This window comes from Propioniciclava flava, from assembly GCF_004126535.1.
Classification (GTDB): Bacteria; Actinomycetota; Actinomycetes; order Propionibacteriales; family Propionibacteriaceae; genus Propioniciclava; species Propioniciclava flava.
The window spans coordinates 286,790-517,475 of record NZ_PPCV01000001.1 but is presented as its reverse complement, the minus strand read 5'-3'; the positions used below and the strand labels follow the sequence as shown (position 1 = coordinate 517,475).

Annotated in this window: 206 protein-coding genes, 2 tRNA genes and 3 pseudogenes (1 of these 211 only partly in view); 138 read left to right on the top strand and 73 right to left on the bottom strand. The window is 66.6% G+C overall.

The window, feature by feature from the left end:
- Positions 1-24: 24 nt before the first annotated feature.
- The 4 genes from C1706_RS02385 to C1706_RS02370 form a co-directional block, all read right to left on the bottom strand.
- On the bottom strand, positions 25-843 hold the full coding sequence (locus C1706_RS02385; RefSeq protein WP_129457585.1) for a carbohydrate ABC transporter permease: 819 nt from the start codon (positions 841-843) through the stop codon (positions 25-27).
- Between the two features lies 1 nt (position 844).
- The gene (locus C1706_RS02380; protein ID WP_129457584.1) at positions 845-1,777 is read right to left on the bottom strand and encodes a carbohydrate ABC transporter permease; all 933 of its coding nucleotides are present in this window, start codon (positions 1,775-1,777) and stop codon (positions 845-847) included.
- Between the two features lie 69 nt (positions 1,778-1,846).
- A complete protein-coding gene (locus C1706_RS02375; RefSeq protein WP_129457583.1) occupies positions 1,847-3,100 on the bottom strand; it encodes an ABC transporter substrate-binding protein in 1,254 nt (417 codons plus the stop codon).
- A 60-nt stretch (positions 3,101-3,160) separates the two neighbouring features.
- Positions 3,161-5,347 carry an alpha-galactosidase gene (locus tag C1706_RS02370; RefSeq protein WP_206660931.1) on the bottom strand — a complete coding sequence of 729 codons (2,187 nt, stop codon included), beginning with the start codon at positions 5,345-5,347 and terminating at the stop codon, positions 3,161-3,163.
- A 231-nt stretch (positions 5,348-5,578) separates the two neighbouring features.
- On the opposite strand from C1706_RS02370, the gene C1706_RS02365 reads away from it, so the two are divergent.
- Positions 5,579-6,586: a LacI family DNA-binding transcriptional regulator gene (locus C1706_RS02365; RefSeq protein ID WP_129457582.1), complete on the top strand. Its 1,008-nt coding sequence runs from the start codon at positions 5,579-5,581 to the stop codon at positions 6,584-6,586.
- On the opposite strand, the gene ppc is transcribed toward C1706_RS02365, so the two are convergent.
- Positions 6,583-9,357 carry a phosphoenolpyruvate carboxylase gene (gene ppc / locus C1706_RS02360; protein ID WP_129457581.1) on the bottom strand — a complete coding sequence of 925 codons (2,775 nt, stop codon included), beginning with the start codon at positions 9,355-9,357 and terminating at the stop codon, positions 6,583-6,585. The genes C1706_RS02365 and ppc overlap by 4 nt on opposite strands.
- A 223-nt stretch (positions 9,358-9,580) precedes the next feature.
- On the opposite strand from ppc, the gene C1706_RS02355 reads away from it, so the two are divergent.
- The 6 genes from C1706_RS02355 (at position 9,581) to C1706_RS02330 (ending at position 16,815) form a co-directional block, all read left to right on the top strand.
- Positions 9,581-10,345, top strand: a complete 765-nt coding sequence (locus C1706_RS02355; RefSeq protein WP_129457580.1) for an SDR family oxidoreductase — start codon at positions 9,581-9,583, stop codon at positions 10,343-10,345.
- A gap of 120 nt (positions 10,346-10,465) precedes the next feature.
- Positions 10,466-11,551, top strand: coding sequence for a sugar ABC transporter substrate-binding protein (locus C1706_RS02350; RefSeq protein WP_129457579.1), 1,086 nt, complete (start codon positions 10,466-10,468; stop codon positions 11,549-11,551).
- Between the two features lie 65 nt (positions 11,552-11,616).
- Positions 11,617-13,125 carry a sugar ABC transporter ATP-binding protein gene (locus C1706_RS02345; RefSeq protein WP_129457578.1) on the top strand — a complete coding sequence of 503 codons (1,509 nt, stop codon included), beginning with the start codon at positions 11,617-11,619 and terminating at the stop codon, positions 13,123-13,125.
- A complete protein-coding gene (locus tag C1706_RS02340; protein ID WP_129457577.1) occupies positions 13,122-14,090 on the top strand; it encodes an ABC transporter permease in 969 nt (322 codons plus the stop codon). Before C1706_RS02345 ends, C1706_RS02340 begins: the two co-directional genes overlap by 4 nt.
- A gap of 54 nt (positions 14,091-14,144) precedes the next feature.
- Positions 14,145-15,302: an ROK family transcriptional regulator gene (locus C1706_RS02335; protein ID WP_129457576.1), complete on the top strand. Its 1,158-nt coding sequence runs from the start codon at positions 14,145-14,147 to the stop codon at positions 15,300-15,302.
- Positions 15,303-15,336: 34 nt separating this feature from the next.
- A complete protein-coding gene (locus tag C1706_RS02330) occupies positions 15,337-16,815 on the top strand; it encodes an FGGY-family carbohydrate kinase (RefSeq protein ID WP_129457575.1) in 1,479 nt (492 codons plus the stop codon).
- 89 nt (positions 16,816-16,904) lie between these two features.
- Here C1706_RS02330 and C1706_RS02325 read toward each other — a convergent pair whose 3' ends face one another.
- From C1706_RS02325 to glgX, 4 genes are all read right to left on the bottom strand, one after another.
- Positions 16,905-17,567, bottom strand: coding sequence for an NUDIX hydrolase (locus C1706_RS02325; RefSeq protein ID WP_129457574.1), 663 nt, complete (start codon positions 17,565-17,567; stop codon positions 16,905-16,907).
- Positions 17,568-19,511 (bottom strand): 1,4-alpha-glucan branching protein GlgB, encoded by a 1,944-nt coding sequence (glgB, locus tag C1706_RS02320; RefSeq protein WP_129457676.1) that lies wholly within the window; start codon positions 19,509-19,511, stop codon positions 17,568-17,570. It abuts the gene before it with no gap.
- Positions 19,512-20,787: 1,276 nt separating this feature from the next.
- On the bottom strand, positions 20,788-22,923 hold the full coding sequence (locus C1706_RS02315; RefSeq protein ID WP_129457573.1) for an alpha-1,4-glucan--maltose-1-phosphate maltosyltransferase: 2,136 nt from the start codon (positions 22,921-22,923) through the stop codon (positions 20,788-20,790).
- A 9-nt stretch (positions 22,924-22,932) separates the two neighbouring features.
- Positions 22,933-25,062, bottom strand: coding sequence for a glycogen debranching protein GlgX (gene glgX / locus C1706_RS02310; protein ID WP_129457572.1), 2,130 nt, complete (start codon positions 25,060-25,062; stop codon positions 22,933-22,935).
- A gap of 111 nt (positions 25,063-25,173) precedes the next feature.
- Between glgX and C1706_RS02305 the strand changes: the two genes are divergently transcribed.
- The 5 genes from C1706_RS02305 to C1706_RS02285 are packed head-to-tail and all read left to right on the top strand — an operon-like array spanning position 25,174 to position 30,736.
- Complete coding sequence (locus tag C1706_RS02305; RefSeq protein ID WP_206660930.1) at positions 25,174-26,307, top strand: aminotransferase class V-fold PLP-dependent enzyme; 1,134 nt, start codon at positions 25,174-25,176, stop codon at positions 26,305-26,307.
- 60 nt (positions 26,308-26,367) lie between these two features.
- The gene (mnmA, locus tag C1706_RS02300; RefSeq protein WP_129457571.1) at positions 26,368-27,441 is read left to right on the top strand and encodes a tRNA 2-thiouridine(34) synthase MnmA; all 1,074 of its coding nucleotides are present in this window, start codon (positions 26,368-26,370) and stop codon (positions 27,439-27,441) included.
- Complete coding sequence (locus C1706_RS02295; protein WP_129457570.1) at positions 27,441-28,409, top strand: uroporphyrinogen decarboxylase/cobalamine-independent methonine synthase family protein; 969 nt, start codon at positions 27,441-27,443, stop codon at positions 28,407-28,409. The genes mnmA and C1706_RS02295 overlap by 1 nt, the downstream gene beginning before the upstream one ends.
- 34 nt (positions 28,410-28,443) lie before the next feature.
- Positions 28,444-30,519, top strand: coding sequence for an NAD-dependent DNA ligase LigA (gene ligA / locus C1706_RS02290; RefSeq protein WP_129457569.1), 2,076 nt, complete (start codon positions 28,444-28,446; stop codon positions 30,517-30,519).
- Between the two features lie 10 nt (positions 30,520-30,529).
- Positions 30,530-30,736 carry a hypothetical protein gene (locus C1706_RS02285; RefSeq protein ID WP_241653376.1) on the top strand — a complete coding sequence of 69 codons (207 nt, stop codon included), beginning with the start codon at positions 30,530-30,532 and terminating at the stop codon, positions 30,734-30,736.
- Between the two features lie 109 nt (positions 30,737-30,845).
- On the opposite strand, the gene C1706_RS02280 is transcribed toward C1706_RS02285, so the two are convergent.
- Positions 30,846-31,493 (bottom strand): ACT domain-containing protein, encoded by a 648-nt coding sequence (locus C1706_RS02280; RefSeq protein ID WP_129457567.1) that lies wholly within the window; start codon positions 31,491-31,493, stop codon positions 30,846-30,848.
- A gap of 141 nt (positions 31,494-31,634) precedes the next feature.
- On the opposite strand from C1706_RS02280, the gene gatC reads away from it, so the two are divergent.
- Genes gatC through C1706_RS02255 form a run of 5 tightly spaced genes read left to right on the top strand, consistent with a single transcriptional unit; the run spans position 31,635 to position 36,478 of the window.
- Positions 31,635-31,967 (top strand): Asp-tRNA(Asn)/Glu-tRNA(Gln) amidotransferase subunit GatC, encoded by a 333-nt coding sequence (gatC, locus tag C1706_RS02275; RefSeq protein WP_129457566.1) that lies wholly within the window; start codon positions 31,635-31,637, stop codon positions 31,965-31,967.
- Positions 31,964-33,481 carry an Asp-tRNA(Asn)/Glu-tRNA(Gln) amidotransferase subunit GatA gene (gene gatA / locus C1706_RS02270; RefSeq protein ID WP_129457565.1) on the top strand — a complete coding sequence of 506 codons (1,518 nt, stop codon included), beginning with the start codon at positions 31,964-31,966 and terminating at the stop codon, positions 33,479-33,481. Before gatC ends, gatA begins: the two co-directional genes overlap by 4 nt.
- Before the next feature lie 3 nt (positions 33,482-33,484).
- A complete protein-coding gene (gatB, locus tag C1706_RS02265; RefSeq protein ID WP_129457564.1) occupies positions 33,485-34,972 on the top strand; it encodes an Asp-tRNA(Asn)/Glu-tRNA(Gln) amidotransferase subunit GatB in 1,488 nt (495 codons plus the stop codon).
- Positions 34,973-34,974: 2 nt separating this feature from the next.
- The gene (locus tag C1706_RS02260) at positions 34,975-35,364 is read left to right on the top strand and encodes a VanZ family protein (protein WP_129457563.1); all 390 of its coding nucleotides are present in this window, start codon (positions 34,975-34,977) and stop codon (positions 35,362-35,364) included.
- A gap of 40 nt (positions 35,365-35,404) precedes the next feature.
- Positions 35,405-36,478 carry a PfkB family carbohydrate kinase gene (locus C1706_RS02255; protein ID WP_129457562.1) on the top strand — a complete coding sequence of 358 codons (1,074 nt, stop codon included), beginning with the start codon at positions 35,405-35,407 and terminating at the stop codon, positions 36,476-36,478.
- A 101-nt stretch (positions 36,479-36,579) separates the two neighbouring features.
- Here C1706_RS02255 and C1706_RS02250 read toward each other — a convergent pair whose 3' ends face one another.
- On the bottom strand, positions 36,580-37,212 hold the full coding sequence (locus C1706_RS02250) for a TIGR03085 family metal-binding protein (RefSeq protein WP_164987388.1): 633 nt from the start codon (positions 37,210-37,212) through the stop codon (positions 36,580-36,582).
- 118 nt (positions 37,213-37,330) lie between these two features.
- Between C1706_RS02250 and hisI the strand changes: the two genes are divergently transcribed.
- The 11 genes and pseudogenes from hisI to C1706_RS02195 all read left to right on the top strand — a co-directional run bounded on the left by hisI (position 37,331) and on the right by C1706_RS02195 (position 50,630).
- Positions 37,331-37,684, top strand: coding sequence for a phosphoribosyl-AMP cyclohydrolase (gene hisI, locus C1706_RS02245; RefSeq protein WP_129457560.1), 354 nt, complete (start codon positions 37,331-37,333; stop codon positions 37,682-37,684).
- On the top strand, positions 37,681-39,195 hold the full coding sequence (locus tag C1706_RS02240) for an anthranilate synthase component I (protein WP_129457559.1): 1,515 nt from the start codon (positions 37,681-37,683) through the stop codon (positions 39,193-39,195). The genes hisI and C1706_RS02240 overlap by 4 nt, the downstream gene beginning before the upstream one ends.
- Entirely contained in the window at positions 39,185-39,763 is a 579-nt protein-coding gene (locus tag C1706_RS02235) for a Trp biosynthesis-associated membrane protein (RefSeq protein ID WP_129457558.1), read from the top strand. The genes C1706_RS02240 and C1706_RS02235 overlap by 11 nt, the downstream gene beginning before the upstream one ends.
- Complete coding sequence (locus C1706_RS02230) at positions 39,760-39,966, top strand: HGxxPAAW family protein (RefSeq protein ID WP_129457557.1); 207 nt, start codon at positions 39,760-39,762, stop codon at positions 39,964-39,966. The genes C1706_RS02235 and C1706_RS02230 overlap by 4 nt, the downstream gene beginning before the upstream one ends.
- A 5-nt stretch (positions 39,967-39,971) precedes the next feature.
- A complete protein-coding gene (trpC, locus tag C1706_RS02225) occupies positions 39,972-40,772 on the top strand; it encodes an indole-3-glycerol phosphate synthase TrpC (RefSeq protein ID WP_129457556.1) in 801 nt (266 codons plus the stop codon).
- Positions 40,773-40,776: 4 nt separating this feature from the next.
- Positions 40,777-42,021, top strand: coding sequence for a tryptophan synthase subunit beta (gene trpB / locus C1706_RS02220; protein ID WP_129457555.1), 1,245 nt, complete (start codon positions 40,777-40,779; stop codon positions 42,019-42,021).
- Complete coding sequence (gene trpA, locus C1706_RS02215; RefSeq protein ID WP_129457554.1) at positions 42,021-42,854, top strand: tryptophan synthase subunit alpha; 834 nt, start codon at positions 42,021-42,023, stop codon at positions 42,852-42,854. The genes trpB and trpA overlap by 1 nt, the downstream gene beginning before the upstream one ends.
- Positions 42,854-43,642: pseudogene (lgt, locus tag C1706_RS02210) on the top strand (prolipoprotein diacylglyceryl transferase); the annotation flags it as partial. The gene trpA and the pseudogene lgt, both read left to right, overlap by 1 nt.
- Before the next feature lie 376 nt (positions 43,643-44,018).
- Complete coding sequence (gene gltB, locus C1706_RS02205) at positions 44,019-48,542, top strand: glutamate synthase large subunit (protein WP_129457552.1); 4,524 nt, start codon at positions 44,019-44,021, stop codon at positions 48,540-48,542.
- The gene (gene gltD / locus C1706_RS02200; RefSeq protein ID WP_129457551.1) at positions 48,535-50,001 is read left to right on the top strand and encodes a glutamate synthase subunit beta; all 1,467 of its coding nucleotides are present in this window, start codon (positions 48,535-48,537) and stop codon (positions 49,999-50,001) included. The genes gltB and gltD overlap by 8 nt, the downstream gene beginning before the upstream one ends.
- Positions 50,002-50,114: 113 nt before the next feature.
- A complete protein-coding gene (locus tag C1706_RS02195) occupies positions 50,115-50,630 on the top strand; it encodes a DUF1697 domain-containing protein (RefSeq protein ID WP_164987387.1) in 516 nt (171 codons plus the stop codon).
- On the opposite strand, the gene rocF is transcribed toward C1706_RS02195, so the two are convergent.
- Entirely contained in the window at positions 50,627-51,556 is a 930-nt protein-coding gene (gene rocF / locus C1706_RS02190) for an arginase (RefSeq protein ID WP_129457549.1), read from the bottom strand. The two genes, C1706_RS02195 and rocF, sit on opposite strands and share 4 nt — an antisense overlap.
- 156 nt (positions 51,557-51,712) lie before the next feature.
- On the opposite strand from rocF, the gene dnaE reads away from it, so the two are divergent.
- Together dnaE and C1706_RS02180 are read left to right on the top strand one after the other, a co-directional pair.
- Positions 51,713-55,243 (top strand): DNA polymerase III subunit alpha, encoded by a 3,531-nt coding sequence (gene dnaE, locus C1706_RS02185; protein WP_129457548.1) that lies wholly within the window; start codon positions 51,713-51,715, stop codon positions 55,241-55,243.
- 10 nt (positions 55,244-55,253) lie between these two features.
- Positions 55,254-55,838 (top strand): hypothetical protein, encoded by a 585-nt coding sequence (locus tag C1706_RS02180; protein ID WP_129457547.1) that lies wholly within the window; start codon positions 55,254-55,256, stop codon positions 55,836-55,838.
- Between the two features lie 69 nt (positions 55,839-55,907).
- Here C1706_RS02180 and ybaK read toward each other — a convergent pair whose 3' ends face one another.
- The gene (gene ybaK, locus C1706_RS02175; RefSeq protein WP_129457546.1) at positions 55,908-56,402 is read right to left on the bottom strand and encodes a Cys-tRNA(Pro) deacylase; all 495 of its coding nucleotides are present in this window, start codon (positions 56,400-56,402) and stop codon (positions 55,908-55,910) included.
- Positions 56,403-56,423: 21 nt separating this feature from the next.
- Entirely contained in the window at positions 56,424-57,170 is a 747-nt protein-coding gene (locus tag C1706_RS02170; RefSeq protein WP_241653375.1) for a DUF554 domain-containing protein, read from the bottom strand.
- Positions 57,171-57,182: 12 nt separating this feature from the next.
- On the opposite strand from C1706_RS02170, the gene hisD reads away from it, so the two are divergent.
- The 16 genes from hisD (at position 57,183) to C1706_RS02090 (ending at position 73,154) form a co-directional block, all read left to right on the top strand.
- Positions 57,183-58,502, top strand: coding sequence for a histidinol dehydrogenase (hisD, locus tag C1706_RS02165; protein WP_129457545.1), 1,320 nt, complete (start codon positions 57,183-57,185; stop codon positions 58,500-58,502).
- On the top strand, positions 58,496-59,593 hold the full coding sequence (locus C1706_RS02160; protein WP_129457544.1) for a histidinol-phosphate transaminase: 1,098 nt from the start codon (positions 58,496-58,498) through the stop codon (positions 59,591-59,593). Before hisD ends, C1706_RS02160 begins: the two co-directional genes overlap by 7 nt.
- Positions 59,593-60,204, top strand: coding sequence for an imidazoleglycerol-phosphate dehydratase HisB (gene hisB / locus C1706_RS02155; RefSeq protein ID WP_431830674.1), 612 nt, complete (start codon positions 59,593-59,595; stop codon positions 60,202-60,204). Before C1706_RS02160 ends, hisB begins: the two co-directional genes overlap by 1 nt.
- Complete coding sequence (gene hisH, locus C1706_RS02150) at positions 60,201-60,821, top strand: imidazole glycerol phosphate synthase subunit HisH (protein ID WP_129457542.1); 621 nt, start codon at positions 60,201-60,203, stop codon at positions 60,819-60,821. Before hisB ends, hisH begins: the two co-directional genes overlap by 4 nt.
- 45 nt (positions 60,822-60,866) lie before the next feature.
- Positions 60,867-62,054 carry an amidohydrolase family protein gene (locus tag C1706_RS02145; RefSeq protein WP_129457541.1) on the top strand — a complete coding sequence of 396 codons (1,188 nt, stop codon included), beginning with the start codon at positions 60,867-60,869 and terminating at the stop codon, positions 62,052-62,054.
- Entirely contained in the window at positions 62,047-62,775 is a 729-nt protein-coding gene (gene priA, locus C1706_RS02140) for a bifunctional 1-(5-phosphoribosyl)-5-((5-phosphoribosylamino)methylideneamino)imidazole-4-carboxamide isomerase/phosphoribosylanthranilate isomerase PriA (RefSeq protein ID WP_129457540.1), read from the top strand. Before C1706_RS02145 ends, priA begins: the two co-directional genes overlap by 8 nt.
- A 71-nt stretch (positions 62,776-62,846) precedes the next feature.
- Positions 62,847-63,620: a YebC/PmpR family DNA-binding transcriptional regulator gene (locus tag C1706_RS02135; protein ID WP_129457539.1), complete on the top strand. Its 774-nt coding sequence runs from the start codon at positions 62,847-62,849 to the stop codon at positions 63,618-63,620.
- 32 nt (positions 63,621-63,652) lie between these two features.
- The gene (locus C1706_RS02130; protein ID WP_129457538.1) at positions 63,653-64,222 is read left to right on the top strand and encodes a crossover junction endodeoxyribonuclease RuvC; all 570 of its coding nucleotides are present in this window, start codon (positions 63,653-63,655) and stop codon (positions 64,220-64,222) included.
- Positions 64,219-64,830, top strand: coding sequence for a Holliday junction branch migration protein RuvA (ruvA, locus tag C1706_RS02125; protein WP_129457537.1), 612 nt, complete (start codon positions 64,219-64,221; stop codon positions 64,828-64,830). Before C1706_RS02130 ends, ruvA begins: the two co-directional genes overlap by 4 nt.
- On the top strand, positions 64,827-65,870 hold the full coding sequence (gene ruvB, locus C1706_RS02120; RefSeq protein WP_129457536.1) for a Holliday junction branch migration DNA helicase RuvB: 1,044 nt from the start codon (positions 64,827-64,829) through the stop codon (positions 65,868-65,870). The genes ruvA and ruvB overlap by 4 nt, the downstream gene beginning before the upstream one ends.
- Positions 65,871-65,936: 66 nt before the next feature.
- Positions 65,937-66,350 carry a preprotein translocase subunit YajC gene (gene yajC, locus C1706_RS02115; RefSeq protein ID WP_129457535.1) on the top strand — a complete coding sequence of 138 codons (414 nt, stop codon included), beginning with the start codon at positions 65,937-65,939 and terminating at the stop codon, positions 66,348-66,350.
- A 104-nt stretch (positions 66,351-66,454) separates the two neighbouring features.
- Entirely contained in the window at positions 66,455-68,065 is a 1,611-nt protein-coding gene (gene secD, locus C1706_RS02110) for a protein translocase subunit SecD (protein WP_129457673.1), read from the top strand.
- Complete coding sequence (gene secF, locus C1706_RS02105; RefSeq protein WP_129457534.1) at positions 68,065-69,219, top strand: protein translocase subunit SecF; 1,155 nt, start codon at positions 68,065-68,067, stop codon at positions 69,217-69,219. Before secD ends, secF begins: the two co-directional genes overlap by 1 nt.
- Positions 69,216-69,749: an adenine phosphoribosyltransferase gene (locus C1706_RS02100; protein WP_129457533.1), complete on the top strand. Its 534-nt coding sequence runs from the start codon at positions 69,216-69,218 to the stop codon at positions 69,747-69,749. Before secF ends, C1706_RS02100 begins: the two co-directional genes overlap by 4 nt.
- Positions 69,750-69,751: 2 nt before the next feature.
- Complete coding sequence (locus C1706_RS02095) at positions 69,752-70,813, top strand: potassium channel family protein (protein ID WP_129457532.1); 1,062 nt, start codon at positions 69,752-69,754, stop codon at positions 70,811-70,813.
- A 139-nt stretch (positions 70,814-70,952) separates the two neighbouring features.
- A complete protein-coding gene (locus tag C1706_RS02090; RefSeq protein WP_284690544.1) occupies positions 70,953-73,154 on the top strand; it encodes a RelA/SpoT family protein in 2,202 nt (733 codons plus the stop codon).
- Positions 73,155-73,282: 128 nt separating this feature from the next.
- Here the strand turns inward: C1706_RS02090 and C1706_RS02085 are convergent, their stop codons facing one another.
- Entirely contained in the window at positions 73,283-74,527 is a 1,245-nt protein-coding gene (locus tag C1706_RS02085) for a DUF349 domain-containing protein (RefSeq protein ID WP_129457530.1), read from the bottom strand.
- Between the two features lie 64 nt (positions 74,528-74,591).
- On the opposite strand from C1706_RS02085, the gene C1706_RS02080 reads away from it, so the two are divergent.
- From C1706_RS02080 to C1706_RS02070, 3 genes are all read left to right on the top strand, one after another.
- Entirely contained in the window at positions 74,592-75,281 is a 690-nt protein-coding gene (locus C1706_RS02080; RefSeq protein ID WP_129457529.1) for an MBL fold metallo-hydrolase, read from the top strand.
- A complete protein-coding gene (hisS, locus tag C1706_RS02075; RefSeq protein WP_129457528.1) occupies positions 75,278-76,606 on the top strand; it encodes a histidine--tRNA ligase in 1,329 nt (442 codons plus the stop codon). The genes C1706_RS02080 and hisS overlap by 4 nt, the downstream gene beginning before the upstream one ends.
- A gap of 191 nt (positions 76,607-76,797) precedes the next feature.
- Positions 76,798-78,303 (top strand): ATP-binding cassette domain-containing protein, encoded by a 1,506-nt coding sequence (locus C1706_RS02070; protein WP_164987386.1) that lies wholly within the window; start codon positions 76,798-76,800, stop codon positions 78,301-78,303.
- Positions 78,304-78,585: 282 nt separating this feature from the next.
- Here the strand turns inward: C1706_RS02070 and C1706_RS02065 are convergent, their stop codons facing one another.
- The 9 genes from C1706_RS02065 to C1706_RS02025 all read right to left on the bottom strand — a co-directional run bounded on the left by C1706_RS02065 (position 78,586) and on the right by C1706_RS02025 (position 88,694).
- The gene (locus C1706_RS02065) at positions 78,586-79,686 is read right to left on the bottom strand and encodes an LLM class flavin-dependent oxidoreductase (protein ID WP_129457526.1); all 1,101 of its coding nucleotides are present in this window, start codon (positions 79,684-79,686) and stop codon (positions 78,586-78,588) included.
- Complete coding sequence (locus tag C1706_RS14925) at positions 79,683-80,393, bottom strand: class I SAM-dependent methyltransferase (RefSeq protein ID WP_431830682.1); 711 nt, start codon at positions 80,391-80,393, stop codon at positions 79,683-79,685. Before C1706_RS14925 ends, C1706_RS02065 begins: the two co-directional genes overlap by 4 nt.
- A gap of 283 nt (positions 80,394-80,676) precedes the next feature.
- Entirely contained in the window at positions 80,677-81,153 is a 477-nt protein-coding gene (locus tag C1706_RS02055) for a hypothetical protein (RefSeq protein ID WP_129457524.1), read from the bottom strand.
- Between the two features lie 113 nt (positions 81,154-81,266).
- Positions 81,267-82,502 carry a 4-hydroxybenzoate 3-monooxygenase gene (locus C1706_RS02050; protein ID WP_129457523.1) on the bottom strand — a complete coding sequence of 412 codons (1,236 nt, stop codon included), beginning with the start codon at positions 82,500-82,502 and terminating at the stop codon, positions 81,267-81,269.
- Positions 82,489-83,289 (bottom strand): aminotransferase class IV, encoded by an 801-nt coding sequence (locus C1706_RS14920; protein ID WP_129457522.1) that lies wholly within the window; start codon positions 83,287-83,289, stop codon positions 82,489-82,491. Before C1706_RS14920 ends, C1706_RS02050 begins: the two co-directional genes overlap by 14 nt.
- Positions 83,289-85,403 (bottom strand): aminodeoxychorismate synthase component I, encoded by a 2,115-nt coding sequence (gene pabB, locus C1706_RS02040; protein WP_206660928.1) that lies wholly within the window; start codon positions 85,401-85,403, stop codon positions 83,289-83,291. The genes C1706_RS14920 and pabB overlap by 1 nt, the downstream gene beginning before the upstream one ends.
- A gap of 46 nt (positions 85,404-85,449) precedes the next feature.
- On the bottom strand, positions 85,450-86,901 hold the full coding sequence (locus tag C1706_RS02035; RefSeq protein WP_129457521.1) for an MFS transporter: 1,452 nt from the start codon (positions 86,899-86,901) through the stop codon (positions 85,450-85,452).
- 3 nt (positions 86,902-86,904) lie between these two features.
- Entirely contained in the window at positions 86,905-87,621 is a 717-nt protein-coding gene (locus C1706_RS02030; RefSeq protein ID WP_129457520.1) for a class I SAM-dependent methyltransferase, read from the bottom strand.
- Positions 87,621-88,694 carry an LLM class flavin-dependent oxidoreductase gene (locus C1706_RS02025; protein WP_129457519.1) on the bottom strand — a complete coding sequence of 358 codons (1,074 nt, stop codon included), beginning with the start codon at positions 88,692-88,694 and terminating at the stop codon, positions 87,621-87,623. Before C1706_RS02025 ends, C1706_RS02030 begins: the two co-directional genes overlap by 1 nt.
- Positions 88,695-88,968: 274 nt before the next feature.
- Between C1706_RS02025 and C1706_RS02020 the strand changes: the two genes are divergently transcribed.
- Complete coding sequence (locus C1706_RS02020; protein ID WP_129457518.1) at positions 88,969-89,997, top strand: amidohydrolase family protein; 1,029 nt, start codon at positions 88,969-88,971, stop codon at positions 89,995-89,997.
- Positions 89,998-90,004: 7 nt separating this feature from the next.
- On the opposite strand, the gene C1706_RS02015 is transcribed toward C1706_RS02020, so the two are convergent.
- Positions 90,005-90,640, bottom strand: a complete 636-nt coding sequence (locus tag C1706_RS02015; protein WP_241653394.1) for a TetR/AcrR family transcriptional regulator — start codon at positions 90,638-90,640, stop codon at positions 90,005-90,007.
- 81 nt (positions 90,641-90,721) lie between these two features.
- Here C1706_RS02015 and C1706_RS14915 point away from each other — a divergent pair, with 81 nt between their 5' ends.
- Positions 90,722-91,381 (top strand): AvrD family protein, encoded by a 660-nt coding sequence (locus tag C1706_RS14915; protein WP_129457516.1) that lies wholly within the window; start codon positions 90,722-90,724, stop codon positions 91,379-91,381.
- A gap of 308 nt (positions 91,382-91,689) precedes the next feature.
- A complete protein-coding gene (locus C1706_RS02005) occupies positions 91,690-92,286 on the top strand; it encodes a TetR/AcrR family transcriptional regulator (RefSeq protein ID WP_129457515.1) in 597 nt (198 codons plus the stop codon).
- Between the two features lie 166 nt (positions 92,287-92,452).
- Here C1706_RS02005 and C1706_RS01995 read toward each other — a convergent pair whose 3' ends face one another.
- Together C1706_RS01995 and mobF (C1706_RS01990) are read right to left on the bottom strand one after the other, a co-directional pair.
- Positions 92,453-93,706 (bottom strand): ISL3 family transposase, encoded by a 1,254-nt coding sequence (locus tag C1706_RS01995; protein WP_129457671.1) that lies wholly within the window; start codon positions 93,704-93,706, stop codon positions 92,453-92,455.
- Between the two features lie 273 nt (positions 93,707-93,979).
- Positions 93,980-97,420, bottom strand: a complete 3,441-nt coding sequence (mobF, locus tag C1706_RS01990; protein ID WP_129457513.1) for a MobF family relaxase — start codon at positions 97,418-97,420, stop codon at positions 93,980-93,982.
- A gap of 324 nt (positions 97,421-97,744) precedes the next feature.
- Between mobF (C1706_RS01990) and C1706_RS01985 the strand changes: the two genes are divergently transcribed.
- Positions 97,745-98,947: an IS110 family RNA-guided transposase gene (locus C1706_RS01985; protein WP_129457512.1), complete on the top strand. Its 1,203-nt coding sequence runs from the start codon at positions 97,745-97,747 to the stop codon at positions 98,945-98,947.
- Positions 98,948-99,040: 93 nt separating this feature from the next.
- Here the strand turns inward: C1706_RS01985 and C1706_RS01980 are convergent, their stop codons facing one another.
- Entirely contained in the window at positions 99,041-99,265 is a 225-nt protein-coding gene (locus C1706_RS01980; protein ID WP_129457511.1) for a hypothetical protein, read from the bottom strand.
- Between the two features lie 241 nt (positions 99,266-99,506).
- On the opposite strand from C1706_RS01980, the gene C1706_RS01975 reads away from it, so the two are divergent.
- The 9 genes from C1706_RS01975 (at position 99,507) to C1706_RS01935 (ending at position 107,507) form a co-directional block, all read left to right on the top strand.
- Positions 99,507-100,475 carry a 3-oxoacyl-ACP synthase III family protein gene (locus C1706_RS01975; RefSeq protein WP_129457510.1) on the top strand — a complete coding sequence of 323 codons (969 nt, stop codon included), beginning with the start codon at positions 99,507-99,509 and terminating at the stop codon, positions 100,473-100,475.
- Positions 100,469-101,200 (top strand): ABC transporter ATP-binding protein, encoded by a 732-nt coding sequence (locus tag C1706_RS01970; RefSeq protein ID WP_129457509.1) that lies wholly within the window; start codon positions 100,469-100,471, stop codon positions 101,198-101,200. The genes C1706_RS01975 and C1706_RS01970 overlap by 7 nt, the downstream gene beginning before the upstream one ends.
- Positions 101,197-103,077 (top strand): ABC transporter permease, encoded by a 1,881-nt coding sequence (locus tag C1706_RS01965; protein WP_129457508.1) that lies wholly within the window; start codon positions 101,197-101,199, stop codon positions 103,075-103,077. Before C1706_RS01970 ends, C1706_RS01965 begins: the two co-directional genes overlap by 4 nt.
- Before the next feature lie 140 nt (positions 103,078-103,217).
- On the top strand, positions 103,218-104,861 hold the full coding sequence (gene istA / locus C1706_RS01960; RefSeq protein ID WP_431830673.1) for an IS21 family transposase: 1,644 nt from the start codon (positions 103,218-103,220) through the stop codon (positions 104,859-104,861).
- Between the two features lie 14 nt (positions 104,862-104,875).
- A complete protein-coding gene (gene istB, locus C1706_RS01955; protein WP_284690542.1) occupies positions 104,876-105,661 on the top strand; it encodes an IS21-like element helper ATPase IstB in 786 nt (261 codons plus the stop codon).
- A 60-nt stretch (positions 105,662-105,721) separates the two neighbouring features.
- On the top strand, positions 105,722-106,141 hold the full coding sequence (locus C1706_RS01950) for an SRPBCC family protein (protein WP_129457505.1): 420 nt from the start codon (positions 105,722-105,724) through the stop codon (positions 106,139-106,141).
- On the top strand, positions 106,138-106,548 hold the full coding sequence (locus tag C1706_RS01945; protein WP_129457504.1) for an EVE domain-containing protein: 411 nt from the start codon (positions 106,138-106,140) through the stop codon (positions 106,546-106,548). Before C1706_RS01950 ends, C1706_RS01945 begins: the two co-directional genes overlap by 4 nt.
- A complete protein-coding gene (locus tag C1706_RS01940) occupies positions 106,545-107,000 on the top strand; it encodes a MarR family winged helix-turn-helix transcriptional regulator (RefSeq protein WP_129457503.1) in 456 nt (151 codons plus the stop codon). The genes C1706_RS01945 and C1706_RS01940 overlap by 4 nt, the downstream gene beginning before the upstream one ends.
- Positions 107,001-107,096: 96 nt before the next feature.
- Entirely contained in the window at positions 107,097-107,507 is a 411-nt protein-coding gene (locus tag C1706_RS01935; protein ID WP_206660927.1) for an ABC transporter permease, read from the top strand.
- A gap of 71 nt (positions 107,508-107,578) precedes the next feature.
- On the opposite strand, the gene C1706_RS01930 is transcribed toward C1706_RS01935, so the two are convergent.
- On the bottom strand, positions 107,579-108,184 hold the full coding sequence (locus tag C1706_RS01930) for a ScbR family autoregulator-binding transcription factor (protein ID WP_129457502.1): 606 nt from the start codon (positions 108,182-108,184) through the stop codon (positions 107,579-107,581).
- Positions 108,185-108,292: 108 nt separating this feature from the next.
- Between C1706_RS01930 and C1706_RS01925 the strand changes: the two genes are divergently transcribed.
- From C1706_RS01925 to C1706_RS01905, 5 genes are all read left to right on the top strand, one after another.
- Complete coding sequence (locus tag C1706_RS01925; protein ID WP_180316825.1) at positions 108,293-108,562, top strand: hypothetical protein; 270 nt, start codon at positions 108,293-108,295, stop codon at positions 108,560-108,562.
- Positions 108,563-108,698: 136 nt separating this feature from the next.
- A complete protein-coding gene (locus C1706_RS01920; RefSeq protein WP_129457501.1) occupies positions 108,699-109,004 on the top strand; it encodes a hypothetical protein in 306 nt (101 codons plus the stop codon).
- Between the two features lie 18 nt (positions 109,005-109,022).
- Positions 109,023-110,087 (top strand): zeta toxin family protein, encoded by a 1,065-nt coding sequence (locus C1706_RS01915; RefSeq protein WP_129457500.1) that lies wholly within the window; start codon positions 109,023-109,025, stop codon positions 110,085-110,087.
- A 98-nt stretch (positions 110,088-110,185) separates the two neighbouring features.
- Positions 110,186-110,389 (top strand): antitoxin VbhA family protein, encoded by a 204-nt coding sequence (locus C1706_RS01910; protein ID WP_129457499.1) that lies wholly within the window; start codon positions 110,186-110,188, stop codon positions 110,387-110,389.
- Positions 110,390-111,067: 678 nt separating this feature from the next.
- Positions 111,068-111,268, top strand: coding sequence for a hypothetical protein (locus tag C1706_RS01905; protein ID WP_129457498.1), 201 nt, complete (start codon positions 111,068-111,070; stop codon positions 111,266-111,268).
- A gap of 16 nt (positions 111,269-111,284) precedes the next feature.
- Here the strand turns inward: C1706_RS01905 and C1706_RS01900 are convergent, their stop codons facing one another.
- Both C1706_RS01900 and C1706_RS01890 read right to left on the bottom strand, forming a co-directional pair.
- Positions 111,285-112,832 (bottom strand): recombinase family protein, encoded by a 1,548-nt coding sequence (locus tag C1706_RS01900; RefSeq protein WP_241653370.1) that lies wholly within the window; start codon positions 112,830-112,832, stop codon positions 111,285-111,287.
- 238 nt (positions 112,833-113,070) lie between these two features.
- On the bottom strand, positions 113,071-113,721 hold the full coding sequence (locus C1706_RS01890) for a TetR family transcriptional regulator (RefSeq protein WP_206660926.1): 651 nt from the start codon (positions 113,719-113,721) through the stop codon (positions 113,071-113,073).
- A gap of 85 nt (positions 113,722-113,806) precedes the next feature.
- Between C1706_RS01890 and C1706_RS01885 the strand changes: the two genes are divergently transcribed.
- The 34 genes and pseudogenes from C1706_RS01885 to C1706_RS01720 all read left to right on the top strand — a co-directional run.
- Positions 113,807-114,409, top strand: a complete 603-nt coding sequence (locus C1706_RS01885; RefSeq protein WP_129457496.1) for a biotin transporter BioY — start codon at positions 113,807-113,809, stop codon at positions 114,407-114,409.
- A gap of 8 nt (positions 114,410-114,417) precedes the next feature.
- On the top strand, positions 114,418-115,461 hold the full coding sequence (bioB, locus tag C1706_RS01880) for a biotin synthase BioB (protein ID WP_129457669.1): 1,044 nt from the start codon (positions 114,418-114,420) through the stop codon (positions 115,459-115,461).
- 102 nt (positions 115,462-115,563) lie between these two features.
- Positions 115,564-117,375, top strand: a complete 1,812-nt coding sequence (gene aspS / locus C1706_RS01875) for an aspartate--tRNA ligase (protein ID WP_129457495.1) — start codon at positions 115,564-115,566, stop codon at positions 117,373-117,375.
- Positions 117,376-117,566: 191 nt separating this feature from the next.
- Positions 117,567-118,955 (top strand): replication-associated recombination protein A, encoded by a 1,389-nt coding sequence (locus tag C1706_RS01870; RefSeq protein ID WP_129457494.1) that lies wholly within the window; start codon positions 117,567-117,569, stop codon positions 118,953-118,955.
- Positions 118,956-119,025: 70 nt separating this feature from the next.
- Positions 119,026-119,427, top strand: coding sequence for a DUF948 domain-containing protein (locus C1706_RS01865; protein WP_129457493.1), 402 nt, complete (start codon positions 119,026-119,028; stop codon positions 119,425-119,427).
- Positions 119,424-119,675, top strand: coding sequence for a hypothetical protein (locus C1706_RS01860; protein WP_129457492.1), 252 nt, complete (start codon positions 119,424-119,426; stop codon positions 119,673-119,675). Before C1706_RS01865 ends, C1706_RS01860 begins: the two co-directional genes overlap by 4 nt.
- On the top strand, positions 119,672-122,350 hold the full coding sequence (alaS, locus tag C1706_RS01855; RefSeq protein WP_129457491.1) for an alanine--tRNA ligase: 2,679 nt from the start codon (positions 119,672-119,674) through the stop codon (positions 122,348-122,350). The genes C1706_RS01860 and alaS overlap by 4 nt, the downstream gene beginning before the upstream one ends.
- On the top strand, positions 122,347-122,829 hold the full coding sequence (gene ruvX, locus C1706_RS01850; RefSeq protein ID WP_129457490.1) for a Holliday junction resolvase RuvX: 483 nt from the start codon (positions 122,347-122,349) through the stop codon (positions 122,827-122,829). The genes alaS and ruvX overlap by 4 nt, the downstream gene beginning before the upstream one ends.
- A complete protein-coding gene (gene mltG, locus C1706_RS01845; RefSeq protein WP_129457489.1) occupies positions 122,826-123,974 on the top strand; it encodes an endolytic transglycosylase MltG in 1,149 nt (382 codons plus the stop codon). Before ruvX ends, mltG begins: the two co-directional genes overlap by 4 nt.
- A gap of 72 nt (positions 123,975-124,046) precedes the next feature.
- Positions 124,047-125,234, top strand: coding sequence for a chorismate synthase (gene aroC / locus C1706_RS01840; RefSeq protein WP_129457488.1), 1,188 nt, complete (start codon positions 124,047-124,049; stop codon positions 125,232-125,234).
- Positions 125,231-125,734: a shikimate kinase gene (locus C1706_RS01835; protein ID WP_129457487.1), complete on the top strand. Its 504-nt coding sequence runs from the start codon at positions 125,231-125,233 to the stop codon at positions 125,732-125,734. The genes aroC and C1706_RS01835 overlap by 4 nt, the downstream gene beginning before the upstream one ends.
- Positions 125,731-126,819 (top strand): 3-dehydroquinate synthase, encoded by a 1,089-nt coding sequence (gene aroB, locus C1706_RS01830; RefSeq protein ID WP_129457486.1) that lies wholly within the window; start codon positions 125,731-125,733, stop codon positions 126,817-126,819. Before C1706_RS01835 ends, aroB begins: the two co-directional genes overlap by 4 nt.
- A complete protein-coding gene (locus tag C1706_RS01825; RefSeq protein WP_129457485.1) occupies positions 126,819-127,496 on the top strand; it encodes an FMN-binding negative transcriptional regulator in 678 nt (225 codons plus the stop codon). The genes aroB and C1706_RS01825 overlap by 1 nt, the downstream gene beginning before the upstream one ends.
- Positions 127,497-127,596: 100 nt before the next feature.
- Positions 127,597-128,166, top strand: a complete 570-nt coding sequence (efp, locus tag C1706_RS01820; RefSeq protein WP_129457484.1) for an elongation factor P — start codon at positions 127,597-127,599, stop codon at positions 128,164-128,166.
- Positions 128,163-128,765, top strand: coding sequence for a transcription antitermination factor NusB (gene nusB, locus C1706_RS01815; protein ID WP_241653368.1), 603 nt, complete (start codon positions 128,163-128,165; stop codon positions 128,763-128,765). Before efp ends, nusB begins: the two co-directional genes overlap by 4 nt.
- A 14-nt stretch (positions 128,766-128,779) precedes the next feature.
- On the top strand, positions 128,780-129,928 hold the full coding sequence (gene carA, locus C1706_RS01810; RefSeq protein ID WP_129457483.1) for a glutamine-hydrolyzing carbamoyl-phosphate synthase small subunit: 1,149 nt from the start codon (positions 128,780-128,782) through the stop codon (positions 129,926-129,928).
- On the top strand, positions 129,928-133,275 hold the full coding sequence (carB, locus tag C1706_RS01805; RefSeq protein ID WP_129457482.1) for a carbamoyl-phosphate synthase large subunit: 3,348 nt from the start codon (positions 129,928-129,930) through the stop codon (positions 133,273-133,275). Before carA ends, carB begins: the two co-directional genes overlap by 1 nt.
- Entirely contained in the window at positions 133,272-134,339 is a 1,068-nt protein-coding gene (locus C1706_RS01800; protein ID WP_129457481.1) for a quinone-dependent dihydroorotate dehydrogenase, read from the top strand. The genes carB and C1706_RS01800 overlap by 4 nt, the downstream gene beginning before the upstream one ends.
- On the top strand, positions 134,336-135,142 hold the full coding sequence (gene pyrF, locus C1706_RS01795; protein ID WP_129457480.1) for an orotidine-5'-phosphate decarboxylase: 807 nt from the start codon (positions 134,336-134,338) through the stop codon (positions 135,140-135,142). Before C1706_RS01800 ends, pyrF begins: the two co-directional genes overlap by 4 nt.
- A 69-nt stretch (positions 135,143-135,211) precedes the next feature.
- Complete coding sequence (gene mihF, locus C1706_RS01790; RefSeq protein WP_129457479.1) at positions 135,212-135,523, top strand: integration host factor, actinobacterial type; 312 nt, start codon at positions 135,212-135,214, stop codon at positions 135,521-135,523.
- Positions 135,520-136,074, top strand: coding sequence for a guanylate kinase (gene gmk / locus C1706_RS01785; RefSeq protein WP_431830672.1), 555 nt, complete (start codon positions 135,520-135,522; stop codon positions 136,072-136,074). The genes mihF and gmk overlap by 4 nt, the downstream gene beginning before the upstream one ends.
- A 26-nt stretch (positions 136,075-136,100) precedes the next feature.
- Positions 136,101-136,439, top strand: coding sequence for a DNA-directed RNA polymerase subunit omega (gene rpoZ, locus C1706_RS01780; RefSeq protein WP_129457477.1), 339 nt, complete (start codon positions 136,101-136,103; stop codon positions 136,437-136,439).
- Positions 136,440-136,450: 11 nt separating this feature from the next.
- A complete protein-coding gene (gene coaBC, locus C1706_RS01775; RefSeq protein WP_206660925.1) occupies positions 136,451-137,683 on the top strand; it encodes a bifunctional phosphopantothenoylcysteine decarboxylase/phosphopantothenate--cysteine ligase CoaBC in 1,233 nt (410 codons plus the stop codon).
- Complete coding sequence (metK, locus tag C1706_RS01770; RefSeq protein WP_129457476.1) at positions 137,680-138,870, top strand: methionine adenosyltransferase; 1,191 nt, start codon at positions 137,680-137,682, stop codon at positions 138,868-138,870. Before coaBC ends, metK begins: the two co-directional genes overlap by 4 nt.
- Before the next feature lie 40 nt (positions 138,871-138,910).
- Entirely contained in the window at positions 138,911-140,869 is a 1,959-nt protein-coding gene (locus C1706_RS01765; RefSeq protein WP_129457475.1) for a primosomal protein N', read from the top strand.
- Between the two features lie 18 nt (positions 140,870-140,887).
- Positions 140,888-141,802: a methionyl-tRNA formyltransferase gene (gene fmt / locus C1706_RS01760; RefSeq protein WP_129457474.1), complete on the top strand. Its 915-nt coding sequence runs from the start codon at positions 140,888-140,890 to the stop codon at positions 141,800-141,802.
- Positions 141,802-143,160 (top strand): RsmB/NOP family class I SAM-dependent RNA methyltransferase, encoded by a 1,359-nt coding sequence (locus tag C1706_RS01755; RefSeq protein WP_129457473.1) that lies wholly within the window; start codon positions 141,802-141,804, stop codon positions 143,158-143,160. Before fmt ends, C1706_RS01755 begins: the two co-directional genes overlap by 1 nt.
- A gap of 10 nt (positions 143,161-143,170) precedes the next feature.
- A complete protein-coding gene (rpe, locus tag C1706_RS01750) occupies positions 143,171-143,839 on the top strand; it encodes a ribulose-phosphate 3-epimerase (protein ID WP_129457472.1) in 669 nt (222 codons plus the stop codon).
- A 95-nt stretch (positions 143,840-143,934) separates the two neighbouring features.
- Positions 143,935-144,603, top strand: a complete 669-nt coding sequence (locus C1706_RS01745; protein WP_164987383.1) for a lysophospholipid acyltransferase family protein — start codon at positions 143,935-143,937, stop codon at positions 144,601-144,603.
- Positions 144,604-144,655: 52 nt separating this feature from the next.
- The gene (locus C1706_RS01740) at positions 144,656-145,441 is read left to right on the top strand and encodes a PAC2 family protein (RefSeq protein ID WP_129457470.1); all 786 of its coding nucleotides are present in this window, start codon (positions 144,656-144,658) and stop codon (positions 145,439-145,441) included.
- 71 nt (positions 145,442-145,512) lie between these two features.
- Complete coding sequence (gene metH, locus C1706_RS01735) at positions 145,513-148,998, top strand: methionine synthase (protein WP_129457469.1); 3,486 nt, start codon at positions 145,513-145,515, stop codon at positions 148,996-148,998.
- On the top strand, positions 148,988-149,716 hold the full coding sequence (locus tag C1706_RS01730; RefSeq protein WP_129457468.1) for an HAD family hydrolase: 729 nt from the start codon (positions 148,988-148,990) through the stop codon (positions 149,714-149,716). The genes metH and C1706_RS01730 overlap by 11 nt, the downstream gene beginning before the upstream one ends.
- The gene (locus tag C1706_RS01725) at positions 149,709-151,187 is read left to right on the top strand and encodes an ABC transporter substrate-binding protein (protein ID WP_129457467.1); all 1,479 of its coding nucleotides are present in this window, start codon (positions 149,709-149,711) and stop codon (positions 151,185-151,187) included. The genes C1706_RS01730 and C1706_RS01725 overlap by 8 nt, the downstream gene beginning before the upstream one ends.
- Positions 151,172-152,104, top strand: a pseudogene (locus tag C1706_RS01720) (class I SAM-dependent methyltransferase); the annotation flags it as partial. The gene C1706_RS01725 and the pseudogene C1706_RS01720, both read left to right, overlap by 16 nt.
- On the opposite strand, the gene C1706_RS01715 reads toward C1706_RS01720, so the two are convergent.
- Complete coding sequence (locus tag C1706_RS01715) at positions 152,089-152,808, bottom strand: alpha/beta fold hydrolase (RefSeq protein ID WP_129457466.1); 720 nt, start codon at positions 152,806-152,808, stop codon at positions 152,089-152,091. The pseudogene C1706_RS01720 and the gene C1706_RS01715 sit on opposite strands and share 16 nt — an antisense overlap.
- A gap of 230 nt (positions 152,809-153,038) precedes the next feature.
- Here C1706_RS01715 and C1706_RS01710 point away from each other — a divergent pair, with 230 nt between their 5' ends.
- Positions 153,039-153,413, top strand: coding sequence for a hypothetical protein (locus C1706_RS01710; RefSeq protein ID WP_129457465.1), 375 nt, complete (start codon positions 153,039-153,041; stop codon positions 153,411-153,413).
- 44 nt (positions 153,414-153,457) lie between these two features.
- Here C1706_RS01710 and C1706_RS01705 read toward each other — a convergent pair whose 3' ends face one another.
- Positions 153,458-153,826 carry a DUF3054 domain-containing protein gene (locus tag C1706_RS01705; RefSeq protein WP_206660924.1) on the bottom strand — a complete coding sequence of 123 codons (369 nt, stop codon included), beginning with the start codon at positions 153,824-153,826 and terminating at the stop codon, positions 153,458-153,460.
- A gap of 133 nt (positions 153,827-153,959) precedes the next feature.
- On the opposite strand from C1706_RS01705, the gene C1706_RS01700 reads away from it, so the two are divergent.
- Genes C1706_RS01700 through C1706_RS01685 form a run of 4 tightly spaced genes read left to right on the top strand, consistent with a single transcriptional unit; the run spans position 153,960 to position 158,138 of the window.
- The gene (locus tag C1706_RS01700) at positions 153,960-155,027 is read left to right on the top strand and encodes a prephenate dehydrogenase (protein WP_241653366.1); all 1,068 of its coding nucleotides are present in this window, start codon (positions 153,960-153,962) and stop codon (positions 155,025-155,027) included.
- A 50-nt stretch (positions 155,028-155,077) separates the two neighbouring features.
- Positions 155,078-155,743 (top strand): (d)CMP kinase, encoded by a 666-nt coding sequence (gene cmk / locus C1706_RS01695; RefSeq protein WP_129457464.1) that lies wholly within the window; start codon positions 155,078-155,080, stop codon positions 155,741-155,743.
- Complete coding sequence (der, locus tag C1706_RS01690; RefSeq protein WP_129457463.1) at positions 155,740-157,062, top strand: ribosome biogenesis GTPase Der; 1,323 nt, start codon at positions 155,740-155,742, stop codon at positions 157,060-157,062. Before cmk ends, der begins: the two co-directional genes overlap by 4 nt.
- A gap of 23 nt (positions 157,063-157,085) precedes the next feature.
- Positions 157,086-158,138, top strand: a complete 1,053-nt coding sequence (locus tag C1706_RS01685) for an alanine racemase (protein ID WP_129457462.1) — start codon at positions 157,086-157,088, stop codon at positions 158,136-158,138.
- Positions 158,139-158,162: 24 nt separating this feature from the next.
- Here the strand turns inward: C1706_RS01685 and C1706_RS01680 are convergent, their stop codons facing one another.
- On the bottom strand, positions 158,163-158,921 hold the full coding sequence (locus C1706_RS01680) for a class I SAM-dependent methyltransferase (RefSeq protein WP_164987382.1): 759 nt from the start codon (positions 158,919-158,921) through the stop codon (positions 158,163-158,165).
- Between the two features lie 209 nt (positions 158,922-159,130).
- Between C1706_RS01680 and C1706_RS01675 the strand changes: the two genes are divergently transcribed.
- The 4 genes from C1706_RS01675 (at position 159,131) to C1706_RS01660 (ending at position 161,692) form a co-directional block, all read left to right on the top strand.
- A tRNA-Pro gene (locus tag C1706_RS01675) sits at positions 159,131-159,207 on the top strand.
- Between the two features lie 17 nt (positions 159,208-159,224).
- A tRNA-Pro gene (locus tag C1706_RS01670) sits at positions 159,225-159,298 on the top strand.
- Positions 159,299-159,537: 239 nt separating this feature from the next.
- Positions 159,538-160,257: a hypothetical protein gene (locus tag C1706_RS01665; protein WP_129457460.1), complete on the top strand. Its 720-nt coding sequence runs from the start codon at positions 159,538-159,540 to the stop codon at positions 160,255-160,257.
- 250 nt (positions 160,258-160,507) lie between these two features.
- The gene (locus C1706_RS01660; RefSeq protein WP_164987381.1) at positions 160,508-161,692 is read left to right on the top strand and encodes a PIN-like domain-containing protein; all 1,185 of its coding nucleotides are present in this window, start codon (positions 160,508-160,510) and stop codon (positions 161,690-161,692) included.
- Between the two features lie 123 nt (positions 161,693-161,815).
- Here the strand turns inward: C1706_RS01660 and C1706_RS01655 are convergent, their stop codons facing one another.
- The 4 genes from C1706_RS01655 to C1706_RS14460 are packed head-to-tail and all read right to left on the bottom strand — an operon-like array spanning position 161,816 to position 165,168.
- A complete protein-coding gene (locus C1706_RS01655; protein WP_129457458.1) occupies positions 161,816-162,568 on the bottom strand; it encodes a hypothetical protein in 753 nt (250 codons plus the stop codon).
- Positions 162,561-163,586 (bottom strand): type IV toxin-antitoxin system AbiEi family antitoxin, encoded by a 1,026-nt coding sequence (locus C1706_RS01650; RefSeq protein ID WP_164987380.1) that lies wholly within the window; start codon positions 163,584-163,586, stop codon positions 162,561-162,563. Before C1706_RS01650 ends, C1706_RS01655 begins: the two co-directional genes overlap by 8 nt.
- A 53-nt stretch (positions 163,587-163,639) precedes the next feature.
- Positions 163,640-163,780, bottom strand: coding sequence for a hypothetical protein (locus tag C1706_RS14910; protein WP_431830681.1), 141 nt, complete (start codon positions 163,778-163,780; stop codon positions 163,640-163,642).
- Positions 163,741-165,168: a C-terminal helicase domain-containing protein gene (locus C1706_RS14460; protein WP_241653365.1), complete on the bottom strand. Its 1,428-nt coding sequence runs from the start codon at positions 165,166-165,168 to the stop codon at positions 163,741-163,743. Before C1706_RS14460 ends, C1706_RS14910 begins: the two co-directional genes overlap by 40 nt.
- 36 nt (positions 165,169-165,204) lie before the next feature.
- On the opposite strand from C1706_RS14460, the gene C1706_RS01640 reads away from it, so the two are divergent.
- Complete coding sequence (locus tag C1706_RS01640; RefSeq protein WP_129457455.1) at positions 165,205-166,770, top strand: recombinase family protein; 1,566 nt, start codon at positions 165,205-165,207, stop codon at positions 166,768-166,770.
- A 302-nt stretch (positions 166,771-167,072) separates the two neighbouring features.
- On the opposite strand, the gene C1706_RS01635 is transcribed toward C1706_RS01640, so the two are convergent.
- The 4 genes from C1706_RS01635 to C1706_RS01620 form a co-directional block, all read right to left on the bottom strand.
- Positions 167,073-167,942, bottom strand: a complete 870-nt coding sequence (locus tag C1706_RS01635) for an exopolyphosphatase (RefSeq protein WP_129457454.1) — start codon at positions 167,940-167,942, stop codon at positions 167,073-167,075.
- A gap of 177 nt (positions 167,943-168,119) precedes the next feature.
- The gene (locus C1706_RS01630) at positions 168,120-168,563 is read right to left on the bottom strand and encodes a hypothetical protein (protein WP_129457453.1); all 444 of its coding nucleotides are present in this window, start codon (positions 168,561-168,563) and stop codon (positions 168,120-168,122) included.
- A gap of 23 nt (positions 168,564-168,586) precedes the next feature.
- Positions 168,587-168,898: a TM2 domain-containing protein gene (locus C1706_RS01625; protein WP_129457452.1), complete on the bottom strand. Its 312-nt coding sequence runs from the start codon at positions 168,896-168,898 to the stop codon at positions 168,587-168,589.
- Between the two features lie 5 nt (positions 168,899-168,903).
- Complete coding sequence (locus C1706_RS01620) at positions 168,904-169,401, bottom strand: NADPH-dependent FMN reductase family protein (RefSeq protein WP_129457451.1); 498 nt, start codon at positions 169,399-169,401, stop codon at positions 168,904-168,906.
- An 84-nt stretch (positions 169,402-169,485) separates the two neighbouring features.
- Here C1706_RS01620 and C1706_RS01615 point away from each other — a divergent pair, with 84 nt between their 5' ends.
- Positions 169,486-170,313: a TetR/AcrR family transcriptional regulator gene (locus tag C1706_RS01615; RefSeq protein ID WP_129457450.1), complete on the top strand. Its 828-nt coding sequence runs from the start codon at positions 169,486-169,488 to the stop codon at positions 170,311-170,313.
- Between the two features lie 144 nt (positions 170,314-170,457).
- Positions 170,458-173,928: a MobF family relaxase gene (mobF, locus tag C1706_RS01610; protein WP_129457449.1), complete on the top strand. Its 3,471-nt coding sequence runs from the start codon at positions 170,458-170,460 to the stop codon at positions 173,926-173,928.
- Between the two features lie 87 nt (positions 173,929-174,015).
- On the opposite strand, the gene C1706_RS01605 is transcribed toward mobF (C1706_RS01610), so the two are convergent.
- From C1706_RS01605 to C1706_RS01575, 6 genes and pseudogenes are all read right to left on the bottom strand, one after another.
- Positions 174,016-174,450 carry a hypothetical protein gene (locus tag C1706_RS01605; protein ID WP_129457448.1) on the bottom strand — a complete coding sequence of 145 codons (435 nt, stop codon included), beginning with the start codon at positions 174,448-174,450 and terminating at the stop codon, positions 174,016-174,018.
- Complete coding sequence (locus tag C1706_RS01600) at positions 174,447-174,680, bottom strand: AbrB/MazE/SpoVT family DNA-binding domain-containing protein (RefSeq protein ID WP_129457447.1); 234 nt, start codon at positions 174,678-174,680, stop codon at positions 174,447-174,449. Before C1706_RS01600 ends, C1706_RS01605 begins: the two co-directional genes overlap by 4 nt.
- A gap of 184 nt (positions 174,681-174,864) precedes the next feature.
- On the bottom strand, positions 174,865-175,485 hold the full coding sequence (locus C1706_RS14730; RefSeq protein ID WP_164987379.1) for an AAA family ATPase: 621 nt from the start codon (positions 175,483-175,485) through the stop codon (positions 174,865-174,867).
- Between the two features lie 28 nt (positions 175,486-175,513).
- Positions 175,514-177,535 (bottom strand): annotated as a pseudogene (gene mobF / locus C1706_RS01590) (MobF family relaxase); the annotation flags it as partial.
- A 1,445-nt stretch (positions 177,536-178,980) separates the two neighbouring features.
- On the bottom strand, positions 178,981-180,450 hold the full coding sequence (locus tag C1706_RS01580; protein ID WP_129457444.1) for a DEAD/DEAH box helicase family protein: 1,470 nt from the start codon (positions 180,448-180,450) through the stop codon (positions 178,981-178,983).
- Positions 180,443-182,212, bottom strand: coding sequence for an ATP-dependent nuclease (locus tag C1706_RS01575; protein WP_129457443.1), 1,770 nt, complete (start codon positions 182,210-182,212; stop codon positions 180,443-180,445). Before C1706_RS01575 ends, C1706_RS01580 begins: the two co-directional genes overlap by 8 nt.
- Positions 182,213-182,433: 221 nt before the next feature.
- Between C1706_RS01575 and C1706_RS01570 the strand changes: the two genes are divergently transcribed.
- Positions 182,434-183,162, top strand: a complete 729-nt coding sequence (locus C1706_RS01570) for a DUF1889 family protein (protein ID WP_164987353.1) — start codon at positions 182,434-182,436, stop codon at positions 183,160-183,162.
- Positions 183,163-183,223: 61 nt separating this feature from the next.
- Here the strand turns inward: C1706_RS01570 and C1706_RS01565 are convergent, their stop codons facing one another.
- The 6 genes from C1706_RS01565 to C1706_RS01540 all read right to left on the bottom strand — a co-directional run bounded on the left by C1706_RS01565 (position 183,224) and on the right by C1706_RS01540 (position 186,828).
- Complete coding sequence (locus C1706_RS01565) at positions 183,224-183,454, bottom strand: hypothetical protein (protein WP_129457441.1); 231 nt, start codon at positions 183,452-183,454, stop codon at positions 183,224-183,226.
- A gap of 53 nt (positions 183,455-183,507) precedes the next feature.
- Positions 183,508-184,602 carry a tyrosine-type recombinase/integrase gene (locus C1706_RS01560; protein WP_206660923.1) on the bottom strand — a complete coding sequence of 365 codons (1,095 nt, stop codon included), beginning with the start codon at positions 184,600-184,602 and terminating at the stop codon, positions 183,508-183,510.
- Positions 184,586-184,801 (bottom strand): helix-turn-helix transcriptional regulator, encoded by a 216-nt coding sequence (locus C1706_RS01555; protein ID WP_129457440.1) that lies wholly within the window; start codon positions 184,799-184,801, stop codon positions 184,586-184,588. Before C1706_RS01555 ends, C1706_RS01560 begins: the two co-directional genes overlap by 17 nt.
- Positions 184,798-185,322, bottom strand: a complete 525-nt coding sequence (locus tag C1706_RS01550) for a hypothetical protein (protein WP_241653392.1) — start codon at positions 185,320-185,322, stop codon at positions 184,798-184,800. Before C1706_RS01550 ends, C1706_RS01555 begins: the two co-directional genes overlap by 4 nt.
- A gap of 143 nt (positions 185,323-185,465) precedes the next feature.
- Entirely contained in the window at positions 185,466-185,867 is a 402-nt protein-coding gene (locus C1706_RS01545) for a TraM recognition domain-containing protein (protein ID WP_241653364.1), read from the bottom strand.
- A gap of 67 nt (positions 185,868-185,934) precedes the next feature.
- On the bottom strand, positions 185,935-186,828 hold the full coding sequence (locus tag C1706_RS01540; protein ID WP_129457438.1) for an SDR family oxidoreductase: 894 nt from the start codon (positions 186,826-186,828) through the stop codon (positions 185,935-185,937).
- 79 nt (positions 186,829-186,907) lie between these two features.
- On the opposite strand from C1706_RS01540, the gene C1706_RS01535 reads away from it, so the two are divergent.
- Positions 186,908-187,474 carry a TetR family transcriptional regulator gene (locus C1706_RS01535; RefSeq protein WP_129457437.1) on the top strand — a complete coding sequence of 189 codons (567 nt, stop codon included), beginning with the start codon at positions 186,908-186,910 and terminating at the stop codon, positions 187,472-187,474.
- Positions 187,475-187,620: 146 nt separating this feature from the next.
- Entirely contained in the window at positions 187,621-188,313 is a 693-nt protein-coding gene (locus C1706_RS01530; protein ID WP_129457436.1) for a glutamine amidotransferase, read from the top strand.
- Between the two features lie 116 nt (positions 188,314-188,429).
- On the opposite strand, the gene gap is transcribed toward C1706_RS01530, so the two are convergent.
- The 3 genes from gap to C1706_RS01515 form a co-directional block, all read right to left on the bottom strand.
- Complete coding sequence (gene gap, locus C1706_RS01525; protein ID WP_129457435.1) at positions 188,430-189,434, bottom strand: type I glyceraldehyde-3-phosphate dehydrogenase; 1,005 nt, start codon at positions 189,432-189,434, stop codon at positions 188,430-188,432.
- Between the two features lie 10 nt (positions 189,435-189,444).
- On the bottom strand, positions 189,445-190,029 hold the full coding sequence (locus C1706_RS01520) for a TetR/AcrR family transcriptional regulator (RefSeq protein ID WP_129457434.1): 585 nt from the start codon (positions 190,027-190,029) through the stop codon (positions 189,445-189,447).
- 83 nt (positions 190,030-190,112) lie between these two features.
- Positions 190,113-190,610 carry a DUF4386 domain-containing protein gene (locus C1706_RS01515; protein ID WP_206660922.1) on the bottom strand — a complete coding sequence of 166 codons (498 nt, stop codon included), beginning with the start codon at positions 190,608-190,610 and terminating at the stop codon, positions 190,113-190,115.
- Between the two features lie 175 nt (positions 190,611-190,785).
- Between C1706_RS01515 and C1706_RS01510 the strand changes: the two genes are divergently transcribed.
- Entirely contained in the window at positions 190,786-191,445 is a 660-nt protein-coding gene (locus tag C1706_RS01510) for a TetR/AcrR family transcriptional regulator (protein ID WP_206660921.1), read from the top strand.
- A gap of 90 nt (positions 191,446-191,535) precedes the next feature.
- Positions 191,536-191,964: a pyrimidine dimer DNA glycosylase/endonuclease V gene (locus tag C1706_RS01505; protein ID WP_129457432.1), complete on the top strand. Its 429-nt coding sequence runs from the start codon at positions 191,536-191,538 to the stop codon at positions 191,962-191,964.
- A 60-nt stretch (positions 191,965-192,024) separates the two neighbouring features.
- Here C1706_RS01505 and C1706_RS01500 read toward each other — a convergent pair whose 3' ends face one another.
- Positions 192,025-192,966 (bottom strand): alpha/beta hydrolase, encoded by a 942-nt coding sequence (locus C1706_RS01500; protein ID WP_129457663.1) that lies wholly within the window; start codon positions 192,964-192,966, stop codon positions 192,025-192,027.
- A 182-nt stretch (positions 192,967-193,148) separates the two neighbouring features.
- Between C1706_RS01500 and C1706_RS01495 the strand changes: the two genes are divergently transcribed.
- Positions 193,149-194,546, top strand: a complete 1,398-nt coding sequence (locus C1706_RS01495; RefSeq protein ID WP_241653363.1) for an LssY C-terminal domain-containing protein — start codon at positions 193,149-193,151, stop codon at positions 194,544-194,546.
- Positions 194,547-194,610: 64 nt separating this feature from the next.
- Here C1706_RS01495 and C1706_RS01490 read toward each other — a convergent pair whose 3' ends face one another.
- The 3 genes from C1706_RS01490 to C1706_RS01480 all read right to left on the bottom strand — a co-directional run bounded on the left by C1706_RS01490 (position 194,611) and on the right by C1706_RS01480 (position 196,339).
- Positions 194,611-195,306, bottom strand: coding sequence for an ATP-binding cassette domain-containing protein (locus tag C1706_RS01490; protein ID WP_129457431.1), 696 nt, complete (start codon positions 195,304-195,306; stop codon positions 194,611-194,613).
- Between the two features lie 176 nt (positions 195,307-195,482).
- Complete coding sequence (locus C1706_RS01485; RefSeq protein ID WP_129457661.1) at positions 195,483-195,845, bottom strand: DUF488 domain-containing protein; 363 nt, start codon at positions 195,843-195,845, stop codon at positions 195,483-195,485.
- A 26-nt stretch (positions 195,846-195,871) separates the two neighbouring features.
- A complete protein-coding gene (locus C1706_RS01480; RefSeq protein WP_129457430.1) occupies positions 195,872-196,339 on the bottom strand; it encodes a GatB/YqeY domain-containing protein in 468 nt (155 codons plus the stop codon).
- A 128-nt stretch (positions 196,340-196,467) separates the two neighbouring features.
- On the opposite strand from C1706_RS01480, the gene C1706_RS01475 reads away from it, so the two are divergent.
- Genes C1706_RS01475 through metW form a run of 3 tightly spaced genes read left to right on the top strand, consistent with a single transcriptional unit; the run spans position 196,468 to position 199,501 of the window.
- Positions 196,468-197,751: an O-acetylhomoserine aminocarboxypropyltransferase/cysteine synthase family protein gene (locus C1706_RS01475; protein WP_129457429.1), complete on the top strand. Its 1,284-nt coding sequence runs from the start codon at positions 196,468-196,470 to the stop codon at positions 197,749-197,751.
- A complete protein-coding gene (metX, locus tag C1706_RS01470) occupies positions 197,748-198,890 on the top strand; it encodes a homoserine O-acetyltransferase MetX (RefSeq protein ID WP_129457428.1) in 1,143 nt (380 codons plus the stop codon). The genes C1706_RS01475 and metX overlap by 4 nt, the downstream gene beginning before the upstream one ends.
- Positions 198,890-199,501, top strand: a complete 612-nt coding sequence (gene metW / locus C1706_RS01465) for a methionine biosynthesis protein MetW (protein ID WP_129457427.1) — start codon at positions 198,890-198,892, stop codon at positions 199,499-199,501. Before metX ends, metW begins: the two co-directional genes overlap by 1 nt.
- A 33-nt stretch (positions 199,502-199,534) precedes the next feature.
- On the opposite strand, the gene C1706_RS01460 is transcribed toward metW, so the two are convergent.
- Positions 199,535-200,431 (bottom strand): 5'-3' exonuclease, encoded by an 897-nt coding sequence (locus tag C1706_RS01460; RefSeq protein WP_129457426.1) that lies wholly within the window; start codon positions 200,429-200,431, stop codon positions 199,535-199,537.
- Positions 200,432-200,458: 27 nt separating this feature from the next.
- On the opposite strand from C1706_RS01460, the gene C1706_RS01455 reads away from it, so the two are divergent.
- Positions 200,459-200,896, top strand: coding sequence for an Lrp/AsnC family transcriptional regulator (locus C1706_RS01455; protein ID WP_129457425.1), 438 nt, complete (start codon positions 200,459-200,461; stop codon positions 200,894-200,896).
- Here the strand turns inward: C1706_RS01455 and C1706_RS01450 are convergent.
- Positions 200,872-202,221, bottom strand: a complete 1,350-nt coding sequence (locus C1706_RS01450; protein WP_129457424.1) for a dipeptidase — start codon at positions 202,219-202,221, stop codon at positions 200,872-200,874. The two genes, C1706_RS01455 and C1706_RS01450, sit on opposite strands and share 25 nt — an antisense overlap.
- 45 nt (positions 202,222-202,266) lie before the next feature.
- On the opposite strand from C1706_RS01450, the gene lnt reads away from it, so the two are divergent.
- From lnt to C1706_RS01435, 3 genes are read left to right on the top strand one after another with little or no spacing between them, the layout of a single operon-like run.
- On the top strand, positions 202,267-203,859 hold the full coding sequence (gene lnt, locus C1706_RS01445; protein ID WP_129457423.1) for an apolipoprotein N-acyltransferase: 1,593 nt from the start codon (positions 202,267-202,269) through the stop codon (positions 203,857-203,859).
- Positions 203,860-203,868: 9 nt separating this feature from the next.
- Positions 203,869-204,732 carry a polyprenol monophosphomannose synthase gene (locus tag C1706_RS01440; protein ID WP_129457422.1) on the top strand — a complete coding sequence of 288 codons (864 nt, stop codon included), beginning with the start codon at positions 203,869-203,871 and terminating at the stop codon, positions 204,730-204,732.
- Positions 204,732-205,244 (top strand): FxsA family protein, encoded by a 513-nt coding sequence (locus tag C1706_RS01435; RefSeq protein WP_129457421.1) that lies wholly within the window; start codon positions 204,732-204,734, stop codon positions 205,242-205,244. Before C1706_RS01440 ends, C1706_RS01435 begins: the two co-directional genes overlap by 1 nt.
- Before the next feature lie 75 nt (positions 205,245-205,319).
- Here C1706_RS01435 and C1706_RS01430 read toward each other — a convergent pair whose 3' ends face one another.
- The 3 genes from C1706_RS01430 to C1706_RS01420 form a co-directional block, all read right to left on the bottom strand.
- Positions 205,320-205,652 (bottom strand): RNA polymerase-binding protein RbpA, encoded by a 333-nt coding sequence (locus C1706_RS01430; protein WP_129457420.1) that lies wholly within the window; start codon positions 205,650-205,652, stop codon positions 205,320-205,322.
- Positions 205,653-205,744: 92 nt separating this feature from the next.
- Positions 205,745-207,076 (bottom strand): MFS transporter, encoded by a 1,332-nt coding sequence (locus C1706_RS01425; protein ID WP_206660920.1) that lies wholly within the window; start codon positions 207,074-207,076, stop codon positions 205,745-205,747.
- The gene (locus C1706_RS01420) at positions 207,073-207,855 is read right to left on the bottom strand and encodes a glycerophosphodiester phosphodiesterase family protein (RefSeq protein ID WP_129457418.1); all 783 of its coding nucleotides are present in this window, start codon (positions 207,853-207,855) and stop codon (positions 207,073-207,075) included. Before C1706_RS01420 ends, C1706_RS01425 begins: the two co-directional genes overlap by 4 nt.
- A 70-nt stretch (positions 207,856-207,925) precedes the next feature.
- On the opposite strand from C1706_RS01420, the gene pdxY reads away from it, so the two are divergent.
- A complete protein-coding gene (pdxY, locus tag C1706_RS01415) occupies positions 207,926-208,780 on the top strand; it encodes a pyridoxal kinase PdxY (protein ID WP_129457417.1) in 855 nt (284 codons plus the stop codon).
- A gap of 90 nt (positions 208,781-208,870) precedes the next feature.
- Here pdxY and C1706_RS01410 read toward each other — a convergent pair whose 3' ends face one another.
- A complete protein-coding gene (locus C1706_RS01410) occupies positions 208,871-210,394 on the bottom strand; it encodes a UDP-N-acetylglucosamine 1-carboxyvinyltransferase (RefSeq protein WP_431830671.1) in 1,524 nt (507 codons plus the stop codon).
- Positions 210,395-210,463: 69 nt separating this feature from the next.
- On the opposite strand from C1706_RS01410, the gene lpdA reads away from it, so the two are divergent.
- Positions 210,464-211,864: a dihydrolipoyl dehydrogenase gene (gene lpdA / locus C1706_RS01405; protein ID WP_129457415.1), complete on the top strand. Its 1,401-nt coding sequence runs from the start codon at positions 210,464-210,466 to the stop codon at positions 211,862-211,864.
- A 78-nt stretch (positions 211,865-211,942) separates the two neighbouring features.
- Here lpdA and C1706_RS01400 read toward each other — a convergent pair whose 3' ends face one another.
- Together C1706_RS01400 and C1706_RS01395 are read right to left on the bottom strand one after the other, a co-directional pair.
- Complete coding sequence (locus C1706_RS01400) at positions 211,943-212,770, bottom strand: hypothetical protein (RefSeq protein ID WP_129457414.1); 828 nt, start codon at positions 212,768-212,770, stop codon at positions 211,943-211,945.
- Complete coding sequence (locus C1706_RS01395) at positions 212,767-213,573, bottom strand: hypothetical protein (RefSeq protein ID WP_164987378.1); 807 nt, start codon at positions 213,571-213,573, stop codon at positions 212,767-212,769. Before C1706_RS01395 ends, C1706_RS01400 begins: the two co-directional genes overlap by 4 nt.
- A gap of 318 nt (positions 213,574-213,891) precedes the next feature.
- Between C1706_RS01395 and C1706_RS13920 the strand changes: the two genes are divergently transcribed.
- Together C1706_RS13920 and C1706_RS01385 are read left to right on the top strand one after the other, a co-directional pair.
- Positions 213,892-214,818: an alpha/beta hydrolase fold domain-containing protein gene (locus tag C1706_RS13920; RefSeq protein ID WP_164987377.1), complete on the top strand. Its 927-nt coding sequence runs from the start codon at positions 213,892-213,894 to the stop codon at positions 214,816-214,818.
- A 147-nt stretch (positions 214,819-214,965) separates the two neighbouring features.
- Complete coding sequence (locus C1706_RS01385; protein ID WP_129457411.1) at positions 214,966-215,196, top strand: hypothetical protein; 231 nt, start codon at positions 214,966-214,968, stop codon at positions 215,194-215,196.
- Positions 215,197-215,290: 94 nt separating this feature from the next.
- On the opposite strand, the gene C1706_RS01380 is transcribed toward C1706_RS01385, so the two are convergent.
- Positions 215,291-216,583 (bottom strand): ABC transporter substrate-binding protein, encoded by a 1,293-nt coding sequence (locus C1706_RS01380; protein ID WP_129457410.1) that lies wholly within the window; start codon positions 216,581-216,583, stop codon positions 215,291-215,293.
- 217 nt (positions 216,584-216,800) lie between these two features.
- Between C1706_RS01380 and C1706_RS01375 the strand changes: the two genes are divergently transcribed.
- The 6 genes from C1706_RS01375 (at position 216,801) to C1706_RS01350 (ending at position 226,689) form a co-directional block, all read left to right on the top strand.
- Entirely contained in the window at positions 216,801-219,164 is a 2,364-nt protein-coding gene (locus tag C1706_RS01375) for an ATP-binding cassette domain-containing protein (protein ID WP_129457409.1), read from the top strand.
- A gap of 87 nt (positions 219,165-219,251) precedes the next feature.
- On the top strand, positions 219,252-221,474 hold the full coding sequence (gene treS / locus C1706_RS01370; RefSeq protein ID WP_241653361.1) for a maltose alpha-D-glucosyltransferase: 2,223 nt from the start codon (positions 219,252-219,254) through the stop codon (positions 221,472-221,474).
- Between the two features lie 10 nt (positions 221,475-221,484).
- Positions 221,485-223,143 (top strand): gamma-glutamyltransferase family protein, encoded by a 1,659-nt coding sequence (locus tag C1706_RS01365; protein WP_129457407.1) that lies wholly within the window; start codon positions 221,485-221,487, stop codon positions 223,141-223,143.
- 81 nt (positions 223,144-223,224) lie between these two features.
- Complete coding sequence (locus tag C1706_RS01360) at positions 223,225-223,977, top strand: DoxX family protein (RefSeq protein ID WP_129457406.1); 753 nt, start codon at positions 223,225-223,227, stop codon at positions 223,975-223,977.
- A 94-nt stretch (positions 223,978-224,071) separates the two neighbouring features.
- Positions 224,072-225,061 (top strand): PAC2 family protein, encoded by a 990-nt coding sequence (locus tag C1706_RS01355; protein WP_164987376.1) that lies wholly within the window; start codon positions 224,072-224,074, stop codon positions 225,059-225,061.
- A 119-nt stretch (positions 225,062-225,180) separates the two neighbouring features.
- On the top strand, positions 225,181-226,689 hold the full coding sequence (locus C1706_RS01350; RefSeq protein WP_129457404.1) for an Hsp70 family protein: 1,509 nt from the start codon (positions 225,181-225,183) through the stop codon (positions 226,687-226,689).
- A 44-nt stretch (positions 226,690-226,733) separates the two neighbouring features.
- Here the strand turns inward: C1706_RS01350 and C1706_RS01345 are convergent, their stop codons facing one another.
- Complete coding sequence (locus C1706_RS01345; protein ID WP_129457403.1) at positions 226,734-227,357, bottom strand: L-threonylcarbamoyladenylate synthase; 624 nt, start codon at positions 227,355-227,357, stop codon at positions 226,734-226,736.
- 73 nt (positions 227,358-227,430) lie between these two features.
- Between C1706_RS01345 and C1706_RS01340 the strand changes: the two genes are divergently transcribed.
- Positions 227,431-228,552, top strand: a complete 1,122-nt coding sequence (locus C1706_RS01340) for a MalY/PatB family protein (protein WP_129457402.1) — start codon at positions 227,431-227,433, stop codon at positions 228,550-228,552.
- 4 nt (positions 228,553-228,556) lie between these two features.
- Here C1706_RS01340 and C1706_RS01335 read toward each other — a convergent pair whose 3' ends face one another.
- Entirely contained in the window at positions 228,557-228,952 is a 396-nt protein-coding gene (locus tag C1706_RS01335; RefSeq protein WP_129457401.1) for a pilus assembly protein TadE, read from the bottom strand.
- Positions 228,953-229,128: 176 nt separating this feature from the next.
- Here C1706_RS01335 and C1706_RS01330 point away from each other — a divergent pair, with 176 nt between their 5' ends.
- The gene (locus C1706_RS01330; protein WP_129457400.1) at positions 229,129-230,355 is read left to right on the top strand and encodes a pyrophosphate--fructose-6-phosphate 1-phosphotransferase; all 1,227 of its coding nucleotides are present in this window, start codon (positions 229,129-229,131) and stop codon (positions 230,353-230,355) included.
- Positions 230,356-230,425: 70 nt separating this feature from the next.
- Here the strand turns inward: C1706_RS01330 and C1706_RS01325 are convergent, their stop codons facing one another.
- On the bottom strand, positions 230,426-230,686 hold the 3' portion of the coding sequence (locus C1706_RS01325; RefSeq protein WP_129457399.1) for a YhjD/YihY/BrkB family envelope integrity protein. It continues 861 nt past the right edge of the window; only the last 261 of its 1,122 coding nucleotides appear in the window; its start codon lies beyond the right edge, outside the window; its stop codon occupies positions 230,426-230,428.

The following is a 230,686-nucleotide window of genomic DNA, read 5'->3' as shown; positions in this document are numbered from 1 at the left end:
CCCGCGCGGGGGAGGCTGGCGAGGTCACTTCTCAGCGCCAGCGAGCATCCCCTTCATGAAGTAGCGCTGCAGGAACAGGTAGGCGATCAGAATCGGCACCACGCCGATCAGTGAACCCGCGACCGCGGCATTGACGTTGGAGCCGTTAGCCCCGAAGAAGGCCGCGATTGAAGGCGCGAGGGTCCTCATCTCGGTGCTGGTCATGATGTAGGAGCTGAGCGCGAACTCGTTCCATACGTAGACCGCCGTGAGGATAATGACGGTCACGGTCACCGGCTTGAGCAGCGGGAAGATGATGATGCGCAGGGTCTGTAGACGGCTCGCCCCATCCACTCGCGCGGCCTCCTCCAAGGAGAGCGGGACAGCCCGGAGGAACTGCGTGTAGAGGAAGATCGCCCGCGGCAGTTCCAGGCACACCAGGGGCAGAATGAGCCCGGCATAGGTGTCCAGGAGGCCGAGCCCGTTCAACAAGGAGTACAGCGGGACCAGGATGCTCAGGGGCGGAACCATCATGACGGCGAGGATCGTGAACTCCACGCCCCGGTTCAGACGTGTCCGGCGGCGTGCCAGCGGATAGGCGGCTAACGCCGCGAGCATGCAGGTGAGACCCGTCGCGATCACGGTCACCACCGCACTGTTGAAGGTGGCCCGCAGGACGCCGCCCTGCGCGATCGCCGCAGCGAGGTTGTCCCACGTGATCGCCGCGAACGGGAACGCCCAGACTGAAGAGAGGTCGGACTGTTCTTTGAAGGCAGTGGTGAGGGCCAAGTAGAACGGGACCAACTGCACCAGGCATCCGGTGAGCACCAGGAGCGTGACGAGGATCTTCGTGTGTCGGCGCATGTCAGTTCTCCAGATGCGAGCGGGTGCGGTCGAACCACCAGTTCAAGGCGACGGTGCAGACGACGATGACGAGGAACAGCACGACGCCCTGGGCGGCCGCATAGCCCGCCGCCTGATTGCCGAAGTAGGTGCGGCCGATCAGGGTCGATACCGAGTTGGTCGCGTAACCGGGGCCGCCGCCGGTGAGCACCTGGATGACGTCGTAGAGCTTGAGCCCGCCGATGAGGTTGAGCACGACGCTGGACGCGAAGGCGGGCATCAGCTGAGGGATCGTGATGCTGCGGAACTGGTTCCAACCGATCGACCCGTCGAGTGCGGCCGCCTCCCGGATCTCCTGCGGGATCCCCTGGAGACCTGAGAGATAGATGAGCATGGAGATGCCCATGAACTGCAGGGAGTTGACCACCACGATCACTCCAATGGCCACGCCGGCATCAGACATCCACGACACGGGGGCGGCTCCGAACACGCCGAGGATGTCGTTGAGTGCGCCTTGGTGGTAGCGGAAGACGAGGTAGTACATGAGGCCCATGACGACGGGTGACACCAGGACGGGGAGATAGATGATCGCCCGGGCGATCTGACGGCCCCGGAGCTTTTGGTCCAGGAGGACGGCGAACAGGAGTCCGAGGACCTGCTGGATCACGGTGGATCCGACGCCATAGATGAACGTGTTGGTCATCGCGGTAGAGAAGTTCGGGTCGCTGAACACGCGGGCGAAGTTCTCCAGGCCGACGAAGGCGCGCCTGCTGGAGTAGCCGTCCCAGTTGGTCATGGCGATGCTGACGCCCTGGAGGACGGGATAGATGATGAACACCGCGAACAGCACCAGCGCCGGGACGTACATGAGGTTGATGGAGGCGCCGGCGGGGCGTGGTGGTCTGTGCGGCCGGGGCGCCGGTGTCGCCTGATGAGGATGGGCTGTCGCGCTCATCGTTGGGCTCCTTGCTCGATTCGACGGGCCGGGACCGGCGTGGGGGTGTGCGCCGGTCCCGGAGGTTGGTCAGCGCGCCTGCCTGAACAGGGTGTCGTATTGGAGCTTCATCTGCTCCGACGCCTGATCCGGGGACGCCTGTCCGGTGATGACGGAGTCGGTGGTGGCGATCATGGTGCTCCAGATGCCGTTGGGCAGGTAGACGCGGTCGAAGAATGGCTTGGTGGGCAACTGGGCTGGGGTGACCCAGGCGTCGTAGCTGCTCTGCAGGAGGCCGAGGTCGACTTTGACGTTCGTGAGGCCCGAGTAGGACCCGAGCGCCGAGGCGATCGCTGCAGCGTTATCGGGTTCGGCGAGGAAGGCGACGAACTTCAGGGCGGCCTCCTTGTTCTTACTGGACTTCGAGACCCCGAAGGAGTGGATGCCTTCGCCACCGACGAGGAACCGCTCCGCCTGATCGCTGGGGATCGGAATGAACCCGATGTTGGCGGAGGGGTTGAGCTTGAGCGTCGTCGCGAGGATGGAGGAGGCCGGGACGAGCGCGAACGCGGCTTGTCCCTGGGCGAGTTGCGAGGCCATATCGTCCAGTGAGGCCGACACGTAATCGGCGTTGAAGAAGCCCGCGGTCCTCCAATCCTGAACGTGCGACAGCACGCGTTCGGACCATGCCGCCGTGTCGAAGGTGCCGCCGAGGAACGACTGCCGTTGCGCGTCGGTGAACGCGTTCGACGCGATGAAGTCGGCCATGTTACCCGCGGAACTGCTCTTGCCGGAGGCGGTGATCGGCGTGACGCCGGTGGCGGCGACCTTGGTGAGGGCCGTGTTGAAGTCGTCCCAGGTGTTGATCGCCGTGGCGTCGACGCCCGCCTTCTCGACGACGTCCTGGTTCACCGCGATGCCGGCCACGGTGTACTCCACGGGGAGCGCGTAGAGGTGGCCCTGGTCGTCACGCATGGAGGTGTTCAAGGCGGTGTTGACGCCGCTGGTCCAGGCCTGGTCGTCGAGAGGCTGGAGGAATTCTGAGTAGCGCAGGACCGACCAGCCGTGCGTCGCGAACACGTCGGGAAGATTGCCTGCAGCCATCTTGACCTTGATGTTGTTCTCGTAGTTGGTGGTGTCGTAGGTCATGTCGACGGCGACCCCGGTCTCGTGGGTGAAGTCGGCGATGAGCTTCTCGTAGACGGCGCGGGCGGGGCTGTCCGCGGTCATGTAGAGGGAGAAGGTGAGGTTCTGCTGGCCGGAACCGGGTGCCGAGCATCCGGTCAACAGGAGGGCGGCGGCCGTGGTGGCCACCAATCCGGCGCGAAGTGCGGTGTGGGTCATTGCTCTTCCTTACGTGACATCGTTGGCGGTAAGTGGGTGCGCGTCAGCGTGGCGCGCGGGTCAGGTCGAGGGCACCTCCTCGACGTCGATCAGGAGGGTCTGCTCGGGAAACATCGTTGGCACGTGGAGCCCGGCCTCGCCGAGGCTCGCGCCGCTCAGCACGGTCGTTTCGGCGAACATCCAAGGGGGCGCGACCAGGCCGGCCACGGAACCGGGCTCGTGCGCGCGGACGCGGTAGAGCCGGGTCGGCTCGAGCCCGGGGAGGCGGACTCGTCCCACGGCACCGACGTCGGGCCTGCGGAGCGCAGACAGTTCGAACAAGGCCCGGGTGCGCGTGGGGTCAACGACGCCCCGCAGCGCCAGGGCCGCATCGCCGAGGTCGCGTCGGTGCAGGGTGCCGGTGAACAGCAGTTCGCGCCGCGCACGGTAGTAGGAGACCCAGTGGGTGAGGGCATCCATCTCCTCATCATTCGCGCTGGTCAGGTCCCATTCGATGCCGAAGTGGCCGAAGAGCGCGGAGGCCGCCCGGAAGCTGAGTGTGCTGACTCGCCCGGTGGTGCGGGAGCGTGGTCCGGAGACGTGCGAGCCGAGCATTTCCAAGGGGAGTAGTTGGCTGGTCCAGCGCATGATGGTGGAGCGCTCCACGGGATCGATGCAGTCGGAGGGCCAGAACCGTTGCACGTGCTGGGCCATCCCCAGGTCGATGCGGGCGCCACCAGAGGCGCAGCTCTCGATCTCCAGGCCCGGACGCCGCGCTGCTAGAGCATCCATCAGCCGATAGCAGGCCAGAGTCTGCTCGTGGACGGAGGCCCGGCGGTGGTGGCGGGCATCGCCTGCGGCGACGAGTTCGCGGTTGTGGTCCCACTTCAGGTAGGAGATCTCGTACTCGTCCACGAGGGCTGACAGGTGATCGTGGACGTGGGCGAAGGCAGCAGGGTCGGCGAGATTGAGGACCTGCTGATGACGCCAGGAGACAGGGAGCGCGGGTGAGGCGGCAAGGAGCCATGCGGGGTGCGCGCGAGCAAGGTCGGAGTCCGGGTTGACCATCTCGGGTTCCACCCACAGCCCGAACTCCATGCCCAGTTCGCGCACACGATCAACCAGTGGGTGGAGGCCATCGGGCCACACTGAGCGGTCGACCTGCCAGTCGCCGAGGCCTGTGCGGTCGTTGCGTCGCCCGACAAACCACCCGTCGTCGAGAACGAACCGTTCGACGCCGACGCGTGCGGCGCGTTCGGCTAGGTCAAGGAGGCGGGGGAGGTCGTGGTCGAAGTAGACCGCCTCCCAGACGTTCAAGGTCACCGGTCGGGTGATGCTGGGATGGCTGGGGCGGGATCGAAGCCAGGCGTGCACTTGATGGGCCAGGGCATCGAGCCCTTCCCCGTATCCGAAATAGACCCACGGTGAGCGGTAGGCGTCGCCGGGCGCCAAGCGGATCTCTCCCGGGAGCAGGAGTTCGCCGCCGGCCAGGATCTGGATGCCTCCGCTGTCCCGCTCGATCCAGGTGCGCTGGTTGCCGGAGAATCCGACGTGGACCCCATGGATCGCGCCGCTGGCGAAATCGAAGCCGCACGGGCCGCACAGGAGCATGGGAGCTGCGTCGAAGCCGGGGCGGCCCGCCCGAGACTCATGAACGTGCGCATGAGGGCCGACAGGGGCCCGAAAGGCCGTCCGTTCACGGCTCCAGCGCCCGCCGAAGTCCATGAGCTCCTGAGCGGTCAACGGAGTGGGGAGGGCGAGCGAGAGTTCCTCGAGCTGGTAGTCGGAGGAGCCCACGTTGGTCACATCGGCCCGCGTCCGGAGGAGGCCGGTGGACAGGAGGTCGATCACGACGGTCAGCGTGAGAGCGGCGTCCGGGTCGGTGAGGGTGAACTGGAGCCGTCCCAACCCTAGCCGGACGATGTCGCCGGATCGCGTCGCGTCTGCATCGGCCTGGACGGCAGTGATGCGCGGGTTGGGCGTCCAGTCTGCCCCGTCGAGGCGATGCCCGGCGAGTCCGGGGCGCCCCTTCCACCCCGCCGACTCCAGCATCAGCAGTCGGGTGCGCACGGGGGCGGCATAGCCGTGGGATGGGTCGATGGGCGGTGTCGCGGCCTGGGAGAGTTGCCGGATTTCGGCGTCCGCGAGGGGGCCCAGGTCGGGGCCCCAGTGGACGACGATCGGGCAGCCGCCATCGACCCATTCCAGCAGGAGCGAGATCCCGCCCGCACGCAGGTACGCGTATGCGGTCTCCGGCAGCTTGATCACGACGACTCCGTCTCACTCGCGATGCATCGGGCGGATAGTGGCCCGTGGCCATCGCAGCATCGCGACGACGGTGGGAATCTACTGCAGTAGAATATGGGAGTGCAAGAGCTAGAGGGGCCAGGAGAAGCTAGTCATCCACTCCAGTAGACCGGCTAGGGTCGGATCCGTCGGATCTAGCAGCGTCGCTCGCGCGACGATAACCTCGGCGGGAGAATGATGACCCCTAGCGGCATGACCCGACCGGCGACCCGAGCAGACGTCGCTCGGCTTGCTGGCGTCAGTACGGCCGTGGTGAGCTACGTCGTCAATGAGGGCCCACGCCCGGTTGCCGACGCCACACGCGAACGGGTGCAGCGCGCCATTCGCACCTTGGACTACCGACCCAACGCCAGCGCTCGCGCGCTCAAACGCGGATCGACCCGGATGCTGGGACTGGTGCTCTCGGAGATCATCAACCCCTTCCACTCCGAGTGCATCGATGCGCTGGACGCGGCGGCCTCTCAACGAGGCTTTTCCATGCTGCTGGCCAGCACCCATGGTGATCAGGCGCGTGAGCATTTGATGCGCGCCAACCTCGTCGAGCGCGGCGTCGATGGCCTGATCTTCTTGTCGGTCTTCCCTGACCGGCCCAGCGGTGCTGCGAGCAGGGACGTGGACGCAGGCTTGCCGCGGCTGATCTTCGACCGCTCCCAAGCGGTCCAGGGGTTCAGCACCGTCGGCGCTGACGCGGTCGAAGGGGGGCGCCTGGCCACCGGCCATCTTCTGGCGCACGGGCACCGTCGAATCGCCTACCTCGGTGGTCCTCTTGACCCCCTCGTCGGCCCCGGTCGCGCGGCGGGTTGGGAACAATCCCTCACTGAAGCCGGGGCGGACGTTCCACCGCCGGTTCTCACCGAGTGGAGCAGGGCGGGGGGAGCCGCAGGCGTCCGGATCCTGATGGACTCACCGGAGCCACCCACCGCCATCTTCGCCGGGTCGGATCTGATGGCGGTGGGCGCACTACAAGCGCTCCACGAGGTGGGGAAACGCGTGCCTGAGGATGTCGCGGTCGTGTCCTTCGACGGCACGGCCGAGTCGGAATACTCCTGGCCGGCGCTCACGGCCGTGCGCGCCCCCTATCGAACGATGGCCGACGCCGCGATCGCCGCCTTCATCGACGTGCCTGACGTGCCCCGTGCCGAGGTTTTCGGCATGGAGCTGGTAGCGCGCGTGTCCTGCGGATGCCGAGGACGCTTCTAGCCGGTGTTGCGCAACCCTGCGGCGACTCCGTTGACGGTGACCAGCAGGGCGCGTTGCAGTTCGTCGGGAATGTCCTGGCCTGCAGCGTCCAACGCGCGGACACGACGCAGCAACTCCACTTGCAGGTAGCTGATCGGATCGAGGTATTGATCACGCACGGCCAGCGTCCGCTGCAGGCGAGGCTGGGCGTCGAGGAGGTGAGTTTCTCCCGTGAGCCGCGTCAGTTCGGCGATGGTCAGTTCGTATTCGGCCTTGATGGTCTCGAAGACGTGCTGCAACTCCTGCGGTACGAGCGAGGAGACGTAGTGCGCCGCGATCTCCAGATCCGTCTTGGCAAGCGTCATGGCCACATTCGACGCGACGGTCGCGAAGAAGTTCCACTCCCGCAGCATCGATGCCAGATCGTCGGCATGGCCCGCCTCCCGGGCCGCCTTGAGGCCGGATCCGACGCCGAACCAGCCCGGGATGATCTGTCGCGACTGCGTCCAGCCAAACACCCACGGAATCGCGCGCAATCCCTCAATGCCGTTGCCGGAATCGGGACGCTTACTGGGACGCGAACCGATGTGCAGCGCGCCAAGTTGCTCCACCGGTGTGGAGGTGACGAAATAGCGAGGCAGATCCGGGTTGGAGACCAACGCGTCATAGGCGGCAAAAGCCGCATCCGACACCGTCTGCATCACGGTGTCCCAGTGGCTCAGCACGTCGGCGGGGAGCCGCGGCTCCTGGTGGAGCGCTGTCGCGGATAACACCGCCGACAGCGACAGGGCGAGATTGTCGCGGGCCAAGGTGGGCAGCGAATACTTGTCGGAGATGACCTCGCCCTGCTCGGTGAACTTGATCGTCCCGTCCAAGACACCGCCCGGCTGGGCCAGGATCGCGTCGTACGTCGGACCACCACCGCGGCCCACTGAGCCACCCCGACCGTGGAACAGGCGCAGCCCGACACCGTGACGACGCGTCACGTCGCGCAGGCGTCGCTGGGTTTGGTGAATCTCCCACTGGCTGGTGAGCACGCCGGCCTGCTTGTTGGAGTCGGAGTAGCCCAGCATGACCTCGAGGCGATCCCCGCGCAACGCGACCAGGCGGCGGAAGGACGGATCGCTGAGGAGGCCGTCGATCAGTTCGGCGCTGTTGCGCAGTTCTTCGATGGTTTCCAGGAGTGCCACGATGCCGAGGTCTGCGTGCGCCCCGCTCCCGTCGGCCCCGCCGTAGAGGTCGACCAGGCCTGCCTCCCGGGCGAGGATCGCCGCGGCAAGGATGTCGTCGACGCCGTGCGTCATCGAGACGATGTACGTCTCGATCACCTCCAGGCCGTACCGAGCCTGCGCCTCGCCGATGGCGGTGAAGACGTCGAACGTTTTGCGTGCCGTGCCGTCGAGGGGGGAGTGACGCCCGGCCAGGGGACGCCGAGAGGCGAGTTCCGCAGAGAGGACCTCGCGGCGCTCCTCGCGGGTGAGGTCGGCGTAGGGCCGATCCAGGACGCCAAGCCGGTCCAGGAGTGCGCCGACCGCCTCGTGATGGGCATCCGAATGCTCCCGGATGTCCAAGGTGGCGAGGTGAAGCCCGCTGGCGGACAGCTCTTGAATCGCGGCACGGACCCGGCCGTGAGCGGCCAGTTGACTGTGGTGGTCGGCCAGGGAGTCGGCGATGAGCAGAAGATCCGCCAGCATCTCGGGGGCGTCGGCGTAGTCGAAGCCCGGTTCGTGGCGCGCCCCCATCCGGTTGCGCTGCCGGGTGTTGATCAGCTTGACGCGGATGCAGCTGAGCTTGAGACGGTACGGCTCTTCGGCATTGATGGACAAGAGTCGTTCGTCGAGATCCAGACGGCCCAGGTCCTCGCGCAGCGACTCCAGCAGCGGCGCCGACACCTCGGCGAGGCGATCCGAGATCGACAAAGAGGTGATGAGGTCGCTCACGACCTCCAGGGCGTGGGCCACCGCATGCTCGTGCTGCAACTGCAGCACCTCGCGGGTCACGGCGGGGGTGACGAAGGGGTTCCCGTCGCGGTCGCCGCCGATCCAACTCCCCAGCCGGATCGGCGCGGCCAGGGCGTCGGGTTGGATGCCGTGCTCCGCGCACAAGGCGTTCAGGTCACCCAGGACGGCAGGAAGGGCGTCGGCGACGATGGCGTCGACGTAGAACAAAGCATTGCGCGCCTCGTCCACCGGCGTCGGTGAGGCCAGCCGCAACTCGTCGGTCTGCCACAACAAATCGATGGTCTCCGCGAGGCGGCGATCTTGCCGATGTCGAGCCACACTGCCTTCAGGTGTCGTGGCGGCGAGTTCGTCGGCGATGTCGCGCAGCTTCAGTAAAACCGACCGACGGGAGGCCTCCGTCGGGTGCGCGGTGAACACCGGACGCAAGTCGGTGGCGGCGATCGTCTCGGCCAACAGGTCGGGGCCGCCTTCGGCCACGATCGCGGAGACGGCTCGCTCCAACCACCCTTCCCGAGCGTCGGACGCCTCGATGGCGCGCACACGGTGCACCTGCTCGGCCGTGTTCGCGAGTTGGAAGTACGACGCGAACGCCCGCACCAGCGCCGTCGCGTCCCCGAGATCGAGCTCACGCAGCGTCTCTCGCGCGAGCGCGGCGGCGTCGGGGGATGACTGCGACCGGGCCTCTTTGATCTGAAGCCGCACGCTCTCCACCAGGTCGAGAAGCCGCGGGCCTCCCTGCCGGACGAGGCTCTCGCCCAGCAGGGTGGAGACGCGACGCACGTCGGCGCGGAGTTCGGGGTCGATGGTGGCGCTGTCCTCGGGATTGGTCACCGGGCAAGAGTGCCAGGCGTCCCTGCTGATCCCCTGAGACGTCCGCCTGCTGGGGGAGTACTTGACGACACCTCGTGACAGCGCTTGGGCCGTGAGCGGAGGCCCTTGACAGCCTGGTGTGCGTTCCTTAACCTATTTTACGAACCGACTTTCTGGAACTTTCTCGGTGGGCGAAGGGGCCCCCGGTTCCGGACCCACAGTGATGTGGTCGTTAGGAGAGAACATGGCTCAGGATCGCTTCTCACTCGCAGGAAAGAACGCCGTCGTCACGGGGGGCGCACAGGGCATCGGCAAGGTGGTAGCTCATGCGCTGGCCGAGCAGGGCGCCAATGTGGCGCTGGTCGACCTGAATGACGCGACCCAGGTGGCCGCGGAGATTGCATCGACCCACGGGGTGCGCACCACCGCCCTGACCTGCAACGTCACGGATCCGGCTCAGGTTGCCGACGCCATCGCTGGCGCAGCTGCCGAACTGGGGCCGCTGGACCTGCTGTTCAACAATGCGGGCATCGTCTTGCACAAGCCTGCGCTTGAGTGCACACCCGAGGACTTCACCCGCGTGGTCGACGTCAACCTCAACGGCATCTTTTTCGTCGCTCAGGCGTTTGCGCGTCACCTCGTCGAGCAAGGCCGCCCCGGCAACATCGTCAACACGGCCTCCATGTCGGGCACGATCGTCAACATCCCTCAGAAGCAGGCCTCCTACAACGCCTCCAAGGCGGGCGTGGAGCACCTCACCAAGTCGCTGGCCGTCGAATGGGCCGATCTGGGCATCCGTGTGAACGCGATCAGCCCCGGATACATCGCCACTGAGATGACCGGGACGGTCCGTGAGGACTGGCGCCAGGCCTGGGAGGGCATGATCCCCTTCGGGCGCATGGGCACCCCCGACGAACTGGCGGGGGCGGTCATCTACCTGCTCTCCGACGCCGCGACCTACACCTCCGGCGCGAACATCATCATCGACGGCTGCTTCACCGTCGTCTGATCCTGAACTCCGGCGCGGTCACCTGACCGAGTGTTCCCGAATCCTCCGCGCGACGAAGCGCGGAGGGTGCGCCGGTCCTTGCACGTCACGGTCATCCACGAATGTCAGGAAGGTCACACCATGAGCACAAAGCTCGGCATCGCCGCCTCCATACTCGCCATCGCTGTCTCCCTCGCCGCCTGCACCACGGGCGGAGCCCCCGCCTCCGGCGGAGCGGGAACTGCGTCGGGGTCGAAGGAGATCTACTACTCCACCAAGAACTCCACCGAACCCGTCCACGTCGCCATGGCCAACGGCGTGGTGAACGCCGCAACCATGCTCGGCTACCAGGGCAAGGTCACCGTCGCGGAAGCAGATGCCGCCAAGCAGAACGACCAGCTCAACAACCTGGTCCAAAACATCCAACCGGCCGCCTTGGTGGTCAACCCGTACGACAGCGATTCCGTCGCTGACGTTTTGGGGCGCGCCAAGCAGGCCAACATCCCCGTCGCCGTGATCGACAACAAGGCCAACAACGCCCAGGTGGACGTGTCGGTGCTGTTCGACAGCGTGAAGTCGGGACAGATCGCCGGAGAAAAGGCGGTCGAACTGCTGAAGGAGAAGAACGGGTCGGAGAGCGGCGTCGTCGTCAACCTGTACGGCGAGGTCGTCTCGCAGGTCTTCAAAGAGCGCTCGCAAGGCTTCGAGCAGGTCATCAAGCGCTACCCGAACATCCAACTGGTCTCCGTTCTGGGCGCACCGCAGGCTGACAAGGCCACCAGCGCCCTCAACAACGTCATCGCTGATCTGAAGTCCTCCGGCAAGAAGGTGGACGTGGTCAACACGCCGACCGACACAGCCACGTTGGGTGTCATCGAGTCGCTGAAGACCAACGGCATGTGGCACAAGGTCGGCCAGCCCGACCATGTCGCTGTCATCTCCCACGATGGGCTGGGCGACATCCTTCACCAGGTCAAGGACGGCTACATCGACGCCGAGGTCGTCATCGACGTCTTCGGAGTCGGCGGCATCGCCACCGAGGTACTCAAGGCCTACCCGATGGACGGCAAGCCCGTCCCGACGTCAGGCACCTTCACGCCTCAGGGTAAGTACCTCAACACCCAGGTGACCTTCACCAAGGGCGACTCTGGCCCCACGATCATGCTCGACCCGGTGCTGGTCACCGCGTCGAACGCGGACAACCCGCTGATCTGGGGCAACGCCTAACCGCTCGCCAACGGCCGGCGCTGGCCTGACGTCAGCGCCGGCCCTTCCATCAGGGGGCCAATCGCATGAGCCAACCGCTGCTCCGCGTCACCAACGTTTCTAAGATCTTCGGCGCCACGCGCGCCCTGTCTGGGGCCAACCTGGACATTGCTGCGGGGGAGATCCACTCACTGCTCGGTCGCAATGGCGCGGGCAAGTCGACCCTGGTCAACATCATCGCCGGGGTATACCCACAAACCGAGGGCGATGTCGTGTTCGACGGCCACGACCTTCGCAAGCTGGACATCTTCGCCCGCCAAAAGCTGGGCATCCGTCTCGTTCCCCAGCACGAGAACTCTTTCCCCGACCTCACTGTGGCGGAGAACATCTTCGCGGGGGACTTGCCCAAGAAGAACGGCCTCGTGGACTGGTCGACCATCAACGAGGTTGCAGCCCAAGAACTCGCCGCCTATGGGGTCGACGCCGACCCCCGTGGCATGGTCCGAGACCTCAGCTCGATCGATGCGCGCAAACTGAACATCATCCGTTCGATGCACAGCGGCGCGCGGCTCATCATCTTGGACGAGCCCACGACGGCTCTCACCACACGCGAACGGGAGGAACTCTTCGCCTTTGTCCGAGACCTGAAGGCGATGGGCACCGCCTTCATTTTCATCTCCCACTACCTCGGGGAGGTGTTGGACCTCTCCGACTCCATCTCCGTCCTGCGCGATGGCCTGATGTACCCGGTGGAGGACCGCGCATCCGCGACGCAGGAACACCTGGGGGAGTTGGTGGCAGGAGGGCAGGTGGAACTCACCCGACGACGCGCCGAGCGACCCGACCCCAGCGACGTCCTCGTTCAGATCCGGGGGCTGAGGAGCGCAGGAGTCGAGGACGTTGATCTTGGCATCCGTCGCGGAGAGGTGCTCGGCATCATCGGGTTCCCCGGTTCGGGGGCCCGCGAGTTCTGCCGCGCACTGTTCGGCGCCGACCGCGTCACCAGCGGCACGGTCCACCTGGAAGGACGTCTTGTGCGTCTGTCCTCGCCCCGACAAGCGCTGCGGGAAGGGATCGCCTACATCTCGTTTGATCGCCATCGCGAGGGAATCATGCCCTTGATGGATGTCAACGAGAACATCGGCATCAGTAGTCACGCAGGAGCGTTGCGCCGAGCGTGGGGGTTCTTGGACCTGAAACGGCAGCGGCAGCGCTCCCAGCAGTACCGCGACGAACTCAAGATCAAGTGCAACACGATCTTCGATCCGATGGACAGCCTTTCCGGGGGCAACCAGCAAAAGGTCCTGGTCAGTCGTCTGCTCAGCACGCAACCCTCGCTGCTGATTCTGGATGAGCCCACCGTCGGCATCGACATCCTCAGCCGTGAAGAGATCATCTCCAAGGTCTTGGAACTCACCCGCACAGGGATGAGCGCCCTTTACCTGACCAACGACTACGAGGAACTCCTCCGCGTGGCCGACCGGCTCGTCTTCTTCGACGAAGGCCGTGTGGCCAGCGTGGTGGACAACGACGACCTCACCATCGAACAACTCACCCAGATCCGGGACAGCAACAAGGAGGCGGCGTCAGCATGACCGCGGTTTCTTCGGGGAGAAAGATCCTCGACTTCAGCATGAACAATGCGGTGTGGATCCTGCTGATCCTCGCCATCGGCATCATGGGCCTCTTCCGGCCCTCCTTCTTCTCCGTGGGCATCTTGTCCAACATCTTGGTCCAGGCGACGGTGCTGGGGCTCCTCGCCATTGCGATCTCCATGGTCATCCTGCTGGGAGACATCAACCTCTCCACGGTGGGAACGGCAGGGTTCTCGGCGCTGACGGGCGTCATCGCCATGAAGGCGGGATTGCCCGTTCCCCTGGCGATCCTCGTCATCGTGATCATGGGCTCGTTGATCGGTCTCGTGAACGGACTGATCGTGACCAAGTTGCGCGCTAATGCCTTGATCACGACCCTGGCCATGAACATGGTGCTCCAAGGTGCCCTGCTGGCCATCACCGGAGGCTCCAGCCTTTCCAACCTGCCGGATTCGTTCAAGTTCGTCAGCCAGGGACGCATTGCTGGCTTCCCCGCGTTGCCTTTGGTTCTGATCGTCGTCTTCTTCCTCTTCCACATCATCTGGACGCGCACCGAGTTCGGCCGAGACCTGTTCGCCGTCGGTGGCAACCCTCGCGCCGCCTACATCGCCGGTATCAAGGTGGACCGCGTCAAGATCGGGGCCTACGTGATCTCTGGCCTGCTCTCGGGTCTGGCAGGCTGGCTCCTGGCGGGTTACATGGGCGCAGTCACGTCGTCCTTTGGAACGACGTACGAAATGCAGGTCATCGCCGCTGCGGTGATTGGCGGGGTCAGCCTGACCGGTGGCCGCGGCAGCATTCTGGGTGTCTTGGCGGGCACGCTGTTGCTCACCGTCATCCAGGTCGGCTTGGCGATTCTGGGCATCCAGCAGACGCTGATTACGCTGGCCGGGGGCCTGATGATCTTCGCCGCCGTGCTGATCGACGCTCTGCGTAATCTGTACGGAGCCCGCAGGTCGTCATGACGTGTGGTGAGGCGCCAAGAGGGCGAGGAAGCCCCCGTCGAGCAGGAGGAATGCATGGGCACCGGAGTCACGCGCAGTATGACGCGCGCCATCTACGACTTCATCTGGCGCCATGAGCCGGCCACCAAAAACGAGATTGCGGCGGCCCTAGGAATCAGTCTTCCCACGGTGTCGAAGTACCTCACCTACTTCGCCCGTGAAGGGCTGATCGATGTCGGAAGCAAGCTCTCCTCAGGGGCGCGAGGGGGCCGGATCCCCATCGGGTACGTCTGCCGCGACAACGGCCGGTTCGCTATCGGGCTCGACGTCACGGCCGAACGCACCCGGTGCGTGGTTCTCAACGTGCGCGGCGAGGTGTTGGCTAACCGGCGGACGCCGCGGGCCTACAGCCGCGACGACGACTACTTCCGCTTTCTCGGCGAGGAAGTGGCCGCCGTCGTGGCAGAGTCTGGCATTGAAGAGCGCCGCATCCTCGGCGTCGCAATCGGGGTGCCGGGCCTGATCGATGAGGCTTCCGGGGTGCTCTACTTCGGACGAGTCATCGACAACCTGGGATTAAGCATCGCCGACTTTGGCCGCTACATTCCCTACTCGTCGCGGCTGGTACACGACTCCGAGGCCGCAGGGTTCGCCGAGTTCTGGGAGCGCCCCACCGACACCAACGCCTACTACATCAGCCTCGGTAAAAGCGTCGGCGGTTCGTTCCATCAGCGGGCCGCCTCACATCGAGGCGAGCGGGGGCTCACCAGCGAGGTCGGACACATGCGGATCCATCCCCAAGGAAGGCTGTGCTACTGCGGTCGCTATGGCTGCATGGACCCGTACTGCAACTCCCGAGTCCTGGCCGCATCCGGTGACGGATCGGTCGGCCTCTTCTTCGAGCGGCTGCGCTCGGGAGAGTCGGCAGCCGTGCGCGCCTGGGACGACTACACCAGCGACCTGGCCATCGTCATCCACAACGTCCGGGTCATGTTTGGGTCACGGATCATTCTTGGCGGCGATGTCGGAGCCAAATGCGGACCGGACCTGGAGCCGTTGTGGCGCAAAGTTGACGATCTCAGCTTCCTGCCCAGCGACTCGCGCAGCTTCCTACGGGCCTGCACCGTGACCGAATACCCGATCGCGCTGGGCTCGGCACTGCACGTGGTTGACCAATTCCGTAATGACCCGGACCGGTTCGCCCTTCCGCGGTCACGCACTCGCGGCGCCTGAGGCGCCATCACAGAACAGAAAGGAGAGCACCGCCATGGAGACCGTGCTCGGTATCGATGTGGGAACCTCCAGCACCAAGGGCGTGCTGACGACCCTGTCAGGGGAGGTGCTGTCCTCAGCCGTGCGAGAGCATCAGGTGTCACGCCCCCGCACCGGTCACGTCGAAATGGATCCCGACGTGTGGTGGGAGGAGTTCTGCTCCCTCAGCACGGAACTCGTGACGAATCAGCCCGACGCGGAGGTGAAGGCCGTCGGCGTGTCCGGTATGGGGCCATGCCTCGCGCTCGTGGACGGTGAGTATCGGCCCGTACGCCCAGCGATCCTCTACGGTGTCGACACCCGTGCTACCGAGGAGATTGCCGAATGGAAGGCTGAACTCGGCGGCGACGATGCGCTCCTAGAACGGTGCGGGTCCACGCTGACCACCCAGGCCGTCGGCCCGAAGGTGGCATGGGTGGCGCGTCACGAACCGGACGCCTACGCACGCGCGCGACGGTTCTTCATGCCGGCGAGTTGGCTGGCATTCCATCTGACCGGCGCCTATGTGCTCGATCACCAATCGGCGTCGCAATCCACGCCCCTGTACGACATCGAGCAACGTCAGTGGTACCGCCCTTGGGCTGACCGCATTGCTCCCGGGATCGAGCTTCCCGAACTGAAGTGGGCCGGGGACGTGGCAGGCCAGGTCACTTCGGAGGCGGCGGCCCTTACCGGGCTGCCGGTCGGCGTCCCGGTGACGGTCGGCACGATTGACGCCTGGTCCGAGGCACTGTCAGTGGATGCCCACAATCCGGGTGACCTCATGCTCATGTACGGCACGACGCTGTTCTTCATCAACACGGTCACGGAGCCGGTGCGCGACGTGTCGTTGTGGGGGACGATCGGGGCTCTGGAAGGGACCCGGAACGTCGCGGGTGGCATGGCGACGTCGGGCGCCATCACCGGGTGGCTGCGTGAGCTGTTCGGTTCGCCCGATTACGCAACGTTGGTCGCCGAGGCCGACGCAGTTGGGGTCGGGGCGCACGGCCTGATCATGCTGCCGTACTTCGCCGGGGAGCGTACCCCCCTGATGGATCCGGAGGCCCGCGGTGTCGTGGCGGGCCTATCCCTCAGCCACACGCGAGGCGATCTGTACCGCGCAGCCCTGGAGGCCACCGGTTTTGCTGTGCGTCACAACATCGAGGCCATCGAACAAGCGGGTGGATCGATCGAGCGGATTGTTGCGGTAGGGGGCGGCACGAAGTCGGACGTCTGGGCGCAGATCGTGACCGACATCACCGGTCGCCCGCAGGTGATCCCGCGCGAGAGCATCGGGGCAAGCTACGGCATCGCCTGGTTGGCGGCCCAGATCGTCACCAGCGTGGCCGCGGCACAGTGGAACCCTCCGGTGCGCGTCCTCGAACCACGAGCTGACTATCGGGAGGCGTACGACGCATTGTATGACCTCTTCCGGACGCTCTACCCGGCAACTGCCTCCATCACCCACGCGCTCGCTGCGCGGCAGTTCAGCTGAACGGGGACATGACACAGCCGCTCACCGCCGAGGCAGGCGCGTCGCCGAGGCGTGAGCGGCTACGTTCCACCAGCCGAGGGCTCGGGCAGCTATAGCTGCCTGATGCCCGCCTCGGTGTACCACGTGGCACCCTCGCGCGCGGCGGCCAAGGCTGAATGCAGCCGGGCGGCCCCGAAGGGCGTCATCCTCTCGCCTGCCTGCTGGGGATCCAGCCAGTGCAGGGCAACGATCTCGCTGCCATCCGGGGCCAAGGACTGCTTGAGCTCCGCTGAGACGACCGTCGTGGCGAACACCAGTTCCACAGCGTCCTCCCAGCCCTTATAGGGACGCAGCCAATCGACGACCAACACCCCGCCGAGGGCAGGGGCGAACCCCATTTCTTCGACCATCTCGCGCGTGCATGCCTCACGAGGTGACTCGCCCGGCTCGACCAAGCCCCCCGGGAATTCCCAATCCCCTTTGAACGAGGTCTCGCACAACAGCACGAGCCCCGCAACGTCTTGGACCAGCGCGTGCGCGATGAGGCGTTTGCGCGGGGTGATCGAGTTCATCACCCAGGTGGACGCCTCAGGGCCGACCGGGTCGTCGGCGAGTCGCCCGTAGACGAGCTCATCGACCCACCCATGTTCGGTTCGGCGCGCCTGGCGTAGGCGCCCTTCCAGCTGGAACCCACGCCGATGCAGCGCGCGTCGTCCCGCCACATCGTCGGCCGCGACGTGCTCCTCTTGGCGCCGCGGCTCCCCGCCTTCCACCTACGCCGTCAACTCCGCGCCCGTCGAAGCGGTAGCGCGACGCGGGGCCGGCTCGTCGCCGTCGTAGCGCAGGATCACCGCACCGAGCGGTGGCACCTGAACCTTGGCGCGGGCCGGGAAGTCGCCCCACGGCTCGGCGGTTGCGGTCACCTCGCCGAAGTTGCCGATGCCCGAACCGTCATAGAGGGTGGCGTCGGTGTTGATGATCTCGCTCCAACGGCCCGCCTGCGGCAGGCCGATCTCGTAGTCGTACCACGGCTCGGAACTGAAGTTGACCACGACGGCCAGCCGCTGATCCGCGGCGTCGCTACGCACCCAGGCGTACGTGTTGTGGCCGGCGTCGTCGGCGTTGATCCACTGGAAGCCCGCCGGATCCCCGTCCAACTGCCACAAGGCGGGATGCGCGCGGTACACCGCGTTGAGGTCCTTGATGAGCTGCTGCAAGCCGTGGTGGCCCCACAGATCGGACACCCACCATTCCAGGCTCACCGCCTCGTTGAACTCCGAGCGCTGCCCGAACTCCTGCCCCATGAACAACAACTGCTTGCCCGGGAAAGCCCACATGAAGGCGTAGAACGCGCGCAACGTCGCAAACTGGCGCCAGGCGTCCTGGGGGATCTTGTTGATCATCGACCCCTTGCCGTGCACCACCTCGTCGTGGCTGATCGGCAAAATGAAGTTTTCGGAGTACTGGTACACCATCGCGAACGTCATCTCGTGGTGATGCCACTGGCGATAGATCGGCTCCAGGGCCAGGTAGCGCAAGGAGTCGTTCATCCACCCCATGTTCCACTTCATCCCGAACCCGAGACCACCCAGATTGGTGGGCTGCGTCACGCCGCTGAACGACGTCGACTCCTCGGCGATCATCGTGATGCCGGGAACTCGCTCGTACAGGTGCCGGTTCACGTACCGCAGGAAGTCGATGGCCTCCAAGTTGTGGTTTCCGCCGAACTCGTTGGGCACCCATTCGCCCTCGTTGCGGCTGTAATCCAGATACAGCATGGACGCCACCGCGTCCACGCGCAGCCCGTCAATGTGGAACTCGGTCGCCCAGTACAAGGCGTTGGAGACCAGGAAGGACTTCACCTCGTTGCGGCCATAGTTGAAGATGTAGGTGCCCCAGTCCTTGTGCTCGCCCTGACGCGGGTCGGCGTGCTCGTACAAGGCGGTACCGTCGAAACGGCCCAACGCCCACTCATCCTTGGGGAAGTGGCCCGGGACCCAGTCGAGAATGACGCCCACACCCGCCCGGTGCAGCCGGTCGACGAGGTAGCGGAACTCGTCTGGCTTGCCCAGGCGGCTCTCGGGGGCGAAGTAGTTGGTGACCTGGTAGCCCCAGCTCGGCTCGAACGGATGCTCCGACACCGGCAGGAACTCGACGTGGGTGAACCCCTGCCACGTCACGTACTCCACGAGTTCCTCGGCCAACTCAAGATAGGTCTTGCCCTTGCGCCACGAGCCCAGGTGCACCTCGTAGATGCTCATCGGCTCGACCTGCATGTTCTTGCTGGCGCGCTTCGCCATCCACTCGTCGTCGTCCCAGCCGAAGGCGCTGGTGTAGACGATGGACGAGTTCGCGGGCGCCTGCTCGGCGAAGAACGCCATCGGGTCGACCTTCTCGTGCCAGACTCCGTCGGCACCCAAGATGTTGAACTTGTACAGCGTCCCGTCGCCGACGCCCTCGACGAACGTGGCCCACACGCCGGTGCCCGGGATACGGGTCAGGGGATCGCCGGTCCACCAGTTGAAGTCCGCGTTGATCCGCACGTCGGTGGCGTTCGGTGCCCACACCGCGAAGCGGGTGCCCGTCAACTCGCCGCGCTCCTCGTCGTGCACCGTCACGACGTGCGCGCCCAGACGCTTCCAGACCTCGGTGTCGCCACCGTTGTGGAAGCCCTCCAGATCCCAGCCCTGCAGGCCACCGTGCGAATCGTGAGACATGGTCACTCCATTCCATTGGGGCCGTGCTGGGGTGACGACCCCGCCGACGGCCTCGATGGCGCGCAGCGGGATGTCGACCCAGTCGGGCCGGTTGCGTACTTCGTACACCACTTCGTAGATGGCTTTGTCGACGACGTAGCCGGCCAGCAGATCTGATCGGGGCTGGGCGTCACCACAGTAGCCCGCCAAGAAGGCGTCGCGGGCCGTATCCGCCCAGCTGATCGCCGCCTGCGATGTGGGATCGCTATGTGCCGAGCGCGCATAGTCAAACGAGCGGATCATGCCCGCCACGTCGCGCCACGGAGAATCGAACGCTCGCCGCTCGGCGGCCGTCTTGGCAGGCTCGCCCTCGAAGTCGATCAGGGTCCAGCCCGCAGGGGAGGAGAGGGTTTGCCCCAGGTGGAAATCCCCGTGGATCCGCTGCGCGGTGATCGTTTGCCCGCGCAACGCATCGAAGGCCGCGGCCAAGGCGTCCGCATACGGGAGAAGCTGCCCGGCGGCGTCGAGGGAGGTAGCGAGGCGTCGCCGCATCTCCTCGGCGACAGCGTCGCCTGCGATGGTGCGCGTCCCGAAAGCCTCGGCGAGGCGGGTGTGCACCTGAGCCAACGCCTCACCCAGGGCCCGCGCCCGGTCGCTGAAGTCCTCCTGCGCCGCGCAGGCAGCACAAGCCAACTCCCAGCCGTCCGTAGCGTCGGCGACACGCTCGATGATCATGCCTGCATCGGTGGTCTCCCCAGCGGGCCACACCACCTTCAGCCGCGAGAGCACCGCGGGCGCGCGGAACCCACGCAGCGCGATCAGCACCTCCGCGTCGAGGTTGGGGCCCGGCTCGACCCGACGAAACAGTTTGTACAGGTGGGTGGTGCCCAACGTCAGCGTCGTATTCGACTGTTCACCGCGCCACACCCCCACCGGAAGGTGCGCGAACTGTGGTGCCGTAGTCACCACGAACGCGGACAACGCGTCGGGGTCGGTGGTCGCATCCACGACCTGATCCCCGCCCAGGATGCCCAAGACGGTGCCCTGCGGCTTCGCGTCCGCGGGGTAGTAGGCGACGAGCAGGTGGTAGAACTCCTGGTGCCCGTCCGGGAAGGAGAGCGTCGCGATCTCGCTGCGGACGGCCGGAACAGCGTCGGTGGGGGTGTACCAGCCCAGAGGGGTCAGGGCCGTGACGTGGGCCCCGGCACCCTTCCCGCCGAACCACCGCACCGTTTCCAGGTGCCGCATCCACGCCTGCATGAGCGGAGTCACGAGAACCTCCTCCAGCCCGAGTCGATCAGCCAAGCGACAAGACGTGGGCCGGACGCGACGGCGTCAAGCGGACGAAGTTGCTCGCCCCCCACACGTACGACTCACCGGTCAGTTCGTCCCTCACCGGCAGCGTCGCCTGATCGCCACGACCCAGCGCCTCCAGATCCAGATGGACCTCGGTCTCGACAGCGTTGTCCGGGTCGAGAGACACCACGCACAGCACGTAGTCCTCACCGTCTCGCTTGGAGTAGGCCAACACTTGATCGTCGAGCGCAGTGTGGAAGTGGATCTGACGCAACTGCTGCAAGGCCGGGTGCGCGTCCCGGATCGCGTTCAGGGTGCCGAGGAGGACGTTGAGGTTCGGCTCGGCGGTGAAATCACGGGGGCGATACTCGTACTTCTCGGAGTTGAGGTACTCCTCGCGGCCAGGAGCCAAGGCCTCGTGCTCGAACAGCTCAAACCCCGAGTAGACCCCCCATGCGGGCGAGAGCGTCGCCGCCAGGATCGCCCGGATCGCGAAGATCGCCGGGTTGCCCGACTGGAGGTGGAAAGGGTTGATGTCGGGGGTGTTGACGAAGAAGTTGGGACGGTAGAAGTTGGCCATCTCACCCGACAGTTCGCCCATGTACTCCTGGATCTCCTGCTTGTCCACGCGCCAGGTGAAGTAGGTGTAGCTCGACTGGAAGCCCACCTTCCCGAGAGTGTGCATCATCTCCGGCGTCGTGAACGCTTCGGCGAAGAACAACACGTCGGGGTCCGTCTGGCGAAGCTGGGCGAAGATCCACGCCCAAAACTGCACCGGCTTGGTGTGGGGATTGTCGACGCGGAAGATCGAGATGCCATGGCTGATCCACAACTTCAAGATGCGCAGGACCTCGTTGTACAAGCCCTGGGGGTCGTTGTCGAAGTTGATCGGATAGATGTCTTGATACTTCTTCGGCGGGTTCTCCGCGTACGCGATGCTGCCATCCAGGCGCGTGGTGAACCACTCGGGGTGCTCGCGGACCCAGGGATGATCCGGGGACGCCTGCAAGGCGAAATCGAGGGCGATCTCCAAGCCCAACTCGTGTGCGCGGGCGACAAAGGCATCGAAGTCCGCGAAGGTGCCGAGGTCGGGGTTGATCGCATCGTGTCCGCCGTCGGCGTTGCCGATGGCCCACGGCGAGCCCGGATCGTCCGGGTGGGCGTCCAGGGTGTTGTTCTTACCCTTCCTGAAGGCGTGACCCACCGGGTGGATGGGGGGGAGATAGACGACGTTGAAGCCCATCGCGGCGATGGCGTCCAGACGACGGGCAGCAGTCTCGAACGTGCCAGACGTCCAGGTGTCGGTGGCGGCGTCGTAGCGCGCGCCTTCGGAACGCGGGAAGAACTCGTACCAGGACGCGTACAGCGCGCGCTGACGATCGACATACAAGGGAAAGTCGGCGGTGGGCGAGACCAGCTCACGCGGTCCGTAGGCGCGCATGGCCGTCGCGAGGCCGTGGCCGGAGGCCACATCGAGAAGGTCGGCGGCAGGTCGTTCGGGGATCAGCAGCAGCGCGGTTGCGCTCAGGATCGAGGCCTGGACGGGGTCGCCGGCCGCCAGGGCGTTCGCGGCAGTACGTTCCAGCAGGTCGCGACCCTCCAGGCATACCAGGGGGACATCGACGCCGACCGGCAGCTTGGCCTGGGCCGTATGGAGCCACGTCCCCCACGGATCCGACCAGCCCTCGACACGGAAGTGCCACAGGCCCTGCGTGTCGGGACGAACCCACGCCTCCCACGGATCCAGGCCGCGCGGTTCCAGCGGCTCCATGTCGTGACGGGTCTGCTGCCCGGAGGGGTCCGTAAGGATGACCGAGGCATTAACGGCGTCGTGCCCCTCGCGAAACACCTTGGCCCGAATCGGGATGGCTTCGCCGACGACCGCCTTAGCGGCGTAGGCACCCCCCTCGATGACCGGCTCCACCTTGGTCACGGGGATCCGCCCGATGCCACGCGGCGGGGTCGGGATCGAGCCCAACACCACCGCAATAGCGGGCTCGGACGCCGCGGTGCGAGGCGGCTCGGCTGCGGCCCGAGTAGACCGGCCACTGGGCCGCGGTCGGGACGCCGAAGGCGTTGAAGGCGTGGCGCTGGCCGGGGCTGCGGCCGGGGGCTGGGGCTTGCGTCGCGAGGTCACGTGCCCACGCTACTGCACCCCCACACTGCTCGGCAGGGTTGTGTGACGCTTGTGAGAGACGTCTGCCGCCAAGACCACGACGGTCTGCGCGGGAACCTCGACGACATCTCCCGGCTCGAACCTGTCCTGGGGGAACTCGCCGGGCTCTCCGGTGTGCGCCACGAGGGAGTAACCGCTGGACCAGGGGGCTCCCGGAAGTGTCAGGCCCACCTCGCCCCCCGCGTTGAAGAAGACCAGGAATGCCTCCTGGGCATCGGCGAGATACATGCCAAGACAGCGACGATCGCCGTCGTGCCAATCGGCGATCGACATCTCGCCGCCGTTCTCGTTGAACCAGGCCGACTCCGTGCGGCCCAGGCCCAACGCGTCCTCGCCCCTCACCTCGGCGCGGGAGCGGAACCGACGAGCTCGCAGCACCGGGTGCGCGGCGCGCAGGGCGAGCAGGGTGCGGGTCAGCTCAAGCTGATCGCTCCAGGCGTCGTCGGGGGTCCAGTTCACCCACGAGATCGGGGAGTCTTGGCAGTAGGCGTTGTTGTTGCCGAGTTGGGTGCGCCCCATCTCGTCGCCTGCTGTCAGCATCGGTATGCCCGTGGCCAGCAGCAGGGTCGCCATCATGTTGCGGACGGTGCGGTGACGTGCCGCGTTGATCTTCTGGTCGGCGGTCTCACCCTCGAAGCCATGGTTCCACGAGCGGTTGTCGTCGGCGCCGTCGCGGTTGCGTTCGCCGTTGGCCTCGTTGTGCTTCAGGTCGTAGGTGACCACGTCCCGCAACGTGAAGCCATCGTGGGCGGTGATGAAGTTGAGCGAACTGGTCGCGGGGCGGCCCTCATGATCGAAAATGTCCGAGGAACCCGCCAGCCGTGTGGCCAACTCCTCCACGCCGGACACTGCTCCCCGCCAGAAGTCGCGCGTGAACCCGCGGAAGCGGTCGTTCCACTCGCTCCAAGGGCGTCCCCAGCGTCCGAGCTGGTAGCCGTACGGTCCCAGGTCCCAGGGCTCGGTGATCATGATGGTGTCGGCCAGCACTGGATCGGTCGTCAGGGCCTGCTTGAAGGCGTGGTCCTGATCGACATGGTGACGGTTGTCGCGGATCAGCGTCGTACACAGGTCGAACCGGAAGCCGTCAACGCCCATGTCGGTCACCCAATAGCGCAGGGAATCCAGCACCAGATCCAGCACGCCCGCCTTGGACGTATCCACCGCATTGCCGCATCCGGTGACGTCGTAGTCGTTGCGCAAGTCGGAGGTGAGCCGGTAATACCCGGCATGGTCGATGCCCCGGAAGCTCAGCGTCGGACCATCATGGCCGCCCTCGGCGGTGTGGTTGTAGACCACATCCATGATCACGGCGATGCCCGCGTCGTGCAACGCCGACACCATCTCCTTGAACTCGCGTACCTGTTCGCCGAGGGTTCCCGAACTGGAATAGGGGGCGTGGGGCGCGAAGAACCCGAGCGTGTTGTAGCCCCAGTAGTTCACCAGCCCCTTGTTGGCCACGAACGGCTCGGACACAAACTGGTGCAGGGGGAGGAACTCCACGGCGGTGACGCCCAACTCGGTGAGATGGTCGATCACGGCGGGGTAGGCCATCCCGGCATAGGTGCCGCGCAAGTGCTCGGGTACGGCGGGGTGGAGCCGCGTGAACCCCTTCAGATGCGTCTCATAGACAACCAGGTCTTCGGGATTCGGCACGGCGCGAAGCGGACGGGGAGGTTCGGTGTCGGCCACGACGACGCTGAGGGGGACCGAAGCGAAGGAGTCGCGCGCATCAGGCAGGTAGTTCGATTCGGGGGTGTGGTCGCTGATGGGTCCCGCGTAATCCACGCCGCCCGTGATGGCGCGTGCGTACGGGTCGATCAGCAGCTTCGCCGGATTGAATCGTTCGCCGGTCACCGGGCTCCAGGGGCCGTGGACGCGGTAGCCGTAGCGCTGCCCTGCCTCCACGCCGGGCAGGAACACCATCCATACGCCGTCGGGCTGGCGGGTGAGATCGTGGTTCGTCTGTTGGCGATCCGCGTCCACCAAAGCGACCTCGACGCGCGTGGCACGCGGCGCCCACAAGGCGAAATTCGTGCCACCCTCGTGGACGTGCGCACCCAGAAGGGAGGAGTCGACCGGTGGTGTCAGGGCCGTGGTCACTGAGTTCGCTCTTTCGTCGTCGGTAAGGGGAGGCGGCGACCCATTCTGCCTCAGGCCGGGGAGGGGTTCCACTTGCCGAACCGCGTGCCGCCTAGACTGCCGCCGGAGGACATGATGCGTCACTATCTGGATCACGCTGCGACATCACCGCTGCGTCCCTCGGCGCTGCACGCCATGACGTCGGCGTGGTCGCAGATCGGCAACCCGAGTTCGCAGCACACCAGCGGCCGCGCCGCGCACGCCCTCTTGGAAGACGCCCGCGAGCAACTCGCCGAGGCGGTGGATGCGCATCCGAGCGAGGTCATCTTCACCGGCGGCGGAACGGAAGCCGACAACATGGTGGTGCTGGGCGGCGCGACGGCAGGACGCAGTGGGGGACGGCCCCAGGTGGCCGTTTCGGCGGTGGAGCATCCTGCAGTTCTTGCGGCCGCCCATGCGCTGGGGGCTGCCGCGCACATCCTCCACGTCGATACGACCGGACGCGTGACGGAGCCCTCGCTCGCGGGCCTGGCCCCCAACACAGCCTGGGTGTCGGTGATGTGGGTCAACAACGAAACGGGCACGATCCAACCCTTGGCGTCGGTCGTCGAGGCCGCCCGTCGCGTGGGTGCATCGGTGCACAGCGACGCGGTGCAAGCGCTGCCGCACCTGAACGTGTCCTTTGCCGACTCCGGCCTGGACGCGATGACCATCAGTGCGCACAAACTCGGCGGACCCGTCGGCGTCGGGGCGCTGATCGCTCGGCGCGATGCCCCCCTCGCCCCCGTCTCGCGCGGCGGGGAGCAGGAGCGGCGGCTGCGCTCGGGCACGGTCCCCGTCGCCCTCGCGGCGGGATTCGCTGCCGCGGCAGCCGAGACGGTGGCGCACCGCGCCGACGAATCGCAGCGTCTGGCTGTGCTGCGCGCGCGCCTGGTCGCTGGCCTGGAAGCGCTGCCGCGGGTGCACGTCAACGGTGGCGAGGCTGTCTGCCCGGCGATCGTGAACGCCACCTTCGAGGGCACGCGCGCCGACGATCTGCTCCTCATGCTGGACGCGGCAGGCGTGGACGCCTCGACCGGTTCGGCCTGCACCGCGGGTGTCCACCAACCCAGCGAGGTGCTGCTCGCCATGGGGCGTAGCGAAGCCGAGGCGTCCGCGTCCCTGCGCTTCTCGCTGGGGTGGACCAGCACGGACGCCGACGTGGACGCGGTCCTCGTGCTCCTCCCCGACGCCCTCGTGCGGGCGCGGGCCGCCGCGAAGCGGTGAGGGAGACCGCCTAGACTCGGTGACCGGTCGAGCGGCTCGACCGTGGAGGCAGGAGGGGCAATGCGGGTCTTGGTGGCGATGTCGGGCGGTGTCGACTCGTCCGTGGCGGCGGCGCGCATGGTTGCCGACGGTCACGACGTCGTTGGCGTTCACCTGGCGCTCAACCGCAACCCGCAGGCCTACCGCTCGGGGGCGCGCGGTTGCTGCTCCCTGGAGGATTCCCTGGACGCACGCCGGGTCGCCGACACCCTCGGCATCCCCTTCTACGTGTGGGACCTTTCGGAACGGTTCGCCGCCGACGTCGTGGACGACTTCGTCGCCGAGTATGCGGCCGGACGGACACCGAACCCTTGCCTGCGTTGCAACGAGAAGATCAAGTTCTCTGCGGTGCTGGAACGCGGCCTGGCCCTCGGCTTCGACGCGGTCGCGACAGGCCATTACGCCCGGCTGGACGGCGAAGGGGAGCAGGCGCGTTTGTGGCGCGCCGCCGACGCCGCGAAGGATCAAAGCTACGTGCTGGGGGTGCTCACCCACGCCCAACTGCGACGCTCCCTGTTTCCGCTGTACGGGACGGTGAAAGCCGACGTGCGCGCCGAGGCTGAGGCGTTGGGGCTACGCACGGCCCACAAGCCGGACAGCCACGACATCTGCTTCATCCCCGATGGGGACACGGCGGGCTTCTTGTCCCGGGCGCTGGGGGAGCGTGAAGGCGACATCGTGGACACCGCAGGGCGGGTGGTCGGCTTCCACAGCGGGCACCATCAGTTCACGGTGGGGCAGCGCCGGGGCCTCCACCTGGGGGTGCCCGCCGAGGACGGCCAGCCGCGCTATGTGCTGGGGATCTCCCCGGTCACCAACACGGTCACCGTCGGCCCGCAGGAGGGGTTGGCCATCACGCGCATCGACGGGATCCGCCCGACCTGGGCCGTGCCGAAGCCCCGCCTCGGCCAGTGGCGCGGGCTGGTCCAGGTGCGTGCTCACGGTGCGCCCCTGCCCGCCACGATCGACGCCGACGCGGACACGATCACCGTGACGCTCGACGAGCCTGCCTACGGGATTGCGCCCGGTCAGGCCGCGGTGACGTACGACGGCGATCTCGTCGTCGGTGCGAGCACCATCGCGGCGGCCCGGTAATGCGCACCTCCGGGCTGGGTTCTTTGCCGGGAGCCGACGTCGCCGGGGGCGTCCGATTCGCGTTGGAGGCATCCTCCCTTCCGTGGCTGCCCGAGTTTCCCGCTCGGGGACCGTGGGCGGGCATGATCGGCCGCACGCTGGGCATGCTGGAGGGCATCGGCGCCTCCCTGCTGGCCGGGGAGTGGTCGTTCACGGCCGTCTCAGGTGTCGATCAGCGGCGGGCCCGCGCCACCATGCGCGATGACCTCGATGTGCTGGAGGAGAACGCCCAAGGTCTCACCGGGTCGTTGCGGGTCACCGCGGCCGGGCCCTGGACGCTGGCCGCCTCAACCCTCCTTCCGCGCGGTGGCCATGTGGTGGGGGACGCCGTGGCGCGCCGCGACCTGGCCCAGTCGTTGGCGGTCGGAGTGGGCGAACTACGCGAGGAGATCGAGCGACGCCTGCCCGCGGTCACGGTCGCGCTCCAAGTCGACGAACCGGCGCTGCCCGCCGTGTTGGAGGGCGGAATCCGCACCGAGAGCGGCTACGCCCGCTACGCGGCCATCGAGAAAGAGGAGGTCGTGGGGGCGCTGAGCGGGCTTCAGGGCGACGTTCTGCACTGCTGTGCGCCCGGCCTCGACCCCAGCGTCGCGGTAGGGGAGCACGGGGCCGGGTTCCGCGCGCTTTCCCTTGATGCGGCACTGCTGACGCGCGCCGACCTCGACCGCTGGGGGCCGCTGCTGGAGGCGGGCAAGGAACTATGGCTGGGCTGCGCCGACGCGAGGACGCCGCGGGCCCCGCATCCCGACGCGCTCACCGCGCGCGTGCTGCGGGATCTACGGCCCTTGGGCTTGAGTGAGGTGACCGCCGCCGCTGTGGTGCTCACGCCGTCGTGCGGGCTGGAGTCGTGGCCGATCGATCAGGTGGGCCCGTTGTTCACCGCGTTGCGCACCACCGCCGACCGTCTCGATGAGGAACTCACCCGCTAGCGGGAACGTCAGGGGCGCGCGGTAGGTTTCCTTCGTGACCGATCCCCGATCCCGCCACGCCGAGTTGGCCGCCCAGATCAACGACGCGCGTTTCCAGTACTACGTGCTGGACAACCCGACCCTCACTGACGCGAGCTTCGACGCGATGATGGCCGAACTGACGGCGCTGGAGGAGGCCGTTCCGGAATTGCGCACCCCCGACTCGCCTACTCAGCAGGTGGGCGGCGCGGTGTCGGCGACGTTTGCCGAAGTCGAGCACCTCGTGCCCATGATGAGCTTGGACAACGCCTTCTCCACCGCCGACGTCGAGCACTGGTACTCGCGCCTGGGCAGCGTCTCGGCGTTGCTGTGCGAGGTCAAGATCGACGGCCTCGCGCTCGATCTCGTCTACCGGGATCGACGCCTTGCGGTCGCCGCGACGCGAGGGGACGGCCGTTTCGGCGAAGACGTCACCGCGAACGTGCTCACGATCGCCGACATTCCTCAAACGTTGCCCGCGCACGCTCCCGACTTGCTGGAGGTGCGCGGGGAGGTGTTCATGCCGCCCGCAGCCTTCGCCGCGCTGAATGAATCCTTGATTGCGGCGGGGAAGGCGCAGTTCGCCAACCCGCGTAACTCTGCGGCGGGATCCCTGCGGCAGAAGGACCCCCGCGTCACGGCATCGCGGCGGTTGCGCTTCTACTGTCACGGGATCGGGGCCACCAGCGGGGAACCGGTCGCCACGCAATCGCAGGCCTACGCGGCACTGTCCGGATGGGGGTTGCCCATCAGCCCCCACAATGAGGTGGTGCCGGGCCTGCCCGAAGCCCTGGCCTACATCGCCCGACAAGAGGCGCACCGCCACGACCTTGAGCACGAGATGGACGGGGTGGTCCTCAAGGTCGATGATCTGGCCCGGCAGGCCGATCTGGGCAGCACCTCGCGGGCACCGCGCTGGGCGATCGCCTTCAAGTACCCGCCCGAAGAGGTCAATACGAAACTGCTGAGCATCGAGGTCAACACGGGTCGCACCGGCCGCGTCACCCCCTTCGGTGTGATGGAGCCCGTCGTGGTGGCTGGCTCGACGGTCGCGATGGCGACCCTGCACAACGCCCACGAGGTAGCGCGCAAAGACGTCCGCCCAGGCGACACCGTTGTTCTGCGTAAGGCAGGCGACGTCATCCCCGAGATCGTCGGCCCCGTCCTCGCGCTGCGTCCGGCCGGGTTGCCTGCTTGGGCGATGCCGACGCACTGTCCCAGTTGCGGGACTCCCCTGGTCGAGGTCCGCGAAGGGGACAAAGACCTGCGCTGTCCCAACACGCGCACCTGCCCCAGCCAACTGCGCGAACGGCTGTTCCACCTCGCCTCACGGGCCGCCTTGGACATCGAGGTGCTCGGCTGGCAGGCTGCCGACGCCCTGCTGGCATCTGGGCTGGTGACCGATGAAGGTGACCTGTTCGATCTGGGCCCCGAGGATCTGCTGCGCGCCGACTTCTTCACACGGATCGACCCCAAGTCCAAGCAGCGCGTCCTGACGGCGAACGCCACCAAGCTGTTGGTGAATCTGGAGGCGGCCAAACATCGCCCGTGGGTGAAGTTCCTGGTGGCCCTCTCGATTCGGCACATCGGCAAGGGAGTGGCTCCCATCGTCGCCCGCGCATTCCCCAGCGTGGATGCGCTCGCGGCGGCCACCGTGGAGGAACTCGCTCAGGTCGAGGGGGTGGGCCCCACGCTGGCCGCCTCCGTCGTGGAGTGGTTTGCGGTGGACTGGCATCGCGCGATCGTCGAGAAGTGGCGCGCTGCGGGGGCGATCCTCGCCGACGAGCCTGCTGATGCCGAGGGCGCTGTCGAGGCGATGCCCGCCACGTTGACGGGGCTCACCGTGGTGGTGACCGGATCGGTACCCGGCTACACCCGAGACGGCGCCAAGGAGGCCATCCTCGCCCACGGGGGCAAGGCGGCCGGGTCGGTGTCGAGCAAGACGTCGGTGCTGGTGGCAGGGGAGTCGTCCGGTTCGAAGTACGCCAAGGCCGAGGCGCTCGGCGTCCCGATCTTGCCGGCCGAACGCTTCGCCGACCTGCTCACCTCCGGGGCTGCGGCCTACGCCGGTGACGCTCCGGCCGCCGAGTAGGCTGGTGGGCGTGGAGGGACTCAACAGCGACCTGGACTTGAACGGTGACGTGTCGCCCCGCGTCATGCCCGTCGTGGGCGAATGGGGTCCAGCCGACGTCCCATCGACGCGCAGCAAGCAACGCCAGTGGAAGCTGGTGATCGTCGCCGCCGTGGTGGCTCTCATCGTCGTCACGCTGTTCGGCTACTTCGCCTACCTCCAACTGCGCGGCTTCTGACCTCGCCTGAGGCGGGCACACGTCGGCGTCCGGACATCTCGGTGAGGCCGGCGGCCAGAGACCAGAGCGATCCGGAGGCACCCTCGGATCGGGTGCTCGACCGGCCAGGTCAGGCGTGCGGGGTGGGCGCCAACGCGACGCGGTCACTGGCCAGCATCGCCAAGTGGCGCAGGCGGGCGACCTCAGACGCGCGGAACTCCGGCCCGGAACGCCCCACCACCAGGACGCAACCATCGCGCAGCGGTGCCGTCACGGTGACCTGTTCCCCCCAGCCATCGCAGAACCCAGCGGGGAACTCGCTGGTGTGAGCCGTGTCGACATCCCCGAGCAGTTCCCGTGCGAGACCTTCTCCGGGTGCCAGCGGGGTGCGGTGATGGACGCCGCCACTGGAGGTGTCCACGATCATCGCCCACGAGGAATGGAACGCGGCAGGCGAGAGGTCGGCCAGTACCTCACCGGCGGTGTCCGGGCTGGCCAGCATCGCATCCAGGACGTCGACATCGGCGGTCACGCTGCGGTTCTCGGGATAGAAGGAGACCCACATCACCTCGACGTCGCTGAGCGAGGCACACGCGCTCACCAGGGTGTCGGGACGGACGCCTTCGGGGAGGTCCACCATGAAATCGTCGATGACCAGGCCGCCGCCCTTCTCGATGATCTCCACCGAAGAGATGTCGGCCTGGGCGTCACCGAGCGCCGAGGCGACAGTCCCCAGGGAGCCGGGGCGGTCAGGCAGGATGACGCGCAACAGGTACATGGTCCCTTGATACCCGACCCGCTCCCATCCTCCAAGGGGACGCGGCGGTCGCGTCACGGACCCGTAACGCTGCAGGGTGCGTCGAGGGGCGTTCTGCGCGTCGGCGGGCGCGACGGTGCGGAGGCCGGAACGCCATCTAGGATGGCGGGGTCACCGATCCACACGTCAGGAGTGTCCGTGGCTCTGTCCACTGAGGAGGTCGCCCGTCTCGCCGGGCTGGCCCGCATCACCGTATCCGCCGAGGAGTTGGCCACGATCGCGCCACAACTCGACATCGTCCTCGATGCCGTCGCGTCGGTCTCGGAGGTGGCGAACGCGGACGTTACCCCGATGACGCATGCGCTGCCGCTGACCAACGTGTTCCGCGACGATGTGGTGCGGCCTGGGCTTACCCGTGAGCAGGCGCTCGCGATGGCACCCGCGGTGGAAGAGGACCGCTTCCGTGTGCCGCGCATCCTGGGGGAGGAAGCATGACCGACGTGATCCGCCTGACCGCCGCCGAGTTGGGGCGAAAGATTGCGGCCCGGGAACTCACCGCCGTTGCGGTGACCCAAGCGTTCTTGGATCAGATCGCCCGCAACGACGACGCCGTCCATGCGTTCTTGTACGTGGACGCCGAGGGCGCTCTCGCTCAAGCGGCTGCGGTCGACGCCCGCCTGGACGCAGGGGAGACGATGGGCCCGCTCGCCGGCGTCCCGCTTGCGCTGAAGGATCTGTTCACCCAGGCCGGCCTTCCCACCACGGCAGGGTCGCGGATGCTGCAGGGCTGGCGTCCGCCTTATAGCGCCACCGTGACGCAGCGCCTGATCGATGCGGGCATCGTCATCCTCGGCAAGACCAACCTGGACGAGTTCGCGATGGGTTCCTCCACCGAGAACTCCGCGTTCGGTCCCACGCACAACCCGTGGGATCTGGCGCGCATCCCCGGCGGGTCCGGCGGTGGCTCCTCGGCGTCTCTGGCGGCGTTCGAGGCACCCCTGGCAATGGGCACCGACACCGGCGGCTCCATTCGCCAGCCCGCCTCGGTGACGGGAACGGTCGGGGTGAAGCCGACCTACGGCGGGACCTCCCGCTTCGGCGTCATCGCCATGGCCTCCAGCCTGGATCAACCCGGGCCCTGCGCCCGCACCGTGCTCGATGCCGCCTTGCTGCATGAGGTGATTGCCGGACACGACCCGCTCGACTCGACCTCCATCGACGCCCCCGTCCCGCCCGTGGTGGAGGCGGCCCGCTCCGGCGACGTCTCCGGCATGAAGATCGGGGTGGTCACGGAACTGGGCGGAGAAGGCTACGCCCCCGGCGTGGAGCAGCGCTTCGGCGAGGCACTCGACCTGCTGCGGGCGGCGGGCGCCGAGATCGTCGAGGTGTCCTGCCCCCACTTCAGCTATGCCCTGGGCGCCTACTACCTGATCATGCCCAGTGAGGTCAGCTCCAACCTGGCCCGCTACGACGGCATGAGGTATGGCCTGCGCGCGGGCGACGACGGTTCGCGAGGCACCGAAGAGGTGATGGCGCTCACCCGTGAGGAGGGGTTCGGCGCCGAAGTGAAGCGCCGCATCATCTTGGGCACCTATGCCCTGAGCTCGGGCTACTACGACGCCTACTACGGCTCGGCTCAAAAGGTCCGGCGGCTGATCGCCGACGACTTCGACGCCGCGTTCGCGCAGGTGGACGTGCTCGTCTCGCCCTCCACGCCGACGACCGCGTTCCGGATCGGGGAGCGCATCGATGATCCCCTGGCGATGTACAAGTCGGATCTGTGCACGATCCCGTCCAACATGGCAGGCAACGCGTCCGGTTCTTTCCCGGCGGGTCTTGCCCCCGAAGATGGGCTGCCGGTCGGCTTCCAGGTCATGGCTCCGCCGTTGGCCGACGACCGCGTCTACCGCGTGGGCGCAGCGCTGGAACGTGCCGTGGCCGAGCGTGACGGCGGCGTCCTCACCGATCAGATCGCGGCACGCTGGGTGCCGCAGGCGCAGGAGGCCTGAGTGATGGCAGAGCTGATGGATTACGACGAGGTGCTGGCCCGCTTCGATCCGACGCTGGGGCTGGAGGTGCACGTCGAACTGAACACCGCCACCAAGATGTTTTGCGCCTGCGACAACTCTCCGGGGGGCGAGCCCAACACGAAGGTGTGCCCGGTCTGCCTGGGGCTGCCGGGATCGTTGCCGGTCGTTAATGGCCGCGCGGTGGAGTCGGCGATCCGGATCGGTTTGGCGCTGGGCTGCTCCATCGCCCCGTGGAGCCGGTTCGCGCGCAAGAACTACTTCTACCCCGACATGACCAAGGACTTCCAGACCTCGCAGTACGACGAACCCATCTGCTTTGACGGGCACGTCGATCTGCTGGTGGACGGGCAGACCTATGGCATTGAGATCGAACGCGTCCACATGGAGGAGGATGCGGGCAAGCTCACCCACGCCGGGGCCAGCGGACGCATCCAGGATGCCGACTACAGCCTGGTGGACTACAACCGGGCCGGGACCCCGCTGATGGAGATCGTGACCAAGCCGATCGGTGGCCTGGGCGCTCACACTCCTGACGTGGGCCGGGCTTACCTGGCTCACCTGCGTGACCTCATGGTGGCGCTGGGGGTTTCCGATGCGCGGATGGAGGCCGGAAACCTGCGCTGCGACGTCAACATTTCGCTGGCTCCGAAGGGGGCGACCGAACTGGGCAAGCGCACCGAGACCAAGAACGTGAACTCGCTGCGTGCGGTCGAGGATGCGCTGCGTTACGAGATCCGTCGCCAGGGCGCCCTGCTGAGCGCGGGCGGCTCGGTGACGCAGGAGACCCGGCACTGGAACGAGCAGGGCTGGACCAGCCCGGGCCGCTCGAAGGAACAGGCCGAGGACTACCGCTACTTCCCTGAGCCGGATCTGGTGCCGGTTGCGCCCAGCGCCGCCTGGATCGAGGAACTGCGGGCGACCCTTCCCGAACCGCCCGCCCAGCGCCGAGCCCGGCTGCAAACGCAATGGGGTTTCACCGATCTGGAAATGCGCGACGTGGTCGGTACGTCTGGGTCGCTGGATCTCATCGATGCCACCGTGGGCGCGGGAGCGTCGGCGTCCTCGGCGCGCAAGTGGTGGCTGGGCGAATTGGCGCGCCGTGCCAACGAAACAGACGCTGAACTGGCAGACCTCCCCATCACCCCGGCGCAGGTGGCGCGCGTCCAGGCTTTGGTGGATGCCGGGACGTTAACTGACAAGCTCGCTCGTTCGGTGTTCGAGGGCGTCCTCGCCGGAGAGGGCGACCCGGACGCGGTCGTCGCCTCTCGGGGGCTAGCTGTGGTCTCCGATGACGGGGCGCTGGGGGAGGCCGTCGATGCCGTCATCGCCGCACAGCCGGATGTCGCCGACAAGATCCGGGCCGGAAAGGTTCAGGCTGCCGGAGCGTTGATCGGTGCCGTCATGAAGGCGATGCGCGGTCAGGCGGACGCGGCCCGCGTGCGTGAGCTGATCTTGGAGCGGTTGGCCTAAGGATGGGGGAGCAGCAGCGGAAGCTGGCCGACTGGGTGCTGGTCGTCATCACCGTCGGGGTGCAGTTCTGGGCGCTGTATGCCCCCAGCCTGCCCGATGTCGGTGTGGACGGGATCCCGTTCGTCGACAAGATCGGCCACATCATCATCTTCGCCCTGGCGACGTGGGCGCTGCTGCGGGTGTTCGATCTGCGGCTGGTGATGGCGCTGATGGTGGTTCAACTCGTCGTCAGTGAGGTCGTCCAGGGGCTGTTCCTCCCTGGCCGGAGCGGGGATATCGGCGACGCGATCGCGGACGCCGTCGGGATCGCGGTCGGCTGGTGGACGTGGCGCACGGCAACCCTGCAGGACGGCGACGGCAACACGCAGACGGGATCCGGGCCCGAGGCCTAAGCTGGCAACACCGTTGCCTGCAACCGTCGAAAGGTCGTTGATGGAACTCCGCGAAGATGCTCAGTGGTCCCTGGTCGTTCCCACCTCCATGGGGGTGCGGATCACCCCCGAGAACCGGGCACCCGTCCACACCAGCGACCGGTTCTTCCTGCAGGCCACCAGCGCCGAGACGAACGTCGCGACCGTCGTGTCCTACCTGGGTGAGCCCGCCAAGGTCCTTACCGCGTTCGTTGAGGGCTCTCCGATCTCCACGCTCATCAAAGCCGACCTCCGCAAGCGGAACCTGGCCTATGAGGGCAAGGACTTCCCCCAGGGCGACGCGTGGGGGTACCGCCACCAGTTCAACATCGCCGACTCCGGGTTTGGTGGCCGGGCCCCGCGTGTGTGGAACGACCGCGCTGGCGAGGTCGGCCGGGATCTTGCGTTGGACCAGTTCGATCTTGATCGCCTGTTCGGCGACGAGGGCGTCAAGATCCTTCACCTGTCCGGTTTGATTGCCGCGCTGAGCCCGTCCACGTCCGCGTTCTGCGTGGCGCTGGCCAAGGCCGCCAAGGCGCACGGCACTGCCGTCGCGATGGATCTGAACTACCGCGCCACCTTCTGGAAGGGCCGCGAAGAGGAACTGTCGGCAGCCTTCCACGAGATCGCCGAGAACTGCGACATCCTCTACGGCAACGAAGAGGACTTCCAGCTGTGCCTCGGCATTGAGGGCCCGGAGGCGGGCGGCGACTCCATCGAGGCCAAGATCGAAGACTTCAAGGCCATGATCGGGCGTATCAAGGACGCCTACCCGAACGCGCACTGGATCGGCACGTCGCTGCGCGAAGTCGAAAGCGCCAACCGACACCAGTGGGGCATCCTGCTGTGGAACGACGGCGAGTTCTACCTGGCCCCGCTGCGCGGCATCGACGTCATGGACCGCATCGGTGGCGGCGACGGGTCGGTGGGCGGCGTCTTGTACGGCATCCTGCAGGGTTGGAACGTCGAGAAGTGCGCCCAGTTCGGCTGGGCCACCGGCGCCTTGGCCGCGACCTCCCTCTACGACTACGGCATGCCCGCGGACGAGAAGCAGGTCTGGGACATGTGGAAGGGCAACGCCCGCGTCCAGCGCTGAAGCACGGACACAAACCAGCGACGCCGCTCCCGCCGGGGGCGGCGTCGCTGGTTTGTTGGTGTCCCTATCTGGCAGGTGAACCGGGGGACGGCCGCGGTTCGCTACATCCCTTGGTGGTGGGCGTACAACTCGGCCACATCGGCCTCGTCGCCGATGGCCCGCACCTCGGCCACGGACATGCGGCCCGAGGCGAACAGCAACAGTTCCGAGGGGACCCCGACGAGCGTGATGGTCGTGGCGCCGGGCAGGACGCGCAGGCGTTCGTGGGTGTCGCTGCGCTCCAACACGATCCCACTGGGGGCATCGCGCAGAAACAGCTTCGCCATCGAGGCCAGGCTGCGCGCCACCTGGTTCTCGAACGCCGGGGTGGTCACCCGGGGGCCGTCGCCGTTGGCGCGGCGTACGTCCTCGCCATGGATGAAGAACTCCGCCGTGTTGGCGAGTTCGTCGACACCCGGCAGGGCAAACAGGGAGGGCGGGAGCGGACCACGACGGATCCGGTCCACGAGTTCGCGGTAGTCCCAGCGGCGCAACAGCCGCTCGGTGCGCGAACGGGTGACGCCGCTGAGGGCTGGTAGGAACATGCCGGGCATCGACAGGGGGTCATTTTCCCGCAGCCACAGATGCGCGGCGAGGTCATGGGCGTTCCATCCCTCGCACAGCGTTGGTGCTCCCGGATCGACGGCATCCAACGCGGCGCACAGGGCCGCCCGTTCCAGCTTTGCGAATCCCATAGAGCGAGCGTAGTCGGCCCCAATGGGGGGAGCGCAACTCCCGTCAGGCGATCGCCTTCCCACCCCGCCCGACGGAACCGAGAAGTCCCGTGGGCGACACCGTGGAACAATGGCGGGCATGTCTCACACGCTCGACCCGGTGATCGCCGGAGCCCTCAAGCGCAACGAGGCGGGGCTTGTCGCCGCCGTCGTTCAGGACGCCACCACAGGCGAGGTGCTCATGCAGGCGTGGATGAACGACGAAGCACTCGCCCGCACGCTCGCGACCCGCGAGGCGACCTACTGGTCGCGGTCCCGATCCGAGTTGTGGATCAAGGGCGCCACCAGCGGGCACACCCAGCACGTGCGCAGCGTCCAACTCGACTGTGACGCAGACACGGTCTTGCTGCGCGTGGATCAGGTGGGCGGGGCCTGCCATACCGGCGACCGGACGTGCTTCGATGCGCGCGTTCTGCTGGAGGAGGAGGCGTGAGCGTCACGATCACCCCCGACCTGGCCGGGTTCGCGGCCGCCGCCAGTGAGGGTCGTCGCGTCATCAGCGTCTGGACGCGGCTGCTCGCCGATGACCTCACCCCCATCGGGCTGTACCACCGCCTGTGCGGTCAGCGAGACAACACGTTCCTGCTCGAATCGGCCGAGGCAGGTGTCTTCTCCCGCTACTCGATCGTGGGCGTCAACTCCGCAGCCGTGCTGTATGAAGACCAGGGGCAGGCCCGATGGGCCGGGCGTCCACTCGCGGGCCTTCCTGAGGGCGGGGATCCGCTGGAGGCGCTCGCGGTGACCTTGGAGCGCCTGCACACGCCGCTGGATCCCGACCTGCCGCCGCTGAGTTCGGGGATGGTGGGCTACTTGGGCTACGACGTGGTCAGGCGCCTGGAGAACCTGCCCGACGCCAACCCCGACGATCTCGGCATCCCCGAACTCGTGATGATGCTGGCCTCTGACCTGGCCGTGCTCGACCACCACACTCGGCAGGTGTGGCTGATCGCGAACGCCATCAACTTCGACGACAGCAGCGAGCGGCTGGAGGCCGCCCACGCCGACGCCGTCGCGCGGGTGCAGGCCATGGTGGCGCGGCTGTCCGAACCGGCCGAGTCGCTGCTCGCCTTGCCGCCGCACGAACCGGACAGCATCGACGTCACCCGCCAGCGCAGCGAGCCGGAGTTCGCCGCGGCGGTGCGGGAAGCCGTCGACGATATCAAGGCCGGGGAAGCCTTCCAGATCGTCGTCAGCCAGCGCTTCGAAACCCCCTCACAGACCGATGCGCTGGACGTCTATCGGGTTCTGCGGCTCAGTAACCCCAGCCCCTACCTATACCTGCTGCGGTTGGAGGGGCTGAGCATCGTGGGTTCCAGCCCTGAGGCGCTGGTCACGGTCGCGGACCAGCACGTCTTGACCCACCCGATTGCCGGGTCCCAGCCACGCGGAGCGACGCCTCAACAGGACGCCGAGAACGAGGCACGCCTGCGTAGCGACCCCAAAGAGCGAGCCGAACATCTCATGCTGGTCGACTTGGGGCGCAACGATCTGGGGCGGGTTTGCGTCCCGGGGACGGTGAGCGTGGTCGAGTTCATGCAGGTGCGCCGCTACAGCCACATCATGCATCTCGAATCGACGGTCACGGGCACCTTGAGTCCTGGCCGTACCGCGCTGGAGGCCACGCTGGCCTGCTTCCCCGCCGGCACCTTGTCGGGCGCCCCCAAGGTCCGTGCGATGGAGATCATCGACCGCCTGGAGACCTCACGCCGAGGCCTCTATGGGGGAGTCGTGGGGTACTTCGACTTCGCAGGCAACTCCGACGTCGCGATCGCCATCCGCACGGCCGTGCTCAAAGACGGACGCGCCTACGTGCAGGCCGGTGGGGGCATCGTGGCTGACTCCGTGCCCGCCTCGGAGGATCTCGAGTCGCGAAACAAGGCGGCCGCGGCGCTGCGCGCCGTCGCAGTAGCGGCGGACATCCGGCGGCTGAGCGATGCGGATTGACCCACGCCTGGTGGTCTCTGCTGCCGCCGTGGCGGGCTTGGCTGTCGGGCAGGCGGGTTGGTGGCGGGCCACCACGACAGGCATCACCGGAACACTGAACGATGTCGAGATCTCCGGCGCGGCAGGGACGGGCGGCCTGGCCGCCGCGTTGCCGGGCGTCGCGCTGTCCGCAGTCTTGGCGACGCTCATGCTCGGTCGCGTCGGAACGCGCGTCATGGCTGGGGCTGCGGCTGCAGCGGGTCTGGGCATGGCCATCCTCGGGCTGAGTGCTCCCTTGCCTGTCGCAGAGGCCGTGATCGCGTCCAACCAGGTGGGCATCAGCGTGATGAGTGAGCCGGTCTCGACACTGTGGCCGGTGGGTTTCGGGGTGGCTGGCGTCGGGGTCTGCGTCGCCGCCGCGTGGCTGATGTGGCGACCCCCCAGGCGGGGGCGTCCGGCGTCGCGACGCGCGTCGGAGATGACAGACCCACTCGCGGCTTGGAAAGCTATGGATGCGGGGGAGGACCCCACGACCAACGACGCCGACCGGGGCGCTGATGTCACCGGGCGGGAAGGAGAACTCACATGACGGTCGCGCAGGAGAAGTACCATCACGGTAGGTCCCCCGCGGGGTGGGCTAGTTCCGTCATCGCGATTCTTGGTTCCATTGTCGGCACCGTCGGGTTCTTCATGGACATCAACTGGACAGTGGTCTTCGTCGGGTTCGCGCTGCTGATTCTCGCGCCGATCGTCGGCGGGACGCTGCACAAGATGGGTTACGGAACGGAGTAGGCAACATGGGTGTCCTCGACGACATCGTGGTGGGGGTGCGCGAGGACCTCGCCGAGCGGCAGGCCCAGGTGGGGCTGACGGAACTGCAGACCATCGTGGCGACGATGCCCGCTCCCCGCGACATGCTGGGGCCCCTGGGCGCCCCCGGGCTCTCGGTGATCGCGGAGGTCAAGCGGAGTTCGCCCTCGAAGGGGGCGTTGGCCGACATCCCCGACCCGGCAGCCCTCGCGCGAGCCTATGCTGCGGGCGGCGCCAGCGCCGTCTCGGTGCTGACCGAGCGTCGCCGCTTCGGAGGAGACCTGTCCGACCTTGCAGCGGTACGCGCGGCGGTCGACGTCGGCATCCTGCGCAAAGACTTCGTGGTGACCGATTACCAGGTGTGGGAGACCCGCGCGGCGGGCGCCGACCTGGTGTTGCTGATCGTCGCCGCATTGAGCGACGCGGACCTGGCACGGCTGTATGCGCTCGCGACCAGCCTGGGGCTGACCGTCCTGGTCGAGGTACATACGGCCGAGGAGGTCCGGCGCGCGGTCGACCTGGGGGCACGCCTCATCGGCGTCAACAACCGCAACCTGCACACACTCGAGGTCGACATCGCCCAGTTTGAGAGGCTGTCGGCGCTCATCCCGCCCGATCGCGTCCGCGTCGCCGAGTCGGGGCTGCTCAGCGTTGCCGACGTGGAGCGGGTCGCGGCGGCTGGGGCGGACGCAGTCTTGGTGGGGGAGGCCCTCGTCAAGGACGGCGATCCACGCAGGGCCGTGGCACAGTTCATCGCGGCGGGTACCGCCGCACAGAAGGGGAAGTGATCGCGTGAGCGCACCGCAACGGCTACCGGATAAGGCTGGCCACTATGGGATCTTCGGGGGGCAGTATGTGCCCGAAGCCCTGCACAAGGCCTTAAGCGAACTGGACGCCGCCTTCGACGAGGCGATGGCCGACCCCGCTTTCATCGCGGAACTGGACGCCTTGCGGCGGGACTACTCGGGGCGGCCGACCCCGGTGACGGACCTCCCGCGCCTGTCGCAGCATGCGGGGCGAGCCCGCCTGGTTGCCAAGCGCGAGGATCTGAACCACACGGGCTCGCACAAGATCAACAACGTGCTGGGCCAAGCGCTCCTGACCAAGCGCATGGGCAAGACGCGCGTCATCGCGGAGACGGGGGCCGGCCAGCACGGGGTCGCCACGGCCACCGCCGCCGCCCTACTGGGCCTGGAATGTCGGGTGTACATGGGCAAGGTCGACACCGACCGTCAAGCCCTCAATGTGGCCCGGATGCAGTTGCTGGGGGCAGAGGTCATCGCCGTCGAGTCGGGTTCGGCGACCCTGAAAGACGCGATGAACGAGGCGATGCGTCACTGGGTCTCCACGGTCGACACCACGCACTACCTCATCGGTACCGTCGCGGGCCCCGCACCCTTCCCGCGGATGGTCCGGGAGTTCCAGCGGGTCATCTCCACTGAGGCGCGCGCCCAGATTCTTGAGCGCTATGGGGAACTGCCCTACGCGGTCGCCGCCTGCGTGGGCGGTGGGTCGAACGCCATGGGCATGTTCGCCGACTTCATCGACGATCCCGGCGTGGGCCTGTACGGGTTCGAGGCTGAGGGCGACGGCATCGCCACGGGGCGTCACGCGGCGTCCATCACCGGCGGGGGCGTCGGCGTCCTCCACGGGATGCGCACCTATGTGCTCCAAGACGAAGACGGGCAGACGATCGAGTCCCACTCCATTTCGGCAGGGTTGGACTACCCCGGGGTCGGCCCCGAACACGCCTGGCTCGCCTCCACCGGGCGCGCCCACTACGAGCCCATCACCGACGTCGAAGCCATGGACGCGTTCGAGCTCATCACCAAGACCGAGGGGATTTTGCCCGCGATCGAGTCCGCGCACGGGGTTGCCGGGGCGTTGCGGCTGGGGCGCCGGTTAGCTGAGGAGCAGCCCGACCTGGAACCGCTGATCTGCGTCTGCCTTTCGGGGCGCGGCGACAAGGACGTCAGCACGGCCTTGGAGTGGTTCGGCTTCGACGGAACCCCCGATGAGACGGTGGGAGGTTTCTGATGACGTTCACCAACCCAGGACACTCAGGCCGCGCCTTCCTCGCCGCCAAGGAGCGGGGCCGCGCCGCACTCGTCGGCTACCTTCCTGTCGGCTACCCCGACGTGCCGACCTCGCTGAACGCCTTGAAGGCGCTGTGTACCGACGGCGACTCACCGGGCGTCGACCTGGTAGAGATCGGCCTGCCCTACTCCGATCCCATGCTGGACGGCCCCGTGATCCAACGGGCGGGCACCACTGCGCTGCGTCGCGGCGTCCGCACTCGCGACGTCTTTGCTGCCGTCGAAGCCGTCGCCTCCACCGGGACGCCCGCGGTCTGCATGACGTATTGGAGCCTGGTCGACCGCTATGGGGTGGACGCCTTCGCGCGCGACTTCGCGAACGCGGGCGGTGCAGGTTTGATCACCCCCGACCTGACACCCGATGAGGCCCAGGAATGGATGGTTGCCTCCGACGCGCACGATCTGGATCGCATCTTCCTGGTCGCCCCCAGTTCGACCGATGAGCGCATCCTCAGCACGACGGCGGCCTGCCGCGGGTGGGTGTACGCCACGGCCATCATGGGCGTCACCGGCATTCGCACCACCACGAGTTCTGCGGCGCCCGAACTGGTCGCGCGCATCCGCACGCTGGCGCCCGACACCCTCATCGGTGTCGGGCTCGGCGTCAGCAACGGCGACCAGGCGCGCGAAGTGGGCACCTTCGCCGACGGTGTGATCGTCGGTTCTGCCTTGGTGAAGGCACTCCTGGACGCCGAGGACGCCGGAACCCCCGACGACACGAAGGCCCTGCGCCGGGTCGTGGGGGATCTGACCGCCGGGGTGCGGGGGCGCTGATGAACCCGATCGCGTCGATCCCCAGCCCGCCAATCAGCCAGTTCACGCTGGGACCGTTCACCCTGCACATCTACGCGTTGTGCCTGCTCAGCGGGATCGCGTTCGCGTGGTGGCTGGGGACGCGGCGCTGGGTGGCCCGCGGCGGTCTGGCCGAGACGTTCGAGACCATCGTGTTGTGGGCGATCCCGTCCGGCATCATCGGGGCGCGGATCTATCACGTGATCACGCACTGGGACGACTACTTCGCCCCCGGACGCAACCCGATCAGTGCGTTGTTCATCTGGGAGGGCGGGATCGCGATCTTCGGCTCCCTCATGGGCGGGGCGATCGGCGCGATCATCGCGTGTCGGATCACCGGGGCCCGGCTGACGTCGTTTGCGGACGCGCTGGCGCCCGGCCTGCTGGCGGCCCAAGGCATCGGGCGGCTGGGCAACTGGTTCAACCAGGAACTGTTCGGCGGCCCCGACAACGGCCCGCTCGGGCTGGAGATCGATGTGGCGCACCGGCCCCCGGAGTACCGCGACGTCGCCACCTTCCAACCCACGTTCCTCTACGAGATGACCTGGAACCTGGTGGGCGCAGCGTTGCTGTTGTGGCTGGACCGCCGCTTCAAGCTGGGGTGGGGCAAGCTGTTCTGCCTTTACATGGTGGTGTATGGGTCGGGCCGGTTCTGGATCGAAGGGATCCGCACCGACTTCAGCTATTACTTCGGGCCGCTGCGCACCAACCAGGTGACCGCGCTGCTGATCGCCGTCGCCGGGCTGGTCCTGTTCCTGGTCCTGACCCGAGTGCGCCCCGGGCGTGAGCCGTGGGTCGAGCGTCGCGGGACCGGGGGGCCCGCGCACGTGGAGCAAAGCACGTCGGACACCGACGACGCCGCCGCCACGACGGCTGAGCACGAAGGTGGGGAGGGCACCTCCGCTACGCCGGGAGACCCCGAGCCCGGGGCTGTCCGGGGAGAGGGCGAGGCGGCGTCGCCTGAGGGAACGAGCTGACTCCCACACCCGTACTCTGAGGCTCGCGTCCGGATTCTGGACGCAGGGAATCTCCGGTTATGGACCGGCTCCGCGCGTGGCTTATTGTGTCGCTGCGCACCATGCGGTGTGGCCAGGAAGGTCGTCCACACAGGCGGCTGCCACAAAGCCCGCTGGAACGGAGACACAGATGAATCAGCTTTTCCCGCACCGCCCCGATGAGGGGCTGTACCGGCACGACTTCGAGCACGACGCCTGTGGCGTGGCGTTCGTCGCTCACTTGAGCGGCACGCCCACCCACGAGATCGTCGCCCAAGGCGTGCTCGCCTTGGAGAACCTCGACCATCGAGGGGCCACCGGCGCCGATGAGCGCGCTGGGGATGGGGCGGGCATGCTCCTGCAGATCCCCGATGCCCTCTTCCGCGACACGGTCGACTTTTCCCTGCCCCCCGTGGGCGAATACGCCGCAGGCGTCGCGTTCCTCCCGCAAGACGAAGTGGCACGCGCCGCGGCCAAGCGCCAGCTCGAATACTTGGCGATCGAAGAGGGCCTGCGCGTCATCGGGTGGCGTGCGGTTCCCACCCACGACGAGACGCTGAGCCCCATTTCGCGGGCCGTCATGCCGCACTTCGAGCAACTGTTCGTGACCGGGCCCCGCGGCACCGCAGGGATCGACCTGGACCGTGCCGTCTACCCGCTGCGCAAGCGGGCCGAGCACGAGGCGGGGATCTACTTCGCGTCCCTGTCGGCTCGCACCCTGGTCTACAAAGGCATGCTCACCACGCAGCAACTGGCTGAGGTGTTCGACGACCTCAACGACGAGCGGACCACCTCCGCACTGGTGTTGGTCCACTCGCGCTTCTCCACCAACACCTTCCCCTCGTGGGAGCGCGCGCACCCCTACCGCCTGCTCGCCCACAACGGCGAGATCAACACGGTCAAGGGCAACCGCAACTGGATGCGGGCCCGCGAAGCGCTGCTGGCCACCGACCTCATCCCCGGCGACCTGAACCGGCTGTTCCCGATCTGCAACCCCGAGGGATCCGACTCCGCCTCGTTTGACGAGGTGCTCGAACTGCTGCACCTGGGCGGGCGTTCCCTGCCCCACGCCGTGCTGATGATGATCCCCGAGGCGTGGGAGAACAACGCCGACATGGATCCGGCCCGCCGGGACTTCTACAGCTTCCACTCTTCTGTCATGGAGCCTTGGGACGGCCCCGCTTCGGTGTGCTTCACCGACGGCACCCAGATCGGCGCCACCCTCGACCGCAACGGACTGCGTCCGGGGCGTTACTGGGTCACCGACGATGGCCTGGTGGTGTTCGCCTCCGAGGCGGGCGTCTTGCCGATCGAGCCCGAGCGGATCATCGAGAAGGGCCGCCTGCAGCCGGGCCGCATGCTGTTGGTCGATCTGGCCGAGCACCGGCTCATCAACGACGACGAGATCAAGTCGACGCTGGCCGCAGCCGAACCCTACGGCGAGTGGATCGCCGAGCGCCTCGAACTCTCCGACCTGCCCGAACGCCAGCACGTCGTCCACAGCCATGCCTCGGTCACGCGCCGTCAGCAGGTCTTCGGGTTCACCCACGAAGAACTGAAGATGATCGTGGCACCCATGGCGCAGACCGGAGCCGAGCCGATCGGTTCCATGGGTTCGGACACCCCTCTGGCCGTCTTGTCGGACCGTCCGCGACTCCTGTTCGACTACTTCATCCAGTTGTTCGCCCAGGTGACCAACCCGCCGTTGGACGCGATCCGCGAAGAACTGGTCACATCGTTGCGCGCGTCGTTCGGCCCCGAGGCGAACCTCCTCTCGGCCGGGCCCCAGTCGTGTCACCAGATCGTCATCGGCTACCCCGTGCTGGATTCGGACGAACTGGCCAAGCTCGTCCGGATCAACCGCGACGGCAGTCAGCCCCAGTACGAGGCGTACGTGGTGCGCGGCGTCTACCGTCTGCTGGGCGGCCCCGAGGAACTCGAACGGCGACTGGAGGAGATCTGCGCCGAAGTCAGCGCGGCGATCGACCGCGGCTGCCGGACGATCATCTTGTCCGATCGCCACAGCAACATCGACATGGCGCCGATCCCGTCGCTGCTGTTGACCGCGGCCGTCCACCACCACCTGGTGCGCGACAAGACCCGAACGCAGGTCGGTTTGATCGTCGAGGCCGGGGACGTCCGCGAGGTGCACCACGTCGCGCTGCTCATCGGCTACGGCGCGGCTGCCGTGAACCCCTACCTGGTGTTCGAGTCGGCCGAAGATCTGGCCCGGCGAGAGATGTTCGTCACCGTCGACCCGGAGACGGCCGTCAAGAACGTCCGCAAGGCCCTGGGCAAGGGCGTGCTGAAGGTGATGTCCAAGATGGGCGTCTCCACCATCGCCTCCTACGCCGGTGCGCAGATCTACGAGGCCCTGGGGCTCTCCTCCGCCTTGGTGGAGAAGTACTTCATCGGGACCCCGAGCCGGGTCGAGGGCATTGGCCTGCCCGAGATCGCACGCGAGATCCAGGCACGCCACGACGTCGGGTATCCGATCGATCGCCGCACTCAGGCCCACCGCACCCTGGCCGTGGGCGGGGAGTACAAGTGGCGCCGCGAGGGGCCGCCGCACCTGTTCGATCCGGAGACCGTGTTCCGGTTGCAGCATGCGACGCGCCAAAAGCGGTTCGACATCTTCCAGCAGTACACGTCGCGGGTGAACGATCAGTCGCGGCGCCTGATGACGGTGCGCGGGCTGCTGGAGTTCGACCTGGATTCCCGGACCCCGATCCCCGTGGAGGAGGTCGAGCCGATCAGCGCCATCGTGAAGCGTTTCTCCACCGGGGCCATGAGCTATGGGTCCATCAGCCAAGAAGCCCACGAGACGCTGGCGATCGCCATGAACCGCCTCGGCGGCAAGTCGAACACCGGTGAAGGTGGCGAGGATCCCGAGCGGTTGCACGATCCGGCACGGCGCTCGGCGATCAAGCAGGTCGCCTCGGGCCGGTTCGGGGTGACCAGTGATTACCTCACCAACGCCGACGACATCCAGATCAAGATGGCCCAAGGTGCCAAGCCCGGCGAGGGCGGTCAGCTGCCAGGCCAGAAGGTGTACCCGTGGGTGGCGAAGACGCGCCACTCCACCCCGGGCGTGGGGCTGATCAGCCCACCGCCGCACCACGACATCTACTCGATCGAAGACCTCAAGCAACTCATCCACGACCTGAAGTGCGCCAACCCGGTCGCCCGCATCCACGTGAAGCTGGTCTCCGAGGTCGGCGTGGGGACCGTCGCGACGGGTGTCAGCAAGGCCAAGGCCGATGTGGTGCTCATCTCCGGGCACGACGGTGGCACCGGGGCAGCACCCCTGACCTCGCTGAAGCATGCGGGGGGCCCGTGGGAGTTGGGCCTGGCCGAGACGCAACAGACCCTGCTGCTGAACGGCCTTCGCGACCGGATCGTCGTCCAGGTCGATGGCCAGTTGAAGACCGGCCGCGACGTCGTGATCGGAGCGCTGCTGGGGGCAGAAGAGTTCGGCTTTGCGACCGCACCGCTGGTCGTCAGCGGCTGCATCATGATGCGCGTGTGTCACCTCGACACCTGCCCGGTCGGCGTCGCGACGCAGAACCCGGAGTTGCGGGAGAAGTACTCCGGCCACGCCGACTACGTGGTCAACTTCTTCGAGTTCATCGCCACGGAGGTGCGTGAGTTGCTGGCGCAACTCGGCTTCCGCAGCATCGAGGAGGCCGTCGGCCACGTCGAGGTCCTCAAGACAAAAGAGGCCGTCGAGCACTGGAAGGCCGAAGGCCTGGATCTTCGACCGATCCTGCACCGCATCGAGACCGACTCGGCCCTGCATTGCGTCACTACGCAAGACCACGGCCTGGACGCCAAGCTGGACAACCAGTTGATCGAGCAGGCCGCTGCGGCCATCGCGGACGGGACGCCGGTGACGATCACCGGACGCGTTTCGAACGTGGATCGCACGGTGGGCACCATGCTCGGCAACGCCGTCACCAAGGCGACGCTCGGCAAGGGACTGCCCGAGGACACCATCGACGTGACCCTGATCGGCACGGGCGGACAGAGCTTCGGGGCGTTCCTTCCCCGGGGCGTCACGCTGCGGCTCATCGGCGACACCAACGACTACTTCGGCAAGGGGCTCTCAGGTGGACGCCTGATCGTGCGGCCGGATGAGGCCTCACGCTTCGTCCCAGCCGAACAGATCATCGCGGGCAACGTCATCGGGTACGGCGCCACCTCCGGCGAACTCTTCATTCGCGGCCAGGTGGGGGAGCGCTTCTGCGTCCGCAACTCGGGTGCCTCCGCCGTGGTGGAGGGCGTGGGCGACCACGCGCTGGAGTACATGACCGGCGGCGAAGCGCTCATCGTGGGCCCCACGGGCCGCAACGTGGCCGCGGGCATGTCGGGTGGCTTGGCTTGGATCTTGGATCTGGACCGGTCACGTCTCAACACCGAGTTGGTCGACGCGGCAGAGCTGACCGATTCGGATGTGGACCGCATCGCCACGCTGCTGCGCAAGCACGCCGAAGCCACCGGCTCGACGGTGGCACAGTCTCTGCTCGATGAGGGCCCCGCCGCCTGGGCAGGACGCTTCACCAAGGTGCTGCCACGCGACTACGCACGCGTGATTGCCGCCCGCGACCAAGCGGCCGCCGACGGCCTGGACGAACACGACACGACTCAGAAGATGATGGAGGCCGCTCATGGCTGATCCCAGGGGCTTCATCAAGGTTCCCCGCGAAGTCGCCGAGCGGCGTCCGGTCACCGACCGGGCCGCCGACTGGGACGAGGTGTACCCGGGCTCCCCGGGGCGCGCCGTCTTGCCGATCATTCGGCAGCAGGCGTCACGCTGCATGGACTGCGGGATCCCGTTTTGTCATCAGGGCTGCCCGCTGGGCAACCTGATCCCGGAATGGAACGACCTCATCTACCGGGACGCATGGCGGTCGGCCACCGACCGGCTGCACGCCACGAACAACTTCCCGGAGTTCACCGGGCGCCTGTGCCCGGCTCCGTGCGAGACGGCCTGCGTGGTGGGTATCAACCGCGAACCCGTCACGATCAAGAACGTCGAGGTCGCGATCGCCGACAAGGCCTGGGATGATCGCCGCGTCGTGCCGGTCGTCCCGGAGTGGCACACCAACAAGACGGTCGCCGTCGTGGGGTCAGGGCCCTCGGGCCTGGCCGCCGCCCAGCAGTTGACCCGGGCCGGACACACCGTGGTGGTGTACGAGCGAGCCGACGACATCGGCGGGCTGCTCCGATTCGGGATCCCCGAGTTCAAGATGGAGAAGAAGGTCCTCAACCGGCGGCTGAAGCAGATGCGCCAAGAGGGCACCGTCTTCAAACCACGCACGACTATCGGCGTCGACATCACGGGAGCGCAACTGCGCGACCGGTTCGACGCCGTGGTGCTCGCGATCGGCTCGACCGTCCCGCGTGACCTTCCCGCGCCCGGCCGTGACCTGGCGGGCATCCATCAGGCGATGGAGTTTCTGCCGCAGGCCAACCGTGTCGCCGTCGGGCAGTCCGTGGAGGATCAGATCGTCGCGACCGGCAAGCACGTGGTCGTCATCGGCGGCGGCGATACCGGGTCTGACTGCATCGGGACCTCTCTGCGTCAAGGCGCCGCGTCGATCACCCAGTTGGAGATCATGCCGGCACCGCCGCAGGATCGTCCGGCCGGTCAGCCGTGGCCGACCTATCCGATGCTGTTCCGGGTCAGCACGAGCCACGAGGAGGGCGAGGTCGATCGCGAGTTCGCCGTGTCCACCACGGAGTTCGTGGGCCGCGACGGTCAGGTGACCGCACTGCGCCTGACCGAGGTCGAGTTCGTCGACGGCAAGCTCACCCCCGTCCCGGGAACGGAGCGGGAGATCCCAGCCGACCTGGTGCTGCTGGCGATGGGCTTCGTCGGGCCGCAGCAGGACGGGGTTGTCGCTGAACTGGGTGTGGATCTGGATGCACGAGGCAACATCGTGCGGGGTGCCGACTTCCAAACGACGGTGCCGGGGGTGTTCGTGGCCGGTGACGCAGGCCGGGGCCAGTCCCTGATCGTGTGGGCGATCGCGGAGGGCCGCAGTGCGGCCAACGGCGTGGACGCCTACCTTCAAGGCTCCTCGAACCTGCCCAAGCCCATCCAGCCGACCGACCGGCCGCTGGTGGTCTAGACCGGTGCGAGGCGGGCGTTTCTCCCGAGACGATGTCACGTCTGCGGAGAGGCGCCCGCCTTCATCGTGGGACGACCACCGAGCCTGAACTCACCCCCGAGGAAGGCAGGGAGATGACCAGGTATGCGGTGCTGTTGCGCGGCGTCAACGTCGGAGGGCATCGCCGCGTGCCGATGGCTCGGCTGCGCCAGGTGATGACCGCCGCAGGGCTGGAGAACCCTGCCACGTTGCTGGCGTGGGGGAACCTGCTCGTCTCCAGCGAAGGGGAGGCGTCGCACGTGAAGTCGGTCGCCGAATCGGCCATGGCCGACGCGTTCGGGTTCAGCGTCGACACCGTGGTGTTCACGCAAGAGGCGCTGCTGCACGCGGGGGAGGCGTGTCCGTTCCCTGACACCTCGCCGGTCGCCATCGCGTTCTGTTCGGGGCGCATCGATCACGACGCGCACACCCGACTGCTCGCCCTGGCGGTCCCCGGCGAGGACGTGGCCGTCATGGGGGAGTTCGCCTACCTGCGCTTGGGACGCGGGCAGGGCTCATCGAAACTGGCGGCGGGAGTGTCTCGCGCTCTGGTCCCGCTGGTGACCACGGTGCGCAACCTGGCCACCTCCACCAAACTCGCCCACGCCTAGGTGGCGCTGGGGTGCGGGGTCATCCGGAGCAGGGTGGATTTCCCGAACAGGCTCTCGACGAGATCCACCGCCAGGGTGGAGGTGGTGTTGCGGACATCCAAGGCAGGGTTGACTTCCACCACGTCCAGGGACCGCAGACGCCCGGTGTCAGCGATCATCTCCATGCACAGTTGCGCCTCGCGGTAGGTCGGCCCACCGACCACCGGGGTGCCGACCCCGGGGGCGACCGCCGGATCCACGAAGTCCACGTCGAGGGACAGGTGGACGTGGGTGTTCTCGTCCACGTCGGCCAGAGCACGACGCAGGGCCTCGCGCATCCCCACCTCGTCGATGAAGCGCATGTCGTACACGCTGAGACCCTGCTCGACGAGAAAGCGCTTCTCGCCCGCGTCGACGCGGCGCAAACCGACCTGATGCACATCGGCCGGCGTGAGGGCCGGAACCTGCCCTGAGAGCCCGGTCAGGATCTCGGGACCGAAGCCGAGAAGACAGGCAACCGGCATGCCGTGGATGTTTCCCGAAGGCGTCATGGTGGCCGTGTTGATGTCGGCGTGGGCGTCCACCCACACCACAAGCAGCCGTCGTCCTTCGGCGCGGCAGTGCCGGGCCACCGCCGAGATTGAGCCCACCGCGAGGCTGTGATCACCCCCGAGCAGGATCGGCAGGCGACCACGATGCAAAGCGTCGGCGACGGCGTCGCGCACGGCGATGTTCCACGCGGTGACCTCGGGAAGATGCCGGTACCCATCGACGGGGCTCAACCGGGGGTTGGGCGGGCCCACGAGGTCACCGACGTCCTCGACATCGTGACCCAGGGCGGCCAGCGCGGTGCCGATCCCGGCGATGCGGAGCCCACCGGGGCCCAGCCTGCAACCGGGAACGCTGGCGCCGACATCGGTGGGTGCGCCGATCAGGGAAAGGTCCATGGGGGTGCTCCTGACGCTCGTCGAAGGTGATCCGTGGGCAGTCTTCGCTGCGCGGGAGGCGGACGCAAGCAGGCGCCCCGACGCACCGCGGCACTGCGTCGGGGATTGTCGCCAGCACCGGCTAGGGTTGGGCCCCTGGGAGGTTGAACCACACTTATGGGCGACGAATTCGTTCACCTGCACTGCCACTCGGAGTTCTCGATGTTGGACGGTGCCGCACGTCTCAAAGACCTGGTCAAGAGCTGTGAGCAGATGGGCATGCGTGCCCTGGCGATCACCGATCACGGCAACCTATTTGGCGCGCACGAGTGGTACGCCACGGCCAAGGGGAGTTCCGTCAAGCCGATCATCGGCCTGGAGTCCTATCTGACGCCGAAGACGCACCGCAGCGAGCGCAAGCGCGTCCAGTTCGGCGACGGTACCGGCGATGACGTCGCGTCCAAGGGCGCCTACACCCACATGACGATGTGGGCCTCCAACAAGGAGGGCATGCACAACCTGTTCCGGTTGAGTTCGCTGTCGTCGCTGGAGGGGTTCTTCTACAAGCCCCGCGCCGACCGGGAACTGCTGAACCGTTACGCGCCGGGGCTCATCGCTACCACGGGATGCCCTTCTGGTGAGGTGCAGACCTACCTGCGGCTAGGCCAGTACGAGCAGGCGGTGGAGTCGGCGGCCGAGTTCCGTGACATCTTCGGCAAGGGCAACTTCTATGTTGAGTTGATGGATCACGGCCTCGACATCGAGACCCGCGTCCGGGCTGATCTGCTGCGGCTGGCCAAGCAACTCGACCTGCCGCTGGTCGCAACCAACGACCTGCACTACGTGCACGCCGAGGACGCCGAGGACCACGACACCCTCTTGTGCGTGAGCGCCGGTTCGAACAAGGACACCCCTGGCCGGTTCAAGTTCGACGGGTCGGGCTACTACCTCAAGAGCCCCGCGGAGATGCGGCAACTGTTCAGCAATCTCCCCGAGGCCTGCGACAACACCTTGGAGATCGCCGAGCGGTGCAGCACCGAGTTCGATGAGGGCACAGGCATCTACATGCCTGCCTTCCCGGTGCCCGAAGGGGAAACCGAAGAGTCCTGGTTCGTCAAAGAGGTCGACCGTGGCCTGCACGAACGCTTCCCCGATGGCGTCCCCGAGTACGCGATCCGCCAAGCCGAGTACGAGGAAGGCATCATCATCGGCAAGGGCTACGCCGGGTACTTCCTGGTGGTGGCCGACTACATCTTGTGGGCGAAGAACAACGGCATCCGGGTGGGGCCCGGGCGTGGGTCGGGCGCCGGTTCGATGTGCGCGTTCGCGATGCGGATCACCGATCTCGACCCGCACCCCCACGGCCTGATCTTCGAGCGCTTCCTGAACCCAGAACGCCCCTCGATGCCCGACTTCGACGTCGACTTCGACGAGCGTCGTCGTGGCGAGGTCATCAAGTACGTCACCGAGAAGTACGGCGACGACAAGGTCTGCCAGATCGTCACCTACGGCACCATTAAGGCCAAGCAGGCGATCAAGGACGCGGGTCGCGTCCTGGGAAAGCCGTACGCGCTGGGTGAGCAGATCACGAAGGTCTACACCCCGCCCGTGCAGGGCAAGGACGTCGCGATCGCCGACGTGTTCAACCCCGAGCACGACCGCTACGGCGAAGGCACCGAGTTTCGTGAACTCTACGAATCCGAGCCTGAGGTGCGGCAGGTCGTCGACACCGCCCGCGGGATCGAAGGGCTGAAGCGGCAGTGGGGCGTTCACGCGGCTGGCGTCATCATGTCCAGCCGCAACCTGATGGACGTCATTCCCGTCATGAAGCGGGAACAAGACGGGCAGATCATCACCCAGTTCGACTACCCGACGTGCGAAACATTGGGCCTGGTCAAGATGGACTTTCTGGGGTTGCGTAACCTCACCATTTTGGACGATGCGGTGCGCAACGTGAAGATCAACGCCGGGGTGGATCTCGATCTGGACGCGCTGGCCCGCAAACCCGACGATGCTGACACCTACGACTTGTTGACGCGCGGGGACACGCTGGGCGTGTTCCAGTTCGATGGTTCGGGCTACCGGGCCTTGTGCCGGCTCATGCGTCCGGACAAGTTCGCCGACATCACCGCGCTCGGTGCCCTGTACCGGCCCGGCCCGATGGGTACCAACACCCATGTCAACTACGCCATGCGCAAGAACGGCCAGCAGCCGGTCACGCACATTCACCCCGAACTCAGCGAAGCGCTGGAGAAGTTGCTGGGGGAGACGTACGGCCTGCTGGTCTACCAAGAGCAGGTCATGCAGATCGCTCAGGAGTTGGCGGGCTACAGTCTGGGCGCCGCCGACTTGCTCCGGCGGGCCATGGGCAAGAAGAAGAAGTCCGTGCTGGATGCCGAGTTCGCGAACTTCGAACCCGGCATGAAGGCGAATGGCTATTCCTCCGAGGCCATCGCGGCCCTGTGGGAGACGATGGTCCCGTTCTCCGCGTACGGGTTCAACAAGTCTCACGCAGCCGCCTACGGGGTGGTGTCCTACTGGACGGCCTACCTGAAGGCGCACTATCCAGCCGAGTACATGGCTGCCCTGCTGGAGTCGGTCCGTGACGACAAGGACAAGTCGGCCATCTACCTGGCCGAGTGTCGACGCATGGGCATCCACGTCCTTCCACCGGACGTGAACGAATCCCAGGGACGGTTTACCCCTGTCGGCTCCGACATCCGCTTCGGGCTGGGGGCGATCCGCAACGTCGGCAACAACGTCGTTGGGGGGATCGTGGAGGCGCGTCAAGAGCATGGCCGCGCCAAGGACTTCAATGGCTTCCTCGATCAGGTTCCTGCGGTGGTCTGCAACAAGCGGGTCATCGAGTCGCTGATCAAGGCGGGCGCCTTCGATTCGATGGGGCACACCCGCCGAGGCCTGATGGAGGTCTTCGAGCAGAAGGTGGACGAGGTCGTTGACCTCAAGCGCAACCAGGCCAACGGTCAAGATGACCTGTTCGGCGAGTTCTTCGGCGACGACGACGCGGGGGCGGGCGCGTTGGCCGCCTCCCCAGTGCCGGAGCTTCCCGAATGGGAGAAGATGACCCGCCTGGCTTTCGAGCGAGAGATGCTCGGCCTCTATGTCAGCGATCATCCGCTCCAGGGGCTGGAACACATTTTGGCCGCCAACAGGGACGTGAGCATCGCTCACCTGGGCGCAGAGGACGGCCCCAAGGAGGGCACGGTCACGATCTGCGGCATGATCACCGGCATCCAACGCAAGCAGACCAAGGACGGCAAGATCTGGGCCATCTTGACGGTGGAGGATCTGGAAGCCGCTATCGAGGTCATGGTATTCAACAAGGCGTATGCGCCGGTGGCGATGTCGCTGGGGACCGACGTGGTGGTGCGGATCCGCGGGCGCCTGCGTGAACGCGACGAGTCGGTGGAACTCACCGCCTCGGATGTCTCCTTCCCCGATGTCAGCACCTCTCAAGCGGGCCCGGTGACGATCTCGTTGCCGACAGCCCGCTGCACCCCCGAGGTGGTAGAGCAGTTGAAGTTCACCTTGCGGCAGCATCCCGGGTCCCAGGAGGTCCGCTTGCGCCTGCTCAGCCCGCAGCGGGCGACCTTGTGGCGCTTGGATGATCGTCTGCGGGTGCAACACTCGGGTTCCCTGGTTGCGGACCTGAAGGCGCTCTTGGGGCCGTCGAGTGTCAGCGCCTAGCATGCAGACCATGGGGTTGCGGACTGCCGTGCTGCGGACGGCGACGATGGCGGTGCTGGCCGCGCTCGTCGGGGTGGTCTGCGCTCTGGTGTGGGCCAACCTTGCCGTCCTGCCGAGCTACGTCGTGCAATCCGACGGGCACGCGCTGATCGGGGACGACAGTCTTGCGGAGGCGTTTTCGGCGAACTTCTGGTTCTCGGTGATCGCCGTCGTGGGTGGGGCGGCGATCGGGGTCGCCTGCTGGATTTTGCTGCGTCAGTTGGGCTGGCCCGTTGCGGTGATCACCGCGGGGCTGAGCCTGCTGGCTGGCGGAACATGCTGGCTGGTGGGTGAGTTGATCGGGCCCGGTCAGTTCGCTCAGCGGCTGGCCTCGGCACAACCCGGGGAATCGGTGAAGATGGCCCTGGAACTCACCACACCGTCAGCGCTGGCACTGTGGGTGTTCGCCGCGATCGCCGTGCCCTTGTTCGCGGCATCCCTGGGTCCTGACCTGTCCCCCGAGGCTGCGCCGCCTCGGCAGCGCCGCCGCTTGCGAGGGCAGGCCGATGCCCTCAGCGACGACGCCTTCTCCGAGGCATCCTCACCGACGGCCTAGGCCCCACCGAAAGCCCCTGCAACGGCGCTCACCAGATTGCTTGCCCAACGCGCAGACGTGGGCGAGCGCTCAGGCGTGGGCGATGGGGGCGAAGTGGGCGCCGGTCGCTGCCGCAAGGTCGGCGGGAGCGATGCCGATCTGCAATCCTCGCTTGCCCCCTGAAACGTACATCGTGGGCCAGTTCTGCGCCGAGGTGTCGATGACGGTCGGCAAAGCGGTGCGTTGGCCGAGGGGAGACACCCCGCCGAGCACGTAGCCAGAACTGCGCTCGGCCGCCTTCGGGTCGGCCATCTCTGCCTTCTTGACGCCGAGGGCCGTGGCGAGCTTCTTCAGATCCAGGCGCCCTGACACGGGGACGACACCCACCGCGAGCTGATGCGGACCCACGGACACGATGAGGGTCTTGTAGAGGCGCTCCGGTTCGATGCCTGTCTCGCGGGCTGCTTCGGCACCGAAGTCATGGGTGTCGTCGTGATGGGTGTACTCGACCGGCTCGAAGGGGATCGCGGCGGCGATGAGCGCCTGAAGCGCAGGCGTCCCCGCCGGTGTCTTCTTCTTGGCCATGGGTGTCCTTTCGTTGGTTCCTCACCGCAGGGCCGTGACGGCCGCCATGAGCACAGGGGCGGCGATCAGCGCGGGAAGAAGATCGCCGACGGGAATGTCCTTGATTCTCAGGAGCCGGAGGCCAAGTGCGATCAAGATCACGCCACCGGTGGCGCTCAGGGCGTCGATCTGCGCCAGGCTGAACAGGTTGCCTAGCCAGAACCCGGCCAGGGTCAGGCCGCCCTGCACGATGCCGACAGCGACCGCAGACACCAGGACGCCCCAGCCGAGGGAACTCGCGAAGGCCATCGCCGCGAATCCGTCGAGGGCTGCCTTGATGAGGAGTTGTTCAGCCCCATGGCCCATCCCATCCGACAGCGAGCCCAAGATGGTGAGGGGGCCGATGCAAAACAGCAAGGTGGGCGTCACGGCTGCCGACACGAAGGTGCCAGCCTCGCCCGTGGTCGAAAAGTGCGAACGCAGCCGCTCCGCACCGTTCTCCAGGCGCTGCTCGATGCGCAGGGCAGAGCCGACCAGTGCCCCCACGATCAGGGAGCCGAGCACGATCAGGGTGGGCGCGCCCGCCCCTGCCGCCTCGCTCATGGCGGGCGAGGACAGGGTCAGAGCTGAACTGATGCCCAGCACCATGGTGATGAGCCCCAGAACGTCGGTGACAGTGTCACGGGTGCGCGCGGGGATCCGGTCGCCCAGCAGCACGCCCAGGCCCGTCCCTGCGGCGACGGTGACCACGTTCGCAACCGTGCCGAGCCCGATGAACATGACGCCCATACAATCATCCCTGTGAAGCTACGTGTGATCGATGTCCGAGGAACAAGCCCTGACTACCGCACCGTGGTGCCGCGGGGTGCCTTCGACGTCGAGCATGCCCTCGCGACGGTCAAGCCGATCTGCGACGCCGTCGCCGAGCGTGGCGAGCACGCGCTGGCCGAGTTCGCTGAGCGTTTCGACGGTGTGGTGCCCAGCCAGTTCCGCGTGCCCGTGGAGTACCTGGCTCAGTGCGCCAAGGAGCTTGCCCCGCAGGTGCGCGCCGCGTTCGAGGAGTCGATCCGGCGCCGGCGTGCCGTCGCGCAGGCGGAAGGTACCCCGGGGGTCGTCAGCGTCGAGGTCGCCGAGGGGGCGGTGATCGAGACCAAGACTTCGCCGGTTGCTCGCGTCGGTCTCTACGTGCCCGGCGGTCTGGCGCCCCTGTCCTCCAGCGTGCTGATGAACGTCGTTCCCGCCCAGGTCGCTGGGGTGGAAAGCCTTGCCGTAGCGACTCCGCCGAATGCGGCGTTCGGTGGCTGGCCTCACCCCTCGATCCTGGGGCTGTGCCACCTCCTGGGCGTCGATGAGGTGTACGCGGTGGGTGGCGCCCAGGCGATCGCCATGTTCGCCTACGGCGTGGAAGGGCTGTGCGCGCCGGTCGACCTGGTGACGGGGCCCGGCAACATCTACGTGGTGGCCGCCAAGCGGCTGCTGCGCGGTGTGGTGGGCATCGACGCGGAGGCCGGCCCCACGGAGATCGCCGTGCTGGCCGACGATCAGGCCGATCCGGCCTTCGTTGCCGCTGACTTGATCAGTCAGGCCGAACACGACCCAATGGCAGGTTCGGTGCTGGTCACCGATTCACCGGATCTGGCCGAGCGCGTCAACGCGCTGCTGGCGGATCAGGTTTCGGAGTTGGATCACACCGACCGCATCGAGACGGCGCTGACCGGCCCGCAGTCGGCGATTGTCCTGGTTGACGACATGGAGCAGGGCCTCAAAGTCGTGGACGCCTACGGCGCCGAGCACCTTGAAGTGCAGACGGGGGACGCCCGCGCGGTCGCGCATCGGGTGAAGAACGCCGGCGCGATCTTCATCGGTCCGTGGGCCCCGGTGCCGCTGGGTGACTACTCGGCAGGGTCGACGCACGTCCTGCCGACGGCGGGCGCGTCCCGCTACAGCTCGGGGCTCACCGTCCGGAGTTTTTGCCGGACCGTCCACCTGATCGACTACGACGAGGCGGCGTTGCGTGAGGTCGGCCCCACCGTGGTGACGTTCGCCCGCGAGGAAGGCCTGCCCGGGCACGCCGCCGCCATCACCGTCCGGACGGCGCGCGAGCAGGGGGACCGCTGGTGAAGGCGAACCCCGCACTGGCCGACCTGCCGCTGCGCCCTGAACTGGTCGGCGAGGAGCCCTACGGGGCTCCCCAACTCGACGTTCCCGTCTGCCTCAACGTGAACGAGAACCCCTACCCGCCATCGGGGGCGATGCTGGCCGACATGGCGCAGGCGATCAGTTCGGGGGTCTACCACCGCTACCCCGACCGTGAGTTCCTACGGCTGCGCACTCAGCTGGCCGACTATCTTGGCCACGGCCTGGGGCCCGCGAACATCTGGGCAGCGAACGGTTCCAACGAGGTCATGACGCACGTCCTGGGGGCCTTCGGTGGCCCCGGACGCCGGATGCTCACCTTCACGCCGACGTATTCGATGTATCCCGAGTACGCGCGCAACACGCACACCGAGTACGTCACCGCACCCCGTCGGGTGGATTACACGCTGGATGCGTCCGACATCCTGCTCGCGATCGCCCGCGTGGAGCCGACGGTCGTCGTGATCACCACGCCCAACAACCCCACGGGCACGACCACGCCGGTGACGGTCATCGCCGAGGTGCTGGCGAACACAGACGCGATCGTCGTGGTCGATGAGGCCTACCAAGAGTTCGCCCGCGACCCGGAGGCGACGGCACTGTCCCTGCTGGCCGACCACGGCAACCTGGTGGTGAGCCGCACCATGAGCAAGGCCTTCGCCTTCGCTGGGGGGCGCCTGGGCTACCTGGCGGCGGCCCCGGCCATCGTGGACGCCTGCCGCATCGTCCGGCTGCCCTATCACCTCTCCGCGCAGACCCAGGCCGTGGCGTCCGTGGCGCTGCGGCACGCCGACGAGATGCTCGCGCGGGTCGACGACCTGCGCGCCACCCGCGACGAACTGCTCCGCCGGGGGCCGCAGCTAGGGTTCGAGGTGGTCGACTCGGATGCCAACTTCGTCCTGATCGGGCGATGGGCCGACCGCCACGCCGCGTGGCAGCAGTTGCTGGATCAAGGGGTGCTGGTCCGCGAAACCGGGCCGGAGGGATTCTTGCGTGTCAGCGCGGGGACCCCGGATGAAATGGCAGCGTTCTACGCCGCGCTGGCGCGCGTAGACGCCCCGAGGATGGGGGAGTGATGGCACGCACCGCACGCATCGAGCGCAGCACCAGCGAATCCACGATCACCGTGGAGATGAACCTGGACGGCGCCGGCGTCTCCGACATCGCCACCGGGGTCGGCTTTTACGACCACATGCTGACGGCGCTGAGCAAGCACTCCCTGATCGACCTCACCGTGAGGGCCAACGGCGACGTGCACATCGACGGACACCATGTCGTGGAGGACACCGCGATCGTCGTCGGGCAGGCCTTGCGCGAGGCGCTGGGTGACAAGCGCGGCATCCGCCGTTTCGGGGACGCGGTCGTCCCGCTGGATGAGGCGCTAGCCCGGTGCGTCGTCGATGTGGCCGGGCGTCCCTACGCCGTGTGTCAGGGCGAACCCGACGCGCAGGTGTACGCGCTGATCGGCGGGTCGGGGGTGCCCTATGCCGGGTCGATGACGTATCACGTCGTGGAGTCGCTGGCCCTGAACGCGGGGTTGTGCGTCCACTTGGATCTCCTGCGGGGGCGCGACCCGCACCACATCGTCGAGGCGCAGTTCAAGGCGCTCGCGCGAGCGTTGCGCGCCGCCGTGGAGCCCGATCCTCGTATTGCCGACCAGATCCCCTCGACCAAGGGCGCCCTGTGAGCGCGACGATCGCGGTACTCGACTACGGCTCGGGGAACCTGCACTCGGCCACCCGCGCGTTGGCCGCGACCGGGGCGCGGGTGGTGCTCACGGCGGACGCCGACGAGATCGCGGCGGCCGACGGGCTCGTCGTCCCCGGTGTGGGAGCGTTCGCGGCGTGCATGGCGGGGCTTGAGGCTGTCGATGGCCCGGCGATCATCCGTCGGCGCTTGGCCGACCATCGACCGGTCCTCGGCATCTGTGTTGGCGAGCAAATCATGTTCGAGGTGGGGGAGGAACACGGCATCGTGACGCCGGGCGTCGGGGTCCTTCCCGGGCGCGTCGAACTGCTGCACGCCGCCCGGCTGCCGCACATGGGGTGGAACACCGTGAATGCCCCAGTGGGGTCGCGCCTGTTCGAGGGCGTCGCCGGGGAGCGGTTCTACTTCGTGCACAGCTATGGCGTACACGACGCGGATTGGCCCGAAGGTGCCCTGGTCTCGTGGGCGGAACACGGCGGGGACCGCTTCGTCGCGGCGGTCGAGTCGGGCGCGCTGAGCGTCACGCAGTTCCACCCTGAGAAGTCCGGTCAGGCTGGGGCTCGCGTGCTGCGCAACTGGGTTGCCTGCTTGGGCTGAGCAGGCGCGGTGCCCGGGCTAAGCTGACAAGATGAGTGCCTCGCCGTGACCGCTGTCCGTGCCGTTCGTCCGTGGGGGGCGCCGTTAGCCGACCTGATCCTCGATCAGGGCCGCATCGCCGTGATCCGTCCGCCCGCAGACCGGGCCACCGGGAGCGCGACCGACCTGGATGGGGGCGGGCTGCTGGCTCTTCCGTCGGTGGTGAACGCGCACGCGCACGTCGACAAGTCCTGGTGGGGGTTGCCGTGGCAGTCCTACGGCGGCGAGGGCACCACCGAGGGCAGGATCCGTCACGAGCGTGATCGGCGCGATGAACTGGGCATTCCCGGCGTGGACATCACCACGCGTGTCCTCACCGAGATGGTGTCCCACGGCACGACGCTGCTGCGTAGCCATGTCGATGTCGATCTCGGCTTGGGACTGCGCGGCATCGAGGTCGTCAAGGAGGCGGTCGCCTCCTTTGATGGTGGCATCGAGATGGAGATCGTCGCCTTCCCGCAAGATGGGGTGCTGCGACGCCGCGGAGTGTTGGAGTTGCTCGATCAGGCCGCCGCCGCAGGGGCACAGCACATCGGCGGGCTGGATCCGGCGGGCATCGACCGGGATCCGGTCGGCCAACTCGACGGGTTGTTCGCGATCATGGAGCGGCGCGGCTGCGGGCTCGACATCCATCTCCATGACGCCGGTGAGTTGGGCGCCTTTGAACTGGACTTGATCTGCGACCGGGCCGAACGGCTGGGATTGACGGACAAGGTGACCATCGCGCACGGGTTCGCGCTGGCCCAAGTGGACGCTTCCCGGCGCGCGGAACTGCTGGCCCGTATGGGCGAGGCGGGCATCACGTTCACCACGGTCGCCCCGCTGCGGTTGCCGCAACTGCCTTGGCGCGAACTGGACGCGGCCGGCGTCGGCTTCGCCTTCGGCACCGACGGCATCCGCGACCTGTGGAGCCCCTATGGCACCGGGGACACGTTGCGCATCGCCTGGCAGTTTGCGCGTGCCTCCTCTGTGGTGCGCGACGAAGATTTGCAGCGCATCCTGGTGGCCGCCACCAGCGGTGCCGGGCGGTTCGCGGGGCGCCCGGGCCACGACCTGGTCGAAGGGGCAGCCGCTCACCTGGTGCTGCTGGACGCCGAGAACCCCATGGACGCGTTGGTCCGGACACCACCTCGGCAGGTGGTCATCGGCAACGGGATGGTCCTGCACGACGCTAGGGTTTGCGTCCGTGACTGATTCCCTGACGCTGCTGCCTGCCGTTGACGTTCAAGGCGGCCAAGCCGTCCAGCTCACCCAGGGCGTGGCTGGGTCCGAGAAGACCTTTGGTGATCCGTTGGCGGCCGCCCAACGCTGGCAAGACGGCGGGGCGAGTTGGCTCCACCTGGTGGATCTGGACGCGGCGTTTGGCCGTGGCTCGAACGCCGATGTCATCGCCGAGATCGTGGGGCAGATGAGCCTCAACGTCGAACTGTCGGGCGGTATCCGTGACGACGCGTCGCTGGAGCGCGCGTTGGCCACCGGCTGTCGCCGCGTCAACATCGGGACCGCCGCGCTGGAGAACCCGGCCTGGTGTGAGAAAGTCATCGCTGAGCACGGGGACCTCATCGGCATCGCCATCGACGTGCGTGGCACGCGTTTGGCCGCGCGCGGCTGGGTCCGCGAAGGCGGAGACTGGGCTGAGGCCGTCGATCGCCTGTCGGCGGCAGGGTGCCGCACCTTCGTGGTGACCGACGTCAACTCCGACGGGATGCTCACCGGCCCGAACGTGTCCCTGCTGCGTGATGTAGCCACCCGGACGGACGCCGAGGTGATCGCCTCCGGCGGCATCTCTTCGCTTGATGACTTGCGCGCCCTGCGCGAGCTCGTGCCCCTGGGCGTCACCGGCGCGATCGTCGGCACCGCGCTGTACGTCGGCTCCATCACGTTGCCCGAGGCGCTGGCCGTCGCGCAGGGCTGAGTGCCGTCGCGCGCTCGCACGCGCGATAGGCTGTCCGATGGAGCTAATCGAGATCGAGCGAAGGGAGACCCATGAGCGGACATTCCAAGTGGGCCACCACCAAGCACAAGAAGGCCGCCATTGATGCGAAGCGCGGCAAGCTGTTCGCCAACCTGATCAAGAAGATCGAGGTCGCGGCGCGCGTGGGTGGCGGTGACCCCGGCGGGAACCCGACGCTGTACGACGCCATCCAGAAGGCGAAGAAGAACTCGGTCCCCAACGACAACATTGATCGCGCCGTCAAGCGCGGTTCGGGTATCGGCGGCGAGGCCGTCGACTACACCGAGATCATGTACGAGGCCTACGGTGCTGCAGGCGTCGCCCTCCTCATCGAGGTGCTGACCGACAACCGCAACCGTTCGGCGTCCGACGTCAAGGTGGCGATCACGCGCAACGGCGGCACGGTTGCCGACGTGGGCTCGGTGAGCCGGATCTATGACCGCAAGGGCGTCGTTGTGGTGGCCAAGAAGCAAGAGGGCAAGCAGGTCACCGAAGATGACCTGCTGGAGGCCACCTTGGAGGCCGAGCCGGAAGACATCAACGACACCGGTGACACCTTCGAGATTGTCAGCGATCCGGCCCAGTTGGTCGAGGTGCGCAAGGCAGTCCAGGCGGCAGGGTTCGACTATGAATCCGCCGACGTGGAGTTCCGGCCGCAGTACGAGCAGGCCGTTGACTCCCAAGAGGCCGCCGAGAAGCTGTTCAAGCTGATCGACGCCATCGAAGAGGTGGAAGACGTCCAAAACGTCTACAGCAACGAAGACGTGCCGGACGAAATCCTCGAAGCCTTGGAGGGCGACGCCTAGAATCCGAACAAACGTTCGGAAAGGTGGGCCGCATGCGAGTGCTCGGGATCGACCCCGGCCTGACCCGATGTGGGGTCGGCGTGATCGAGGGGGATCCCGGGCGCCCGCCCGCGCTCCTGCTCGCCGATGTGGTGCGTACCCCCGCTGACGCGGAAACGGGGCAGCGGTTGGCGGCGCTGGAACGCAGCCTCGTCCAGTACGTCGCCGAATATCGCCCTGACGCCATCGCCGTGGAGCGGGTCTTCGCCCGACGCGACGTGAGCACCATCATCGGCACGGCACAGGCCTCTGGCGTGGTGCTGCTGGTCGGCACTCGTGCTGGGTTGCAGGTGGCCCAGCACACCCCCAGCGAGGTCAAGGCGGCCATCACCGGCAGCGGGCGCGCCGACAAGGCGCAAGTGGGCCAGATGGTCATGCGCATCCTCAAACTCGACGCTCCGCCCAAACCTGCCGATGCCGCGGACGCGGTCGCGCTGGCGGTGTGTCATCTGTGGCGTGCCCCCGCCATCGCCCGGATCCAGCAGGCGCAGGTGCGCCGCGAACTGGTCCAGGCTCAAGCCATGGCGCGTGCACGCGCCGCAAACAGGAGGAAGCTCGCGTGATCGCCCATCTCACCGGCACGGTCAGCCAAGTCGGCGGCACCTGGGTCGATATCGATCTGGGTGGGTTCGGCGTCCGCGCCCTCGCCACCCCCGCCACCGTCGCCTCCGTGAGGGTGGGGGAGACGGCGACGTTGGCCACCTCCTTGGTGGTGCGTCAGGATTCCCTCACCTTGTTCGGGTTCAGCGACCCGGAGGAGCGCGACGCCTTCGAACTCGTGCAGTCGGCTTCTGGCATCGGCCCCAAGCTCGCCCAGGCGGTGGTGTCAGTGTTGCCGCCTGCCGAACTGCGCGCCGCCATCTCGAGCGAGAACCTCGTCGCCTTGACGAAGGTGCCCGGCATTGGGCGCAAGGGGGCCCAGAAGATGGTGATTGAACTCAAAGAGAAGGTCAACGCGCTGGGCGCCGTCCCCGATCTTGGTGGCACAGGTGGGGCCGCATCCGGAGCGGACGCCTGGCGCGACCAGGTCTCGAGCGGGCTGGAATCGCTGGGGTGGTCGGCCAAGGACGCCGCCGCCGCCGTTGAGGGCATCGCACCCCTGCGCGAGGAGAACCCCACCCTGGGTATCGGTGAGTTGATGCGCGCCGCACTGCAGAGCCTGGCTCGATGACGCCGCGACACGACGAGGACCCCCTCGACCCGCACGGGCACCTCGACGAGCAGGCCGTCGACGGTGCTCTGCGCCCGCCGAGCCTGGAGGAGTTCGGTGGGCAGCCGCGGGTGAGCGCACAGCTGGGGCTGGTGCTGGCTGCGGCCCAACATCGCGGTGCGGTGCCCGATCACGTGCTGTTGTCGGGGCCGCCTGGGTTGGGCAAGACGACGTTGGCCATGATCATCGCTCACGAGTTGGGCGTCCCGCTACGGATCAGTTCGGGCCCGGCCATCCAGCACGCCGGTGACCTGGCCGCCATCTTGTCGGGGCTCACCGAGGGAGAGGTCTTCTTTCTCGACGAGATTCACCGCATGAGCCGACCCGCCGAAGAGATGCTGTATTTGGCGATGGAGGACTTTCGCGTCGATGTCATCGTCGGCAAGGGGCCCGGCGCCACCGAGATCCCGCTGGAGATCCCGCGCTTCACCCTGGTCGGTGCGACGACGCGCGCAGGCTTGCTGCCCGGGCCGCTGCGCGATCGGTTCGGGTTCACCGGACAACTCGACTACTACGATGCCGCCGACCTGGTGCGGATCGTCCAGCGCTCCGCGTCGCTGCTGAAGGTCGCCCTCGACGATGCGTCGGCACAGGTCATCGCCAGCCGGAGCCGAGGAACGCCCCGGATCGCGAACCGGCTGCTGCGCCGCGTCCGCGATTACGCGCTGATCCACGCGTCCGGACGGATCACCCCGCCTGTCGCCTCAGCAGCGTTGGACCTGTACGAGGTGGACGAGTTGGGCTTGGACCGCCTCGACCGCGCCGTCTTGGAGTCGCTGTGCGTGCGTTTCGGTGGCGGACCAGTGGGGCTGGGCACGTTGGCGATGAGCGTCGGCGAGGAGGTCGAAACGGTGGAAGAGGTTGCGGAGCCGTTCCTGATTCGCCAGGGGTTCCTCATGCGCACGCCTCGTGGGCGCGTGGCGACCAGCCGGGCCTGGGCACACCTGGGTTTGACCGTGCCCGCGTCACGAGTTGACCTTTTCACGGACCCGGACGCCTAGCCGGTAGGCTTGCCCCTTGGCGGGGGCCGGCCCCGTGTTCCCGTTCCCCAGTTGAGAGTGTGAAAGATGCCTGACAGCAACCTGATGTCGACCCTCGTGATGGTGGTCTTGATGGTGGCCGCGTTCTGGCTGCTGCTGATCCGCCCCGCGCAGAAGAAGCAGAAGCAACAGCAGGAACTGGTGAACAACCTGGGCGAAGGATCGCGCGTGATGCTCAGCAGCGGCGTCTTCGGCACCATCATCCACAATGGCGAGAAGCAGGCCATCGTCGAGGTGTCGCCCGGTGTGGAGATGACCGTGCTGAAGCAGGCCATCGTCCGCGCGGTCGAGCCCTCCGAAGAGGAGTTCGAGTACGACGATGCCCCGGCTGATGAGATCGACGGCACGGTCGTCGACGTCGTGGAGGCCGCTCCCGTTCTCGATGTCGCCCCGCCGTCGGAGAGCGCGCCTGAGGCTCAGACGCCCGAAGCCAAGAACTGAGTAGGCGGGGTTCGCTGCACGTGGCCACCACCACTCAACACAGGTCGCACCCGCTGCGCACCTTGATCATCTTGTTCGCCGTGATCGCCGCCTTGTTCGGGATCATGGCCCTGTCGGGTAGCTGGAGCCCCAAGCTTGGCTTGGATCTGCGCGGCGGCACGACGATTACCTTGACTGCCCGCAATGCGACCGGGCAGGGCGGGGTCAGCGCCGAAAGCCTGGAACAGGCGCGCACCATCATCCAGCAGCGCGTCGACGCGATCGGCGTCGGCGAGTCGGAGGTGGCGACGGTCGGGAACAACCAGATCACCGTCTCCGTCCCGAACGTCGCTCCCGCCCAGTTGCAGGAGATGGTCGGCACGACCGCGCAGTTGTACTTCCGTCCCGTGTACGCGACGGCGCAGGTGACCGCACAGCCCACGGCGACGCCGACCCCGTCGGCCACCCCGAGCTCGTCGGCGGATCCGTCTACCCCGGCATCGGCCGAGCCGACGTCGGGGACCACTGCGACGGCGGCGCCCAGCCCGACCGAAAGCGTCAACCGGCGCCCGGCCGCAGGGTTGCCCACGGCCGCTCCCACGCCACGTCCGACGGCGCCTGGGCGGCAACTGACCACCGATGAGGCGTTGGCGTGGACGCCGACCGCTCGGGATCAAGCCGACTTCGAGGCCTTCACGTGCGGGGACGAGTTCCCTGACGTTCCCGACCAGCCGCTCATCACCTGCAACCGCGAGGGCACGACGAAGTTCCTGCTGTACCCGGCGGTCATCAACGGCGACATGCTCACCGATGCCAATGCGGGAGTGCCGCAGCATCAGTTGAGCTGGATCGTCCAACTGCAACTCAACGACGTGGGCGGCAAGATCTTCGAGCAGGTGACGGGGGCGCTGGCGAAGAAGAGCGAGCCGCAGAACACGTTCGCGATCGTGCTGGACGGCAAGGTCGTGACCTATCCCCGCCTCACCACTGCCATCAGCGGCGGGCGAGCGGAGATCTCGGGTAGCTTCACGCAGCAAAGCGCCACCGACCTGGCCAACGTGTTGAAGTACGGTTCCTTGCCGTTGGCTTTCGACCTGTCTGAGGTTTCCAACGTGTCCGCGACCCTGGGTGGGGAGCAGTTGCAGGCCGGCATCATCGCGGGCCTGATCGGCCTGGCGTTGGTCGTGATCTACTCCGTGATCTACTACCGGGCACTCGCCGTCGTGGTGGTGGCGTCGCTGGTCTTGGCCGCCACGATCACCTATCAGCTCATGGTGTTGCTGGGGCAATCGATGGGGTTCGCGTTGAACCTTCCCGGTATCGCCGGGGCGATCGTCGCCATCGGCATGACGGCGGACTCCTTCATCATCTACTTCGAACGCATCCGCGACGAAGTGCGTGACGGACGCTCGCTGCGTACCGCCATCGAGACCGGGTGGATCGGCTCCCGTAAGACGATCTTGATCGCCGACGCCGTGTCTTTGCTGTCTGCCGCGGTGCTGTTCGTGTTGGCTATCGGGTCAGTGAAGGGCTTCGCCTTCACCCTGGGGCTGACCACACTCATCGACATTGCGATCGTGTTCTGGTTCACCAAGCCCATGGTGACGCTGCTCGGACGCACAAAGTACTTCGGTGAGGGCCGCAAGTTCTCCGGCTTCGACGCAGCCCACCTCGGCGCGGCCCCCCGACGGTCCCCGATTCGTCGCCTCCGGGCGAGTTCCCCGAAGGAGGCCTGATGAGCAAGAACCATGGGCTTGCCCACCGGCTCTACACCGGTGAGATCAGCTACGACTTCATCAAGAACGCCAAACGCTGGTACATCGTCTCGGCGGTGATCGTCGCGATCTGCGTCCTCGGCGTCGCCGTGCGGGGCCTGAACCTGTCGATCGACTTCACCGGGGGTTCGGAGTTCGTCGTCCCGACGCAGGTCACCGCCACCACGGCAGACGACTATCGCGAGACCGTGCAGGGTATGGGGCTGCCGGACCTTGGCGAGATTAAGACCAACACGGTGGGGGACAGCCAGGTCCGCATTCAGGTGCGCGCCCTGACCGCCGAGGAAATCAACCACGTCACCGAAGCCCTTGCGGCCAAGGCCGGGGTCCCCAGCCAGCAGGTCACGAACAACCTGATCGGCGCGTCCTGGGGGCAACAGATCACCCAGAAGGGGCTGATTGCCCTCGTGGTCTTCCTGGTGCTGGTGTCCTTGATGATCTGGGTTTACTTCCGCAACTGGAAGATGTCGGCCGCAGCCATCATCGCGCTGCTGCACGACCTCGTCTTGACCGTGGGCGTCTATGCCTTGCTGCAGTTCGCCTTCACGCCGGCCACCCTCATCGGCATGCTCACGATTTTGGGCTACTCGCTGTATGACACCGTGGTCGTCTTCGACAAGGTACGCGAGAACACGCGCGACATCACCAAGCAGAAGCGGACCTTCGCGGCGGCGTCCAACTTGGCTATCAACCAGGTGCTGATGCGGTCGATCAACACCACGATCATCGGGGTGCTGCCTGTGGCCGCGCTGCTGATGGCGGGGGTGTTCGTCCTGGGGACGGGGCCGCTGAAGGATCTGGGTCTGGCCCTGTTCGTCGGCATGATTGCGGGCGCCTACAGTTCGCTGTTCCTGGCCGCACCGATCTATGTCCAGATGAGGGAACGCGAACCCGAACTGGTCGCCCACCGTCGCCGGATCGAGCGGTCCTCTACGACTGCCGCACCGGAGGATGCGACCTCGACCACCGGCGAGCATGAGGCTTCAGCCCCGCTCCTCGCGGCGGCACACACCGTCGTCGATCCCGCCACGTTCGGGTCTGTCGACGGCAGCACGCTGCCGCGTCACCAACCACAGCGCAGTACCCGCGCCGACCGTAAGAAGGATGGGCGATGAACGCCAACCAGAACCGCATCATCGAGTTGATTCGAGACGTCCCGGACTGGCCCAAGCCTGGTGTGGTGTTCAAGGACATCACCCCCCTGCTGGCGGACGCCGATGGCTTCGCTGCGGCTATCGATGAGTTGGCTGACCTGGCTCCGGGGCCCATCGATGTGGTGGTGGGCATGGAGGCTCGCGGCTTCATTTTCGCCGCACCGGTGGCGCTCAAGCTGGGTGCCGGGTTCGTCCCGGTGCGCAAGCCAGGCAAGCTGCCCGGGAAGGTGGATCAGCAGAGCTTCGCGCTGGAGTACGGCAACGAGACGCTGGCGATCCACAGCGATGCGCTGTGGCAGGGGGCAAGGGTCATGGTGATCGATGATGTGCTGGCCACCGGCGGCACGATCGGCGCCACGGCCGAGTTGATCAAGCGCCAGGGCGCCGAACTGGTGCACGTGGCGGTCTTGATGGAACTCGGCTTCCTGGGTGGGCGCGAGCGCCTTGCCCGTGCGGGAGTCGACACGCTGTCCGCCGTGGTGACTGTCTGACCATGGCGGAGGGCTCCTCCACCTCAGGGTGGGGCTATCAAGCGCTGGTGCGGCTGCCGCGCGTTGCCAAGAATCCCGTCCGGGAACTGGCGCGGCGTGCGCTCCTCGCGCTGGCGATTATCGCCGTCAACTCGCTGATCGTGTGGCTGGATCGTGCCAGCTATGCCGACAACGTCAACCATGATGGCGTCAGCCTCATCGACGCCATCTATTACGCGACCGTCACCGTCACCACCACGGGATACGGAGACATCACTCCGGTCTCCCAGCATGCACGCCTGCTGAACGCGTTGCTGGTGACCCCACTGAGGATCGCGTTCTTGATCTTGTTGGTCGGCACCACGCTGGAGGTCCTCGCCAACGAGGGGCGACGGGCTTTGATCGATGCTCGCTGGAGGAAGAAGATGCGGAACCACATCGTGCTGCTCGGCTACGGGACGATGGGCCGCAGCGCCGTCACGACGCTGCTGCGCAACGGAGCCGAAGCTGATCGGATCGTCGTCGTCGACGCGAACCAGGCTGCCGTGGACGCCGCGAACCGGCACGGTCTGGCGGCATTCCTGGGGGACTGCACCTCCCGCGATCTTCTGCGCCGCGCGGAGGTACCCAAGGCGAAGCACATCGTGGTGACCGTGAATCGTGACGACACGGCCATTTTGGCCACCCTGACCGCACGGCAACTCAACCCGCACGCCCATCTTGTGGTGTCGGTGCGGGAAGCCGACAACGTCTCGCTCGTGCGTCAATCAGGGGCCGACGGTGTCGTCACCAGTTCGGACGCCGTGGGTCGGCTCATCGGGTTGTCGGCCGTCAGCCCCGAACTCGGCGCCACCATGGAAGACCTCCTCAACTACGGCGAAGGCATCGACATCGCGCAACGCCTCGTCGCCCCGAGCGAAGTGGGTAAGGGGTCCCAAGAGATTGCCGGAGAGCGGGTCTTGGGCGTCGTGCGTGGCGGCCTGCTGCGCCACTTCTTCGATCCGAGCGTGGCCGTGCTGAAGACCGGCGACGAACTCGTCGTTGCTCGCCCCAGCGTGAAGAAGCGGGAACGTACACCCTCGTAAAGGTGCCGCTTGAGCGGCGCTACACTCGACCCCACGCGAGGGGAGGTCTTCGATGAGTGACACGACGAGCCGTCCAGCGGGTGCCGATGCTGTACCGGGGCAACTGGCCGCGGTTGTGCCCGAGCAGCCCCGGCGCAGTATGCGCCGGATGCTCGCGCTGCTAGGAAGCCAGAAGAGTTCGGGCGCCGCGGCGCTTGATCCGCTGTTTGCTGCCATGCGTCGCCACCATCAGAAGGTCGACTCGGCACTCATCGAGCGCGCCTATCGGACGTCTGAGCAATACCACGACGGTCAATTGCGCAAGAGCGGCGACGCCTACATCACCCATCCCCTCGCCGTGGCCACCATCTTGGCCAGTCTCGGGCTCAATGAGCCCACCATTTGCGCAGCCCTGCTGCACGACACGGTGGAGGACACCGGCTACACGCTGGCGCAGCTGACCCACGACTTCGGCGAGGAAATCGCCACCATGGTCGATGGCGTGACCAAGCTCGACAAGGTGGTCTACGGCGAATCGGCGAAGGCCGAGACGATCCGCAAGATGGTGATCGCGATGAGCAGGGACATCCGCGTCCTGATCATCAAACTGGCCGACCGCCTCCACAACATGCGCACGATCAGTTCGCTGCGGCAAGACAAGCAGATCCGGATCGCCAAGGACACCCTCGAGATTTATGCCCCGTTGGCGCATCGCCTTGGCATGAACGCGATCAAGTGGGAACTTGAGGATCTGTCGTTCTCGGTCATCGAGCCGAAAATCTACTCCGAGATCGTCAAGCTGGTCGCCGACCGGGCCCCGCTGCGCGACCAGTACCTCACCACGGTGATCGAGCAAGTCAAACAAGACCTGGCTGAGAACAAGATCAAGGCGACGGTGTACGGGCGTCCCAAGCATTACTACTCCATCTACCAAAAGATGATGGTGCGGGGCCGCGATTTCTACGACATCTACGACTTGGTCGGCCTGCGCGTCCTGGTGGACACCAAGCGTGAGTGCTACGACGTCTTAGGCGTCTTGCATGCGCGGTGGAAGCCGCTGCCGGGGCGGTTCAAGGACTACATCGCCATGCCGAAGTTCAACCTGTACCAGTCGCTGCATACGACGGTGCTGGGCCCGGGCGGTAAGCCGGTCGAACTGCAGATTCGTACGCACGAAATGCACAAGCAGGCGGAGTACGGCGTTGCCGCGCACTGGCGCTACAAGGAGGGCAAGAGCGCCGGGGACGAGATCAACTGGGTGCACTCCATCTCGGAGTGGCAAAAGGAAACCGAGGACTCGGGGGAGTTCCTCGACACGTTCACCGAAGAGATCGCCAAGAACGAGGTGTTCGTCTTCAGCCCCAAGGGCGACGTCATCGCCTTGCCTGCTGGCTCGACGCCCGTGGACTTCGCCTACGCCATCCACACCGAGGTCGGGCATCGATGTATCGGGGCCCGGGTCAACGGCCGCCTGGTGCCGCTGGACTCGACGCTGGAGATGGGGATGTCCATCGACATCATCACCTCCAAGGCGCAGAATGCGGGCCCCAGCCGCGACTGGCTCAACTTCGTCAAGACACCGCGGGCGCGCGCCAAGATCCGCCAGTACTTCAGCCGAGAGCGGCGCGATGAGGCGATTGAGCAAGGCAAGGAACTCCTCGCCAAGCAGATGCGACGCAGCCACCTGGCGGCCCGTCTGCTGACCCCGGAGGTGATGGCTCACCTCACCGAGCACTTCCACGTCTCGGATGTGCCGAGCCTCTGGGCGGCGCTGGGGGAGGGCAGCATCGGCGCCCAGGCGGTCATCACGCAACTGGTGAGCGTCATCGGTGGCGACGAAGCCGCCGCCGAAGCGTCCTTGATCGACGAGGCGCTGCTGGTCCGTGGCGCGCATCACAAGCTGCCGCGGAACCACTCCGGCGTCGTGGTTGACGGCGACCCGGACCTCTACACCAAGCTGGCCAAGTGCTGCATGCCCGTCCCTGGGGATCCGATCATCGGCTTCGTCACGCGAGGAGAGGGCATCTCGGTGCACCGGACCGACTGCACCAACGTTGCGTCGCTGCGCCAGATGCCCGAACGGATCGTTCCCGTTTCCTGGGCGCCCACGGCCGACGCGGCCTTCCTGGTCGCCGTCCAGGTGGAGGGCATCGACCGGGCGGGGATGTTGAACGATCTGACGCGTGTGCTGTCGGAGATGCACATGAGCATCGTGTCCGTGTCGGCCAATGCCTCCAAGGATCACGTCTTCACGATGCGGTTGACCTTCCAGACCCCTGACCCACGCCACCTGGAAACGGTGCTGCGCGGTCTTCAACGGGTGTCTGGCGTCTACGAGGTCAGTCGGGTCAAGCCCGGCTAGGCGGGCGGCCGCGTAGCCCCTAGGCCCTCCCACCACGCCCCACCCGTGCGCGTCACGGATGCGCGAGGCTCCGACGCACAACTCGCCCCGTCAGCGAGGCTGCGGGGCGAGTCGTCGTGCCGGTGTGGTCAGCGCGTGAAGTCCGCCAGCGTGGCCTTGGCCTGATCCAGCCAGACGGTGTAGGTGGCGATCGAGTCCTCGGCCTGCTTGGCGGCCTTGGCATCGCCGCGGGCTTCGGCCTTGGCGATCTTCTCCTGCAGCTTCCCGATCTCGGCGCTCAGCATCGCCACCGTCTCCTCTGCCCGGTGCCGGGCCTCAGGGTCGGTGCGCTTCCACTCCTCAGCTTCGGCCTGCTTGACGGCGTTCTCCAGCGTGCGCAGGCGATTGTCGAGGCCCCGCATGGCGTCGCGCGGAACCTTGCCGAGTGCGTTGTACTGCTCCAGGAAAGCGCGGTATGCCGAGCGGCCGACGTTGGGGTCGGTGACGGGAAGGATCTCCGCTTCAGCCTTGGCCAGCAACTCCTGCTTGGCCACGAGGTTGCCGCCGAACTCCTCGTCTTGAGCCGATTGGGCTGCCGTCCGCGCATTGAAGAACTGGTCCTGGATGGCCCGGAACTCGGCCCACAGCTTCTCATCGGCGTCGCGCTGGGCGGAGCCTGCCGCCTTCCACTGCGTCATGAGGTCGCGGAACGCGCCGGACGTGAGACCCCACTCGGTGGAGTCGGCCAGCCCGCGGGCCTCCTCGATGATCTGTTCCTTGATCGCCTTGGCGTCATTCCACTTCGCCGACTGCTGGGCGAACTGGGCCTTGCGCCGACGGGTGTAGGTGGTTCGCGCGGAACTGAAGCGGTGCCACAGCGCGTCATCGGTGGCACGGTCGATGCGGGGCAGGGCCTTCCATGCGTCCAGCAACTGACGGAAGCGATTCACGCCCCCGCGCCAGTCGTTGCCGCCCGCCAGCTTCTCCGCCTCGGCGACCATCTCTTCCTTCGCCTGACGCGTGGCCTCATGCTGCTTGGCACGCTCAGCCTTGCGAGCCTCGGATGCTTCGGCCAGCTTGGGAGTCATGGCGTCGAGCCGGGCTGCCAGGGAGGCAAGGTCGCCGACGGCGTTCGCGTCGGTGACGGAGCCGCGCAGGGTCTTGATGGAATGCCGCGCATCATCAGGTGCCAACGCGCCGGAGGCCAGCCGCTGCTCCAACAACGTGATCTCCAGATCCAACGCCTCGAAGCGGCGCACGAAGAAGGCCAACGCCTCCTCTGCGCTCACATCGGGCACCTGCCCGACGACGCGTTCGCCGTCGCTGGTGGTCACGTAGACGGTGCCGTCTTCCTCGACGCGACCGAAGCTCGCCGGTCCTGCGGAGTCACTCATGCCGTCCATCTTGCCCGAAAACGACCGATCTTCGTGCGCTGCCCATCCCGATAGGGTGGAGAGCATGTTCCTCGCGTCGTTCCCCGCCGGTCCGTGGCAGGCCAACTGCTACATCTTCGGCTTCGCAGAAGGCCGTGCCGTCGTAGTCGATCCCGGCGTGGACGCACTGGCGTCGGTCAACCGTGTCGTGACCGAGCAAGGGCTCACGGTTGAGGCCGTCCTGCTGACGCACGGGCACATCGACCATGTGGCGCAAGCCGCGGACGTGGCCGATCACTTCGGTGTGCCGGTCTACCTACACGCGCTGGATCGTGAGCTCCTGACCGACCCCACCTCGGGCAGGCCGCAGATGCAGCAGATGGTGGAGCAGTTGGGGGTTCACGTTCGTGAGCCTGCCGACTTGCGTCTGCTTCATGGTGGGGAGACCCTCTCCGCCGCCGGGGCGAGCTTCCACGTTGAGCATGCCCCCGGGCATCGGCCCGGGTGCGTGTTGTTCCGGGTGCCGCTGGTCGAGCCCTTCGAGGAAGCTCCCGAACTCACCGAACTGATCTTCACCGGTGACGTGGTGTTCGCCGGATCCATCGGTCGAACTGACCTGCCCGGCGGGGATGATGCCGCCATGCGGGCCACCCTGCGCGATGTGGTGCTTGCCTTGCCGGATACGGCCGCATTGCTGCCCGGCCACGGACCCACCACGACGATGGGCCACGAACGCACCACGAACCGCTATCTCGACAAGGGCTACCTGGCATGAGTATCCGCATCAAACCACTGTCGGGCTTCCCGGAGTTCCTCCCGGCCGGACGCCTCGCCGAGCAGGCCGTCCAAGACATGCTGCGCGAGGTCTTCGAGTTGCACGGTTTCGCGCCCATCGAGACCCGGGCGGTGGAGACGATGGACTCCCTGACCCGCAAGGGTGAGATCACCAAAGAGGTCTACGTGGTGCGTCGGCTCCACGCCGAGGACGGTGCTGGTGATCAACTGGGGCTGCATTTCGATCTGACGGTGCCCTTCGCCCGCTATGTCACCGAGAACGCAGGGCACCTCGCCTTTCCCTTCCGGCGGTATCAGATCCAGAAGGTCTGGCGAGGCGAACGCCCCCAAGAAGGCCGGTACCGGGAGTTCGTCCAAGCCGACATCGACATCGTCGGCGAGAACACGCTGGCAGCCCACCACGACGTCGAGGTCGCCTTGGTGATGCTGGAGGTCTTCGAGCGGCTCCACACGCAATTTGGGCTGCCACCGGTGGTCATGCACGTGAACAACCGACTCCTCGCCGAAGGGTTCTATCGCGGATTGGGCGTCGAGGATCACCTTGCCGTGCTGCAACGGGTCGACAAGCTCGACAAGATCGGTCCCGCGGCGGTGGTTGGTCTCCTCGTCGATGAACTGGGGCTGACTCCTGAGCAGGCACAAGCCTGCTTGGACCTGGCCACGATCCAGGCGGCCGACACGTCCTTCGTGGACCGCGTCCGGGCCCTGGGGGTGAGCCACCCGCTGTTGGACGAGGGTCTCGACGCGCTGGCTGCCGTCGTCGAGGCGGCATCCGCGGTCGTCCCGGGCCGTCTCATCGCCGACCTGAAGATCGCCCGCGGCCTGGATTACTACACCGGCACGGTGTACGAGACCGAAATGGAAGGTTTCGCCTCCCTGGGATCGATCTGCTCGGGGGGCCGGTACGACTCGCTGGCCACCGACGGCAAGCGCACCTGGCCCGGCGTCGGCATCTCGATCGGACTGTCCCGGATCCTGGCGCCCCTGATTGGCAAGGGCGAGTTCACCGCTTCCCGGTCGGTCCCGACCTGCGTCCTCGTGGCCGTGGACACCGAGGAGACGCGTGCATCCTCCCTCGACATTGCCGCCCGTCTTCGGGCGCGCGGCATCCCGGCTGAGGTGGCACCGAAGGCTGACAAGTACGGCCGCCAGATCCGCTATGCCGATCGCCGCGGCATTCCGTACGTGTGGTTTGGGGCCTCGGTCAAGGACATCCGTTCAGGCGATCAAGCCGATGCCGACCCCGACACCTGGATGCCGCCCACGGACGACCTGCATCCGACGGTCAGCTACACGGCTTCGTGACGCTGTAGGTCCCCACGGCACGCCGGGCGCGCTTGGCAGTGGTCACGGTGTGGGCCATACTAAGGGCGTCCCATTCCCGACGATCGGACGCGTGATGACAGATCTCGACATCAGCCGCTAACCCGCGCTGACGTCGAGCTGTGCTCGTTGTTCAGCGCATCCCCTTTTTCGCTGAACGTCGGGAGATTCCTTTGCCTTACCCTGCCATCGTTGTATCCGACCTGAGCTTCGCCTACCCCGGCGCTGACACGGTCCTCGATTCCTTGACCGCCGCTTTCAGTGGTGGTCGTACCGGGCTGATCGGCGCCAACGGCGTCGGCAAGTCCACGTTGCTGCGCTTGATCGCGGGAGAACTGTCGCCCACGCGAGGCAGCATCACCATCCACGCGGACGCCCCCGTGGGGTACCTGCCACAGAACCTTGTGCTGGATACCGCCGCGTCGGTGGCTGACCTCCTCGGCGTCGGTCCCATCCTGCGCGCCCTGGACGCCATCGAGGCGGGCGATCCTGATCCGCAACACTTCGACGCCATCGGGGATGCCTGGGACGCCCCTGATCGGGCGGCCGCGCGCCTGGCTGCCGTCGTCGCTACCTTGGGGCCCGCCCCTGACCTGCGGCGGCCGATTGGCACGCTCTCGGGTGGCGAGGCGATCCTGACGGCCCTGGTCGGGCTGGAATTGGCGCGTACTCCGGTGGTCGTGCTGGACGAGCCGACCAACAATCTCGACGCGGACGCCCGGCACCGACTGATGGGGCTGATCGCCTCCTGGAAGGGGACCCTGCTCATCTCCAGCCATGACACCACCCTGCTCGACACGCTGGATGCCACGGCTGAACTGAGTTCCGGCGCCCTCACCGTGTTCGGCGGGGGGTACAGCGCGTTCCTCCAGGCCCAAGAGCAAACGCAACAGGCTGCTCGGCAAGCCGTGCGGACGGCCGAGCAACGCCTCCGCACCGAACGTCACCAGCGCATCGAGGCTCAGACCCGGCAAGCGCGTTCGGTGCGTCACGGGAAGGCGCAACGTGAGTCAGGCGTCCTTCCTGTCGTGATGGACTATCGGCAAAACCGCGCCGAGAAGGCGCAGGCCGGTGACCGATCGACGCTGGCGGCACGCGAGGCTGCCGCCGAGGCCGCCTTGAGTGAGGCGCAGTCCCGGGTGCGCGTGAGTGAGGAACTGACGTTGGTGCTGCCCGACCCCCATGTCGGTTCGGGGCGCCGCCTGGCGGAGTTGAACGGGGCCCATCAACGGCCCATCATCGCTGGACCCGAGCGTGTGGCGATCGTCGGCCCTAACGGGGTGGGCAAGACGACGCTGCTGGCATCGTTGGTCAGCGGTGAACCGTCGCGACTCACCGCGTCGGGGGTGCTCACCACCGACCGGGTCGGCTACGTCCCCCAGCGGCTTGATCCCTTGAGTGATGAGGAGACCGTGCTGACCGCGCTGACGCTGCGGGCGCCGCACGTGGAGGATCGTGACCTGCGCAATCGCCTGGCTGCCTTCGGCCTACGGGGGCGGATCGTGGAGCAGCAGGTGGGGTCGTTGTCGGGTGGTGAACGGTTCCGCGCCGTTTTGGCGGTGCTGCTGTTGGCGGAGCCAGCGCCTCAGCTTCTCATCCTGGATGAGCCGAGCCAGGATCTAGGCGGTATGCCGAGTGTTTGCGCTTTCAGTCTACTACGACTGGGGGCTGTGGGCTGAGGCGTTGCACGTTTCGGGCACCTCGGAGTTGCTGAACTCATCAGGTCCCTCGGTTCGCAGACGCCGGAGCACCGCTTGATGTGGCGCGATCGGACCTCATACCCACACATCAGTGCAGTATGCGTGCTGATACCAGAATTGAACCGAAGTCTGCGGTGGTCAGCGCTTAAGCGTGTCTGGCCTCACCGGCTCAACCCGCCTTGTGGAACCAAATAAACTTCATCCACGTGGAACAACGGGGTCTAGTGGAAACTCGCTCGGTAAAGTCGAGACCCTAGTAGATCAACTGTTGGTCCCAGGCGCCGCACGGAGCTGCCCTCGACGCAATGAGTCCAACGAAGAAGGCGAGAAGTGCGGGACGACTTCTTCTGCCATAAGATTGAAACTTTCCCACTGTTTTGCTTGAGTAGTCCAATCAAGAACCACGGTCAAGAATCGCCCAAACCCTCCGCTCTGATTGTACAGTGTCTTAATAGCGGTGATGCAGTCTTCCGGTGTGCCGATGATCGCGCCGCCTTGGTCGACAAGTTCCTCGACTTCACGGCCTGGTGGCGTGGATTGACGCACCGGAGCGCCCAGAGTGTCGTGGAAATAATCGAACAGCCAACTTTCGGCGCCTGTACGGACATCTTGGAACGCCTGATCGCGAGTTTCCGCGAGGTGGACGGGCAGGACAATGCTCAGACCGTCTCGGGAGACGTTGGTGCTGTGCTGTGCCGCAGACTCTTTTGCGATTCTCCATCGTTGTTCCAGGTCAACCTTCGGCCCTCCGGGGAGAAACCCTCCGAGAGCGAGGAGACTAAGTCCGTGGCGACCAGCGAGACGCATGCTGTTCTCCGAGTAGTTGCTTGCCACGGCGATCTCAATATTCGCTTGTAGCGGGAGGAGCTGCAACTCTGCCCGATCGAGAGAGAACCAGTCGGTGGACACAGATACGGGCTCCTCTCCGCTGAGAAGCCGCTTGACGGCGTCGATACCTTCATCCATGCGCCGCCAGCGCGTTTCCGGATCGATCCCTAGCATCTGCGCGTCGGCTTTACTTACTCCGGCGCCGAGACCAAGGATTGCGCGCCCGCGACTGAGGTGGTCGAGTTGAGCGATCCGGCTGGCTACTTGGAATGGGTGGTGGTACGGCAAACTTACGACACCTGTCCCAAGGCCTATTCGCTTTGTCTGGCTCGCGGCGGCCGCCAAGAACATCTCCGGGGCACTGATGATGCTCCAGCCGCCCGAGTAGTGTTCCCCGATCCACACATCGTCGAATCCAAGATCATCCAGATGCCTGACTAGGTCAAGATCTCGTGCCATCGCTAGTGTCGGGCTTCTTCCCAGCGGATGAAAGGGTGATATGAAAGCGCCGAATCTCAGTGCACTTAGGGTCAATTTATTCTCCTACGAATCATGATCTGCCTGATACTCCATCTCGCCACGGGGCTCGCACCGTAGCTAGTGAGGGCGTGAACTCTATCCTTTAGCCGGTCGAGTTCGCGCGGAGAATGCAGCTGCCGAACAAAGGCGTCATCCGACCACGCTTGCAAATTGAGCGAGAATGACCGCCCCGCCAAGCGGCCGGGAGGCGTGACTGACTGGATCTCATCGTGGAACACCTCAAGCTCCGCAATTTCACTCAACTGCTCGAGAACCGGCCCAACGAAAAGCGTCCCTCCATGGTGGTCAACCAATGACTTCTGCAACTCCAGGTAAGGACGTGAGCCCTGGTCCAGAGGCTCGATGGATTGAGTTTCCTCAAGTAGCGCCACACCGGCGCGCGCTAAATGCCTCGACCAGTGGACGACTTGCTCCAACGGGTCGGGTAAGTGGCTGAGGAGAAAGCGCGCGTATATGACGTTCGCTGGCGGAAGAGGCATCTCGCGCGTGACATCCAGGGACTGAAACTCTAGATTTGGATACCTTGCTCTCGCGTTCTGTACATAAACCTCTGATTGGTCAACGCCTACAGTCCTCTGGGCACGGAGAGACTCAGCGAGAAGCCGAGTGGTGTGCCCTGGCCCACACCCTAAGTCAAGGGCCAACTTGGTTCCTCGGTTGGGGTACGTTGACACGAACTCTCGGCTCGACTCCCCGAACATCTCGTCGAGCGTATCAAGGCGCTGACTCGCTGACGCGTTGTCACGAAACGCGTAGTTGTGGCGCGAGTCTGCTTGCTCCGGCTTCATGTGACGCACGCTACCCGAGTTCCAGTGGCGAAGCAATACACACTAGGTTGTAACTGATTAGGGTGCTGGGGCGTTGCTTGGCGGTGCAACCCAGCAAAGTGGCGGCCAGGCTTCACAGGGGTTGGAAGGGGCCCGCCAGTCTAGACATGAAGTTCGACGTCGCAGCGGAGCCGAGGAGTTGGACGGAAGCGACGGATCATTGGGCTTGGAGCCACTGCTGATGACGTCTCGCCGAGGCAAGTTGCCATGGCAAGGTCACCAGTCCAAGGAGGTGCGCCCTTCTGGCGCCAGGACCCTGCTCTCGCAAGCAGGCTACTGACGAAAGCCCTGTGGCCACGAGGAGTGCCGTGTTGTAGGCAGGTAACCAGCGTTCAGGGAGTTCCTCGGCCTCCTGAATAATCGGGACTCCCTTACGCAACCTCCACGGCCAGTCAATATAGTGCTGTAGAGCGAGAGCCTGGTAAGCACCGTTCGCGAATGCGGTCAGGAGCCCGAGTTCTCTGCTTTTACGAGTGAGCGCATACGCGTTTCCGGCGAAGACGGCCGTCCACAGGAAGGTGGCACGGCGCCGACCAATGTATGGCTCCCCAGGCACCCCGATCCCCGCCGCCGCCTCGATCCCGTGGTGGGCGATGATCGCCGCAAGGGTGAGCACGTGCAATGGCTTCTTCATCGCGTTCTTCCTCCGTTCGTCAACGACGCAGATCGTTTGTTAGTTGGTTTGCTGGTAACGCGACAGCGGTCTGGTATCCGTAGCCGTGAAGTCTGGTCATCCACGCGGGCCGGTTACCTTCGGGCGATGCCGACGTAGTGATCGGCGAAATCTCTGAGAGCGATTGGGTTGTCGACAATCCGCTGCCATCGGGCGGTCCTCGTTTTCGTATCGAACTGTGTGTCGCCTGGCAGCACATGAAGCAGGCGGGTCATCTCGGCGGAGAACATCTGCGCCAGCCAGGCTCTTTGAGCGGCTTTGGAGGCGTATCGATCGAGGCCACCTCGTTCGTGGTCCTGGTACCAAGCCCACAAGGCCTGTGCCAGGCACGCCGCGTCCTCAACGGCTAGATTCAACCCTTTTGCCGCGCTGGGAGGTACCGTATGCGCAGCATCGCCGATCAGGAAGAGCCTTCGATACTGTGGGTTCTCGAGCTGAAACGCTTTGAGTTTCACCGCTGTGCGTTCAGTGATGTCTCCTCGACGGATGCGAGCCGCTCCGGGAGAGAGACGATAGTCAAGTTCCTGCCAGATCCGGTCGTCTGTCCACGAGGGACTGGACCCGCGGGGGACCTGCAAGTAGAGCCGACTTTGGGACTCGCCCCTCATGCTGTGGAGCGCGAATCCGCGGGCCGAGCAAGAATATATAAGTTCGTCGGCGAGGGGTGCGGTTTCTGCAAGGATGCCTAACCAGTCGATACCATAATCTCGCTCGTAGGACTTCTTCCGTTCGTCGGGTAGGGAGCGTCTGGATGCTCCATGGGCACCGTCGGCGCCCACAATGAAGTCGCATTTCACGCGGAAGTGTCGTCCGGCATGGTTGACTGTTACTGCGGCATCTAAGGAACCAGTTTCGACGTTCACTGCCTCCGTATCGAACAGAATGCGTTGCGGGTCAGAGGCTGAAATGAGATCGCGGACTATGTGTTGCTGGGGATACATATAGACTGGCTCGCCGGTGATGTCACCGAAGGGTACCCGTGCCGAAGTGTCGTCGAGTTGGAGCAGCAAGCCTTTGTGACAGGCTGCGTCGCGAAGAAGCTTCTGACCGACGCCTAGATCGTCTAGTATGCGCACAGTCCCAGGCTCAACTAGACCTGCGCGGACTCGGTTCTGGACATACTGTCGTGATCGAGCCTCGATAACGACGGACGTTACACCGATCTGTGCCATCGCTTGATGCACCGTGAGGCCGGCTGGCCCCGCTCCTATGATGCATACTTGCGTCTTCCGTTCGGCGTCAAGACGAGGGAACGGGGAGGTGCCACTCTGTTGTTTCTTAGGCGCAGAAGAACTCCTAGTCGAGGGCATCGTGAGTTTGCCTTCCTCCCGCGACGTTAACCATGAGCGAATCCAGCCACTCGCGCCAGGTCCAGAACGACGGCGGGGTGGACGGAGCCGTTGTCGATCCTGACCATCGGGCGACACGGCGAACTCCGTGCAGGGCGTTGAGCATCCACACTTCTTTGTCCTTGAGGTCGTCGGGCACAGCTCTTCGGTGTTCCACGGGAAGGGAACATGAACGCGCTTCCTCTTGTAACAACGTTGTGGTAATTCCAGAAAATGGCTCAAGGTCGATGTCGGGCACGCAGATCTTGCCGTTCTCCCACCAAAGTATGTTGGATGTCGCACCTTCGATGACGTACCCATCTGGGCTAAGGAGGAGGACTTCCTGGCATCCGAATTTGTCCCGAGCGTGCATGCGGAGATCTTCAAGCCGTTCGATGTCTGGGCCTTTGAAGTGGGGTGACCGGCGGATGTCGGGGAATGCTGGCACCCATACGCTGATTTCCTGTGTGCGTGCCGGGGCGGGGCGAGGCCGGATCCCTAACGTTGGCTGGGCTCCGCCCACGAATTCGATTCGAGGAAACCACTCACCGGTAGGGGGCAGCAGATCTACGATCTGCGACCAGATCTCCGGTGCGTCGGGACTGGGCAGTTCTAGCTGTTGCGCGGCAGCAGCGAACCGAGCCCGATGCCGGGGTAGCGCCCTGACCCGACCTTCGCGCAAGTACCAGGAGTCTGCCAGTAGGAGTGGCCCGGCACTTTCTACAGGGTCGAATGTGGCGCGTTCGGTGTTCCAGGTCCAGACGGGCATCAGAGTGCCTCTCCGGTAGGGTTCGCAGGATCTAGTCCTTCGGGAAAGGGTGTGTCGCGGAGGACGTGGAGGAGAGGGCGAGCTTTGACCACGGTTTCGTCGTACTCGGCTTGCTCGTCGGAGAGAGATATAATGGCACCTCCGACGCCGTACTGGATTTCCCCTCGGGAAAGAACGAGCGTTCGAATGACGACGCTGAGGTCCACGGCTCCAGAGAGAGAAAAATACCCGATCGCCCCACTGTAGACTCCGCGAGCTCCGCCTTCGAGCTTGTCAATGATCTCCATTGTCCTGAGTTTTGGGGCTCCCGTCATGGACCCAGGCGGAAACGCGGCCTTGACACAGGTAACTGGATCCACGTTCGGGTCCAGTTCCGCACAGATTGTGCTGACAAGCTGGTGCACAGTCGCATATGATTCGACGTCAAAGAGGCGCTCGACCCTTACGGAACCAAGTCTTGCCGTTCGCGACAGGTCGTGCCTGACAAGGTCGACAATCATCAGATTCTCAGCGCGATCCTTTTCCGCGTTCTGCAGCTCACTTCTGATCTGGACGTCCTCCGCTTCGGTGTTGCCACGTGGACGAGTGCCCTTGATCGGCTTGGACTCGACATGGCGGTCCCCTGAGATGCTCACGAACCTCTCCGGAGAGGTACTGAGGACCTGCACTTGGGGAGAACGCAGGAATGCACCGAACGGCGCTGGATTCTGTTCGCGGAGTCGAAGGTAGGTGTCAAGAGGCTTCAGCGAGGATTCGCCCGACAGCATGTTTGTCAAACACACCTCGTACGACTCCCCATCGATGATGTTTTGCTTCGCTTCCCGAATCAGCCCGAGATAGTCGGCATGAGAGTGCCGAGCCCACAATTCAACTTCGGACGGTTCCTCCGGCAACCGAGCAGCCACCTTGCAGCTTGCAATCTGCTCCTTCGTTCGCTCGAACCATTCGCGGCAGTCGTCGCCGCGCGATCCGCGCTGCGCGAGGCCCAGCAAATAGATCGTGTTCGTTAGGTGGTCGACGACGAGCGCGCGATCCAAGAACATCACCCAGGCGTCTGGGATGGCTGATTGGTGTTGGTTCGGGGAACCGACTTCTGATTTCAACTCGTAGCCGAGGTAGCCTGCCCAGCCGAGGGCAAATTCGAACGGTAATGACGGGGTTTCGACGTCAACCGACTCCATCGCCGATTTGAGCCAGTCGAAGAATCCGCGCTCGAACGTCTGCGCGTGCCCATCGGCTCCGGTGACCGTAACCGTGCCCGCACTAGTGTCGCTCGTCGCGATACTAGCATTCGGACCTGTGGGGCTTCCCATGATAGAAAACCGAGACGCGGCATTTTCAGGTTGGTTGCCATCGAGCCAGATTGAGTTGACCTCGTCGGCGAAAATTGCTGAGAACAACTGCTCGTCACCACAGTGCAAGGGCAATGTGTCGACATGAACATCGTATTCGGTCTTGGCTTGTTCAGATTCACGACTTCGAGGTGTAAGACTATTGGACTGCGTAGGGATATTTACGCGCCTCTCTGACGTTTCAGCTCTCTGAGTCAGTCGCGCGAAGTTGCGTAGCAGTTGGAGGCTGTATTCCGTCTCGATAGACTCGGGGTGGAACTGCACGCCCCATTGAGGGCGTTCTCGGTGTTGCAGGCCCATGACAATGCCGTCCTCAGACCGGGCCGTTACTTCTAGGATGGGTGGCACCTCCGAGACGGCTAACGAATGGTATCGAATGGCTCGGAAAGGCGATGGGATGCCATCGAAAAGACCCTGTTCGGAATGCCAGATTTGTGACGGTCGGCCATGCATAGGCTCGGGTGCGTGATCGACTGAACCCCCGTGTACGTAAGCAATGCCTTGATGACCAAGGCAGATACCGAGGACGGGTACCGTTGCGTCTCTGATTACAACAGAGCAGATGCCAAAGTCACCCGATTTCTCAGGAGTACCCGGACCTGGGGATATAACAATGTTGTCGAACCGCGAGAGCTCTTCCGGCGTGAATTCGTCCCAGTCGTTTGGCACAACGAACGGAGGGCATCCGTTCACCTCCGACAGGTATTGGTAGAGATTAAATGTAAACGAGTCGTAGTTGTCGATGAGAAGTGTGCGTATCAACGTTCCACGTCCTTATAGTGAATCAGTGGCCGCGCGGAGTAGGGGATCATTTCTGTCGGCCTGCGTTAGTAGTCGCGATCCGGCGAGACCGGCGATGACAGGCGAAGCTTCCTGTAAGGGCAAGAACCACGATCGACGCTGCTGTAAAGAGAAGCAGGTTGAAACCAAATCCTCGCGCGACACCGTAGGCAGAATTACCTGCTACGAAAACGACGGCGGTGAGTGTGGTACCGATCGAGTTTGCGAGTTGTTGGCTCATGGAGACCATTCCGGAGGCTGAACTGGCGTGGTCTTTCGGCACGTCGGTCAAAGCCAGCCGCACTATCGAGGGGGCGATGCATCCGCCAGCCAACCCGTTAAGGGCAAGAACCATGAAAACGACGACGTTACCGGGGCGCAGTTGATCAATTGGTATATACATGAGGAACACGAAGCTCGCAAGGAGTACGACGGACGCAATACTGGCCACCACGGGGGTGACGCGTTGGGACAATCGAGCGGTGGCTATAGAGGTGAGTAAGAAGGCGACCCCGAGTACTGCGTAGAGATTCGCCGACTGAGTGGGTGTGAGACCTGTCCCGGACTGGGCAGCCTGGGTGAGAACGACGTAGAATGGTACCTGCGTCAGGTAGAACGCCAGCGCCAGTCCCAAGCCCCTGATGAAGGTTGTTGAGCGAAGAACTTCTCGACTGATAAGCGCCTTGTCCTGAAACCGCCACAAGAATCGCTGTCGACACGCAAACAGTACCAAGGCGACGACCGCTAGGACGAGCAGCGACAGCCAGCTCCAAAGAAGTGCGCCAGTGTTAATCAGTGCCAAGCCCACCACGAGCGCACCGATGCCGACGCCCGAGTAGATAGCCCCAAGTACGTCCAAGGAGCGGGGTCGTCTGTCGGGATTGCGGAGAGCGAAGACACCGACGAGCAGAATCGCGGCACAAATGGGTACGTTGACAAAGAACGCAAACCTCCATCCGGACCCGAGGAACTCGATCCGGCCAAGCCAGGCGCCGCCGATTTGACCCAGGGTGGAGCCGATACCAAGCACAGCGCCAAAGATCCCGGCGCCGGCTCCCCTCCAGTGTGGTGGAACGGCAGTTTGGACGCCGGCTAAAACCTGTGGGAATAGGAGCGCAGCTCCGAGACCTTGCAAAACCCGTCCGACCACGAGGGTAGGGAGGGTAGGTGCGAAGGCGCAGAGCAGTGATGAGAGCCCGAAGAGCCCAACACCCCACTGGAATATGCGGGCGAATCCGTAAGTGTCGCCGAGCCTGCCGGAGAGTAGTACCGAGCTGGCATACGCTGCACTGTAAGCGGCAATCACGAGTGAAGCAGTGGAGCCGCCGACGTGCAGCTCACGCTGAATGGTGGGAAGCAGAACGTTGGCTACTGAGATATCAAAGATTGCGATGAACTCGCCGAGGAACAGCACAAGAAGGACGAGCGCATGCTGTGCGTTCGTTCTGGTGAGGCCTGTGGGCTGAGAAGGTGACGACATGCTTCACCGTCCCGCGGGCTCTTCGAGTTTCAAGAGTTCGTACTTGACTTCGCCGTCATCCTCAAGGACTGTCGTCTGGTCATATGGGTTTAGCGCGACGCCGTTGTCTGCGGCCAGCTCATCGAGTAGCTGGCGGTCTCCTCTGCTGCTGAAACCTAGAAATGCCACACCGCCTCCGTTAGTATGCTGAAGCGCTGTGCTCAGGAACGCTAAATGCGAACGATACCCCGGATCGACGTAAGCAAGATCGAGGTCGGTCAATCCAGTTAGGGTGGAGGGGGCCTTAACGAAACTTGAATGCCAAAACACGATGTCGAATGCCTCATGCTCACGGATCGCGGAGAACATGTTTCCTTGGCGGACATCGAGTCGATCCTCGACACCGTGCCTCGCCGCGTTGTCCAGCGTGTTCGCAACCGCCTCAGCACTCAAGTCAGTAGCGACAACATGGGCAGCGCCTCTGAGGAGCGCGTGCACCGAAATAACACCCGTACCGCAGCCGATTTCTAATACGCTTGCGTTTCCCGGTACTTCGAGCAGCTTAAGGAAGGCTCCCGTTGAGGGCGAACGTTCCGGTGGGAAGACACCCGCAAACTGAGACCACCTGTAGCCGCCGAGCATAAAAGTGGGGTTCGGCTCTTGCCTCGCGGCTTCCCGACTACGCATGAGGGAGCGTCGGTAATCTGCAAGCTCCCTTTCCTCCCCACCAGCGTTGGACATTAGTTCTCCGTTTCACCGAGCGTCACTAGCCGCGGAAGCGCCTCTCGCGAGAAGCGTTCGAGAGAGGCCTTCGCTTTCTCGGGATCAAGACTGGAGAAGTTGACCTGAAGGCTCGCGATATCGAACCCTCCACAATCCTCGTAGAATTTCGAGAACTGCCGCACTATATCGTCAGGTGTGCCGACGAGGGCGGCGCTGCGCTCCATGAGACTCTGGCAGTCGTCCTGAGCCATGCTCGCAATCATGTGATCATAGCCCGGATAGTCATCGCTTGTGCTACCTTCGACCCACTCAGACGCGGCATCAACAAGGCTCTTGAGGTAACCGTTGATTGGAGCAGTGGCGTCAGCCACCGCGGTCTCGGTGTCATCGGCACAGTACATGTGGAAGGCGAGCATCACGCGACCTTCTCCTGTGTGCCCAGCCATGCGCCAAGCATCGCGGTACTCCGCAATATTCTCTCGAAGAGAATCCGGAGCGATCGGATTAGCCATGACGCCAAACCCTCGTTCTCCCGCCCTTCGGAAACTCTTAGGACTGCTAAGCGCGGCTACCCACATCGGCGGACGCGGCATCTGGGTGGGACGAGGCAGAGAAGTTGTCGCTGGGAAGGAATGGAACTTACCATCCAGGGAGGCGCTGTCGTTCTCAAGCAAGTCGACAACTGCATCCACTCCCTCCTCGAAGCGGTCACGGCTGGTATCCATATCAACCCCGAAGCGCTCGAATTTGTGCGGCAAGAACGCTCGGGCAAAGCCCACTTCGAGCCGACCGTCCGACAAGGCGTCGAGCATTCCCGCCTCGCCAGCCAGCTTCAGAGGATGATTGAAGGCGGGCAGAACGGCGCCCGTAACCAAACGCAGCTTCTCGGTACACATCGCCGCCGCGGAGAGAAAAAGCATGGGATTGGGCGAGTATCCGCCGTATGAGCGAAAGTAGTGCTCAACAATTCTCGCGTGTGTGTAGCCCAGTGGCTCCAACATTCGCACTACCTCGAGGCACTCCTCGAAGTAGGTCTTGCCGGACTTCTCGGCAGGTTGCACGTCGGGGAAAAAATTCACTCCGAACTCCACGATGAGCTCCTCTCTTGCCCACATCAGCCCGGTGGAAGGAAGTCGGCTCGGCCGCCTGTTCAGGGCCTAGCGTCGTCTCTCTCCGGTACGTGGTAGGTTGACTTACAGTCGGGTGTGTAAAGACTAGCACGCGCGGCGCGATCGAGGGCAAAGAACCAGGTCCTACCCCGTTCTTGGTGTCCCGACCGGTAGCGGGTAAGAGCCACCCGGCGTACCCGCTCAGCCGCGGACCGCATCCCCGGGTGGTGCGCACGATCACAGTAGGAAGGCATCAATGCAGGAACCGCAGCAACTCGGCAAGATCGCAGTCGAAGAGGCGTATCAGCACCCCAACGACTCCAAGAGAATTCTTAGTGACGAGACTGAACTAGCTAGGGTCTCTGACGGTGGCGGTGTTATGCCGTCGTACTATCGCCCCATCCAAAGTCTATTGGCTGAATTTGACGAGATCCGCCTCACCCGCATGGATGCCGCGGGCATCGACCATGCGATCTTGTCGCTGACGGCACCCGGCATCCAAGCCATCGTCGACAGTGCGGACGCAGAAAAGAAAGCGCGCTCTGAGAACGACTTTCTTGCAGAAGTAGTCCGTCGGCATCCGTCTCGGTACTCAGGATTCGCGGCGGTTCCGTTGCAGAACGCCGGTGCGGCAGCGCAGGAGCTTGAAAGAGCCGTCGTTGATCTCGGCTTCAAAGGTGCCATGGTTAATGGATATACGAGTACGCAGCATCCAGAAAGAGGAATCTATCTGGATGAGGCAGCAAACGATCGGTTTTGGGAGAAGCTGTGTGAGTTGGACGTACCTCTTTACCTTCATCCCAGGTCCGCACTCAGTGGGGGTTTAAGACTGTACGAGGGCCATCCTGAGTTGAAGGGTGCGACTTGGGGGTTCGGTGCAGAGACGGCTACGCACGTGCTTAGAATTATATTCTCCGGCGTGTTTGACCGCTTCCCAGACGCGAAGCTTATAGTGGGACACATGGGCGAAGCACTGCCTGCGTTGCTGTGGCGCACTCAGAACATGTTCGATCTCAACCCGTTTGACAAGCGTCCGCAGAAAACCCTTGAGGAGTATTTTGCGGATAACATTTGGATCACCACAAGCGGATCGTTTTCGGATAGTTCTCTCACCAACGCGATATTGGCGATCGGCAGCGACCGAATCATGTTCTCGGTTGATTATCCGTATTCCGAAAACCAGCCTGCCGCGAACTGGATCGAACATGCACCGATAAGCGTGTCGGATCGTCGGAAGTTTTGCAGTGGAAATGCGCGGCGGCTCTTCAGAATAACGGTTGCTTGACGCTCGACTAGTTGACTTCAGACAGTAGCTCGGATACACGTGACCGATTTAGAACATCTGAGGAAGTGGTGAGTAGACTCCACACAGTGATCGCTGTCTGATAAGCTAAATCAATACTCAGCGTCCCCTCGACCGGCATCAGAATTCTGGTCAGAAACGGCCCGAGGAGAATGTCGCAGAGATAATCATAGTCGTAGGTCTCGTCTGATATTTCGCCTCTGCTTATAGCCCGCTTCACGACTTCAGACACTTTGTCACGCCGTGGCTCGATAAAGTGTTTTTGGTACAAGTCCTCGATCTGTTGATCAGCCTTGAATGAAAGAATTAGGCCGGGCAGGTTCTTGATGATCAAGGGGTCTGCCATCATATCAAGTTCATATTTCTGCAACTCGAACAGGTCACCCATTAGGTTTCCAGTGTTAACCTCTTCTCCCTTGCCGAACCGTTGCTGGATGACGGCGAAGGCCAGGTCAGCAATATTTCTAAAGCGCCGATAAAACGTCGGACGCGTGATTCCTACCGTATTGGTGAGGAGGTCAACTGATAGCTCGCTGTAGCCGCGTTCAGTCATGATGTCTTCCGCGGCGGCGAGAAGGGCGGACGAGATGCCTGGGGCCAGAGGGCGGCCAGCTCGGTTCATCATCACAGGGCAACTGTACCAAGCCGGCTCTTCTGAGGCTATACAGTAGGCTGTGTAACGTAGACCAGTCGCGAGGAGGGCCCGATGACGCATAGGCCTACAGAAACGTTCGTGCCCTTGGCTGAGGTTCTTGGACCGGAACGCAGTAGGTACTTCGCGCAAGGGTACCGGTCTGTCGCCTACCGCACCGAAATTAACCGATTGGAAGACAAACTGTCCGCGAGCGTTAGGTGCACGCTGATTGCCGACGTTCGGTACCCGGCGGACTGGTCGTTGACCACCGACGGGGTTGAGCGCGAGCGTCATCTCAGTTCCGTAGACGCCATTAGCCTTGTTGCTCAAGGTTGCGAGTCGGCGCTTGGTCGGCTGCCCAGGTTTCCGACTGGGAACAGCCTTGGCCTCCGCGCTGTCTCACTCAAGTCTGCTTCCCGCCCCTGGACAAAGCTCAATGAGGTCCCGATTGACCTCACGCTGCGACAAGATGAACATGGACCGTCGCTTATGGTGGATGCAGTTGCGGGGAACATACGGGTCAAGGCTTGGCTCGCAGAAGCACCGCTTGGTGATACTCAATCACAGAACATGGAAAGACTCCGAAGTGTCTACGAAGACGGTTTCAGGTACATCCACTCGACCGCCCACATAGAGACGTACGATCCATGGCGACGATTGTTGACCACGGTCCATGAGTACAACACGGGGAGCCGTATCCCCCGGGTTGGCGGTATCGACTCAGAGAGGTAGCCTCGCCTCACCATGGTCGACTACGTCACTGCGATGGGCCAGACATCTCAAGCGGCGGCCTCCTATGCCAACAACTCTGATCGGTCGAGGTTGGGAGACCTGTGGATGCGGTCAATGTTCATCAACCGCGAGCGGATCGGCTCCGAGACGATACCTACACAAGTTCGAATCGAGACTCGCTTGGATCGAAACAACGTCCTACGCAGACAAGGGCAGTTGGTCCACGATCTTCGGGTAACTTGCACAGCTAGCAACGGAGTGCGTGCAGGTGCCTCTCTGGCCTACACGAAAACGTTGCGAGGTGACGCATGACTCATTCTAATCTCAAACAGGATGTACGTAAGGCCGCAGCTAATATCTTCGCCGTCTTGCCGTATGAGAAAGTTAGTCTGTCCGACATTGCTCGTGGGGCGGGAGTCAGTGAAGAGACGGCTCGTAGCGCTTACTCAAGCGTCTCCGCGGTCGCAAGAGATATCCTCGATGTCGAAGGCCAAACGATGCGCGATGCACAAGCCCAAGCGCGACGCACCGAGGACAGGCCGATCGAACGCCTTCGTTGCGTCGTCGCGTTGGTTGGGTCACATATCCAAACGATCCCGGAGGTGAGAGCCGGGCTCCACCTCGCGGCCAGGTCCTCCGAGCACTTCCCGGAACGACACATTGACCCGCGTCGAACTTGGCGGGGGTTCATAGAAGAGCAGCTTCAAATCGCATATCAACAAGGTAGCGTATCCACGCAAATAAAAGTGTCGCGAGTTGCTGATCTCATCTTTCTCGCACTCCTGGGCGCAAAGGAGATTGCCGAAATGACTCAGGATTGCGACAACATATCGGTGAAAATGTCCACCTGCCTTGATTCTATTCTTGAAATAATAACCGACTCAGGAACGAACACGACCATCTAAGCGAGTGAACCGTGAGCCGTCGTCGGCGCAAGAAAAAGTGGCAGCCGTCCTTTTCGCGCGTTTTCTGCGACGAGACGGGCAAGCGTCAGTACCACGACTACGGTGACGCAACGCACGTTGCCTTGCGCCGCTCACGTTATGCGGCTCTTCGGACATCCGGTGGGGGTCATTGGGTGAGTCCGCCGGCGGCGAGGAGCATCCGGAGCCGGTAGTTGTCTCGGTTGCGGTAGCCGCGAGCGAGGCGTCGGTGGAGCTCGATGATCCCGTTCACCGCTTCGGTGCCCCCGTTCGATGATCGCCCGGTCGTGAAGTACGCCAGGAATGCTGAGCGCCAGCGGCGCAACGTCCGGCCGAGGCGGGCTATCTCGGGGATCGGGCAGGTGTGGAACGTGTCGACGACCTTCTCGGCGATCCGCTGCCCTTCGGCGAGGTCCTTCGTGTGGTAGGCGGAGCGCAGCTGCTGCGCGCACTGCCACGCGACGAACACCTCGTCGTGCGCGGGGTCGGCCTCGATCGCGGTGGTCAGCCTGACTTGCTGCTTGTCAGTGAGGTTCTCCGCTCCGGCGCGGAGGATGGTCTGGATCCCGTAGAGCGGATCGCCCTTCCGTCCCCGATGCCCGAGGGTGTCCTGTTGCACCCGACGGCGGACCTCGTCGACCGCGGCGGTGCCGAGCTTGACGACGTGGAACGCGTCGAGCACCGCTGTGGCGTCCTCGAGCTTGTCGTTGATCGCGGTCTTATAGCCGGCGAACGGATCGAGAGCTGCCACCCGCACGTTCTTGCGGAAGGTGTCGCCGCGGTCTGCGAGCCAGGACGCATACGCCTTCCCGGACCTGCCCGGCACCAGATCCAGCAGCCTGGACCGCGTCTTTCCCGCACTATCGCGGCTCAGGTCGACCATCCCGGTCAGCTCCTTCGGGCCCCGTTTGCGCGGGTCGACGTGATGCCAGACATGCTCATCGACGCCAAGCGTCGTGACACCCTCGAACCGGGCTTCGTCGGCGGCGAGCCGCACCAGCTCGGGTTCGACCGCGCGCCACACCGTCTTCCACGACGTCCCCAGCTGCCGAGCCAAGCCATGAACCGTGGCGTGTTCACGACGCAGCTGCCCGATCGCCCAGCCGACGGCGCGCTTCGTGATCGACCCGCGCCGAGCGACCAAAGTGGGCACTTGCTCCACGAACGTCTTCTTCGCGCAACCATCGTCACCGCACCGCCACACGCGTTGCCGCCACACGATCCGCACCCGCGTCGTCCCGGGCACGTCATGCAGCAGCCGGCGTCGACGCCCACGACCCGTCGCGACGACCCCGCACGAAGGGCAGCCGATCGGCGCCGCCGGCGTCGAGACCGTCACCACCAGCAGCCCGTCGCGACGGTCGACGTGCTCGACATGGACCCCGTCCAGACCGAGCAGCAAGTCACAGCGGGAACACGGATCAGCGGCAGAGGGCGCGTCAGCGCACCCCGAAGTAGGGTGAAGCACGTCGAGGTCCTCGTGATCGATCAGGTGGTTAGCGCTTCTGATCCTCGGGGACCTCGACCCCTACCCGCCGATCATCGCCCGGCGAGCCCTACCCCCACCGAATGTCCCAAGAGCCCGTTATGCCGGTCCGTTGCGAATCTATGAATGCCCATCGTGTGGGTCGTGGCACCTGACCAAACGACGCAGTTGGGGCAAGCCGCCTGCCTCCTAAAGACCGCGTGCCGGCCCGTCTCGACGGGGTGTAATCCGGTCGGGGTGTTGCTCGTCGGGGAGCTGTCGTTGCCGGTCACGCAGGGCTGCCTCGCGGGCTTCGGCGGCGGCGCGTTTGATCTCGATGAGATACACCGCCTGATCCGGCGGCACGCCGCGGAGCTCGGCGGCCTCAGCGCATGCCTCCTCCGCCGAGGCCCTCCACTTCGCCGCCTGCCTCCGGGGGCTGGTGCGCAGGTACCGGTCGGGGTCACGGCGGACGTTGTCCGCCCCGTGGAGGCGTGCCAGAAGGGTGAGCCGGTCGCGGCGCTGCCGCTCCTGCAACCCGGTACGCGCCTGCCGCGCCTCGACCACGGCCTCGTCAGCCTCCACCACCTCGGGAGCCTCCTCGGCCTGCTGGGCGGCGACACGACCCGCCCACGCATGAAGGTCACCCGGATGCCGCGGGAGAGTGCCCCACTCCGCGGACAGGCGATCGCGCAGCGCCTGGGCGTGGTCGCGGGCGGTGTCGTGCTCGCGCTGGGCACGCCGCTTGCCGAACCACCCGGCCGTGGCGAGTCGTCCGGCCGCCTGAGCTTCCTCGCCGACAGCATCGAGGTACTCCCGGCCTTCGGCCTCGGCGCGTGTCTCCAGGGGCGCGACGGTCTCGGTCCGCACCCTCGCGGCGTGCTCCTCCGCGGCAGTTAGTGCGGTGGTGCTCTCGTCCGTCTCCTCCCGATGCCGCGCCGAGAGCGCAGTAAGCTGGTCACCGACCTGTTCCCACCAGGCCGCCCGCTGCTCAGCCTTCTCCGCCAGCCCTTCCAGGCGGGCCAGCTCTCTGGTGACCATCGAGACTGGCCCGTCCTTGACCAGACCGGCAATGGCCTCGTGCGCTCGGGCGGTGGCATCATCGAGGCCGCGGTCGGCGCGGTCGCGGCCCATCGCCTCGACGAACTGCGCCTTCGCCTCCGCGAGGTCGGCGGCGATCACGTGGAGTTCGTTGCGGCCGCTGCCGCGGGTGAGGCCGACGTAGACGGCTGCGGCGTCGAGGGTGTCGGAGAGCACCGTGTGCGCACTGTTCACGGTTGCGCCTTGCACGCCGTAGGCAGTGGCAGCGTAGGCCAGGTGCACATGCTCAGCCACATACTCGGCCGGGAGAGTGACCGTGACGTTGTGCTTCCGGTCGGTGCCAGTCTCGATTGCGTGCACCGTACCGTCCTCGCTGATCTGTTGGACGGTGAAAGTCTGCCGGTTCGCCACCCGCAGCTCGGCGTCGTTCTGCCGCGCCTGCACCAGATCCCCCACACCGATCGGCAGACCATCCGAGCCGGTCACGGTGCGGGCGTCATCGACCTCGCCTCGCTCGACACGGAGGGTGCGGATGCGCTCGTTGAGCGCGGTGGCTTCGTCGTTGGTCGCCACGGTCACCGCATCCTCTGGGGCCGTGTGCTCGGCGATGTGCTCGCGCAGCGCGTCATCGTCGGCATGCAACCGGATCAGGCCGAGGGCGTGCAACTGGTCGAAGATCGCCGCCGGGTTCTTCCCCTCGCGCATGCGCAACGTCAGCGCCGCATACTGGTCGTCAGCGAAGCGGTGCAGTTCGCTCATATCCACGGTTGCACCGCGGATGTGGGCGGCCATGTCGAGCACGCCGCCGCGACCAACCGCGGGCAGTTGGGCACGATCGCCGACCAGCGCCACCGACGCCCTCGCTTCGCGGATGACGGTGAGGAGGGCCAGGGCGGTGTCCTGGTCGAGCATCCCGGCCTCGTCCACGATCACCCGCTCACCCCGAGTGAGCCGTGCCCCCTCCGGTGGACCCGTATAGATGCGGCCGGTGGTGGGGTCGGTGTCGCCGCGCGTGAGGCGGGTCCAGACGCCGTCGTCATTCCACCGGAACCCGTGCGCGTAGACGAGCGCGGCCACGGAATCCGCGGGCACCTTTAGCGTCTCTCCCGCGACTTGGGCGGCCTTCTTCGTCGGCGTAACCACCCGCGCGGCCCGGCCGTCGTGGTCGAGGGCTTCGATGGCGGTGGCGAGCATGGTGGTCTTCCCGGACCCGGCCGCCCCCTCGACGACCACGAGCGAGTCGCGGGAGGCGACCGCGGCAGCGGCCTCGGCCTGCCCGGCATCGAGGCCGTGTTCGGCGGCGAGGTCGCTGAGGTCGGGGCGGCGAGGCTCGCGGTTCGGTGCCTGCGCTTCGAGCCGGTCACGCAACTGCGTCTCGGCCTCCACCACCCGCAGCGAGGTGAGGTGTGCAACATGCTCAGGCTGCACCGCACCGGGCGGGAGCACCGAGAAGCAATCGCCTATTGCAAGGTCGGTGGCGAGTTGCACGAACTCGCGCAACTCCTCGCCGGTTGCTTGCACGCCGTGGTCGGTGGTGACGTGCTCGCGGATGGTGTGCACCGTCCACGTTGACCCACCCGCCGCAGCCCGGTCCAGGGCACGGTTGGCGACCTCCTGCACGCTGAGGTCATCGACGGAGACCCGCTCGGGAGCCGGGGCACGGTGCAGGGTCTCGGGGTCGTACCCGGCCTCGACCAGCTCGGCCCGCCACGCTTCCTCGTCGCCGAGGTCGGTGGGCTTCTTGTTCGGCCGCTCATGCGCCCACGCCTTGTGCAACAGCCGCGCGCGGACCACGGGGCCGGGCTCCTCGCCGGGGTGCGCGGCCTCCCACTCGGCCTCCAACCGCTTCACGTTGCGTTCGACTTGATGGGCCCGCTTGCTCATCACCGGGTTGAACCGCTCTAACTCCGTGACCTCCCCGGTGACGGGATCGAGGGTGAGGCCGTGCGCGTCCAGGGTTGCAGCCAATTGCGGGTGCGCGGCGATCACCGCAGCACCGAGTGCACGGATGGCGCCCTGTTGCTTGAACAGGACCGCGGTATCGAGGGCACGCCATTTGCCCGCGGCGGGAACGCGAGTGCCGATCTGGAAGTGCACGTGCCGGTGCGGATCACCCGCCCGCGACGTGCGGTGCACGACGGCGACGGTCTGCACCGACTCGGCGGGGATGATTTCCTGCTGCCCGCGCGGGCCGACCCGCGTGTAGGCGTGCTGTGCCAGCCACCGCCGAATCTCGGCCACCGCGTCCTGTTGCGCGGCATCGAGGGCGTCAGAGACCTCCGGATGCAACGCAGCAGCGATCGACAGGCTCTTGGGGGTGTTGACGACCATCTCCGCGAACCGCGGGGAGCCCTTCCGGACCTCGCCAGCCTCACGCGGGATGCCCATCTGCTCCCCGGTCAGCGGATGGATCCAGTCGACCCAGCCCGCGTACTGCTCCGGGTCCAGCCCGGTATTGGCGACGACCTCACCGGCGGCGTTGGTGATGGTGAAGTCCGCCAGGGCGGTGCCGCCTTCGAGGTAGTAGTCGTCCGCGGTGGACCGGTCGGATTCGAGGTAGCGGCGGGCGGCCGTGCCCGGTCCGCGGTAGAGGGTTACGCCGCCTTTCATGCCGGTTACCGCCTTCCTCACGAGTCGCTTCGTGAGGAAGGTGCGCGGGCACTACCGCCGGTAACATGCGTCCCTAAACTTTCAAGGGTGCTCCAGGAGCCGGTCAGAGGTTCCAGGTTCACTCGGGGAGACCCCGGGTATGGCTTACATGCGTCTGCCCGGCAGAGGGCTGGAATGGATTGGCCGCCGGGGGTCTTCGGCCGGCTCGACTGCTGATTGAGAAGTGCGGCGCCTCTGTGCTTGGGGGCTGATCGCTGGTTAGGGACGCGACAGCGTGGCCGTGGTCCGGGTGAACGGGGCACCCGACTGAAAGGAAAACTGAACATGCCCCGGATCTGGGCCGGTATCGATGCCGGTAAAGCTCATCATCACTGCGTTGTCGTCGACGCCGAGGGAAACCGGCTCTACTCGAAGAAGGTCCCGAACACCGAGACCGACATCCTGAACCTCCTCGCCCACGTCGCGGGCCTCGCAGACGGCCACGAGCTGACCTGGGCAACCGACCTGAACCAGGGCGGTGCCGCACTGCTGATCGCCGTGTTGACGGCGCATAGCCAGAACGTGCTCTACCTGCCAGGACGCACGGTCTACACCGCCGCCCGCACGTACCGTGGCGATGCCAAGACCGATGCGAAGGACGCCTGGATCATCGCCGATCAGGCGCGCATGCGCCGTGACCTGTACCCGATCAGCATCAGCGACGAGATCGCCACCGACCTGCGCCTGCTCTGCGCCCACCGAACCGACCTCATGACCGACCGCACCCGGATCCTCAACCGTCTGCGGGCCACGCTGCTGGAGTACTTCCCCGGGCTGGATGCCGCCCTGGACTTCGCGAAATCACCTGCCGGACTGACCCTGCTGACCGGCTACCAAGACGCCGCGAGCCTGCGCCGGATGGGCGTTACGCGCCTGTCGGCGTGGCTACGCCGCCGTGGGTACCACCGCCCCGAGCGAGTCGCTCAGGCCGCCGTGGATGCCGCTCACGCCCAGCACACCGTCCTGCCCGGCCAGAGCGCGGCCGCAGTGATCGTGGCCAAGCTCGCCACCGATGTCCTGCGACTGACAGCCGATGCCGCCGAGATCGAGAAGCGTATCGAGGCCCGGTTGCGTGAGCACGCCGACGCAGAGCTGCTGCTCTCAGTGCCGGGGTTTGGTCCCATGCTGGCTGCGGAGTTCACGGCCGCGACCGGCGGCTCGATGACACGGTTCGCCACAGCAGACCGGCTGGCCGGGGTCGCGGGCCTGGCACCGGCCCCACGAGACTCCGGCAGGATCAGCGGCAACAACCACCGGCCCAAACGCTACGATCGCAGGCTGCTGCGGGCCTGCTACCTCTCCGCGCAGGTCGCCGCCATCTGGTGCCCGACCTCCAGAGCCTTCTATGAACGCAAACGCGGCGAGGGCAAGTCTCACACCCAAGCCGTCCTCGCCCTGGCCAGGCGACGCATCAACGTCATCTGGGCCATGTTGCGTGACCGCACCACTTTCCAGCACCCCGCAGCCGTCGCCGCCTCGACCACTTGACGAAAGTCATTGAGATTCCATTCGTTTCTCGCTTGTGATGTCTCAGGACGCTGGTGACAGTTCTGTATCAGGACCTCTCGGACGGTTGATGTCTCAGGACCTCGGTGACACTTCGGGGGTCGGCGGGGTCTGGCCGGGGGTCGGGTTCTTGCGGACGTAGCCGACGTGTTTAGTGCCGGGTGCGGGGAGCGTCTGTTCGGCGACGAGTTCCCCGCTGCTGGTGCTCCAGAACGCTGCGGTCGTCTCGCCGACGATGACGTGGAGCTCGGTTCCGGCGTGACGCTTACCGATGCCGTAGACCACGTCGCGGATACTCACGCGGCCGTCTCGGCGGACGGTGCCCCGATCGTCCGTGGCAGCGGGTCGGTGTCGTGGCGTCTCGGAAAAGCACAGCGATACGTCTGGCCAAGCCGGGCTCGTCGCGTATCAGTCCAACGGCTGACGGCAGCGCAGGACGGTGCTGCCTGCCTGCGCGAGGTCGCGCGTGTAGTGTCTGCATCTCACTGACCGGTCGGCTAGTATGGGCTGTGTACGACATCAGTAGAGGAGGGCGGTAGTCATGGGAACGCTGGGAATAAGAGTGCTGGGGTCAGCGGAGACGCTGCCCGAGAGGGTGGTGCCCACAGCAGAGGTCGCCGCGTTGTGCGGCATCTCTGCTGAGGAGGCTGTGCAACGGACGGGGGTGAAGACCCGCCGCTGGCTCAGCGAAGAGGAAGACCCGCTGCTGCAAGGAGTGTCGGCAGCGCAGAAGGCGATCAAGGCAGCCGGGCTGAGCGTGTCGGACATCGACTTGGTGCTCAACGCTTCGGGCACGCCGATGCAGGCGATCCCGGACGGTGGAGCGCTGATCGCCGCGGAGTTGGGGATGCGGGGCAAGTTCGCGTTCTCGGTACACGCGACCTGCATCTCGTTCCTCGTCGCCTTCCAGCAGGCGGCTTTCTACCTCGACTCCGGCAGAGCCGAGCACATCCTCATCGTGTCGACGGAGGCCGGGAGCCGGGGCCTGAACTTCAATCAGGCCGAGAGCGCGATCCTCATCGGCGATGCCGCTGCGGCCGTGGTCGTGGGCAAGCCGGTCAACGAGGACCAGGGCATCGTTGCCTCGGGGTTCTCCACCGACACCCATGGCATCCACGACGCGGAGATCCGCGGGTTCGGCAGCCGCTTGCGAGTCGACAACGCCGCCGACCACCTCGACGACTTCAAGTTCGACATGCAGGGGCTGAAACTGCTGCGCGGGGCAATCAGCTGGTTCCCGCCATTCCTCGAATCCATCCGCCCAGGCCTCAGCACGAGCGCCGAGGGCATCGACCGGGTCATCCCTCACCAGACCAGCAAGGCCGGCATGGAGATGATGGCCCGGTTCTGGGGGTGGGAGAAGATGGTCGTTACCCTCGGGGAGGTGAACACGATCGCAGCGAGCATCCCGCTGGCGCTGCACCGCGCGGGTATGCAGCAGGGCGAGACCGCGTTGTTGGTCGGCACCGGGTCGGGCACCCACTACGGAGCGCTGATCGTTCAGTGGTAGACCGTGCGCCCTTCCTCTCCGTCACCGGCGTCGGACGCACCTTCGGCGCCGGTGACGCCCAGGTGATCGCGCTTGCCGATGTGGACGTCGAGATTGCCACTGGCGAGTTCACTGTGATCCTCGGCCCCTCCGGATCGGGCAAGAGCACTCTGCTGAACCTGCTCGGTGGGATGGACCGACCCAGCACCGGGTCGATCCGCGTCGATGGTGAGCCCATCGAGACGCTGTCCGACCGTGACCTGACGGGGTATCGCCGGGAACGGGTCGGGTTCGTCTTCCAGTTCTACAATCTCATCCCGAATCTGACCGCTGTGGAGAACGTGGCCCTGGCCGCCTCGCTGGTCATGCCGCGGCGGGAAGCCGCCGATACTGCGACGGGTCTGCTGGAACGGGTCGGGCTCGGGCATCGGCTCGATCAGTTCCCGCGACATCTCTCGGGCGGGGAGATGCAGCGTGTGGCGATCGCCCGTGCTCTGGCGAAGAGGCCCGCACTTCTGCTGTGCGATGAGCCCAGCGGCGCGTTGGACACTGTGACCGGCACGCAGGTGCTCGCGCAGTTGCAGGAGACCGCTCGCAGTACCGAGACTGCCGTCGTGGTCGTCACCCATGAGCACACGCTTGCTGAGGCGGCCGACCGGTTGATCAGTCTGCGCGACGGGCGCGTCGTCGAGAACCGCCTCAACGAGACCCCTGAGACGATCGGGGCGGAGGAAGCGGCGTCATGATCTTGTTCGGACGCAAGCTTGGCCGTGACCTGCGCGAGCACTGGACCCAGTTCATCGCTGTCTCCCTGATGGCAGCGCTGAGCGTGCTCATCTTCTCCGGGCTGGAAGGCGGCTGGCGAGGCATCCAGGCCGAGCTTGATTCTTTCGCCACGGAGCAGGAGATGCCCGACGCTTGGGTCACCGGATACTCGTTGACCGAGGACGACGCCGAGCAGATCGAAGACCTCGACGGTGTCGACCAGGCCTCCCTCGTGACCTCGGTGCCGGTGACTCGGACCGACGCGTCGTCCGAAGGCGAGCTGTCACTGAGCACCCGCGATGACGCCGGAATCAACGCCTCGTACATCGTCGACGGCGCACCAGTGTCTGACGAGGACGGGGTTTGGCTTGACGAGGCCTACGCCGAGGCAAACGATATCGGTACCGGTGACGAGATCACCGTCTCCCGCGGTGGCACAGACACAAGTCTGGAGGTCAACGGGCTGATCTTGCAGCCGGACAAGATCGCCTACACCGGCACCGGTCTGGTCGCCCCTGACCCCGTGTCGTTCGGCTACGGCATCGTCAACGACCAAACGGCCGCCGAGCTGGCTGGCACCGAACCGGTCGAGCAGACCATCCCGATCCTCGGTGACCCGGACGTGGTCCACGCTGAAGCACCTGGCATCCTGGGTGACCGCTACGGATCGTTCTCCGACCGCGACACGCATCCGCATGTGGCGACCGCCTATGAACGCGTCACACAGATCCAGAGCCTGTCCTACCTGTTCTCCTCGCTGTTCCTCCTCGTCGCGCTGCTATCGATCTTCACCTCGGTCAGACGCCTGACCGACATCCAACGCGGCGAGGTCGCGACCCTGAAGGCGCTCGGCCACTCCAACCGACTCATCGGCACGTATTTCACGGCGGTGGGCATCGTCGCTGTCCTCATCGGTGTCCTGGTCGGGCTCGGGCTCACGCCATTCCTGTCGCGATACGTGCTCAGCACTCAGCAAGGCAGTTTCAGCCTGCCCGAATGGACGACTGCTTACACCCCAGCGAGTGCCGTTCTGCCGGTGCTGCTGGTCGTGGTGTGCATTCTCGCGTCCTGGACGGCCACCCGCCCCATGCGCAAGGCGACCCCGGCCGAGGGGATGCGCCCAGACGTCGGACGAGCCCGACGGAGCCTGCTCGAGCGGCTCCGGACCCTGTGGCAGCGCCTGCCGTACGGAAGCCGCTGGGCGATCCGCGACGCCTCCGGCAACCCGGTCCGGATCGTCATGGGGATCGTGGCGACGACCGGGTGCATGATGCTGCTGGTCACCGGGTTCGGCATGCCCGACACCCTCAACCAGCAGGTGAAACTGTCCTACTCCGAGCAATACCGGTACGACACGCGGTTGTCGATTTCACCTCTGGCCAGCGAGGCGATGCGGGAGGGAATCGAGGACGAAGCCGGAGAAGGGCAATGGATGCAACAGAGCTCGGTCCAGCTCGGCGCAGACGACAGCACGGACCATATGCTGACCGTGCTCGGCACCGGAGACCTCTTCCGCGTACTGGATCGCGATGCCGAGGTCATCCCCGCGACAGACGACGGCGCCGTCATCACCGACCGGCTCAGCCAGAGTCTTGACCTCGACGTCGGCGACTCGGTCACGATCACGACCTCCGATAATGCGGACCACGAGGTCACGATCACCGCAGTGAGTGCGATCTCCGAGCCGCAGGGGATCGTGCTGTCCGAGGAAGCATGGGGCGAGGTCGGCGGCGATTTCACACCGACCAGTTACCTGACCGAAGAACCGACCACCGAGGACGTCCGCGAGATGCCAGGAGTCACCGGGTCGCTGACTCTTGAGGAGCAGGAGGCCAACGCGCTGACTATGTCAGTTTGATCTGAGACCGGTTTGTCACTCTGATTCGGGACCACCCTTGGTGTTTTCGGTGGGTCGTGTCGGTCTGATTCGGGACCACCTGTATCGCTGGTTCCGTGCCCATCGGGGGTGCGGGATCGAGGTGGTAGGTGGAGAGTCGGATGGATCTGTTCGCGAGGATCAGGCGGGACGCGCGGATCGAGGGGTTAGGCACGCGCAAGCTTGCTGCGCGATTTGGTGTGGGACGGAACACGGTGCGTCGGGCCTTGCAGTCCGCGGAGCCGCCGGCGCGGAAGGTCCCTGATCGGGTTGCGCCGAAGCTCGGGCCGTTCAAGGACGCGATCGATGCGATGCTGCGGGAAGATCTGGCTGCCCCGCGGAAGCAGCGCCACACCGCGACGCGGATCTGGAACCGGCTCATCGACGAGCACGCCGCGGAGGTCGGGTATCCGTCCGTGCGGGATTACGTGCGCGCTCGTCGCTCGCAGATCGCTGCGGAGGCCGACGTACTTGCGTCGGTCGCGATCGTGCCACAGGAGCACGCGCCGGGCGCGGAAGCGGAGGTCGATTTCGGGGAGTTCTGGATCGACCTCGCGGGGACACGGACGAAGGTGTTCATCTTCGTGTTCCGGATGTCGCATTCGGGGAAGGCGATCCACCGGGCATATCCGACGTTGTCGCAGGAAGCGTTCCTGGAGGGGCATGTCACCGCGTTCGAGGAGTTGGGCGGGATTCCGACGATGCAGATCAAGTACGACAACCTCGGGCAGGCAGTGAAGAAGGTACTCAGTGTCGGTCGGCGGCGAGAGGAGAACGACCGGTGGGCGTTGTTCCGCTCGCACTACGGGTTCGACGCGTTCTACTGCGAACCGGGTGAGCGGGGAGCGCATGAGAAGGGCGGTGTTGAGGGTGAGGTCGGCCGTTTTCGTCGCAGCTGGCTCACCCCGGTCCCGAAAGTCACGTCCCTGGCGGAGCTCAACGGCTATATCGAACGCTGCGAGGCCCGCGACGACGACCGCCGCATCACGGGCCGGTTGTCGACGGTCGGACAAGACTGGGAACGAGAACGGACCAGGCTCGCCCCGTTGCCGGCCGACCGGTTCGAGCCGGGGCAGCCGCTCACTCCGATGGTCGATCACTCCGCGCTGGTCACGATCCGGCAGGCGAAGTATTCCGTTCCCGCGTCGTTGATTGGCCGAAGAGTTCGGGCGCTGTTGCGCGCATCAGAGGTGCTGATCTTCGATGGGCGTCGCCTCGTCGCCCGTCATGAACGCGTCGCTGTCCGCAACGGGCAGGCCGTGCTCCTGGACCACTACCTCGAGGTCCTCCGAATCAAACCCGGCGCGCTCTCCGGCTCCACGGTCCTCTCGCATGCCCGGACCACTGGGGCGTTCACGGCCGAGCATGAGGCGTTCTGGGATGCGTCTCGCCGCGTCAACGGTGACGCAGCCGGCACCCGCGAGCTGCTCGATGTCCTCCTCCTGCACCGGCATCTCCCCGCCTCTGCGGTTATTGCGGGGATCCGCGCGGCGATGAGCGTCGGCTCGGTGCTCGCCGAGGTCGTCGCCGTCGAAGCGCGCCGCGCGGCCACCACCGACCCCACCGTTCCTGCGCCGTCCTCCGTGGTCACGGCGAACGTGGTCTCGCTCACGCAGCGTCGTCTGATGGACCCTCTCGCCGTGATCGCCGGGTTGCCCCGGGACCGGCGGCCGACACCATCGGTTGCCGCTTACGACGAACTGTTGAAACGCCGGACCGCGAAAGACGCGGCCCGGAACTCGAACGAAGGAGCACACCCCGCATGAGCACGACCACATCCGTGACCCCGCTGCTGCGCCGCCGACGCCCGATGACCGACGAAGCCGCCGCGGCCGCTACTGACAGCGCTTTGAGGCGGCTACGGCTGCCGACCATGCGAGGGGTCCTCGATGAAGCCGTCAGCACCGCGGAGAAGGAACAGCTGTCCTACATCGGATTCCTCGCTGAGCTCCTCCTCGCCGAAGTCGATGATCGGGACCGCCGCTCCACCATCCGCCGCGTCGCCACAGCAGGCTTCCCACGTCCGAAATTCCTCGACGACATCGACTACGACGCCAACCCTCACCTCACCGCCGCTACGATCAACACTCTCGCGCAAGGCGACTGGGTCCGCCGCGGCGACCCGCTCTGCCTGATCGGCGACTCCGGCACCGGCAAATCCCATCTGCTGATCGGGCTCGGCACCGCCGCTGCGGAGAAAGGGTTCCGGGTCAAATACACGCTCGCGACGCGGCTCGTAAATGAGCTCGTCGAAGCCGCCGACGAGATGCAACTCGCGCGCACGATTGCCCGCTATGGAAGAGTCGATCTCCTCATCATCGACGAGCTCGGCTACATGGAACTCGACAAACGAGGAGCCGAGCTCCTCTTCCAAGTCCTCACCGAACGCGAAGAGAAAGCCTCCGTCGCGATCGCCACGAACCAGCCCTTCAGTGAATGGACGAGAACTTTTACAGACCCCCGCCTCTGCGCCGCGATCGTCGACCGGCTCACCTTCCACGGCACGATCATCGAGACCGGCACCGACTCCTATCGCCTCGCCCACACTCGACAATCAGTGAACTAGCATCTGACGCGAAGTCGGGCAGGATTCGCAATCAATATAATATGCGTGCATACTAAATGGATGGAGAAGATAAGTACGCACGTTGCTGAAACGCCGCACCCACCCGAGACCCTCTACCGGCTCTGGGCGGCTCCGATGACCTGGGCGTCGTGGGACCCGGACGTCGCCGAGGTCCAATTCTCGGGAGAGGCGATCCTCGGAGCGAGCGGGTGGATGCGGCCTTCATCGGGCCCCGCGACGACCTTTGAGATCGTGGCACTGGAGACGGATCGACTTTTGACGACGACGTCTCGAATGCCGGGGGCAAAGTTGCTCTTCGAGCACCGGGCAGAACCTCTTGACGCCAGCACGCGAGTGACGGTGACGATCGGCGTTGACGGGCCACTGAGGTGGTTCTGGCGGCGAGTCTTGGGAAAGAGTTTCGCCGGTGCCGCGGAACGCAACGTTCGCGGGCTGATCGACTACTTGGATGCCGCATGAGCCGCGGCTGGCTCGGCGTGGTGTCTGCCGAACACGTTGCGCGAGGTGTCGGCCTCGGCATCGCTCAGATCAATCACGGCAAGCGTGGTCCTTTGGCGCGGATGAGAAGTGGCGACACGCTCGTCTACTACTCGCCGACCGTCACGCGCGGAGTGGCCGACAACTATCGATCCTTCACAGCGATCGGCACGTTTCCGGACGACGACATCTGGCAAACCGACGAGGGATCATTCAGGCCTTTCCGCCGTCGTATCGACTACCTGGCGAGCAAGCCTGTCCCTCTGACCGAACTCCGCAGCCGACTCGCGCTCACATCCGCCCCGGGCTGGGGCCACCAACTGCGCTTCGGCCTCATTCCCCTGGACGCCGATGACGTGAAAACCCTGCGAGGGACGATGACGTCATGACCCCCCTCGCGAGCCGATTCCCAAGCCCCGAGCAGAGCCCTGGATTCATCCTCTGGCACCTCACCCACGCTTGGCAGCGCACAGTTCGCGCGGCGCTCACGCCACACGACCTGACACACGTGCAGTTCGTACTCCTGGCAACTCTCACCGCGCATGAAACGCCTTTGACGCAACGCCAGCTCGCCGAGTCGGCCTCGACCGACCCCATGATGACCTCACAAGTGGTCCGCGCACTCGAGAAAAAGGGACTTCTGGAACGACAGCCCCACCCAAAGGACGGCCGGGCAATCCTCCTCGCGCCCACCACAGGAGGCAAGGACCTCATCACCAACGCGAACCGCTCGGTCGAGGATGCCGACGAGTCCTTCTTCGCCGCGCTCGGCGCAACAGGCACCCACCAACTGACCGCCCTCCTGGCAACCCTGCGGCACTCCCATCAGCAACCCCGATGAACCCACGCGCCCCCTTCGCCGGCCGACGTGGTGGTCCCGAATCAAAGTGACACACCGGTCTCAGAACAGATTGACATTCTCAACGCGCAGTCGCTCGTGGACTCACTGGACAGCGTGTTCACCCTCATCAAGACCTTCGCGATCATCCTCGCCGTCGTGGTCCTGTACAACCTGGGGGCGCTGAGTTTCACCGAACGCGTCCGCGACTACGCGACCCTGCGCGTGCTCGGCTTCCACCACGGGGAACTGCGATCCCTGGCCAGCCGAGAGAACATCACCACCACCCTCATCGGGTGGCTTGCCGGCATCCCCGCCGGCTGGTGGTTCCTCGGCCAATACGTCGGCCTATTCAGCACCGACCGGGCCAGCTACCTACCCAGCATCTCGACAGCCAGCCTCGCCATCGCCTCGGCCATCACCATCGTTTTCGCGATGACCGCGACACTGTTGCTGACGCGACGCATCAAGGGCATCGACATGACCAGCGCCCTCAAGGGCGTCGAATAAGACCACGGGCGGGGGCTGCCTCAATCAGCCACATGAGGCAGCCTCCGCAGGAACGGGAAACAGGAGCGCGGTCAGGCCGAGTCGCGGGCTTCGATTCCGGGCAGAAGCAGATCCCACATGGCTTCGACTCGCTCGACGATGTCGGCGCTCCCGGTGAGCTGATGTGAGATCTCCTGAGCCCCGAAGAATCCTGCCACGATCTGCCAGGCCACAGCCTCGACATCGAGCCCGCGCCGTACTTCACCGAGGTCCTGGGCTTCACGGACATGCCCGGCCACTGTCTCGACCCACGGCAAGAACGGGGTCGGTAGATCAATCCCGATGACATCCGCCTCACGCATCAACCGCAAGGGCGCGCGCACACCTGGCTCATCGCGGTAACTCTGCGCAACTTGGGCCGAGAGCCAGCGCAGCGCCGTGAGGCCTTGCAAACTCTGACGCGCGACTTCGGCTAAAACTGCTTCCCACGCGGAGAAGTAGGTGTCGACCACGGCACTGGCGAGGGCCGCCTTCGACGGGAAATGGAAGTACACCGTGCCCTTGGTTACCTCAAGGCGAGCAGCGATCTCGCTAAGAGCGACAGAAGCGTAGCCGCGCTGGTCGAACTCCTCGGCAGCCACTCGGAGGATGCCCGCACGGGTGCGGACACGTTGCTGCTCACGCAGGGTTGTTTGCACACCACACCTTCACTGACCGGCCGACGAGTATCCCACCACACTACCAGCCGGTTATGCTCACGCACTCTGCTCGGCGTCCGCGGGCGAAGCCCGGGCCCGCGGAAACCGGTGCGGTCGGACTCGGCGGGGGCGTTCGTTGACGAGCGGGAGCCGACCGGAGCCGGTGAGCTTGATGCCGCGTTCGCGGCGCTGGCCGATCATCTGGCCGAGCGCGACGGCTGGACGGCACCGGTGTGGGCTCTCGACCCGGCACGGCGCACCACGGCCTGGTATCCCTCGGTGCCCGCGATCTTCCGCGCGGATGCGGACCGGGAAAGCCCGCGGGCGTTCCGGCAGCGCGGGATCTTCCTCACGGCCCGATCACTACTCAGAGCCTGACCGGGAAGACGACGCGGGCCTGTATCGCCGTCCGGTCTTCGAGGCGGGTGCACGGGCTCGGAGAGTTCACGGGAGCCACACCGGTGCGGAGATCGGCCGAGACGGTAGAATGGAGGGTGTAGGAGGTTGATGCCCGATGAGTCAGACAGCACCGGTGGCCCCGTCCACGGATTCTGTGCGCGCCTGGTACGACCAGGCGCTGGTCGAGGACGCGATGGTCTATGACATCACGCGTGAGGCCGCGACCGTGCTCTCCTCCCTCCTGCTCACCCGCATGAGCGAGGCCACCGACGACGGTGCCCGTGAGCACTGGGCCGCCCGCCGTCGTCTTGTCAAGCAGCAGACCAAGGCCCTCGACCCGGCCGACCGTGCCGGGCTGATCGCCCAGCAGCAGGCATGGGTGCACGAGGCGCAGGCCCTGACCGACCTGCCCCTGACCTAACCGACGGGGCAGAACGGGGTGGCCGCGCCGGAGTTCGACAGCCCTCAGTGGCTGGCGTGGCAGTTCGAGCACATCGCCCGTGAAGACATCTTCGGCGACTACGCCCCGACCCCAGAGAGTCCGCGGCTGGTGCTGCTGGGCGGGCAGCCGGCGGCGGGTAAGACCGTCGCTCAGGACGCGATCCTGGCAGAAGACCCGACCCTGGTGCCGATCACCGGGGATGACCTACGCGAGTACCACCCGGACTACGCCCGGTTGATGGTCGAGGAACCCTTGGCGATGCCGGAGAAGACAGCACCGGTCTCGGGCGGACTGGTGCGTCTCGCTCTCGATCATGCGTTGGCACACCGGTTCTCGGTGCTGTTGGAGGGCACGTTCCGTGACCCGGAGATGGTCACCGGCACCGCCTCGCGGTTCGCCGAGGCCGGGTACCGGGTCGAAGTCGTCGCCGTGGCGACCCCGGCGGCGGTCTCACGCCTATCGGCCCAGCAGCGGGCGCTGGCGGCCGCGTATCCCGGGATCGGCCGGTGGACCCCACCACAGGCGCACGAGACCGCATTGGCGGGCTCTCCAAAGGTTGTGGCCGCGCTGGAGGCGTTGCCGTTCATCACCAGGGTGCGGGTGTTCTCCCGCGAACGGCTTCTCCACGACACCACCGGCGAGTCGGCGGCAGGGTCGGTCTCGGCCGCCGACGTGCTCCAGGGCGAGCAGACCCGCCGCCTGGCCCCGGGCGAGGCGCTGGCGTGGCTGGCCCGGTATGAGCAGGTCTTCGCTCTGGCTCGGGCACGGCCGGGCTATCTCGGCCCGGTCACGGCACCGGCGTTCCGGCTCCTGCAAGCCGATGCCCAGACCATGATCGACACCGCCACGACAGTGCCCGGTGTGGACACTGCGGAGCTGGACCAGCAGCAGCGCTGGCGCAGGCTCTACGTGGAGCAGGTCGCCCCCGAACCGGCCCGGACCAAGGCCAGGCGGGCGCTGCGCCGCCTGACCGGTGGCCGCAATCCCGGCCGGGAGGACCCGTGGCAGGCACCGGGCAGGTCCGGACCGGACCGCCGTGACCCGCCCGGCCGCAGCCTCTGAACGTAACAGTCCGGAAGCGCCCCGTACCTATGGGATTCGGGAGAACAGCGACCAGGAGAATCACGGCACCAGAGGGGTAAAGGAAGGAAGCAGGCGCGATGGACAGTACCGGACCGGCCTCGCGGGTCGGTATCGACTGGGTCGAGGCGCAGGTGACGGCCGGGCAGCGGATGGCTGGGGCCGAGGAGACCGACGCCGACCGTGCCCTGGGCCGCCGGGACCTGGCCGGGGAACTCACCGCGGATGAGGCTATCGCGATCCGGCTGGCCCAGATCGACCGTGCTCATGGGATCACGCGGTGACACCCCGCAACGGGTACGCCGAATCGGCGGCCGCGTCACCCGGCCATGGGGACGGGTCCGCAAAATGTGCGGACCCGTTGGTCACGGCGAGACGCCGAGTGGAACGGGGCGGGAAATTTTCGCAGCCCGTTCGACTACGGTGCCGCTACCGTGGCGGCACCGGCACCCCCCAGGTGGGTGGGCTGTGGTGGTGCCGATTCGGCACCACCACGCCACCTGCGTGCGCGAGACGGAGGAAGGTCAACGGGGCCGGAAAATTTCCGGTACCGTTCGCCTGCCGCAGCCGGGGCGTGTGCGGTCCCGCAAAATTTGCAGGACCGTGCACCGGGGCACGGTGGTGAAAAATTTTCACCCCCGTCAACAACGTCTGACGGTGGTGCCAAAATGGCACCACCGTGGAACATAGGGGCGGGCTGACGGTGACGGCAACTTGCAGGCACCGTGGAACCCTCGCTGTTCGGGTGCGGACGGTGCGGGAAAACTTCTCCCACCGTGAAGCCTGAGCGGTGGCCGTCACGGGGGTGCCGAATCGGCACCCCCGTGCCCGACCCCGACCTGGGGGTCTTGACGGGCACGACAGCACTGAACATGCACATATAGTAGCTCGCATCCGTTTGGATGGCTAGATGCAGTGGTTGCTTTTTTCTGTGCGCGGGTGTATGAGCGTACCTGACAGGTATGAGCAGCATCCGGACACTTCAGACCCAGACCACCGATCGAGACCACGCCGAGTCCGAGGAGGCTTCGGCGAGCACCGTCGCCGAGGCGGAGCGCGAACGCATCCGGGCCGCTGCGCGTGAGGCAGCGGCCCAGTTCCCGCCGATGAGCAGCGAGCTGGTCACCCTGGTGCGCAACACCCTGCGTGGGCGCACCCGGTGACCAGCCCGCCATCGGGTCATCGGGTGCGGGGCTCCATGAGCACCCGGCCCGGTTCGAAGGCGTTCTGGCCGCGGTTCTGCGTTTGCTGGATACGGATGTCGAACCCGGCCTTGATGATCGCCCGCTGCTCCGCCAGTGACAGCTCGCTCCAGGCCGCCCGCAGGTCCGGGGCCGTGACCAGAGCCTTGACGCGGGCGTCGGTAATCGGCGGGATCAGCTCCCGCTCTGCGTCCGCAATCTGCGGACGCAGGGTCTGTTCGACCTTCGTCAGCGTGTCCAGATTCAGCTCCCCGGCTGTGTACTGGGCGATCGCTTCATCCAGCCGGGTCTGCAACGCCGCCCGGCGATCCTGCGCCGCATCGGCCTTCGCGACCCACTCGCCCCCGTCGTCGCCGGTGAGCCGGGCGAGGTTCTCAGGTCTCTCGAACCAGGCCAGCACTGCCTCCTCGACGTAGTCGTCCAGGCCCTGCTGGGCGATGGTCGTCTTGTAGCAGCCGCGGAAGCCGCAGTAGTACTTCACCGCATCCGCCTGCTTCTTCCGCCGCAGCACGGCCCGCTTCAAGGGGCGTCCGCAGTAGTGGCACTTGGCGATGTGGGTCATCAGCGTCTTCGCCTGTGTACCGCCGCCGCCCTTGACCCTGCGGCCGGGGTCGGCGAACAGGCGCTGAAGCCTCTGGAACGTCTCCCAATCGATCAGCGGCTCCCACTGCGCCTCCCCGATGATCTCGCCCTGATAGACCCGCTTACCAGCGATCGTGGGATTCTCCAGCACCTGGCGGACCGTGTTCGCCTCCCACCCGCGCGGGGCCTCGGTCCAGGACTTCATCGGGGTTGGCTCCCCGGCATCCTGGAGCCGCATCGCCACCGAGTGCAGCGACTTACCCGCCAGCACGTCACGGGCCGCATCCCTGACGATCTGGCCCTTGTGCGGATCAGGCTCCTGCCGCAGCAACACCCCGGTGAGCTGGTCATAGATCCGCCGGTACCCATACGGGAGACGGCCGTGGGGGCGGCCGCGCTCGGCATTGAGCTTCACGGTGCGCAACTGGCGTTCGCGCATCGTGTCCGCGTCGGCTTCGGCCCGTAAGAACTCCCAGCCCATCGCAAACGAGTCATCCGATCGGGTGAAGTCGTACACGCGTCCGTGGGTGAGGTAGAGGACGTTGGCTCGGCGGCAGGCCTTGCGCAGCTGCACGTAGACCTCCAGGTCACGCGCGGCCCTGGAGGGTTCCCAGGTGACGAACCCGCCGTGCTTGCCTTCCTCGATCAGGGCCATCACCTCGTCGAAGCCCTCGCGGATCTTCTTCCGCCACTGGGAGGCGGAGCGGTCGGAGTCACGCACGATCACGTCCGGGTACCAGCGCAAGGGCTCGCACCAGGACACGCAGTCCAGCAGCTGGTCGTTGATCGAGCGCATGAGCTTCTTGCGGTCCTGGGACGCTCGTCCGTAGACGATGGCCGGCGTCCAGTCGTCGTCCGCGACCTCGCGGAGCCGTGCGATCGAGGCTTCCAGCGAGGTGGAGAGTTCGGGGGCTTCGAGCATGGAGTCAGTAGTGGTGGTCATGGACATGAGGTACGCCTGCCTTCCCTACCCCCTACCTCCTGACTCGCTGAGCCGACCAACAATCTCGACCTGGCCAGCATCGATGCTCTGGTCGCGGCACTGTCGGCCTACCGCGGAGCCTTGGTGGTGGTCAGCCATGACCAGGGATTTCTGGGTCGGATCCACCTCGACGTCGTCTTGGAACTCGACGCCGAGGGGAACCTCCTGCCCACCGACCTGCCGTCGTGAGGGCCAGCGATCAGGCCCTTCCGGTGGCTGCGCCTGCATCACGCGAAGGCGTAGCCCCCGGGTCTGCGGAGGCCGGGAGCAGGGTCGTGTCGCGCTGCTGCAGCCCGGCGATCAGGGTGTCGACCCCGAAACGGAAGTCCGCCTCGGTGACGTCGGGATGCAGGGGGGTGGGCTGGCCGGGCCGCACCCCCAGGGAGTCGTATTGCCGTCGCTGCTGCTCCAAGGAGACGTGGCTAAGGACGAAATGAAGCAGGGTGGATGCCGCTCGGCGTGTGGTGAGGGCGTCGAACGTGCTGCTGCGTAGGGCGGCGATCAGGCGCGTGAGGGCGGGGTTGTCGCCGAGCCCGAGGGCGAGCGAACTGGACACGATTTCGGCGCTGTCTCGGTGGGCCAGCAAGGCGTCGCGGAGGGCGAATGCTTCGGCTCGTAGATGCTTGTCCCAGGCGGATTCCGGGTGGGGCTGTGGGCCGGCCAGCACGATGCGGTCGGCGAGGGTGGCCAGCAACGTCTGTTTATTGGGGAAGTGCCAATACAGCGCGCTGGCCTGTACGTCGAGCGCCGAAGCCACGCGGCGCATCGTGAGGTCGGGCAGCCCCTGCCGGTCGAGGATGTCCAGTGCCGCGGTGACGACATCGTCGGGGGACAGCTTCGGGCTCTGCACCCGCCAGATTCTACCGGTGGCCACGGGCGGGATGCCGCGCTGCTATCTTGAACACTGTTCAATGAACATCGTTCAGGAGGCTTCTATGTCCACACAGGTGATCGCGCCACCGCGCTACCTCGCCACCGCTCGCGACGCGAGCCTGGTGGCCGACATCGCGCTCGTGCTCGGAGGCACCGCCCTCATCACCGCTTCAGCGTTCGTGATTGTTCCGCTGCCTTTCACCCCGGTTCCCATCGCCCTCTCCACGTTCACCGTCATGGCCACCGGCGCGGCGCTGGGCCCTCTGCGCGGGACGCTGAGCGCCGCGCTGTACGTACTCATCGGCATGCTGGGCGCACCGGTGTTCGCGAATGGTCACTCGGGGGTCGCGTTCCCGACGTTCGGATACCTGATCGGGTACGTGATCGCGGCGTGGGTCGTGGGGCAACTCGCCCGCCATCAAGCCGATCGACGCGTCGGGACGACCCTGGCGCTGGGCGCATTGGGGACGCTCATCCTCTACGCATGCGGTGTCCCCTGGCTGGCGGTGTCCCTGGGGATCGACCTGGGCATGGCCATCCAACTGGGCGTGGTCCCCTTCCTGATCGGAGACACCCTCAAGGTGCTCGCCCTCGCCGGGCTGCTGCCCTCGCTGTGGCGCCTGGTGGCCCGGATTCGCCCCGATGATCGGGCCGGTGCGCGGTGAGGGACTATGTGCGCTTGGCCCGCGATATCAGCGCCGGGGCGGTCCTGGATCAGACGACCGCGCTGGAACTCATGCAGACTCCTGAGTCAGAGGTGCTCGACCTGGTCTACGCCGCGAGCCTGCTGCGCCGCGAGCACTTCGGACGCCGCGTCCGGCTCAACTACTTGGTCAACCTGAAATCAGGCCTGTGCCAGGAGGACTGCAGCTATTGCTCCCAGGCTTTGGGCTCACAGGCACCCATCCTCAAGTACAGCTGGCTGGAACCCGAGGAGGCCGTGCGCCAAGCAGAGGCCGGGATCGCGGGCGGGGCTGCGCGCGTGTGCCTGGTGGCGAGTGGGCGAGGCCCGATGGATCGCGACATCGAACGAGTCTTTGGCATCGCCGAGGCGCTCAAGCACGAGCACCCCGACGTGGAACTGTGCGCATGTCTGGGCCTCCTCCGCGACGGGCAGGCCGAACGACTCGCGGAGGCTGGCATTGATGCCTACAACCACAACATCAACACCGCAGAGTCCCATCATGATGAGATCGTCTCGACGCATCACTACAGCGATCGCGTCGAGACCATCGAGAAGGTGAAGCGCGCGGGGGTGTCGGCGTGCAGCGGCCTCATCGTCGGGCTGGGGGAGACGGACGCCCAGATCGTGGAGGCACTTCTCGCGCTGCGTGATCTGGGTGCGGATTCGATCCCGATCAACTTCCTCGTCCCCTTCGATGGGACGCCCCGGGCGGGACAATGGGAGCTCACCCCGCTGCGTTGCCTCACGATCGTCGCGCTGGCCCGGCTGGCCTGTCCCGACACGGAAATCCGGCTGGCGGGCGGCCGAGAGATCCATCTGCGCGGGCTGCAGGGGATCGCGCTGCATGCGGCGAACTCGCTGTTCCTGGGGGACTACCTCACGGCAGAAGGCCAGGCGGCAGCCGACGATCTCGCGCTCATCGCCGACAACGGTTTCACGGTGGAGGATCACTCCCTCGAGCCAGTCGGTGCCGGGGTATCCGCCGTCGCGCGGGCGCGCGGAGCGGGCACCGCAGTCCTCCCGAACGCCTGACGGGGGCTCGGGCCGCCTGCCGCCGCCGGGGCCATGGCGGCGGCGGTAGGCTGGCCTGACGTGCCCGCACCGTCTATGCGGGGCGAAGAAAGGAACACACGCATGCTGCGAACGCGCAACGCAGGCACCCTCGGGCTCGCCGATGTCGGCTCGACCGTCACCCTGGCGGGGTGGGTCGCCAAGCGTCGAGATCACGGCGGGGTCGCCTTCATCGATCTGCGAGACGCTTCGGGAATCTGCCAGGTCGTCGTCCGGGACGAGTACCTGGCCTCTGCGGGCATCCACGACCTGCGCAACGAGTTCTGCATTCAGGTGACCGGCGTCGTCGACGCGCGGACCCCGGAGAATGTGAACCCCACCATCCCCACCGGCGAGGTCGAGGTGGCGATCCGCGAACTCGAGGTGCTCAACCCCTCGGCGCCGCTACCCTTCCAGATCGACGAGCGCACCACCGTCGGGGAAGACGCCCGCCTGAAGTACCGCTACCTGGATCTGCGGCGCCCGCGCCAGCACGACGCACTCGTGCTGCGCTCGAAGGTCACCCATGTCATCCGCGACGTGCTCGACGATCTTGATTTCTACGATGTCGAGACGCCGACCCTGACGCACTCCACCCCCGAAGGTGCCCGCGACTTCCTGGTTCCCGCACGGCTGCACCCTGGCAAATGGTACGCGCTGCCCCAAAGCCCGCAGTTGTTCAAGCAACTGCTGATGGTGGCTGGCATGGAGCGCTACTACCAGATCGCGCGCTGTTACCGCGATGAGGACTTCCGTGCCGATCGCCAACCCGAGTTCACCCAACTCGATGTCGAGATGAGCTTCGTCGATCAAGACGACGTCATCGCCGTCGCTGAGCGGATCATCGCCGCGTGCTGGAAGCTCATCGGGGTCGACGTAGCCCTGCCGCTGCCACGGATGACCTGGCACGACGCCATGGACAACTATGGCTCGGACAAGCCCGATCTGCGTTTCGGCAACACGATCCGCGAGCTCACCTCGTTCTTCGCCGACACGCCCTTCCGTGTGTTCCAGGCCCCCTATGTCGGTGGCGTGGTCATGCCCGGGGGAGCGTCGCTGCCGCGTCGCCAGTTCGATGCGTGGCAGGAGTGGGCCAAGCAGCGTGGCGCACGCGGGCTGGCCTACATCACGGTGGGCGAGGACGGCACGCTGGGTGGGCCCGTCGCCAAGAACATCTCGGACGCCGAACGCGACGGCATTGCCGCAGCCATGGGCGCCAACCCTGGCGATGCCATCTTCTTCGCTGCAGGACCGCGGGAAACCTCCCAGGAGTTGCTGGGGGCAGCCCGCTTGGAGATCGGACGCCGCTGCAATCTGTTCGACCCGAACGATTGGGCTCTGCTGTGGGTGGTGGACGCGCCCATGTTCAAGCCGACCGCCGAAGCCGTTGCCTCCGGTGACGTCGCGGTCGGGGAGGGTAAGTGGACGGCCGTGCACCACGCCTTCACCTCGCCTAAGCCCGAGTCGTTGGCCGCCTTCGACACCGACCCCGGCTCCGCGTTGTCCTACGGCTACGACTTCGTCGCCAACGGCAACGAGGTGGGCGGAGGCTCGATCCGTATCCATCGCCGCGATGTCCAAGAGCGGGTCTTTGCCGTCATGGGCATCGACGCTGAGGAGGCGCAGGAGAAGTTCGGCTTCCTGCTGGACGCCTTCGCCTTCGGGGCCCCGCCGCACGGCGGCATCGCGTTTGGTCTGGACCGGCTCGTCATGCTGCTGGGCGGCTTCGACACCATCCGCGACGTGATCGCCTTCCCGAAGTCCGGAGGTGGCTCCGATCCGCTCACCGGAGCCCCGGCGCCGGTTTCGGCGCTCCAGCGCAAGGAGACGGGCGTCGACGCCAAGCCCGAGGCGGAGAAGGCAGCCGCCGAGCCGAAGGCCGACGCCTCGGCCTGATCGTCTGCCATGGCTCCAGGGGCGGCGCGTCACCTTGACGGTGGGGCGCCGCCCCTGGTTTCGGCTCGTTGAGTCGGAGTTCACCCCCGTTGCTCGGCCTCGTGGCGGGTGGTGATCGCCCCGCTCCCCGTGATCGCCCTCAGGGAAACGGTGGCGGCGCAACCGTCGGGGCCGACCGCTAACCTCGAGACGTGACCGACCTGTTTGGCAATCCCGATCCTGCACAAGCGGCTGCGGTGGCACGGACAGGCGGTTCACTCTCCGGCGCCGGGCACGGTGCAGGTCCCTTGGCTGTGCGGATGCGTCCCACGTCGCTGGACGAGATCGTCGGGCAACAACACCTGTTGGGGCCAGGCTCGCCGCTGCGTCGGCTGGCCTCCGGGCAGGCGATGTCGGTCTTCTTGTGGGGGCCACCGGGAGTCGGCAAGACCACGATCGCCGCCGTCGTCTCTCATGCCACCAGCCGACGCTTTGTCGAACTCTCCGGTGTGACCGCGGGCGTGAAAGAGGTGCGTGCCGAGTTGGATGCGGCTCGCCAGCATCTGGCACGCGGGGTCGGCACGGTGCTGTTCGTCGACGAGGTCCACCGCTTCAACAAGGCGCAACAAGACGTGTTGCTTCCCGCAGTGGAGAACCGGCTCGTGACCTTGATCGCTGCCACCACCGAGAACCCCTCCTTTTCCGTGATCTCCCCGCTGCTCTCACGCTCGCTTCTGCTGACCTTGAAGCCGCTGACCGACGACGACATCAACGCCCTGCTGGATCGGGCCCTGACCGATGAGCGTGGGCTCCGCACACCCGAGGGCGGGCTGTTCACGCTCGACGCCGACGCCCGGGCGACCCTGGTGCGGCTGGCGGGGGGCGATGCCCGTCGCAGCCTCACCTACCTCGAAGAAGCAGCAGCCTCGGCGTCCGCCTTGGGCACCGACGCGATCACGCCCGAAGCGGTGGAGTTGGCCGTGGACCGCGCAGCGCTGCGCTACGACCGAGACGGGGATCAGCACTACGATGTCATCAGTGCCTTCATCAAGTCGGTGCGTGGCTCTGACGTGGACGCCGCGCTCCACTACCTGGCACGCATGCTCGCGGGCGGCGAGGATCCGCGCTTCATCGCCCGACGGCTCATCATCTCCGCCAGCGAAGACATCGGGATGGCGGCGCCGTCGGTGTTGCAGACCTGCGTGGCCGCCGCGCAAGCCGTCCAGCTCATCGGCTTGCCCGAGGCCGAGCTCACGTTGGCCCACGCCACCGTCGCCTGCGCCACCGCACCAAAGTCGAACGCGGTGTACCGGGCCATTGCCGCAGCCAAGGCCGACGTCGCCCAAGGACACTCCGGCAGCGTGCCGCCCCACTTGCGCGACGCCCACTACTCCGGTGCCGAAAAGCTCGGGCACGGGGGCGGCTACCGGTATGCCCACGACTTCCCGCATGGCGTCGCCGCTCAGCAGTACCTGCCCGACGAACTGACGCAGGCTCGGTACTACGAGCCCACCCAGCACGGCAACGAAGCGCAGCTCACCGAACGGTTAGCAGCGATCCGCTCATTGCTCGGGCGCGACGACGCCTCTGCGGCGGACTGACCCGTCACGGGCCCACCGTGATCCTTGCCTGGCCGCTCCCCGTTGTCTGGCCTGCACTAGGCTCGCGGGCATGACTGTCGCAGAGATCGCCGGACTCATTGCCGCGTGTGCGTTCGTCCTCCTGGTAGGCATGTGCGCGATTCCCCTGCTGAAGCTCGGCACATTGCTCGACGAACTCGTGGCTGCGGTCAAGGACGTGAACGCTGCCACGGCGCCGATCTTGAGCGAACTCCACGGCACCGTTGAAGCCGCCAATGCCGAACTGGACCGCCTCGGCGGAGTCACCAGTGAGGTGGAGAAGGTGACCGCTGATGTCGCCAAGGTGAGCGGGCATGCGTCTCGCGTCGCGGAGAACACGGCCACCTTGTCTTCGATCTGGCTGGCCGCTTTCGGCCGCCCCCTGATCGCGCTTGCGTCCGCGCTGCACGGCTTCCGCGCCGCCATCACCAGCAAGGTGAGCGGTTCCCGATGAGCCGCACGTTCTGGTTCCTGACCGGCGTCGCGGCCTCCGCGTTCGTCGCAGTGAAGGGGCGGCAGTATTATCGGCGACTGACACCGGCAGGGATGGCCGAGGAGTTGGAGCGCAAGGCCGAAGGCGTGGCCGATCAGGCCAAGGTCTGGGTCGATGACTTCGCCGCCTCCTATGCGGCGGCGCGGGCTGCGAAGCAGTCCGAGCTGACAGCCCTGCTGACCAAGGACGAAAGAAGACAACTGTCATGAAGACCGCTGAGATCCGGCGCCGGTTCCTCGACCACTTCGTACGCGCCGGCCACACCCTGGTGCCGTCCGCGTCCCTGGTCTACAACGACCCCACGTTGCTGTTCGTGAATGCAGGCATGGTGCCATTCAAGCCCTACTTCACCGGCGCCGAGACGCCCCCCTTCCACACCGCGACTAGCTGCCAAAAGTGCGTCCGCACCCTTGACATCGAGGAAGTCGGCAAGACCACGCGGCACGGGACGTTCTTCCAGATGAACGGCAACTTCAGCTTTGGGGAGTACTTCAAGGAAGGTGCGATCAAGCACGCCTGGGGGCTCATCACGGGATCGCAGGAATCCGGTGGCCTCGGGTTCGACGGAGACAAGGTCTGGGTGACCGTGCTGGGGCCCGGCTTCCACCCCGACTTCCCCGACGGCGACGTTGAGGCGATCGAACTGTGGAAGCAGATGGGGCTGCCCGCTGAGCGCATCCAGTTGCGCGATCTGAAGGACAACTACTGGAACATGGGCGTCCCCGGCCCCGGTGGTCCCTGCTCGGAGATCTATATCGACCGCGGCCCCGAGTTTGGGCCTGAGGGCGGTCCTGCGGTGGACGAGGACCGGTTCCTGGAGATCTGGAACCTCGTGTTCATGCAGCAGGAGTTGTCTGCGGTGCGCGCGAAGGACGACTTCGATGTCCTGCGTCCGCTGCCCAAGCCGAACATCGACACCGGCATGGGTCTGGAGCGGGTCGCCTACCTGATGCAGGGCAAGGACAACCTCTACGAGATCGACCAGATCTTCCCGGTCATCGAGAAGGCCGCTGAGCTGTCGGGGAAGCGTTACGGCACCAACCACGACGATGACGTGCGGATGCGGGTCGTCGCCGATCACGTGCGCTCCGGTCTGATGCTGATGACTGATGGCGTCACTCCCGGTAACGAGGCGCGCGGCTACGTGCTCCGCCGCCTGCTGCGCCGCAGCGTGCGCGCGATGCGTTTGCTGGGCGTCCACGATCCGGTGCTGCCTGAGTTGTTGCCGGTGAGCAAGGCGTTGATGGAGGAGTCCTACCCCGAGATCGCCACTGAGTGGGCGCGTACGTCGTCGTCGGCGTACGCCGAGGAGGAGTCGTTCCGCCGTACTCTGGCCGCGGGCACGCAGATCTTCGACGTGGCCGTCACCAAGGCGAAGGAATCCGGCGCCTCCACGTTGGGCGGTGATCAGGCCTTCCAACTGCATGACACCTATGGGTTCCCCATCGACCTGACGTTGGAGATGGCCGCCGAGGCTGGCCTGGCGGTGGATCGCGCCGAGTTCACTCGCCTCATGGGCGAGCAGAAGGCCCGCGCGAAGGCCGATGCCCGCGCCAAGAAGGGCGGCGCGGCCAACGTCGCCGCCTACCGAACGTTGCGCGACGCGGGCGAGACGCCGTTCCTGGGCTACACCGAGTTGGACGTCACCAGCCGTGTGCGCGGTATCGTCGCCAACGGCGAACTGGTGACCAGCGCGCGACCCGGCGACATCGTCGAGGTCATCTTGGACGAGACGCCGTTTTACGCCGAAGCGGGCGGCCAGGACGCCGACGCGGGCGTGTTGACCGCCTCGGGTCTCCAACTCGATGTGTTGGACGTGCAGCGTCCCGTCCAGGGACTCGTGGTGCACAAGGCCGTCGTGAACGAGGGCGAACTGGTCACCGGCGCGGAGATCCGCGCCGAGGTCGACCCGGACGCCCGGTTTGGCGCCTCGCAGGCCCACACGGCTACTCACGTGGTCAACGCGGCGCTGCGCCAACTCCTCGGAGATGCGACGCACCAGGCTGGCTCGTACAACAAGCCCGGGTACCTGCGATTCGACTTCAACGCGCATAAGGCGCTCAGCTCCACGATGCGCTCGGAGTTGGAGGGCATCGTCAACGAGGCCGTCCGCGACGACTTTGCGGTGACGGCGACCGAAATGCCGCTCGCCCAGGCGAAGGCGCTCGGCGCGCAGGCCATGTTCGGGGAGAAGTACGGCGAGGTCGTTCGTATGGTCGAGCTCAACGGCCCCTGGTCGCGGGAACTGTGCGGTGGCACGCATGTGCGCAGCACCGCCCAGATCGGCCTGGTCGATCTGATCGGTGAGGGCTCGGTCGGATCGGGCATCCGTCGCGTCGAGGCGCTGGTGAGCACCGACGCGTTCTCGCAGTTCGCGAGCGAGCGGGCCCTGGTCAGCACGCTGGCAGACACCCTCAAGACGCAACCCGACCAACTGGTCGACCGGGTGGAGAAGCTCCTGGGCCAGTTGAAAGCCGCCGAGAAGCAGATTGCCGACCTGCGGCAGCGCGAACTGCTCAGCAACCTTGACGCCTTGGTGGCGGCGGGGGTCCAGGCCGGAGCGGTGACGTACATCGGCACGCGCCTCCCGGGAGTCTCGGGCGGGGATGCTCGCACCCTCGCCATGGCGCTGCGGGACAAGCTCGCCGCTCAGCCAGCCGTGATCGCCCTGATCGGCGGCGACGCCAAGCCTGCGCTGGTCGTTGCCACGACCGGGCCTGCCCGCGAATTGGGTGCTGCGGCTGGTCGGCTGGTGGGGCTCGGGGCGGCCCAACTGGGGGGCAAGGGCGGCGGCAAGGATGATCTCGCCCAAGGCGGCGGCGCGGATGCCTCCCGCAGCGATGAGGCGTTGGCGGCGATCCGGGCGGCGTTGCCGCAGTCATGACCGACGGCACCTACGGGGTCCGGTTGGGGCTGGACTGGGGCAAGGCGCGTATCGGGGTCGCCGCGTGTGACGCCGCGGGCGTCTTGGCCTACCCCGTCGAGACGATCACTCCAGCGTCGGACCGGCGCGTCGTCACTGAACGCCTGCGTGCCATCGTCGCCGAGTACGAGCCCGTGGTGGCCTACCTGGGGTTGCCGCGGCACCTTCGTGGCGGTGAAGGCGAGGCAGCCGCGATGGCGCGTGACGGCGCCGAACTGGTGTCGCGGCTGTTCCCCGACCTGGAGGTGCGGCTGGTGGATGAACGACTCACGACGGTGACGGCCACGCGACAACTGCACGATGCGGGGCGCTCCAGCCGCACGCAGCGTTCCGTGATCGACCAGGCTGCCGCCGTGGCAATCTTGAACCAGGCGCTCGATGGCGAACGGGTGGCGATGGCCCGCGTCGGCGAGCGCATCGATGGAAGGAATCTCCGATGAAACCTCGACGCGCGCGCGAGCCCCGGCTTCGGGATCCCGAGACCGGGGAGTGGGACTTCCCCGAGGTCAAGCACCGGGCGAAGGGCTGGATCGCCGTCGCCTTGGCGCTCGTCATCGTCTTCGGTGGCATCTGGTTCGTGGGAGGCAAGGCGTGGGACGCCTGGATGTCGTTCCGCACGAAGGACGATTACATCGGGACTGGCGTCGATCCGATCCAGGTAGAGATCCCTCGCGGCGCCTCGATGACGGCTGTCGGCAAGCTCTTGCAGGACAAGGACGTCGTCAAATCCTCCGACGCGTTTCGTCGGTACGCCCAATCCCGGCCCGATGAGTCCTCGCGTGTGCAAGCGGGGCAGTACAACCTGAAAACGCAGATGTCGGTGATGGCCGCGTTCGACGCGCTGCTGGATTCCAACAACCTGGTCCGTAACACGATGCAGTTGCGCGAAGGGCAACGGACCAGCGAGCAACTGGCGGCTATGGCGGCGGCGACGAAGCTGCCGGTGGCCGACTTCCAGGCGATCGCCGCAGCCCCCGGGAATCTCGGGCTCCCCGCGTGGGGCAAGGGCAATGTCGACGGTTTCCTGTTCCCCGACACCTACGAGTTGGGCAGCACCCCGACCGCGTTGGGCACCATGAAGGTGACCGTGGACAACTTCAACAAGGTGGTGGAACGCAACGACTGGGTCACCCAGGCCACCAACTCCCCGGCCAAAGACCCCTACACCGCGTTGGTGATGGCCAGCCTGGTGGAGCGGGAGGCGATGACCACCGAGGACCGGCAAAAGGTCGCGCGAGTGTTTTACAACCGTCTCGCCAAGGGCCAAAAGCTGGAATCGGATGCCACGGTGGCCTACGCCAACAACATCACCGGCAGGGTCACCACGAGCCCTGAAGAGCGCAAGATCGACTCCCCCTACAACACCTACCTGGACAAGAACGCAGGCAAGTTGCCCCCCACGCCCATCACGTCGCCCTCGGAGGATGCGATGGAAGCGGCCGTGACCCCGGCCGAGGGGAACTGGCTCTTCTTCGTCGTGGTCAACCTGGATACGGGGGAGACCGTGTTCAGCGACACCTACGAGCAGCATCAGGCGGCGGTGGCCAAGTTCCAGGAGTTCTGCAAGACCTCCGACAAGTGCTGAACGGGCGCTAAGGGGCGTCCGCACCTCGCCCCGGGTGCGGTCCGCCTCGGCCCCTGTGGCAAAGTTGCCGACATGCTGCGTTACCTAACGGCGGGGGAATCTCATGGGCGGGCGCTGGTCGCCACCCTGGAGGGCATTCCGTCCCACGTGTCCGTGTCCACCGCCGACATCGCCGATGCGTTGCGTCGCCGACGACTGGGGGTGGGGCGAGGCGCCCGGATGAAGTTCGAGGTCGACGAGGTCACGTTGCTGACCGGCGTGCGCCACGGCGAGACGCTGGGCTCGCCGTTGGCGATCATGATCGCCAACACCGAATGGCCCAAGTGGGAGACCGTCATGGCCCCCGACGCGGTCGATGAGGACGTCTTGGCCGCCCAAGCCCGCAATGCGGCGTTGACGCGGCCGCGTCCCGGGCACGCGGACCTGGCGGGCATGCAAAAGTACGACTGGGACGAGGCACGTCCCATCCTTGAGCGGGCGTCCGCGCGCGAGACCGCTGCGCGGGTGGCGCTGGGTCGTGTCGCCACCAACTTCTTGGAGCAGGCGTACGGGATCGGTGTGGTCAGCCACGTCGTTGAGATCGGTCCGGTCGTCAGCCAGGGCACTGCGGTGCCCACGGTTGCCTACCGGGACGCGATCGACGCCGATCCGGTCCGGTGTTTCGATCCCGCATCCTCGGCCCGGATGCTGGAAGAGATCGATGCGGCGAAGGCGGCTGGAGACACGCTGGGTGGCGTCGTCGAGGTCGTCGTGACGGGTATGCCTCCTGGCATCGGGTCGCATTCCCAAGGCGACACGCGGCTGGATGCCCGGTTGGCCGGGGCGCTCATGGGGATCCAGGCGATCAAGGGCGTGGAGATCGGCGACGGTTTCGCCCTGGCGCGCACGCGCGGGTCCGCCGCCCACGACGAGATGGTGCTCCACGGCGAGCACATCGCCCGCGTCTCCAACCGATCCGGGGGCACCGAAGGTGGCATGAGCACCGGCGAACTCCTGCGGGTCCGTGCCGCGATGAAGCCGATCGCCACCGTGCCGCGCGCCCTGCGGACGGTCGACACCACCACCTTGGAGCCCGCCGCGGCCCACCATCAGCGCTCCGACGTCTGCGCGGTGCCCGCCGCGGGTGTGGTGGCCGAGGCCATGGTGGCTCTCGTGCTCGCCGAACTGATGCTGGAGAAGTTCGGCGGTGATTCGCTGGGGGAGACCTCCCGCAACCACCAGGCCTACCTCGACCGGCTGGCGGCCCGGCGGCTCGCGTGAGCGCCATCGCGCTGATCGGCGCCCCCGGGAGTGGCAAGTCAACGCTAGGGCCCTTGCTGGCCCAGCGGCTCGACGTCCCGTTCGTCGATGTGGACGCCGTGATTGAGGAGCGCGAAGGCCGCAGCATCCGCGACATCTTCGCCGATGACGGCGAGGACGCCTTCCGTGCGCTGGAGGCCACCGTCACACTCGAACTCCTGACGGGTTCAGGCGTGGTGAGCTTGGGTGGGGGCGCACCGCTGACCCCGCAGATCGCCGAGGCGCTCGATGGGGTGCCCACCGTCTGGCTGCAGGTGGATGCGCATCACGCCGTGACGCGCATCGGGTTGGACCAAGGGCGTCCGCTGCTCGCCGGTGGGGGCATCCGGGGCACCTTGATTGCCTTGCTGAAGGCTCGCACGCCCGTGTATGCCTCACTGGCTACGGTGTCGGTCGACACCAACGGACGCGAACCCGACGCTCTGGTTGACGTGATCGTCGCCGCATTGGAGGAAGCATGAGTTCGACCCTCGAGACCGTCCCTGTTGCCGCGGAGCGGCCCTACGACGTCACCGTGGGCCGTGGGGCGACGGCTCTGCTGCCCGGCCTGGTGGCAAGCAGTGATCGGGTGGCGCTGATCCATCCGGTCGAACTCAGCGACCAGGCGGAGGCGCTCGCGGGGCAGGTGGACGCCGAGGTGCTGCTCCTGGCGGCACCGCCGGGAGAGGCGGCGAAGACGACGAGTTTCCTCGCCGATTGTTGGGATGCCCTGGCCGGGGCGGGTTTCACTCGCAGCGACTCGGTCGTCGGGTTTGGTGGCGGTGCCACGACGGATGTGGCGGGCTTTGTCGCGGCGACGTGGCTGCGCGGCGTCCGCTACGTGTCGGTGCCCACCACCTTGCTGGCCATGGTGGATGCCGCCGTGGGGGGCAAAACCGGGATCAACCTGCCAGCCGGCAAGAACCTGGTGGGGGCGTTTTGGGAGCCGGCTGCGGTGCTGGCCGACCTCGACGTGCTCGCCACCCTCCCCGTCGACGACCTGCGCGGCGGCTTGGCCGAGATGATCAAACACGGTCTCATCGCCGATGAGCGCACCCTGGAACTGGTGGAGAACGATCCGGCGGCCATGCTCGATCCCGCCTCCGATGCGCTGGCCGAGGCGGTGACCCGGTCCATGCACGTCAAGGCGGGCGTGGTGAGCGGTGACCTGCGCGAGGCAACCAGCCACGGCACACACGTGGGGCGCGAACTGCTCAACTATGGGCACACCCTCGGGCACGCCATTGAAAGGCGCGAGCATTTCAGGTGGCGGCACGGGTATGCGGTGTCGGTCGGCGTTGTGTTTGCGGCGCTGCTCTCGCGCAACCTGGGTCACGCCGATGAGGCGTTCGTGCAGCGCCACCAGCGCCTGTTGACCTCGGTGGGGTTGCCCACCACCTACGATCCCGCGGCCTACGACGATCTGCGCGCCACGATGAGCCTGGACAAGAAGACCCGAGGCGATGCGCTGCGCTTCGTCTTGTTGGACGAGGTCGGGTCGCCGTTCATCGCGCAGGCACCCGATGAGGCGGTGCTGCGGGCGACATATAAGGAGTTGACGCGCTGATGTACATTCCCCGGCACTTCGCCATGAACCCCGCACGGGTGACGGAACTGCTCCAGGCGGCGACCACGGCCCAAGTCGTGACCGCGCACGAGGACGGCCCGGCGGCGACGCTGTTGCCGCTCCTGTGGCGCCCCGACGCTGAAGGTGAGGGTTGGGGCTCCCTGATCTTCCACGTGGCACGCGTCAACCCCCTGTGGAAGCGCCCGTACCTGGGGGAGGCCTTGGCGATCCTCTCGGGGCCCGAGGGCTACATTCACGCGGACTGGTTCTCCTCCCAGCAGGCCTCACCCGGCGTGTCGACCTGGAACTACGCCACCGTGCACGCGTACGGGCCACTGGTGATCCACGAGGATCCCGCCTGGGTGCTCGCCGCCTCGCGCCAACTGTCATCGCGGCACGGCGCCGACCTGGATCTGGTCGATCCGGATGCCGTGGAGAAGATGCTGCGCGCCATCGTCGGCATCGAACTGCGCATCACCCGCGTCGAAGCGAAGGACAAGTTGAGCCAGAACCGCTCCCCTGAGGACGTTCAGGGTGCCATCGACGGCGTCCGCGCCACTGGCAACGAGAGTCTGGCCGATGCCATGACCGAGGTCAGCGTTCCGCACGCCGAGGCGCGCTATCGGTTGTTGCGTGATCTGGGGCAGAGGAAGAGGCCCGGCGTCCCGCGCACCTAATCTGAGGAAGGACCGACGCCACACAGGGGTCACGGGGACGCACGAGGCCCGGCATCCGGTAGAGTGGCCCGTCGGAAACGTCACGCCGGAAGGACACTCCATGCCCACGATTTCGACCAACGACCTCAAGAACGGCACGGTCCTCGACCTCGATGGCCAGCTGTGGCAGGTCATTTGGTTCCAGCACCACAAGCCTGGCAAGGGCAACACGGTGGTGCGCAGCAAGCTCAAGCACGTGCTGAGCGGCAAAGTCGTGGACAAGACGTTCAACTCCGACACCAAGGTCGAGAGCGCCCAGGTGGACCGCCGCGAGATGCAGTACCTCTACAACGACGGCGACTCCTACGTCTTCATGGACACGACCAGCTACGAGCAGGTGAGCATCCCCTCGGACACGGTCGGCGATGCGGCCGACTACATGCTGGAGAACCAGAACGCCATGGTCGCGCTCCACGACGAAAACCCGCTCTACATCGAACTCCCGGCCTCGGTCGAGTTGGAGATCACCTACACCGAACCCGGCCTCCAAGGCGACCGCAGTTCCGCGGGTACCAAGCCCGCCACGCTGGAGACCGGCAAGCAGATCCAGGTGCCGCTGTTCATCGAGGCTGGCACCAAGGTCAAGGTCGACACCCGCGACGGTAGCTACCTCGGCCGGATCAACGGGTGACCGAGCCCGCTCTTCCCCCGCACGGCCGGATCGCGAACCGCGACAATTCGCCCCGGACGAAGGCTCGCAAACGCGCTCTCGACATCTTGTTCGAGAGCGAGTTGCGGGAACGGCCGACTGTCGAAACCCTCGCGGATCGGGTTGCGCTGGCCGAGCCGCCGGTGCGCCCGTTCACGATCGACCTGGTCAACGGCTATCTCGAATTCGCCGAGGTGATCGACAGCGTGCTGGTCGACAGCCTCGCCGATGGGTGGACGCTCGACCGCATGAACCGGGTCGACCGTAACCTGGCGCGCATCGCAATCTACGAAATGATGCACACCGACACCCCGCAGCGGGTAGCGATCGCCGAGGCGGTCGACCTGGCTGCGGAGTTGTCGACCGACGACTCCCCGGCGTTCGTCAATGCTGTCTTGGCGCGTGCCACCGACGTGCTGCGACGACGCACGCCCGACTCCGCAGCCGCTGAGGCGTCGGAGACCGCAACGGACGACGCTGCGGCAACGGGCCATTCGACACCATCAACGTCCACCGCGTCCGGCGGTAGCGACGTCAGCCACTCGGCTCCGGACCCGACGGGGGACCCGGCCCAAGGATGAGAAGGGACGCAACCATGGAACGCACCGACACCCCCGCACTGCTCGTACTGGAGGACGGTCGGTTTTTCCGTGGTTCGTCCTTCGGGGCCACCGGGGAAACCTTCGGCGAAGCCGTGTTCTCCACGGGCATGACGGGCTATCAAGAGACCCTCACCGATCCCTCCTACCGTCGCCAGATTGTGGTGGCGACCGCCCCCCAGATAGGCAACACCGGCTGGAACGACGAGGACGACGAATCGCGCCGCATCTGGGTCGCGGGTTACGTCGTCCGGGACGCCTCCCGCGTCCGCTCGAACTGGCGCTCCAACCGCAGCCTGGATGAGGAACTGCGCGCCCAAGGCGTCGTAGGCATCTGCGAACTCGACACGCGGGCCCTCACACGCCACCTGCGCGAACGCGGCTCCATGCGAGCCGCGATCTCGACGACGGAACTGGACCCCGACGTTCTTGTGCAACGGGTGCTGGAACAGCCACGCATGTCCGGGGCCAACCTGGTCGCCGACGTGACGCTGACCGCTCCCGTCGTGATCCCCGCCCAGGGGACGCGGACGCACAAGGTGGCTGCGATCGACCTGGGCATCAAGGAGATGACGCCCGAACTGATGGCGCGTCGGGGCATCGAGGTGCACGTCCTGCCCGCCACGGCAACCCTGGACGACATCACGGCGTTGGGCGTCGACGGTGTCTTCTTCAGCAACGGGCCAGGGGACCCGGGCACCGCCGATGAGGCTGTCTCCTTGCTGACTGGCGTCTTGGACGCGGGCCTGCCCTACTTCGGGATCTGCTTCGGTAATCAGATCTTCGGACGGGCGCTCGGGTTTGGCACCTACAAGCTGAAGTACGGGCACCGCGGGATCAACCAGCCCGTCCAAGATCGTCGTACCGGCAAGGTCGAGATCACCGCGCAGAACCACGGGTTCGCGGTGGACGCGCCGCTGGAGCACGACACGCCGACGCGTTGGGGCGCTGCCCGCGTCAGCCACGTGTGTTTGAACGATGACGTCGTGGAGGGTCTCGAACTCACCGACGCCGACGGGACGGTGCTCGGCTTCTCGGTTCAGTACCACCCCGAGGCCGCAGCCGGCCCCCACGACTCCGCCTACCTGTTCGACCGTTTCATCGAGGTCATGGACGCCCACCGCACGACGGGAGAGAACGCCTGATGCCCAAGCGCACCGATATTTCGAGCATTCTGGTGATCGGCTCGGGGCCGATCGTCATCGGTCAGGCCTCCGAGTTCGACTACTCGGGCACCCAGGCCTGCCGCGTCCTGCGCGAGGAGGGGTACCGGGTCGTCTTGGTGAACTCCAACCCCGCCACGATCATGACCGACCCCGAGTTCGCCGACGCCACCTACGTGGAGCCCATCACCCCGGAGATGGTGGAGAAGGTCATCGCCGCAGAGCGACCCGATGCGATCTTGCCGACGCTTGGTGGGCAGACGGCCCTGAATACGGCCGTCGCCCTGCATGAGTCCGGCGTCCTGGAGCGCTACGGCGTGGAGATGATCGGCGCCAACTTTGATGCGATCCAGCGTGGCGAGGACCGAGAGAAGTTCAAGGCCATCGTCGATGGGCTCGTCATTCCCGGGGTCAATCCTGAATCGGCACGCTCGGTGCTCACCCACAGCCTCGAGGAGGTGATGGCCGCCGCCGACCAACTCGGGTACCCGCTGGTGCTGCGTCCCTCCTTCACCATGGGCGGGGTCGGCTCCGGGTTCGCCCACGATGAGCACGAACTGCGCGAAATGGCCGCCATCGGCCTGGCCGCGTCGCCGGTCAACGAGATCCTGGTCGAGGAGTCGATCCTCGGCTGGAAGGAGTACGAACTGGAGGTGATGCGCGACAAGGCCGACAACGTCGTCATCGTCTGCTCGATCGAGAACCTGGACCCGATGGGCGTCCACACCGGCGACTCCATCACCGTCGCCCCCGCGATGACGCTGACCGACCGCGAATATCAGGCGATGCGTGACGTCGCCATCGCGATCATCCGTGAGGTCGGCGTCGACACGGGCGGCTGCAACATCCAGTTCGCGATCAACCCCGACAACGGGCGGATGATCGTCATCGAGATGAACCCTCGCGTGTCGCGCTCCTCGGCGTTGGCGTCCAAGGCGACCGGCTTCCCGATCGCCAAGATCGCTGCCAAGGTCGCGGTGGGGTACACCCTCGATGAGATCCCCAACGACATCACCGCGGAGACCCCGGCGTCCTTCGAGCCCGCGCTGGACTACGTGGTCGTCAAGGTTCCACGGTTCGCGTTCGAGAAGTTCCCGACCGCCGATTCGACCCTCACCACCCACATGAAGTCCGTGGGCGAGGCGATGGCGATCGGGCGCAACTTCGCCGAAGCCCTGAACAAGGCGCTGCGTTCCTTGGAGGATCCGAAGGCCCCCTTCGATTTCGCGACACCGATCACCGACGACGTCGACACCTTGCTGGAGCGGGCCTCTCGCCCCCACGACGGACGCCTCCAGGTCGTCATGGCCGCGCTGCGTGCTGGGGCGACCGCCGAGCAGGTCCACGAGGCCACCCGCATCGACCCGTGGTTTGTGGATCAGGTGGTCCAGATCCTCGAGGTGGCTCGCCGCGTCGAGCAGGCTGACGCGCTGACCCCCGCCCTGCTGCATGCCGCCAAGCGGATCGGCTTGTCCGACCCGCAGATCGCGTCGCTGCGACACACCAGCGCCGACGTGGTCCGCGGGGTGCGCTGGGCGCTGGGCATCCGCCCTGTCTTCAAGACCGTCGACACCTGCGCGGCCGAGTTCGCGGCACGGACCCCCTATCACTACTCGTCCTACGACGAGGAGACCGAGGTGGAGCCCCGCATCAAGCCGGCGGTCCTGATCCTGGGTTCGGGGCCGAACCGCATCGGACAGGGCATCGAGTTCGACTACTCCTGCGTCCACGCCGCGCTCACGCTGCGCGAGGCCGGGTACGAGACGGTGATGGTCAACTGCAACCCTGAGACGGTCTCCACCGACTACGACACCTCGGACCGGTTGTACTTCGAGCCGTTGACGCTGGAAGACGTCTTGGAGGTGTACCACGCCGAGGCGGCCGCGGGACCGGTGGCGGGCGTCATCGTCCAACTCGGCGGGCAGACCCCCCTCAAGCTCGCTCAGGCGCTGAAGGACAACGGGGTGCCGATCGTGGGGACCTCCCCCGAGGCGATCAACCTCGCCGAAGAGCGGGGCGCGTTCGGGGACGTGTTGGCCGCCGCTGGCCTGCCGGCTCCCCGCTACGGCATGGCGCAATCGGCGCGTCAGGCCATCGAGATCGCCAACCGGATCGGCTACCCCGTCCTGGTGCGTCCCAGCTACGTTTTGGGCGGCCGCGGCATGGAGATCGTTTACGACGATGACGCGCTGACCGGATACATCGAGCGTGCGACGTTCATCACTCCACAGCAGCCGGTGCTGGTGGACCGTTTCCTCGACGACGCCATCGAGATCGACGTCGACGCACTGTATGACGGCACCGAGTTGTACCTGGGCGGCGTCATGGAGCACATCGAGGAGGCGGGCATCCATTCGGGTGATTCGGCATGCACCCTTCCCCCGATCACCCTTGGTGCCGATGCAGTCGAGCGCATCCGGGCGTCCACGGAGGCAATCGCCGCCGGTGTCGGGGTCCGGGGCCTGATCAACATCCAGTACGCCCTCCAAGGCGACACGTTGTTCGTTTTGGAGGCCAACCCCCGGGCCTCACGCACCGTGCCGTTCGTGTCGAAAGCCACCGGGGTTCAACTGGCCAAGGCCTGCGCCCGCGTGATGCTGGGCTCCTCGATCGCCGAGTTGCGCGCGTCAGGGATGCTGCGGCCCGAGGGGGACGGCGCCACCGTCGTGGAGGCGTCCCCGATCGCGGTCAAGGAGGCCGTGATGCCGTTCAACCGCTTCCGTACCAGCGACGGGGAGAACGTCGACTCGCTGCTTGGCCCGGAGATGAAGTCCACCGGCGAGGTGATGGGGCTGGATGCCACCTTCGGCACGGCCTTCGCCAAGAGCCAAACGGGCAGCTACGGCGGCCTTCCCTCGGGAGGGACCGCGTTCGTCTCCATCGCGAACCGGGACAAGCGCCACGCGATCTTCCCGGTGAAGCGCCTGGCGGATCTCGGTTTCCGGATCGTGGCGACGGCAGGCACCGCTCAGGTTCTGCGCCGCAATGGGGTGGACGTGACCGTCCTGCGCAAGGCACACCAAGGCGATGGGCCGGACGGAACCCCCAGCGTCGTCACCGCGATCATGAACGGGGAGATCGACCTGATCTTCAACACTCCCCAAGGTGCCAGCGCGGACGGTCAGCCTCGCCGCGACGGTTGGTCGATCCGCTCGGCCGCCATCCTGCGCGACATCCCCTCCATTACGACGGTGCAGGGCCTTTCAGCGGCCGTCCAGGGCATCGAGAGCGCGAACGCCGGTGAGGTGGGGGTCAGGTCATTGCAGTCGTGGAACGCGGCAGTGGACGCCGAACTCGCTGCCGGATCCGACCAGGCCGCGGCGCGATGACGGCGCTGGTGCGCGACGGGTACGCGGGTTTCCTGCGCCCGGTTCTGTTCCGCGCGCACCGGGGCGATCCGGAGGCCATCCACGAGGACATGATTGCCGGGCTGTCAGTGTTGGGTTCGCTGCCCTGTGCCCGCCACCTCGTGGGGATGCTCACCCGCACCACGGGTGAGCCCGTGACGGTGGCGGGGGTTCGGTTCCCCGGACGCGTTGGGCTGGCCGCAGGCATGGACAAGGACGCCCGCGCGGTCTTGGCCTGGCAGTACCTCGGGTTCGCGTTTGCCGAACTCGGGACCGTCACCGCGCACGCGCAGCCGGGCAACCCCCGCCCGCGCGTGTTCCGGGCGACAGCGTCCTCGGGGCTGGTGAACCGCATGGGCTTCAACAATGCGGGCGCGCAGGCGATGGCCAACCGTCTCGCGGTGGCGGGCATCCTGCGCGGGAACGGCGCGGCGGGCATCCCTGTGGGGATCTCGTTGGGCAAGACGAAGACGACCCCGCTCGAGCAGGCCATTCCTGACTACCTGGCCTCCTTCGACCAGGTGAGCCCGCACGCTGATTACATCGCCGTCAACGTCTCCAGCCCCAACACGCCCGGCCTGCGTTCCCTGCAGGACGGCGGCGCACTGGCTGATCTCGTTGCAGCGTTGACCACCCGAGCGCGACAGGTGACCCCCGGGGCGCCCGTGCCGATCTTCGTCAAGGTGGCTCCCGACCTCACCTGGGCGCAGATCGACGAGGTGGTGGCCGCCGCGGAGGCAGCCGGGGCAGCAGGCATCATCGCCACCAACACCACCTTGGCCCGCGACGGGCTCGCCGCACCGGATCGACACCTCGCCCACGAGGAGGGGGGCCTCTCCGGCGCACCGTTGACGGCGCGCGCACGGGAGGTCGTGCGCTACGTCAACCGACACTGTGCGTTGCCGATCATCGGTTCTGGAGGGGTGATGAACGCCGACGATGCGGTCGCGCTGCTGGACGCCGGGGCAAGCCTCGTGCAGATTTATACGGGCTTCATCTATAGCGGGCCCGCTTTGATCGCGGCCATCAACGAGGAGGTCCGATGAGTACCTACCATCAGCGCTTGAGCGCGGTGACCGCCCAACGCGGGAATCTGTGCGTGGGGATCGACCCCCACGCCGCCTTGCTGTCAGCTTGGGATCTGCCGCTGAACGCCGACGGCCTGGAGCGCTACTGCCGCATCGTGGTGGAGGCACTGGGGGAGTCGGTGGCGGTCTTCAAGCCGCAGGCCGCCTTCTTCGAGGTGTATGGGTCGGCGGGGATAGCCGTCTTGGAGCGTGTGCTGGGCGACATCGCGGCCGCGGGTGCCCTCAGCATCGTTGACGCCAAGCGAGGCGACATCGGCTCGACGATGGCGGCCTACGCGGAGGCGTATCTGGCTCCCGGATCGCCGCTGGCAGGCGATGCGGTCACCTTGTCGCCCTACCTCGGCTTCGACGCCTTGACGCCCGCCTTCGAACGAGCGATCGCCTTCGATCGTGGCGTCTACGTGCTCGCCCGCACCTCCAACCCCGAGGGCGCATCGGTTCAACTCGCCCTGGGGCGCGAGGGATCGGTGGTGCAAGAGATCATCGACGCCGCTATCGAGCTCAACTCCCGGGCGCGTACCCGGGCCATCGGACTCGTGGTGGGCGGCACCCACCATGCCCTGGGATGCGATCTCTCCGAGTTCAACGCGTCCATCCTTGTCCCAGGAATCGGAGCACAAGGGGGCCGGATGGAGGATCTGAGCGGAATGTTTGGTCCCGCCCACGACAAGGTGTTACCGATGGTCGGACGCGCGATTCTTCAAGCTGGTCCCGACCCGGCAGCGTTGCGGGCAAAAGTGGCGTCCTATGTTGGCGTCTGAGTTGCTACGATTCCCACTACCAGCCGCCCGGTTGGTGCGCATTGAGTCCCTCCGAACGTTGGAGAAATAGTGTCGATTCCGCAGTTGACCACCGAACAACTCCAGGCCGCTCGCGCGGCCGCCACCCAGGCTCGTCGCGTGCGGGCCGAGTTGAAGGCCAAGGTCCGAACCGGGGCGCTGTCCCTCTCGGAGGCTCTCGATCAGGCGGCTGATGACGACGTCCTTGCCCACGTGAAGGTGCTGGATCTGTTGAAGTCTTTGCCACGTGTGGGTGAGAAGCGCGCCACGGGCGTGATGGAGCGTCTTGACATCGCCCCCAACCGCCGTATTCGTGGCTTGGGCCGTCATCAGTTGGCGGGCCTGAAGGCTGAATTCAAGTGAGCGGCAGCATCACGGTTATTTCAGGGCCCGCAGGTGTGGGCAAGGGAACCGTGGTGCGACAATTGCGAAAGCTCCACCCGGAAGTGTGGGTCTCGGTGTCGGCAACGACCCGAGCCCCGCGCCCGGGGGAAGTGGACGGCGTCGACTACCTGTTCCGCTCCGAAACCGAGTTTGACCAGTTGATCGCGTCCGGAGGGATGCTGGAGTGGGCCACCGTCCACGGCAAGCATCGCTACGGCACCCCGTCGGCCCCGGTCTTCACGGTGCAAGGCGAGGGGCGCCCTGTCATCTTGGAGATCGATCTCCAAGGCGCCAGGCAGGTCCGTGAGACATTGCCCACGGCCCAGTACGTTTTCTTGGCTCCGCCCGACTGGGACACCCTCGTCGAGCGCCTTGAAGGCCGTGGCACCGAGTCGGCAGCCCAGGTGGAACGACGTCTGCAGACCGCCCGCATCGAACTGGCAGCCGCGCAGGGCGAGTTCGATCGGATCATCGTCAACGACGTTGTGAACCGGGCCGTGGCCGAACTGGTAGACTTCTTGGGTTTGTAACCTCGATACGCAACAGAAGGTGGACGTTGAGCACCCAAGTTCCTGAGGGGATCACCAATCCTCCGATCGACGACCTGCTGAGCAAGGTCGATTCCAAGTACCGTCTCGTCCTGTTCGCCGCCAAGCGCGCGCGGCAGATCAACGCGTACTACAGCCAGTTGGGCGAAGGCCTCCTGGAAAACGTGGGCCCGCTCGTGGAGACGACCGTTCAGGAAAAGCCCCTGACGATCGCCCTGCGCGAGATTGCCGCGGACGTGCTGGAGTGCAACGAGATCGATCCCGAGGCCGAAGCCGCTGCGCGCGCCGAAGCTGAGGCTGATCCCGACTTCGGCGACGATCCGTTCGCCCCCGACGATCTGGCCTGAGCGCCGACGTCGTGCAACGCATCGTCTTGGGCGTCGCGGGCGGCATTGCCGCCTACAAGGCGTGCGAGGTGGTGCGTCGCCTGCGCACGGCTGGACATGATGTCACGGTGGTCCCCACCGCGAACGCGTTGGCGTTCGTGGGGGAGGCCACCTGGGCCGCGTTGTCGGGGCACCCGGTGTCGACCGGTGTCTTCGCTGACGTTCACGAGGTGCCTCATGTCCGGATCGGGCACGAGGCCGATCTCGTCCTGGTAGCACCCGCCACGGCGGATCTGCTCGCCCGGGCGGCGACTGGCCGCGCGGACGATCTCCTGACCAATGTCTTGTTGACCGCGCGCTGCCCGGTGGTGTTCGTGCCCGCCATGCACACCGAGATGTGGCAGCATCCCGCCACGGTCGCCAACGTCGCGACCCTGCGTGAGCGGGGAGCCGTCGTGATGGATCCCGCGAGCGGACGCCTCACCGGGGCCGATTCTGGGCCCGGACGCCTCCCCGAGCCCGCCGACATCGTCGCGGTGGCGCAGTCCCTGCTGCAGGATGCGCCCGCAGTGGCGGCGGTGCAGGCTCGTGACCTTCTGGGCCAGCGGGTCATCGTCAGCGCTGGCGGGACACGGGAGGCGCTGGATCCGGTTCGTTTCCTGGGCAATGCGAGCAGCGGGCGCCAGGGCATCGCGCTGGCCCGCGCTGCCGCGCTGCGCGGGGCTGATGTCACCTTGGTCTCCGCCCACCTGTCTGAGGAGCCTCCCGCTGGGGTCGAGGTGGTCGAGGTGAGTTCCACAGCCGACCTTGCGGAGGCGATGGTGCAGCGAGCGCCGGACGCCGACGTCATCGTCATGGCCGTCGCGGCAGCCGACTTCACCCCCGATGCGACCGCCATGCACAAGATCAAGAAGGACGGCAGCGACGGCTTGGATCTGCACCTGGTGCAGACCACCGACGTCTTGGCGACGCTGGCCGCCCGCCGCAGAAAGGCCCCCGGTCAGGTCATCGTCGGCTTTGCCGCCGAAACCGCCGATGATGAGGCCCACCTGCTGGCGCTGGGGCGCGCCAAGCTGGAGCGCAAGGGATGCGATCTGCTCGTCCTCAATAACGTGTCGGGTGGGGCCGTGTTTGGCCACCCCGACAACACCATCACCATCATCGATCACGATGGCGTCGTGGCGACCGCCAGCGGGGACAAGGCGCTGGTCGCCCACCGCATCTGGGACGCTGTCGTGGCCATCCGAACACAGGAGGATTCGTGAGTCGTCTGTTCACCTCGGAGTCCGTCACCGAGGGACATCCGGACAAGGTCGCCGACTCGGTCAGTGACGCCGTACTCGATGCGCTGCTGGCCCAAGACGTCCACAGCCGCGTCGCGGTAGAGACGCTGGTGACCACCGGCACCGTCGTCGTCGCTGGCGAGGTCTCCACGGAGGCGTACGCGGATATCTCCGGGATCGCTCGCGAGCGGATCTTGTCGATCGGCTACGACCACGCCGGGGCGTCCTTCGACGGCAAGAGCTGCGGCGTGCTGGTGTCGCTGGGCAACCAAAGCCCCGACATCGCTCAAGGCGTCGATCTGGCCGAAGAGGTCCGCGAGAGCGGGGTGGGGGACGCACTGGATCGCCAAGGTGCCGGGGATCAGGGGCTGATGTTTGGTTACGCCTGCACCGACACCCCCACGCTCATGCCGTTGCCCATCGACATCGCCCATCGGCTCTCGGAACGGTTGGCGCAGGTGCGCCGCACCGGGGAACTCGATTGGGTGCTCCCCGATGGAAAGACCCAGGTCACGGTCGAGTACGACGGGGACATGCCGGTGCGCGTCGACACGGTGGTCGTCTCGACTCAGCACACCGAAGCCGCATGGAACGACGGCGTGATCAGCGATGCCATCGCGCGTTTGGTGATCGATCCGGTCCTGGCTCGCTACGACATCGATTCGACCGGGCACAAGACGTTCGTCAACCCGACCGGCAAGTTCGTGATCGGTGGCCCGATGGGGGACGCCGGGGTGACTGGCCGCAAGATCATCGTCGACACCTACGGCGGCATGGCCCGTCACGGCGGCGGCGCCTTCTCGGGCAAGGATCCCTCCAAGGTCGATCGGTCGGCTGCCTACGCGATGCGCTGGGTTGCCAAGAACGTCGTCGCTGCGGGCCTGGCCGATCGCTGCGAGGTCCAGGTGGCCTACGCCATCGGGCGCGCCCATCCAGTCGGCTTCTACACCGAATGCTTCGGGACCGAGAAGGTGCCGCTGAACCAGATCAACGACGCGGTCTTGTCCGTGTTCGATCTGCGCCCCGCCGCGATCATCCGGGACCTGGATCTGCTGCGTCCCATCTACTCCCAGATCACGAACTACGGCCACTTTGGCCGCGAGTTGCCCGTGATGACGTGGGAGCGCACGGATCGAGCCGACGCGCTCGCGGCGGCCGTCCGCGGCTGAGGGCGCCGCGCTGTCGGGGCCGCCTTCTAGGATCGAGGCCATGACGACCCCCGACGCGCCGCTCATCGCGCACGTCGCGGTGGATGTTCCGCTGCCGCACTTGGATCGGGTTTTCGACTATCTCGTGACCCCGGCCCAGGCCGACAGCGCTGCCGTGGGCTCCCGCGTCCGGGTCCGGTTCGCGGGCAAGCTGCGTGACGGGTACATCCTCGCCGTGGATCACGTCACCGAGGTGGCCAAGCCCGCGCCGTTGGAGCGGGTGTCCTCACCCGAGGTGGTCCTCACCCCGCCGGTGGCGGGGCTGGTGCGCGCGGTGGCCGACCATTGGGGCGGAACGTTCTCCGATGTGGTTCGGCTGGCGATCCCGCCGCGTCACGCCACCTCCGAGGCCGCCGCGCGACCCGAGCGTCCTGATCCGGACACGAGCCAGCCACCGCAGGTCCTTCCCGGTTACCCCGGCGGTGAACGATTCCTGGCCGCCCTCACGGCGGGCGAGGGCGTGCGGGCGGCGTGGTCGCCCGTGCCGGTCTTCTCGCCCGTGGGCGACTGGGCCGCAGGCCTGCTCGATGCCGCCTCGGCGACGATGGCCGGTGGCCGGGGCGTCATCCTCATGGTTCCCGACGCGGACGCGGTCGCCTGGTTGGCGGCGCGTGCGACGCAGCGGTTCGGTGAGGGATCCTTCGTCACGCTCACGGCCGATCTGGGCCCCGCAGCCCGCTACCGCAACTTCTTGGCCGTCTCGCGTGGTGACACCCGCTGCGTCATCGGCACCCGGGGGGCGGTCTTCGCTCCGGTCCGCGACCTGGGCCTCATCGCAGTGTGGGATGAGGGCAACGACGCCTACGCCGAACCGCGCGCACCCTACCCGCACGCCCGGGAAGTCGCGGCGCTGCGCGCCCCGCGCGAGGGCGCAGCGCTGCTGTTGGCCGGATACGGACGCACCGCAGAGGTGGCCGCGCTGGCGGCGCGTGGCTGGATGGTGCCCCTGGATCTGCCTTCGCGGGAGGTCCGGCGACTGGGCCCCGCGGTGCGGGCCTCCACCGACACCGACCGCGCCCTCGAGCGCGATCCGCACGCCCGTGGCGCTCGCCTCCCGCATGACGTGTTCGCCGCTCTGCGCACCGGTTTGGCGTCGGGCCCGGTCCTGGTTCAGGTGCCGCGGGCGGGATACGCCCCACGGCTGAGCTGCCACACCTGTCGCGCTGTGGCTGAGTGTCCCCGGTGCGGGCTGCCGTTGCGCGGCGAACGGGGCCCTCAAGGGCTCACGCTGACGTGTGCGTCGTGTGGCCCGCTCCCCGGCGCTTGGCGCTGCCCGCACTGCGGTGACACTCGCCTGCGGGCACCGCAGGTGGGGGTCGCGCGTACGGCAGAGGAACTCGGGCGCGCTTTCCCGCACACGCCGGTGGTGCAGTCGTGGTCGGGGCACCTGGTGGGGGCCGTCGGCGCTGAGCCCGCGCTCGTATTGGCGACACCGGGGGCTGAGCCGCGTCCGGAGGCCGGCTATGCGGCCGCGGTCCTGATGGACGCGGGGGTTTTGCTGGCCCGACCCGACCTGCGGGCCGGGGAGGAGGCGCTGCGGCGCTGGCTCGATGCGTCCGCGCTCGTGCTGCCCGGTGAGCGCGGAGGGACCGTCGTGATCGTCGGGGAGCCGGGGGACCGGGCCGTTCAGGCTCTCGTCCGGCTCGATGCCCCCGGGGCGGCAGCGCGGGAACTCCACGAGCGCGAGCAAGCCCATTTTCCGCCCGCCGCTCGGCTGGTCCTCCTGGAAGGGCCCCCGGGAGCATTGGAAGATGCTGAGGCGGCCTGGCGTCAGGTGGCAGGGGCCGAGCACTTTGGTCCGATCCCGGTGGAGGACGACGTGTGGCGGCTGACCGTCCGCTGTCCCCCTGAACGCGGGGCCGAACTCGTGACGGGGATGAAGGCCCTGCTCGCGGAGCGTTCGGCCCGCAAGGCGCCCGGCGCGATGCGTCTCCGGGTCGATCCGCAGGTCATCGGCTGATCGCCTAGGGTGGGAGCCGTGCGTCTTGTTTTCGCCGGCACGCCGTCGGTTGCCCTTCCAGCCTTGAAGGCGCTGCTTGCGTCCTCGCATGAGGTCGTCGCGGTGGTGACCCGCCCCGACGCGCCACGCGGACGCAGCAAACGTCCGACGCCCAGCGATGTGGCCGCCTTCGCGTCCGAACAGGGTCTCCCCGTCCTGACTCCGGCCCACCCTCGCGACGAAGACTTCGTCGACGCCTTGACCCGGCTTTCTCCCGATGCGTGCCCCGTGGTCGCCTACGGCGCGTTGATTCCCCAACGCGTGCTCGATATTCCCCGGTTCGGCTGGATCAACCTCCACTTCTCTTTGCTGCCACGCTGGCGAGGCGCCGCGCCCGTGCAGCGCGCCATCATGGCCGGTGATGCCCAGACGGGCGCCACCACATTTCGGCTGGTCCGCGAACTGGACGCCGGTCCCGTCTTCGACCAGGTCACGCTGCCGCTGACCGGGATCGACACCTCCGGCGAGGTACTCGACGCCCTCGCGGCCAGCGGCGCCGACCTGCTCTTGAGCACTCTGGATCGTCTGCCCGACCTGGAGCCGGTCGCCCAGCCCGAGCGCGGCGTGACGCTGGCACCCAAGGTGGAGGCGGCTGATGTCCGACTGGATTGGACGGCCCCCGCCGTCGTGCTGGATCGGCTCATCCGCGGCGCCAACCCCGCCCCCATCGCCTGGACCACCCTGGACGGGGAACGGTTGAAGGTTCTCCTGGCTCGTCCGGCGAAGGCCGACGGACTGGCTCCGGGAGAACTGCGCGTGGAGAAGCGCCGCGTCCTGGCAGGGACGGGAGATGGCACGCTGGAACTCCTCACCGTGCAAGCGCCAGGCAAGAAGGCGATGGCTGCACCCGACTGGAGCCGTGGCCTGCGCGACGTGACTCCCCGGCTGATCTGATGCCGAATCGAACGCTGCGGCGACGCCGCCCTGACCGTCCGCGCCGGATCGCCTTGCGGGTGCTGCGGGCCGTGGCCGAGGAGGGCGCCTACGCCAACCTGGAACTCGCCCACGCGCTCGAAGGGGCGCACCTGGAGCCGCGCGATGCGGCGTTCGTCACCGAGTTGGTCGCGGGAACCAGCCGACTTGCGGGCACCTATGACGCGATCGTGGCCTCGGCGTCGGGTCGACGAAACCTGGATCCGGCGCTGGCTGAGGTGCTGCGTTTGGGCGCCCATCAACTGCTCTCCATGCGCGTACCCCTGCATGCCGCCGTCGGCGCGACGGTCGACCTGGCCGCAGCGGAGGTGGGGGAGAAGGTGGCCGGGCTCACCAACGCGGTCCTCCGAAAGGTCGCCGCCCAGGATATGGACGCGTGGCTGGCCGAGTTGGCGCGCTCCCAGGACGCGGTGGGCGCCATGGCGGTGCGGACGCACCATCCGCGATGGATCGCCGAGGCCTACCGCGACCTGCTCGGGGACGAAGCAGAGGTGGCCCTGGCCGCGAACAATGTGGCGCCGCTCACCTCGCTGGTGGTCCGCCCGGGATTGGCGCAGCGGAACGAACTCGGCGGCGAACCGACCCCCTACTCGCCTTGGGGTGCGCGCCGTGCAGGCAACCCGGCTGACGTGGAGGCCGTCGCGCAAGGGCGGGCCGGCGTTCAGGACGAGGGAAGCCAACTCATGGTCGCGGCGTTGACGCGGCCCCCAGCACCGCGGGGACCGTGGCTGGATCTGTGCGCGGGGCCGGGTGGCAAGGCCGCGCTGCTGGCGGGGCTGGCCATGGGCGCGGGCACCCGCCTGCTCGCATCCGAGAAGCAGCCGCACCGCGCGGCCCTCGTCGCTCGCGCCCTCGGGGTTTACAGCGGCGAGCATGCCCCCGTCGTGATCGCCGCGGACGGGACCGCTCCGGCGTGGCCTTCGGGAACGTTCGCTCGGGTCATGGCCGACGTTCCCTGCACCGGCCTGGGGGCTTTGCGCAGGCGTCCAGAGGCCCGGTGGCGCCGCACCCTGGCCGACCTCGACGCGCTCGTCCCCCTGCAACGCGACCTGCTGGCAGCGGCCCTGGACAGCGCCGCGCCGGGTGGGGTGGTCGCCTACGTCACCTGCTCGCCGCATCGGCGCGAAACCACCGAGGTGGTTCAGGCGGTGCTGGCCGGGCGTGACGACGTGAGCGTCCTGGATGCCCCGGCGCTGCTCGGGGTCCCGGACGCCGAGCGCGGCGACTTTGTGCAACTGTGGCCTCACCGCCACGGAACCGATGCGATGTTCTGTGCGTTACTGCGGCTGAACGACGAACCGCGGGGGCGTCGCCGGTAGAGTCGGGCAGGTGCCACACCGCATCCACCCGAGCATTCTGAACGCCAACCTGGCCAGCCTCGACGACGAGATCCGACGGATCCCGAGCGCCGACGGCATCCACCTTGACGTGATGGACAACCACTTCGTCCCGAATCTCACCATTGGCCTGCCGGTGGTGGAGAGCATCCGGGCGAACCATCCCGACCGGTTCCTGGACGTCCACCTGATGATTACGGACGCGGACCGGTACGCCCCCGGCTATGCGGAGATCGGCTGCGAGTCGGTGACCTTCCACCTGGAGGCTTCGGCCGCGCCGATCCGGACGGCTCGCACGATCCGCGGCCTGGGGGCGAAGGCGTCGCTGGGGTTGCGTCCGCAGACCCCCATTGAGCCGCTGGCCGACATCATCACCGAGTTCGACATGGTGCTGATCATGACGGTGGACCCGGGGTTCGGCGGCCAGAGCTTCCTCACCGAGATGCTGCCCAAGATTCGTCGCACGCGCGAGATCGTCGAGCGTTCTGGCGCTGACATTTGGATTCAGGTCGATGGCGGGGTGTCGGAGTCCACCATCGATCAATGCCTGGACGCCGGGGCCACCGTGTTCGTGGCCGGATCGGCCGTCTTCCGGGCGGAGGATCCGGACGCGGTCGTGCGGGGTTTGCGCGAGCGGCCTGAGGTGCCATGTCGGCACTGACGGCTCGCGGGCGCAGCGCGGAGCCACTCCGTACGCCGCCGCCACCGGGGGAGCATCCGGCGTACGGCAGGCTTGCCCGGTTCGCGGGTGCCCTGATGCGCGCGATCTCGCACGAGGAGTGGGACGATGCCGCGTCGCTGCCTGCGACCGGGGGTGCGCTCATCGTGTCGAATCACGTCAGTTACCTCGACGTCCCGGTCGTGGGTCGCTACCTCATCTGGTCGGGGCGCTGGCCCCGCTACATGGGCAAGGCCGAACTGTGGCGCATCCCAGGCCTGGGAAGGCTGGCGCGGTTGTGCAAGCAAATCCCGATCGAGCGGGGCACCGACCGCGCCAAGGATGCGCTGGTGCCCGCGATGGCTGCGTTGGCCGCAGGGGAGGTCGTCGCGATCTATCCCGAGGGTGGCCGCACCCATGATCCCGATCTGTGGCCTCAGCGCGGACGCACCGGTGTGGCACGGATGGCGTTGGCGACGCGGGTTCCTGTCATTCCTGTGGCGCACTGGGGCACGCACGAGATCATGCCGGGGCGCAAGCTGCGGTTCCCCCGGTTACGCCCCAAGCGCACCATCGCCGTGTTGAGTGGGCCACCGGTGGATCTGTCCGACCTCTATGACCGCAGCAACGACCCCGAGGTTCTCCGCGTGGCGACCGATCGGATCATGGCCGCCGTCACGGCGTTGGTGGAGCAGTTGCGAGGGGAGGCGGCGCCCGCGGACGTGTGGGACGACAAGCTGCACGCCCGCGTTCCCCGTGCCGTCTGAGCCGCCCTCGTGGGCGGTGGGGGGCTCGGGACGGCTGGCTAGACTCGCGGGCATGGCTGCTGTCCGTCTCACCGATCTTCGGCATCCTGTCGTCGTGTTCACGTTCAGTGGATGGAACGACGCAGGTGACGCCGCCACGGGTGTGATCGATCACCTCAGCGAGGTGTGCGACACCGACTATGCCTTCGCCTTGGACGCCGACGACTACTACGACCTGATCGAGAATCGTCCCGTCTTGGTGCGCGAAGGCAACGGTGAACGCACCGTCCAATGGGCGACCACCGAGGTGCTGGTCGCTCACTTGAGCGAGCGTGACGTGGTCTTGGTCAACGGCCCGGAGCCGAGCTTTCGCTGGCGCGCCTTCTGCGCGGCGCTGGTTTCGGCGTTTCGCTCGATCAAGCCGGAGCGCATCATCGCGATGGGCGCCATGCTCGCCGATGCCCCCCACAGCCGGACGGTTCCTGTGTCCGAGGACGGCACGGACTACACCGGTCCGACGGGGATCGTCGGGGTGCTCGCCTCGGCGTGCGCCGACGCGGGGTTCAATGTGACGTCGCTGTGGGCCTCGGTGCCGCACTATGTTTCTGACCCGCCGAACCCGAAGGCCACCCTCGCCCTGCTGAGCAGGCTGGAGGAGTTCCTGGGAGAGAGCATTGAACGGGGTGACCTTCTCGACGCGGCCGCCGTGTGGGAGGAACGCGTCGACGAGTTGGTGGCCGACGACGACGACATCATGGCGTATGTGCGCGAGCTCGAATCCCGCTATGACACGGCCGAGGCCACGGGCGAGGAGATCGCTCAGCAGTTCGAGCGGTACCTGCGGCGTCGCGAACGCTGACCCGACCCCTCCGCTGGCCCGCCCGCCGGGCAGTCGCCAGCCACTGCAGGCGCATCACCTATCCTTGCGGGGTGCCCCTTGACTTGCGCTCTGTTTTGAACCAACGCGTCATCGTCACCGACGGCGGTATGGGCACGATGCTGCAAGGCTTCGACCTGGACCTCGACGACTTCGCTGGTCTGGAGGGCTGCAACGAGATCTTGAACGTGACCCGACCTGACGTGGTCGAGGCCATCCATGCGGCCTACTTTGAGGCGGGTGCGGACGCCGTCGAGACGAACACGTTCGGTGCGAACCTGTCGGCTCTGGGGGAGTACGACATCCCCGAGCGGATCGCTGAACTGGCTCAGGCCGGCGCGGAGATCGCCCGGCGTGCCGCCGACGCCGCCGCGACCCCCGAGCGTCCCCGCTGGGTGCTGGGCTCGGTGGGGCCAGGCACCAAGCTGCCGAGCCTGGGTCACATCCCCTTCACTGCCCTTCGTGACGCGTACGCCACCCAGGTGTCGGCCATGCTGCGCGGCGGCATCGACGCCGTCCAGATCGAGACCTGCCAAGACCTGCTCCAGGTGAAGGCTGCGGTGCAGGGGGCGCGCCGCGCCATGACCGAGGTAGGGCGGGACGTGCCCGTCTTGGTCAATGTGTCCATCGAGACCAACGGCACCATGCTCTTGGGCTCGGAGATCGGTGCGGCGTTGGCGGCGCTGGAGCCGCTCGGTATCGACGTGCTGGGGCTGAACTGCTCCACGGGCCCGGCGGAGATGAGCGAACACTTGCGGCACCTGAGTCGCTACGCCCGGATCGGCGTGGGTTGCATGCCGAACGCGGGCCTGCCGGAACTGACCGCCGACGGGGCCCGGTATCCCTTGGGCCCCGAAGGGTTCACCGAGGCGCTGTCGGGGTACGTCGCCGAGTTCGGGCTCGCGGTCGTGGGCGGGTGCTGTGGTACGACGCCGGAGCACATTCGCCAACTCGCCGAGGCCGTCCGCGGCCGCGCTGTTCCCCCGCGTCAGGTACCGACCACCGGGTCCGGGGGTGCGACCGTGTCCAGCTTGTACTCCGAGACGCCCCTGCGTCAGGACACCTCCTACCTGAGTATCGGTGAGCGCACCAACGCCAACGGTTCCAAGGCGTTCCGGGAAGCCATGCTTGCCGGGGATTGGGAGGCCTGCCTCGACATCGCCAAGGCCCAGTCACGTGAGGGAGCACACCTGCTGGACCTGTGCGTGGACTATGTGGGCCGCGATGGGGTGGCGGACATGCACGCCCTGGCGTCACGCATCAACACGGCCGTGACCCTTCCGGTGGTGCTGGACTCGACGGAGCCGCCGGTGATCCAGGCTGGGCTGGAATCGCTCGCGGGCCGGTGCGTGATCAACTCGGTGAACTTCGAGGATGGGGACGGCCCCGACTCCCGGTTCCAGCGCATCATGCCGCTGGTGAAGGAGCACGGCGCCGCCGTCGTGGCGCTGACCATCGACGAGGAGGGCCAAGCGCGCACCGCGGAGTGGAAGGTGCGGGTCGCCGAGCGGCTCATCGCCGAGTTGACCGGCACGTGGGGCATGAAGGAGTCCGACATCATCGTCGACTGCCTCACCTTCCCGATCGGCACCGGCCAAGAGGAGACCCGGCGCGACGCCATCGAGACCATCGAGGCGATCAAGACGATCATGACGTCTCACCCGCAGGTGCAAACGACGCTGGGTGTCTCGAACGTCAGCTTTGGGCTCAACCCTGCCGCGCGCATGGTGCTGAACTCGGTGTTCCTCCACGAGTGCGCCGAAGCGGGCCTCTGTTCGGCGATCGTGCATCCGTCCAAGATCGTGCCGATGGCGCGCATCCCCGAGGAGCAGCGCGACGTCGCCCTCGACCTGGTCTATGACCGACGCAGTGGCGACTACGATCCGCTCGCCCGGTTCCTGGAACTGTTCGAAGGAGTGACCACCACCAGCACCAAGGAGGCGCGGGCTGCCGAGTTGGCGGCCCTGCCGCTGGGAAAGCGTCTGCAGCGCCGCATCGTGGACGCCGACGACAAGGGCCTGGCCGCAGACCTCGACGAGGCGCTCACCCACAAGCCCGCCCTCGACATCGTCAACGACGATCTGCTGGCGGGGATGAAGACCGTCGGCGAACTGTTCGGCTCGGGCCAGATGCAGCTTCCCTTCGTGCTGGCCTCAGCGGAGGTCATGAAGAAGTCGGTGGCGCACCTGGAGCCCCACATGGAGAAAGCAGACGGTGACGTCGGCAAGGGCACCATCGTCTTGGCGACCGTCAAGGGCGACGTCCACGACATCGGCAAGAACCTGGTCGACATCATCCTCACCAACAACGGCTACACGGTGGTCAATCTGGGCATCAAGCAGCCGGTGGGCAGCATCATCGAGGCGGCGATCGCCCACAACGCGGACGCGATCGGCATGTCGGGGCTGCTGGTGAAGTCGACGGTCGTCATGCGCGACAACCTCGCCGAACTGAACAAGCGCGGCCTGATCCACACCCCGGTCCTGTTGGGAGGCGCGGCGCTGACCCGCGCGTACGTCGAGCAGGATCTCAACGGGATGTTCGATGGCGAGGTCCGCTACGCGCGCGACGCGTTCGAAGGGCTCTCGTTGATGGACGCCGTCATGGCCGTCAAGCACGGGAACGCGGAGGCGTTGCCCGCGCCGCGGGAGCGTCGGGTCACAGCCAAGACGCGCACCGAGGAGGACGAGGCGGCGCTCTATGACACGACCCGCTCCGATGTGGCCCGGCGCGTGGACGTTCCCACGCCGCCGTGGTGGGGGAGCCGGGTCGTCAAGGGCATCCCGCTCGCCGACGTCGCCGCCTGGCTCGATCACCGGGCCACCTTCATGGGGCAGTGGGGGCTGCGGGGCACACGTGGCGGGGCCAGCTATGACGATCTAGTCGAGTCGGAGGGCATCCCGCGGTTGCGCTCATGGCTGGACCGGATCGCCACCGAGGGGCTGGCCGAGTTCGCCGTCACCTACGGTTATTGGCCCGTTCATGCGGTCGGCAACACCCTGATCGTCGGTGATCCCGCCGATCCCCAGCGGGAGATTCAGCGGTTCACGTTCCCCCGGCAGACGCGGGATCGTCGGCTGTGCCTGGCCGACTTCTTCCGCGACGAGGAGGAGGCGGCCGAACTGGGGCCCGACGTCATCGCGTTCCAGCTCGTCACGATGGGGTCGCGGATCGCTCAGGAGACGGCGGTGTTGTTCGAAGGCAACGCCTATCGCGATTACCTCGAACTGCACGGACTGTCCGTCCAACTCACCGAGGCGCTCGCGGAGATGTGGCATGCCCGCGTCCGCGAGGATCTCCGGCTGGGGGGCGACGCCGACGTGGACGCCATGATCCGTGACCAGGCCTACCGCGGATCGCGGTACAGCTTTGGTTATCCCGCCTGCCCCGAGTTGGCCGATCGTGCCAAGCTGGTGGCACTGCTCGAGCCTGAGCGGATCGGGGTGACGCTCAGCGAGGAGTTGCAGTTGCATCCTGAGCAATCCACGGACGCGCTCATCGTCCATCACCCGGAGGCCAAGTACTTCAATGCCCGCTGAGGACGATCGCGACGCTGTGACCCCCTCGGGGCCGGCCGCCACCGTGCGGGGTCCTGCCGCGCTGTTGTGGGATTTCGACGGGACGCTCGTCGACTCCGAGCCGTCGTGGCATGCAGCAGAGTCACGACTGGTCGCCGAACTGGGCGGTCCACCGATCGATGAGGCGACGGCTCGCAGCCTCGTCGGCCTGGCCCTGGCTGACAGCGCACGCACGCTCCTGAGGATCGCCGGGCGCGAGGATCTCGACGCGGACCACTATGCCGAGATCCTCAACGCGTACGCGTTGGACGACATGGTGGCCTCCGGCGTCGCACTAAGGCCGGGGGCGGCTGATCTCCTCGCGACCGCACGTCGGGTCGGCGTCCCGTGCGCCCTGGTGTCCATGTCGTTCACCTCGGTGCTGCGGCAGGTCGTTGACACACTGCCTGAGGGGTCGTTCGCCGTCATCATCGGCGGGGATCAGGTGACTCGCGGCAAACCGGACCCCGAACCATACCTGAGCGCGGCGTCAGCGTTGGGCGTCGCACCGCTGGACTGCCTCGTGCTGGAGGACTCGATTCCTGGAACGTTGTCGGCACAGAACGCAGGGATGCCGACGCTGGGGATTCCGTTCGAGCAAGACATCCAGCCCGGACCGCGGCGGATACTGATCCCGACGCTGGAAGGGCTCACCTGGGAGTCTGTGACGAAACTGTGGCGGGAGGCGAGGCATGCATAAGGCCTGGATAGCGGTCGCATCGGTTCTGGCACTCACGCTCGCGGGTTGCACCGGGGCCCCTGCGGATCCGGGGCCGCCCAGCCCGACGCCGTCGGTCAAGCGCCCCTTCACCGTCACCACCACGGAGGTGCCGGGCACCTACGATCCGGCAGCCGCAACGACGTCCGCCGACGCGATCGTCGCGCTCAACACGTTCAGCCGGCTCATGGTCGTCCATCCCGACCAGGCGGACTTGAAACCCGACCTGGCCACCGACTGCCTCTACACGTCCGCGACGAGCTATGAGTGCCAGCTTCCGGTGGGGTTGACCTTCCAGAACGGGCACGCCTTGACGGCGTCCGATGTGAAGTTCAGTATCGAGCGCGCCTACCGGCTCAACGTGCCCAGCAGTTCGATCCAGCTCTTCGACAGCCTGGAGCGGGTGGAGGTGGTCGACGACCACACCGTCCGGTTCGATCTGAAGTACGCCGACACCCAGTTCGGGTACGCGCTGGCGACCCCGGCCGCGAGCATCGTCGACGAGGAAATCTACGATCCCGACGCCGTGCGGCCCAATGACGCCCAGGCAGTCGGATCGGGCCCCTACGCGCTTGTCACGACGGCGTCCGATCACCTCGTCTTTGAGCGGTTCCCGCGCTACAAGGGTGCACTCACGGGGGTGCTGGACGAGATCAAACTTGCGTTCGCACCCGACAGTGCCGCCGCCGAGAAGAGCGTGACCGCGGGCACGACGGATGTGGTGTGGCGCAGCCTCAATGCGGCCGCCCTGGAACGGTTGTCTGCGGAGATGGCCGAGGGCGGCGGAGTGACGCGCTCCGGCTTCACCAAGGTGCCGCTCCCGCAGGTGCGGTTGCAGCGCGTCATCGTCAACCCTGCGGCCCCCTACCGGGACAACAGCGAGGTGCGTGCCGCCGTGGCGGCGGCGCTGCAAGCAGACCGCAGCGCGGCATCGATCATCCCGCCCCAGGTGACCGGATCGGTCGCTTCGTTCCCGGCCGGGGGAACCGCTCAGATCCCCGACATCGGCGCCCAGCGGCTACGCCTGACGCTCGGTTTCACCTCCGCGGCGCCGGGGGAGCGTGACCTTGCGGGCCTTCTGCGTGACCGGCTGGAGGAGAGTGCCGGGGTTTCTGTTCTGCTGCAGCCCGACAACATGAATGCCGATCTGATCCTCACGGACCGGCCCGCCTGGGTGAACACCGCGTTGGGCTGGCTTCAGCCCTACGTCGACGACCCGCTGCCGGGATCCCAAGCGAAGGTGGCTGACCTGGTCCGCAACGCCCGTTCCACCTCAGATGCGGCGACCAGGCTGGCCCTGCTCGCGGAGATTCAACAACAAGCCGCGGCGGACCTCACCGTCTTGCCGCAGTCGCTGGCCGCCGAGACCATGCTGCTCGGCCCCGGCGTCACCCTTCAGGGGCAGCCGTTTGGGCCTGCCTGGCAACTCGGACTTTGGAGCCTGCGCGCGTGACCGCTACCTCACCCATCTCGACCGGACCCCTGCGTGAAGGCGAGCGGGTCACCTTCAGCGACGCGAAGGGACGCCGCCATTCGGTCGTGCTTCGCGCTGGGGGCATGTTCCACACCACCAAGGGTGGGATCCGGCACGACGACCTGATCGGCGGACCGGAGGGGGCAGTCGCCACGTCGGTGGGGGGCGACCAGTTCTTGGTGTTTCGCCCCTTGATGCACGACATCATGGTGTCGATGCCGCGCGAAGCGGCGGTGATCTACCCCAAGGACGCCGCGCAGATCCTGATGCAGGCCGACATCTTCCCGGGTGCCCGCGTCCTTGAGGCGGGTGTGGGGTCGGGGGCTCTCTCGATTGCCTTGCTGCGTGCGATCGGCCCCACGGGGCAGTTGTTCAGCTACGAGCGGCGTTCGGAGTTCGCCGATGTGGCGCGGCGCAACGTCCGCGCCTTCTACGGGGAGGAACCTGCCGGGTGGCAGGTGCGGCTGGGTGATCTGGCCGAAGCGATCGGCCCCGAAGAGGTCGACCGTGTCATCTTGGACATGCTGGCGCCCTGGGATTGCGTGGACGCCGTCGCACAGCGGCTGGTGCCAGGTGGGGTGTTGTGCTGCTACGTCGCCACCACGACGCAGTTGGGTCGCACCGCCGACATGCTACGCACGCATGGCGGGTTCACTGAGCCGGTGATGCGCGAGTACACCGCGCGCGACTGGCACGCGGAGGGGCTCGCGATTCGCCCAGGGCATTCCACAAGCGGGCACACCGGCTTTTTGCTGTTCGTCAGGCGGCTGGCTCCCGGTGCGGTGGCGCCCCGCAAGCGGCGGCGTCCGGCCCCTGGCGCGTACGGGATCGACTATCACGGGCCTCGCCCACCGTGGGTGCAGACCGCCGAGCAGGCGGCTCAGGCTGGGGAATGAATCCGGTCGGCGAGCCACTCGGGGATCCGGAACGGGATGTCGTGGTGGGCGCCGAGCACCTCAACCAGTTGTGACTGTGGTGCGCTGAGGTGCAGCGCGGTGCTGGAGGTCCGCACGCTCCGTGGTTCGGCACTGCCGTAGGCCACCATGACCCGCCCCCGGTAGTCCGACCACGTCTCGGGGAGAGCGTAGCGGTTGTTGGCCGCCAGGACGCCCGTCAGCGCGCTGGGATCGACGGTGAGGGAACTCTCGATGTAGTCCTGCATCATGGATGTGGGGACGCCCATGCTGACCCCTTGAAGGTGCGCGAACCAGCGCTGCCGAGCCAGGGGGAGTGTCGCTTTGACGAGGGGGTCTAGGAGCGCGGCGCCTCGCAACGGTCGGACGAGTGAACTGATGACGCTCACCGAGCGGGCCTGAGCCGGGTGCTTGGCGGCGAGTGACAAGGCGACCTGGCCGCCCCATGAGAATCCGACGACGTCCGTGGCGCCAGGCAGAAGCGCGGCGAGCTCCTCGACAGTGTCATCCAGCCCGGTGAAGGGTTCGTGGGCGCTGGCGCCGTGACCAAGAAGATCCGGGACGATGACGTGGCAGCGGGTCGCGAGGGTAGCGACGACGGGCGCCCACATCCACCCGGCGATACCCGCCCCATGGAGCAGCAGGACGGCGGGTGCTGTCGGCCGACCATACGTCGCGACGAACATGCTCTCAGCTTGGCATGTCTGCCTTCGTCACGAGTCCCGAGCGCGAAACCCCTCGTCAGGTTGGCAAATGAGTCCCTCTTCAGGGGACTGTTTCCCCATCAACTAGCGAGGTATCTTGCGACGTTGTGGAACCCGACCCGCAGGAAATCATCGACCTCGCCGTGCGTGTGGTGACCGAAGCCTGGCCTCAAGGGGAGGTTCAGCGCCACGCCTGGTTTGAGGAGTTGGGCATGAGTCCGACTCGGGCCGTGGGGTCCTGGTCGCAGTGGGGTGGCGGCATTCTCGGCTGGGGGGACGCCGAAATCTGCTGGTCGCGTGAGGGGGATGTTCCCGATGCGCCACTGCGGGGGGTGGGGTGGTACCTGTGGGGCGGCGTGGGCACGTCGGAGGCGCGCGATGCTCTGGTGCAGGCGCTGACGCAGCGACTCGGCCCCGTCTCGCGCCGCGAGGGCGCGGGTTTCCCCTGGTTTGAGTGGCATGTCGGTGACCGCATCGTCGAACTGGGCGGCTCCTCGTTGGATCCTCGTCTTCAACTCCACATCGTCCACCTTGAGGCTGAACATGAGGGCGTCGCGCACGCGCGGGAAGTCGTTGCCGCGCCCTGAACCCCTCTGACGCCCCGCCGAGTGCACCCCTGGGCGGGGCGCACTTAGCGCTGTGTTGCTGAAGTGCGGCGCTGGACCAGCCACAGGATCAGGCGCCATCCCAGCAGGAACAACGCCAACGTGACGGCAGCCACGATGATGAAGGCCACGGCAGTTCCGTCACCCAGCAGGACGCGAAACAGCATGCCCCCGATCAACGTGAGGGCCCACACGAAGGCCCCCGCGGGGAGCGACGAGCCGGATGACTTGCGTAGCGTCAACGCGATCCAGGCGATGAGCGTCCCGGCCACGAAGGGGAGGGCGGTGCGGCTGATGCCCGCCACGTCGAGTGCCTCGGTGTGGCTCGCGCGTCCCAGCGCGGCGAACACCACCACCAAGACAATGTCGATCACGATGGACATGGCGCGGTTCACCCGGGTCTCCTCTGCTTGAGTGCGGTGGTCTTGGCGAGCCTAGCCCTCCTGGAGCGAGTCGGACGCAGCGCGCACGGGTGCGTGCCATGGGCGTGGGACGGCTGGACGCGTGCGCGTCGCTAAAGTGTGGCCAGTGATCCAAGTTTCGTTGAGCCCCGCCCTGGTGATGGGGACGGGCCTCGTGGGTGCGTCGGTGGCTCAGGCCATGACGCGCGCGGGTGTCGAGGTGCATCTGCAGGATGCGCGTTACAGCCATGCGGTGGTGGCCGCGTCCCGCGGTGCGGGAACGCTGACCTCCTTGGATCCGGCCGCCTATCAGCTTGTCGTCGTCGCGGTTCCCCCGGGCGCGCTCGCCGCAGTTATCGCTGAAGCACTGGACACGTACCCGAACGCGACCGTCACCGATGTCGGGTCGGTCAAGGGCGTGGTGCTCGCCCAATTGCGCGCCACCGGGGTTGATTTGGCGCGGTACTGCGGCTCCCACCCGATGGCGGGCTCACAGAAGGACGGTCCGCTGACCGCGTCGCCTGATCTGTTCGTGGATCGCACGTGGGTGATCACGCCGCACGACACCTCCGCCGCGCAGTCGGTGCTCGTGGTGCGCCGCCTGGCCGAAATGTGTGGGGCAAGGCTGGTCACGATGGCGGCCCAGCATCACGATGAGGCCGTCGGGCAAGTCAGCCACATCCCTCAGCTCATGAGCGCTTTGGTCGCCGGCGGGTTGCTCGACGTTCCCGCCGAGCACCTCCAACTCGCGGGCCAGGGGTTGCGTGATGTGACGCGCATCGCCGCCGGGGATCCGAAGTTGTGGCGACAGATCATCGCGGCCAACAGCGGCGCGCTGCGGGTCGAGTTGGAAGAACTGCATGAGGACCTGGGAAAGCTGATCGCCGTCTTGGACGACCCGGACGCCGTCGAGGCGTTCTTGGCTCGCGGACGCCGCGGCACGCAGGCGTTGCCTGGTAAGCATGGCAGCGCCCCGAGCGCCTGGGCGGAGGTCGTCATCGAGATTCCGGACGCCCCCGGCGCGCTGGCCAGGCTGTTCACCGACATCGAGACGGCCGGGGTCAACGTGGAGGACATCACCATCGAGCACGATCCGGGTCGTCCGGTGGGCATGCTGGGTGTGCACGTGGAGCCCGCGGCGTCCGGGGTGCTGGCCACGGCCATGACCGACCGCGGCTGGACGGTCCGCACCTAGGGCACCCGGCGACGGGCGGGCGAGCGGCGGGCCTCCACTAGGATGAGCGGGTGCCGCACCGCCAAGTGATCGCTATCGACGGACCCAGCGGGTCCGGAAAGTCGTCGACGGCTCGTGCGGTGGCTCGTGCGCTGGGCCTGTCCTACTTGGACACGGGGGCCATGTATCGCGCGGTTGCGGTCGCGTTCTTGGACGCGGGCGTCGACCCCAGCGACGTGGAGCAGGTGATCGCAGCCACCACAGGCGCGGACATCGATATCTCCTTGGATCCCGACGATCGGTGGGTACGCGTCAACGGGCGCGACGTCACCGACGAGATTCGTGAGCCCCGCGTCGCCCAGCACGTGTCGGCGGTCTCCACCGTGCCCGAGTGCCGTGCCGACTTGGTACGGCGTCAGCGCATCCTCATGGATCGTGATCCTCGCGGCTGCGTGGCTGAGGGCCGCGATGTCACCACAGTCATCTACCCGGACGCCCCCGTGCGCATCTTGCTGACGGCGTCCCCGCAAGCGCGCCTGGAGCGGCGCGGTGGGGAACTGGGCGGCCGGGTGAGCGGGGAACAACTCCGCGATCAGGTGCTGCGTCGCGACGCCGACGATTCCACCTTGGTGGACTTCACTCACGCCGCTGACGGCGTCCATCTGCTTGATACCACCCATCTGAGTCTCGACGAGGTCGTCCTTGCCGTCGTCGCCCTCGCGAAGGAGATCTCATGACCGCCAAACCCGTTCTTGCCGTGGTGGGACGCCCCAACGTCGGCAAGTCGCAACTCGTCAACCGCATCCTGGGCCGCCGGGAGGCGGTCGTCCAGGACATGCCAGGAGTGACGCGGGACCGCGTCAGCTACGACGCCACCTGGAATGGTCGCGACTTCGTCGTCGTCGATACGGGTGGTTGGGTCAGCGACGCTAAAGGCATGGCGGCTCAGATCGCCGACCAGGCCGAACTGGCGATCGGTGCTGCCGATGCCGTGTTGTTCGTCGTGGATGCGACCGTGGGCACCACCGATGAGGACGAGGCCGTGGTGAAGGTCCTGCGGCGCAGCGGCAAGCCCGTCGTGCTGGCCGCCAACAAGGTGGACGACGCGCGCCTGGAATCCGAAGCCGCCGCCATGTGGAATCTGGGGCTGGGCGAGCCGTATGCGGTGTCTGCACTGCACGGACGTGGCTCTGGTGACCTGTTGGACGCGATCCTGCAGGCGCTTCCTGAGGCGCCCGCCGAGCAGTTCGAGGAGGTGGGCGGCCCAACGCGCGTCGCGATTATCGGCAAGCCGAACGTCGGTAAGAGTTCCTTGTTGAACAAGCTCACCGGGCGTCAGCGGTCGGTCGTCAACGACATGGCGGGCACGACCGTCGACCCGGTTGACGAACTGGTCGAACTGGACGGTGAGGTGTACCGGTTCATCGACACCGCCGGTATTCGCCGCCGCGTCAAGGAGGCGTCCGGGCACGAGTATTACGCGTCGTTGCGCACCCAGCAGGCTATCGAGCGGGCTCAGGTGTGCATCGTGGTTATTGATGCGTCCGAGTCGATCGCCGACCAGGATCTGAAGCTGCTGACGATGGTCGAGGAGTCGGGCAAGGCGCTGGTGGTGGCCTACAACAAGTGGGATCTCACCGACGATGAGCGTCGCCGCTACCTGGAGCGTGAGGTCGAGCGGGACGTGCAGGCGTTCGCGTGGGCGCCGCACGTCAACATTTCTGCACTGACGGGCCGCAACGTCGACAAGCTACGTAAGGCCATCGACGCCGCCTTGGAGGGCTGGGAGACGCGGATCACTACCGGGCAGCTCAACAGCTTCCTGGGGCGGGTGGCGGCCTCGCATCCGCACCCGGTGCGGGGCGGCAAGCAGCCGCGCATCCTGTTCGGGACGCAGGCGCACAACTGCCCGCCCACCTTCGCGCTCTTCACCACCGGCGGCCTGGATCCGCAATACACGCGGTTTGTCGAGCGTCGGCTGCGCGAGGAGTTCGGGTTCGTGGGCACCCCCATCAACATCGAGGTCCGGGCTCGGCAAAAGCGCGCCAACCGTTGAGCCGGCTGGGGTAGGTTGCGGGCATGTCCCCGCAGGTACCCGCGACGCCGTTCCTCGCGATCGATCTCCCCGTTCTCGATGCGAACATCGAGCGCGTCGCACAGTGGGCTCACGAGCGTCAGCTTGCGTTGCGTCCGCATGTGAAGACGCACAAGAGCCCGGAGATCGGCCATCGCCAAATGGAGGCGGGGGCGTGCGGCATCACGGTCGCGACGATCGGTGAGGCCGAAGTGTTCGCCCAGGCCGGGTTCGACGATGTGTTCATCGCTTACCCGCTGTGGCTCGACGGCGACCGCGTGGCCCGGTTGCGGCGGTTGGCGTCCGCTGGGACGGTCCGGGTCGGCTTCGATTCGGTCGAGGCGGCGCAGCGTTTGGTCGGGGTGGGGGTGGAGGGGATCGTCGAGGTCGACTCGGGCCACCACCGCTCCGGGGTCGCGCCGGACGCGGCGGGCGCACTGGCCGCGGCGGCGCTGGAGGCAGGGTTGCCGGTGGCCGGGGTGTTCACGTTTCCGGGGCACAGCTATGGCCCGGAGGTTCGGTTGCAGGCGGCTGCGGATGAGGCGTCCGCGCTCGCGGTGGCTGCAGCCGCGATGCGCGCCCACGGCGTCGAGCCCACGCTCATCAGCGGCGGTTCCAGCCCTAGCCTGGCCGCGACGGGGGAGGGGCTGACGGAGACCCGCCCCGGTGTGTATGTCTTCAACGACGCCCAGCAGTGGGAGTTGGGCGCCTGCTCGCCGGACCAGATCGCGTTGACCTGTCACGCGACGGTGGTCAGCCATGCGGGCGGACGCCTGGTGCTGGATGCCGGTTCGAAGGTGCTGGGTGCTGACAAGGCGCCGTGGGCGTCCGGTTCGGGGCGACTCTTGGATCACCCGCAGGCCCGCATCGTCCTCTTGTCGGAGCATCACGCGGTCGCCGATCTGGGCGGTGAAGCGCTGCCGCCCCTGGGATCGAGCGTGCGCGTCGTCCCTCATCATGCGTGCAATGCGGTCAACCTGGTGGACGAGTTCACCGTGTTGTCGGGCGGGCGCCTGGTCGGGCGCTGGGACGTCGCGGCCCGCGGCATGAACGCGTGACGCCTAGCTCCACTGATGCGACCCTCAGCGCCCCTGCGACTGCGGTAGGTGCCCTGTCACGAGGAAGACGTCGTGCACGTAGTCGACGCCGTCCTTGGCTTTGGTGCGCTGCGCCACGGTGCGCTCGGTGAGGCCGATGAAGCCTAGGGTGCGCAGCGTCGCCTGCAGAGCAGCCCGGTCGATGCCGTGATGCCCGCCGAACCCGTCCTCGTGGTAGTGGTTGTCGGGGTCGGGATCCAGATCGGCGAGCGCCACCCAGCCGCCTGGCCGCAGGCTGGCGTGAAGGTTGGTCAGCAGGCCGTCCAGGTCGCCCACATGGTGCAGGACCATTGACGCCACGATTAGGTCGACAGGTTCCGCCAACGGTCCCTCGGTGAGGTCGTAACGCGCGACGCTGAGCCGTTCAGGCGCGGACGCGGCCCGCTCCTGGGCCACCTCCAGCATGCCCGGTGACACGTCCGTGAGCACCACATGCTGGATCCGGGTGGCTATCTCGGCGCCCAGCAGCCCTGTGCCCGCTCCGATCTCGACAGCACGCCAGCTTCGATCGAGGGGGACGGCGTCCGCGATTGCTTCGGCGATCGTGTGCAGGAACGCGACCTTCTGCGGGGTATCCCACTCTCGGGCGCGCGCGTTGAAGAAGTCCGCCGGATCGACGTAGGCACGCTCATCGTCGCGATGGACGTGCCCCGGTGCGGGGGACGCACCCCCCGAAGGGTGATGCCCGTGCTGGCGCGGGGCGCCGCCCGGGTTGTGGTGACCGACCGCCTCGTCATGAGCCATGCCGCCATCCTTCCACGGTGAACAGAACGAGGGGAGGCGACGCCAGTGCCGCAGGGACGGAAGCGAGACTGGGGGTGGTGCGCGGGCAGTGCGCACCACCATTCGGCTCACGGGAGAGCGCGGATGCGGCATCGTTGCCCCTCGATGCGACAACCAGCCCCGTGTCCGTGTATGCTCATCTGTCGGTAGTGGTTGTGAAACCGACACCGGTTCGGGATGTGGCGCAGCTTGGTAGCGCACTTGACTGGGGGTCAAGGGGTTTACCCCGCTCTGGTCGGCCCGAACAACTGAAAATGCATGCCACGGGCTGTGGCGCAGCTTGGTAGCGCACCTGACTGGGGGTCAGGGGGTCGCAGGTTCAAATCCTGTCAGCCCGACGTGTGTATGTCCTTGTAAGGGGCACTTTGCGGGCGCGTAAGTAGTCGGCGTGGAACATACGTGGAACATACGTGGAACAAGGTTTCCTGGGTTTGAGATCACCAGGAGTCTTTGCCCTCGTCACCCACTGGCCGCTCGACTCCGCTCGGGCCTGCGCCGGGCGCAGCACGGCTCGTGAACTAGCGGGCCCGCGTGTCGGCGCTTCCCGCCCGCTAGAGAGCTTCACTAGTCTCGGAACATGCCGTACGAGCCGATCGTTCCCGAGGGTCAACACCTTGGGACATCCCATGCCGTCGATGGAGCTGTGACGGGGCATCTCTTCGAGGACGGCACGAACGACCTCAAGGGCCACGCTGCTTGGCGGTGGGTCGACGAGCCAGAACAGGACTACTCGCCGAGCTACGGATACGAGCCACCGCGCGAACTGACACCCGAGGAACGGGAACTCGCCGAGAAGCTCGCGGCACTCATCTTGATCGGCATCATCAAGGGAGTGGAGACCGCGGCACCTCACATCAGGCGTTGGTGGAGCGAGAAGGCTGCTCCGACGATGCGTTCCGCCTGGGAACGAATCACTACGTCAGGCAGGCCGCGTGGCAAGGTAGCGGTTGCCCCACCTCCAGCTCTCGAAAAGATCAGCGTCGTGATGCTCGACGCTGGGGCGGAAACCGTGCTCGCGGAATCGAAGATCAAGATGAGCCGCGCCGAGTGGATGCACCGTTTCCGTGCGATGGTTGCGGCAGGCGCGTTCCAGGAGGAGCAGCAACGGATCCTCGCGAACGCCCGCGTTGACGACGAGGATGAGCCAGTCGGGAGAGCGGGGGGTTTGAGTGAACTGAGCCCGCAGCAATTCGCCGACCGTGTTCAGTTGATGCTGGAGGCTAACCCTTCGTTGTTGACCGAGGAGACGTCTGCCGAGTTGGCGCGCGTCTTCAGCGCGAACGCATTGTCGCTGTAGCTTCTGGGAGTCGAGTGCCAGGGGGCTGACCGCTGCAAACTTGCGCTGCGCGAACTCGGGATGAGACATCTGCGCGCTAGCGGGACAGCCTCGCCAGAACTTCAATGCACCGCGAGCTCAGTTCCTTCGGAACGACGCGGCGAACAGTGGCAGTATTTCTCTTGTGCCCGATAGAGGACTAACGACCGGCCACGAAGGCGCGATCCCACAGACACGCGATGAAGCACGAGATGGGCTTGCGCACGGCTTGGTGAGCCTGGACGCTAACGTGCTTCTCAGCTTCTACCGATTCAGCCCGAGCGCCCGCCAGGCGCTGATCTCAGTTCTTGAGGCGCTCGGAGACCGGGTGTTTGTCAGCCACCAGGCCGCTCGCGAGTTCTGGCGCAACAGGCTCGCAGCAATCGACGCGCGTAACACCGCTACCGAGCAGCTGGGCGCTGCGCTGTCTAGGGCTGAGAACCAAGTCCAGGACGCCGTACGGGTTTGGGCGAAGCAGACGGCTGCAGATGTCGCAGTGGAGCAGCAGATGCTCCGGAGCGTACGACAGGCGTTCGAGACGTGCTCAACCACGGCAGACGGAGTCACCAACGAGTCCTCCACCTTCGCTTACGACGCTGGCCAGGACTCAGTGACTCTCGCCCTTCAGCCCCTGCTGGCCGATCGAGTCGGCGACCCGCTCCCTCCCGAGCAACACAAAGACGCCGTGGCGGAGGCTGCCCGAAGGACTCAGTTGGGCCTTCCCCCTGGCTTTCGAGATGCGAAGAAGGATGATGTCGGGGGCGCTGACGGTTCGACCGGGGACTACTTGGTGTGGCTTGAGTCCATGCTCGAAGCAGAGGCACGTGCGTTGCCGCTCGTCCTCGTCACAGGTGATGAGAAGGAAGATTGGTGGTGGAAACACCGCGGGCAACTGCTCGGCCCTAGGAGCGAGCTTGCAGATGAGTTCCAGAAGCGGAGTGGGGCTGCACTCGTGATGCTGCGCCCCCTACAGCTGATTGAGCACGCGGATGTTCTAGCGGTCATGGTTTCGGAGGAAGCCCGTTCGGACGTCGAGCGCAGTACGACATCCGACACACCGATCTGGACCGAGCAGGCGGTCGAGGAACTGCTCGCTCGACTGCGTTACGAAGGTCGTGAGCAGGAGTCGGTGATTCGGCAGGCCGCTCAGAACGGCGGGTCTATTGATCGCGACTCGCTATACGCCCTGTGCGGCTACGGGGCGGATCGAATGCTACGAGGATTCACGCGTCCAACGGCTCGAATCACGGCGGACCTCGCCGCTGAGGGCTACATCGACGACGGTGTCTCTCCGATGCTCACCCCCGTCTATGACGGAGGAGTGCAGGCGCTTCGTTTTGAGATCCCTCCCGAAGTCGTGACGATTCTCGGCTCAATGGACACGTCGCATCAGGAACCCACCAATCGCGCGTTCTGAGGCAATTAGCGTCACCCTGTCGAGGGAACAGCCACGCCGCTGTGCAAGCACTTCCGTGGCGGTGCCTCGACGGAGCGCTCTGGCGCGAAGGCAGTCTGAGCCGTCGCACTACGTGTCGGTCGGTCAGACTGCACGCAGCCCTGCCAGCCACGCCCCCAGTAGTTCCTGGTGTGATCCGCGCCAGGCCGACGTCACTACTCGCTGGACCTCGGTCGCGACCAGATCTACGCGCTCCGCGCGTCCGGTGCCGAAACACGCAATGCCCCTTCGGCCCAGTCTGTGGGCGCCTGCCAGCTGGTGGTCGTACTCGGTGGCCGCCATGGCGGGTTCGTCGTTCCAGGTCTCCTCGCCATAGATGCCCTCCGAGGCAGCGCGCAGCACGATAAGCAGGTCGTCGGCATCCTTGGTCTCGGCGGGCTGGCGTCCGGCGAACGCGATGAGTTTCAGAACGCCGATGAGTTCGAGGGGAGCGACAGGCAGCAGTCTGCCGGACGGCAGGGTGACGATATCCGCGTTGGTGGCTGCTTCAGCGCAGCCGAGGACGCTGAGGCTGGACTCGTGGATATGGACCTCGTCGTCGCTTTCCAGGTCGCCGAAGGGCATGACGTCGACCTGCTGTCCGAGCAGTGTCCTGCGCTGCCAGGCTCGGGTTGGTTCGCCGATGGTCGCCAGCATCGCGTCGAAGTCGACGGCGTCGTGGGCGGCGATAGCGATGTCGACGTCGTTGGTCGCGCGGCGGGGGAGATTGACGCCTCCAAGGATGAGCGCGAGGTCTCGGGCGGCGGCACCGATGAGAACCCACCGGCCCGGAGCACCCAGGGCATCGACCAGGGCATCCAGCAGCTCGCCGGGGACAGGAAGGTCGGCCTCAGCCAAGGGTGCGAAGGTGCGCGTCGTTCCTCCTGAGGTTGGTCGCGACCTGAACGGAGCGGGAGTCGCCGTCGCGGAGCAGGTCGCCGTAGATCAGCACCGACGGCACCAGGTTCAGCCGCGACGCGGGCAGGCCGTCTCCCCAGAAGCGCTCTCGTACTTCGACGCGAAACGGGGTGGGGTCGGCCGTGAGGCGCAGCAGAGTCACGGCAGGCCCGAGAGTTGCGGCGTAGACGATGCCATCAGTGGCGCGAACCTGATCGTCCAGGACCGCGGCCGCGGCGATTCCGCCGAGGAGGACGACGTCCTGGGCTTCAGCTCGCACCGTGTCTGACCAACGATCGTCGGCCGCGTACAGCGTCCGGCTCGAGAGCGGACGCACGGCCAGCCTTCGATACGACTCTGCCCACGCGTCCAGCAACCGGCCGGGGTCGTGGAGTCGGCCGTCCAACAGCAGCCCGGCATCGGTGAGCTGGGCAAGCGTGTTGTGGACGGTGCCGATCGAGGCTCTTGCGGCCGCGGCCAGCGTGCGCACTGGGCTGGCCGCTAGGTCAGGGTTGGCCAGGAGCGCGAACGCCACCCGGTGGCTGGCGCGGTTGAGTGCCAAGGCGCCCGGGGCCCGCTTCGCCTGCGCTTCCAGGCTTGCCGACTTGGCATGCATTCCGATGCGGCCGGGTTTGTCGGCCCGTGCGAACAGCACCGTGCGCCCGTCAAGCGACAAGTGAGCGTTGCCACGCTCGTCCAGGAAGCTGGCGTCCGCTTGCGCCAGGCGCTCCACGGTGGTGTCGTCAAAGCCGCTGTTCACTAGAAGCGGCAACCATCCCGGCTCTTCCTCGGGCGTCCTTGGGTTACGGCCAACGGGGTGAACCTGGACCCGATGTAGCGACGACCCGTGGCGGAGGACGAGCCGGCGGCCACCGGAAGGCTGCACCGACAAGGCGGTGACGTCCTTCATCCCGGCGCGTGCCAAGCCCTGCTGGATGAGTCGCGCCAACTCTTCCCCCTGCGTGTTCAAAAGACCCATGTGTTCAATATAGCTGAACAGAGTCTCCATTTGAACAGCGGCGTGCACGCTACTCACCACCGGCGGTAGCGATCCTCGGGTCGGTCAGTAGGGATGGCTGGGAAGAGCTTGTCCAGGTCTTCGATGCACACGCGGATGAGCTTGTAGCCGAGCTTCACGGCGGGAAGGTCGCCGGAGCTGATCCGTCGGCGCAGGGTGTAGGTGCTGACCGCGTAGATCTTGGCGGCCTCGCGCAGGGAGATCCACTCCGGTGTGACGCGCTGGGTCTGGGGGACTGCCATGGTGCTTCCTTCCTGTTGGTGCTCGGCGGGTTGTCTGCCGGGCGGGTGCTCAGATGCCGATGCCGCGGCTGTGGTGGTGGTCGTGGCCGAGGCGGGGCGGGTTCGTGGCGGCGGGGGTCGGTGAGGGTGTGCTGCGGCGGCGAGATGGTTTCCCAGATGTCGTTGAGCCAGGGTTCGAGCCGGTACCGCAGGGCGTCGGCCTTGTGATCGTCGGGCAGCGGCCGGCGAGCGGCTTCGGTCAGGTGCCGGGGCAGCTGGTTGCCCTGGGGATCGATGGCTGCGCATTCGCGGGCCAACCGGATGGTGGCGGGGTCCTCGATAGTGCCGGGTGCGACTTGGTGGATGCGGTTCAGCCAGGCCAGCACGGGTTCAGACTCTCCGGCGATGAGGTTGTCGAGGCGGTGCTGAGCGCGGGCCTCGACCAGGTGGTGCTCGGGGCGCCCGGTGGGCCGCAGGTCGTCGTCGGAGATCCCGTGGGCGGCGCGCCACACTTCGATCTGCGCGATGGTGTCGGGTGCTGGCCGTGCGATGAGCGCGGCGGCCCATCGGGATGCGGTCTGGTCGGTGGCAGCATCCTGCTGGACGCGTTCGGCCAGTTCGGTGACGAGCGCCCATCTGGCGGCGAGGTAGCGGCGCCATTCGGGCTCCGCCAGCACCTTGTCTGGGACGGCTGGAAGCCAGGGCAGCGGGCGCCGCTCCTCGTTCTCCGCTCTGAGGCTGACCACGTCGAGGCGCCGGTCCACGACCGCGGCGGGGTCGCGGGAGTCGTCGAGTTCCTCGGAGTTGACGGCGTACTGGAGTGCGCTGATCGGCGAGATGCCCTGGGCGTTGAGGACGAGCAGGTGTGAGCGGGCGACAGGCCAGGCGTCTGCGTCGGCGAGGTCAAGGGTCTCCGCGGTCTTGTCGAGCAGGGCGACCAGGTCCGCGCCGCCGGCTACGTGTTCGGCGGCGGTGACGATCGCATCCTGGTAGCAGGCGACGGCAGCACCGAGCAGCGTCCGCGGGTCGCGTAACTCGGCGAGCTGGGTGGTGGCGGAGGTGGGGATGTCGGAGCGGGCGAGGATGGCTTCGAGTTGTTCGGTCGGCGTCGCCGGCGTGATGGTCTCGGGGCGCAGGCGGTTGTGGGGGTCGCCGTCGCCGGTGACCTGCAGGTAGGCGTGGTTGGCGTGCCGGCCGCGGCTGAGCATGGTGTAGAGCTGTTGGCGGGACTCGTGGCCGGTGAGGAGTCCGTGGCAGGTGTCGGCGGTGATGCCCTGGGCGCCGTGGATGGTAGTGGCATAGCCGAGGTTCCGTAAACGCACCTACCTCTCACACGAGTAGGAAGGCGGGACCGAAGCATGGGCCACGAACAGCAAGAACAAGCGGCAGGGCCGTTGCGGGCGGTCGTGTACGTCCGGATCAGTGATGACCCGGAGGGCACCGAGCGTGGGGTGGATCGGCAGGAGGCCGATTGCCGCGCCTACGCGACCGCGCATGGCTGGGAGGTGGTGGCGGTGTTCCGGGAGAATGACACCTCGGCGTTCAAGCAGCGCACGATCACGCTGCCCTCGGGTGAGCGGGTACGGCGGGTGATCCGCCCGCAGTTCCGCGCCATGCTCAAACACCTGACCGACGGGCAGGCGCAGGTGATGATCGCGTACGACCTGGATCGGGCCGTGCGCGACCCCAGGGACTTGGAGGACTTGATCGACGCGAAAGTGCTCGGCAGGTTCGGAGTCCGCTCCGTGACGGGTTCCCTGCGGCTGGACACCGATTCCGATGTGGCGATGGCGCGAGTGCTGGTGGCGATGGCGAACAAGTCCTCCGCCGACACCGCCCGGCGTGTGGCGCGGGCGGCGAAGCAGCAGGCCATCGAGGGGGCATGGCATGGGGGCAGGGTGCCGTTCGGGTACCGTGCCGAGTCCGGCGTCCTCGTTATTGATCCGGTGACCGGGCCGATGGTGGCCGAAGCCATGCAGCGGGTGCTGGCGGGTGAGTCGCTGTACCGGATTCGCAAGGACTGGAACGAGCGCGGAGTGCTCACCACGCACGGGTGCGCGTGGTCGGATCGGACACTCAAGCTGATGCTGCGCAACCCCTCCATCAAAGGCGTACGCGAGTACCGCCCGATCCTCCCCGATGGCACGCGCTCCAAGACCTCGCTCATGCAGGTGCAAGCGGCGTGGCCTGCGATCGTGGATGAGGACACCTGGCAGCAGGTCTCCGACGTGCTCGACGCCCGCAAGCAGGCCCGGAACTTCCATACGCCTGGCAGCGGAGCGGCGAAGCGCATGTACCCGTTCTCGGGGCTGATCCGCTGCTCGACCTGCGGAAGGGCGATGCTCCACCGGGGGAACGTGTACCAGTGCGTGCAGGCCACGCGTGGCGGGTGCAACCGCTCGATCCGCTCCGCCGAAGTCTCGAAGCTCGTGGAAGAGGCGGTTCTGGCGACCTTCGAGCAGATCACCCTCAACCCCACGACGCGCACCAGACCGAACGCGGACGTGGGCGCGCGTGTCGGGCTCACGGCCCGGCTCGACGCTGACCGGGAGCGTCTGGCGCGGTTGGATGATGACCACTACGACGGGCTGATCGACAAGGCGATGTGGGTGCGCCAGCGCGCTCGGATCGCCGAGCGGATCGAGGCCACGCGCCGCGAGTACGCCGCCGCCGTGCCTGAGCACGCCGGGCCGGGAATCGACATGACCACCGTCGCCGCCGAATGGAAGGGTCGCGCCCCGCTGTGGAAGTACCAGGCCGCGAACCTGATCCTGGAAGCCGTGCTCGTCCACGCCCACCCCGCCGACATGATGACCGCCGTGCCCAAGCGCCGCAACGAGACCGTCGAAGCGTTCCACGCCCGCCGTGACGCGCATCGCGCCGACGTTCTCGCCCGCCGGGTCGAGTTCATCTGGCGCGCCTAACCAGCCCCCGGGTGCCATCGGCCCCGCGTCCTAACCAGCTCCACAGTTCAGGGCGCTGGTCCTTCCCGCATCGCGGCCGCTGCCTGTCTCGTGGGCCGAGGCGCGCCGCACAGCTCCCGAAGCTCGGACAGCACCGCCGGGTCGTCCACCGCCAGGGCGAAGCCCTGCGCCTGGCGCGAAGCGGCAGCCAGCCGCGCCCCCAGCGTGGAGCTTGCCAGGGGTGCTGGCAGCGCGGACACGGCGGATACAGCGGCGGTCGGGGTGCTCATACTGTCAGGTGCGCCGCCCTACCCGCGCTCCAGTCACGATGCGGTGTACTTGTCAGGGTGCGCGGCGTGGATCGCGTCTGTCAGCGCGTCGTCGTCGCGTAGAGACTCCGGTGGTTCGCCGCTGAGCAAGCGCAGCAGGACGCCGTCGCCGGTGGGGGTATCAGCGTGTTTCGGGTCGGGGTGCCCCAGCACGATCCGCAACAGCGAAGTCCACGACCTTCGCGGCACATCCAGCAGCGTCGGGATGGAGCGGTCCCGGCGTAGCACTTCGACCGCCCGGGGTCGTGAGGACAGGTCTGCGAGCCGGTAGGCGACATGTTCCACGCAATCGGCTACGAGCGCGGCATCCCAGTCCGCCGAGACGAACAGCCCCACTACCTCCGACAGCACGGCGGCGACCGGCCCGTCATCCTCGCCGGGCTCTGGTTCATCATTGTCGGGGGTGACGGCGAATGCCGGATGGTAGTCGGTCAGATTCTCCCGTTCGGCGAACCGGATGGCGTCGTGGAACCCGGCGATCCTGCCCGTGTGGCGGACCTTGCCGGTGGAAACCAGCAGCCCAGCAGCCCGAGCTTCCGCGATACAGGTGATCTGCACGGCACGGGTGACCACCGCCCACGGATTACCAGCGTTCCGCGTCGAGGGGGCGAGCATGACCTCGAACGCTGCCGATGCGACCTCCCAGGCGTCCAGGCCGTGCTTGCGGGCCAGCGGCCGGTACTTGATCGCGGTGTAGCGCATCAGCTCCGCCGCTTCGCGATCGGTCTGCCAGGCCCCAGGCCCGGACTCATGCAGCCGGATCAAGAGGGCACGTAACCCATCCGGGCTCTGGAACCCGTAACCGGCCGAACCAGCCGAGGCCGCAGCATCGTCGCTTGCGGCGGGTGAGGTGTGTTCGGTCACGGTGGCGCCTCCCGTGAGGGAGGTGCGCCACCAGCACCCAAGTCGCGACGCCCGCCAGAGCGCCCCTAAACCCGCCGCCCATCAGCGGGTGCATGCGACTATCTAGGCAGGTCGTATGCGGGCTGGTCGGGTTGATGCCTGCGCCGCCGGCCTGTCGCTTCTATGACTGTGGATCGTCTACGTTGACCAGACCGCGCTTGCACCGGCCTCGGCGACGAGCCACAGCGTAACGAGTGAGGCGACGGCGGCCGCGACGAGGAGCACCGAGGCGATCCGTGACAACAGGGATGCCGGGCGTTCGGGCCGGAGCAGCCACCATGCGGTGATGAGCACGAGGGTGAGCATTGCGCCGGTTGCGTAGAAGAGATTCGCGCTTGCGAGAGCGTGCGCGTTCGCGGCCTCGCGTTCTGCTGCGGAAGCGGTGCGGGTAACCATTTCGAGGAGCGCCGGGCCTTCACTCGCCGCCCAAATCACCATGCTGACTGCTGCGATATTCGAGAGGATTAAGGGGAGCCGCATGCGTTTGCGGCTCCGGGCAGAGAGCGCGTAGACGCAGGTGAGGACTGCTGCGAGGGGAACGAAGGCGATGGTCAGATAGGCGGCGGCAACATGACTGGGCATAGGTATCTCCGGGTTGCAGGTGGCTAGTCGGTCAGCGGTCGCCCAGCGGCGTCCGTAAGGAAGTTGCGATCCTTGGTGAGGATCAAAATGCCCTCGATGATGCCCCACACCCAGCCCAAGCCGAGGGTCATGAGGGTGACGACGATCTGCGCAACGCCGATCGCAGTGTGACCGAGGTAGAAACGGTGGACACCGAGACCACCAAGCACGATCCCGAACGCCCCTGCCGCGATCCGGCTTTTCGCCAACGGATCAGGCTGCGACCCTGGACGGTCCTGCGAGGCCTCGCTCACGCGCGCGGTGGGCTCTGACGGTTCAGTTCGTTCGTCGGTCATCGGTATCACCTCGTGACCGTCGCCAGGCTGCGACCCCACGCCTCGGCCGCTTCCACTTCCCCCGGACGCAACGGCCCGGCCATGCCCCGTACGACAAAGGTCCTGGTCTGGATCGAGCGACCCGGAGCGCGCCCGGACAGGATGCGGGCAGCGGCCTTCGCTGCGGAACCGCTGAGCCAACCCCTGCCATTCGTCGTATCGAACACAGCGAGGTTTAGGTCATCGGGCAGGATCGCGCTGGCGACCCACTCGCGCGCACCCGAACCCACTGGACGGTGAACGGCTTCCGCCGCTTTCGCGCGAGTATCCGCAGTCGACAAACCGCGATTGTGGGTGGGAGCCCCGATGACGAGCAGCCCCACGTCGCCATCGACTGCTGCCGGGGCCTCATCCACGCTTGCAACCTCCACTTGCACGCCGCTGACGGTCAGGCCGCGTGCGACCGCTTCCCCGATCTCGCGAGTGTTCCCGAACCAGGACTCGACCACTACCACTGCTTTCATCGCTGCCTCCATCATGTTGGGTCTTTCAGTACCTACTATGGTACAGGTAGTTCCAACGGTGGTACTGGTCGATATAATGAGGGCATGGCGCGAACCCGAATGAACGACCGAGAGACTGAACGGCGCATGCTGGACACCGCGATCGCGCTCGTGCATGAGCGCGGCCTGTCAACCGGGCTGGAGGCTCTTGCGTTCGATGAAGTCATCCGGGGGGCGGGCGTCTCGCGGACCTCCGCGTACCGGCGTTGGCCCAAGCGCGATCTGTTCTACAGCGAAGTGCTGCTCGAACTCGCAGCCGGTGCAGCCCTCCCAGCACCCGAAACAAGCATCGCTGGCCCGGCGGCTCAGGTTGTGCTCGCCCACGCTGATCGTCTGAGTTCCCCCCAGGGGCGCCGAGACCTGGTGGTCGAGCTGCTGCGCGTCTCCATCGGGATCGACTTCGAGGTCGTGAGCACGTCCCCCGCGTGGCGCACCTACCGGCTCCTGCTCGCCAGCTACGAGGGAATCGCCGACCCGAGCGTTCGGGAAGCGGTGACCGCCGCTCTAGCCGAGGCAGAGAAACGCGCACTCGAAGCGCGAGCGCGAGTCTATGCAGAGTTCACCGCACTGCTCGGGTACCGGCTGGTAGCCCCGCTGACTGGCCCCGATGGGTTCGAGTTCATGAGCCGCGCAGCCGGAGCCACCATGACCGGAGTGCTCTCACGGAGCTCTCTCGGCGACACCGCGATCCAGTCACCCCGCCAAATGCGCGCTTTCGGCACCACCGCTGCCGCTGAATGGAGCCCAGCGGTCTACATGGTGACCGCAACCGTCCTCAGCTACATCGAACCCGATCCCGGCATCGAATGGTCGCCAGAACGCATCGACGACCTCACTACCGCGATCACGCGCTTCTCCGGCCCCGCCGCCTAGCAGCAGCTCACCCCGCCGAAAGACACCCGCCGCAGACTCGCCCCGCGAGCCACCGACCTGACGACCCTCCCACTCTCCCTGCTTCAAAGGATGCACTTATGCCACGGCGGGGCCGTGATGCGCACCTCCCTCATGAGACGACTCATGAGGGAGGTCAGCGTGAAGGGCGGGGTGATCTTGTTTCGCGGCAGCGGGGCCGCCGCACGCTGCTATGTCGAGGCCGACCGCTCCCGCGCTGACGAGTACTACCTCGGCGCAGACAACGCCGTTGCCGAGTACACGGTGCTCGACGGGAGCAGCGAGGTCACCACTGCACGGTCGCTGACAGCGGCTGAGTACGAGGGGTGGGTGGACTGGACCAACCCCGTCACTGGCGAGTCGATGGGTACCCCACGCGCCGCAGCCGAGGGCACGAAGGGATCACCGCTGTTCGCAGAGATGACGATCAACGCCCCCAAGTCCTTATCGGTCGCCGCCGCGCTCCACCCGGAGGTATCCGACGCACTCGACACCGCACAGCAGGACGCCCTCGCGGAGATACGCCGGTGGCTCGGTCAGCACTCCGTGACGAGGGTCGGCCCTCGTGAGGCGCGGGAGGTCGTGCCCATCGAACACATGCAGGTCGTCGGCATCCGGCACAAGACCTCACGGGCGGGTGATCCACACCGGCATATACATATGCAGATCGGCACGCGCGTGTGGGCGGCCGGGAAGTGGCGGGCGCTGGACACGGCCGCGTTGTTCAAGCAGCAGGGTGCGATCCAGGCCCTGGGTACGGCGGTGATCGCCGCTCATCCACAGCTCGCCGCGGTGCTCGACAAGCATGGCCTCACGCTCGACGCATTGACCGGGGAGGTCGCGGAGTTGGAGCCGTTCAACGGGGTGATGTCGAAGCGCTCGGCACAGATCAAGCGCAACCTCGACCGTCTCGAAGCCGAATGGAAGGCGCAGCATCCTGGCGAGGCGCTTGGCCCGGCGATGACGGCCAGGTTGCAAGGCATCGCGTGGACGCACCAGCGGCCGGGGAAGAAGCCCGCTGACCTGAAGGACGAGCAATGGTGGGTGCAGGAACTCCGCGAGGCCGGATACGACCCCGCAGGCCTCGAGCGTCGGTCGGTGCAACCGGTGGTGTCGGTGGATGGCCTGGCCGTGCAGGAGGTTGCATCGCGGGCGTTGGATCGGAGTGCGGCGAGTGCGTCGGCGTGGACGCGGCACACTGTCCAGGAACACGTCACGCGGATCACCACCGAGCACAGCGTGCGGGCGACGCCCGCTGAGTTGCGGGAGTTCATCGCCCTGGCGACTGAGCTTGCCGTCTCGGATTGCTTGTCCGTCTTGCCGCCTGGCGCGCCGACGCCGGAGCACGTCGCGCACCTGAGCAGCCTCAGCGTGATCGCTGCCGAGACCGCGCTGCGCGACCAACTCGCCGCCGCGACACCGCGCCGGGAGTCAGGGCATCCCGACGTGACCCGAGCCGGGCAAGCCGCCGGACTGGATGAGGGACAGACCCTCGCGGCTGCGGTGGTTGCCTCAACCGATCCACTCGTGATCGTTGAGGGTGCGGCGGGAAGCGGGAAGACGACCATGCTGCGCACCGCGATCACCGTCGCCGCCGAGCATGGCCGGGCGTCGCGGGTGGTCGCACCGACGTTGCGGGCCGCTCAGGTCGCGCACGACGAACTCGGCGTACCCGCGACATCGGTTGCGGCGCTGGTGCACGCGCACGGGTGGCGGTGGAACCGTGACGGCGTGTGGACACGTCTCACCCCTGGCGATACCGACCACGAGAACGGGCGCACCTACACCGGCCCGCCCGAAGACGCGCGGCTCGCGCGGGGCATGCGCGTGATCGTGGATGAAGCGGGGATGCTCGACCAGGACACCGCCCACGCCCTGCTCACTGTCACGGCTGAGGCGGGGGCGACGGTCGCGCTCGTGGGCGACCGAGCACAGCTCCCCGCTGTCGGTCGCGGCGGAGTGCTCGACATGGCCGCGCAGATTCGCGGACGTACCTACGACATGACCGAACTCCACCGCTTCACCAGCCCTGACTACGCCGCCCTCACGCTGGAGATGCGCGACCGAGTGGACCCCGGCGAGGTGTTCGACCGGCTCGCCGCGCTGAGCCTGGTGACGCTGCACGCCGATGAGGAGCGGGCGCGCGAGCACATCGCCGCCCATGCTCGTGACGGTGAGGCGATCATTGTCGCCACCAACGACGAGGCGGCGGCGTTGAACGAGCGCATCCGCACCGGACGCATCGAGCGGGGCGAGGTCGATGACGCGGTGACGGCGACCGGCAGCGACGGTCTCCCTATCGGGGCCGGTGACCTGATCCAGACCCGCCGAAACAACACCACGCTCGGGGTCGCGAACCGGCAGACCTGGGTCGTCCGGCACGTCACCGACCACGGCACCGTCTACGCCCGCGAGGTCGGCAGCGGGCGCAAGAACCCCCGTACCATCGCCCTGCCCGCTGAGTATGTGGGTGAGCACGCGCATCTGTCCTACGCGGCGACCGCGTATGGCGTCCAAGGTGCAACCGTCGATGCCTCGCACACGATCCTGTCGGAGGCGACGACCGCGGCAGGCATCTACGTTGGCATGACCAGAGGCCGCGAACAGAACCGCCTGCACGTCGTCGCCGTGGACATGGCGGACGCGCGGGCGCAGTACATCGACGCGATGGAACATTACCCCGCCGACCGGGGCCTCGATCACGCCGCGCGCGCCGCCAAGGAAGCGGTGCGCGGACTCATCAGCGATGGCCCCGTCAGGCTCGTCTCCGAAGAACTCGCCCGTCTCGACCAGGAGGCCGAGCGTGCCGAACGCGCGGCGGCACGCTGGGAGCAGATCGCCAACAGGCTCGACGCTCAACATGCTGCGCACCAGGCCGAGGACGACGCTACCACCACCCTGCTCCGCAACGCCGAGGACACTGCCGAGCGGGTGCGCGCTGAGGTCGCCCAGCCTCTCACCGATCAAGCGGAACGCGACGGCGCGGCCTACGTCGCCGCCGTAGAGATAGAGACGGCCGCGAGTGCACGGCTCGTCACCGTCGGACGGTTCGGCAGGCGCAACGCCCGCGCGGAGCACCAGGTCGCGACCGGACAGGCCCGGAGCGTTCGGGAGCAAGTACGCGACGCCTGGGGTGACGAGCTGCCTCGCACCGTCGAGGCGCTCCCCGCATGGGCGGCCCGGGCGGCTGCGCGACGAGCCGAGAACGACCCCCGTGTGAGCGACGCCGAACGCGCCGTCGAAGCGGCACACGCCGAACGAAAAGCGGCGCGGCAGCGACACCAACAAGAGCGCATGTCGTTGCTCGTCAACGAATACGGGGCCGACAACGCTCGCCGTAGCCAGCTCGGCATGGGCACGGTCAACCCACGCCGCAATGTCCGCGATGCGCGTACCCGAGCCACCTTGGCCCGGGCAGAGGCGGACGAGCTCCGCAACCTCCCCGTCAACGATGCCGCCAGGCGCATCGAGACCCACCGGGCCGAACAAGAGCAGAAGCAGCGTGTGGCACAGCGGGCGCGACAACTCCACGACCCATTCGAGCGCGAGCCCTACCGCCCTGACCCGCGGCGCGACGGGCCAGCACGCGGCTTGTGACGCGGCTCAGAGTGGTTCGTGCCAGATCGGCTCGGCGCCATCGGCTGAGGCGTGTACCTCTGGTCTCCCGCCGGAGCGCGAGACGGTTCATCTGTCCCGTTTCGCGAGCCTCCGGAAGTACTCGGCGAGCACGAAGATGCCAATGCAGATCGCGATGTCCTGCAGAGTGAGCCCGGTGCCGATGGCCGCGAACCGGTCACGGAAGAAGATCGTGACCAGAAGCAGCACGACATCAGCGGCGCCCGAGACGAGTGCGAGCCACATCGCGACGCGTGGGTTCCACAAAGAGACGATCAGCGCCAGCATCACGCCGATGACGTTGATCCCGAACAAGACGAGGAGATACCACGGGTAGTCCGCGAAGTACGCGACACCCTCCGGGGTGTATCTGTCGGTGAGATACGCCTGATTCCCGGTGGCGACCATGACGAAGTCGTACAGGCCCACCGACATGAAGAACGTGGCGACGACGACGATCAGCCACAGGTGCCAGGGCCGGGATCGTCTCGGCGAAGACATCATGGACGGCCCTCCTTGCGAGGAGGCGAGCCCAGCACCTTGCTCATCACATCGGCGTACTCGGCGGGATCGACCAGCGCGATGCCGCGCTCCACGTCGGCCATGAGGAGCAGGGAATCTCCCGGCCCAAGGCCAAACATGTCCCGCACTTCCTTCGGGATCACGATCTGCGACTTCGGGCCGAGCCGCACCGTGCTGATCCACTTGCCTTCCGATCGCGCGTCTGCTTCCATGCATCGAGAGTACCACGATTCTTACTTTTACTACTCTATGCTCGACCGGCAACGCGAACCCTGCCCGCTGATCCCGCGACCCTTCAGCGTCAGGCTTGCCCCGGAGACGCCGCTGCAACGCACCGATACACTGGGGCTGCGCAAACGCGCACGATCACAGGTGAGTGCGTTTGCGGTACCTCGGCTAGCCGAGCTCGGCGTGGTTGGTGACGTAGCCGCCCGGCAGACTGACCCGCCGGTGGGTGGACGGGTTGTGGACGTCGAGTGACCCGTCGGGGTGGACGCCATCGACGTCCCACCGGTCGCCGTTCTTGACCCAGCCGTTGCCGGCGCGCAGTCGACGGTCGTTGCGTCGGGTCACGACGGTGTCGCCGACCGAGGCCCGGTTGCCGTCGGCCAGGGTGGCTTCGTGCCGTGGTCGGCTGCCGGCCAGGCGTTGCTCGCGGGGCTGCTGGTTGAGGACGGCGACAAGCTCGCGGGTGCCGGCGAGCATGATGGCGTCCAGCCCAGCCCGTTTGTCGGTGAGCCAGGCGTCGAACAGCTGCTCGGACGTGGTGGTGACATCGCCGACGTGAACGCGGTCGTGGTCGAGGTAGTAGCCGAGGGCGGCGGGGTCGCCGTCACGGAGGGCAAGGGTGGCGTGGGCTTCGGCGGGATCGGTGAACCTCATTACTTGGTCGAGCCGGACCGCGCCGTGAGCGGTGACGATGTCGGCCAGGATGCCGCCGGCCGAGATCGCGCCCAACTGTTGGTCGTCGCCGATGAGCCGGATGCTGGCGCCGCGGTCGAGGGCCCAGCCGATCACGTAGTCCAGGCGCAGGGTTATCGGCCATCCCGGCCTCGTCGATGATCAGCATCGTGTTCGCATTCACTGACTGGGCCCACTCGGCCGGCCGAGCCTGCCCGATCTCGTAGACCAGCTTGTGGAGGGTGTCGGCGTGGATGCTGTGGCCGAGTTCTTCGCCGAGCTGGGCGGCGGCGGTGGCTGAGGGGGCGAGGGCGAGGATGGTGCCGCCGCTGTTGGTCCAGGCGTTGGCGAGGGTGCGCATGGCGGTGGTCTTGCCGGTCCCGGCCGGGGCGAGGGCGAGTTGGACGCGTCGTCCGGAGGTGGCCAGATCGCGGACGAGCTGGGCCTGGCCGGGGTTCAGTTCGGTGCCGTTGGCGTGTTCGCCGAGCAGGGCGACATCCACCGAGTTGTAGCCAGCTGTGCGTCCGCCGGTGCGTCCGGCGGCGTCGATGATGCGTTGTTCGGCGAACAGGACGCGTTGGGAGGTGTAGCGGGTCGATCCGGCCACCCGGTACACCGGGGTCCCGTCGGCGCGGCGCAGCGTGTCGGGTTCGCGGATGCCGTCCTCGGGCGGGTCGAGGCTGACGCACATGGCCAGCGCGACCTCGACCAGCCGTGGAATGGCCTGGTCGAGCTGGTCCCACCGGATGCCGGCGGCGCGGGCGCAGCGTTGGGCTTCGGCGCGGACGTGCCAGGTCTGCCACTCCGCCCGGCCCTCCTCGACATTCCTGATCACGTTGGCGGCCAGCTGCCGACACCAGTCCGGGTCGAGGGCGGGTGCGTGCAGCCGGGGCTGGTTGAACATGCGGCTGAACATCTGTTGCAGACCGTCCTCGCCGATCTGATCGAGAGCCTGGCGGGCCCAGGCGGCCTGCTCTTCGGCGAGGGAGCGCGGTTCGTGCTTGGCCTCCCTGGTCTCGAGGGTGGCCTGCTGGTACAGCTCCTGCCGCTCCGCGGCCGTGGGTGGGCGGCTGTGTTCGTTGTGGAACATGCCGGCCAGCTCGCCGGCACGGACACTGATTTCCCGCCGCCGGGTCGACCACAGCTGGATCAGCCGCGGATCCATGCCGGCGATCTCCCGGACGGGCCGCCTGCCGTCCGTGCGGGGCACGTCGATGAATCGCAGCCCGAGCGCCGCACCCAGGTGGGCTTCCAGGGCGGTGTTGTAGGTTTCCGAGGCGGCGGTGATCGCCTGGTGCATCGCCCGGCCGTCGATCGCCCGCCACTGCCCGTCGCTGATCGCTTGGACCTTGTGCGCCACCGCCACGTGGGTGTGCAGGTCCGGGTCACCGGTCCGGTTGTCCCGATGCACGAACGCGACCGCGACCAGCCCTCGGACGTCGAGCTGCTCGACTCCGGCATGCCCTTTGCGGGTCTTGAGTACGTCGGCCTCGATGAACGCCAGCGCCTCGGTGATCGCAGCCCAGTGCGCCTTCTCGATCAGGTCGGCGGTGTGCTGGTCGGCGATCGCCCACAGGGCCGACACCGACTTCACCGGCGAGAACGTCAAGTCGTAGCCCGACACCGGCGTGGCCGGCGGCCGCGACATCCTGGTGATGAACCCGGCCAGCTGGCGCGGGCTCGGGGGGTGGTGCTCCATGGCGGTGAACCACTCGATCGCCAACGTGGTGCGCAGCCGCGCTCGGACGTCGTCGGGCAGCTTCGCAGTGGGCTTGTTGCCATGGTCGAGGTTCCAGGCGGCGTAGCGGTGGGTGAGTTCCTGCCGGAACAGGCTGTGGCCGGGGTCCGGGAGCCGATAGGGCCGGCCCAGCCGGACCGCGTCGCGCCGCTCCTGCTCGGTCGCATCCGGCCCCAGAGCGGCAAGGCGCTCGGCGGCCAGTGGATGCAGGCCCTTCCCGAACAGGAAGTCCATCTGCTCAGCGGTCACCACGTCGCCCGGATTGAGGCCGTCGATGCCGGCCAGGCCTGATCCCACCCAGACCCCGGGCGCCTCGCCCTTCTCCTCGTAGTAGTCGGCCAGCCGGGAGCGGCCCGGGGTGGCCGAATCATTGCGGGCCACCTGCCGAGTCAGGTACTCATACCCCGATCCGGCCGTCAGCTTGTGCATCCCCATCACCACGACCACCTCCTCACTCCAGTACAGGCAGACGAACACGCCCTGCGTGGCCACCGCCGAAACGGGCTCTCATATCCCTAAGCCGAAAAAACGGCTCGATTCGGACAAAATCGCCGCCGAAGTAAGCCCTTCTACCTATCCCTATGCCCAGAAATGTGACGATCAGGACGACCAGCAAGCACATTTGCGCAACTTGATGCTCGGTGTCCGGATCGGCCACCCGCCATGTGCGCGGACGCCTCGGGGGTCTCCGCGCTACGCTCGCCGCCAGGACGGATGCCCGTGATTCGCTTCGGCAGGATCACATCAGTCCGGTCCAGCCGAAGTAAACGTGCTATTCCATGCAGACATGCGCAGAACGCGGCACAAATAGACCGATCACCACGATTCCTTGGTGCAGAAGGTGTGTTCCTTCGTGAATTAGGGTCTTCGAGGCGAGCCGGTTGCGTGGAGGTGACCTGGTGATTGAAGGGGGAGGCTTCTCTGATGGGTAGGAGAGGTGCTTGTCGGGGTGGGGGAGGTCTGGTTGGGGTGTGGGGGGGGAGGATCCGAGGATCGTGGTCAGGGTGGCCCGGCTACCCCAGCCGGGGGTAGGACTCAGTCAGACGGTGAGGTGCTCCGTACGGACGACCAGGCAGATGCGCGTGACCCTGCCGCTGGGGATGGCCGGCATGGTGCGTGCCCGGGCCGCGTCGGGGGCGTATGCGTCCGAAAGCGAGGTGGTCCGGGCCTGCGGAGCCTGGCCGCCCGCGACCGTGCGGCCGAGGCGTGAGTGCGGGACGAGGTCGTGCCGGCCTACGACCGATTCACCCGCGACCCGTGCCGCGCCGTCTCGTTGGAGGAGGTTCGTCGGCTGAACCCACCGGCGTTACCGAAAAACGTTCCCAGACTCTCATGGCCGCCGGACTGGCCTACTGGCCTGTGAACAGGCGTGTCACGGGCAGGTTCCCCACGTTCCCCCGCTGCGCGTTGTCAACGCCGGTCGAACTTTGACCCCCTGGCGCGACGTTCGGACTTCCTTCGCCGGGTCGCCAAGCTGTCTGTCGGTGCCGGCGCCTATCGGGCGGCGTGATGGTTCCTCCGTGGAAGGTCTGGCGGCAGTGGTGGGTCTGCAGGTTCCAGCTGGGCGGTGGGGTAGACCTAGGTGCCGTTCATTGTGTGGGCCATCAGCCGCGGGCAGTTTCCATCGACCAAGGCGTTGCGGCGACCAAGCGTCACCGGCGGCAGTCCACCAGTTGCTTTGGCGTTCGGCACCTACTTGCGGCTGCAAGTCGCGGCCGATCCTGACCTCTCGGGGCGGTTCCTAGCCAGGCCGGTGGGGGCCGCACTAGCGATGATCGTGGCCGGGCGATGCGGTGCCCGTTCCTCTTGGTCTGTGCCTATAGCCGGGATCCGGGCGGTTTCCGGAGCTTGCCCAATGTTCCGTGAAACACCACCTATCCCTTGTGAGATTGTCGGGGCATCGCTGGACGCGTAGCCATTCTGACGGCCGGAAGCACCATGGTGTCGCTGATCACTGTGACCGACTTCGACCCTCTGGTGAGAGCAACGTAGAGTTCCTGTGCGCTGTAGTTGGCGGGGTTGAGGATGATGACGTGGTCGTACTCCAGTCCCTTGACGAGTAGTGGCCGTGAGACCACACGCCCGGATGGTCTCCGTCCCGCGACTCGGGTGTGGCCTCGCGTGAGTTCGAGTGCTTCGGTCACCGTGCAGCCGTCGGTCACTGCCATAGCGGCAGATCGCCTGACTTCGTTCCATGCGTCACGGCAGTGGATAGTGACGCCGGGGAGCTTGCTCAGAAGTCGGAGTGCAGTGCCGACCGTGGCTGGAGTGGGAGTATCGCGTACCTGGACGACCGCCTCATAGGCGGGCCTCAGGGCCGGGTTCCTTGTTGTGAACGATCCCCCCTCGCGGAGCTGCCTGCGTTTGGCGGCCGAGATGTGGCTCGGAATGCCGCTCGTGCAACCGACCGCGAACTCGACGGTGGCTGCAGCCACTTCCGGGCCGCCTTTGGTGTCGATCTTGGTGGCTAGGGCCATTGGCACCTTTTCGTCGATGGCCTCCATCACCGAGTACGAGCCACCTAAGGCGCCCGCGGCGTTGACGCAGTCCGGCCTGAACCGGCCCAAAACGGCGATCGTGCCTTCAAGCCGTAGGGCTGCGTAGCAGACGCCTATGTAGGTTCGGGGATCAGATCGCTGTATCCATTGGACGGGCGTCGATGTGAGGTCGATCGGCAATCCGTTGAGTAGCTGGTCGCGGATGGTGACGAGCCATGCTCCGAGGTCCTGGTGGTCCGGGTCCCATCTGCGCGGGCGGTGGTCTACGTCGACTGCCGGAAAGTACGGGTGCACGTCCGAGTACCAGTCGACAGGTTGGTTCCTGCCGAAGTTGAACAGGCCCTGTAGAGGATCGCCGAGCACAGCCGTGGGCAGAACCGCAGCGAGCGCGAGCACGAGCTCATGTTGATCGGTCAGGCAGTCCTGATACTCGTCAACGAACAGGTTCGTGTAGCTGACTTTGAGCATTCGCTCCACGGCCCCCGTGCCCACGGTTCGCGCGGCGGCACGGTGGTAGTCCGCCACCCTGCTCCAGTTCGGCGTGGCGGGCACGGCGAGCCCTGCCAGCACCGGGAAGTGAGCGATGAGGTCGTACGACCACGAGTCGATCGTGCGGACCGAGACTGCGTCGTTTGCGATCCCGAACTTCTTCATCCGCCGACGGAGTGCATCCACGCCGGCATGCGTGTGGGTCAGCACGAGGCTTGTGCCGCCTCGTGTGGCGACGTCCGCCGCTGCGGCCGCGATCAGCTCGGTCTTGCCTGCACCAGCGGGGAGCGTTACCGAGCACGGCGATGTGCCCAGCATCGCCTGAACGGCGTCGCCAATTGAGGAGTCGTCACCCATGGACGTGCTGCTCCGCGCCCTCCGGCGTTGGTGGGTGTGGTGCTGAGGGATAGGTGAACGCTCGCAGATCGCCGATGACCTTCAGCAGATTGGTGTCGCCAAGATCGCTCCAGTGAGCGATGACGACCTCAGCCAGCTCCTCGCCTCGATCCTCGCGCTTGAACCATTCCTTGTCCTTTGTGGTGGCAGCGTTCGCGATGGCCGTGCGGATCGTCGGTTCATCGACTTCAGCCTGAACCTGCCAGGCGGCCACGTTGGTACCCGTCAGCGGTCTGTTGCCCAGCTGTGCACTGACCACAGCTCGGATCGACTGTTCACCCCTGATGTCCACGGCAAGGTTGACGACCGCCTGCAGGCCCTCGGCCGGGAGGGTCTGAATCACTTCGTCCTCGAGTGCGTTGCCGAACGCCCAGCGATGCACGACGACGCCGGCATTCTCGGCATTGGTCACCGAGAGATCGATGGTGCGGTCGTCATTATCGATCAACAGACATGTCGGGTAGCCAAGCTGCCGGAAGTTCCCGGCTCGCTGGGTCGGCTGCGTCCCGCCTCTGCCATTCACCAGGACAGTGCCGATCGCGGCTGCGGGAGTCAGATCCGCGGCAATCCGCTCGGCGTCCCAGTGGCGGATCAGACCGCGCAAGAACCCGACCTCGGTAGCCCCTTCTCCTACCAGCACCCGCCGACCGAGGAGCGCATCCGGAGCGCTGCGAAGCGTCCCCTGCACGTTGTCGAGGTCCTCGGGTACGGGCCAGCAGACTGTGCCACCGGCACCGTCAGCATGCACGACGACAAGGTCGACAGCGCTCAGCGTTTCCACCGTGATAGGCGAGTGAGTCGTCATGATGACCTGCAAGTTGCCGGAATCAGTGCGCTTCTTGAGGCGACGAAGCGTCTGCGCCAACCGGTGCGGCTCGAGACCGTGCTCGACCTCGTCAATGGCAATGATCGACCCGCCAGCCATCGCCGAATCCTGGATCGACAAGCTCGTCAGCCGCCGTGTGCCGAGTCCGAAGCTCGATAGCGGCACGTCGCCATCGTGGAGGATCAAGGCGTGCGCGGAAGCTGCCGAACCGGGTTCGAGGCCGGGACGGAGTCCGCTGAACACCGCTGCACCGAAATCTCTCGCAGACTTCTGCGCCGCTTCGGCCGCAGCATGCAGGGCGTTGGGCTGCGCGTTGAACACCGCCGCCCGGGCGTCACGGTGCGCGTCGAGGACGACGGATGAGGCGCCATCGCCGCCGGTCAGATCTGACAGCGCTGAACCGCGTGCCCAGCGCAGGTGGAAGTCGGGTCGCTCGCCCAGGCGGAAGAAGCCGAGTTGGCGTCGCTGGTTCGCGGTGATCGGTCGGACATCGTCTGACTCTGGTCGGGTGACTTCCCATGTGGGCTCGAGTTCAGGTGTCACGGTGAGTCGGACCACAAGGCACTCTTCGGCGTCATCGACGGGATCATGCACTAGCGACCCGTCCGGCATGACCCCGGAGCGGTCCTTGCCGAGCTGACTCTCCTTGACGAGGTTGTCCGGCAACTGGGTGATGACCGCCTCAATCACGATGTTCTTGGTGAGGTCGAAGGCGAAGAAGTCGGCGTCGGAGAACTGCGGATTGTAGTTCGGGTTGAGCACAAGCCCGATGGCATCCAGCAGCGTGGTCTTCGTGCTGTCGCCCGCTCCGACCAGCCCGACAAGACGGCGATTTGTAGCCCACTCCATATGTTCGATGCCACGGAAGTGTTCGACTCGGAGTCGGCGGAGCATCATCGGGCAACCTCGCTGTAGAACTTCTGCAGTGTGAGCGTAGCTGCGACCCGGGCGCTGCACGGGGAGACGCTCGGGGGAACTCCCCGCTTGTCCGCTCGCCTGGTGGGCTCGCCCGAAAGCCGGGCGAGGAATACGCGCGGTGGTGAGCACACGATGTCGGGTTACCGTCAGTGCCAACCGCCACAATTGGCGACGAGTGCGAAGTCAACGCGAGGAGATCCATGTTCGAACACAGAGCCGGCTATCCGGTCGCGATAACGAGTCCCGACGACGAAGGCCTCAAGGCCGGCATGGAGTGGTGCATCCAGCACATGGAGGACGGCGACCACGTCACCGTCTGGACCCACCTGAAGGGCAATCTCAGCCACAACGACTTGCTGGAGCAGTTCGTTACACGCCACAGTGATGTTGACCACGTCACCGCGCGAGGTGGCGCCTACATGCGTGGCTCCGGGCCGGCCCTGATGGCATGGGCGGACCAGAACGACATCAGCGAGTTCACCCGCGGGAACGCGAACAGGATTCGTGCGCTATGCGTCGTCTCGTGGGACGAGGACAGGCTGCGCCCTTGGGTTGCGGAGGTCCAGCCAGAGATGCTCGGCGACACGGCTGCTTGGGATGAACCGATGCCTCGACTCGATCCGGTGGTCGAAGAGGCAATGAAGTCCATGACGCTGACGATGAACCACAACAACACGATCAGCGCCGGGTATGAGAAGGATGAGGTCGTCTCGGCGCTGTTGGCGCTGCACGATGCCGGATACCACCTAGATGGGAGCGCGTTGGCGGGATGGGTCATCGCCCACGGGTGGTTGGGCAGGAATCCGGCCAGGCTCGAGAAGTACGTCGAGGACATCAACCGAGGAGTGCGCCCGCGAGTTCGACGCATGTTCCGCGGGGACTACATCGACTACCTTCGAACACGATCCGACAACCGTCGCGACCGATAGAGCAGCACGGGCGCGGCGCTGTCCAAAGGTCGCCCGCGGCCGCCCTGCGCCGACGAAGCACTCACAGGAACAGCGCGCGGAAATCGACGCTGGGGAGGGTTCTGAGCCCGAAGTGCCGGGCCGTCGCGGTTACAGCCTTGTCGTCGGTGACGATGATCCAGGTGTCCGAGACGAGTCTGTCGTCCTCGGCCTTCTGCGCCTCTACTGCGCAGGCCACCATCACTGGGTCGGCAGCTCCCTTGTTCGCATAGAGATCAATCAGACTTGTGTCTCCAGGTTGCAGGGTTGCCATGACGTCGATGAGTCGGGTCAGCGCGGCGGGTGTCAGCCGGTGTTCCAGATCGGCTAGCTCAGCCTCGACATACCCCCTTGCAGAACGTGCAGCGGGATGCCGGCGTCGGCCATCCAGGTCGCCCCGGTGTGGCGCAGGCCGTGCCGGGTGAGGTCGGGCAGTCCGAGCTTCGCGACGATGCCGTCCCAATTGGTGGCGTCGCGGACGGTCGCGGTGGTGAGGTAGCCGCCCTTCGGGCCGACCAGCGACGAGTCCTCGGGCTGCTTGCCGTTGGTAAGGCGTTCCAGCACGGGCCGCAGCGGTTCCAGGATCGGCACGCGGCGTTCTTTGCGGCTCTTGGTCGGCTTGGTGACCAGGCCGCCTTTGCCGGGGAAGACCTGCCGGTGGATCACGACGAGGTTCTTGTCGAAGTCGACGTCCCCGACCTGTAGCCCGGACACCTCCGAGGACCGTGCGGCGAGCAGCGCGGCGAGCATCACGAAGTCGCTGTAGGACTGGTGCACCTTGCCGCAGGCCCTGGCGAGCCGGTTGAGGGTCTTCATGTCCGGGATCGCGTGCGCCCGCGGAGAGGCCTGCTCAGCGGACTGGCCGCGGAAGGCGTTGCGGTTCAGGCTCCGCTTGGCGCGATTCTTCGCCGGGTTGATCGTCAGCAACCCGTCGCGCACCGCCTCATCGAGCACTCTCACGAGCGGGGCGATGGTGTTCTTGATCGTGGACGCCCCGTGGCGTTGTTCCCATTCGTCGATGGTGCGGTCGATGATCCCGGCGGTGATCTGAGTGACGGGCAGGTGTCCGAGCGCGGGCAGCACTCGCAGCTTCAACCCGTAGCCGTAGGTCTCGCCGGTGGAGGTCGGGTCCAGGCCGCGCGCCCACCTGTCCCCGATGGAGGTGACGAACTCCAACAACGTCATGGACACGTCCATGCCCTTGGTCGATGAGTTGCGGAGCTGGTCGAAGAACTCGTGCGCCGCCGCCTCGTCCCGCACTATCTCCGAGCGGATGACACGCCGCTTGGTGGTCGGGTCGGTCCACCGGGCGCGGGCACGGATGCCGTAGGAGCGCCGCTCCATGTCCGTGGAGACCTTCACCCCGATCGGCGGCACCGGTTTGGGCTCAGCGGTGGGCTGCGGCTCAGCCCTTCGAGGCATGGTCGTGTTCCAGTTCAGCCAGCCAGCGATCCACGGCATCGAGCCGGTACCGGGCGATTCCGCCAAGCCGCAGGAACGGCGGCCCCGTGCCTGCGGAGCGCCACCGCGACAGGGTGGACTCCGAGACCTTCAAGTACGCGGCGACCTCCCTGCTGTCCAGCAACGGCGAGACGACCAGTGCCTCGGTCTTGTCGCTCACGAGACTTCTCCGGTGTCCGGGTCGAGGTCGCGGTAGAACGCTTCCTCGGCCTCGCGGCGGGCCTGGACGTCGGACATGACGAACTCCACGAACTCGGCGTCGCGGTCGATGATCGGGATATCCTCAATCGGGTCGCCGGGTTCCTCGCCGGGCCAGACGGTCTGCCGGGTGGGGCGGTCGTGGTCGAGCCGGGTGCCGCAGGCGGCCACCCATTCGCGGAGCCGCTGGCGGGCGTCGGCGAAGTCGCGGTGCCAGCCGAGCGGTGCGGAGCCGTTCTGGTCGGGGTCGTAGGCGCAGAGCCAGTGCAGGTGCAGCGCGCTCAGCTCCCACAGCAGCTCGGGGTGCATGTGCCAGGCCGGCGGGATCACGGAGGCGGGGAGCCCGTAGGTGTGGCGCAGCCAGTCCACCCAGCGGTTGAGCTCCAACCACTCGGCCTCGGCGTCCTCGGCGCTCAGCAGGTTCCAGTTGATCGGGTGCGGCGGCTCGGCGATCAGCGGCTCGTCGTAGCCGTCGTCGTCCATCTGGTCCACATCCGAGTCGGGAACGTCGTTCGTCGTGGCGTCGTCGCCGGGTTCGTCGGACATGCTGTGCTCCTGTCTGCTCTCCGGCGCCGATTCGTGCCGGGCCGTTGTGGCGGTCGGGTGCTCCTTGCCGCGACCGGCGTTCAGGTGTCGGAGCGGCGCAGCAGGGTTTCGATCTCGGCACGGTCGGCGGTGAGCTGGCTGGCGTCGGGGCGCTTGGGCCAGGGGTGCAGGTCGGTGACGATCGGTGGCGCGGAGCGCAGCAGCACGATCCCAGTCCCGAACGGGAGCCGGCGGATACGGTCGGGCGGGAAGATCGGTACCCGGCGCACGGACCTCTGGTTGGAGCGACTGCCGTGGTCGCCCAGCGTCACGGAGTCGGTGTATTCGTCGCGTTCGCCGACCAGGGCGCTGAGGTCTTGCAGGTCGCGGCTGTTGGAGGCTCCGCCGAGGATGACCTTGACGATTGAGGCGTCCCAGATCGCGTTTGCCTGGTGCTCGTTCCACTTGTCCCGCGCCTGCGCGAGGCTCTGCAGGACGGGCATGGTGGTGATCCCGGAACCGCCGCCTTCGGCCAGGTGATGATCGCCATCTTCCAGCGTGGTGGGGGAGTCATGTCGTGTAGCCCCCCTTCTTGATGTCTTCCACGAGCGTGGGGCTGGTTGGCGACCAGCCGTACGTTGCCTGCGTCGCCGCACTGGAGGCGGTCATATCGGTGGAGAAGAACCGGCCGATGAACCCGAAGTGAGTGAGGGCGTCGGCGGGATCGATGGATGTCGTCTTCACGCCGACCGCTTCCGGGATCGCCTCGGCGATCACTCTGGTTGGGACGCCCTCTTCTGCGACGGCGTGCAGGCGCGCCCCGGGCGTCGCCTGCTCGAGTGCAAGGCGGGCGAGGTGGGCGGCGTCCGTGCGGTGCACGGCGGCCCACGCGTGGGTCCCATCGCCTACGTAGCCGGACCCGCCCGTGCGTTGCGCGGCAGCGACAAGCTGGGCGATGAAGCCGTGATCCCCTGCTCCGTGGACGCTGGGGGTGAACCGAAGTGCCACGCTGCGGACGCCCTGAGTCGCGTAGTCGAGTGCCAGGTTCTCGCTGCCGCCTCGTAGCGATTCGGGCCCGACGGCCGGGCTCGTGTCGGTTTCGAAGGCTGGCCGACTGGTGTCTGGACGAAGGAGTCCCGACGCCAGCACGAACGCCTTGTCGCTACCGATGAGTGCGTTGGCGAGCGCCTCCACCGCCGCCCGTTCGGTGCGGTTGGACTCGCTCGGGTTCGTCCAGTCGTGCTTGTTTGCCAGATGGAGGACGGCGTCGGCTTCTTGTGCTCCCCGCCGTGGCGTGTCGAGGTCGTCGAGGTCTCCGCGCAGCGCTGCGGCCCCCTGCTTCTGCAGGAGTGCCACGGCTGGCTCGTTTCGAGCGAGACCCATCACGCGGTGTCCTGCGGCGAGCAGGTCATTCACTGCGGCTGATCCGATCCACCCGGTCGCTCCGGTCACGAATATGCGCATGATTCCTTCCCCTTCATGTCATGGTCTGACATCACTGTAGCACCTGATGTCAGTCCATGACATGCGTAAGATGGGAGCCATGGCGCGATGGGCTGCAGGCTCTGAGGGGCGACTCAAGCAGGTCGCCATGGATCTCTTTCTTCAGCGTGGCTTCGACGACGTCACGGTGGGGGAGATCGCCGAGGCGGCGGGGGTCACCGAGCGCACGTTCTTCCGCTACTTCGCCGACAAGCGCGAAGTCTTGTTCGTCGATCAAGCGGCCTACCATGCTCACTTCCTTGACGGGCTGGCGGCCTCCAGTAAGACGGCGCCGATGGCCCTTATTGAGGACGCCCTCCGCGGCGGAGCCGAGTTCTTCCCTGAGGAACGCCGTCCCTTGTCGCGTGCCCGTCAACGGGTGATCGACTCCAGTGCCGCACTGCTGGAGCGTGAGTCGCTGAAGCGTGCCTCCTTGACCGAAGCCCTGACCAACGCGCTGATTGTGCGAGGGGTCGCACCGCTCACCGCCGCCCTCGCCGCGCAGAGCGGAACTGCCGCCTTCTCCATCACCTTCGCGGGCTGGATCGCCGAGGGCGAGACGCGCACGTTCATCGAGTTGCTGGATATCGCCGTCGGTGAACTGAAGACCCTGTTTGCTGAGCGCTAGCGAGATGAATGCATGGGCGCGGGTGCTCTGGCCGTCGCCGCAGATGTCATGCCGCCGGTCGCGCGGGAGGCGGCCTGGTGCAGGCTTGCGCGTGCCGCAACGTGTCGCGCGTCCGTGGGATGGTCGCGCAGAAAGTGAGGAAATGCATGAGCGGTCGTCGAGCCGTCGCGCTGCGTCACGTCGCCTTCGAGGATCTGGGGTTGCTCGCCCCGCTGTTGCGCGAGCGCGGCTACGACGTCGACTACCTGGATGCGGGTATCGACTCGTTCGAACCGGACGCCCTCCTGGCCCCTGACCTGCTGGTGGTGTTGGGAGGCCCGATCGGCGTCTACCAGGAGGATTCTTACCCCTTCCTCGTCGACGAGATCGAGGGGATCGGCCGCAGGCTGGCAGCGGGACGCGCGACGTTGGGGGTGTGCTTGGGTGCCCAACTGATGGCTCGCGCGCTGGGGGCCGAAGTGCGAGCGACGGGTCGCACGGAGATCGGGTATGCCCCGCTGACGCTAACCGAAGCAGGTGCCGCGTCCGTGCTGGCGCCGCTGAATGGCGTCCCGGTGCTGCATTGGCACGGCGATGAGTTCGCGATCCCTGACGGTGCTACGCGGCTAGCGTCCACCCCGGGGTTTCCCCACCAGGCCTTCCAGTTCGCCGACCACGGCCTGGGTCTGCAGTTCCACCTCGAGGCTGACTATCGACGCATCGAATCCTGGTTGGTCGGGCATGCGCACGAACTCGGGGCAGCGGGCCTTGACCCGACCGTGCTGAGGGCCGAGGCGGCCGCCCAGGGGCCGTGGCTTGCGACAGCAGCCAAGCAAGTGTTCGAGACCTGGCTGGACTGATGTTTCACCCTCGAGAGGGTCGACGTGAAGACTCGCTGAGGTGGTGGACCTGATGGTGGAAGGTGCCGTGGCTGCACGACGCGCGCGCGGCCACGGTGCTTGAGGGATTGATCGCCCTACAGGGCGGCGCCGACGCGCTGGGCGAACTCCACGAGCCGGTTGGAGAAACCCCACTCGTTGTCGTACCAGCCATGGACCTTCACTTGCCGCCCCACCGCCATCGTCAAAGGGGCATCGAACACCGTGGAGTGAGGGTTCCCCACGATGTCAGCTGAGACAAGCGGGGCCTCGGAGTACTGCAGGTAGTGCTGCAGAGGGCCGGATTCGGCAGCGTCACGGAATGCCGCATTCACCGTGGCAACGTCGGCTTCATGCTCCAGAACCACGGTCAGGTCCGTGATCGACCCCACCGGGACGGGAACCCGCAGCGCGGCGCCGGTGAGGCGCCCCTCAAGCTCGGGCAATACCTGCCCGATCGCGGCGGCTGCCCCCGAGGATGCGGGAATGGTCGACACGGCGGCAGCGCGTGCGCGCCGCAGATCCGAGTGCGGGGCGTCGTGAAGGCGTTGATCGCTGGTGTAAGCGTGCACGGTCGTCATCAAGCCTGATTCGATGCCGAAGCGGCGGTGCAGGACGGCGGCCATAGGTGCCAGCGAGTTGGTGGTGCAGGAGCCGTTGGAGAAGACATCGGATGCGGTGGGGTCCAGTCGGTCGTCGTTGACGCCGAGGACGAACGTCGGAACGCCGCCCTTGGCCGGGGCGGACACAATGACCTTGCGTGCTCCACCGCGAAGGTGGCTGGAAGCGCTGACGAGGTCGGTGAAACGGCCCGTGGATTCGATGACGACATCGACGCCGTGGTCGCCCCACTGGATCGCTGACGGATCCCGTTCGCTCGTGACGGCGATGGGGCGCCCGTTCACCACCAGCGCATCTGGGGCCACCTCTACACCGTCGAGATGCCCGGAGAGGGAGTCCCATTCGAGCAGGGTTCCCAGCGTCCGCGTGTCGGCGAGGTCGTTGACGGCGACGATCTCTATGTCGGCGTCCTGCTTGAGCGCGGCGCGCAGGAAGGTGCGTCCGATGCGTCCGAATCCATTGATGCCGATGCGTGTGGTCATGATGTGATCCTCATTTCGTGAGTGACTCAGGGGTTTGGGGGGCTGCGGCGCGAAGCAGGCTGAGGGCTCCTTGCCTGGCCTGCTCGAAGGGGGCGGGGTCGCCCTGGGCCATGGCGAGCACATAGCCGCCTTGAAGCACGGCCATCAGAGTGTGAGCGACCTGTTCGGGGTCGATATCGGAGCGCAGTTCTCCAGCCGTGACCGCCTCGGTGAGTGCGTGAGCCCACTGTGTATGCATGGCGGTGAACGCAGAACTGACCACGGCGAGGAGTTCTGGATCCTCGCGCACCTGCGGATCTTGGGTCATCCGCCCCACTTTGCAGCCGCGGAGGGCATCGCGGGGGCGCAACAAGTAGGCCTCGATGCGGGCGAGGGGGCTCCCCGGCCCCGAAAGGCTGTCGGCTGCGGGAAGGACGTCGTCAACATTGTGTCGCAGGGCCGCCAACGCCAGATCCCGCTTGGAGGCGAAGTGGTGATATTGGCTGCCCTGCCCGACGCCCGACCGTTCCCGTACCTCGCGGGGGCTGGTGTCGGCATACCCGCGCTCCCACAGAAGATCGCTCATGGTCTGGACGAGACGCTCGCGGGTACCCATGTCTTGACCATACCTACCTGTAGGTATGGTGGCAAGGGGGTGTCGTCCTCGGTTGGCGTGTCGGCCCTCGGAGGGGGGCTGGGTCAGTGGGCAGGCTGGGGGAGTGGGCGCAGTCCCTTGAAGATCAGGTGGAGCGCGAACCAGATCTCAAACACGAAAACGGGGGCGGCGGCAACGCCCGCGATAGTGCCGTTGAGGGGGATGACCGCCCAGCGCTGGGCTGCGTTGCTGATCAGCACCGTCACCCCGCCGAGGGCGCCGAGCCCCGCCAAGGGGCGCGGGACGGCTTGGGCATCCCACAGCAACCACGCCAGGACCAGCGTGTTCACGCTGATGACCAGCCCTTGGCCGAGAAGGAAGGCGGCCGTGTGGAGGTGTGTGGCCGCCGCCGTGAACTCGTTTTGTGGGGGTAGCCAGGACGCGGCGAGCAGGGGGAGCGTCCCGGCCACGATCACCGACGCCTCGACGCCGCGCAAGAGCGCGAACGTCGCCGCTCGCGTGGGGCCGCTCGCATAGAGCAGTCGCCACACCGTGACGCCGGTGGCCACGCAACCCAGCGCGAGGATGAACTCCAGTGTCACGCCGGCCGGAGAATGGCGCCTGACGCGTAGGCGACCACGGCGGTCACGGACGTGACGTGGGTGACCGGGTACGCGATGCCCGCCATGAGGCTGTGCGCTCGGGTTGAGGGGATCATGTCACTCCTAAGTATACACCGTAAACCGGATGACAGGATGGTAGGTGTACGGTGTAAACGTGTCAACCACTCAGCCACGCTCACGCCTGGACCGTGCTCAGGTCATCGCCGCCGCGATCGCTCATGCCGACGAGTGCGGCCTGGAGGCGACAAGCATGCGCAAGGTTGCCGAGCGCCTTCACGTCACGCCGATGGCCCTCTATAAGCACGTCGAGAATCGCTCCGAACTCATCGACGAGATGCTGGATCACGTGCTGGCGCTTCTCCCCGAGCCGGGGGACCAGGAAGGGTGGCGTCCCCAGGTCCGGGCACGCATCCTTGCTTGTCGCAGCTTGTTGGGGAGGCACCCGTGGATGCGAGAGGCGATTGAAACCCGGACGCTGGCCACACCGCAGGCGCTGGGGCACATGGACGCCTTGATGGCGGCCATGTTCGACGGGGGGCTGTCAGCAGATCTGGTGCATGACGCCATGCACACGTTGAGCACGCGGATGTGGGGGTTCACACGCGAGGCCATGCCGACGCCGCGCGTTCCCGACGATCCGGGGGAGCGGGAACAGGCGATCGCCGAATTCACCGCGAACTATCCCGCCATCATGCGCATGGCTACGCTCGCGTCCCATGCGGGTGCCGGGTGTGACGACGACGCGGAGTTCGCGTTTGCCCTGGATCTGATCTTGGCGGGAGTCCACCAACTCCACCAAGGAGGTTGGCGCTAACGCTTCCGGCCCAGAATGCGCTCGGCACCCGAGCAGGCCCTAGCATCGCGGTGGGCGAGGCCACCTGGGACTGCCTGAAGGGAATCACGCATGCGCATCTGGTCACTGCATCCCCGTCACCTGGACGCCAAGGGGCTGGTCGCGTGCTGGCGCGAGACCCTCCTGGCGCAAGCAGTCCTCGCGGGGCGCACCAAGGGCTACCAGCACCACCCGCAGCTGACGCGCTTTCGGGCCGCCGCCGATCCGCTGGCGAGTGTGGGGGCCTACCTATCCGGGGTCGCCGACGAAGCCACCGCGCGGGGTTACCGCTTCGACCGAAGCCGGATTGATCATGATGCGGAGGGGAGCGCGTCAATGCTGGTCACGCAGGGTCAGCTCGACTACGAGTGGGAACACCTGATGGCCAAGCTCACCCAACGCAGCCCCGCCGATGCGGAGCGCTGGCGCGACGCTGTTCCCCAGCCCCACCCGTTGTTCCGCGTCGTCCCAGGGCCCATTGAGCCCTGGGAGCGTGCCTAAGGGCGACGAACCGCGCCGCTCCCGCCCGTCAGGCTGCCCGGCGGGCGGGAGCATGCGAGATCAGGCAGCGGGGTCGGTGACCCGAGTTGCGAAAGTGACCAGTTCGCGGGCCACATCGTCGCGAATGTCGGGTTCGTTGTGCACCTCGTGGCGGTATCCGGGGTACACGCGGACGCGGACGTCAGGGTGACCGCTGGCAACGAGCTTGTTGCCCACGTGGTAGGCACCCTCCCCGAAGTTGCCGACAGGATCTGCGTCGCCCGCCACGATCAACACGGGAAGGTCGCTGCGCAGGCCCGCATACCAGTCATCGCTCGTGGCGGTGTCGTAGAGATCGACGAAGCCTTGCAGGAAGCGCGTCGTCATGGGCGCGCCGAAGTTGTTGAGCGGATCGATCGCATGATCGTGCACCACGCCTGCGTCGGTGGCGATCCAGTCCGTCGCCCCGGCTCCCTCTCCGTAGCGGCTGGTGAAACCAGCAAACAACTGGCCCACGTAGGCGTCTGGTGCCGGGCCCTCACGGTCAGGCTCCGCTGCCAGGGCGGCGCGGTCGAATTGATGTTCGAAGCCTTCCATCTGTGAGGCGATACCGCCCAGAGCGAGCCCCGCGAGATCCTCGCCCAACGAGGCGGCCAGGGGGCGAGCGATCATGGAGCCCCAGGAGTGGCCGAACACCACGACGGGCAGCCCGGGGAAGCGCTCCTGGGCCAAGCTGAGGAGCGTGCGCTCATCCTGGACGACCACCTCGTCCGCCTGAGAACCGGCGTCGGCCCAGATTCCGCTGGTCATGGCGGTCTTACCGTGTCCGGCGTGATCGTCGGCCACCACGACGAAACCGGCGTCCAGGAACGCGGAGATGAGGCGCAGGTAGCGCCGTGAGTGTTCGCCGAGCCCGTGGATGATCTGCACGATCCCGCGCGGTGTGGAGGCAGGCGCGTAGATCCAGCCGAAGATCGTGTCGCGACCGTTGGCGGAGGGGAATTCAAGTTCATAGAGGGCCACGATGCACTCCTTGATGTCGTTGACGAGGGAAACACGTTGTCGTGTCACTGTAGTGCGGGTTTCCCCGGGCGCCTGCCAGTGGCGCACGGTTGCTTCGCTGTGCAGCGAGTCCAGCCCCGGGGAGGCGTCGGCGTGAGCGGGTCAGTACCGCAGCGAGCGGGCGGGCGTGCCAGTCTGGTGCCATGGACATCCCCGCCCTCGACCGCGCAGAGCGCACCACGCTGGCTCATCGCCGATGGTCCTTGCGCATGCAGCAGCCCCTCGCGGCCACCACCGTGATCGATCGGATCTTCTTCGTCGTGGGCACGGTTTCGGCGGTGTTCTTGGCCGTCGTCGGCTCAATCTTGGGGGTGCAGCGGCCTTGGGCGGTGGTGCTCCTGATCCCGGTGTGGGCCGTCCTGGCCTACCTGGCCCTGCCGCGGCTGCACCTCATGCTGTCGGACTTCTACGTGCCCGACTACTTTTTCGGACGCACCCGCACCCCCGACGGACTCCTCGGCGACCCGGTCAACCTGGCGGTAGACGGCGACGCCGAACAACTGGACGCGGTGATGCGCCGCGCGGGCTGGCACCGTGCCGACGAGATCACCGTCGCGTCCAGTTGGAGGATCGTCGTTTCCACTCTCCTGCGGCGCAGCTATCCCACTGCTCCGGTGTCGACCCTGACGCTGTTTGGTCGCAGGCAAGACGTGGCCTACCAGCAAGAGGTGGAGAACAACCCCAAGCAACGCCATCATGTCCGCTTTTGGCACACACCGCCGGATTGGCTGCTGCCCGGTGGTCGGCACGTGGACTGGCTGGGCGCCGGAACCTACGACACCAACGTCGGCCTGTCGCTGTTCACCTTGCAGGTCACCCACCGCATCGACGAGAACACCGACATCGAGCGTGACCACGTCGTCGCGAGCGTGCGCGACGCCAGCCCCGACGTCCGCGTCGAGGACCTTCCGCACTTCACCACCGGCTACCACTCCCGCAACGGCGGCGGCGACCAGTTCATCACCGACGGAAACCTCCCCATCCTGCACTTGGAAGATGTCGTCCCGGACGCTGACGGGCTGCCCGCCGAAGTATCGGTCAACCTGTCGCCCCAGGAGGGGCCGACGCGCTCCCGCGAGGCGCTGCGGCGCGCACCCATTTCGATCATCCTCACCGCGGTGCTGGTGCTGGGAACGTCGGCGGTCTCCTCGCTGTCGGTCCTGCTGAACCCGCAGGCGTACCTCCAACCAGGCGACGGGGCGGACCCCATCTCGTGGGTGGCAGCCACCACGATCTTGGGGGTGATGTTCCTGATCCAGGCGCTCGTCGTGTGGGGTGTCCTGCGGGGCGGGCGTCGTTCCCGGTTCCTGCTCATGCTGTTGCTGTCGGGGTCGGTGTTCATCTCGGCGGTGGATTACGCCACCGGGAGCGAACGTCTTGGCTTCAACGGCACCTTGTTGGGCGCCACGCTCACGTGCCTGGCCCTGATCGCCTTGACGTCGGCGTCGTCGGCCGCGTGGGTGCGCAAGTCCGCGGATCCGGGAGTGTTCATGTCCGAGGGGGAGCGGGCACAACTGATGGACGGCGGTTCGGACCAGTGACTGCCCGCGTGGACGAGGTGAGTTGACGGCCGACCGGTAGGCACTGAGGACGCAGCGCTGGGCGTCAGCGCGACAGGGCCGAGCGCACCGCGCGCGCCGCGTCGGCGCCCGCCTCACCGCGAGACAGGACACGCCCTTCCACCAGCGCAACGTAGGAGTCGGCCTGAGCGAGGGCGAAACCGGCCTGCTGCTCGGCCATGACGATGGACATGTCCCCTTGTCGCATGATCGACGCCAAGGCGTCCTGAGTCTCCCCGGCCAGTGACGGGGCGAGCCCCGCCGTAGGGTCATCGAGGACGAGCAAGGTCGGCGCGCTGATGAGCGCGCGGGCAATAGCGAGTTGCTGGCGCTGGCCCGCCGAGAGGAGACCCGCGCGACGCCCCAGGAGCCCCGGCAGGGCAGGGAAGAGAGCGAGGGCATCGTCCAGCCGGCGGGCTCCGGCGGCGCCGTAGCGATCAGCGACGAGCCGGAGGTTTTCCCGCGCGGTGAGCAACCCAAACCGTTGCTGCCCTTGCGGGACGTAGGCCATCCCGCGGCGGATCCGCTGATGGGTGCGCACGCGGGTCAGCGGGGTCCCCTCGAAGGTGAGCGTGCCAGCGCGCAGCGGCAACAGTCCCAAGACCGTGCGCAACAGGGTCGTCTTTCCCGACCCGCTGGCACCGACCAAGGCCACGGTCGTCCCGGTGGGCACGGTGAACGACACGTCCTGCACCACTGCAGTGCGGCCGTAGCCGGCGGCGACGTGATCACACGTGAGCATGACGGGGCCTCCTGCTCCACGATCGGTACCCCCACGGGTCGATGCCTTCGATCCTTGGGGGGCCTCATGTCAGTCGTGTAACCGCGGCGTTGCGATCGGGGCAAGGAATGACCACCACCTGGCCGTCTCGCACCGTGCGGGGAGCGACTCGCGCCCGGTCTCGCCTTGGAGCGGCCCTAGTCGCGGGAGCGGGCGTGAAGCTGGTCGGTCACGACGCCGGACAGGACAACCGCCTCGTTGTGTTCGGTATCTCGGGCGCCGAACAACAACGTGACGACCGGGTGCCCGGCAAGAGCGCCTAGGAACTCCGGGAATGCGGGGTTCGCGGCCAACTCGGCTCGATAGCGTCGGGCGAACTCCGGGTAGCGCTCGGGAACGTGCCCGAAGAACCGGCGTAGGTCATCGCTGGGGGCGATGGACTTCGCCCACGCGTCGAGGGCTGCCCGCTCCTTGCTGACCCCACGGGGCCACAGACGGTCCACCAGCACCCGGAAGCCGTCCGCCTCGCAAGCCGGGTCGTAGACGCGCTTGACGTGGATCTGGGGCGTGGGGCCGCCCGTGACGCTCACCTCAGCGCCGCCTTGACCTTGGCGGCCACCGTCTTGCCCTCGGCGCGGCCCGAGGCGCGACCATTCACCGCTTTGATGATCGCGCCCATCTGACGCATGGTGGGCGCTTCGCCGCTGGCTTGGGCCGCGGCCGCGATCTCCTCGGCCACGATGGCGTCCAGTTCGGCGTCGCTCAGCATGGAGGGAAGGTACGCCGACAGCACCTCGATCTCCGCGAGTTCCTTCGCAGCAAGTTCGGGGCGTCCGCCGTCGGTGTAGGCCTGGGCCGAGTCCTTACGGGAGCGGACCTCGCGCTGCAAAACGGCGATCTCTTCGTCCTGCGTCAGCTCCCGGGCCTCCTTACCGGCGACCTTCTCGTTCTTCAGCGCGCCGATCCCCATGCGCAGCGTGGTCGTCAGCACCGTGTTGCGCGCCTTCATCGCGGCGACCATGTCGTCGTGCAGGCGATCCTCCACAGTTCCCATCAGATGTCCGTCCTTTCGTCGTCCTCCATCCTCCCACGTGCCCACGACGTCACCAGGTCGGGACGCGAGACGCTGCGGAGACGCCGCGCCACCCGCCTAGGCTTACCGCACCAGCGCGAAGGAGCAGCATGAGCGAGTACCGCATCGAGACACTGGCCGTCCACGCGGGGCAAGAGACCCCTGACCCCGTAACCCATGCGCGGGCGGTGCCGATTTACCAGACCACCAGCTACGTGTTCGACGACACCCAGCACGCAGCCGACCTGTTCGCGCTGCGGCGTCCCGGCAACATCTACTCCCGCATCATGAACCCCACCCAGAACGTTTTGGAGCAGCGGATCACCGCGCTCGAAGGCGGACTTGCTTCGTTGGCCACCGCTTCGGGGGCTGCCGCCATCACCTACGCCGTGTTGAACCTGGCCGGGGTGGGGGACAACATCGTCGCCAGCGCCAAGCTTTACGGCGGCACCTACGCGCTGTTCGCGCACACCCTGCCTCAGTTCGGCGTCGAAACCCGATTCGTGGATCCCGACCATCCCGAAGATCTCGCCGCCCACGTGGACTCCCGGACGAAGCTGGTCTTCGCCGAGTCCATCGGGAACCCGGCACTCAACGTTTTGGACGTCCCGGCGTGGGCCGACGCGGCGCATGCCCTGGGCCTTCCCCTGATCTTGGACAACACGGTGCCCACGCCGTACCTGGAGCGTGTCTTCGACCTAGGCGCCGACATCGTCGTTCACTCCGCGACCAAGTATCTGGCCGGGAACGGCACCGTGATGGGCGGGCTGATCGTCGATGCGGGGCGGTTCGACTGGAGTGCTCACGCCGAGCGGTTCACGAACCTCACCGGCCCCGATCACGCCTATCACGAGACGGTCTGGACGCAAGCAGCCGGGGCGGCCGCGTACATCATGCGGGCCCGTACTGTGATGCTGCGCAACACCGGGGCCGCCTTGGCGCCGATGAACGCTTTCCAGATCTTGTTGGGCACTGAGACGCTCCACCTGCGCATGGAACGCCACAGCAGCAATGCGCTCGCCGTGGCCCGCTACCTGGCCGAGGACGATCGGGTGGCCTGGGTGCGCTATCCCGGTCTGCCGGGGGATCCCTACCATCCGAACGCGGTGAGGCTGCTCGCCGGACGCGGCTACGGTGGTCTGGTGAGTTTTGGAGTTAACACCGGCCGCGAGGGCGGTGCCCGGTTCATCGAATCACTCAACCTGTTTAGCCACCTGGCCAACATCGGGGACGCCAAGAGCCTCGCGATCCACAGCGCCACGACGACGCACAGTCAGCTCACCGAATCCGAACTCGTCGAGGCCGGGGTCGCCCCCGAAGGCGTCCGACTGTCGGTAGGCATCGAGAACGCCGACGATCTCATCGCCGACCTGGATCGAGCGCTGTCTGCGTGAGTGACGACGACAGCGATGGTTCGGTCGGCCTGGTGGAAACCCAGACCGCCCGCCTGTTTTCCGCCGAGAAGCCGTTGGCGCTGGCCAGTGGCGCGACCGTGGGCCCCGTCGACGTCGCCTATGAGACGTACGGGACGCTGGCGCCTGACCGATCGAACGTGATCTACATCTGTCACGCGCTCACCGGGGACGCCCACGCCGCAGGCTGGCACGAAGGCGACCGCCGCCCCGGATGGTGGGACAACCTCATCGGCCCTGGGCGTCCCCTGGACACGGATCGATTCTTCATCGTGTCCAGCAACATCCTGGGCGGGTGCCGTGGGACCACCGGACCGGGGTCAACCAACCCGGCGACGGGGGAGGCCTACGGTATGGAGTTCCCCCTGCTGGACATGGCCGACTTCGTCACCGTCCACCGGGCCCTGCTGGCGCATCTGGGGATCCCGCACCTCCTGATCGCCTTGGGTGGCTCACTGGGGGGCATGCAGGTCTTGGAGTGGTCGCTGACCTATCCCCACGACATGAGCCATGCGGTCATCATCGCCGCATCAAGCCGGCTGACCGCACAAAACATCGCCTTCTCCGCGGTCGCTCGCCGGGCCATCACCGATGATCCGAACTTTGCCGGTGGCCGCTACGCTGCCGAGGGCACCAACCCCGACGTGGGGCTTTCGATCGCGCGGATGATGGCACACATCACCTACATGTCCGAGGACGCCCTCACCGCGAAGTTCGGACGCAACGCGCAGATCGAGGGCGCCGACCCGGGGTTCGGGATCGATTTCGCGGTCGAGAGCTACCTCGATCACCAAGGGCAAGTGTTCTTGGAGCGGTTCGATGCGCTCAGCTACCTGTACCTGTCCCGCGTCATGGATTACTTCGACCCGTTCTCACGCCCGGATCCGCTGGCGCGGGTCGTCGCCGACCCGGTTCGCTACCTGCTGCTCAGCTTCGATACCGACTGGCGGTTCTCGACCGCGCACACGCTGCGGATCCTCGCGCACGTGGAGCGGGCCGGGCTTCCGGTCACCTTCCGTGAACTGAGGTCCCCCTATGGGCACGACTCATTCCTGCTGGTGGATCCGGCCTACCATGCGACGCTGCGGGCGTTCGTGGACCGCGCTGGGGAGGTGCGTTGATGAGCAAGCACAGCGAACTGCGGCTCGACTTGGCCCTGGTGGCCGACCAGATCTTCGAAGGCTCACGCGTGCTGGATCTGGGGTGTGGCGAAGGCGCACTGCTGGAACACCTTATGGCGACCCGTCGCTGTCGCGGAACTGGTGTGGAGATCGACGCCGAGGCTGTCTTGGTGGCCATCCGTCGCGGGGTGCCGGTGATCGAGCGTGACATCGACGTGGCGCTGGCCGACATCGCCGACGACTCCTATGACACGGTGGTGCTCTCCCGCACGTTGCAGACGATGCTGCGCCCCGAATACGTGCTGGAGAACATGGCGCGCGTCGCGGAACGCATGGTCGTCTCGGTGCCGAACTTCGGCTACTACCCGAACCGCCTACGGCTCCTGGCGGGGCGGATGCCGATCTCCAAGGAAATCCCGTACGCCTGGTACAACTCCCCGAACTTGCGCTTCACCACGCTGACCGACCTGGAGGACCTGTTCGCTCAGCTGGGGTTGATCATCGATCGCCGCTACACCTACACGCAAAGCGGACGACGCCTGCGCATGTATGGGCGCGTCCCCAATCTGTTGGCGGGTGCGGCGGTGTACGTCCTGCGTCCTGGACGCTGACGCGGGACGGGGCGGCCTCCCGCGCAGGGGTGGTCAGCGCGCCAGGGCGGTGAGGATCCGCTCGGCGCTGCCGCCGAGGTTCAGCTCGCGGGTGAGCGCCGCGAAGGCTTCTGGATCGCGCGGGGCACGGGGCAGCGTCAGGTCGGCCTCGGGAAGCGGCACGTCGGTGGCCGCCGTGACGACCTGGGTGGCCGGGCCGAGATAGGCCTGCGCGGACGTGAGCGCACGCTGCACGCCCGGGGTGGTGGCGTCGCGATGCTCCAGGATCCCTTCCAGCGTCTGGAATCGGCCCAACAAGTCGGCGGCAGTCTTCTCGCCGATGCCCTTGACGCCAGGCAGGCCGTCGGACGGATCGCCGCGCAGAACCGCGAAGTCGACATACTGCGCGCCGTCGATCCCGTACGTGGCGTGGAGCCAGGCGTCGTCCACGCGCTCGTGCTTGGACACCCCTCGTGCCACGTACAGCACGCGCGTGGGGTGGGTCGGCTCGACGAGTTGGAACAGGTCGCGATCGCCGGTGACGACATCGACGGGGCCGACGGCGCGGCGGGCCAGCGTGGCGATCACGTCGTCCGCCTCATAGTCGGGAGCGCCCACGATGGGTAAACCGAGCGCATTCAGGGTGGCGCGGATCCACGGCACCTGCCGGTTGAGGTCTTCGGGCACCTCCTCGGCATCCCCTTGTGCGACGCGATGCGCCTTGTAGCTGGGAAGGAGATCAACCCGCCAGGACGGGCGCCAGGCATCATCCCAGCAGCAGGCGACACGGTCGGGGCGGTAGTCGGTGATGAAGCGGGCCAGGAAGTCCAGCAGGCCACGCACCGCGTTGACCGGCTCGCCCGCACTGGTGCGCAGGCTGGACGGCAGGCCGAAGAAGGCTCGGAAGTACAGCGAGGCCGAATCAAAAAGAAGCGTCGAGGAGCCGTCCATGGTGCATCAGTGTGACACGATGAGCCGGTGGAAAGCACCGACGAGCAGATCATCGGCCTGTTGTCGCGTGATGGCCGGATGTCCTACACCGACCTCGGCAAGGCGACGGGGCTGTCGACGTCGGCGGCCCAGCAGCGGGTTCGGCGTCTGGAACAACGCGGCGTGATCCGTGGCTACAAGGCGGTCGTGGACCCGGAGGCCCTCGGCAAACTCCTCACCGGATTCGTCTCGGTGCGGTTGCGCGACGACGCGGGGGAGGACGATCTGCCCGAACGGATCGCCGACCTTCCCGAGGTGATCTCCTGCTACTCGATGGCCGGGCTGGCGAGTTACCTGCTGAAGGTGCAGGTCGAGTCGCCAGCCGACCTCGAGCGCGTCCTGAAGGAGATCCGGCACCGGGTTCCGGTCGCCACCGAAACCCAGTTGGTGCTCAGCGTCCCTTACGCGGACCGACCGTTGGTCTGATCGGCCAGCCCCTGCAAGAGGGACGCCTCAGCCAAAGAGGCGGCCTCCAGGTCGATCAGGTCGAGCGATTCGTCGATGCCGTGCATCCGCGAGTCGGGATCGCTGACCCCCGTGACGAGGATCTGAGCCGACGGGTAGGCCCGCTGGAAGTCGGCCACCATCGGGATCGAACCCCCTTGACCCATGTCGACGACGGGGTTGCGGAAGGCGTCGGAGTACACCGTGCGCGCCAACTCGGCGACCGGGCCAGCCATCTCCACGACGGTGCCCGAGCCGGTCGAGCCGTCCGTCATGGTGACCTTGGCGCCGAAGGGGGCATGGTCGATGAGGTGGGCGCGCAACGCGGCCAGGGCCGCTTGGGGATCCTGATTCGGGGCGATGCGCATGCTCACCTTCGCGCGGGCCGTGGGAGAGAGGGTGTTCGAGGCGTCCGCCACCGAGGTCGCGTCGAGGGCGAGCACGGTGATGGAGGGACGCCCCCACACCCGGTCGGCGATCGGTCCCGTTCCGGTGAGTCGGACGCCGGGCAGCAACCCGGCCTCCTCGGCGATGCGATCCTGCGGGTAGTCCAGGTTGAAGGGCTCGGCGTGCGCAAGGCCCTCCACCGCGACGTCTCCCGCGTCGTCGTGCAACGTCGCCAAGAGCCGGATCAACGTCGTCAGTGCATCGGGGGCGACGCCGCCGAACTGACCCGAGTGCAGCGCGTGATCGAGAGTGTCGACCTGGACGACCAGATCCACCAGCCCGCGCAGCGCGGTGGTGAAGGCAGGCGTCCCGACGAGCCAGTTGCCCGAATCGCAGATGACGAAAACGTCGGAGGTCAATGCGTCGGCGTGCCGGGCCAAGATGTCGGACAACGTGGGGGAGCCGATCTCCTCCTCGCCCTCGATGAACAAGGTGACGCCGACCGGCGGCTTCCCGTCGAAGGCGCGCAACGCGGCCAGATGCACCGCGATGCCCGCCTTGTCGTCGACCACACCACGGCCGTAGAGGCGCTCGCCGCGCCGGGTGGCCACGAACGGATCACTGCTCCACAAGGAAAGATCCCCGGTGGGCTGCACGTCGAGGTGCGCGTACAAGCAGACGGTGGGTTGACCCTCGGGCGCCGGGAATCGTGCGATGATCGCGGGCTGCCCGCCTTCGCGCACGACCTGAACATCGGGGCAATGCAGATCCGACAGCAGCGCGCTGACGGCCTCCACCGTCCGCTCAACGTCACCGTGACGATCGGGCAGCGAACTGACCGAGGGGATCGCCACCAAGGCCGTCAGGTCCTCGACCACACCTGGAAGTAAAGCGGACACGCGTGCAGCAAGATCAGTCATACCGCCACTCTAGAACCGTCCAGGCCAGCGGCTACGCTTTCCGCCGTGACCGCCGCAGACTCGCCCGTGCCCGTCCGACGCTGGCGAGGCCCCCTTCCGTGGTGGGCCCTGGCCGTCTTCGCAGCGGTCGGCGGGCTGAGCGCGTCGGCCTCCTTTGCCCCGTTCGGCTGGGCGCCGTGCGCGATCGTGGCGGTCGCCATCCTCACCTGGTGCCTGCGGTCTGCGCACGGGCTGGGCGGGACGCTCATCGCGGGGGCGTGCTTCGGGTTGGCGTTCATGGGGACCTCGCTGATCTGGCAGACCGAGATCATGGTGGCGTCCTACGCCGGGCTCGTCGCGGCCACATCGTTGGTGTTCGTGGGAGTGTCAGCCCTGACCTGGTGGATGCGCAGCCTGCCCGCGTGGCCCCTGTTTGCGGCGGCCTCCTGGTCCGCGTCGGAGTGGGTGATCTCGGTGTTCCCCTTCGGAGGCTTTGGCTGGATGCGCCTGGGGTACACCCAACTGGACACCCCGATGGCGGGGCTTTACCCGCTCGTGGGCGCGGCAGGGGTGACCTTCGTCGTTGCGGTGCTGGGCACCCTGTTGGCTGCGGTCATCCAGTCCCCTGGCGTGCGCAGCGCCTCCGCGTTGGTCTGGGTGGTGGTGGCGGTGCTGGCGGCCGGTGGGCTCAGCTCGTTCATCACCCCGACCAGCCACGGCAGCGTTGACGTGGGGTGGGTCCAAGGGGGTGCCCCAGGAGGCGGGGTCTACGGCCTGGGTCCGGCACGCAGCATCACCTACAACTCCCGCGACGAAACGGCTGCACTCATGCGTCGTGTCGCCGCCGGCGACGTCTCGGCCCCCCAGCTCATCGCCTGGCCGGAGAACTCCACTGACATGGACCCCCGTACCGACGTCGCAACCCGGCGTGCGGTGGAGTCCGCCGTCGACACCGCCGGGGTCCCGATCCTGGTCGGGTCGATCTTTGAGGATCCTGCGGCACAAACCCGTCAAACGGTGGCCGTGTGGTGGACCCCGGCTGGCGGAGATCTGGTCTACGCGAAACGCAACCTGGTTCCCTTTGGCGAGTGGATCCCGGGCCGAGATCTGCTGATGCCGCTCATCCCGCAACTGAGCTACGTCGGCGCCGACTCGGTCCCAGGTACGACGCCGGGAGAGTTCGTCGCCGCACTTCCCGACGGGAGGGATCTCCCGGTAGGGGTCGCGATCTGTTACGAGGTGATCTTTCCGCAGACCCTGAATCAAGCCGTCGAGGCAGGGGCACAAGTGTTGATCGTCCAAAGCAGCAACGCCATGTACCAGGGCACGAACCAGATAGCCCAGCAGTTCACGATCACACGGGTCCGGGCAGCCGAAATGCGCCGGACCATTCAGGTGGTGACCACCTCGGGCGTCTCCGGACTCATCGGCCCCCAGGGGCAGGTGCTGCGCCAGGCGCCGGACTCGGTGGCTGCCTCCGGCGTGGATACCCTCCCCTTGGAGACCACACCGCCGACCCCCGCGATGCGGATCCAGCCGTGGCTGGAGTACGGGGTGACCCTGATGACAGGGTTGGGGGTCGTGTGGGTCCTACTCCGCCACCTGAGGGGGCGTCGGGGTGGAAGAATGGACGCCGTTGCCGCGCACGCGAGCGCTTAAGGAGCGAATATGGCACAGCCTTACCTCGGGCTCGGTCGGATCCTCGTGATCATCCCGACCTTCAATGAGATCGAGAACATCGACATGATCACGTCCCGGCTCCGCGCGGCGGTGCCCGAGGCCCACATCCTGATCGCCGATGACAACTCACCCGACGGGACGGGAAAGCGCGCCGACGAGCTCGCGGCCACCGACGAGCACATCCACGTGGTGCACCGTCAGGGCAAAGAAGGGCTCGGCAAGGCCTATCTGGATGCCTTCCGCTGGGGTCTGGCGCAGGGGTACGACGTGCTCGTGGAACACGATGCCGACGGATCACATCAGCCCGAGGAACTGCCCAAGCTCCTCAATGCGCTCGTTGACGCCGACATGGTTAAGGGCAGCCGGTGGGTGCCGGGGGGCAGCGTGGTCAACTGGCCCAAGTCGCGCGAGCTCATCTCGCGCGGAGGCTCGCTGTGGACGCGTGTGTGGTTGGGTATCCCGGTGAAGGACCCCACCGGGGGGCTCAACCTCTTCAAGGCCCCGGTGCTGCGGGCCATCATCGACGACATTTCCACGTACGGCTATGGCTTCCAGGTGGACCTCACCTGGAACGCGCTGCAGAAGGGGTACCGCGTAGTCGAGGTTCCCATCGAGTTCGTCGAACGCGAGCACGGCGTCTCCAAGATGAACTCGGACATCATCGTTGAGGCGGCCCTCCAGACCGCACGCTGGGGCATCAAGCATCGCGCCCAACAACTCAAGCAGTTCGCTGGTGAGTTCGGCGATCACGCTGGAAAGGCCGGGGAGAAGGCCGGACGGTTCGTCGGCGCCGTGTCGAGGGCGGCCAGCGACGCCGTTGCCCAGCGCAAGTCCAAGGGAGACAGCCACTGATGCGCCGCTCCCGGGTGGCCTTGGTGGTGGCGGGTCTCCTCGCCGTCGCTGAGATCGCCCTGCTCGCCTGGGTCGGGCAAGCCCTGGGCGTGTGGTGGACCCTCCTCATTGTGGTGCTTGGCGGCGTCGTCGGGGGAGCGATCATCCGGCACGAAGGTTCCAAGGCGTGGGCCTCGCTCCGGGAGGCGCAAGCGCATCCCCAGGAGGCGTCCTCACAGCTGACGGACGCGGCCCTCGTGCTGACAGGCGGAGCCCTGATCGCGGTGCCCGGATTGCTCACCGACATCATCGGGCTGCTGTTGATCGTTCCGGCGACACGACCACTGGCGCGTCGCGGAGTCCGGGCGATCCTCGCGGGACTGACGCGCCCCTACCGCGACCAGATCGATCTGCTCCAAGCCCAAGCCGATCCTGGTTCGGTGGTGGAAGGCGAAACCGTAGAACAGCCCGGGTTTCACCCACCGGCAGGCACGGACGATCCGACCATCATTCGCGGTGAGATCGAACCCTAATCTCCTCCGGGCGCCCGGTTGATGCACACAGGGGCCGCGCACCATTGAGGTGCGCGGCCCCTGTTGCGTCAATCATCAGGGCTCTTGTCGGATCTCACCCAAACGCTCAGCGAGGATGTCCTCCAACTCCTCGATCGAGCGACGCTCCCGCAGCATGTCCCAATGGGTGCGCTGCGGCTTGACTTCCTTGGGCTCGGGCTCCACCCCGTCGGAGCGGCGCGCCATCTGCCCGCAACGCGGGCACTCCCACTCGGTGGGAAGCTCAGCCTCTGCCGCGAACGTGACCGCGAAGTGATGGGCGTTCGGACAATCGAATGCGATCTCCTGCCGTGCAGCCATCTCGACCCCGGACGGGTCGGCGAGACTCTTCGACCCGAGACCATGGCCCCTCAATGCCTTGTCTGCCATGTGTCCTCCCTTCGTTCACGTAACGCTACCGGCTGCCACCTTGTTCCTGAATCAGCCTGCGGTCGCCCTGGGGAGACACGACCGCGACGTCATCAGGCGTGGCTCTGTTCCGGATCGGTGACCGCGAGCATGAGGATGAGCCCCGCGACGAGCACCACGACGATGCCGAGGATGCCGAAGTACTGCGTGGTTTCTGAGCGCGTGATGGCGGCACCCACAGCGATGGCGAGCCCGAACAGGGAGGGGGAAAGGAACGAGGTCGCGCGGCCTGTGGTGGCGTACAAACCGAAGATCTCCCCGGAACGGCCATCGGGGATCGCACGGGCCAGGAAGGACCGGGACGCCGACTGCGCGGGCCCCACGAAGGCGCACATGGCCAGCCCCAGGGTCCAAAACACGATCTGGCCGCCGTCATGCAGCAGGAAGACGCCCAGGCCCAGCCCACACAGCGCAATAAGCGAGAGGAGAATGACGCGCTTGGGGCCGATGCGGTCGTCCAGGAACCCGAACCCGATCGTTGATACTCCCGCTACGACGTTGGCTGCCGCACCGAACATAATCACCTCGCCCGCGCTGAACCCGAACGTCTGCGCCGCCAAGACGGCTCCGAAGGCGAACACGCCACTGAGCCCGTCGCGGAAGAGCGCCGAGGCGACCAGGAAGCGCGCGGTGTTGCGATCCTCCACCCACAGCCGCTTCAGTGATGCCCACAGCATCCGATACGAGGCGAGGATCCCTACAGGGAGCGCAGGTGGGCGGGGCGTGTCGCGCAACGCCACAAACGTGGGGATCGTGAAGCCCACAATCCACACGGCGCACACGAGCATGGAAACGCGGATGTCGAGGCCGTCGTGGCTACTCACCCCGAACAAGCCCACCTCGGGCGCGATGAACCCGAAGTACAGCAGCATCAAGGCGACGATGCCACCCAGGTAACCCAGCCCCCAGCCGAATCCCGAGACGCGGCCGACGTCCTTCTTGGTGGCGACCTGATCGATCAGGGCGTAGTAGTTCACGTTGGCGATCTCACCGACGATGGACGCTACGCCCAGGAGACCCAGCCCGAGCCACAGGTAGCCCGGTGCTGGGGCGACAAAGAACAGGCAGGCGGCCAACAAGGCGATGGCCCACGTCTGCCACCGCAGATTGCGCACCGTACGCCCGGTGCGGTCCGACGCCTGCCCCAGCACCGGAGCGAGCACGGCGACGATCAGCCCGGCAATCATCGTCGAGACCGACAAAGCGATCGACGTGTCGTTTTCGGAGCCGAACGCCGAACCGGTGATGTACACCGAGAACACAAACGTGATGATCACGGTGTTCAGGGGCTGCGTACCCCAATCCCACATCGCCCAGGCCCACACCTTGCGCCCGGAAGGACGCACCGGTGCACTCGGGAGCGCACCCAGGGCAGCATCGTTCATGACTCGTCCTCCCATAGACCCCGACGCGTCACCGCGTCCTTCAGCATCACGAGATCGTCGGAGACGATGCCGTCCACCCCCAGGTCGAGGAGGCGCTCCATGGTGGCACGGTCGTTGATGGTCCACACGTGCACCCGAGCTCCACGAGCGTGCGCCGCAGCAATGAGCCCCGGCGTCAGCAGCCGAACGCGGCTCCCAGGAACGAGCATCGGCATCTGGAAGGCGTCCGCGGACAGCGGCCACCAACGCCGAACCCCCGGCAGCGCGAAACCGGCGACTTCGCTGGGGGACGCCGCAGTGGCGACTCGCCCCGCCGTCGCCTGCCGGAAGGCGCGGATACTCGACGTGGTGAAGCTCCCCACGCACACCCGGTCGAACGCCCCATGGCTACGGAGGGTCTCGACCAGCGGCGTGATCGCGCCGGGGTGCTTGATGTCGATGTTGAACCGAGCATCGGGCAGGGCGTCGAGGAGGTCGCTCAGGGTCGGGATCGGCTCGCTCCCGGCAATCCGCGCCCGCGACACCTCGGCGTAAGGCAACTCAGCGATCAGCCCGGTGGCGTCGGTGACCCGATCCAGACGATCGTCGTGGAAGGCGATCAGGTGCCCATCGCGGGTGGCGTGCACGTCGGTTTCGAGGTAGCGAAACCCGAGGGCACGGGCGGCGGTGAAGGCACGCAGAGTGTTTTCGAGTTCGGGTGGGACACCGGGGGAGAAACCACCCCGATGGGCTAGCGCCGCGAACGGCACCTCGAAATAGGAGTGGGCGTCCGCGGGCATGAGCACACAGTAGGGAGCCTGCGTGAACACACGGTGACGGCGCGACGGCGAAGGAGCACAATGGGCGATCGTGACGACTATTCTCTCGATCCAGTCCTCGGTCGCTTACGGCCATGTCGGCAACAGCGCAGCCACGTTCCCGCTGATGCGCCTGGGCGTCGACGTGTGGCCGGTGTTGACGGTCCATTTCTCCAACAACACGTCCTACCCCAGCAAGCGTGGCCCGCTGCTGGCTCCCAGCGACGTCGCCGACGTCGTGCAGGGCATCGACGAGTTGGGCGTCCTGCCTCAGGTGGACGCCGTGCTGACCGGCTACCAGGGTGCCCCGGCGATGGGTGCAGAGATCCTCCGGATCGTGGAACTGGTGAAGCAGCGCAACCCGCAGGCCGTGTGGTGCTGCGACCCCGTGATGGGGGATGTGGGCCGGGGCATGTACGTCTTGGCGGGCATCCCTGAGTTCATGCGCGACCACGTCGTCCCCGCTGCCGACATCATGACGCCGAACCACTACGAGCTCAACTACCTGACCGGACGCGAGACGCACACGATCGCGGACGTCCTCAGCGCCGCTGATGCGCTCCGTGCGGCGGGTCCCGACACCGTCTTGGTGACCTCCGTGGTCGCCGAGGGTGCCGATCCGGACACCCTGACCATGCTGGCGGTGGATGCCGAGGGTGCCTGGTCGGTGACGACCCCGCTCTTGGAGCGCTCCTTCACCGGATCGGGCGATCTGACCGCGAGCGTGTTCCTGGCGTCCCTGCTGGAGAGCGGCTCGCTGGAGGCGGCCATCGGGCGCACCGCATCCGTCGTGTACTCACTGTTGAAGAAGACGACCGATCTTGACCAGCGCGAACTGGCGCTCGTGCCCGCACAAGATGAACTGGTCGCCCCCTCGTTCACGTTTGAGGTCACCCGCGTGCGCTGAGGCGTCCTCACGCTGAACAGGACCACAACGCGCGTCTCCCCGCCCAGGCCGAAACCTGAGCGGGGAGACGCGCGCGTTGCAGGTGAGTGATCAGTCGTAGAACACCTGGATGTCGGCACCGAGCCGGTTGAGCCGGTTCGCGAGATCCTCGTAGCCGCGGTTGATGACGTACACGTCACGCAAGACGGTCACGCCGCGTGCCGCCATGCTGGACAACAGCAGGCAGACCGCAGGACGCAGGGCAGGCGGGCAGACGATCTCTTGGCTGCGCCAGTTCGTCGGCCCCTCGACGACGAGGCGGTGGGGATCCAGCAGGGTTGTGCGCGCCCCGAGCTTCCCGAGTTCCAGCAGGTGGATCGCCCTGTTCTCGTAGACCCAATCGTGGATCAGCGTCCGACCTTCTGCTTCGGCGGCGATGACCGCGAAGAAGGGCAGGTTGTCGATGTTGAGGCCCGGGAACGGCATCGGGTGGATCTTGTCCTGAGCGGCGCGCAGAGTGCTCGGGTGGACGGTGATGTCGACCAGTCGCGTCCGGCCGTTGGCCGCTGGGTACTCCTGGCTGAGGTCGTATTGCAGCCCCATGTCTCCCAGGATCGCCAACTCGATTTCGAGGAACTCGATGGGGGCTCGCCGGACGGTCAGCTCGGACTTGGTGACCACGGCGGCGGTGATCAGGCTCATCGCCTCGATCGGATCCTCCGAGGGGGCCACGCGCACGTCGGCGGAGATCTCCTCGGCGCCGGTCACCGTCAAAGTGGTCGAGCCGATGCCCTCGAGGGTCACGCCGAGGGCTTCGAGGAAGAAGCACAGATCCTGAACCATGTAGTTGGGGGACGCGTTCCGGATGACGGTCGTGCCCGGGTACAGGGCCGCCGCCATCAGCACGTTCTCGGTGACGGTGTCGCCACGTTCGGTCAAGGTGATGTGGCGGACGCCACCGTCGGTCTCGCGGACCGCTGCGTTGTACCAGCCGTCGGTCGCCTTGACGTTGAGCCCGAAGAACTGAAGCGCCTGCAGGTGCGGGGTGACCGTGCGGGTGCCGAGATCGCACCCGCCGGCGTAGGGCAGCCGGAACTCGGGCAGGAGGTGCAGTAGCGGTCCCAAGAACATGATCACCGAGCGCGTGCGTCGGGCAGCCTCGACGTCAAGGGACGCGAGATCCAACGTTTCGGGCCGGATCAACTCCAACTCTGACTTGTCGGCCGACCACGTCACCTGGACGCCGATGGACTCGAGCACTTCGAGGATGCGATTCACCTCCTCGATGCGCGCGATGCCTTCCAGGGTGGTACGACCCTTGTTCAGCAAGGAGGCGCACAACAAGGCGACGGCGGCGTTCTTGGAGGAACGCACGTCGATGCTGCCGGAGAGCGTCGTGGGCCCCTTGATCCGCAGGTGCATCGTGCGACCCACAGGAGCCAGGGAGGGGTCCTGCAAGGCGGCGGCGATGCGGGCGATCTCGTCGAGGTCGACGCTGCGTGCGCCCATCTCGATGTCACGCAAGACGGAGGGTTCCAGTGCCAGAGCCTCGGCGACCTGGGAGTGGGTGAGGCCACGCTGCATGCGGGCGTCCCGGATGAGCCGGCCGATGCCGGTGGAGGATTTCGAGGTCACGAGGGGCGATTCTAGTGCACGGGTCAGCACCGGTCGTGAGCTGCCTGGCGAAGGCATAAAGTGAGAACCATGAGCTCTCACTTCGACGTCGTCGTCCTCGGCGCCGGACCAGGCGGCTACGTGGCCGCCATCCGCGCCGCCCAGTTGGGCAAGAAGGTTGCCATCATCGAGAAGGAGTACTGGGGCGGTGTCTGCCTGAACGTGGGCTGTATCCCGACCAAGTCGTTGCTCCGGAACGCCGAGTTGGCACACATCGTCACCAAGGAGGCCAAGACGTTCGGCATCTCCGGTGACATCACCGTGGACTACGGCGTCGCCTTCAGCCGCTCCCGCAAGGTGTCCGAGCGCATGGTCGGCGGCATCCACTACCTGATGAAGAAGAACAAGATCACCGAGATCCACGGCTGGGGGACTTTCGTCGACGCCCACTCGATCACGGTCGCGGCCGAGGACGGTTCGACCCAGACGGTCACGTTCGACAACTGCATCATCGCCGCGGGGGCCACGACGAAGCTGCTGCGGGGCACCTCGCTGAGCGCGAACGTGATCACGTACAAGGAGCAGATCCTGGCCGACGCTCTGCCGTCCTCGATCATCATCGGCGGCTCGGGTGCGATCGGCACGGAGTTCGCCTACGTGCTCAACAGCTACGGCGTCGACGTCACCATCGTGGAGTTCCTCGATCGAATGGTTCCCAACGAGGACCCCGAGGTGTCGGCGGAACTCGCGAAGGCCTACAGGAAGCTGGGCATCAAGGTCCTCACCAGCACCGCGGTGCAGGGCGTCGAGGACACCGGTTCGGGCGTCCGCGTCACCGTGGCTCCCTCCCAGGGTGGTGACGCCTCGATCCTGGAGGCCGACAAGTTCCTGCAGGCCGTCGGCTTCGCCCCGCGTCTGGAGGGCTACGGCCTGGAGAACACCGGCGTGAAGGTCACCGAACGCGGCGCGATCGAGATCGACGACTACATGCGCACCAACGTTCCCGGCATCTACGCCATCGGCGACTGCACCGGAAAGCTGATGCTGGCGCACACCGCCGAGGCCCAGGGCGTCGTCGCTGCCGAGACGTTGTCGGGAGCCGAGACGATGGCGATCAACTACGACATGATCCCGCGGGCGACCTACTGCCAGCCGCAGGTCGCCGCCTTCGGGTACACCGAGCAGCAGGCCAAGGACAAGGGCTTCGACGTCAAGGTGGCCAAGTTCCCGTTCTCGGCCAACGGCAAGGCGTGGGGTCTGGGTGAAGGAACAGGCTTCGTGAAGGTTGTCGCCGACGCGCAGCACAACGAGATTCTGGGTGCCCACATGATTGGCCCCGACGTCACCGAGTTGCTGCCGGAGCTGGTTTTGGCTCAGACGTGGGATCTGACCGCTGACGAGGTTGGCCGGACGATTCATGCGCACCCGACGCTCTCGGAGGCCGTCAAGGAGGCCGTTGAGGGCATCGCCGGGCACATGATCAATCTCTGAGATCAACGCGGCGGGCGTAGGGCCCCTTGGGTGCGGGAGTACCCAAGGGGCTCTACGGCGTCTCCAAGCGGGCGAGCGCTACAAGCCGGGGAGCGCCCGATTCAGCACGGTGGGGTCAGGCAGATAGCTCAGGTTGAGGCGGTGCAGCAGCGTCGCCACCGCGTCCACCGCCCTTCGTCGTTTCGACTCGGAAGGCGAGAGCTGCGCCAGGCGAGCACTTTTGGCTGCCCGCTCGGCAATCGGACGGGCCTGGGCGGGCAAGTGAGCGAACCCTTCAGTTTCGGCGGCGCTGCGCGCCGTGGCGAAGGTGACCTCCACCATGGCTGCCCGCCGCACCACTTCGGTCTCTGGGGTGGTGGGGTCAACGTCATCCCACAGGACCAGCGCCGTCTCGAACTGTCGGGTCGCCTCACTGGAGGGGTCGAACAAGGCGGCGTTCTCGATGCGATACGTCACATCGCCGCGCAGCCGCCCATACTCCTGTTTGACCGCGTCCACCCGGCTGGCTGCCTGCTGGCGGCGCGCTTGCGGCGTGGGGACGCGCGCGACCAGCGCCGCCAGGGAACGAGTACGTCCTCCCACGCTGACCGACTCGGGAGTGACAGCCAACCAGTTGATCGCGGGAAGGAGGGTTGCCGCGACGGGGGAGACGCCGACGAGCGCGCAGACGGCAGCCAGGGGGAGTGCCGGATTGACCTCCCGACTCTTGCGATGCGGCTGGCCCGCGACCGTGGTGAGAGTCTCCATGAAGCGCAACGGCATGCCGGCGTCGTGCCGAGGTGCCACCACGCTACCCAGCACATGATTGTCCGGGTCGGCGACCGCAAGGAACGAGGAGCCAGCCAGGTCGCCGAGCGGAGTGTGGAGGGGCAGCGGCTCCCACACGGTGGGCAGGAGCGGGCTCATCGCGGGAGCTCTTTGCGGGTGGCGATCAAGGTGGGGGCCGCAGGATCAATCACCGGCAAGTAGTACAAGGCCAACTCCTTGAGGGTGGTGGACGCGCCCTTCAGTGCCACCTCGCGTTCCGGCCCGGGGGGAGCCGCAAGGCCCAGGGTGATCGCTTTGACCGCACGCCGCGCCGGGGAACGCGCGACCTGGGGGAGATGGTCGAAGCCCAGACGCTCCGCATCCTCACGTGCGTTCTGGAACGTTGTTTCAATCTGGGAGGCGAGCCCGACCGCATCGGGAGCATCGGGATCCCACGTGGCTAAAGCAACCTGAAAGCGCTGCGTGCTGGGGACAGCAGCATCGAACAGTGCCGAGTTCTCGATCCGGTAGACCGCATCGGTCAGCAACGCGCCATAGCGTTCCTGGACGACCTGCACGCGTTCGCTCGGGGTCGGCCCGCTGACGGCGGCGTCGACGCGTTGCAGGGCGGCGTCCAGTTCAAGAATGCGATGCCCCCGGCGCAGGCGTACGGGGCGCGTTTCGGGAAAGAGGTGAAGGGCCGTCACGGTCGCCAAAATGATCGCGAAGCTCACCCCCGGAAACCACGGGACGACGAACAGGAAAAACAACACGGCGGCGAGCGTGGTCATCACGAGGGTGGACGCGATGATGCGCGATCGAACCCAGGGGGGTTCCAACTCCCACACCATGGCGGAGCATGGAGTGACCTCGCAGACCGCAGTGGCGGCCGTTCCGACGGCGGTGACCGCGGGCATCGTGACGGGTTGGCGATGGGCGAACACCGTCCCTGGCGCGGGCAAGCGCCAACGCTCACGCGCAGGAGGGCGCCAATCGGGTCGCCGACGATGCGGCAGGACGAGGAGCCCCGGCGTCCGGGACGCACCCACAGCCCCACTGCACAACGCTCGACGGTGGCGTCGGTGGGGTTTGCCCCCAGCGCGACGGCCTCCACCACCAGCGATCGGCCCACGAGTTCGCCGAGGGAAGTCTCGAGCGCCACAGTGCGATCGGTCATGGCTACGAGCCAACCACAAACCGGGCGCTGCCGGACCTCGTCGACGCCGACAGCACGGCTACGCTGGCCGTGTCGGGCATCGGGCGAGGGGAGTGGGACAGCCATGAGTCATGTGGTTGAGTACGTTCACACGGGGCGGCGTAGCCCGCTTGCCTGGGCGTGTTCCGCGCTGATCAAGGCGTCCGGCGCACGCAAGAACAACGACGCGAAGGCGCGCGCGAGCATCGACTCGGTGTCAGAGCCCGCGGACGTCCCGGCAGCGATCCGTCATCGATTCTCCGTGACGACCACGCAGTTCGAAGGACGCCCGCTGTGGACGATTGGTCCACGCACCGGTCCGTCGTCGCAAACGATCCTGTATCTGCACGGTGGCGCCTATGTGATGAACATCGTGAGCCTGCACTGGAAGCTCATCGCGGCGATCATCGAGCGCACCAACGCGACCGTGGTCGTCCCGGATTACCCGCTCGCCGGGCAAGCGACATGCACGGACGTCTTTACATACCTGGAGAAACTCACTCCCGTCTTTGACGACATTCGCCAGGGTCGTCCGTGGACGATCATGGGGGACTCCGCCGGTGGCGGTCTTTCCTACGCGTGGGCCCAACATTTGCGTGACGTCGGCGGCGCCCAGCCCGACGAGATCGTGTTGCTCTCGCCATGGCTGGATGTCCGGATGGTCGACCCGCGTCAAGACGGCCTGGAGAAGCTCGACCCCATGCTGCCGCGTCGCAACTCGCAGAAGGCGGGCGAGGCGTATGCCGGAGGGTTGTCCCTGACGGATCCGCGCGTGAGCCCGTTGTTCGGCGATCTGGAGAACCTGCCCGAGGTGAGCATCTTCACCGGAACCTATGACCTGGTGAACGCGGACGCACGATCCTTGCGCGACGCGCTGAAGGCCAAGGGTCTCGCGTACCGATTCTTCGAGTATCCGAAGCTGTTCCACGTCTTCATGGCGGTGACGTTCCTGCCCGAGGCGAAGACGGCGATCGGGCAGATCGCAGGCATCGTGGCCGAGGCGGGTCGCTGACCCCCAGCCTCTTCTGGCCTCCCCGGGCGGTTGTCCGATAATGAGCATTATGACATTACGCGCGGGGTGGGTCCCCTTGATCCGGTGGCGAAGACCTCGTTTGGTGGCGGTCGAGTCGCTGTCTATCGAACCCGATACGCTCCGCGCATGACCGACGACGATGATCCGGATGTCCGCCCGCGCGTGGGACTCCTCGAGGGCACGCTGGGATTCACCTTGGCCGGTGCCATCCTCTTGGCGGGGGTTGCCCTGTTCGGCTTGATGCTCACCACGGATCGCAACCCTGTGGGCCTCATCGTCGCCGTGATTCTGGTGGCCATCGGTGTGCGCCTCCTGATCGCGGCCATCATGAAGGCACGTGCCTCTGGCTCCTCCTGACGCGGCGACGGGCACGCGCATCCCTGCAGGTGTGCCACAAGGGCCGAGGGAACGCTGCTCGCTCCCCCAGCCCCTGTGGTTGAACGCCGTGGTGCTACTTCAGGCCGCTTTGGACCTCGTCGCGCAACTGCTGAACGGCATCCTTGATGGAGGCGCGGTTGAACAGGATGTCTTGGTACTTGCGCATGAACACCGTCTGGAACGAACTGCCACCCACGGGAGTGAGGCCGCCCGCGTCGGTAACGCTGCTCTCGATGCTGCTCAGGTAGCCGGCCACCTTCTTGTCGGTGGGCTGCAGCGACGGCGCCAATGCCGCGCGGCACTCCGTGTTGGGCGGCAACCCCCGCTCGGCGGTGAGCGTACTCACGGCGTCCACCGAGTTCGACAGCCAGTCGACGAAGGCGGCGGCAGCTGCGGTGTTGGACGACCGCGACGACACCGACCAGTACATGGACGCCTTGTACCACAGCCACGTGGGCGCGCCCGCGGCGGCCGGAGGGCGCAACAGCTTCATGTCCGTCCCGGACGCTGCGTCCAGCGCCTTGACCTGGTTCGACCACAGGTACGTCATCGCGACCCGGCCGTTCGCGATGGCGGACTGGTCCATGGGCTTGGTGTCTTCCTCGGCCAATTCGGAGGGCGGCTGGATGGACTTGTCCTTCTGCATGTCCATGAGGCACTGGAAGTAGGCTTCCAGGTCCTCGTTCTTCCACCCGATCTTGCCGTCGGAGGTCCACTGCTGGCCCCCGCGCTGGCGGACGAACGCCTTCATGAGGCCGTCTTGACCGAACAGGTTGCCGGTGCCGTAGACCCCTGGGCGGTTGATCTTTCGGGTGATCTCCAAGGACAGAGCGCGCAGGTCGTCCCACGTCCACTTCGTGTCATCAGGCAGCGGGATGCCCGCCTCTTGGAACAGCTTCGGGTTCGCGACGATGATGGGCGCGTTGACGCCAGCGTTGATGCCGAACAAGCCCTTAGGAAGGCGTCCCGTGTCGGCGGTGCCTGCCAGGAACTTGTCGGTCTTCACCGAGGACTCCAGGTTCAGCAGGAGGCCGCGAGCCCCGTAATCGGCAAGGTACTTCTCGTCCATCTGGATGATGTCGGGGGCGTTGTTGGCGGCCGCTTGGGTGGCGAGCTTGTCCCAGTAGCCGTTCCACTCCCCCGGCTCCCCGGCAATCTTGACGCCAGGGTTCTTCGACGAGTAGCGATCGATGGTGGCGTTCGTCACGCGGGTGCGGGTGTCGTTCCCCCACCAGGTGAAACGCATCGTGGCGTTCTTGGGATCTCCGCTCGGAGTGGAGACGGCTCCACCGCCTTGTGAGCAGCTAGCGAGCATGGTCGCGGCGCCGATGCCGATACCCATACCCAGGAAGGTTCTGCGGTCCATGGAGTCCTCCTCATTGATAAACCCAGGCCTGCGGCAAGGGTAAATGGGGGTGTTGGGAGTGGGCCAGCACTTGCGTCACGAACGGTGAAACTCCTTGTCGCCGCCTGCGGGAAAACGCCTTCCGGCTAGGAGGGATGAATGGTTGACGGAGTGAGCAACAACGTTGTGTAGTTGCCGTGTGAGGCGCCTCTTGCGCCTTGTTCTACTCTGATGGGTCATGACCGAACGCCAGCACCTGGCCGACTCTCACGACTGGATCCGTGTGCGGGGCGCGCGAGAGAACAACCTGAAGAATGTCTCGCTGGATCTGCCCAAGCGGCGCTTGACCGTCTTCACCGGCGTCTCCGGATCCGGGAAGAGTTCCCTGGTGTTCGACACCATCGCGGCCGAGTCTCAGCGGATGATCAACGAGACCTACCCCGCCTTCGTCCAGGGGTTCATGGACACCCTTGATCGCCCCGATGTGGACACCTTGGAGGGCCTGACGACGGCCATCATCGTCGATCAGGAGCGGATGAGCCCGAATCTCCGATCGACCTTGGGTACGGCGACGGACGCCAATGCTTTGCTGCGCATGCTGTTCAGCAGGCTGGGTGATCCCCACATCGGCTCGCCGCAGGCCTACTCGTTCAACGTGCCCTCAGTGAGCGGGCACGGCGCCGTCAAGGTGGACAAGGGTGCGGGCGCACGGATGGAGAGGCGCAGCTACAGCGTCGTGGGAGGCATGTGCCCGCGTTGCGAAGGGACCGGGAACGTCTCCGACATTGATCTGAGCGAGGTGTTCGACGCGTCGCTGTCGCTGCGGCAAGGGCCCTTCAAAGTTCCGGGCTACTCCATGGACGGCTGGTACGGGCGCATCTTCATCGGCTCGGGATTCTTCGATCCGGAGAAGCCACTGGGGGCCTACACCCAGCGCGAGATGCACGATTTGCTCTACAAAGAGCCGGTCAAGATCAAGGTCGAGGGCATCAACCTGACCTACGAGGGCCTCATCCCGAAGATCACCAAGTCGATGCTCGCCAAGGATCCTGAACAGATGCAGCCGCACGTCCGGGCGTTTGTGGAGCGTGCCGTGAAGTTCACCTCCTGCCCCGATTGCGGGGGGACTCGACTAGCGGAAGGCGCTCGGTCCTCCCGCATCCGGGGCAAGAACATCGCTGACCTGTGCGCCATGCAGGTGAGTGACCTCGTGGACTGGGTAGCAGACCTCGATGACCCCGAGGTGGCGCCCCTGACGGAGGCGCTCAGTGGCCTCCTACGGGCCTTCGTGGAGATTGGTTTGGGATACCTGAGCCTGGACCGCCCCGCCGGGACGCTGTCGGGTGGCGAAGCGCAACGGACCAAGATGGTGCGCCACCTGGGCTCCTCGCTGACCGACGTCACCTACGTGTTCGATGAACCGACGGTCGGGCTCCACCCGCACGACATTCAGCGGATGAACGACCTGTTGCTCCGGTTGCGAGACAAGGGCAACACCGTCTTGGTGGTCGAGCACAAGCCTGAGGCGATCGCCATCGCCGACCATGTCGTCGACCTAGGCCCCCGGGCGGGCACCGCGGGCGGTGAGATCGTCTTTGACGGTGACCTGGCAGGTTTGCGGGCCAGTGGCACGCTCACGGGACGTCACCTCGATGATCGGGCGCGCCTGAAGGCCTCGGTCAGGACGCCGAGCGGGGCGCTCCAGGTGCGCGGCGCGACGACGCACAATCTCCGCGCAGTGGATATCGATATCCCCCTGGGCGTCCTCGTCGTCGTGACGGGTGTCGCCGGATCGGGGAAGAGTTCCTTGATCCATGGTTCGGTGGCAGGCCGAGACGGCGTGGTGAGCGTGGATCAGGGCGCCATCAAGGGGAGTCGGCGCAGCAACCCCGCTACCTATACGGGGCTGTTGGACCCGATTCGCAAGGCGTTCGCGAAGGCCAATGCGGTGAAGCCGGCTTTGTTCTCCCCCAATTCCGAAGGCGCCTGCCCCCACTGCAACGGGGCTGGCGTGGTGTTCACCGACCTGGGCTTCATGGCGACCGTCTCGAGCGTGTGCGAAGTGTGTGGCGGCAAGCGGTTCATGGCAGAGGTACTGGAGTACAAGCTGGGTGGCAAAGACATCTCCGAGGTGCTCTCGATGCCCGTCGCTGAGGCGCGCGGGTTCTTTTCTGAAGGGGATGCGCGGATTCCGGCAGCCGCCGCCATCCTGCACCGCCTCGACGATGTCGGGCTCGGCTACCTCACGCTGGGACAGCCGCTGACCACCTTGTCGGGTGGGGAAAGGCAGCGTTTGAAGCTGGCCACCCACTTGGGCGAGGAGGGCGGGGTCTATGTGTTGGACGAGCCCACCACAGGCCTCCACCTCGCCGATGTGGAGCAGTTGCTCGGGTTGCTGGACCGGCTGGTGGAGGCGGGCAAGTCCGTCATCGTCATCGAGCACCATCAGGCCGTCATGGCGCATGCCGACTGGATCATCGATCTGGGCCCCGGCGCCGGTTCGCAAGGCGGAACCGTCGTCTTCGAGGGGACGCCGCATGACCTGGTGGCGGCACGATCCACGCTGACCGGAGAGCACCTCGCCGCCTACGTCGCCGACTGACCACTGCGGGTGGGCGCACCCTGCACAGGACCATCTCCAGGGGCCTGGGGTGTTCAGTGGCGCCCACGCATGGCTACCGTGGGTCTGGTGACCACGACGAACGAGCCGCGTGCCCTCCGTGAGGAGCCCGCAGGCGACGTCACCCCCGATATCAGTTTCGACCAACAGCGCTTCGACGCCCGCCCGTCGAAGTTGCGCCCCCAGGCGCGGCGGCAGCATGCCGGGTCAGACCTGCCCGCTCCCCCGTTTGCCGCGGACGGACGCAACCGCGCCTACGTCGAGTGGCTCGTCGAGCAGTCGATGCTGGATGACGCGTCCACGTTGGCGCGCCAACTCGCCGGGCATCACCTGATGTGGGCCAACGCGTTCGCGGCCCCCAACCCTCGCGCCGCAGTCGAGCAGGCATCCGTGTGGTACACGGCCTATCCCCTGAGCCTTATCACCGCGCACGGCCAGTCGTTCCTGGGAGCCTTGGGCGACGAGGCGCTGTGGCAGGCCTTCGAGCACATCGGGATCGAGGCCATTCACACTGGTCCGGTCAAGCTGGCGGGAGGTATCTCCGGGTGGGAACAGACGCCGTCCATCGACGGGCACTTCGACCGCATCAGCATGGCGATCGATCCTCTGTTCGGCACGGAGGAAGAGTTCCGCGACATGGGGCAAACCGCAGCCTCCTATGGCGGAACGATCATCGACGACATCGTGCCCGGGCACACGGGAAAGGGCGCCGACTTCCGGCTGGCCGAACTCAACTACGGCGACTATCCCGGGATCTACCACCTCATCGACATCCCGCGGGACGCATGGTCCTTGCTTCCCGATGTGCCCGAGGGCAGCGACTCGGTCAACCTGGATCGGGCTACGGAGGAGGCGCTCGCGGAGGCGGGCTACATCATCGGTGAACTGCAGCGGGTGATCTTCTTTGAGCCTGGCGTCAAGGAGACCAACTGGTCGGTCACCCCGCCGGTCTACGACCACCGAGGCGTGCTGCGCCGCTGGGTCTACCTGCACTACTTCAAGGAAGGTCAGCCGTCGATCAACTGGCTCGATCCCACGTTCGCCGGGATGCGCCTCGTGATGGGTGATGCCCTCCATTCGCTCCTGGATCTTGGATCTGGGGGGCTACGCCTGGACGCCAACGGCTTCCTGGGCGTCGAGAAGTCCGTGGATCGCTCCCCCGCCTGGTCTGAGGGGCATCCGTTGTCCCAGGCCGCGAACCAACTCATCGGGTCGATGGTGCGCAAGGTCGGCGGCTTCACCTTCCAGGAACTCAACCTCACCATCGACGACATCGTGAACACCGGCTCCGTGGGGCCGGACCTGAGCTACGACTTCGTCACGCGTCCCGCCTATCAGGTGGCACTGGCGACGGCCGACACAGAGTTCTTGCGTCTGACGCTCCGCGAGGCGCTGCGCCTGGGCGTCGATCAGGCCTCCTTGGTGCATGCGTTGCAAAACCACGATGAGCTCACCTATGAACTGATGCATTTCGCCGCCGGTCATGCCAATGAGGTCTTCCCCTTCGCGGGCGAGGAAATGACCGGCACAGAACTCGCCGAGACGATCCGCCAGTCGATGCGCGACACCTTGACCGGCGAGGCAGGTCCGTACAACGCGGTCTTCACTCAAAACGGGATCGCCTGCACGACGGCATCCCTCATCACCGCGGCGCTCGGCCTGCACGATCTGGCAGCGTTGACCGAGGACGACATCGCGATGGTCACCGACGCGCACCTTCTCTTGTGCATGTACAACGCCTTCCAGCCCGGCGTGATCGCTTTGTCAGGGTGGGACCTCGTCGGGGCGTTGCCTTTGGAGCGCAGCCAAGTGCGCGGGCTCATCTCAGACGGAGACACGCGCTGGATCGAGCGAGGCGCCTACGACCTGATGGACACCGCCCCTGAACTGGTGAAGTCGGCGGCAGGGATGCCGCGGGCGCGCACGCTCTACGGCGGGCTTCCTTCGCAGTTGGCTGACCCGGGCTCGTTTGCGTCACGGCTGTCGCGGATCCTGGAGATTCGCCGCCTGTCCGGGGTGGCGACCGGAGAACTCATCGACGTGCCGGATGTCCCCCACCGGTCCCTCCTGATCCTCGTCAATCGCCTCGCCGATTCGACCATCGAGGTGACAGTGCTGAACTTCGGGCGCGACGCCGTGGTGGCCCGCGTCCAAAGCGAGGCGCTCCCGGTCGGCAGCGTCATCGATCTGGCTAGTGGCGCCGTGGTTGGGGACGTCGATGATTTGGGCGGGTTCAGCGTCGCGTTGGCAGCGTTTGGTGGAACCGCGCTCGTGATTCGTCCCGCGGGGTAACGTCCGCGTCATGCATCTTGCAGAGCTTGGGGTGGCCGGACGCCGTCAACCGTTGTTCGCCCGCCGAGGGGCTGTGGCTACGTCGCAACCGTTGGCTGCCCACGTAGGTCTCTCCTTGCTGCAGGCGGGCGGGAACGCAGTGGATGCGGCCATCGGCACGGCGGCAGCGTTGACCGTCGTGGAGCCCACCAGTAACGGCTTGGGTTCGGACGCCTTCGCGCTCGTGTGGGATGGGAAGCGCTTGCATGGCCTCAACGGGTCGGGCAAGGCAGCCCGGGGTTGGCGGGCGGAGGACCTGCGCGCAGCGGGTCACACCGCAATGCCGCAGCACGGGTGGGCGTCGGTGACGGTTCCGGGAGCGGTACGCGCCTGGGCCGACCTCCACGCGAGGTTCGGACGGCTCCCCTTCGCGACCGTGCTGGAACCCGCCGCTTCCCTAGCCGAGGACGGGTTTGCCGTCTCCCCGGTGGTCGCGGATGCGTGGGCGCGGGCCGTGGACGGCGCCACGGCGCGCCGTCGCGCCCATGCCGACCCCGCACAGGAGGAGTTCCTACGACACTTCGCCCCCGAAGGGCGAGCCCCGGGAGTGGGCGAGGTGTGGCGCAGCACCGAGACGGCGGCGACGTTGCGTGCGCTCGCCGCCAGCGGAGGTGCCGATCTCTACGAGGGCGAGGCGGCCCACAGGCTGGTGTCGTTCGCGGACAAGACGGGCGGACGCCTGAACGCCGCCGACCTAGCTGACCACCGCTCGAGGTGGGTGGAACCGCTCAGCGTCGCCTACCGAGACCATGAGGTGTGGGAGATTCCCCCGAATGGGCAGGGCATCGCCGTGCTGATCGCGTTGCGGATCCTCGAAGGCTATGACCCCGACGACGTGGCCCCCTTTGGCCCCGCTGGTGCTGCGGCGGCGGTCACCGCCCTTCCCCGCCCGCAGGCCTGGCATCGGGCACTCGAAGCGACCAAGGCTGCGCTCGCCGACGCCCACGCCTTCGTCGCCGACCCGGAGTACGCGGACGTTCCGACGGCCGCGCTGCTGGCTGATGCCCACATTGCTGCGCGCCGTCGAGGCTTGGGCGCTCATGCACACCGCCCCGTGGGGGTGGATCCACGCGCCTCAGACACGGTCTACCTGTGCACCGCCGACGACGAGGGGCGGTTCGTCAGCTTCATCCAGTCGAACTTTGCGGGATTCGGGTCGGGGATCGTCGTTCCCGGTACCGGCATCTCTCTCCAAAACCGGGGATGGGGGTTCTCGTTGCAGCCGGGACACCCCAATGAGTTCGCCCCCGGCAAGCGCCCCTTCCACACGATCATCCCCGGCTTCTTGACCCGAGGCGGGGCACCGGTGGGCCCCTTCGGCGTGATGGGTGGACACATGCAGGCTCAGGGGCATGTTCAAGTGGTGCTCGATGCCGTCGAAGGCGGGGATGATCCCCAGACAGCTCTGGGGCGACCGCGTTGGTTCTGGGACGCGGAAAGCGGCGAGGTGCAGATCGAGGCTGCGGCAGGAGCCGCAACCGCTCACGCGCTCGCGGCGGCGGGACACCGCGTCGTGACGGCTCGCTCGGCCACCGTCTTCGGGCGGGGGCAAGGGATCTGGCGCACGACCGAGGGGACGCTCGTGGTCGGGTCGGAGCCGCGAGCCGACGGGTACCCCGTCGGCTGGTAGTGGGCACCGTTCCGCGCGTCCCCGAAGCGATTCGTCCTTGTCACCGCTAGGGTCGCGGCACGAGCAGGTGCGGGAGGAACAATGAGCCAATGGCAGCCGGTGACCCGGCGTACCGAGGAGAACGAGCCCACGATCGTGCTGGGTGACGAGCCCACTGTCGGCATCCCCACGCTTCCTGAACGCACCGAACTCCTCGACGTGACCCCTCTTCGCGACAGCGATGACGCTCCCCTCGCGACGGGGACGAGCGCGGACCAATCCGGTGAACCTCACGACGACGCGGCAGACCTCCTGCCGGGAGTCGGCGACGAGCCGGGTGAGGTACGCGATGACGCGGCCTACACGCTGGCCTTGGCGCGGATGCAGAACCGACGCCTGACCGACCTGGGGCTGGTGGTGTTGCGGCTGTGCGCGCTGCCCTTGGTGCTGCATGGCGTTCAGCAGCTGACACACCTGGGGCCCGCGATCGCGGCGCTGCGGGATGCTCCCCTGTTCGGCCATGTGCCGGATCTGAGCGCGGTCGCGTTGGGCGTCGCCTGGGTCATCCTGCCCCTGTTGCTGGCGGCCGGATTGTTCACCCGCATCGCCGCCGCGGTCCAGGTTGCCCTGGTCGCTGCGGTGTACGCGTCCCACCTGTTGGGGGGCGTCCCCGTCCTCGATCCGTTCACCGGCACCCTCGCCTTGGAGGGCACGTTGGCCTACGGCGCTGTCGCGCTGCCCCTGGTCCTGACGGGCGCGGGGCGGGTCTCGGTGGACCACGTGCTCGGCGCGTCGCGACGTGAGCGGGTGGCGGATCGACGAGCGAGCCGCCAGCGCTCCCGGGGGAGCCGCTGAACCGGCGCCACGGGGAATGGATGCTCGGCTCGTAGCGTTGATGTGGTGATCACAGACACGAGCGAGAGACAGGAGACGCCCCATGCTCGACCCGGTGAGCCTGTTTACGTGGGAGCCCCACGTCGATCAACGTCGGATCCATGCCGACACGTTGGTCGTGACGATCGGGAGCTTCCTCGACGCTGGCCACGCCCAGCGTCTGATGGACGCGCAACTGCTGGACCATCTCCCCAACCACGTCCTGGGCCGCTTTGATGCCGACCAGCTCATCGACTACGCCGGACGCCGACCCGAGATCGTTTTCGATCGCGATCATTTCGTCGACTACGCCAAGCCTGAGCTTGCGCTGCACCTGGTGACCGACAAGGACGGCCGCGACTTTCTCTTGCTCAACGGTCCCGAGCCGTCCTTCCAGTGGGAGCGGGTGGCAGCAAGCGTGACGTACGTCATCGAACAGTTGGGCGTCAAGAACACCATCTTGACCCAGTCGTTCCCCGCCCCGACGCCGCACACCCGGCCCGTGGCGGTGACGCAGTACGCCAGCGACCCCGGTGTGATCGCGGAGCAGGACGCCATGCTCGGCACCTTCACCCTGCGCTCCTCGTTCCCGGCGCTCTTGACGATGCGTCTGGGCGAGTCGGATCACCGGGTCACCGGGCTGCTGGCCCACGTGCCGCATTACATTGCGGACGCCGATTATCCCGAGGCCGCCGGACGCTTGCTGTCCGCTCTGCGCGAGACGGCCCATCTGGCCTTGCCGACGGAGGGCTTTGATGTGGCGGCTGCTGCGGTGCGCGCTCAGATCGACCAGCAGGTGCAGGCGTCTGAGGAACTGACCGAAATGGTGTCCACGCTGGAAGCCAACTACGAGCGCTTCATGGCCGAGCGCAACCTGCGTAGCGCGCAGACGGCGTCCCTTCCCTCCGCTGAAGAGATCGGCGCACAGTTCGAGGACTTCCTCGCCGGGCTCGGTGACGACGGCGAGGCAACAGCCGAACAGCCAGGCGAGGGTCCTGATCCGGTGCCTCACCCTGACGCGACACCGGGGTCTGAGGAGTCCGACGCGGGTCCCGACCAGGCCTGACTTCCCTGGCGCGGCCCGTGTTCCCCTCTCGGTGAGCACGGGCCGCGTTCGCGGGAGAGGGTCTTCCAGCCCTTGCACGTGCCGAGGTCGGCGACGCAGCCCCGACTACCCTGCCTGGTATGAGGCTCGGCATCGACTTCGGAACCACCCGTACGATCGTCGCGGTCGCCGACCGGGGCAACTACCCGGTTGTCGGCTTCGACGATCCCGACGGCGACAGTGTGGACTACTTTCCCTCGGTGGCGGCGCGGGTTGGTGACCACATCGTGTACGGGTTTGCTGCGCTGGAGGCCGCCCGTGACGGGGCGCCGCTGGTGCGTTCGTTCAAGCGAGCCCTCGCCGCAGGCAGCCTCCATCCCGACGCAAGCGTCGATCTTGGTGGGCGCAACGTTCGCCTCTCCGCGCTCGTGGCCGGGTTCCTGACGGCCTTGCGTGATGCCCTCGTCACCTCCTCAACGATGAGCGACGTCCTCAGTGACGAGGAGCCACTGGAAGCCATGGTGGCGGTCCCTGCGCACGCACACACCGCTCAGCGGCTGCTCACCTTGGACGCCTTCGCGGCCGCCGGGTTTTCGGTGGCGGGCTTGGTGAATGAACCGTCGGCGGCAGCGTTCGAGTACACCCATCGCCAGGCTCGCACGCTCAATGCTCGCCGCAGCAGGGTGGTCGTGTATGACCTGGGCGGGGGAACCTTCGACGCGTCCTTGGTACAGGTGACTGACCTCGTGCACGAGGTCGAGGCATCGGTGGGGATCAACCGACTCGGTGGTGACGACTTCGACGCGGCCCTGGCGCGGTGCGCCATGTCCGTTGCTGGGGATCCGGTCCTCACGCCCGACCAGGAGGCGGCCCTCCTCGAGGACGCGCGCGCCGGGAAGGAAACGCTGAGCCCGCAATCGCGCAGGATCCCGCTGCGCGTCGCGGGCAAGGATGTCAGCGTGGGGGTCGACGCCTTCTACGAGGCAGCCGCCCCGCTCGTGCGTGAAACGGTCGACGCGTTGGTGCCCCTGCTGGGGAGCGCCGACGCAACGGGCCTGGAAGCCTCCCAGGTGGCGAGCCTGTATCTGGTGGGCGGGGCCAGCGAACTGCCGCTCGTGGCACGAGAGTTGCGGGAGCGGTTCGGGCGCCGCGTGCGTCGCTCCCCCCACGCTGCCGCATCCACCGCTATCGGGTTGGCCATCGCGGCGGATCCGGATTCTGGGTTCACCTTGACCGATCGTCTCTCGCGCGGCTTCGGCGTCTTCCGGGATCGTGATGGCGGGGCGACGCTCGCCTTCGATCCGTTGATCGGGCGCGACCTGCGCACCAGCGTGGACGTGGACGTCTCGGTCACGCGCCGCTATCGAGCCGCCCACAATGTGGGGGTGTTCCGGTTTGTGGAGCATTCACGGCTGGGTGGAGCGGGTGAGCCCACTGGCGACGTGCTGCCGCTGGCGCCCCTGTATTTCCCCTTCGACGCGAGCCTGCGCGATGGGCGCGATCTGAGCGATGTGTCCGTCGTGAGGACCGGGGACGGCCCGTTGATCAGCGAGGAGTACCGGGTCGACCGTAGTGGTGCGATCGAGGCCCGGATTACCGATCTGGATACGGGCTTCACCGTGGTGCGGCGGCTCGGCGCCGGGGAGTGACGTCGGGAACGGCCGTGCCCCTCAGCGGGCTACTGCGCGGCGGTCTAGCCTTCGAACGGTGCGGGATCCCCCGCGCCGCGACGCACGACGAGGTCCTCCTCGGCGGTGAAGTCGACGACGGTGGTGGGCCCTATTCCCACATCACCGGAATCCAGGACGGCGTCTACCTGGTGTTCGAGTTCCTCCGCGATGCTCCAACCGTCGGTGGGAGCGTCGTCGCGTCCCGGCAGCAGGAGCGTGCTCGACATGAGCGGCTCACCGAGCGTGTCCAACAGGGCCCGTGCGGTCACGTGGTCGGGGATCCGCACACCGACGGTGCGCTTCTTGTCCTGCATCATCACCTTCGGTGTTTCGCGGGTGCCACGCAGGATGAACGTGTACGGCCCTGGCGTGTTGGCCTTGATCGCTCGGAACACATCGTTGCCCATCTCGACGTAGCGCCCCAGTTGGCCGAACTCGGAACAAACGAGGGTGAAGTGGTGGTGCCGGTCGAGGTTGCGGATGGCACGGATCCGGTCCAGGCCGTCCGCGTTGCCCAGCGAACACCCCAGCGCGAAGCCCGAGTCGGTCGGGTAGACCACGAGCCCGCCCTCTCGGATCAGGGCGGCGACTGCGGCCACCGACCGGGGCTGCGGGTTGGCGGGATGCACGTCGTAGTAGCGAGCCATGAGGCCAGCCTAAGCCCGCGCCGACTCCGTGGGATGACCCAAGCGGCTCACCCCTGCGTGGAACAATGCAGCCATGTCGTTGTTGAGCCTGTCTGAGACCGAACTGCGTGCCCGCACGTCCATGAAGTGGCGCACCTATCCCGACGACGTGTTGCCCCTGTTCGTTGCGGAGATGGACGTTCTCACGCCTCAGCGTGTCGTCGACGCGGTCGCGGCTGCCATGGCGATCGGTGACACCGGCTACCCCCACGGTTCGGCGTACGCGGACGCCTACGCGGACATGGCCGAACAACGCTGGGGATGGCGTCCAGCTCCGGGTCAGATGCGCCGCTCCGGCGACGTCATGAATGCGATCTTGGGCCTCCTGCTGGGCAATACCGTCCCCGGTGATCGTGTCGTCATCAACCCTCCCGTCTACCCGCCGTTTTGGCAGGTCATCCAGGGGTATGGACGCAAGATCACCCAGGTGCCGATGACGGAAGCGGGCCGCCTGGATTTGGCGGGTCTCGCAGCAGCGTTCGCTGGCGAGAACAAGCCTGCGGCGTATCTGTTGTGCTCACCGCACAACCCGACGGGCACCGTGCATACTGCCGAGGAACTCAGCGAAGTGGCGGCGTTGTGCACCGCCTACGACGTGCTGCTCATCGTCGACGAAATCCACGCTGTGCTGGTTGATCCGGGGGTTCGGTTCACCCCGATCCTCAGCTTGCCGCGCGCTCAGAACGCGGTCGTCGCCTTCTCTGCGGGCAAGGGCTGGAACTTGCCGGCCTTCAAGGGGGGGCTCTACATCGCGGGGCGGGACGCGGACAGCGTCAACCAGCTGCCCCCGTTGTCGAATCAGTCGACCGGGCACATGGCGACGATCGCGCACACGGCCGCGCTCGTGCACGCCCAGGAGTGGGTCGATCAGGTGATGGTCGAGGTGGCGGCGAACAAGGACCTGCTGGAGCGCTTGTTGGCGGCTCGCCTCCCCGAGGTTCGCTGGCAACGCGAGCCGGGTACCTATCTGGCGTGGCTGGATTGCTCGGCCTTGGGCTTGGAGAACCCGTCGCGCCACTTCCTTGACCACGCCTTGGTGGCGCTCAACGATGGTGCGACGTTCGGTGCGATGTTTGGCCAATATGTGAGGATCAATCTGGCGACGAATCCCGATCTGATCGATCAGGCACTGGCCCGCATGGCCGCTTCCGTGTGATCGGCTAATGGCGCAGGGCGGCAGAGGCTGAGCCGCTCCCCGAGACGTGCGCGATCCCGATCGCGGACAAGAATACCGTGGGCACTCGCCGTGTGGCGCTGACGCGTACGTCGCCGCCGTCGATCTGTACCCTTCCCTGGAGGCCCCGTTCCGACAGCGACTGCTGCCCGGCAGCCTGCACGGCCCCCACGTCGAGGGGACGCCCCGCTGCACGAGCGACGGCCCCGGCGTCGACGGCCGCCCGGGCAGCTTGCGCCGCGCCCGCCTCCGCCTCGCGTGCGCAGGCCACTTGCCTCCCGCCGTCGACCACCAGGCCGGTCATGAGGAAGAAGGCCACCAGGATCACGGCAATGAGGGCCGACAATGACTGGCCGCGTTGGTCACGCTGGTGTGGGGACATGGGAACTCCTTGGGGGTGGATTGCGTGTCTTATCGTGCCAGGAACTCCCCCACCGCTGGACGTTCTCCACACCCCCGTTGTGAGGCGGGCGAGCGCGCAGGCGCCGACGGCAATAGGCTGGGTATCACGGCGCGCTGGGCGCGCTCACGCCTGTTGTCTCACCCGAGAGGTATCCGATGACCCAGAAGGTCGCACTGCTCACTGCCGGTGGCTTCGCACCCTGCCTGTCCACGGCGATTGGCGCGCTGATCAGCCGCTACACCAAACTGACCCCCCACGTCGAGATCATCGCCTACCGCAACGGCTACCAGGGCTTGTTGACCCGTGACGCGCTGACGGTGACCGATGAGGTTCGCGCGAACGCTGATGTCCTGCGTCGCTTCGGCGGTTCCCCCATCGGGAACAGTCGCGTCAAGCTCACCAACACGGCCGATCTGGTCAAGCGTGGCCTGGTTCCCGACGGCGTCGATCCCTTGAAGTTCGCGGCCGACCGCCTCGTCGCGGATGGCGTGACGATCCTGCACACCATCGGTGGTGACGACACCAACACCACGGCCGCTGACCTGGCCCACTACTTGCATGAGCACGACTATGAGCTCACCGTCGTGGGGCTGCCCAAGACGATCGACAACGACATCATCCCGATTCAGCAGAGCTTGGGTGCCGACACTGCCGCCCAGGAGGGCGCCGACTTCGCCCGCAACGTGCTCGCCGAGCACAACGCTAGCGGCCGGATGCTGATCGTCCACGAGATCATGGGCCGCAACTGTGGCTGGCTGACCGCAGCGACGGCCCGCAAGTACCGCGAATGGCTTGAGGCGCAGACCTGGGTTCCGGCTATCGGTTTGGACAAGCGCGCGTGGGACATCCACGGCGTGTACGTCCCCGAAGCGGTCATCGACATCGCCGCCGAGGCAGCACGCCTCAGCAAGGTCATGGACGAGGTGGGTTGTGTCAACCTGTTCATCTCTGAGGGCGCCGGCGTGGAGAGCATCGTCGCCGAACTCGAGGCAGCGGGCGAGGAAGTCGCCCGGGACGCGTTCGGTCACATTCGCTTGGACAAGGTCAACCCGGGGGCTTGGTTCGGTCAGCAGTTCGCTCAGAAGCTGGGTGCCGACAAGACGCTGGTCCAAAAGTCGGGCTACTTCGCTCGCTCGGCGGCCTCGGACGAGTTCGACCTGGACCTGATCGACACTATGGCGGACTTCGCCGTCGATGCGGCGTTGCGGGGCGAACCCGGTCTGATCGGGCAAGACGAGGAGCGGGGCGGCGAACTGCGGTCCATCGAGTTCTCCCGCATCAAGGGCGGTAAGCCTTTCGACATCACCCAGGCCTGGTACGTGGACCTGGTGAAGGCGATCGGTCAGGACGCCCCGGTCGCGGCGGCTCCCGCAGAACACTAGCCACCACCAGTGAGGCCCTAGCGTTCCGGTTGCGGAGCGCTAGGGCCTCACTGCTGCATCAGGCGCAGCCTCATCGGCGGCGCCGGTCCAGCAAACCGGAGATGACGGCGGCGACGGCAGCGACCAGGCCAGCCAGGGCCGCCCCCAGGGCTGCCCCTGCGCCGCCGCTCACTCGGGCGGCCGTGACCGCTGTCGTGCGCGGCACCATTGCGGCGGACTCGCGCTCTTCGCGTGCCCGCATGATGGCCGCCAGCTCTTTGGTCGCGTAGTCGGTCGGGCCCTGCGCAGAACGCTCCGCGATCTCGATCGGCGTCGGTTCGGGCCTCATCGT

Excerpts from the sequence above, each read along its gene's own strand:
- C1706_RS01330 (WP_129457400.1), top strand. The coding sequence starts at position 229,129 with ATGACCCAGAAGGTCGCACTGCTCACTGCCGGTGGCTTCGCACCCTGC.
- gltB (WP_129457552.1), top strand. The coding sequence starts at position 44,019 with ATGAATCAGCTTTTCCCGCACCGCCCCGATGAGGGGCTGTACCGGCAC.
- C1706_RS02365 (WP_129457582.1), top strand. The coding sequence starts at position 5,579 with ATGACCCGACCGGCGACCCGAGCAGACGTCGCTCGGCTTGCTGGCGTC.
- istA (WP_431830673.1), top strand. The coding sequence starts at position 103,218 with ATGGATCTGTTCGCGAGGATCAGGCGGGACGCGCGGATCGAGGGGTTA.
- pyrF (WP_129457480.1), top strand. The coding sequence starts at position 134,336 with ATGAGTACCTACCATCAGCGCTTGAGCGCGGTGACCGCCCAACGCGGG.
- gap (WP_129457435.1), bottom strand. The coding sequence starts at position 189,434 with ATGACCACACGCATCGGCATCAATGGATTCGGACGCATCGGACGCACC.
- C1706_RS01630 (WP_129457453.1), bottom strand. The coding sequence starts at position 168,563 with ATGCCCAGTCATGTTGCCGCCGCCTATCTGACCATCGCCTTCGTTCCC.
- mobF (WP_129457449.1), top strand. The coding sequence starts at position 170,458 with ATGAGGGAGGTCAGCGTGAAGGGCGGGGTGATCTTGTTTCGCGGCAGC.
- lpdA (WP_129457415.1), top strand. The coding sequence starts at position 210,464 with ATGAGCTCTCACTTCGACGTCGTCGTCCTCGGCGCCGGACCAGGCGGC.
- mltG (WP_129457489.1), top strand. The coding sequence starts at position 122,826 with ATGAAACCTCGACGCGCGCGCGAGCCCCGGCTTCGGGATCCCGAGACC.
- C1706_RS02385 (WP_129457585.1), bottom strand. The coding sequence starts at position 843 with ATGCGCCGACACACGAAGATCCTCGTCACGCTCCTGGTGCTCACCGGA.
- C1706_RS01340 (WP_129457402.1), top strand. The coding sequence starts at position 227,431 with ATGTCGTTGTTGAGCCTGTCTGAGACCGAACTGCGTGCCCGCACGTCC.
- hisB (WP_431830674.1), top strand. The coding sequence starts at position 59,593 with ATGGCACGCACCGCACGCATCGAGCGCAGCACCAGCGAATCCACGATC.
- C1706_RS02005 (WP_129457515.1), top strand. The coding sequence starts at position 91,690 with ATGACTCATTCTAATCTCAAACAGGATGTACGTAAGGCCGCAGCTAAT.
- der (WP_129457463.1), top strand. The coding sequence starts at position 155,740 with ATGACCGCCAAACCCGTTCTTGCCGTGGTGGGACGCCCCAACGTCGGC.
- C1706_RS01860 (WP_129457492.1), top strand. The coding sequence starts at position 119,424 with ATGAGCCGCACGTTCTGGTTCCTGACCGGCGTCGCGGCCTCCGCGTTC.
- C1706_RS01940 (WP_129457503.1), top strand. The coding sequence starts at position 106,545 with ATGACCCCCCTCGCGAGCCGATTCCCAAGCCCCGAGCAGAGCCCTGGA.
- C1706_RS02380 (WP_129457584.1), bottom strand. The coding sequence starts at position 1,777 with ATGAGCGCGACAGCCCATCCTCATCAGGCGACACCGGCGCCCCGGCCG.
- C1706_RS02035 (WP_129457521.1), bottom strand. The coding sequence starts at position 86,901 with ATGTCGTCACCTTCTCAGCCCACAGGCCTCACCAGAACGAACGCACAG.
- C1706_RS01335 (WP_129457401.1), bottom strand. The coding sequence starts at position 228,952 with ATGTCCCCACACCAGCGTGACCAACGCGGCCAGTCATTGTCGGCCCTC.
- C1706_RS01975 (WP_129457510.1), top strand. The coding sequence starts at position 99,507 with ATGGGAACGCTGGGAATAAGAGTGCTGGGGTCAGCGGAGACGCTGCCC.
- C1706_RS01765 (WP_129457475.1), top strand. The coding sequence starts at position 138,911 with ATGACGACCCCCGACGCGCCGCTCATCGCGCACGTCGCGGTGGATGTT.
- C1706_RS01425 (WP_206660920.1), bottom strand. The coding sequence starts at position 207,076 with ATGAACGATGCTGCCCTGGGTGCGCTCCCGAGTGCACCGGTGCGTCCT.
- C1706_RS01640 (WP_129457455.1), top strand. The coding sequence starts at position 165,205 with ATGGGCCACGAACAGCAAGAACAAGCGGCAGGGCCGTTGCGGGCGGTC.
- C1706_RS01380 (WP_129457410.1), bottom strand. The coding sequence starts at position 216,583 with ATGGACCGCAGAACCTTCCTGGGTATGGGTATCGGCATCGGCGCCGCG.
- carA (WP_129457483.1), top strand. The coding sequence starts at position 128,780 with ATGGAACGCACCGACACCCCCGCACTGCTCGTACTGGAGGACGGTCGG.
- C1706_RS01450 (WP_129457424.1), bottom strand. The coding sequence starts at position 202,221 with ATGACTGATCTTGCTGCACGCGTGTCCGCTTTACTTCCAGGTGTGGTC.
- C1706_RS02130 (WP_129457538.1), top strand. The coding sequence starts at position 63,653 with ATGCGAGTGCTCGGGATCGACCCCGGCCTGACCCGATGTGGGGTCGGC.
- C1706_RS01575 (WP_129457443.1), bottom strand. The coding sequence starts at position 182,212 with ATGATGCTCCGCCGACTCCGAGTCGAACACTTCCGTGGCATCGAACAT.
- aspS (WP_129457495.1), top strand. The coding sequence starts at position 115,564 with ATGCTGCGAACGCGCAACGCAGGCACCCTCGGGCTCGCCGATGTCGGC.
- C1706_RS02090 (WP_284690544.1), top strand. The coding sequence starts at position 70,953 with ATGCGCCGGATGCTCGCGCTGCTAGGAAGCCAGAAGAGTTCGGGCGCC.
- C1706_RS01985 (WP_129457512.1), top strand. The coding sequence starts at position 97,745 with ATGCCCCGGATCTGGGCCGGTATCGATGCCGGTAAAGCTCATCATCAC.
- C1706_RS02030 (WP_129457520.1), bottom strand. The coding sequence starts at position 87,621 with ATGTCCAACGCTGGTGGGGAGGAAAGGGAGCTTGCAGATTACCGACGC.
- gatC (WP_129457566.1), top strand. The coding sequence starts at position 31,635 with ATGGCGGGGTCACCGATCCACACGTCAGGAGTGTCCGTGGCTCTGTCC.
- gltD (WP_129457551.1), top strand. The coding sequence starts at position 48,535 with ATGGCTGATCCCAGGGGCTTCATCAAGGTTCCCCGCGAAGTCGCCGAG.
- metW (WP_129457427.1), top strand. The coding sequence starts at position 198,890 with ATGAGCAAGCACAGCGAACTGCGGCTCGACTTGGCCCTGGTGGCCGAC.
- C1706_RS02280 (WP_129457567.1), bottom strand. The coding sequence starts at position 31,493 with ATGTACCTGTTGCGCGTCATCCTGCCTGACCGCCCCGGCTCCCTGGGG.
- dnaE (WP_129457548.1), top strand. The coding sequence starts at position 51,713 with ATGGGCGACGAATTCGTTCACCTGCACTGCCACTCGGAGTTCTCGATG.
- C1706_RS01885 (WP_129457496.1), top strand. The coding sequence starts at position 113,807 with ATGTCCACACAGGTGATCGCGCCACCGCGCTACCTCGCCACCGCTCGC.
- C1706_RS01545 (WP_241653364.1), bottom strand. The coding sequence starts at position 185,867 with ATGCCCGTCCTGCAGAGCCTCGCGCAGGCGCGGGACAAGTGGAACGAG.
- C1706_RS02250 (WP_164987388.1), bottom strand. The coding sequence starts at position 37,212 with ATGGGATTCGCAAAGCTGGAACGGGCGGCCCTGTGCGCCGCGTTGGAT.
- alaS (WP_129457491.1), top strand. The coding sequence starts at position 119,672 with ATGAAGACCGCTGAGATCCGGCGCCGGTTCCTCGACCACTTCGTACGC.
- C1706_RS01665 (WP_129457460.1), top strand. The coding sequence starts at position 159,538 with ATGCCGTACGAGCCGATCGTTCCCGAGGGTCAACACCTTGGGACATCC.
- C1706_RS02020 (WP_129457518.1), top strand. The coding sequence starts at position 88,969 with ATGCAGGAACCGCAGCAACTCGGCAAGATCGCAGTCGAAGAGGCGTAT.
- mobF (WP_129457513.1), bottom strand. The coding sequence starts at position 97,420 with ATGAAAGGCGGCGTAACCCTCTACCGCGGACCGGGCACGGCCGCCCGC.
- C1706_RS02305 (WP_206660930.1), top strand. The coding sequence starts at position 25,174 with ATGATGCGTCACTATCTGGATCACGCTGCGACATCACCGCTGCGTCCC.
- C1706_RS01385 (WP_129457411.1), top strand. The coding sequence starts at position 214,966 with ATGACCGACGACGATGATCCGGATGTCCGCCCGCGCGTGGGACTCCTC.
- C1706_RS01430 (WP_129457420.1), bottom strand. The coding sequence starts at position 205,652 with ATGGCAGACAAGGCATTGAGGGGCCATGGTCTCGGGTCGAAGAGTCTC.
- C1706_RS01950 (WP_129457505.1), top strand. The coding sequence starts at position 105,722 with ATGGAGAAGATAAGTACGCACGTTGCTGAAACGCCGCACCCACCCGAG.
- C1706_RS02135 (WP_129457539.1), top strand. The coding sequence starts at position 62,847 with ATGAGCGGACATTCCAAGTGGGCCACCACCAAGCACAAGAAGGCCGCC.
- C1706_RS02295 (WP_129457570.1), top strand. The coding sequence starts at position 27,441 with ATGCGCACCTCCGGGCTGGGTTCTTTGCCGGGAGCCGACGTCGCCGGG.
- C1706_RS02375 (WP_129457583.1), bottom strand. The coding sequence starts at position 3,100 with ATGACCCACACCGCACTTCGCGCCGGATTGGTGGCCACCACGGCCGCC.
- trpA (WP_129457554.1), top strand. The coding sequence starts at position 42,021 with ATGACGTTCACCAACCCAGGACACTCAGGCCGCGCCTTCCTCGCCGCC.
- C1706_RS01505 (WP_129457432.1), top strand. The coding sequence starts at position 191,536 with ATGCGCATCTGGTCACTGCATCCCCGTCACCTGGACGCCAAGGGGCTG.
- secF (WP_129457534.1), top strand. The coding sequence starts at position 68,065 with ATGAGCAAGAACCATGGGCTTGCCCACCGGCTCTACACCGGTGAGATC.
- C1706_RS01490 (WP_129457431.1), bottom strand. The coding sequence starts at position 195,306 with ATGCTCACGTGTGATCACGTCGCCGCCGGCTACGGCCGCACTGCAGTG.
- C1706_RS01420 (WP_129457418.1), bottom strand. The coding sequence starts at position 207,855 with ATGCCCGCGGACGCCCACTCCTATTTCGAGGTGCCGTTCGCGGCGCTA.
- carB (WP_129457482.1), top strand. The coding sequence starts at position 129,928 with ATGCCCAAGCGCACCGATATTTCGAGCATTCTGGTGATCGGCTCGGGG.
- C1706_RS02330 (WP_129457575.1), top strand. The coding sequence starts at position 15,337 with ATGGAGACCGTGCTCGGTATCGATGTGGGAACCTCCAGCACCAAGGGC.
- C1706_RS02340 (WP_129457577.1), top strand. The coding sequence starts at position 13,122 with ATGACCGCGGTTTCTTCGGGGAGAAAGATCCTCGACTTCAGCATGAAC.
- C1706_RS01865 (WP_129457493.1), top strand. The coding sequence starts at position 119,026 with ATGACTGTCGCAGAGATCGCCGGACTCATTGCCGCGTGTGCGTTCGTC.
- C1706_RS01560 (WP_206660923.1), bottom strand. The coding sequence starts at position 184,602 with ATGCCTCGAAGGGCTGAGCCGCAGCCCACCGCTGAGCCCAAACCGGTG.
- yajC (WP_129457535.1), top strand. The coding sequence starts at position 65,937 with ATGCCTGACAGCAACCTGATGTCGACCCTCGTGATGGTGGTCTTGATG.
- C1706_RS01650 (WP_164987380.1), bottom strand. The coding sequence starts at position 163,586 with ATGGGTCTTTTGAACACGCAGGGGGAAGAGTTGGCGCGACTCATCCAG.
- C1706_RS01360 (WP_129457406.1), top strand. The coding sequence starts at position 223,225 with ATGAGCCAATGGCAGCCGGTGACCCGGCGTACCGAGGAGAACGAGCCC.
- C1706_RS13920 (WP_164987377.1), top strand. The coding sequence starts at position 213,892 with ATGAGTCATGTGGTTGAGTACGTTCACACGGGGCGGCGTAGCCCGCTT.
- C1706_RS02335 (WP_129457576.1), top strand. The coding sequence starts at position 14,145 with ATGGGCACCGGAGTCACGCGCAGTATGACGCGCGCCATCTACGACTTC.
- C1706_RS01625 (WP_129457452.1), bottom strand. The coding sequence starts at position 168,898 with ATGACCGACGAACGAACTGAACCGTCAGAGCCCACCGCGCGCGTGAGC.
- C1706_RS02095 (WP_129457532.1), top strand. The coding sequence starts at position 69,752 with ATGGCGGAGGGCTCCTCCACCTCAGGGTGGGGCTATCAAGCGCTGGTG.
- C1706_RS01550 (WP_241653392.1), bottom strand. The coding sequence starts at position 185,322 with ATGGACGACGACGGCTACGACGAGCCGCTGATCGCCGAGCCGCCGCAC.
- C1706_RS02170 (WP_241653375.1), bottom strand. The coding sequence starts at position 57,170 with ATGGGCGTCATGTTCATCGGGCTCGGCACGGTTGCGAACGTGGTCACC.
- ruvX (WP_129457490.1), top strand. The coding sequence starts at position 122,347 with ATGACCGACGGCACCTACGGGGTCCGGTTGGGGCTGGACTGGGGCAAG.
- C1706_RS02055 (WP_129457524.1), bottom strand. The coding sequence starts at position 81,153 with ATGAAGAAGCCATTGCACGTGCTCACCCTTGCGGCGATCATCGCCCAC.
- C1706_RS01565 (WP_129457441.1), bottom strand. The coding sequence starts at position 183,454 with ATGGCAACCCTGCAACCTGGAGACACAAGTCTGATTGATCTCTATGCG.
- C1706_RS02050 (WP_129457523.1), bottom strand. The coding sequence starts at position 82,502 with ATGCCCTCGACTAGGAGTTCTTCTGCGCCTAAGAAACAACAGAGTGGC.
- ybaK (WP_129457546.1), bottom strand. The coding sequence starts at position 56,402 with ATGGCCAAGAAGAAGACACCGGCGGGGACGCCTGCGCTTCAGGCGCTC.
- C1706_RS01800 (WP_129457481.1), top strand. The coding sequence starts at position 133,272 with ATGACGGCGCTGGTGCGCGACGGGTACGCGGGTTTCCTGCGCCCGGTT.
- C1706_RS14920 (WP_129457522.1), bottom strand. The coding sequence starts at position 83,289 with ATGCCCGTCTGGACCTGGAACACCGAACGCGCCACATTCGACCCTGTA.
- C1706_RS02345 (WP_129457578.1), top strand. The coding sequence starts at position 11,617 with ATGAGCCAACCGCTGCTCCGCGTCACCAACGTTTCTAAGATCTTCGGC.
- C1706_RS01365 (WP_129457407.1), top strand. The coding sequence starts at position 221,485 with ATGCATCTTGCAGAGCTTGGGGTGGCCGGACGCCGTCAACCGTTGTTC.
- C1706_RS01480 (WP_129457430.1), bottom strand. The coding sequence starts at position 196,339 with ATGGGAACTGTGGAGGATCGCCTGCACGACGACATGGTCGCCGCGATG.
- efp (WP_129457484.1), top strand. The coding sequence starts at position 127,597 with ATGCCCACGATTTCGACCAACGACCTCAAGAACGGCACGGTCCTCGAC.
- C1706_RS01745 (WP_164987383.1), top strand. The coding sequence starts at position 143,935 with ATGCGCGCGATCTCGCACGAGGAGTGGGACGATGCCGCGTCGCTGCCT.
- C1706_RS02100 (WP_129457533.1), top strand. The coding sequence starts at position 69,216 with ATGAACGCCAACCAGAACCGCATCATCGAGTTGATTCGAGACGTCCCG.
- ruvB (WP_129457536.1), top strand. The coding sequence starts at position 64,827 with ATGACGCCGCGACACGACGAGGACCCCCTCGACCCGCACGGGCACCTC.
- C1706_RS02255 (WP_129457562.1), top strand. The coding sequence starts at position 35,405 with ATGGAACTCCGCGAAGATGCTCAGTGGTCCCTGGTCGTTCCCACCTCC.
- secD (WP_129457673.1), top strand. The coding sequence starts at position 66,455 with ATGGCCCTGTCGGGTAGCTGGAGCCCCAAGCTTGGCTTGGATCTGCGC.
- mnmA (WP_129457571.1), top strand. The coding sequence starts at position 26,368 with ATGCGGGTCTTGGTGGCGATGTCGGGCGGTGTCGACTCGTCCGTGGCG.
- C1706_RS01350 (WP_129457404.1), top strand. The coding sequence starts at position 225,181 with ATGAGGCTCGGCATCGACTTCGGAACCACCCGTACGATCGTCGCGGTC.
- C1706_RS01945 (WP_129457504.1), top strand. The coding sequence starts at position 106,138 with ATGAGCCGCGGCTGGCTCGGCGTGGTGTCTGCCGAACACGTTGCGCGA.
- C1706_RS01740 (WP_129457470.1), top strand. The coding sequence starts at position 144,656 with ATGGCTGCTGTCCGTCTCACCGATCTTCGGCATCCTGTCGTCGTGTTC.
- C1706_RS01345 (WP_129457403.1), bottom strand. The coding sequence starts at position 227,357 with ATGGCTCGCTACTACGACGTGCATCCCGCCAACCCGCAGCCCCGGTCG.
- C1706_RS01460 (WP_129457426.1), bottom strand. The coding sequence starts at position 200,431 with ATGGACGGCTCCTCGACGCTTCTTTTTGATTCGGCCTCGCTGTACTTC.
- C1706_RS02230 (WP_129457557.1), top strand. The coding sequence starts at position 39,760 with ATGACGGTCGCGCAGGAGAAGTACCATCACGGTAGGTCCCCCGCGGGG.
- C1706_RS01715 (WP_129457466.1), bottom strand. The coding sequence starts at position 152,808 with ATGTTCGTCGCGACGTATGGTCGGCCGACAGCACCCGCCGTCCTGCTG.
- C1706_RS01520 (WP_129457434.1), bottom strand. The coding sequence starts at position 190,029 with ATGGGTACCCGCGAGCGTCTCGTCCAGACCATGAGCGATCTTCTGTGG.
- C1706_RS01620 (WP_129457451.1), bottom strand. The coding sequence starts at position 169,401 with ATGAAAGCAGTGGTAGTGGTCGAGTCCTGGTTCGGGAACACTCGCGAG.
- C1706_RS01540 (WP_129457438.1), bottom strand. The coding sequence starts at position 186,828 with ATGCGCATATTCGTGACCGGAGCGACCGGGTGGATCGGATCAGCCGCA.
- C1706_RS14925 (WP_431830682.1), bottom strand. The coding sequence starts at position 80,393 with ATGTTCGGGGAGTCGAGCCGAGAGTTCGTGTCAACGTACCCCAACCGA.
- C1706_RS01530 (WP_129457436.1), top strand. The coding sequence starts at position 187,621 with ATGAGCGGTCGTCGAGCCGTCGCGCTGCGTCACGTCGCCTTCGAGGAT.
- C1706_RS02080 (WP_129457529.1), top strand. The coding sequence starts at position 74,592 with ATGTTCCTCGCGTCGTTCCCCGCCGGTCCGTGGCAGGCCAACTGCTAC.
- gatB (WP_129457564.1), top strand. The coding sequence starts at position 33,485 with ATGGCAGAGCTGATGGATTACGACGAGGTGCTGGCCCGCTTCGATCCG.
- C1706_RS01400 (WP_129457414.1), bottom strand. The coding sequence starts at position 212,770 with ATGAGCCCGCTCCTGCCCACCGTGTGGGAGCCGCTGCCCCTCCACACT.
- glgB (WP_129457676.1), bottom strand. The coding sequence starts at position 19,511 with ATGTCTCACGATTCGCACGGTGGCCTGCAGGGCTGGGATCTGGAGGGC.
- C1706_RS01535 (WP_129457437.1), top strand. The coding sequence starts at position 186,908 with ATGGCGCGATGGGCTGCAGGCTCTGAGGGGCGACTCAAGCAGGTCGCC.
- C1706_RS01730 (WP_129457468.1), top strand. The coding sequence starts at position 148,988 with ATGCCCGCTGAGGACGATCGCGACGCTGTGACCCCCTCGGGGCCGGCC.
- C1706_RS01615 (WP_129457450.1), top strand. The coding sequence starts at position 169,486 with ATGGCGCGAACCCGAATGAACGACCGAGAGACTGAACGGCGCATGCTG.
- C1706_RS01710 (WP_129457465.1), top strand. The coding sequence starts at position 153,039 with ATGAGTCCGACTCGGGCCGTGGGGTCCTGGTCGCAGTGGGGTGGCGGC.
- C1706_RS02085 (WP_129457530.1), bottom strand. The coding sequence starts at position 74,527 with ATGAGTGACTCCGCAGGACCGGCGAGCTTCGGTCGCGTCGAGGAAGAC.
- C1706_RS01580 (WP_129457444.1), bottom strand. The coding sequence starts at position 180,450 with ATGGGTGACGACTCCTCAATTGGCGACGCCGTTCAGGCGATGCTGGGC.
- C1706_RS02015 (WP_241653394.1), bottom strand. The coding sequence starts at position 90,640 with ATGATGAACCGAGCTGGCCGCCCTCTGGCCCCAGGCATCTCGTCCGCC.
- C1706_RS01825 (WP_129457485.1), top strand. The coding sequence starts at position 126,819 with ATGTACATTCCCCGGCACTTCGCCATGAACCCCGCACGGGTGACGGAA.
- C1706_RS02350 (WP_129457579.1), top strand. The coding sequence starts at position 10,466 with ATGAGCACAAAGCTCGGCATCGCCGCCTCCATACTCGCCATCGCTGTC.
- C1706_RS01920 (WP_129457501.1), top strand. The coding sequence starts at position 108,699 with ATGAGTCAGACAGCACCGGTGGCCCCGTCCACGGATTCTGTGCGCGCC.
- C1706_RS01495 (WP_241653363.1), top strand. The coding sequence starts at position 193,149 with ATGGACATCCCCGCCCTCGACCGCGCAGAGCGCACCACGCTGGCTCAT.
- aroB (WP_129457486.1), top strand. The coding sequence starts at position 125,731 with ATGAGTTCGACCCTCGAGACCGTCCCTGTTGCCGCGGAGCGGCCCTAC.
- C1706_RS02180 (WP_129457547.1), top strand. The coding sequence starts at position 55,254 with ATGGGGTTGCGGACTGCCGTGCTGCGGACGGCGACGATGGCGGTGCTG.
- aroC (WP_129457488.1), top strand. The coding sequence starts at position 124,047 with ATGCTGCGTTACCTAACGGCGGGGGAATCTCATGGGCGGGCGCTGGTC.
- C1706_RS01680 (WP_164987382.1), bottom strand. The coding sequence starts at position 158,921 with ATGGCTCATGACGAGGCGGTCGGTCACCACAACCCGGGCGGCGCCCCG.
- C1706_RS02260 (WP_129457563.1), top strand. The coding sequence starts at position 34,975 with ATGGGGGAGCAGCAGCGGAAGCTGGCCGACTGGGTGCTGGTCGTCATC.
- C1706_RS02195 (WP_164987387.1), top strand. The coding sequence starts at position 50,115 with ATGACCAGGTATGCGGTGCTGTTGCGCGGCGTCAACGTCGGAGGGCAT.
- C1706_RS01375 (WP_129457409.1), top strand. The coding sequence starts at position 216,801 with ATGACCGAACGCCAGCACCTGGCCGACTCTCACGACTGGATCCGTGTG.
- C1706_RS01900 (WP_241653370.1), bottom strand. The coding sequence starts at position 112,832 with ATGACCACCACTACTGACTCCATGCTCGAAGCCCCCGAACTCTCCACC.
- C1706_RS01570 (WP_164987353.1), top strand. The coding sequence starts at position 182,434 with ATGTTCGAACACAGAGCCGGCTATCCGGTCGCGATAACGAGTCCCGAC.
- C1706_RS01755 (WP_129457473.1), top strand. The coding sequence starts at position 141,802 with ATGCCGAATCGAACGCTGCGGCGACGCCGCCCTGACCGTCCGCGCCGG.
- C1706_RS01475 (WP_129457429.1), top strand. The coding sequence starts at position 196,468 with ATGAGCGAGTACCGCATCGAGACACTGGCCGTCCACGCGGGGCAAGAG.
- gatA (WP_129457565.1), top strand. The coding sequence starts at position 31,964 with ATGACCGACGTGATCCGCCTGACCGCCGCCGAGTTGGGGCGAAAGATT.
- C1706_RS02355 (WP_129457580.1), top strand. The coding sequence starts at position 9,581 with ATGGCTCAGGATCGCTTCTCACTCGCAGGAAAGAACGCCGTCGTCACG.
- hisS (WP_129457528.1), top strand. The coding sequence starts at position 75,278 with ATGAGTATCCGCATCAAACCACTGTCGGGCTTCCCGGAGTTCCTCCCG.
- C1706_RS14915 (WP_129457516.1), top strand. The coding sequence starts at position 90,722 with ATGACGCATAGGCCTACAGAAACGTTCGTGCCCTTGGCTGAGGTTCTT.
- C1706_RS01440 (WP_129457422.1), top strand. The coding sequence starts at position 203,869 with ATGGCACAGCCTTACCTCGGGCTCGGTCGGATCCTCGTGATCATCCCG.
- trpC (WP_129457556.1), top strand. The coding sequence starts at position 39,972 with ATGGGTGTCCTCGACGACATCGTGGTGGGGGTGCGCGAGGACCTCGCC.
- C1706_RS01905 (WP_129457498.1), top strand. The coding sequence starts at position 111,068 with ATGAGCAGCATCCGGACACTTCAGACCCAGACCACCGATCGAGACCAC.
- hisI (WP_129457560.1), top strand. The coding sequence starts at position 37,331 with ATGTCTCACACGCTCGACCCGGTGATCGCCGGAGCCCTCAAGCGCAAC.
- C1706_RS01605 (WP_129457448.1), bottom strand. The coding sequence starts at position 174,450 with ATGATGTCTTCGCCGAGACGATCCCGGCCCTGGCACCTGTGGCTGATC.
- C1706_RS02235 (WP_129457558.1), top strand. The coding sequence starts at position 39,185 with ATGCGGATTGACCCACGCCTGGTGGTCTCTGCTGCCGCCGTGGCGGGC.
- C1706_RS01685 (WP_129457462.1), top strand. The coding sequence starts at position 157,086 with ATGTCCCCGCAGGTACCCGCGACGCCGTTCCTCGCGATCGATCTCCCC.
- C1706_RS01725 (WP_129457467.1), top strand. The coding sequence starts at position 149,709 with ATGCATAAGGCCTGGATAGCGGTCGCATCGGTTCTGGCACTCACGCTC.
- C1706_RS01435 (WP_129457421.1), top strand. The coding sequence starts at position 204,732 with ATGCGCCGCTCCCGGGTGGCCTTGGTGGTGGCGGGTCTCCTCGCCGTC.
- rocF (WP_129457549.1), bottom strand. The coding sequence starts at position 51,556 with ATGGACCTTTCCCTGATCGGCGCACCCACCGATGTCGGCGCCAGCGTT.
- C1706_RS01600 (WP_129457447.1), bottom strand. The coding sequence starts at position 174,680 with ATGGAAGCAGACGCGCGATCGGAAGGCAAGTGGATCAGCACGGTGCGG.
- C1706_RS01910 (WP_129457499.1), top strand. The coding sequence starts at position 110,186 with ATGGACAGTACCGGACCGGCCTCGCGGGTCGGTATCGACTGGGTCGAG.
- C1706_RS01965 (WP_129457508.1), top strand. The coding sequence starts at position 101,197 with ATGATCTTGTTCGGACGCAAGCTTGGCCGTGACCTGCGCGAGCACTGG.